The organism is Myxococcus xanthus, assembly GCF_006402735.1.
In the GTDB taxonomy this organism is placed as follows: domain Bacteria; phylum Myxococcota; class Myxococcia; order Myxococcales; family Myxococcaceae; genus Myxococcus; species Myxococcus xanthus_A.
In genome coordinates, this window is sequence record NZ_CP017174.1 from 6,614,242 (window position 1) to 6,844,927 (window position 230,686).

Annotated in this window: 193 protein-coding genes, 4 tRNA genes and 7 pseudogenes (2 of these 204 running past the window's edge); 106 read left to right on the plus strand and 98 right to left on the minus strand. The window is 68.1% G+C overall.

Annotated elements, in window-relative coordinates; genetic code table 11:
* Nucleotides 1–1,401, plus strand: partial view of a glutamine/gamma-aminobutyrate antiporter GadC gene (gene gadC / locus BHS09_RS26945; RefSeq protein WP_140794360.1) — the 3' portion only. Its footprint begins 213 nt before the window's first position; 1,401 of the gene's 1,614 nt are visible here — the last part of the coding sequence; the start codon falls outside the window, past its left edge; it ends in the stop codon at nt 1,399–1,401.
* Complete coding sequence (gene glsA, locus BHS09_RS26950) at nt 1,355–2,323, plus strand: glutaminase A (protein ID WP_140794361.1); 969 nt, start codon at nt 1,355–1,357, stop codon at nt 2,321–2,323. The genes gadC and glsA overlap by 47 nt, the downstream gene beginning before the upstream one ends.
* Nucleotides 2,324–2,343: 20 nt before the next feature.
* On the opposite strand, the gene BHS09_RS26955 is transcribed toward glsA, so the two are convergent.
* Nucleotides 2,344–2,526, minus strand: a complete 183-nt coding sequence (locus BHS09_RS26955; RefSeq protein WP_140794362.1) for a hypothetical protein — start codon at nt 2,524–2,526, stop codon at nt 2,344–2,346.
* A gap of 105 nt (nt 2,527–2,631) precedes the next feature.
* Here BHS09_RS26955 and BHS09_RS26960 point away from each other — a divergent pair, with 105 nt between their 5' ends.
* Nucleotides 2,632–3,354: a trimeric intracellular cation channel family protein gene (locus BHS09_RS26960; protein ID WP_140794363.1), complete on the plus strand. Its 723-nt coding sequence runs from the start codon at nt 2,632–2,634 to the stop codon at nt 3,352–3,354.
* Nucleotides 3,355–3,642: 288 nt separating this feature from the next.
* Here the strand turns inward: BHS09_RS26960 and BHS09_RS26965 are convergent, their stop codons facing one another.
* Nucleotides 3,643–4,962: a ferritin-like domain-containing protein gene (locus BHS09_RS26965; RefSeq protein ID WP_140794364.1), complete on the minus strand. Its 1,320-nt coding sequence runs from the start codon at nt 4,960–4,962 to the stop codon at nt 3,643–3,645.
* Between the two features lie 254 nt (nt 4,963–5,216).
* Here BHS09_RS26965 and BHS09_RS26970 point away from each other — a divergent pair, with 254 nt between their 5' ends.
* The gene (locus BHS09_RS26970; protein WP_201799737.1) at nt 5,217–5,396 is read left to right on the plus strand and encodes a S8/S53 family peptidase; all 180 of its coding nucleotides are present in this window, start codon (nt 5,217–5,219) and stop codon (nt 5,394–5,396) included.
* Nucleotides 5,397–5,490: 94 nt separating this feature from the next.
* On the plus strand, nt 5,491–6,099 hold the full coding sequence (locus BHS09_RS26975) for a DUF417 family protein (protein ID WP_140794365.1): 609 nt from the start codon (nt 5,491–5,493) through the stop codon (nt 6,097–6,099).
* Nucleotides 6,100–6,104: 5 nt separating this feature from the next.
* Here BHS09_RS26975 and BHS09_RS26980 read toward each other — a convergent pair whose 3' ends face one another.
* Both BHS09_RS26980 and BHS09_RS26985 read right to left on the minus strand, forming a co-directional pair.
* A complete protein-coding gene (locus BHS09_RS26980; RefSeq protein WP_237077457.1) occupies nt 6,105–6,635 on the minus strand; it encodes an RNA polymerase sigma factor in 531 nt (176 codons plus the stop codon).
* 595 nt (nt 6,636–7,230) lie between these two features.
* Nucleotides 7,231–7,611 carry a RidA family protein gene (locus BHS09_RS26985; protein WP_237077458.1) on the minus strand — a complete coding sequence of 127 codons (381 nt, stop codon included), beginning with the start codon at nt 7,609–7,611 and terminating at the stop codon, nt 7,231–7,233.
* Nucleotides 7,612–7,936: 325 nt separating this feature from the next.
* Between BHS09_RS26985 and BHS09_RS39565 the strand changes: the two genes are divergently transcribed.
* Nucleotides 7,937–8,641: a hypothetical protein gene (locus BHS09_RS39565; protein ID WP_237077459.1), complete on the plus strand. Its 705-nt coding sequence runs from the start codon at nt 7,937–7,939 to the stop codon at nt 8,639–8,641.
* A 263-nt stretch (nt 8,642–8,904) separates the two neighbouring features.
* Here the strand turns inward: BHS09_RS39565 and BHS09_RS39570 are convergent, their stop codons facing one another.
* On the minus strand, nt 8,905–9,321 hold the full coding sequence (locus BHS09_RS39570) for a hypothetical protein (protein WP_268737949.1): 417 nt from the start codon (nt 9,319–9,321) through the stop codon (nt 8,905–8,907).
* Between the two features lie 31 nt (nt 9,322–9,352).
* A complete protein-coding gene (locus BHS09_RS39575; RefSeq protein WP_237077460.1) occupies nt 9,353–9,988 on the minus strand; it encodes a myxococcus cysteine-rich repeat containing protein in 636 nt (211 codons plus the stop codon).
* 969 nt (nt 9,989–10,957) lie between these two features.
* Here BHS09_RS39575 and BHS09_RS27005 point away from each other — a divergent pair.
* The gene (locus BHS09_RS27005) at nt 10,958–11,953 is read left to right on the plus strand and encodes an MYXO-CTERM-anchored inactivated metalloprotease (RefSeq protein ID WP_140794368.1); all 996 of its coding nucleotides are present in this window, start codon (nt 10,958–10,960) and stop codon (nt 11,951–11,953) included.
* 607 nt (nt 11,954–12,560) lie between these two features.
* Nucleotides 12,561–13,046, plus strand: a complete 486-nt coding sequence (locus BHS09_RS27010; RefSeq protein WP_237079843.1) for a putative immunity protein — start codon at nt 12,561–12,563, stop codon at nt 13,044–13,046.
* A 204-nt stretch (nt 13,047–13,250) separates the two neighbouring features.
* On the opposite strand, the gene BHS09_RS38665 is transcribed toward BHS09_RS27010, so the two are convergent.
* Entirely contained in the window at nt 13,251–13,478 is a 228-nt protein-coding gene (locus BHS09_RS38665; protein ID WP_140856298.1) for a hypothetical protein, read from the minus strand.
* A gap of 234 nt (nt 13,479–13,712) precedes the next feature.
* Here BHS09_RS38665 and BHS09_RS27020 point away from each other — a divergent pair, with 234 nt between their 5' ends.
* The 3 genes from BHS09_RS27020 (at nt 13,713) to BHS09_RS27030 (ending at nt 15,569) form a co-directional block, all read left to right on the plus strand.
* Entirely contained in the window at nt 13,713–13,994 is a 282-nt protein-coding gene (locus BHS09_RS27020) for a DUF1684 domain-containing protein (protein ID WP_140794370.1), read from the plus strand.
* Nucleotides 13,995–14,064: 70 nt separating this feature from the next.
* The gene (locus BHS09_RS27025) at nt 14,065–14,805 is read left to right on the plus strand and encodes an alpha/beta hydrolase (protein WP_140794371.1); all 741 of its coding nucleotides are present in this window, start codon (nt 14,065–14,067) and stop codon (nt 14,803–14,805) included.
* Nucleotides 14,802–15,569 (plus strand): glutathione S-transferase N-terminal domain-containing protein, encoded by a 768-nt coding sequence (locus tag BHS09_RS27030; protein WP_140794372.1) that lies wholly within the window; start codon nt 14,802–14,804, stop codon nt 15,567–15,569. Before BHS09_RS27025 ends, BHS09_RS27030 begins: the two co-directional genes overlap by 4 nt.
* A gap of 17 nt (nt 15,570–15,586) precedes the next feature.
* On the opposite strand, the gene BHS09_RS27035 is transcribed toward BHS09_RS27030, so the two are convergent.
* Nucleotides 15,587–16,618, minus strand: coding sequence for a histone deacetylase family protein (locus BHS09_RS27035; protein WP_140794373.1), 1,032 nt, complete (start codon nt 16,616–16,618; stop codon nt 15,587–15,589).
* Between the two features lie 336 nt (nt 16,619–16,954).
* Here BHS09_RS27035 and BHS09_RS27040 point away from each other — a divergent pair, with 336 nt between their 5' ends.
* On the plus strand, nt 16,955–17,392 hold the full coding sequence (locus BHS09_RS27040) for a YciI family protein (protein ID WP_140794374.1): 438 nt from the start codon (nt 16,955–16,957) through the stop codon (nt 17,390–17,392).
* On the opposite strand, the gene BHS09_RS27045 is transcribed toward BHS09_RS27040, so the two are convergent.
* Nucleotides 17,323–18,255: a helix-turn-helix domain-containing protein gene (locus BHS09_RS27045; protein WP_140794375.1), complete on the minus strand. Its 933-nt coding sequence runs from the start codon at nt 18,253–18,255 to the stop codon at nt 17,323–17,325. The genes BHS09_RS27040 and BHS09_RS27045 overlap by 70 nt on opposite strands.
* Nucleotides 18,256–18,566: 311 nt before the next feature.
* On the opposite strand from BHS09_RS27045, the gene BHS09_RS27050 reads away from it, so the two are divergent.
* Entirely contained in the window at nt 18,567–20,201 is a 1,635-nt protein-coding gene (locus BHS09_RS27050; protein WP_140794376.1) for an acyl-CoA synthetase, read from the plus strand.
* A 29-nt stretch (nt 20,202–20,230) separates the two neighbouring features.
* A complete protein-coding gene (locus BHS09_RS27055) occupies nt 20,231–21,010 on the plus strand; it encodes an enoyl-CoA hydratase/isomerase family protein (RefSeq protein WP_140794377.1) in 780 nt (259 codons plus the stop codon).
* A gap of 166 nt (nt 21,011–21,176) precedes the next feature.
* Here BHS09_RS27055 and BHS09_RS27060 read toward each other — a convergent pair whose 3' ends face one another.
* A complete protein-coding gene (locus BHS09_RS27060) occupies nt 21,177–22,625 on the minus strand; it encodes a glycoside hydrolase family 43 protein (protein WP_140794378.1) in 1,449 nt (482 codons plus the stop codon).
* A 127-nt stretch (nt 22,626–22,752) separates the two neighbouring features.
* On the opposite strand from BHS09_RS27060, the gene BHS09_RS27065 reads away from it, so the two are divergent.
* Nucleotides 22,753–23,250, plus strand: coding sequence for a MarR family winged helix-turn-helix transcriptional regulator (locus BHS09_RS27065; RefSeq protein ID WP_140794379.1), 498 nt, complete (start codon nt 22,753–22,755; stop codon nt 23,248–23,250).
* A gap of 272 nt (nt 23,251–23,522) precedes the next feature.
* A complete protein-coding gene (locus tag BHS09_RS27070) occupies nt 23,523–26,234 on the plus strand; it encodes a DNA/RNA non-specific endonuclease (RefSeq protein ID WP_140799486.1) in 2,712 nt (903 codons plus the stop codon).
* Between the two features lie 69 nt (nt 26,235–26,303).
* Here the strand turns inward: BHS09_RS27070 and BHS09_RS27075 are convergent, their stop codons facing one another.
* The 4 genes and pseudogenes from BHS09_RS27075 to BHS09_RS40130 all read right to left on the minus strand — a co-directional run.
* On the minus strand, nt 26,304–26,543 hold the full coding sequence (locus tag BHS09_RS27075) for a hypothetical protein (protein WP_140799487.1): 240 nt from the start codon (nt 26,541–26,543) through the stop codon (nt 26,304–26,306).
* A 40-nt stretch (nt 26,544–26,583) separates the two neighbouring features.
* The gene (locus BHS09_RS27080; RefSeq protein WP_237077463.1) at nt 26,584–27,573 is read right to left on the minus strand and encodes a S8 family serine peptidase; all 990 of its coding nucleotides are present in this window, start codon (nt 27,571–27,573) and stop codon (nt 26,584–26,586) included.
* Nucleotides 27,574–28,470: 897 nt separating this feature from the next.
* Complete coding sequence (locus BHS09_RS39580; RefSeq protein ID WP_237077464.1) at nt 28,471–28,647, minus strand: DUF1428 family protein; 177 nt, start codon at nt 28,645–28,647, stop codon at nt 28,471–28,473.
* A 397-nt stretch (nt 28,648–29,044) separates the two neighbouring features.
* Nucleotides 29,045–29,359 (minus strand): annotated as a pseudogene (locus BHS09_RS40130) (helix-turn-helix domain-containing protein); the annotation flags it as partial.
* 155 nt (nt 29,360–29,514) lie between these two features.
* Here BHS09_RS40130 and BHS09_RS27100 point away from each other — a divergent pair.
* Nucleotides 29,515–30,759, plus strand: a complete 1,245-nt coding sequence (locus BHS09_RS27100) for an MFS transporter (protein ID WP_140794383.1) — start codon at nt 29,515–29,517, stop codon at nt 30,757–30,759.
* A 469-nt stretch (nt 30,760–31,228) separates the two neighbouring features.
* On the opposite strand, the gene BHS09_RS27105 is transcribed toward BHS09_RS27100, so the two are convergent.
* On the minus strand, nt 31,229–31,966 hold the full coding sequence (locus tag BHS09_RS27105) for a ferritin-like domain-containing protein (protein WP_201799738.1): 738 nt from the start codon (nt 31,964–31,966) through the stop codon (nt 31,229–31,231).
* 614 nt (nt 31,967–32,580) lie between these two features.
* Entirely contained in the window at nt 32,581–32,886 is a 306-nt protein-coding gene (locus BHS09_RS27110; protein ID WP_140799488.1) for a hypothetical protein, read from the minus strand.
* A gap of 396 nt (nt 32,887–33,282) precedes the next feature.
* Between BHS09_RS27110 and BHS09_RS27115 the strand changes: the two genes are divergently transcribed.
* The gene (locus tag BHS09_RS27115; protein WP_237079844.1) at nt 33,283–34,884 is read left to right on the plus strand and encodes a PKD domain-containing protein; all 1,602 of its coding nucleotides are present in this window, start codon (nt 33,283–33,285) and stop codon (nt 34,882–34,884) included.
* Between the two features lie 128 nt (nt 34,885–35,012).
* Here BHS09_RS27115 and BHS09_RS27120 read toward each other — a convergent pair whose 3' ends face one another.
* Nucleotides 35,013–35,981 (minus strand): hypothetical protein, encoded by a 969-nt coding sequence (locus BHS09_RS27120; protein ID WP_140799490.1) that lies wholly within the window; start codon nt 35,979–35,981, stop codon nt 35,013–35,015.
* A 298-nt stretch (nt 35,982–36,279) separates the two neighbouring features.
* On the opposite strand from BHS09_RS27120, the gene BHS09_RS27125 reads away from it, so the two are divergent.
* Nucleotides 36,280–36,987 carry a helix-turn-helix transcriptional regulator gene (locus BHS09_RS27125; protein ID WP_237079845.1) on the plus strand — a complete coding sequence of 236 codons (708 nt, stop codon included), beginning with the start codon at nt 36,280–36,282 and terminating at the stop codon, nt 36,985–36,987.
* A gap of 198 nt (nt 36,988–37,185) precedes the next feature.
* On the plus strand, nt 37,186–40,506 hold the full coding sequence (locus BHS09_RS27130) for a serine/threonine-protein kinase (protein ID WP_161605177.1): 3,321 nt from the start codon (nt 37,186–37,188) through the stop codon (nt 40,504–40,506).
* Here the strand turns inward: BHS09_RS27130 and BHS09_RS27135 are convergent.
* From BHS09_RS27135 to BHS09_RS27145, 3 genes are all read right to left on the minus strand, one after another.
* Nucleotides 40,500–40,928 (minus strand): hypothetical protein, encoded by a 429-nt coding sequence (locus BHS09_RS27135; protein WP_140799493.1) that lies wholly within the window; start codon nt 40,926–40,928, stop codon nt 40,500–40,502. The two genes, BHS09_RS27130 and BHS09_RS27135, sit on opposite strands and share 7 nt — an antisense overlap.
* Before the next feature lie 126 nt (nt 40,929–41,054).
* Nucleotides 41,055–42,656 (minus strand): sigma 54-interacting transcriptional regulator, encoded by a 1,602-nt coding sequence (locus BHS09_RS27140; protein ID WP_237079846.1) that lies wholly within the window; start codon nt 42,654–42,656, stop codon nt 41,055–41,057.
* Nucleotides 42,657–42,750: 94 nt separating this feature from the next.
* Complete coding sequence (locus tag BHS09_RS27145; RefSeq protein WP_261344751.1) at nt 42,751–43,986, minus strand: single stranded DNA-binding domain-containing protein; 1,236 nt, start codon at nt 43,984–43,986, stop codon at nt 42,751–42,753.
* Between the two features lie 131 nt (nt 43,987–44,117).
* Here BHS09_RS27145 and BHS09_RS27150 point away from each other — a divergent pair, with 131 nt between their 5' ends.
* Entirely contained in the window at nt 44,118–44,405 is a 288-nt protein-coding gene (locus BHS09_RS27150) for a hypothetical protein (RefSeq protein ID WP_140794389.1), read from the plus strand.
* 351 nt (nt 44,406–44,756) lie between these two features.
* Here BHS09_RS27150 and BHS09_RS38670 read toward each other — a convergent pair whose 3' ends face one another.
* The gene (locus BHS09_RS38670) at nt 44,757–44,897 is read right to left on the minus strand and encodes a hypothetical protein (protein WP_161605178.1); all 141 of its coding nucleotides are present in this window, start codon (nt 44,895–44,897) and stop codon (nt 44,757–44,759) included.
* A gap of 36 nt (nt 44,898–44,933) precedes the next feature.
* Between BHS09_RS38670 and BHS09_RS27155 the strand changes: the two genes are divergently transcribed.
* The 3 genes from BHS09_RS27155 to BHS09_RS27165 all read left to right on the plus strand — a co-directional run bounded on the left by BHS09_RS27155 (nt 44,934) and on the right by BHS09_RS27165 (nt 49,475).
* On the plus strand, nt 44,934–45,746 hold the full coding sequence (locus tag BHS09_RS27155) for a helix-turn-helix domain-containing protein (RefSeq protein ID WP_140799494.1): 813 nt from the start codon (nt 44,934–44,936) through the stop codon (nt 45,744–45,746).
* Between the two features lie 145 nt (nt 45,747–45,891).
* Nucleotides 45,892–47,697, plus strand: coding sequence for an ABC transporter ATP-binding protein (locus BHS09_RS27160; RefSeq protein ID WP_140799495.1), 1,806 nt, complete (start codon nt 45,892–45,894; stop codon nt 47,695–47,697).
* A complete protein-coding gene (locus tag BHS09_RS27165; RefSeq protein ID WP_140799496.1) occupies nt 47,697–49,475 on the plus strand; it encodes an ABC transporter ATP-binding protein in 1,779 nt (592 codons plus the stop codon). The genes BHS09_RS27160 and BHS09_RS27165 overlap by 1 nt, the downstream gene beginning before the upstream one ends.
* A gap of 98 nt (nt 49,476–49,573) precedes the next feature.
* Here the strand turns inward: BHS09_RS27165 and BHS09_RS27170 are convergent, their stop codons facing one another.
* Complete coding sequence (locus tag BHS09_RS27170; RefSeq protein ID WP_237079847.1) at nt 49,574–51,055, minus strand: DUF3943 domain-containing protein; 1,482 nt, start codon at nt 51,053–51,055, stop codon at nt 49,574–49,576.
* A gap of 635 nt (nt 51,056–51,690) precedes the next feature.
* Here BHS09_RS27170 and BHS09_RS39590 point away from each other — a divergent pair.
* Nucleotides 51,691–51,912, plus strand: a complete 222-nt coding sequence (locus BHS09_RS39590; RefSeq protein ID WP_237079848.1) for a hypothetical protein — start codon at nt 51,691–51,693, stop codon at nt 51,910–51,912.
* Nucleotides 51,913–52,167: 255 nt separating this feature from the next.
* Nucleotides 52,168–53,250: an MSCRAMM family adhesin SdrC gene (locus BHS09_RS27180; RefSeq protein WP_237079849.1), complete on the plus strand. Its 1,083-nt coding sequence runs from the start codon at nt 52,168–52,170 to the stop codon at nt 53,248–53,250.
* 702 nt (nt 53,251–53,952) lie between these two features.
* Here the strand turns inward: BHS09_RS27180 and BHS09_RS38675 are convergent.
* Nucleotides 53,953–54,201: a hypothetical protein gene (locus tag BHS09_RS38675; protein ID WP_140876643.1), complete on the minus strand. Its 249-nt coding sequence runs from the start codon at nt 54,199–54,201 to the stop codon at nt 53,953–53,955.
* On the opposite strand from BHS09_RS38675, the gene BHS09_RS39965 reads away from it, so the two are divergent.
* Nucleotides 54,200–54,328 (plus strand): hypothetical protein, encoded by a 129-nt coding sequence (locus BHS09_RS39965; RefSeq protein WP_257792120.1) that lies wholly within the window; start codon nt 54,200–54,202, stop codon nt 54,326–54,328. The two genes, BHS09_RS38675 and BHS09_RS39965, sit on opposite strands and share 2 nt — an antisense overlap.
* Before the next feature lie 518 nt (nt 54,329–54,846).
* Nucleotides 54,847–55,530 (plus strand): hypothetical protein, encoded by a 684-nt coding sequence (locus tag BHS09_RS27190; RefSeq protein WP_140799500.1) that lies wholly within the window; start codon nt 54,847–54,849, stop codon nt 55,528–55,530.
* 75 nt (nt 55,531–55,605) lie between these two features.
* Here BHS09_RS27190 and BHS09_RS27195 read toward each other — a convergent pair whose 3' ends face one another.
* The 5 genes from BHS09_RS27195 to BHS09_RS27215 form a co-directional block, all read right to left on the minus strand.
* Nucleotides 55,606–57,924: a hypothetical protein gene (locus tag BHS09_RS27195; protein ID WP_140799501.1), complete on the minus strand. Its 2,319-nt coding sequence runs from the start codon at nt 57,922–57,924 to the stop codon at nt 55,606–55,608.
* Nucleotides 57,925–58,046: 122 nt separating this feature from the next.
* Nucleotides 58,047–58,631: a DUF4304 domain-containing protein gene (locus tag BHS09_RS27200; protein ID WP_161604923.1), complete on the minus strand. Its 585-nt coding sequence runs from the start codon at nt 58,629–58,631 to the stop codon at nt 58,047–58,049.
* 158 nt (nt 58,632–58,789) lie between these two features.
* Entirely contained in the window at nt 58,790–59,944 is a 1,155-nt protein-coding gene (locus BHS09_RS27205; RefSeq protein WP_237077470.1) for a hypothetical protein, read from the minus strand.
* Between the two features lie 185 nt (nt 59,945–60,129).
* Nucleotides 60,130–60,450, minus strand: a complete 321-nt coding sequence (locus BHS09_RS27210; protein ID WP_140794400.1) for a hypothetical protein — start codon at nt 60,448–60,450, stop codon at nt 60,130–60,132.
* A 179-nt stretch (nt 60,451–60,629) separates the two neighbouring features.
* The gene (locus BHS09_RS27215; RefSeq protein ID WP_140799502.1) at nt 60,630–61,301 is read right to left on the minus strand and encodes a pentapeptide repeat-containing protein; all 672 of its coding nucleotides are present in this window, start codon (nt 61,299–61,301) and stop codon (nt 60,630–60,632) included.
* A gap of 1,020 nt (nt 61,302–62,321) precedes the next feature.
* Between BHS09_RS27215 and BHS09_RS27225 the strand changes: the two are divergent.
* Nucleotides 62,322–62,516: pseudogene (locus BHS09_RS27225) on the plus strand (tyrosine-type recombinase/integrase); the annotation flags it as partial.
* Nucleotides 62,517–62,579: 63 nt separating this feature from the next.
* Here the strand turns inward: BHS09_RS27225 and BHS09_RS27230 are convergent.
* From BHS09_RS27230 to BHS09_RS27240, 3 genes are all read right to left on the minus strand, one after another.
* Entirely contained in the window at nt 62,580–63,743 is a 1,164-nt protein-coding gene (locus BHS09_RS27230) for a hypothetical protein (RefSeq protein ID WP_140799503.1), read from the minus strand.
* A 234-nt stretch (nt 63,744–63,977) separates the two neighbouring features.
* Nucleotides 63,978–64,412: a peptidase associated/transthyretin-like domain-containing protein gene (locus tag BHS09_RS27235; RefSeq protein WP_237079850.1), complete on the minus strand. Its 435-nt coding sequence runs from the start codon at nt 64,410–64,412 to the stop codon at nt 63,978–63,980.
* Nucleotides 64,413–64,552: 140 nt separating this feature from the next.
* A complete protein-coding gene (locus BHS09_RS27240) occupies nt 64,553–65,458 on the minus strand; it encodes a WG repeat-containing protein (protein ID WP_140794403.1) in 906 nt (301 codons plus the stop codon).
* A gap of 127 nt (nt 65,459–65,585) precedes the next feature.
* Between BHS09_RS27240 and BHS09_RS27245 the strand changes: the two genes are divergently transcribed.
* Both BHS09_RS27245 and BHS09_RS27250 read left to right on the plus strand, forming a co-directional pair.
* The gene (locus BHS09_RS27245; protein ID WP_140799505.1) at nt 65,586–66,404 is read left to right on the plus strand and encodes a hypothetical protein; all 819 of its coding nucleotides are present in this window, start codon (nt 65,586–65,588) and stop codon (nt 66,402–66,404) included.
* 301 nt (nt 66,405–66,705) lie between these two features.
* Nucleotides 66,706–67,788 carry a hypothetical protein gene (locus BHS09_RS27250; RefSeq protein WP_140794405.1) on the plus strand — a complete coding sequence of 361 codons (1,083 nt, stop codon included), beginning with the start codon at nt 66,706–66,708 and terminating at the stop codon, nt 67,786–67,788.
* Nucleotides 67,789–67,847: 59 nt separating this feature from the next.
* Here BHS09_RS27250 and mtgA read toward each other — a convergent pair whose 3' ends face one another.
* A complete protein-coding gene (mtgA, locus tag BHS09_RS27255; protein WP_140794406.1) occupies nt 67,848–68,747 on the minus strand; it encodes a monofunctional biosynthetic peptidoglycan transglycosylase in 900 nt (299 codons plus the stop codon).
* Between the two features lie 94 nt (nt 68,748–68,841).
* On the opposite strand from mtgA, the gene BHS09_RS27260 reads away from it, so the two are divergent.
* Entirely contained in the window at nt 68,842–70,437 is a 1,596-nt protein-coding gene (locus BHS09_RS27260; protein ID WP_237079851.1) for a DUF4034 domain-containing protein, read from the plus strand.
* A 44-nt stretch (nt 70,438–70,481) separates the two neighbouring features.
* A complete protein-coding gene (locus BHS09_RS27265) occupies nt 70,482–70,901 on the plus strand; it encodes a hypothetical protein (protein ID WP_140799507.1) in 420 nt (139 codons plus the stop codon).
* Nucleotides 70,902–70,951: 50 nt separating this feature from the next.
* Here BHS09_RS27265 and BHS09_RS27270 read toward each other — a convergent pair whose 3' ends face one another.
* The 4 genes from BHS09_RS27270 to BHS09_RS27285 form a co-directional block, all read right to left on the minus strand.
* Nucleotides 70,952–72,640 (minus strand): LVIVD repeat-containing protein, encoded by a 1,689-nt coding sequence (locus BHS09_RS27270; protein ID WP_140799508.1) that lies wholly within the window; start codon nt 72,638–72,640, stop codon nt 70,952–70,954.
* A gap of 249 nt (nt 72,641–72,889) precedes the next feature.
* Nucleotides 72,890–73,639: a collagen-like protein gene (locus BHS09_RS40075; protein WP_237079852.1), complete on the minus strand. Its 750-nt coding sequence runs from the start codon at nt 73,637–73,639 to the stop codon at nt 72,890–72,892.
* 309 nt (nt 73,640–73,948) lie between these two features.
* A complete protein-coding gene (locus BHS09_RS27280; protein ID WP_237079853.1) occupies nt 73,949–75,019 on the minus strand; it encodes a hypothetical protein in 1,071 nt (356 codons plus the stop codon).
* Nucleotides 75,020–75,128: 109 nt separating this feature from the next.
* Entirely contained in the window at nt 75,129–76,199 is a 1,071-nt protein-coding gene (locus BHS09_RS27285) for a hypothetical protein (protein WP_237079854.1), read from the minus strand.
* A gap of 127 nt (nt 76,200–76,326) precedes the next feature.
* Here BHS09_RS27285 and BHS09_RS27290 point away from each other — a divergent pair, with 127 nt between their 5' ends.
* The 5 genes from BHS09_RS27290 to BHS09_RS27310 all read left to right on the plus strand — a co-directional run bounded on the left by BHS09_RS27290 (nt 76,327) and on the right by BHS09_RS27310 (nt 80,341).
* Nucleotides 76,327–78,468, plus strand: a complete 2,142-nt coding sequence (locus BHS09_RS27290) for a S9 family peptidase (RefSeq protein ID WP_140799511.1) — start codon at nt 76,327–76,329, stop codon at nt 78,466–78,468.
* A gap of 242 nt (nt 78,469–78,710) precedes the next feature.
* The gene (locus tag BHS09_RS27295) at nt 78,711–79,208 is read left to right on the plus strand and encodes a hypothetical protein (protein ID WP_228560528.1); all 498 of its coding nucleotides are present in this window, start codon (nt 78,711–78,713) and stop codon (nt 79,206–79,208) included.
* A gap of 24 nt (nt 79,209–79,232) precedes the next feature.
* Nucleotides 79,233–79,502, plus strand: coding sequence for a hypothetical protein (locus BHS09_RS39595; protein WP_237079855.1), 270 nt, complete (start codon nt 79,233–79,235; stop codon nt 79,500–79,502).
* 244 nt (nt 79,503–79,746) lie between these two features.
* The gene (locus BHS09_RS39600) at nt 79,747–79,890 is read left to right on the plus strand and encodes a hypothetical protein (RefSeq protein WP_237077478.1); all 144 of its coding nucleotides are present in this window, start codon (nt 79,747–79,749) and stop codon (nt 79,888–79,890) included.
* A gap of 232 nt (nt 79,891–80,122) precedes the next feature.
* Nucleotides 80,123–80,341 carry a hypothetical protein gene (locus tag BHS09_RS27310; protein WP_140794413.1) on the plus strand — a complete coding sequence of 73 codons (219 nt, stop codon included), beginning with the start codon at nt 80,123–80,125 and terminating at the stop codon, nt 80,339–80,341.
* A 188-nt stretch (nt 80,342–80,529) separates the two neighbouring features.
* Here the strand turns inward: BHS09_RS27310 and BHS09_RS27315 are convergent, their stop codons facing one another.
* Together BHS09_RS27315 and BHS09_RS27320 are read right to left on the minus strand one after the other, a co-directional pair.
* On the minus strand, nt 80,530–80,979 hold the full coding sequence (locus BHS09_RS27315; protein ID WP_237079856.1) for a hypothetical protein: 450 nt from the start codon (nt 80,977–80,979) through the stop codon (nt 80,530–80,532).
* Between the two features lie 339 nt (nt 80,980–81,318).
* Nucleotides 81,319–84,204 carry a YncE family protein gene (locus tag BHS09_RS27320; protein WP_140799514.1) on the minus strand — a complete coding sequence of 962 codons (2,886 nt, stop codon included), beginning with the start codon at nt 84,202–84,204 and terminating at the stop codon, nt 81,319–81,321.
* Nucleotides 84,205–84,508: 304 nt separating this feature from the next.
* Between BHS09_RS27320 and BHS09_RS27325 the strand changes: the two genes are divergently transcribed.
* The 3 genes from BHS09_RS27325 to BHS09_RS27335 all read left to right on the plus strand — a co-directional run bounded on the left by BHS09_RS27325 (nt 84,509) and on the right by BHS09_RS27335 (nt 88,199).
* The gene (locus BHS09_RS27325; RefSeq protein ID WP_237079858.1) at nt 84,509–87,211 is read left to right on the plus strand and encodes a winged helix-turn-helix domain-containing protein; all 2,703 of its coding nucleotides are present in this window, start codon (nt 84,509–84,511) and stop codon (nt 87,209–87,211) included.
* Nucleotides 87,212–87,373: 162 nt separating this feature from the next.
* Entirely contained in the window at nt 87,374–87,925 is a 552-nt protein-coding gene (locus BHS09_RS27330; RefSeq protein WP_140794417.1) for a GNAT family N-acetyltransferase, read from the plus strand.
* Nucleotides 87,926–87,944: 19 nt separating this feature from the next.
* Nucleotides 87,945–88,199 carry a YdeI/OmpD-associated family protein gene (locus tag BHS09_RS27335; protein ID WP_237079859.1) on the plus strand — a complete coding sequence of 85 codons (255 nt, stop codon included), beginning with the start codon at nt 87,945–87,947 and terminating at the stop codon, nt 88,197–88,199.
* Nucleotides 88,200–90,491: 2,292 nt separating this feature from the next.
* On the opposite strand, the gene BHS09_RS27350 is transcribed toward BHS09_RS27335, so the two are convergent.
* Nucleotides 90,492–90,866: a cupin domain-containing protein gene (locus tag BHS09_RS27350; protein ID WP_011555275.1), complete on the minus strand. Its 375-nt coding sequence runs from the start codon at nt 90,864–90,866 to the stop codon at nt 90,492–90,494.
* A 191-nt stretch (nt 90,867–91,057) separates the two neighbouring features.
* Entirely contained in the window at nt 91,058–91,258 is a 201-nt protein-coding gene (locus BHS09_RS27355; RefSeq protein ID WP_011555276.1) for a cold-shock protein, read from the minus strand.
* A gap of 349 nt (nt 91,259–91,607) precedes the next feature.
* Between BHS09_RS27355 and BHS09_RS27360 the strand changes: the two genes are divergently transcribed.
* From BHS09_RS27360 to BHS09_RS27375, 4 genes are read left to right on the plus strand one after another with little or no spacing between them, the layout of a single operon-like run.
* On the plus strand, nt 91,608–92,174 hold the full coding sequence (locus tag BHS09_RS27360; protein WP_140799518.1) for a periplasmic heavy metal sensor: 567 nt from the start codon (nt 91,608–91,610) through the stop codon (nt 92,172–92,174).
* A gap of 46 nt (nt 92,175–92,220) precedes the next feature.
* Entirely contained in the window at nt 92,221–92,442 is a 222-nt protein-coding gene (locus BHS09_RS27365) for a hypothetical protein (RefSeq protein ID WP_140799519.1), read from the plus strand.
* Nucleotides 92,443–92,457: 15 nt separating this feature from the next.
* Nucleotides 92,458–93,138 (plus strand): response regulator transcription factor, encoded by a 681-nt coding sequence (locus BHS09_RS27370; RefSeq protein ID WP_140799520.1) that lies wholly within the window; start codon nt 92,458–92,460, stop codon nt 93,136–93,138.
* Nucleotides 93,135–94,535, plus strand: a complete 1,401-nt coding sequence (locus BHS09_RS27375) for a HAMP domain-containing sensor histidine kinase (RefSeq protein ID WP_140799521.1) — start codon at nt 93,135–93,137, stop codon at nt 94,533–94,535. Before BHS09_RS27370 ends, BHS09_RS27375 begins: the two co-directional genes overlap by 4 nt.
* Before the next feature lie 8 nt (nt 94,536–94,543).
* On the opposite strand, the gene BHS09_RS27380 is transcribed toward BHS09_RS27375, so the two are convergent.
* The 5 genes from BHS09_RS27380 to BHS09_RS27400 form a co-directional block, all read right to left on the minus strand.
* Nucleotides 94,544–95,368, minus strand: a complete 825-nt coding sequence (locus BHS09_RS27380; protein WP_174260594.1) for a carboxypeptidase regulatory-like domain-containing protein — start codon at nt 95,366–95,368, stop codon at nt 94,544–94,546.
* 100 nt (nt 95,369–95,468) lie between these two features.
* The gene (locus BHS09_RS27385) at nt 95,469–96,326 is read right to left on the minus strand and encodes an ABC transporter permease (protein ID WP_140794426.1); all 858 of its coding nucleotides are present in this window, start codon (nt 96,324–96,326) and stop codon (nt 95,469–95,471) included.
* On the minus strand, nt 96,323–97,315 hold the full coding sequence (locus BHS09_RS27390) for an ABC transporter ATP-binding protein (RefSeq protein WP_140794427.1): 993 nt from the start codon (nt 97,313–97,315) through the stop codon (nt 96,323–96,325). Before BHS09_RS27390 ends, BHS09_RS27385 begins: the two co-directional genes overlap by 4 nt.
* 29 nt (nt 97,316–97,344) lie before the next feature.
* Entirely contained in the window at nt 97,345–98,229 is an 885-nt protein-coding gene (cyoE, locus tag BHS09_RS27395; RefSeq protein WP_140794428.1) for a heme o synthase, read from the minus strand.
* 316 nt (nt 98,230–98,545) lie between these two features.
* The gene (locus tag BHS09_RS27400; RefSeq protein WP_174258909.1) at nt 98,546–100,909 is read right to left on the minus strand and encodes a tetratricopeptide repeat protein; all 2,364 of its coding nucleotides are present in this window, start codon (nt 100,907–100,909) and stop codon (nt 98,546–98,548) included.
* Between the two features lie 193 nt (nt 100,910–101,102).
* Between BHS09_RS27400 and BHS09_RS27405 the strand changes: the two genes are divergently transcribed.
* From BHS09_RS27405 to BHS09_RS27420, 4 genes are all read left to right on the plus strand, one after another.
* A tRNA-Ala gene (locus BHS09_RS27405) sits at nt 101,103–101,178 on the plus strand.
* 106 nt (nt 101,179–101,284) lie between these two features.
* Nucleotides 101,285–101,911: a DUF2760 domain-containing protein gene (locus BHS09_RS27410; RefSeq protein ID WP_140799523.1), complete on the plus strand. Its 627-nt coding sequence runs from the start codon at nt 101,285–101,287 to the stop codon at nt 101,909–101,911.
* 61 nt (nt 101,912–101,972) lie between these two features.
* Nucleotides 101,973–103,835 (plus strand): Hsp70 family protein, encoded by a 1,863-nt coding sequence (locus BHS09_RS27415; protein ID WP_140794430.1) that lies wholly within the window; start codon nt 101,973–101,975, stop codon nt 103,833–103,835.
* Nucleotides 103,836–103,860: 25 nt separating this feature from the next.
* The gene (locus tag BHS09_RS27420; protein WP_140794431.1) at nt 103,861–106,638 is read left to right on the plus strand and encodes an Hsp70 family protein; all 2,778 of its coding nucleotides are present in this window, start codon (nt 103,861–103,863) and stop codon (nt 106,636–106,638) included.
* A gap of 74 nt (nt 106,639–106,712) precedes the next feature.
* On the opposite strand, the gene BHS09_RS27425 is transcribed toward BHS09_RS27420, so the two are convergent.
* The 3 genes from BHS09_RS27425 to BHS09_RS27435 all read right to left on the minus strand — a co-directional run bounded on the left by BHS09_RS27425 (nt 106,713) and on the right by BHS09_RS27435 (nt 110,413).
* Nucleotides 106,713–107,108, minus strand: coding sequence for a hypothetical protein (locus BHS09_RS27425; protein WP_140794432.1), 396 nt, complete (start codon nt 107,106–107,108; stop codon nt 106,713–106,715).
* 221 nt (nt 107,109–107,329) lie between these two features.
* The gene (locus tag BHS09_RS27430; RefSeq protein WP_140799524.1) at nt 107,330–109,117 is read right to left on the minus strand and encodes a bifunctional metallophosphatase/5'-nucleotidase; all 1,788 of its coding nucleotides are present in this window, start codon (nt 109,115–109,117) and stop codon (nt 107,330–107,332) included.
* Between the two features lie 45 nt (nt 109,118–109,162).
* On the minus strand, nt 109,163–110,413 hold the full coding sequence (locus BHS09_RS27435) for a myxosortase-dependent phytase-like phosphatase (protein WP_140799525.1): 1,251 nt from the start codon (nt 110,411–110,413) through the stop codon (nt 109,163–109,165).
* 142 nt (nt 110,414–110,555) lie between these two features.
* Here BHS09_RS27435 and gmd point away from each other — a divergent pair, with 142 nt between their 5' ends.
* Together gmd and BHS09_RS27445 are read left to right on the plus strand one after the other, a co-directional pair.
* Complete coding sequence (gmd, locus tag BHS09_RS27440; RefSeq protein ID WP_011555292.1) at nt 110,556–111,530, plus strand: GDP-mannose 4,6-dehydratase; 975 nt, start codon at nt 110,556–110,558, stop codon at nt 111,528–111,530.
* Nucleotides 111,531–112,457, plus strand: a complete 927-nt coding sequence (locus BHS09_RS27445) for a GDP-mannose 4,6-dehydratase (protein WP_140799526.1) — start codon at nt 111,531–111,533, stop codon at nt 112,455–112,457.
* Nucleotides 112,458–112,614: 157 nt separating this feature from the next.
* Here BHS09_RS27445 and BHS09_RS27450 read toward each other — a convergent pair whose 3' ends face one another.
* On the minus strand, nt 112,615–113,340 hold the full coding sequence (locus BHS09_RS27450) for a hypothetical protein (RefSeq protein ID WP_140799527.1): 726 nt from the start codon (nt 113,338–113,340) through the stop codon (nt 112,615–112,617).
* An 84-nt stretch (nt 113,341–113,424) separates the two neighbouring features.
* On the opposite strand from BHS09_RS27450, the gene BHS09_RS27455 reads away from it, so the two are divergent.
* On the plus strand, nt 113,425–113,946 hold the full coding sequence (locus BHS09_RS27455) for an NADAR family protein (RefSeq protein ID WP_140794437.1): 522 nt from the start codon (nt 113,425–113,427) through the stop codon (nt 113,944–113,946).
* Nucleotides 113,947–113,949: 3 nt separating this feature from the next.
* Here BHS09_RS27455 and BHS09_RS27460 read toward each other — a convergent pair whose 3' ends face one another.
* Both BHS09_RS27460 and BHS09_RS27465 read right to left on the minus strand, forming a co-directional pair.
* Nucleotides 113,950–114,504 carry a hypothetical protein gene (locus BHS09_RS27460; RefSeq protein ID WP_140794438.1) on the minus strand — a complete coding sequence of 185 codons (555 nt, stop codon included), beginning with the start codon at nt 114,502–114,504 and terminating at the stop codon, nt 113,950–113,952.
* 8 nt (nt 114,505–114,512) lie between these two features.
* A complete protein-coding gene (locus tag BHS09_RS27465) occupies nt 114,513–115,598 on the minus strand; it encodes a glycosyltransferase family 4 protein (RefSeq protein ID WP_140796618.1) in 1,086 nt (361 codons plus the stop codon).
* 47 nt (nt 115,599–115,645) lie between these two features.
* Here BHS09_RS27465 and BHS09_RS27470 point away from each other — a divergent pair, with 47 nt between their 5' ends.
* The 4 genes from BHS09_RS27470 (at nt 115,646) to BHS09_RS27485 (ending at nt 123,518) form a co-directional block, all read left to right on the plus strand.
* On the plus strand, nt 115,646–117,886 hold the full coding sequence (locus tag BHS09_RS27470; protein WP_140794439.1) for a glycosyltransferase family 4 protein: 2,241 nt from the start codon (nt 115,646–115,648) through the stop codon (nt 117,884–117,886).
* The gene (locus tag BHS09_RS27475; RefSeq protein WP_140794440.1) at nt 117,883–118,605 is read left to right on the plus strand and encodes a hypothetical protein; all 723 of its coding nucleotides are present in this window, start codon (nt 117,883–117,885) and stop codon (nt 118,603–118,605) included. The genes BHS09_RS27470 and BHS09_RS27475 overlap by 4 nt, the downstream gene beginning before the upstream one ends.
* Nucleotides 118,606–118,721: 116 nt before the next feature.
* Nucleotides 118,722–119,579 carry a dolichyl-phosphate beta-glucosyltransferase gene (locus tag BHS09_RS27480; RefSeq protein ID WP_237077482.1) on the plus strand — a complete coding sequence of 286 codons (858 nt, stop codon included), beginning with the start codon at nt 118,722–118,724 and terminating at the stop codon, nt 119,577–119,579.
* A 159-nt stretch (nt 119,580–119,738) separates the two neighbouring features.
* Nucleotides 119,739–123,518, plus strand: coding sequence for an FAD-dependent oxidoreductase (locus BHS09_RS27485; protein ID WP_140799528.1), 3,780 nt, complete (start codon nt 119,739–119,741; stop codon nt 123,516–123,518).
* Between the two features lie 22 nt (nt 123,519–123,540).
* On the opposite strand, the gene BHS09_RS27490 is transcribed toward BHS09_RS27485, so the two are convergent.
* Complete coding sequence (locus BHS09_RS27490; RefSeq protein WP_140799529.1) at nt 123,541–124,206, minus strand: hypothetical protein; 666 nt, start codon at nt 124,204–124,206, stop codon at nt 123,541–123,543.
* Nucleotides 124,207–124,398: 192 nt separating this feature from the next.
* Here BHS09_RS27490 and BHS09_RS27495 point away from each other — a divergent pair, with 192 nt between their 5' ends.
* Both BHS09_RS27495 and cyaY read left to right on the plus strand, forming a co-directional pair.
* Nucleotides 124,399–124,896, plus strand: a complete 498-nt coding sequence (locus BHS09_RS27495) for a SixA phosphatase family protein (protein ID WP_140794443.1) — start codon at nt 124,399–124,401, stop codon at nt 124,894–124,896.
* A 13-nt stretch (nt 124,897–124,909) separates the two neighbouring features.
* Entirely contained in the window at nt 124,910–125,242 is a 333-nt protein-coding gene (cyaY, locus tag BHS09_RS27500; protein ID WP_140794444.1) for an iron donor protein CyaY, read from the plus strand.
* Here cyaY and BHS09_RS27505 read toward each other — a convergent pair.
* From BHS09_RS27505 to secA, 6 genes are all read right to left on the minus strand, one after another.
* Nucleotides 125,230–126,909 carry a diguanylate cyclase gene (locus tag BHS09_RS27505; protein WP_140799530.1) on the minus strand — a complete coding sequence of 560 codons (1,680 nt, stop codon included), beginning with the start codon at nt 126,907–126,909 and terminating at the stop codon, nt 125,230–125,232. The genes cyaY and BHS09_RS27505 overlap by 13 nt on opposite strands.
* Nucleotides 126,909–127,466 carry a ribosome recycling factor gene (frr, locus tag BHS09_RS27510; protein ID WP_140794446.1) on the minus strand — a complete coding sequence of 186 codons (558 nt, stop codon included), beginning with the start codon at nt 127,464–127,466 and terminating at the stop codon, nt 126,909–126,911. Before frr ends, BHS09_RS27505 begins: the two co-directional genes overlap by 1 nt.
* Nucleotides 127,467–127,504: 38 nt before the next feature.
* A complete protein-coding gene (pyrH, locus tag BHS09_RS27515) occupies nt 127,505–128,257 on the minus strand; it encodes a UMP kinase (protein ID WP_140794447.1) in 753 nt (250 codons plus the stop codon).
* Nucleotides 128,258–128,473: 216 nt separating this feature from the next.
* A complete protein-coding gene (tsf, locus tag BHS09_RS27520; protein ID WP_140794448.1) occupies nt 128,474–129,127 on the minus strand; it encodes a translation elongation factor Ts in 654 nt (217 codons plus the stop codon).
* Between the two features lie 159 nt (nt 129,128–129,286).
* Complete coding sequence (rpsB, locus tag BHS09_RS27525) at nt 129,287–130,264, minus strand: 30S ribosomal protein S2 (RefSeq protein WP_140794449.1); 978 nt, start codon at nt 130,262–130,264, stop codon at nt 129,287–129,289.
* 380 nt (nt 130,265–130,644) lie between these two features.
* Nucleotides 130,645–133,467: a preprotein translocase subunit SecA gene (gene secA, locus BHS09_RS27530; RefSeq protein ID WP_140794450.1), complete on the minus strand. Its 2,823-nt coding sequence runs from the start codon at nt 133,465–133,467 to the stop codon at nt 130,645–130,647.
* A gap of 350 nt (nt 133,468–133,817) precedes the next feature.
* Between secA and BHS09_RS27535 the strand changes: the two genes are divergently transcribed.
* Entirely contained in the window at nt 133,818–134,840 is a 1,023-nt protein-coding gene (locus BHS09_RS27535) for a 23S rRNA (cytidine(2498)-2'-O)-methyltransferase RlmM (RefSeq protein ID WP_140799531.1), read from the plus strand.
* A 42-nt stretch (nt 134,841–134,882) separates the two neighbouring features.
* Nucleotides 134,883–135,587, plus strand: coding sequence for a nucleotidyl cyclase domain-containing protein (locus tag BHS09_RS27540; RefSeq protein ID WP_140794452.1), 705 nt, complete (start codon nt 134,883–134,885; stop codon nt 135,585–135,587).
* Between the two features lie 162 nt (nt 135,588–135,749).
* Here BHS09_RS27540 and BHS09_RS40090 read toward each other — a convergent pair whose 3' ends face one another.
* The 4 genes from BHS09_RS40090 to BHS09_RS27560 all read right to left on the minus strand — a co-directional run bounded on the left by BHS09_RS40090 (nt 135,750) and on the right by BHS09_RS27560 (nt 142,887).
* On the minus strand, nt 135,750–136,667 hold the full coding sequence (locus BHS09_RS40090) for a M23 family metallopeptidase (protein WP_140794453.1): 918 nt from the start codon (nt 136,665–136,667) through the stop codon (nt 135,750–135,752).
* A 219-nt stretch (nt 136,668–136,886) separates the two neighbouring features.
* Entirely contained in the window at nt 136,887–137,684 is a 798-nt protein-coding gene (locus BHS09_RS27550) for a Stp1/IreP family PP2C-type Ser/Thr phosphatase (protein ID WP_011555314.1), read from the minus strand.
* 60 nt (nt 137,685–137,744) lie between these two features.
* On the minus strand, nt 137,745–139,481 hold the full coding sequence (gene recN / locus BHS09_RS27555; RefSeq protein WP_140794454.1) for a DNA repair protein RecN: 1,737 nt from the start codon (nt 139,479–139,481) through the stop codon (nt 137,745–137,747).
* Nucleotides 139,482–139,626: 145 nt separating this feature from the next.
* Nucleotides 139,627–142,887, minus strand: a complete 3,261-nt coding sequence (locus BHS09_RS27560; RefSeq protein ID WP_418763967.1) for a DEAD/DEAH box helicase — start codon at nt 142,885–142,887, stop codon at nt 139,627–139,629.
* 392 nt (nt 142,888–143,279) lie between these two features.
* Between BHS09_RS27560 and BHS09_RS27565 the strand changes: the two genes are divergently transcribed.
* The 3 genes from BHS09_RS27565 to BHS09_RS27575 all read left to right on the plus strand — a co-directional run bounded on the left by BHS09_RS27565 (nt 143,280) and on the right by BHS09_RS27575 (nt 145,070).
* Nucleotides 143,280–143,834 carry an adenine phosphoribosyltransferase gene (locus BHS09_RS27565; protein WP_140799532.1) on the plus strand — a complete coding sequence of 185 codons (555 nt, stop codon included), beginning with the start codon at nt 143,280–143,282 and terminating at the stop codon, nt 143,832–143,834.
* 7 nt (nt 143,835–143,841) lie between these two features.
* Nucleotides 143,842–144,057: a hypothetical protein gene (locus BHS09_RS27570; protein ID WP_140799533.1), complete on the plus strand. Its 216-nt coding sequence runs from the start codon at nt 143,842–143,844 to the stop codon at nt 144,055–144,057.
* Nucleotides 144,058–144,239: 182 nt separating this feature from the next.
* A complete protein-coding gene (locus BHS09_RS27575; protein ID WP_140799534.1) occupies nt 144,240–145,070 on the plus strand; it encodes an alpha/beta fold hydrolase in 831 nt (276 codons plus the stop codon).
* Between the two features lie 13 nt (nt 145,071–145,083).
* On the opposite strand, the gene BHS09_RS27580 is transcribed toward BHS09_RS27575, so the two are convergent.
* Together BHS09_RS27580 and BHS09_RS27585 are read right to left on the minus strand one after the other, a co-directional pair.
* The gene (locus BHS09_RS27580; RefSeq protein ID WP_237079860.1) at nt 145,084–145,770 is read right to left on the minus strand and encodes a hypothetical protein; all 687 of its coding nucleotides are present in this window, start codon (nt 145,768–145,770) and stop codon (nt 145,084–145,086) included.
* A gap of 9 nt (nt 145,771–145,779) precedes the next feature.
* A complete protein-coding gene (locus BHS09_RS27585; protein ID WP_140799535.1) occupies nt 145,780–146,214 on the minus strand; it encodes a hypothetical protein in 435 nt (144 codons plus the stop codon).
* 126 nt (nt 146,215–146,340) lie between these two features.
* Between BHS09_RS27585 and BHS09_RS27590 the strand changes: the two genes are divergently transcribed.
* From BHS09_RS27590 to BHS09_RS27605, 4 genes are read left to right on the plus strand one after another with little or no spacing between them, the layout of a single operon-like run.
* On the plus strand, nt 146,341–146,949 hold the full coding sequence (locus BHS09_RS27590; RefSeq protein ID WP_140799536.1) for a TetR family transcriptional regulator: 609 nt from the start codon (nt 146,341–146,343) through the stop codon (nt 146,947–146,949).
* The gene (locus tag BHS09_RS27595) at nt 146,946–148,157 is read left to right on the plus strand and encodes an MFS transporter (RefSeq protein WP_140799537.1); all 1,212 of its coding nucleotides are present in this window, start codon (nt 146,946–146,948) and stop codon (nt 148,155–148,157) included. Before BHS09_RS27590 ends, BHS09_RS27595 begins: the two co-directional genes overlap by 4 nt.
* A complete protein-coding gene (gene coaD / locus BHS09_RS27600) occupies nt 148,157–148,654 on the plus strand; it encodes a pantetheine-phosphate adenylyltransferase (RefSeq protein WP_140794461.1) in 498 nt (165 codons plus the stop codon). The genes BHS09_RS27595 and coaD overlap by 1 nt, the downstream gene beginning before the upstream one ends.
* Nucleotides 148,651–149,397, plus strand: a complete 747-nt coding sequence (locus BHS09_RS27605) for an MBL fold metallo-hydrolase (protein WP_140794462.1) — start codon at nt 148,651–148,653, stop codon at nt 149,395–149,397. The genes coaD and BHS09_RS27605 overlap by 4 nt, the downstream gene beginning before the upstream one ends.
* 54 nt (nt 149,398–149,451) lie before the next feature.
* Here the strand turns inward: BHS09_RS27605 and BHS09_RS27610 are convergent, their stop codons facing one another.
* Nucleotides 149,452–151,362, minus strand: a complete 1,911-nt coding sequence (locus BHS09_RS27610) for an alpha-amylase family glycosyl hydrolase (RefSeq protein ID WP_140794463.1) — start codon at nt 151,360–151,362, stop codon at nt 149,452–149,454.
* A 246-nt stretch (nt 151,363–151,608) separates the two neighbouring features.
* On the opposite strand from BHS09_RS27610, the gene BHS09_RS27615 reads away from it, so the two are divergent.
* On the plus strand, nt 151,609–153,219 hold the full coding sequence (locus BHS09_RS27615; RefSeq protein ID WP_140799538.1) for a bifunctional metallophosphatase/5'-nucleotidase: 1,611 nt from the start codon (nt 151,609–151,611) through the stop codon (nt 153,217–153,219).
* 15 nt (nt 153,220–153,234) lie between these two features.
* On the opposite strand, the gene BHS09_RS27620 is transcribed toward BHS09_RS27615, so the two are convergent.
* From BHS09_RS27620 to BHS09_RS27640, 5 genes are all read right to left on the minus strand, one after another.
* A complete protein-coding gene (locus BHS09_RS27620) occupies nt 153,235–154,011 on the minus strand; it encodes a YdcF family protein (protein WP_140799539.1) in 777 nt (258 codons plus the stop codon).
* 15 nt (nt 154,012–154,026) lie between these two features.
* Nucleotides 154,027–154,872 (minus strand): NAD(+)/NADH kinase, encoded by an 846-nt coding sequence (locus BHS09_RS27625; protein ID WP_140794466.1) that lies wholly within the window; start codon nt 154,870–154,872, stop codon nt 154,027–154,029.
* Nucleotides 154,873–154,947: 75 nt separating this feature from the next.
* Nucleotides 154,948–156,405, minus strand: a complete 1,458-nt coding sequence (locus BHS09_RS27630) for a sigma-54-dependent transcriptional regulator (protein ID WP_140794467.1) — start codon at nt 156,403–156,405, stop codon at nt 154,948–154,950.
* Entirely contained in the window at nt 156,402–157,985 is a 1,584-nt protein-coding gene (locus BHS09_RS27635) for an ATP-binding protein (protein ID WP_140794468.1), read from the minus strand. The genes BHS09_RS27630 and BHS09_RS27635 overlap by 4 nt, the downstream gene beginning before the upstream one ends.
* Nucleotides 157,986–158,154: 169 nt before the next feature.
* Nucleotides 158,155–159,090, minus strand: a complete 936-nt coding sequence (locus BHS09_RS27640; protein WP_237079861.1) for a GGDEF domain-containing response regulator — start codon at nt 159,088–159,090, stop codon at nt 158,155–158,157.
* A 131-nt stretch (nt 159,091–159,221) separates the two neighbouring features.
* Between BHS09_RS27640 and BHS09_RS27645 the strand changes: the two genes are divergently transcribed.
* Nucleotides 159,222–160,013 (plus strand): glycosyltransferase family 2 protein, encoded by a 792-nt coding sequence (locus BHS09_RS27645; RefSeq protein ID WP_140794470.1) that lies wholly within the window; start codon nt 159,222–159,224, stop codon nt 160,011–160,013.
* 7 nt (nt 160,014–160,020) lie between these two features.
* Nucleotides 160,021–160,869: a ChbG/HpnK family deacetylase gene (locus BHS09_RS27650; RefSeq protein WP_140799541.1), complete on the plus strand. Its 849-nt coding sequence runs from the start codon at nt 160,021–160,023 to the stop codon at nt 160,867–160,869.
* Here BHS09_RS27650 and BHS09_RS27655 read toward each other — a convergent pair.
* The 8 genes from BHS09_RS27655 to BHS09_RS27690 form a co-directional block, all read right to left on the minus strand.
* Complete coding sequence (locus tag BHS09_RS27655; protein ID WP_140794472.1) at nt 160,842–161,510, minus strand: class I SAM-dependent methyltransferase; 669 nt, start codon at nt 161,508–161,510, stop codon at nt 160,842–160,844. The genes BHS09_RS27650 and BHS09_RS27655 overlap by 28 nt on opposite strands.
* A complete protein-coding gene (locus BHS09_RS27660) occupies nt 161,507–162,640 on the minus strand; it encodes a mannosyltransferase family protein (RefSeq protein ID WP_140794473.1) in 1,134 nt (377 codons plus the stop codon). The genes BHS09_RS27655 and BHS09_RS27660 overlap by 4 nt, the downstream gene beginning before the upstream one ends.
* Before the next feature lie 92 nt (nt 162,641–162,732).
* Nucleotides 162,733–164,973 (minus strand): fatty acid oxidation complex subunit alpha FadJ, encoded by a 2,241-nt coding sequence (gene fadJ, locus BHS09_RS27665; protein WP_140799542.1) that lies wholly within the window; start codon nt 164,971–164,973, stop codon nt 162,733–162,735.
* Nucleotides 164,973–166,274, minus strand: coding sequence for an acetyl-CoA C-acyltransferase FadI (gene fadI / locus BHS09_RS27670; RefSeq protein ID WP_140799543.1), 1,302 nt, complete (start codon nt 166,272–166,274; stop codon nt 164,973–164,975). The genes fadJ and fadI overlap by 1 nt, the downstream gene beginning before the upstream one ends.
* A gap of 136 nt (nt 166,275–166,410) precedes the next feature.
* On the minus strand, nt 166,411–167,457 hold the full coding sequence (gene hemE / locus BHS09_RS27675; protein ID WP_140794476.1) for a uroporphyrinogen decarboxylase: 1,047 nt from the start codon (nt 167,455–167,457) through the stop codon (nt 166,411–166,413).
* Nucleotides 167,458–167,511: 54 nt separating this feature from the next.
* Nucleotides 167,512–169,857: an alpha-amylase family glycosyl hydrolase gene (locus tag BHS09_RS27680; RefSeq protein ID WP_237079862.1), complete on the minus strand. Its 2,346-nt coding sequence runs from the start codon at nt 169,855–169,857 to the stop codon at nt 167,512–167,514.
* Nucleotides 169,858–169,871: 14 nt separating this feature from the next.
* Nucleotides 169,872–171,368, minus strand: coding sequence for a hypothetical protein (locus BHS09_RS27685; RefSeq protein ID WP_237077486.1), 1,497 nt, complete (start codon nt 171,366–171,368; stop codon nt 169,872–169,874).
* Nucleotides 171,369–171,405: 37 nt separating this feature from the next.
* The gene (locus tag BHS09_RS27690; protein WP_140799545.1) at nt 171,406–173,847 is read right to left on the minus strand and encodes a glycogen debranching protein; all 2,442 of its coding nucleotides are present in this window, start codon (nt 173,845–173,847) and stop codon (nt 171,406–171,408) included.
* A 239-nt stretch (nt 173,848–174,086) separates the two neighbouring features.
* Here BHS09_RS27690 and BHS09_RS27695 point away from each other — a divergent pair, with 239 nt between their 5' ends.
* The 7 genes from BHS09_RS27695 to BHS09_RS27725 all read left to right on the plus strand — a co-directional run bounded on the left by BHS09_RS27695 (nt 174,087) and on the right by BHS09_RS27725 (nt 182,012).
* Nucleotides 174,087–175,175: an ABC transporter ATP-binding protein gene (locus tag BHS09_RS27695; RefSeq protein WP_174260657.1), complete on the plus strand. Its 1,089-nt coding sequence runs from the start codon at nt 174,087–174,089 to the stop codon at nt 175,173–175,175.
* Complete coding sequence (locus BHS09_RS27700; protein ID WP_140799547.1) at nt 175,172–177,352, plus strand: extracellular solute-binding protein; 2,181 nt, start codon at nt 175,172–175,174, stop codon at nt 177,350–177,352. The genes BHS09_RS27695 and BHS09_RS27700 overlap by 4 nt, the downstream gene beginning before the upstream one ends.
* Nucleotides 177,349–178,197, plus strand: a complete 849-nt coding sequence (locus BHS09_RS27705) for a sugar ABC transporter permease (RefSeq protein WP_090490031.1) — start codon at nt 177,349–177,351, stop codon at nt 178,195–178,197. The genes BHS09_RS27700 and BHS09_RS27705 overlap by 4 nt, the downstream gene beginning before the upstream one ends.
* Nucleotides 178,198–178,202: 5 nt before the next feature.
* Nucleotides 178,203–181,535 carry an IPT/TIG domain-containing protein gene (locus tag BHS09_RS27710; RefSeq protein ID WP_237079863.1) on the plus strand — a complete coding sequence of 1,111 codons (3,333 nt, stop codon included), beginning with the start codon at nt 178,203–178,205 and terminating at the stop codon, nt 181,533–181,535.
* Nucleotides 181,536–181,681: 146 nt separating this feature from the next.
* Nucleotides 181,682–181,753 (plus strand) — tRNA-Val (locus BHS09_RS27715).
* Between the two features lie 15 nt (nt 181,754–181,768).
* Nucleotides 181,769–181,845 (plus strand) — tRNA-Asp (locus tag BHS09_RS27720).
* A gap of 90 nt (nt 181,846–181,935) precedes the next feature.
* A tRNA-Asp gene (locus BHS09_RS27725) sits at nt 181,936–182,012 on the plus strand.
* A 65-nt stretch (nt 182,013–182,077) separates the two neighbouring features.
* Here BHS09_RS27725 and BHS09_RS39605 read toward each other — a convergent pair.
* Nucleotides 182,078–182,395: pseudogene (locus BHS09_RS39605) on the minus strand (tyrosine-type recombinase/integrase); the annotation flags it as partial.
* 9 nt (nt 182,396–182,404) lie between these two features.
* On the opposite strand from BHS09_RS39605, the pseudogene BHS09_RS27735 reads away from it, so the two are divergent.
* Nucleotides 182,405–182,832 (plus strand): annotated as a pseudogene (locus BHS09_RS27735) (FAD-binding protein); the annotation flags it as partial.
* Nucleotides 182,833–182,856: 24 nt separating this feature from the next.
* A pseudogene (locus tag BHS09_RS40135) lies at nt 182,857–183,416 on the plus strand (SDR family NAD(P)-dependent oxidoreductase).
* Nucleotides 183,417–183,599: 183 nt separating this feature from the next.
* Here BHS09_RS40135 and BHS09_RS27745 read toward each other — a convergent pair.
* Nucleotides 183,600–184,640 (minus strand): MBL fold metallo-hydrolase, encoded by a 1,041-nt coding sequence (locus BHS09_RS27745; RefSeq protein ID WP_174258910.1) that lies wholly within the window; start codon nt 184,638–184,640, stop codon nt 183,600–183,602.
* An 897-nt stretch (nt 184,641–185,537) separates the two neighbouring features.
* On the opposite strand from BHS09_RS27745, the gene BHS09_RS27755 reads away from it, so the two are divergent.
* On the plus strand, nt 185,538–186,875 hold the full coding sequence (locus BHS09_RS27755; RefSeq protein ID WP_237079865.1) for a cytochrome B6: 1,338 nt from the start codon (nt 185,538–185,540) through the stop codon (nt 186,873–186,875).
* A 438-nt stretch (nt 186,876–187,313) separates the two neighbouring features.
* Here BHS09_RS27755 and BHS09_RS27765 read toward each other — a convergent pair whose 3' ends face one another.
* Nucleotides 187,314–188,282 carry a DUF6624 domain-containing protein gene (locus BHS09_RS27765; RefSeq protein WP_140799550.1) on the minus strand — a complete coding sequence of 323 codons (969 nt, stop codon included), beginning with the start codon at nt 188,280–188,282 and terminating at the stop codon, nt 187,314–187,316.
* 335 nt (nt 188,283–188,617) lie between these two features.
* On the opposite strand from BHS09_RS27765, the gene BHS09_RS27770 reads away from it, so the two are divergent.
* The 4 genes from BHS09_RS27770 to BHS09_RS27785 all read left to right on the plus strand — a co-directional run bounded on the left by BHS09_RS27770 (nt 188,618) and on the right by BHS09_RS27785 (nt 192,573).
* Nucleotides 188,618–189,862 carry a hypothetical protein gene (locus BHS09_RS27770; protein WP_140799551.1) on the plus strand — a complete coding sequence of 415 codons (1,245 nt, stop codon included), beginning with the start codon at nt 188,618–188,620 and terminating at the stop codon, nt 189,860–189,862.
* Between the two features lie 116 nt (nt 189,863–189,978).
* Nucleotides 189,979–190,395: a DUF1801 domain-containing protein gene (locus BHS09_RS27775; protein WP_174260658.1), complete on the plus strand. Its 417-nt coding sequence runs from the start codon at nt 189,979–189,981 to the stop codon at nt 190,393–190,395.
* Nucleotides 190,392–190,577 (plus strand): hypothetical protein, encoded by a 186-nt coding sequence (locus BHS09_RS27780; RefSeq protein WP_140799553.1) that lies wholly within the window; start codon nt 190,392–190,394, stop codon nt 190,575–190,577. The genes BHS09_RS27775 and BHS09_RS27780 overlap by 4 nt, the downstream gene beginning before the upstream one ends.
* 331 nt (nt 190,578–190,908) lie before the next feature.
* On the plus strand, nt 190,909–192,573 hold the full coding sequence (locus tag BHS09_RS27785) for a gluzincin family metallopeptidase (protein ID WP_140799554.1): 1,665 nt from the start codon (nt 190,909–190,911) through the stop codon (nt 192,571–192,573).
* On the opposite strand, the gene BHS09_RS39625 is transcribed toward BHS09_RS27785, so the two are convergent.
* On the minus strand, nt 192,570–192,731 hold the full coding sequence (locus BHS09_RS39625; RefSeq protein ID WP_237077493.1) for a hypothetical protein: 162 nt from the start codon (nt 192,729–192,731) through the stop codon (nt 192,570–192,572). The genes BHS09_RS27785 and BHS09_RS39625 overlap by 4 nt on opposite strands.
* Nucleotides 192,732–193,333: 602 nt before the next feature.
* Between BHS09_RS39625 and BHS09_RS27795 the strand changes: the two genes are divergently transcribed.
* From BHS09_RS27795 to BHS09_RS27810, 4 genes are all read left to right on the plus strand, one after another.
* Nucleotides 193,334–195,325 (plus strand): S8 family serine peptidase, encoded by a 1,992-nt coding sequence (locus tag BHS09_RS27795; protein WP_237079866.1) that lies wholly within the window; start codon nt 193,334–193,336, stop codon nt 195,323–195,325.
* A 476-nt stretch (nt 195,326–195,801) separates the two neighbouring features.
* Nucleotides 195,802–196,329 (plus strand): phosphoribosyltransferase, encoded by a 528-nt coding sequence (locus BHS09_RS27800; protein WP_237079867.1) that lies wholly within the window; start codon nt 195,802–195,804, stop codon nt 196,327–196,329.
* Between the two features lie 365 nt (nt 196,330–196,694).
* On the plus strand, nt 196,695–196,871 hold the full coding sequence (locus BHS09_RS27805) for an FmdB family zinc ribbon protein (protein ID WP_011555386.1): 177 nt from the start codon (nt 196,695–196,697) through the stop codon (nt 196,869–196,871).
* Nucleotides 196,872–196,923: 52 nt separating this feature from the next.
* Nucleotides 196,924–198,096, plus strand: coding sequence for a CapA family protein (locus BHS09_RS27810; protein WP_140799555.1), 1,173 nt, complete (start codon nt 196,924–196,926; stop codon nt 198,094–198,096).
* A gap of 26 nt (nt 198,097–198,122) precedes the next feature.
* On the opposite strand, the gene BHS09_RS40360 is transcribed toward BHS09_RS27810, so the two are convergent.
* The 5 genes from BHS09_RS40360 to BHS09_RS27835 form a co-directional block, all read right to left on the minus strand.
* Nucleotides 198,123–198,263, minus strand: a complete 141-nt coding sequence (locus BHS09_RS40360; RefSeq protein WP_140799556.1) for a CBS domain-containing protein — start codon at nt 198,261–198,263, stop codon at nt 198,123–198,125.
* A 13-nt stretch (nt 198,264–198,276) separates the two neighbouring features.
* Nucleotides 198,277–199,740, minus strand: coding sequence for an RtcB family protein (locus BHS09_RS27820; protein WP_140794492.1), 1,464 nt, complete (start codon nt 199,738–199,740; stop codon nt 198,277–198,279).
* A gap of 24 nt (nt 199,741–199,764) precedes the next feature.
* The gene (locus BHS09_RS27825) at nt 199,765–200,130 is read right to left on the minus strand and encodes an archease (RefSeq protein WP_140794493.1); all 366 of its coding nucleotides are present in this window, start codon (nt 200,128–200,130) and stop codon (nt 199,765–199,767) included.
* A gap of 10 nt (nt 200,131–200,140) precedes the next feature.
* Nucleotides 200,141–201,622: an MBL fold metallo-hydrolase gene (locus BHS09_RS27830; protein ID WP_237079868.1), complete on the minus strand. Its 1,482-nt coding sequence runs from the start codon at nt 201,620–201,622 to the stop codon at nt 200,141–200,143.
* Between the two features lie 479 nt (nt 201,623–202,101).
* Nucleotides 202,102–202,623 carry a beta/gamma crystallin-related protein gene (locus tag BHS09_RS27835; protein WP_140794495.1) on the minus strand — a complete coding sequence of 174 codons (522 nt, stop codon included), beginning with the start codon at nt 202,621–202,623 and terminating at the stop codon, nt 202,102–202,104.
* 169 nt (nt 202,624–202,792) lie between these two features.
* Here BHS09_RS27835 and tnpA point away from each other — a divergent pair.
* A pseudogene (gene tnpA / locus BHS09_RS40365) lies at nt 202,793–202,990 on the plus strand (IS66 family insertion sequence element accessory protein TnpA); the annotation flags it as partial.
* A 299-nt stretch (nt 202,991–203,289) separates the two neighbouring features.
* Here the strand turns inward: tnpA and BHS09_RS27845 are convergent.
* Together BHS09_RS27845 and BHS09_RS27860 are read right to left on the minus strand one after the other, a co-directional pair.
* Nucleotides 203,290–204,777 (minus strand): hypothetical protein, encoded by a 1,488-nt coding sequence (locus BHS09_RS27845; protein ID WP_237079869.1) that lies wholly within the window; start codon nt 204,775–204,777, stop codon nt 203,290–203,292.
* 940 nt (nt 204,778–205,717) lie between these two features.
* Complete coding sequence (locus BHS09_RS27860) at nt 205,718–206,974, minus strand: hypothetical protein (protein ID WP_140799559.1); 1,257 nt, start codon at nt 206,972–206,974, stop codon at nt 205,718–205,720.
* A gap of 472 nt (nt 206,975–207,446) precedes the next feature.
* On the opposite strand from BHS09_RS27860, the gene BHS09_RS27865 reads away from it, so the two are divergent.
* Both BHS09_RS27865 and BHS09_RS27870 read left to right on the plus strand, forming a co-directional pair.
* Nucleotides 207,447–208,742: a M57 family metalloprotease gene (locus tag BHS09_RS27865; protein ID WP_237077498.1), complete on the plus strand. Its 1,296-nt coding sequence runs from the start codon at nt 207,447–207,449 to the stop codon at nt 208,740–208,742.
* A gap of 1 nt (nt 208,743) precedes the next feature.
* On the plus strand, nt 208,744–209,151 hold the full coding sequence (locus tag BHS09_RS27870) for a serine aminopeptidase domain-containing protein (protein ID WP_161605180.1): 408 nt from the start codon (nt 208,744–208,746) through the stop codon (nt 209,149–209,151).
* Between the two features lie 60 nt (nt 209,152–209,211).
* Here BHS09_RS27870 and BHS09_RS27875 read toward each other — a convergent pair whose 3' ends face one another.
* Complete coding sequence (locus BHS09_RS27875) at nt 209,212–210,237, minus strand: serine protease (protein ID WP_140799561.1); 1,026 nt, start codon at nt 210,235–210,237, stop codon at nt 209,212–209,214.
* 401 nt (nt 210,238–210,638) lie between these two features.
* Here BHS09_RS27875 and BHS09_RS27880 point away from each other — a divergent pair, with 401 nt between their 5' ends.
* The 3 genes from BHS09_RS27880 to BHS09_RS27890 are packed head-to-tail and all read left to right on the plus strand — an operon-like array spanning nt 210,639 to nt 212,573.
* Nucleotides 210,639–211,202, plus strand: a complete 564-nt coding sequence (locus BHS09_RS27880; RefSeq protein ID WP_237079871.1) for a hypothetical protein — start codon at nt 210,639–210,641, stop codon at nt 211,200–211,202.
* On the plus strand, nt 211,192–211,755 hold the full coding sequence (locus BHS09_RS39630) for a hypothetical protein (protein ID WP_237079872.1): 564 nt from the start codon (nt 211,192–211,194) through the stop codon (nt 211,753–211,755). The genes BHS09_RS27880 and BHS09_RS39630 overlap by 11 nt, the downstream gene beginning before the upstream one ends.
* Nucleotides 211,752–212,573, plus strand: a complete 822-nt coding sequence (locus BHS09_RS27890; protein ID WP_237077502.1) for a phosphotransferase — start codon at nt 211,752–211,754, stop codon at nt 212,571–212,573. The genes BHS09_RS39630 and BHS09_RS27890 overlap by 4 nt, the downstream gene beginning before the upstream one ends.
* 135 nt (nt 212,574–212,708) lie before the next feature.
* Here the strand turns inward: BHS09_RS27890 and BHS09_RS27895 are convergent, their stop codons facing one another.
* Entirely contained in the window at nt 212,709–213,119 is a 411-nt protein-coding gene (locus tag BHS09_RS27895) for a hypothetical protein (RefSeq protein ID WP_237079873.1), read from the minus strand.
* On the opposite strand from BHS09_RS27895, the gene BHS09_RS39635 reads away from it, so the two are divergent.
* On the plus strand, nt 213,103–213,468 hold the full coding sequence (locus BHS09_RS39635; RefSeq protein WP_418764041.1) for a hypothetical protein: 366 nt from the start codon (nt 213,103–213,105) through the stop codon (nt 213,466–213,468). The genes BHS09_RS27895 and BHS09_RS39635 overlap by 17 nt on opposite strands.
* A 107-nt stretch (nt 213,469–213,575) precedes the next feature.
* Nucleotides 213,576–214,847: an acyltransferase family protein gene (locus BHS09_RS27905; RefSeq protein WP_237079875.1), complete on the plus strand. Its 1,272-nt coding sequence runs from the start codon at nt 213,576–213,578 to the stop codon at nt 214,845–214,847.
* A gap of 124 nt (nt 214,848–214,971) precedes the next feature.
* Here BHS09_RS27905 and BHS09_RS27910 read toward each other — a convergent pair whose 3' ends face one another.
* Together BHS09_RS27910 and BHS09_RS27915 are read right to left on the minus strand one after the other, a co-directional pair.
* Nucleotides 214,972–216,090 (minus strand): hypothetical protein, encoded by a 1,119-nt coding sequence (locus tag BHS09_RS27910; RefSeq protein ID WP_140799562.1) that lies wholly within the window; start codon nt 216,088–216,090, stop codon nt 214,972–214,974.
* Nucleotides 216,091–216,243: 153 nt separating this feature from the next.
* Nucleotides 216,244–217,068, minus strand: a complete 825-nt coding sequence (locus BHS09_RS27915; protein WP_140799563.1) for a HEAT repeat domain-containing protein — start codon at nt 217,066–217,068, stop codon at nt 216,244–216,246.
* Nucleotides 217,069–217,784: 716 nt separating this feature from the next.
* Between BHS09_RS27915 and BHS09_RS27920 the strand changes: the two genes are divergently transcribed.
* The 5 genes from BHS09_RS27920 (at nt 217,785) to BHS09_RS27955 (ending at nt 220,468) form a co-directional block, all read left to right on the plus strand.
* The gene (locus BHS09_RS27920) at nt 217,785–218,027 is read left to right on the plus strand and encodes a hypothetical protein (RefSeq protein WP_140794500.1); all 243 of its coding nucleotides are present in this window, start codon (nt 217,785–217,787) and stop codon (nt 218,025–218,027) included.
* A 186-nt stretch (nt 218,028–218,213) separates the two neighbouring features.
* Entirely contained in the window at nt 218,214–218,480 is a 267-nt protein-coding gene (locus tag BHS09_RS27925; RefSeq protein WP_140794501.1) for a hypothetical protein, read from the plus strand.
* 563 nt (nt 218,481–219,043) lie between these two features.
* Nucleotides 219,044–219,481, plus strand: a complete 438-nt coding sequence (locus tag BHS09_RS27945) for a lanthionine synthetase LanC family protein (protein ID WP_237079876.1) — start codon at nt 219,044–219,046, stop codon at nt 219,479–219,481.
* An 83-nt stretch (nt 219,482–219,564) separates the two neighbouring features.
* Entirely contained in the window at nt 219,565–219,825 is a 261-nt protein-coding gene (locus tag BHS09_RS27950; protein WP_174259345.1) for a mersacidin/lichenicidin family type 2 lantibiotic, read from the plus strand.
* Nucleotides 219,826–220,144: 319 nt separating this feature from the next.
* On the plus strand, nt 220,145–220,468 hold the full coding sequence (locus BHS09_RS27955; protein WP_140794503.1) for a hypothetical protein: 324 nt from the start codon (nt 220,145–220,147) through the stop codon (nt 220,466–220,468).
* Nucleotides 220,469–220,730: 262 nt separating this feature from the next.
* On the opposite strand, the gene BHS09_RS39975 is transcribed toward BHS09_RS27955, so the two are convergent.
* Nucleotides 220,731–220,865: a hypothetical protein gene (locus tag BHS09_RS39975; protein ID WP_255508193.1), complete on the minus strand. Its 135-nt coding sequence runs from the start codon at nt 220,863–220,865 to the stop codon at nt 220,731–220,733.
* Nucleotides 220,866–221,139: 274 nt separating this feature from the next.
* On the opposite strand from BHS09_RS39975, the gene BHS09_RS27960 reads away from it, so the two are divergent.
* Nucleotides 221,140–222,273, plus strand: coding sequence for an SDR family oxidoreductase (locus BHS09_RS27960; protein ID WP_140799567.1), 1,134 nt, complete (start codon nt 221,140–221,142; stop codon nt 222,271–222,273).
* A 700-nt stretch (nt 222,274–222,973) separates the two neighbouring features.
* Nucleotides 222,974–223,237: a hypothetical protein gene (locus BHS09_RS40140; RefSeq protein ID WP_140799568.1), complete on the plus strand. Its 264-nt coding sequence runs from the start codon at nt 222,974–222,976 to the stop codon at nt 223,235–223,237.
* Between the two features lie 480 nt (nt 223,238–223,717).
* Here BHS09_RS40140 and BHS09_RS39645 read toward each other — a convergent pair.
* Nucleotides 223,718–224,179, minus strand: a pseudogene (locus BHS09_RS39645) (transposase); the annotation flags it as partial.
* Nucleotides 224,180–224,214: 35 nt separating this feature from the next.
* On the opposite strand from BHS09_RS39645, the gene BHS09_RS27985 reads away from it, so the two are divergent.
* A complete protein-coding gene (locus BHS09_RS27985) occupies nt 224,215–224,535 on the plus strand; it encodes an RCC1 domain-containing protein (protein ID WP_237079877.1) in 321 nt (106 codons plus the stop codon).
* A gap of 110 nt (nt 224,536–224,645) precedes the next feature.
* Here BHS09_RS27985 and BHS09_RS27990 read toward each other — a convergent pair whose 3' ends face one another.
* The 3 genes from BHS09_RS27990 to BHS09_RS39055 all read right to left on the minus strand — a co-directional run bounded on the left by BHS09_RS27990 (nt 224,646) and on the right by BHS09_RS39055 (nt 227,692).
* Nucleotides 224,646–225,395, minus strand: a complete 750-nt coding sequence (locus BHS09_RS27990; protein WP_140794506.1) for a ferredoxin--NADP reductase — start codon at nt 225,393–225,395, stop codon at nt 224,646–224,648.
* 271 nt (nt 225,396–225,666) lie between these two features.
* Nucleotides 225,667–226,818, minus strand: a complete 1,152-nt coding sequence (locus tag BHS09_RS27995) for a hypothetical protein (protein ID WP_418764042.1) — start codon at nt 226,816–226,818, stop codon at nt 225,667–225,669.
* A gap of 58 nt (nt 226,819–226,876) precedes the next feature.
* Complete coding sequence (locus tag BHS09_RS39055) at nt 226,877–227,692, minus strand: hypothetical protein (RefSeq protein WP_201800541.1); 816 nt, start codon at nt 227,690–227,692, stop codon at nt 226,877–226,879.
* 433 nt (nt 227,693–228,125) lie between these two features.
* Here BHS09_RS39055 and BHS09_RS28005 point away from each other — a divergent pair, with 433 nt between their 5' ends.
* Entirely contained in the window at nt 228,126–229,700 is a 1,575-nt protein-coding gene (locus BHS09_RS28005) for an MXAN_5453 family MXYO-CTERM-anchored protein (protein ID WP_261344648.1), read from the plus strand.
* Between the two features lie 129 nt (nt 229,701–229,829).
* Nucleotides 229,830–230,686 carry the start of a myxosortase-dependent M36 family metallopeptidase gene (locus tag BHS09_RS28010; protein WP_140799572.1) on the plus strand. The gene runs 4,054 nt beyond the window's last position, so the window shows 857 of its 4,911 coding nt (coding positions 1–857); the start codon lies at nt 229,830–229,832; its stop codon lies beyond the right edge, outside the window.

Here is a 230,686-nt window from a genome sequence, read left to right on the forward strand (position 1 = left end):
GGCTGGCCCGAGAAGGGCGGTGTGTTTCGCTGGGTCGGCGAGGCCTTTGGTCCCCGCTGGGGCTTCCTCGCCATCTTCCTGGTCTGGATCGAGTCGACCATCTGGTTCCCGACGGTGCTCACCTTCGGCGCGGTGGCGCTGGCGTTCGTCGGCCCCAACCAGACGTGGGACAAGGCACTCTCCAGCAACAAGTTCTACACGATTCTCATCGTGCTGGGCCTGTACTGGGCGGCGACCTTCGTCTCGCTGCGCGGGCTCAAGACGTCCTCGAAGATATCCAAGTGGGCGGGCCTCATCGGCACCATCATCCCCGCCGCGCTGCTCATCGTGTTCGGCCTCACGTACCTGGCCTCGGGACGACCGATCCAGATTCAGCTCGGCTGGGACAAGGTGATTCCCGACTTCAGCCAGTTCGGAAACCTGGTGCTCGCCGCGTCCATCTTCCTGTTCTACGCGGGCATGGAGATGAACGCCATCCACGTCGTGGATGCCAAGAACCCCTCGCGCACCTATCCGCTCGCCATCCTCATCGCGTCGGTGACGACGGTGGTGATCTTCGTGCTCGGCACGCTGGCCATCAGCGTCATCATCCCCAAGACGCAGATCAACCTGACGCAGAGCCTGCTCGTTTCGTACCGCGACTTCTTCAATGCGTTTGGGATGGCCTGGTTGTCACCGGCGATAGCAGTGGCCCTCTTCTTGGGCGTGCTGGGCAGTGTCACTGTGTGGGTCTCCGGCCCCTCGGCGGCGCTGGGAGTCGTGGGCCGGGCGGGCTATCTGCCGCCGTTCCTCCAGCGACGGAACAGACACGGCGCGCCCAGCCACATCCTCATCGTGCAGGGGATGGTGGTCACCTTCCTGGCGTTGATGTTCGTCATCCTGCCGTCGGTGCAGGCCGCGTATCAAATCCTCAGCCAGCTCACGTCGACGCTCTACCTCCTCATGTACATGCTGATGTTCTCGGCCGCCATCTACCTGCGCTACAGCGAGCCGCACACGCAGCGCGCCTACCGGGTCCCAGGTGGAGAAGTGGGCATGTGGGTCATCGGCGGAGCGGGCCTCATCGGAGCGCTCGTCGCGTTCGTGCTCAGCTTCATCCCGCCGTCGCAAATCAAGGTCGGCAGCCCGATGACGTACGTGCTCATCCTCATCGCCGGCAACATCCTCTTCGTGGCCATCCCCCTCATCCTCTATGCGCGGCGCAAGGCCAGCTGGCGCACGGCGGCGGGAGCGCGCGACATGGCCCCCTTCAACTGGGAGAAGCCCGGCGCCTCGGGCCACCCCGGCGCGGCTCCGACGCAAGGCGACGAGGAGGCCTGGCCTCCCATGACTCCACACGACAGGAGGCAACCCGATGGGCGCACCGACGACACCCGCCACCATCCGCGCGGCGACCACTGAAGCGCATCAGCGATTCCTGGACCTGAAGGAAGGACAGAACGCCAGCTACATCCCGGTGCTCGCGCACGTCCAACCCGACCGCTTCGGGCTGGTCGTCATCACCGCGGACGGACAGGCGACGGAGGCCGGGGACACCCGCTCCGAGTTCGCCATCGAGTCCATCTCCAAGGTGTTCACCCTCGCGCGGGTGCTCGACGAGGTGGGCGCGGAAGTCCTCCGGCAGAAGGTAGGCGACAACCCCACCGGCGAGTCCTTCGCCTCCGTCCACGCGCTCGTGGTGCATGACGGCAAGCCGCTCAACCCCTTCGTCAACGCAGGGGCCATCGCCACCGTCAGCCTGATTCCCGCGGACTCGGCGGCGCGCCGCTGGGAGAAGATTCACGAGACCGTGTGTGCCTTCGCGGGCCGCAAGCTCGAGGTCATGGATGAGGTCTACCGCTCGGAGAGCGCGACCAATCAGCACAACCGCGCCCTCGCATGGCTGCTCGACAGCAGCCACACCCTCTACAGCGACCCCATGGAGGCGACGGACGTCTACACGCGCCAGTGCTCGGTCGGCTTGACGACCTATGACCTGGCGGTGATGGGGGCCACCCTCGCCGCGGGGGGCATCAACCCCCTCACCCGGCAACGCGCCGTCAAAGCGGAGCACGTGCCTCGGATTCTCGCCGAGATGACCATGAGTGGCCTCTACGACAACACGGGCACGTGGCAATACGAGGTCGGGTTGCCCGCCAAGAGCGGCGTGGGCGGCGGAATCCTCGCCGTCGTTCCGGGCAGGCTCGCCATCGCCGCGTTCAGCCCTCCACTGGACCGTTTCGGCAACAGCGTGAGGAGCCAGCGGGCCATCCGGCACCTCTCGGAGGTGCTCGACCTCAACCTCTTCGCGACCACCACCGGGTCCTCGCTACCGGCAAGGTGAAGCACGACGCGACGCGTCTTTCAGCGGGCCACGGGGACCTGGGCGATGAGGATGCGGTCCCTTCCGTCGTTGCGCACCGCGTCCCTGTGGGTCAGCGGCAGGCGGGCGTCCGTCTTCGGGTCCCACAGGCCCAGCCAAGGACGATGCCGTGCGTGGTGGAGACGGTTGCCTGTGTCCTCCTTCCCAGGCGAGGGGCCGTGCATCCCGCCACCCGGCGCGTCGTCCCGCGATTGCCCACGCGCGCGCGCGTCCCCAGCGTGCGGTGAAGGAGGCGTGGAGCGGATGCCGCCACACGCGCGCGCACGTCCATGGACATCGACCTGTCGGACCTGTCGAGACCGGAGGTCCAGGAGCATGTCCTCTCACTGGGGACCCTCGTCGTGGACCTGCTGGGCGTGTTCGCGGGTTCGGTGCTCGGCGCATTGCTGGCCGAGCGTCGGAAGCTGGACCTCATGGGCTTCCTGGTGCTCGGGCTGGTGTCCGGTATCGGCGGAGGCATCCTCCGGGACACGCTCCTCCAGGCGGGGCCGCCGCTGGTCCTGGTGCGGCCGTCCTATCTGGTGGCGGCGTTCGGCGGCGCCTTCACGGCGTTCATCTTCGAGCTGCGGCACGGGCCGACGGTGAAGCTGCTCATGTCACTGGACGCGCTGACGCTGGGTTCGTTCGCGGTGGCGGGGACGCAGCGGACACTGGAGGTGGGGCTGTCGCCCGGGACGGCCCTCCTCATGGGCATCATCACCTCCGTGGGCGGCGGGATGATTCGCGACGTGCTCATCCAGCGCACGCCCACCCTGATGCGACCGGAGCCCGGCTACTACGCGCTGGCGGCGCTCGCGGCGAGCGCGGTGTGCCTCGCGCTCTCCTTGTCGGGACACAAGCGCATCGCCTTGCTCGCCGGCATCGTCGTGGGGGCGCTCGTCCGCCTGTTCTCCGTGCGCCACGGCTGGCGGTTGCCCGTGAAGAAGGCGCGGCGGCCCCAACCTCCGATGAAGGGCGACGGCTTCGACGGGATGGAGGAGGAGCCGAGGTGATGCGCGAGCTCTCCGCCAGCGCAGTCCTCGTTGCGCGGGCCCGGCTCCTGCCATGGAGTCTCTTCGGCATCACCACACGCGGCGAGGCTACCCAGGCATACGAGCACCAACTCCCTTGCCATCCACATCCGTAGGGCCCCTCCCGTACAGCCGCCTCACACACCCGGTATCTGCCGCGAACCGCCGGGTCCACCCACTCTTGCCGAAACCGTGGATGGACCGGACGCGCGCTCGACTCAGTTCCCAGGCCCACGGAGGGCTCGCGCGCCGAGCATCCGCCGGGGACCCTCAATTCCAAAGTTCCCGCGAGAGCAGGTCCACCATCGCAACGGCGACCTCCGGTTCGGGCAGCCCCAGCGCCCGCAGGAGCGCCGCATCGGTCGGCGCGGAAACCTCGGCACGCAGCGCCTCCACCGCCCGCTGACGTGCCGCGCGCACCGCCTCTTGCTCGGCGGACGGCAGTCGCTCTACCGCCCAACGGTCGATGGCCCAGGACAGGTCCGCGTGCTGGGTCTCGTCCTCGGCGATACGGACCATCGCCTCGCGCACCTCGTCGTCCTCCGCGTGCAGGGCCTGATGGTGAGCCAGCAGCGCGCCGTACGTCTCGCGCACGCAGCCCTCCACCGCGTTGTCCAGCGCCACCTCGAGCAGCGGCCTGGGCGGGAGCGGCGCCACCACCGCGCGCTCAGGCGCCGCGCCATGACGACGCGCCAGTCGTCCACACACCTCCGTATGAGCCACCTCATCGAGTGCGCTGCGCAGCGCCGCCTGCTGAAGCTCGACCGCCGCGCCATGAAGTGCCAGTTCGTCCCGCAGCCTCAAGAAGGCCGTGATGGAGGCCTCCTCCAGGTGGGCGATGAGCGCGAAGTGCTGACCCAGCTCATCCGCGCATGCAACCGAGCCATCCGAGCGGAGGCCCGCGGGCCTGCGCCCCACGGTGCACCCCTTCGTGCCCCGCTCCAGGATGCGGGTCTGCTTCACCTGCACCTCGCCCGAGGGTGTCACATCCAGCAGATACTGCGTCAGGTTGGAGCCCTCTCCACACGCGAACCCCTTCGTGGCGACGACGCTGAAGGTCCCGTCCGCGTTGGCCTTCACCGCGCCTTTCTCCAACTCGGTGCAGTTCAGGTCGTAGCCCCCCGCGAAGACCTGGAGCAGCGCCTCCTGAGATGTGTCGATGTCGCCCAGGAAGGCCTGGAGCGCCTCTTGAGAGGTGTGTGCCTCCACCGCATCCCCTCGCGTCGTCACGAGGTAGTACGCGTAGCAGTCCGGCTCGCAGCGGGAGCGAAACCCCTCCTCGGAGGAGAGGGCCTCGAGGTCCGCGTTACACGCCACCGGCTGCGTGGCGGTCTCGCACGGCGTCCCCGAGGACACGAGGGTCTGCTGCCGGGGCGTGGTGTACAGGTCGGCGAGGAGCCTCATCTCGACGAAGTCCGTCTGTGTCGCGGGAGACAGCCCTCGGACCGACAGTCTTCCATCATCGCAGATGGGGGGTGAGTAGCCTTCCAGGGAAATACCCCCACTGCAACAACCGGTGAGCAGCAGAGGGGACGCCAGTGATGCACTCAGCGCTCGAGCGAAGAGCCGACGCAGTTGATCCGAGTTCAAGTAGCACTCCTCTCCAGAAACGACCTCGCCCTCGAAAGCAATGACGATGCCAGGAACGCTTCATTCGAGGAACTCGGGGTCACCGGCTGAAACATGTCGGTGTTTTCCGCGAGCGTACTCAGAAACCTGAGGCACTCGGTGTCCCGGATTGCGGAAGTCGCGCGGCAGCGGCGTCCAAGCGGGCTCAACATGACGCCGCCCTCGCGCTGGCATGGCGCATCCGCGGCAGGCGGCCCACCTCAGGCCCACAGGCCGTGACGCTGCACCCTGTCCGCATCCTGAACTGTGATGGCGAGGGCTCCCTGTCGAGCATCATCGCCGGCATCAACGGGGTCGCCGCCCATCACCGGTCCCCCGCTGTCGCCAACCTGTGCGCCGGGCTGGAGGTCTCGGAGGCCGTGGACCAGGCGGTCCGCAACGCATGCTCCGTGTAATGCCCGGGCGGGACGAAACCTGACTACTGCATAGCGCGAGCGTTCGAGTCCGAAACCGTGGGCTCGAGCGCATCCCACAACAGGAGATCCATCTTTGTCCCGTATCGAGTCGCTCCTCCGCCTCGCCGCCCGTGCCGACCGCATCGGAATGAACGTCCTTCGCGCCGGCCTGATCGTCGTCCTCGTCTGGATTGGCGCGCTCAAGGTAGCCGAATACGAAGCGGACGGCATCGTCCCCTTCGTGGCCAACAGCCCGGTCATGAGCTTCGTCTATACGTACGACGCCCCCGAATACCGGCAGCACATGAATGCCGAAGGCGCGCTCGTTCCCGCCAACCGCGCGTGGCACGAGGCGAACGGGACCTATGGGTTCTCCTACCTGCTCGGCGGCGTGATCGTGCTCTTCGGCCTGCTCATCGCCGCCCATTGGTGGCGCCCCGAGCTCGGCGCGATCGGCAGCGCCCTCGTGATCGGCATGTCGGTAGTGACGCTCTCTTTTCTCGTCACCACACCTGAGAGCTGGGTGCCGGCGCTCGGCGACGCCCACCACGGCTTTCCGTGGCTGAGCGGCCGCGGGCGGCTGGTGGTCAAGGATGCAATCATGATCGGCGCCGCCATCGTCACCATGGCCGATTCCGCGCGGGTCTGGCTGGCGCAGCGCAAGCCGCAGCCGGCCGAGCAGCTCCACCGCGCCGCCGCCTGAGCGCGCTACCCCTCCATGCACTCGCGGAGTTCACGCTTCGCGCGGTGCAGGAGCACGGCGACGTTGCCGGTTGTGGTGCCAAGGAGATTCGCCACGCGGACGCCCGGTTGATCCTCGAGCAGGCGCAGCGTCACCACCTGGCGCTGCACCGCGGCGAGCTTCTCCACGCATTGGAAGGCGAGCACATGCGCCTCGGCATGCTCGATGAGCGAATCGACGCTCTCCCGATCGTCGGCCAGGCTCTCGACCACTTCGCTGTCGCGGAGATGCGGCCGCGCGAGTTCGTGGCGCCGCCTCCTGTTCCGCGAGTGGTTGCGCACGAGGATCGCGAGGAGGTTGCGGCTGTCGTCCTCCTCGTACGCGAGCTTCCGCGCATGGGGCAGGCCGAGGAAGGTCGCGAAGGCGTCCTGGACGGCGTCGAGCGCGTCGTCGGCGAGCAGGCCCTCGTTTCGAGCCACCGCCGCGAGCGCGCCACGATGGTCGCGCACCAGGCTGGTGACCCAGGAAAAGAACCCCTTCTCGTCGTTGCGCTCCATCTCCAGCTCCTTCCAGCGGCAGAACCGGCGAGCAACCGTCGACCCCGCGCGAAGCTTCCTGCACGCCTTTCGTTGCGTCGAAAGGGCGCAACGTAGCCGATGCGCCGATGCGCATTCCACCCAACTTGCTGACGGCGATTGCTTCCGCGACTGCGCCGACAAGGCCGCGTGCAACCGCAACCGCTCCGAGGCGAACGTGGCCAATACTCGGCCAACGTGACCTTCGTCGAGAGCATGAGACGGAGAGGGAGTCTGTTGAGGGTGGCCGGCTGGAGCAGCAGGGACGAGGAGGGCCGAGCGCCAACTGGGCGGGGCGACCGCCCATCATCCGGGCGATGGAGCGCGCCCGCGCAGGGACTCGTGCTCGCCAAGGAGGCCCTTTCCATGATCGACTTGCCCAGGCCGGTCGTGGGTTCGAGCCGGGTCGCGCCTATTTCGAGGTGGCCGTGAGCACGGGAGAGGTGCCACCGGAACGGCCACCCCGGCCTCGATCCAGGGCAGGGGCCCCACACAACTGCGTGAGGCGCCCCATGAAACACGTCTGTCACGCGCGACGCAAAGCGCCGACCTCTCATTCCGACGTCGGCGCCGCGCTTCACCCTACCGCGATGGCTTCGATTTCGATCAGCAGCGCCGGGTCTGACAGCGACTTCACGATGAGCAGCGTGGTCGCAGGCGGCGGCGACGCGAGCGCACCTGCGCCGGCGGCCATGAAGCCCGGCAAATGCGCAGCGTCCGTCAGATAGATCGTAGACTTGACGATGTTTCGGTTGGTCATGCCGGCTTGCTGCAGCAGGGTGTTGAGGTTCGCGAGCGCTTGACGCGCTTGCGCCTCGACACCTTGAGGAACACTTCCGTCCGGAGCGACGCCGACCTGGCCTGAAATGTACAGCGTGCGCTTCGCGTCGGTGACCTCGATGGCCTGGCTATAGAATTGGGGTGCGGGTCTATCCGGCAGATTGATGGCCTTCATCATGTGGGCTCTCCCGATACGCGATGTGAACGTCTTTGGGACAAAGGAGCATGAGGTGTAGTCCCGCATGTGCTTCCAATCAATCGCGAGCTGCGAGCAGCGGACCTCCAAATTCTCTGGCGGCCCTCTATCGTCGACATACTCCGACCCGAGTTCCCGAACTCCACCTGAGCCCTCCCCTCCCTGAGTCGCCCTGCACACTCAACTGCTGGGTACGAACTGTCTCACCCAGGTTGGCACAGAGGGGCGTCGCGCCAAGCTGGTACGCGAGCCGCCGCACGCACACCGCGCTGGGAACCATCGCGCGTGTCCAGGCGTCCAGCGTTGCATGGTTCCCATTCTGCTGCTCCTCGCCCTTGCACCTGTCGACGCGGAGCGAGAGCCCCCACTTCCAGAGCGGCCCTATGCCGAGATGGTCTCCGAGTTGGAGACCCGACGACACGCCTTCGGCACGCGGTGGCACCAGCCCGGCGCCGGGCGCATGGCCTTGCGCGACGAGGCCCGCGCAACCGTGCTCGATGCCATCACCCGACAGCTGATGCCCGCCTGGTACGGCACGCCGTGGGAATTCTACGGCGACAGCCAGACACCGCGCACAGGAAGCATCGCTTGTGGCTACTTCGTCTCCACGGTGCTGCGGGACGCCGGCTTCCGCATCGAGCGCATGCGGATGGCCCAGCAGCCCGCCGAGTACATCGTGAAGACGCTGGCACCCCCGACGAAAACCTGGCGGTTTCGCGGCCGTCCCGTGTCCGGGGTCATCGACCGCGTAAGGCGCGCCGGCGCGGGGCTCTACGTCGTCGGGCTCGACTACCACGTCGGGTTCCTCTGGAATGACAGCGCGCGGGTGTGGATGTGTCACTCGTCCTATCTGGGCGAAGCCAATGTCGTCTGCGAGGACGCTCTCACCTCCCCCGCGATGGTGTCGCGCTACCACGTCGTCGGGAAGTTGCTCGAGGACGGGATGATGGACGCGTGGCTGGAGGAGCGAGTGCTCCCCGTCTTCATCCCGGGGAAGAAGCCGACCGACTGAGGTTCGGGGGGCAAGGCTTTGCCTCTCACGGAGGCGAACCCCCTTGCAGGCAACCTCGACGTCCACCCCACCCCACCGATGCCCACCCAGGACGAGGCAACGTCCAGCGCCCTCGCCCCGGCTCGGTGACAGGCACGAGAGGGGCACCGCACTCGTGACACCTGGCCCCCGAGGCCACGTCACGGAGCTGGCTCCATCACCGGGCTCCTCGCGACGACAGGCAGTGCCGCGAGGAACCAGGTCCTCTCAGCTCATGACGTCATCTACGGGCCACTGGGGTACGTGAACGACATGACGTACGACGGATGGTCCGGGGAGCAATCGGCCCCCGTGCCCGCGCTGAAGGCGAAGCGCCAGACGACCAGGTCTGGCTGGCCGATCCGTTTCACCGTGATGGTGTATGAGACGGGATCCTGCGGGGAGGGCGGCGGAAGGTAGGCCGCGGCCTTGAAGCAGACGTCGTACTGGCCCGCCGGCGGAGGCGCACCGGCGTACCAGATGACCCGCTCGGGCCCCCACCCGGATGACGCAATCCGGTCCAGCGCTCCGTAGTCCGTCTCAACGCCGGGCCCCCGGTTGCCACCGTGGATGAACTTCCCCGTGGGCGTCCGGACGACGAGGTCCCCATCGCCCGCGCGCGCCCACGACGTGGCGATCTGCAGCTTGATTTCATCCGCCACACAAGCACTCTCCGAGCAGGCCTGCCCCACGTCACAGACGTTGCCGCAGGCGCCACAGTTGGATGCATCCGACGACACATCCACGCACTGGGAGCCACACTGCACTGTGGGAGGCTGGCAGGCGCCGGCAACGCAGTCGTAGCCACCGGGCGTGTTCACGCACAGCCTCCACCTGGCAACTCACGCCGCAGCCATCCCCTGACACCAGATTGCCATCGTCACACTGTTCCTCGGCCTCCACCTGACCATTGCCACATAAGACACCGCCGCCAAAGCCCATGTCCTCCACGGCGTCCACGCTGTACAGCGCGGCCAGTCCCCCCCGCAGCCGCACGTACCGGTAGGGCGTCGCGCTGCTGAAGGGCACCAGCGCGGAGTGCGTACCGATGCCCAGGTCCAGGAGGGTCGCCTGCCCCGTGCTGATGAGACTCAGGTCCTCACGAAGGAAATCCACCTGGGCAATCACCGACAACGACAACCCCCGGTAATAGATGCGCAGAGGGCCCGTGCCCTCTTCTCCCGCGCCCATATCCAGCAGCAGCGAGCCTTCCAGGAGGCTCAGGAAGCTGGCGACATTCCCATCCGGCGCGCCCACCGCGTTGCCAGGGCTGATGACGGCGATGACACCGCGCTGGACGACCGCATCGGCGTACGGGTCAAGTGGCAACGCCCGCACCTTGTTTGAGGACGACTCAACTTCCGTCCAACCCTCCTCGGCCACGAGGGATTCCTCCTCCACTTGCGGCCCACACGCTCCCAAAACTCCAAACGCAAAGGCCACACACATCCATCGGCACATGGGGGCCACTCGACTGCCATTCATCGTCTTGCTCCATTTCACTTGGATATGGGGATGGCGGCGCGGCTTGAAGACAATCACCGCGAAGCGCCGCCAATTCCAGATTAGACACAAGGTTCCGGCTGGGCCGCAAACGCACGCGCGCCGATTTCGAAACACGCATGCCATTGGACAGCCGTCTCGCCAGACGACGCCGCGACGAACGCCATGAGACATCCTCCCTGGACACGAAGGCATGGACCATCGTGCCCAACCGAGGGGAGCCTCTCCATTCTCGGGAGAGAAGAAACCGAAATGTATTCCAATGCGTGGCCGACACGAGCGGCTTCGTCCGTCGAGCCGGTCCACGCATTCCTCGCGAACCTCCCACCGTCCTGCCGGTCTCCCTGTCGCTGCTCCGGCATGCGGCCCCGTGGGCACTGCTCCTCGCGAAGGAGGAGGGCTATCCGGCCGCTACCGCCCCCCTCCTCTCCGAGCGCTATGCTTTGAAGAGCGATGAAAAGCCCTTCGTGCGCGAGTTGCCCGGCGGCCCGGGCGGCGACACGCGCCCCCGCGTCGTCCAGCGGGCTCCCCCTCCCGCCGCGACAGCATCTCCACCACCCGCACCGCGACCTGCTGGTCCATGAGCGGACGCAGCCGGACTGGCAGGTCCTTCGCATCGAGCGTCACCAGGAGGAGGGAGACCGTCCGCATGGCGCAGGCGCGCGTGAGTGCGCGCCTTGGGTGCCTGGGACACTCGGCGTACCTGGAAGCCGCATTCGACATCAACCGGAACATCTGTTCGACCTGCGCCGGAACTCGCGGCGTGTCACCCGCACCGTCTATGTTTATCCGGACATGCCCCCTTCCAGAGTCTTTCTTCTCATTCCTCTCGTCATCCTCTTCGGTGTGCCCAGCGCGCAGGCACAGCCATACGAACGCACACGATACGGAGGGCTGGAGTTGTGCCGCGGTAACAGGACCGTGACCTATGCGATGACCACATCGGGTGGCCACCCGACCGCTGAAGAGAGGGCCGCGGTCACCGCCGCGTTCAACACCTGGAACCAGACCGTGGCCAGCTGCTCGGACCTGGTGTTCACGCCCGGCGAGGATGTGCCCCATCCCGCACCGCAACCTCTCGACGGGAAGATGCTGGTGACCTTCCGCCAGGTGAACTGCCCGGACATCGTCCCTGATGACGATGCCTGCTGGCAGAATGAATCCTGTGCCGACAAGTATGACTGTTGGCCCTTCGCGCCGGAGGATGTCGTCGATGAGACGAGCTATTTCCGGCTGTCCACCGGTGAGATTCTCGGCACCGCCATCAGCCTCAACAACAGCAATGGCATGCTCACCACGCTGGACGGTCCCCCCTGCGACGAGGGAGTCATCGAGCCCGGCTGCGTCATCGGAGACGTCCAGAGCCTGGTGACGCGCTCCATCGGCGAGGGGCTGGGGTTCACCCTGCTGACACGCACCGATTCCACGATGTCTCGCTTCCTGCCATGGGGCGATACGCAGAAGCGCATCATCGACCCTGGCACGCTCCAGGGCATCTGCGAGACCTACCCTCGCGGGCTGCCAACACCCGGGTGCATCATCTCAACGGATGGCGGCGTCCCGGATGGTGGTGACGGCGTCCCGGACGCTGGTGACGGCGTCCCGGATGGTGGTGACGGCGTCCCTGACGGCGATGGCGGCGCTCCGTCAAAGTCTGGCTGCACCACCACCTCCTCGGTGCCACTCCTCGGAGCGCTCATGCTCCTGCTGGGGGCTGGACGCACTCGCCAGCTCTCACGGGGCAGAACTCGCGGATGGCATGACCTGCCTCGAACACACATCCGCAGGTAACAAGAAAAACGAGGTGACCACTGGAACATCGGCTGGGGCCTGGCTCCGACTCAGCCGGAGGCCACCAACGTTTATCGCTGGCTGCTCTCGCACCGGCGAACCAGCACGTCGCCCACCACGCCCCGCACGCTCACGCCAAGGATGACCACCGTCACCAAGCGCTGGGAGGTCAGGCCGCACTGCGCTCCGCCTGGGTCGACTGCTCGAAACAGGCCCGCCGTCCCCTGCGCCAGATCGGCTCGTCGAATCGTAACACGTCCTCCTGTCCCCTGCGGCTGCGAGTGCGCAAGGGGTTAGGGGAGCTGATTTCAGACATCGACACGCCGGCGGGCTTGGGGCCCCTACCATACCTGACGCAGGCGAACACGTTCACCGCGAGTGTCCTGATTGAGCAGCCCGCCCAGTCCACTCATGGCCCCTCGCATTCCTCGGCTCCTGCCTCGCCGCGCCCTGCGGCGCCGTGCTCGCCTCCGGCGCTCCGGCCTGGGGGAGCACAGCGCGTCACGAGGTCCCCGTCGTGCCGCCCATCGCCGATCCCATCGCACGGCCGAGGAGGCTGGGCGAGAATCTGTCCATGCCGATCCTGCCGAAAGAGCGAGACCCCAGGTTGATCAAGATTCGTCGTGGCGGGAGCCTGACCGACGAGGACCACCACCTGCTCGCGGAGTGGGCCGCCCTCTGCGCGGACCACGTCCTGCCCTTCTTCGAGAGCACGTGCCCCGAGGACGCGCGCCCCCGTGACGCCATCGCCGTGGGACGGGCGTGGATCAGGGGCGAGGTGCGGATGCGTGACGCCCACCAAACCGCGTTCGTGGCCAACGCCGCGGCTCGTGGGTTGCCTGACCCAGCCAGGTTCGCTGCGCTCGCGGCAGGCCAGGCGGTGGCCGTCGCCCACGTCGCTGCGCACTACTTGGGCGCGGCGGCGTACGCCATCCGGGCCGCCGCCGCGGCGGCATCCGAGGGTGACGCGGAAGGGGCCCGGCTGCAGGAGCTCGGATGGCAGCGGAAACGAATCCCCGCTCCCCTCCGTGAGCTGGTCCTCGAAGACCAGCGGGCGCGGAACGACATCTGCTGGGGCGTCTTCACCGGGTGACGTTGGAGGACGAGGGGCCCGGCCCGGCGGCGGCACCCGCTTCGACGCGCGCCTCCGCCGACTGACGCCGCCGCGCGGCGCAAAGTATTGCATGCCTTCGTGCCCATGCCTGACGCAGGCGCGGGTGTCTGGGATTGAAATGGACCTGCCCCGCCCTGGACGTATGCCTTTCCTGGCATCCAGGTTCGCCCGCCCCGCCCCGCGCTAGGAAGGATTCGGATCGCTGCTCCCGGCGGGCCGGGCCGGGCGTCGCGACGCGCGCGCCTTGTCCAGCGCCCGTTTCGCCAGCATCAGGAGGCCGAGCCCCATGCCGGCCTGCACCAAGAGGGGGCCGCTGCCGCCGCCGAACACGAGCCGCTCAAGCACGCGCAGCACAGAGAGGGTTCCCAGCGCGCCGAGCAGAGTGACCAGCAGGTACCAGAAGATCGCCATTCTCCAACGATAGTGCGGCGAACGGAGGCAGCGCCAGAAGGAGTCCACGAGGAGCATAAGGAAGAGGGCCGCTGACGGGGCCTCCGAGCTGAGTGCCAGGCCCGTTGGCGATGGCTTGCGCCTCAAACACCACCCGTCCTGCAGTGGCCCTCGCGCCGGGGCCAGCCTTGCACTCGCAGTGGGCAGTCCCAAGCCCCCCTGGGGCAGCTTCCGCGGCGTGGGCGCCGAGGCACGGTGCAGCAGTTGCCCTCGCCGGGCGTGGCCGTCTTCCGCCTGGGCGGGCGCGAGCACCGACTCGCGGCGAGGCAGGAGGCGGGCACGGACGCGCTCTTCTTCCTATTCACCGACGAGACCAACCGCGACGAGACCTACGGCGCGGGGCGCGAGCTCGAAGCCGAGGCGCCCGTGGGGGACAAGGTGGTGCGGGACTTCAACCGGGCCGACAGCCCCACTTGTGCCATCTCCGCCTACAGTCTGTACTTGCTGCCACCGCGCCAGAACCGACTTCCCTTGTGAGTGCAGGCGGGCGAGAAATGCCCGCAAAGTCATTGAGCGCTGCGTCTCCCCTTCCGCTGTCGGAGGTCTGATGATGAAGCCCCTGTACCTCGCCGTGCTCCGGATGCTGCCTGCGCTCTGTCTCGCGTGTGCCCACCCGCCCCAGGCGCCCCGCGAGGCGCCGGCTGCCGCGCCCTCGCTCACCTACGAGACGTACACTGTCGGAGCAGGCGAGCCCGAGGCGATGCTCGTCGCGCTGCACTACTCCGGGTCCACGCCCGGGTTCTGGAGGCCGCTGCTCGAGGACTGGCACACCCCCACCCGCGTCGTGCTGCCACGCGGCCCGCACCCGCGCAGGGAGGGCTTCACCTGGTTCACCGCCGGCCACGAGCAGAAGGTGACCGCGGAGAAGACCGCCGACGTGGAGCAGATGGCCGCGCGGCTCGCAGAGCTCATCCGCGAGCTGCGCGCCACACACCCCCACATCCGCCGCGTCGCCGTGACGGGCTTCTCCTACGGCGGAGACCTCGCATGGGTGCTCGCGCTGCGCCACCCGGAGCAGGTGGATGTCGCGGTACCCATGGGCTCGCGCCTGCTCGGAGACCCCACGCCCGGTACACCGGCCGCGCGGCGCGTATGGGTGCTGCAGGGCGAAGTCGACCCCATCATCACTGCCCCTCAGACCGCGGCGCGCGTGGATGTCCTGAGGGCAGCCGGTGTCCCCATCGACGTGAAGGTCTACCCCGGCCTCGGCCACGACTTCTCACCGCAGCTCATCGAAGACTGGCGCACCTTCCTGCAGCAGCAGCTGCGCACGGAGGCGTCGCGATGACGTGGACCCTGATTGGCGAGGCCTTCTCTCCCTGGTCCGAGAAGGCCCGCTGGGCGCTGGACCACCACCGCCTCGCGTATGCGTACCGCGAGCACTACCCGCTCATCGGCGAGCTCTCGCTGCGGCTGCGGGCGCGGCGGCTGAAGGGCCGCGTGAGCACGCCCATGCTGCTCACCCCCGAGGGGCCGCTCATCGATTCCTTCCGCATCGCCCGCTACGCGGACGCGCACGGCAGCGCGCCCACGCTCTTTCCGGCCGAGCATGCCGAGGAGATCGCCGCCTGGAACGCCCGCAGCGAGGCCGCGCTCGGCGCGGCGCGGGTGCGCTACCTCGACCGGCTCGCGAACGACCGCGCCGCGAAGCTGGAGCAGCAGCCGCCCGCCTTCCCTGGTTTCGTGCGCCAGCTCTCGGTGCCCGCGGTGGACCTCGCCATGGCCTTCCTGCGCAGGAAGTACGGGATGCCGGACAGCACGGCGGCGGAGGCCACGCTGGTGCTCGAGTTGGAGGCGCTGCAGCGTGCGCTCGCGGGGGGCAAGCGCCACCTCGTCGCGGACCGCCTCACCTACGCGGACCTCGCGATGGCGGTGACGCTGCAGTTCGTGTCACCCGTGGACGGCGGGCACATCGCGCTAGGCCCCGCCACTCGCGCGGCGGGCGTCCACCCGCAGCTGTGCGCGCGATATCCGGACGTCGTCGCCTGGCGCGACGCGCTCTACGCGCGGCACCGGCGCAGCGAGCAGCCCGCCGAGCCCGTCCGGGCGTAGCGTGCCTGCGCCCACCTTCAGCGTCCGGCGTCGAAGCCCTCGAGCACACCGGCCACGTTGAGGCCGAGGTCCTCCACGGCGTAGCCGCCCTCCTGCACGAACACCGTGGGCAGTCGCAGCTGCGCGAGGCGCCGGCCCATGAGGGGGAAGTGCTCGCGCTCGAGCGCGAAGGCGCTGATGGGGTCTCCCACGTAGGTGTCCACGCCCAGCGACACCACCAGCGCATCCGGGCCGAAGCGGGCCACGGCGTCCAGCGCGGAGTCGAGCGCGGTGCTGTACTGCGCCCAGGTGGTGCCGCGCGGCAGCGGGAAGTTGCGGGTGAAGCCCTCGCCGGCGCCGGCCCCGCGCTCGTCGGCATAGCCGAGGAAGTAGGGGTACTCCGTCTCTGGCGTGCCGTGCAGTGAGACGAAGAGCACGTCGGCGCGCTCCCAGAAGATGTCCTGGGTGCCGTTGCCGTGGTGGTAGTCCACGTCCAGCACCGCCACGCGCGCGCAGCCGCGCTCGCGCAGGTGCTGCGCCGCCAGCGCCGCGTTGTTGAGGAAGCAGTAGCCGCCGTAGGTGGAGTGGCCCGCGTGGTGCCCCGGAGGTCGGCACAGCGCGTAGGCGCTGCGCGCACCCTCCGCCACCCAGGCCGCAGCCGTCAGCGCGCACTGCGCGGCGGCGAAGGCGGCGTCCCAGGTGCCCTGGACGATGGGCGTTCCGGCGTCGAAGGCGTAGTAGCCCATCTGTCCGTTGATGCCGGAGGGGAGGTGGTCGCGGCGCATGCCCCGCGCCGGAAAGCCGCTCGGCAGCATGAAGCCCTGCTTGCCGATGGCCCGCCACTGCGCGTGCGCGGTGCGCAGGAACTCCACGAAGCCGGCGTCGTGCACGCCCCGCAGCGACTCCAGTCCGAAGGCCCGTGGCTCGCTCACCTCCAGGCCGGCCTGCCTCACCGCTTGCAGGATGAAGTCCGCGCGCGCGGGCATCTCGAAGCAGGGCACCAGCTCACCGCGGTGCAGCTCCATGCCGCCGTCGTGGAGGGCGTGCTGCGGGGAATGAACGACTCGCATCGGGAGGGCTCCAGGTTGCACGTGCGCCGTGCCGGCACACGACGTTACAAGACCACCGTCACGATCGTGTGACGCGCTCATCCACCGTGGGTGTGGAAGCTGGCCCAGAAGAAGGCGACGACGTGTAGCAGCAGCGAGTTCCTGGGTTTCATTGGCCTGCACCGCCGCGCATGCCCAATCGCCTACTGCGTCGCGTACCTCGGCTGCGAGCGCGTGCAGTGCGGCGTCAACGAGGCCAACGCGCGCAACCGGCGCATGTTCGAGAAGCCGGAAAGTGGCGCCGCGTCAGCCGCTGCCTCTAGGGTTCCGCGCACCTGCTTCCCGAGGACCTCCGCCATGACGATCACGACCGCCCTGCTCCTGCTCACCCTCGGCGCCGCGCCGGCCCAGCCCGCCGCGAAGAAGTTCGAGTTCGACAAGCACTACCTCGTCCTACTCGAGCGCGTGCCTGGCGCCAAGAAGCTGCCGGAGGCCGCGCTGGCGCAGCTGCAGAAGGAGCACCTCGCGCACCTCACTCGCATGGGGGAGAGCGGCAAGATGGTGCTCGCGGGCCCCTTCGACGAGCAGGACGACGTGGGCATGCGCGGCGCGTGCATCTACCGCACCGCCACCAAGGCGGAGGCGAAGCAGCTCGCCGAGCAGGACCCGATGGTGAAGGCGGGCCGGCTGCAGGTGCGGGTCATGGCCTGGTACACGGAGAAGGGCTACCTGGCGTTCCCCCTGGCCCCGCCCGTCGAGTATGCCAAGGACGCGGCGAAGGACGCGGGCAAGTAGCCTCCAGGCAGGCGGGCCACCGCAGCCCCGCCGCTCCGAATGCTCGAGATCGACCCGTCGGTGGTGACAAGGAGCTCGCGGGCGCGCTCCAGGCGACGATCCCGCAGCCAAGCGTGGGGAGCGAGGCCGAAGGTCGCCCGGAAAGTGCGTGAGAAATGATGCTCGCCCAGGCGAACCAGCGCCGCGAGGTGCTCGACGCGCACCGGCTGGTCGAGCCGCGTCTCGACGTAGTCCAGCAGCGCCCGCCGCGCCTCGGGGCTGAAGGTGCGGTCGTGGCCGGTGCGCTCGACGTCGACGTAGTTGCGCAACAGGTGAAGCGCGATGCGCTCGCCGACCGCCCGGGCACCCCGCTGCGCCCCGAGCAGATCTGGCGTGGCGACCTCGCGGTGTAGATCGCACCCCAGCTGGACGAGCGACGGATTGGGCGCAGACGGGGTGGCCCGCGGGCGCAGACGCACCAGGCCCCCCATCGACTCACGGACCGCCTCGTCGAGGTAGCCGGGATGCACCGCGATGTTGAGCACCTCGACCGCCCCCGACCAGCTCCAGCGCAGCGAGATTGCCATCGGATTGACCAGCACGTCGCCGGGGCCGAGGTCCATCACCTCAACCGAGCCGTTCATGCTCCGGCGGATCGACGCGCGCCCGCCCAGGCAGAGGAGGACGTGGAAGGTGTCGAGGGTCACCCCGGTCAGCTGGTGGTGGGCGTCGAACCGAAAGCCGTGCACGCCGATCTGCTTCGCGGTCGCGGAGGTGCCCTCGAGCCACGCCGAGTAGTTGGCCGTGGTCCGCACCAGGTCGTCGAGGCGGGCCCTCGTGTGTGCTGCGGGGGCCATGACACCAAGGCTGGCGTCGAATCTCACCTCTGGAAACCGCAACCGTTCACCGGTTGGTGCCTGCTTGGAGGGACTGCCGGGCAGCGGACGATGGGTGGGACGGTGGCGGCTGTCGCGTGACCGCGGGGAGCGAAGTTGGAGGCACGCCTGAACGGTGACCAGGGACCTTCGCGCCGACGACGGCCGATCCGCACACACCTCCGCGAGCGCGTGGCGCTGCCGCGGCGCGTCGTCCGAATCGTTCCATCGGCACCTCCGAGGCATTCAAGACCACCTCAAGGTGCACCAGTACGGTGCTGAGTCGATTGGCAGCTGCCCCCGCTCCCCACCGCAAGCACATGGCATCCATCTACGACCTCGGCCTCGATAAGAACGACGCGAACTTCGTCCAGCTGACGCCGATGACGTTTCTGGCGCGCGCGGCAGCGGTGCACCCCGAGCGAGTCGCGATCGTTCACGGCGCGTTGCGGCAGACCTGGCGCGAGACGGACGCGCGCTGTCGGCGGCTGGCGAGCGCGCTGCAGAAGCGGGGCATCGGCCGGGGCGACACCGTGGCGGTGCTCATGCCCAACGTGCCGGCGCTCATCGAGGCGCACTTCGGGGTGCCGATGAGCGGCGCGGTGCTGAACGCCCTCAACACCCGGTTCGACGCCCAGAGCATTGCCTTCATGCTGGCGTACGGCGAGGCCAAGGCGCTGCTCGTCGACCGCGAGCTTGCCGCAGTGGCGAGCGCGGCCGTCGACCGCCTCGGACGCGACATCCTCGTCGTCGACGTCGACGCCCCCGAGCTCGACCTGCCGCCTGCGCCGGGGGTCGGATACGAGGCCTTGCTCGCCGAGGGCGATTCTTCGTTCGTCTATGCCGGCCCCGACGACGAGTGGGACGCCATCTGCCTCAACTACACCTCGGGCACGACCGGCGATCCGAAGGGCGTCGTCTACCACCACCGGGGCGCGTTCCTGAACGCCACCTCCAACATCCTCGAGTGGGACCTGCCCAAGCACCCGGTCTACTTGTGGACGCTGCCACTCTTCCACTGCAACGGGTGGTGCTTCGCGTGGACCATCGCCGCCCGCGCAGGGACGAACGTGTGTCTGCGCAAGGTCGATGCGACGACGTGTTTCGACCTCATCCGTGAGCACCGCGTCACCCACTACTGCGGCGCGCCCATTGTGCACTCCATGCTCATCGCCGCCGCCGCCGCCCACGGACAGGGCATCGCCCACCGGGTGTCGGCCATGGTCGCCGGCGCCGCGCCGCCGGCCGCGATGTTCGAGGCAATGGAGCACCTCGGCATCGACCTCACCCACGTCTACGGACTCACCGAGGTCTACGGTCCGGCAGCGGTCTGCGAGAAGCGCGAGAGCTGGAGCGCCCTGCCAATCTCCGAGCGGGCACACCTCAATGCCCGGCAGGGCGCGCGTTACCACCTCCAGGAGGCCATCACCGTGCTCGACCCAGCCACGATGCAGCCGGTGCCCGCTGACGGCGAGACCATGGGCGAGGTGATGTTCCGCGGAAACATCACCATGAAAGGCTACCTCAAGAACCCCACGGCCACCGGCGCGGCGTTCGCCGGCGGCTGGTTCCACACCGGCGACCTCGGCGTGCTGTCGCCGGATGGGTATGTGAAGCTCAAGGACCGGAGCAAGGACATCATCATCTCCGGCGGCGAGAACATCTCGAGCCTCGAGGTCGAGGACGTTCTCTACCGGCACCCCGCGGTCGTGGGAGCCGCGGTCGTCACGCAGCCCGACCCGAGGTGGGGCGAGACGCCGTGCGCGTTCATCGAGCTCCACCCCGGGGCCCAAGCCACCGCCGAGGACATCATCGCCTTCTGCAAGGAACGGCTCTCCGGCTTCAAGGTGCCGCGCGCGGTCGTCTTCGGCCCGCTGCCCCGGACCTCGACCGGGAAGATCCAGAAGTTCGAGCTGCGCGCCCGCGCCGGCTCGTCACGCGCCATCGACGGCTGAAGCCAGCACAACCCAAGGAGGAGCACCGCATGTCGGAATTTGGCCTTATCGAAATCACCGAGAAGGACGATGTCTTCACCATTGAGATCGGGGGCCTCAACGGAGAGACCCACGCCGGCCTCGCCCGCGTCTTCCGCCGGGCGCACGAGTCTGACGCCCGGGTCGTGGTCGTGACCGGCAAGAACAAGTCCTTCCTCGCGCCCGAGAAGTACGAGTTCGAGTGGGTGAAGAAGCTCGGCATCTACAATGACATGCTGAAAATCTTCAAGGAGGCCGAGGACATCATCCGCGACCAGATCAACTGCGAGAAGGTGACCATCGCCAAGGTGTACGCGCCGGGTGCGCACAGCATGGGCGCGTCCATCGCGCTGGCCTGTGACTTCGTCTACGCGAGCGAGGACTCCACCTTCAGCGACCCGCACCTCTCCGGCTTCGGCGTGCCTCCGGGCGACGGCGGCGCGCTGCTGTGGCCGACCCGGATTGGCCTGAGCCGGGCGCGCGAGTTCCTGATGACCGACCGTGCCTGTACGGCGAAGGAGGCCTACGAGATTGGCCTCATCAACAAGGTCGCCCCCGCGGACCAGCTCGACGCCGAGGTCGACGCGCTGATCAAGAAGCTCCTCTCGTACGATCCGCTCGGCCTGAAGATGACGAAGAAGTGGCTCAACCAGTACCTGCAGCAGAACATGAACATCGTGGGCATGGGCTCGCTCTTCGCCAAGGGCATGGTGCTCGCGAGCGGCAACTTCGCGCAGAAGACCGAGGCCTACGGCAAGCAGCTCGAGTCCGAGGGCAAGCGCAAGGGCTGAGCGCCCACTGTGCCTACCCCGACTTCGGTCGCTGCGTCATATGTGATTCAAGGCGAGTGAGCGAAGCGCGCACGAGGGCATCCAAACAGCCATCCCCCGCCGCCGCGTACCTCCGCGCCGTGGCACATGAGGCCGCGGCGCGGAGGCAGTCGTCACAGCGAAACCGCTACGGCATGGGCCGCGAGCCCGCGGACGGCGCGGACGGAACCGCGGGCCAGCCATTGGGCCACGTGATTGCATCCACGAGCATCACCCGCGCTGTGTGGGCGCTGTTCCACGCGTGGTAGACCATGTACATGTCTCCGTCCGGCCCGGTGACGACGGAGTTGTGTCCCGGCCCCGTCCAGCCGCCACCCGTCTTGAGAATCGGCGAGCCCAGCTTGGTGTACGGGCCCAGCGGACTCGTCGCCCGCGCGACGCCCACGGCGTAGGTGCTGTTGTAGTACGCATTGCCACTGTAGAAGAGGTAGTAGTAGCCGCCCCGAGCGACGACCCACGGCGCCTCGACGACGCCGCCCTCCCAGGAGAGGTTGTTGCGGATGAGCGTCTGGCGCGTGCCCACCAGCGACAGTCCATCCGCCGACAGCGCCTGCCCGTAGATGGGCGTCGGCTGCCCCACCGCGTTGCCGTCCGCCTTCCACACCAGGTATGGCGCCCCGGTGGTGCTCGTGAAGAAGGTGGCGTCAATCATCCCCATCGCCGTGTCATGCACGAGCGGCCGGCCAATGTCCGTGAAGGGCCCGAGCGCGCTCGCCGACGTCGCCGCGCCGATGGACAGCTTCCCGTTCGAGTGCCGCGCGGTGAAGTAAGCGATGTAGCGCGTCCCCAGCTTGTGGATTTCCGGCGCCCAGAAGTCTCCCGTTGCCCAAGTGGGCTTCGACGCCGACGGGAAGATGGAGCCCGCGCTCGTCCACGTCACCAGGTCCGTCGACGTGCGCAGGGCGAACGCATTCGCCGCGCCGCCGGACGTACACGCGGCGACGTACCGCGTCCCATCATGGATGACGCCCGGGTCCGCGCAGTCCACGGGGACCACCGGGTTCCGGTACAGCCCACCGCACCCCGTGTAGCGGAAGGACATGCCGCACGCGCCCGTGCCGTTGAAGTACGGCCTCCACCCGTTAGAGAGGGCAGCGTACGAGTTGCTGCCCTCGTTCGTGCAGGTCCGGTCCCAGAACACACGCCCGCTCACGTCGTCGTACTGCGCGGGGTGTCCCGACGGGTGCAGCCACGACGCGGCATAGGTGACGCGCGTCGAGCACGCGGCGGCCCCAGCACAGTCCGTGTCGAGCGCCATGACACACGCGTTGTTGCCGGTGAAGTACGGCCGCCAGCCGTTCGAGAGCACCGCATACGAGTTGCTGCCCTCGTTGATGCAGGTGCCATCCCACGTCACCAAATCACTCGCGATGTCGTACTGCGCGGCATGCCCCGAGGGGCGAATCCACCTCTCGCCGTAGGTGATGCGCGTGCTGCACGCGAGCGGTGCGCCGGCGGTGCCGACCGGAGCCTCCTCCGCGAGCGAGGTGTCGATGCGCTCGTCGCCACAACCGGATGCGAAGGCAGGGACGGCGCACACCACCGTGAGCGCCAGGATGCGAGGGAACTTCCTCATGGAACCACCTCCAGATGGAGGGGGCGAGCTAGCACGAAATTCAATAAATATCAGCTATTCGCGCTTTAGCGGCCAAGCCAATGGCCTCCAGCTGACGAAATACAACAGCACTTATACATCCGCTCGTATGGGCATCGGAACACCCACGCTTGGCCCCCTGCTGCGCAACCTCATCGAGCAGCTCGACGGCGCCGTCGAGCAGGCCTACCAGCGCTCGGGCGTGGACTGCCGCCCGCGCTACACGCCCATCGTCCGGACGATGATGGCGCAGGGCCCGGTCTCCATCCGCGCCATTGCTCAGCAGGCGGATGTCAGCCACTCCGCTGTCAGTCAGACGGTGTCGCAGATGGTCAACGCGGGACTGGTGGAGCTCCAGCCCGGCGCCGACGCTCGCGAGCGCATCGTCGCGCTGACGCCTCGAGCCCGGACCATGCTCCCCGCCCTGGAGCGCCAATGGGCGGCGACCAACGCGGCGGCGGACCAGCTCGACAAGGAGCTCTCCGCGCCGCTGTCCCGCATCCTCGTCGAGGCGCTGCAAGCGCTGGAGCGCGAGTCCTTCGACACGCGGCTGGAGAAGGCCTCCGCGAAGCTGAAGCCACCACGCAAGGTCAAGGCCCGCGAGTAGGCGCGGCACCTCGACGCCCATCCCCGCACAGGAGTTCGCGATGAAAGTCCGAAGCCTGACCGCCGCACTGCTGCTCACGCTGTCCAGCGGCCCCGCGCTCGCCCAGGCCGAGCCTCCGCGTGCGCCCCGCATGCCTCCACGTCGTGCTCCGCCCGTGTCCCCACGCGCGACTGGGCACGTGCACGGCCGCCCGCCGCTCCCCACACCGTCATGACGGCTCACGTTTCACCGAGGAGAACTCCCACGAACGTTCAGGAGGTCGAGAGGAAGTCATGGAAAGCAATGGATTGACGCCATTCACATTTCACCGGCATGACCGCCCCGAAGTGGCGGCGGAACTCCGGCCCATCAGAGGCCTGGCACCTTCTCCAACAAAAGAGGCGCCCACCCTGGCTTCGCTCGACGCAGAAACGGCGGCAAGGCGATATCTCGACAAGGCATTCGCCAGTCCGCAGCTCCCGACCTTCAATCCCATCGTGGTCCAGAGCCACACGAACGAATTCCGTACGCTCGGCGCCGAGGCGCTCCCTCTCACCGGGACGACCATGGTGAAGTTCCGCCAACTCTTCGGGAACATCCCCGTCTACGGCTCGCTGGTGACCATTGAATTAGACGAGAAGAACGAATTGCTCACCATCAACGCCTCTCGAGGAGAACCCTCTGGCCTGAATCCGGTGGCGAAGCAATCTCCAGCCCAAGCCCTGAAAGTCGTCGAAAGTGAGGCTGGATACACGGACGGCTCGCTCAAGGCCGTCCCGACCCTCCAATACTACTTCGACGCGAAGAACAATCAGTGGCATCTGGCCTACACAGTCGAAAATGTTCCGAGTCAGAAATCAAAGGACCCGCGCGCCCCTGCCCTCTTCGACTACGTGGTGGACGCGCATACGGGCGCGATGGTCGCCGTACTGCCGCGCACGCAGGGAATGGAGTTCACGGATCCCTACGAACCACGACGGCGCCCCTGGCCTGCCTCGTTCCGTGTCACGGATATCGGATGCTCGGAAGCAGCAGTGGATGAACTCGGAAAGGAGCGCGAGTTCCGGTGCAAGCTGGAACAGGACCGCATCGTGCTCGTGGACGAGGACTACAACATCCACACTCACGACGCGCGCTTCCGCGACATCCAACTCGACAGCAGGACATTCCCGGGCGACTACGTCACGCTGCCCCCCAGGCCCTGGTCCGCGGCAGGGATCAGCGCACATGCCAACGCCACCGAGGTCGCTCGTTTCCTGCGCGAGGTCCTCAAGCGCAACAGCCTCGACAATCAAGGAGGACGCATCACCTCCTCCATCAACTGCTGCTACAGGAGCGAGGGCAAGGGACAAGAATGGCGAAATGCCGCATGGATTCGTTCCCAGATGGCTTACGGCCAGCGCATGCAGGATGACAAACTCATTTCCTACGCCACCGCGCTCGACGTGGTCGCCCACGAAATCATCCACGGACTCACCGAGCACACCGCGCGCCTTTGGTACAAAGGGGAGAGCGGGGCACTCAACGAATCCTACTCGGACATTTTCGGCATCATCGTCTCGAACTTTCGCGAGCATGACGTCAGGAAGTGGGACTGGCAGATGGGTGAGGAACTGGAGGGAACGGGGCTCCCCATCAGAGATTTGAGTTCACCCAAGCGCTGCAAGCAGCCTGAACACATGGAACAGTACGAGGAGCGTTCATCCGACTTTGGCGGCGTACATTTCAACAGCGGCATCCACAATCGTGCGGCCTACCTCCTGCTGACGGCCGCCGATGCGTCGGGACGGCCGCTCCTGAAGCCGAAGGAGGTTGCCGCCCTTTTCTATATCACGCTCACCCAGCACCTCTCTCCAACCTCAAGATTCAGTGACAGCCGTCGCGGGATGGAAGTCGCGGCGCGCACGCTCTTCCGAAATGACCCGGCGCTCGAAGAGAAGCTGAAAGCCGTCGCGCGTGCCTTCGACACCGTAGGCATCCCATCCACTGAAATCCAGGGAACGATTGACGCAGCGGAGACGGAACGTGCCTCCCCCGCTCTCTCAACCGAGGCGCAGGAGATCACCATCGTCAGCGTCGCCCCCAAACTCCACATCCCCTACTCGGCGGACTTCTTGGGCGACGGATTCCAAGTCCCTCTGCCCAAGCTGACCGGGCGCACACTCGACGAGTCCTTCTCTCGCGGACAGGTGGTGGGCTACGTCCACTTCTCCCTGACCCTGCACGAACGTCGCCGCACAGCCCTCTACACGGCGTGTAACATCGACGCTGCGCACATGGTGCGGCTGGGACGACAGGGACTGCCGTGGATGCTGGACCCCCGAATCCCAGCCAAGGTGCAACTGGGACCCGCCTATTACGCAGGCAATGAGTGGGATCGGGGACACCTCGTCCGGCGGCAGGACCCCATCTGGGGCCCGGTTTCGGAAGCGCGCCGGGCCAATGAAGCCACCTTCTACTTCACCAATGCCGCTCCTCAACATGCCAATTTCAACCAGGATGAGTGGCTCGTTCTGGAGGATTGGGTTCTCGAGCGTGCGGCCGACTTCTCCTATCGGTTGTGCGTCTTCACGGGCCCCGTGCTGAGCGACGATGACCCGCCGCTGCGCGATGCGCAGATTCCAGCGGGATTCTGGAAGGTGGTGGTCCTCCGAGACGCCACCGCGGGAGGTGCAGACCTTTCCGTGGTCGCATTCTTCATGAAGCAGACTGAGATGCTGCATGACAAGCTCGGAAAGAAGCTTCTACAGCTCAAGCGCTACCAGGTAACGCTGCAGGCCATCGAAGCGTGGACGGGCCTGGACTTCGGTGCGCTGAAGGACGCTGACGAGTTGGCATGGGCGCCCGCCGCCCTGCGCGCCGCCGTGCCTGCCGAATCCTACCGGCGTCTCACCGGCCCGCAGGACCTCGTCTTCAGTGGCGACCGCCGACGCGCCGCGGGCCGGCGAATCCTCCCACTGAAGTTCACCGGCACACCCCAGGAAATGGATGGGTGGATGCACTGAATGCGGGTGGGCATTGAGCACAGGGGCGGCTTCGGTTCGGAAACCCGAAGCCGCCCCCGCGCCCCCCCGTCACTGGATGTCGGAGTCAGGCGGCTTGAGTTGAAACGTGCGTTGGGCCTCGACCGTCGCCCCCCTGACAGCGCTGAGAGATGGGAGCCGGTCGGGCTCCGTCGTCCCCAGCACCACGCCGGACTCCTCCAGCACCTGCTCGATCTCCAGGCCTGCTGCTTGAAGCCGCGCGATGACGTCCTCGAATCGGTCTGGAGGTGCTGCGTCTATCAAAACGGAGACGGGCGTTTTCCCTGGCATCGTCGTGCTCGTTCGAAGGAAGTGGCGAGAGAGCCCCGACTCAAGGGGCCTGGACGAGCCCCCGGCCGATGTCTCGAGCGGGAAGCGGGAGGCGCTGCACCGACTTGGCGATGGCGTTCCACAAAGCCATCCCCCTCAGGTTCGTCGCCTGGGCGAACAATGCGGCGATACCCGCGACATGTGGCGTGGCCATGCTCGTTCCCGACATCCGCTTGTAGTTGGGCGGCAGAGGATAAGACGAGAAGACGTCGACGCCGGGAGCGGCAAGGTTCACCTCGCCTCCGTTGGGATTCACCTCTCCGCACGAGAACCAGGCCACCAGGAGGTTCATGTCGACGGCGGCCACGGCCGCGATATGGGGGCAGTTCGCGGGATGCGCGACGGGCTTGATGTCACTGGGGCGCCGGCTCTCGTTGCCCGCCGCGGCGACAATCAATGTACCGCGCATCATCGCTCGCTGGGCCACCCGGTCATAAATCGTGCTGAAGGACTGTCCGGGCAACACCGGTGCGCCCAACGACATCGAGATGATGTCGGCGCCCTGCGTCACGGCCCAGTTGATACCAGCAAGGATTCCGCCGTCCGTGCCAGAGCCATCATCGCCCAGCACCTTCCCCACGAGGATGTCGGCCTCGCAAGCAATTCCGTAGCGCGGTCCCCGCGTGGTGGGCCGGAAGCCACAAGCAGTCCCGATACAATGCGTACCGTGGCCGTTCCCATCCGTCACGTCCTGGCCCGGGACGAAAGAAGCCGTGAGGAAGTTCCGGTTGGCGAAGTCCGGGTGGGGACCGAAGCCGGTATCCAGCACAGCCACCTTGATTCCCTTGCCCGTGAACTGCGAGGCAAGAACCCGCGTCGCATGAAGGCCCCAGGTGGCGTCGAGCTCGTCCACCGCCCGCAGAGCCGCCGGCGCGAACCGCTCTACAGCGACGCCGCCATCCGCCAACAATCGGTCCACGAGCTGAACGACGGAATCCCTGTAACCTCTCAGGTACGCTGCGGAGAACTCCTGGATGGGTGCCCTTTCCATGGGCGGCCCCATCCCAGGCGGTCCATCCAAGGAAAGGCGGTCCCCTGGAGGTGTCCACGTTGGCGGACTGAACGAGCCGGGCATTTCCAGCCCGACGTTCAACCTCCCGTTCCGCCCGGTGACGCCAGCGTCCCAGGGAAAGGCACGCACCACACGCTCCGGCTCGACGGCCAGCGCCGGCAACTCCCCTTTCTGTTCCGCAATACCAAGAGACCGGAGCTGATCGGGGTCCATTTCCACGACGGCAGCCCCGATGGCGGGGAAGACGATGCTCCCAGAGTCAAGCTCGAGCTGCTCCTCGGGACGACCTCCATTCAGGACCCTCGCCTTGACGCCCGCCACTTTGTCGAGCGAGCGCGCCGCCTGCTCGCCCGGGCCTTCAGGAAGAAGGACGATGTAGCGGCCCGTCGTCTCCGCGTCATCAGGGCTCGGCATCATTCCGCTTCCGTTCCCGTTCTTCTTTCCACCCATCGGCATGGTGACTCCCCCACCGTATGCACCGTCTTCGATGCGGCCGGCACGCCCGGCTCATCGGTGAGTACACCCAGTGCCGTGACGTCTGAATTCGATCCGCGAAGGCACGGCCACCAGTCGTGCGCTGATGAAACCTCTCAGCCCATGACCTTCGCGTAGCGGCCAGCAGCCCTGACCTTCGAGGCGGGGCTGCTGGCGCGCATCCCCGCAGCGCCGCCCTCCCCTCACAAACGATCCGCTCGACTACCTGCCGCTGACTTCGTCCAGCAGCGGCACGAAACCGCCGGAGGTCCGCTGACCCTCGTCATCGGGCACCTTGTCCGGGTGCATCCGCGGATCGGCCATGGCCTTCCCCCGCGTCGAGAGCCTCCTTCGACAGCATCTCAATCCAGGAGAAGACGATGACCTCTCCTGGCTGGGCATTCACCGCGCGCCGGAGAGGTCGGTGACCTTGCCCACCGAAACGTCGTCGCCCCAGTTCTCGACGAAGCGGGTCGCACCAAACTCCGTGTACAGCGGCGCGGCAGCAACAGCGGCCTGCCGGTAGGCGTCCTTGTTCGCCGCGGGCAGTGCGCACACGAATCCGCCGATGGAGTGCATGGCATCTCTCCCTCGGGGCATCCCCGGAGCATGAGACGGGTTTGCAGGCAGGTGTGGGTTGGCGTGCAGGGAGAAGACCTCCAGCAGGGCACACCGGGACTGCTCTCTGGGAGGGGGCCGAATGTCGACCTCCGTCCAGCGCAGCCGCTGCTGCGGCGAGAGGAGTCCCACGTCCTTCAGCAACACCCACCGGAAAGGACAGCGTCCACTGCTGGCAGGGCATGTGCGGCAGCACCCGCTCCACCAGTTGCACCGCCGTCACATGCGCACGTTTCGCATGACAGGAGGGCCCCCCTCGCCCCTTGCACAAGAAGGCGACGAGAACCGGACCCTCCGCCGGTACGCCCGCCCGCGCTCCTCCACCTGCCCCTCCCCAGCCACACCTCGCCTCCAGCGACGCGGCTGGGACCCGACTGGGCCGCCCGACGCACACCCGCTCCAATTCCCCACGTTCCAGGAGCGCGTAGAGGGTGGCCCGGCAGACGGCCAGTTCCTCCGCCACCTCGTGCACCGTGAGCGTCCGCGACACCACTGGCGCACCACGTCCAATCGAAGCCGTGGAAACGGTGCCAACCTGCAAGGCCCCTGCGCCCTGGGAACCCCAATCCTTTCCGAGGGTTGCGAGCCGCTGACAGGTGCTGCGAGCCCCTGCCAACCGGCCCCACACTGGCTCATGACCGCTCGGTCCCTGGTTCGCCCCAGGAGCGCCCACTTCCCACAATGCCTTGCAATGCCTCGGGAATCTTTCCGGGGGTGTCTACCCATTGAGCGGACTTCACTCCGCGTTGAAGCGAAGGCCACGACCGGCATAGGGCCGTCCAAACCTGTGCGGTTGTTGATACCCGGCCAGCGGTTACAGTGCGCGCCATGCAAGCCTCCTGGAAGCGCAACACGGCCCTCTTTCTGGGCAGCCAGGCCCTCTCACTGCTCGGCTCCTCCCTGGTGCAGTACGCGCTCCTGTGGCAGGTCACTTTGCAGACGCGCTCGAGCGTCATGATGACGCTCTACATCGTGGCCGGATTCCTGCCCACGTTCCTCCTCTCGCCTTTCGCGGGCGTCTGGGCGGACCGGTACGACCGCCGCAAGCTCATCGTCCTCGCCGATGCGATGATTGCGCTGGTGACCCTGGCGCTGGCCGTGGTGTTCACGTTGCGCGGCACGGAGCTGTGGCTCTTCTTCCTGGCCGCGGCGATCCGCTCCGTGGGTACGGCCGTTCAACAGCCGGCGGTGGGCGCGCTGCTGCCGCAGTTGGTGCCCGAGGACCAGCTGATGCGGGTCAACAGCATCCAGGGCACCCTCCACTCGGTCAACATGTTGGGGGCGCCCGCGCTCGCCGGCTTCCTCATGTCCGTGGCCCCCCTGCAGGTGCTCTTCTACATCGACGTGGTGACAGCGGCCCTGGCCATCACCTTGGTGACGCTCTTCGTTCGGGTAGAGCCGCGTCCCCGCGCGCCAGAGCAGGAGGGGGCCTCGCAGCTGACGGAGATCCGCGACGGCTTCCGCTACATCCGCGGCCACGCGCACCTGGTGCCGTTCTTCGGCTACCTGGGATTCATCATGGTCCTCATCACTCCGGCCGCATTCCTCACGCCGCTGCAGACGGCGCGAAGCTTCGGGGACGAGGTGTGGAGGCTGACCGCCATCGAAATGGTCTTCTCGGTGGGCATGATGATGGGGGGCGCAGCGCTCGCGGCGTGGGGCGGCTTCAGCAGCCGCATGCGGACGATGGTCGCATCCAACGTCATCATGGGCGCGTGCACCGTGGCCCTCGGCGTGGTGCCTCACTTCGGGGTGTACCTGGCGGCCATGGGGATCTTCGGCGTGGCGCTGCCGCTCTACAACACGCCCGCCACGGTAATGCTCCAGGAGCGCGTGGAGCCAACCTACCTGGGCCGCGTCTTCAGCGTGATGACCATGCTCTCCACCGCGCTGATGCCGATGTCCATGCTGCTCTTCGGGCCCCTGGCAGAAGTAGTCTCCATCGAGCGGCTCCTGCAGGTCACCGGCGTGCTGGTGATCCTCCTCGGACTGCTCACGCCGCTACACCGCCGGCTGATGTCCTTCGGCGAGCCCAAGTCTCCCCCAGTTGAGTCCCAGGAGCTGGCCAGCTGAGGGCGTGAGGGGCACCACATGGGGGCGGCCGCCGCACGGGCCTGCCCCGAAGAACTTCTGGATGCGACCTACGGGGAGCGTGAGCAGCGCATCAACCGCAAGCCACGGCCAGCCAAGGCAACCCGTGCGATGCGCCGCGGCCCGCGGGTATCCGACCTGTCGTGCGGAACCATGTTTCCGTCGAAGCACAGAGTCGTGATGCCCGCTCCTGGGAGTCAGACACTGTGCTCAAGCGATTCTGCCATGGGCTGTCAGACCAGCGCCGCCATCAGACCACCCCATCATCAGGCGCGGCCTCGGCGCTTTCTTTTCGTTCTCCTGGACCAGAAAGGACTTCCATCAAATGATGGCCAGTCCAATGGGTGACGTACCTGACCGATGGCCCATGCGGCGACTTCCGCTCCAGTCTCGCCGCTGACCACGGCGCCTTTCGCAGCCAGACGGTGCCAACTCCCACGCCGCACACCGGTCAGCAGCGCGGCGCGGCCTCCACGGGCACCGCGTCGCGCGAAGACGCAGCGGGCACCCCCTGGAAGTCACTGGGGCCGCTCCGCATCGAGAGGTTCGACGGCGCCAGCAGTGCCTCCGCCCGGGCGCGCGTCCGCGCGATGCACACCGCCATCAGTCGCCCCAGCTCCACCTGGGGCAGCACGCCGTTTCGCGCGAGGAAGTCCTCGTCGACCCCTGGGATACGAGGGAGCGCAGGCGTCTGCTGCGACTCCAGCGCCAAGAGGGCCTGGCGCAACGCGTCCTTCGCCCTCCGGCCGCCCCGCTGCAGGGCGAAAGCGATGACGTCCCAGGCCAGCTCCGCGTGCCGCCCCTCGTCCTCGGAGATGACCGACAGGGTCTCCCGCACGACAGGGTCTGAGGCCCGGCTCGCGCCTTCGCCCGCGACCAGGGAGGCCATCCCCTCGGCCAGACATCCATCCAGCAGCGAACCGCGCACCAGCCGGGCCCAGGTGTCTCCTGAATCCATCGGGGAAGGCGGCGTACTTCCCTGTCCAAGCTCCGGAATCGTTCCGGCCGTCCAGCCCACCCCCGAGTAGGCGCTGGCGAGCGCGAAGCACCGCCTGGCGTGACGAATCTCATCCAGCGCCGCCAGGTGACAGTCCTCCAGGAGCTCCGAGGGCGCCCCCAACGCGGAGAGCTTGAGCGACAACTTCGAGAAGGCGGGAACGGACGCGTGTTCCAGGCCCGCTGAGTACATCCATACCTCCCCGAGCACCGTTCGCTGCCAGGGTGTGAGTCCCGAAACATCCGGAACGGCGTCATCCGCCCAGCCCGCCCCCAGTGCCCGGCGAGCCACGCGCGTTCGACCACGCAGGCGAAGGACCCTCCCCTTCGTAAGGTTGGTGGTGCAGAGCAGGTGGACCAGAAAAACCAGGCCCCCCACCGGCACAGCGGAGACGAGTGCCATGACGCCCCCGAGGACCCTCAGGCCCCAGGGCTGGCGCTTCTGAAGCATGAGGATGAGTCCCCAGACGAAAGCCACCACGAACAGGAGGACAACGAGAATCACAGCCGCGGCATCCATGGCCAACCCTTTCGAGAGTCCGCGGCGACGCGCCCCCGGTCTCACGAGTGTCGTCGGCAATGCACCGAGAATGCCAGCGCCGTTGGCCCTTCCGAGAAGGCCCGGGCGTGCACGGGGTGGCGCGGTCGCAGCACACCTGTGCACGCCGCTACACGGTGGACAAGGGCCGGTCGGGCGCATGCGGGGAGGTCGCCGTCGACCATCCCTCGCATGAGCCCTCCTGCGGCGCGCTGGGGTGAGTCCCCACGAGTGACTGCTCGACTCACGTCCAACGCACACACACGCCATCACTCAACCGTCGGCGCACAGTTCTGAGCCTCGCCCAAACAAGGCTCGGCATACACCACATCGACATATTGGGTGCGCGTCCCGGTATGCGCCGCCAGACGGCGACACTCACAATAGGTTTCCCCAACCCATGTCGTGAAGGTCGCCTCGCTGCAGTAATTATACAGAGCGTTCTCCAGGCAGAGAAAATCAGTATCCACACCCTCGACCTGGGGTGCAGCTGACTTCGCTGCCTCAGAAACGCGCTCACCAGCCCCCAACAGCAGTCCCATCGACGTCAAGAGCACCGCGGACAGTCCAGCCATGACCCCACCCAAGAGAGTTGGATGGAACCGTACGCAGTTCAAGACCACACAGCAAAGCCAGCAAATCAAAACAAACACTACTCAACACTCACATCTTGAGCCACTCCCCCATCACGCCTTGCGATAGCGGCCGCCCCATTCGGAAGGACTGCGGCGGAATCAACCCGTCCACCCAAGGGGTTCACGCCCCATGCAGACACCCGCGCTTGAACGTTCTTGCCTGACTTGAATCAACCCAAAGATTGACACGCTGGAGTCGCCACTCGCAATGTCGGCCCGTCGCTGCCATTGGCGACCCGGAGAGCGCCTGGCAATGAACGAGCGCAATGGCTCACACACAGACGCGGATCGCCGGCCATCGCACCGTCCACGACGCACAATGCAAAGGAACGTTCCATGTCGAAATCGAATCAGTCCGCGCCACCCATTTCTCGCCGCAGCCTGTTGCCAACACTCGCCGCGCTCGCCCTGGCTGTCGCCGCGCCGGACGCCAGCGCGTACTCGGCGATCTACGGCGGCGGCCCGTTCTATTCCGGCGGGACCCCGGTGATGAACGACCTGCGCAGCTCGGGTTTCACCACGGTCATCCTGTGGAGCTTCCACATCGAGGAGAACGGTGACCTGATCTACAACGACATTCCGGTGGTCAAGAACGGCGCCTACATGGGCGACCCTGGCTGGCCGGCCCGGCTGGCCACGCTGAAGACCGCGCCGACCTCGGTCAATCGCATTGAAGTGTCGATCGGCGCCTGGGGTGTTCCGGACTTCGAACGCATGATTCGACTGGTCAACGGCACCGCGCCCGGCTGCGGAACCACCGTCGTCTGCGGAACCGGAAGCAACAGCATCCTGTACAGAAACTTCCAGGCGCTGAAGGCCGCCACCGGCGCCGACGCGGTGAACTTCGACGACGAAAGCGCCTACGACCTGGCCCCGACCACGACCTTCAGCCAGATGCTCATCGGGATGGGCTACAAGATTACCTTCGCGCCGTACACGCAGCAGACGTTCTGGCGGAACCTCAGGAACAACCTCGGCAGCGCCGTCGATAGAATCTACCTGCAGGTGTACGCCGGCGGCGCCGGCAACAACCCGGCGAGCTGGAACACCGCCATGGGCATGACTGTCGCACCGGGCTTGTGGTCCAGGCATGGCAGCGGCTGCGCGTCGGGCGACAGCCCGTCCACGGTGCAGACCCGGATGAGCAACTGGAAGTCCAGCGCCGGCATCAGCGGCGGCTTCATGTGGTTGTACGACGACATCCAGCAGTGCAGCGCGCAGGGGACGAGCGCGCAGTATGCGGCGGCCATCAACACCGCCGTCAGCGGCAACACCCCACCGGTGGCGAACTTCGGAGTCACCGTCAGCGGCCTCACCGCGACCTTCAGCGATACGTCCACCGACGCGGACGGAACCATCGCCTCGCGCAGCTGGAATTTCGGCGACGGCAGCACCTCCACCGCGACCAACCCCTCGCGCACCTATGCAAGCGCCGGCAACTACAACATCACCTTGACGGTCACCGACAACGGCGGCGCCAGCCATACGAAGTCCCAGGCGGTGTCCGTCGGTTCGAGCTACGCCAATCTGGCGTTGAACAGGCCCACCACCAGTTCGGCCCCCTGCAACAGCGCCGAATCGGCCGCCAAGGCGGTCAACGGCAGCGTCTCGGGCGGCACCACCGACAAGTTCTGCTCACTGACCTCGCCGGCGTGGATGCAGGTCGATCTCGGTACGGCGCAGACGGTCAGCAGCTTCACGATCCAACACGCGGGTGCGGGCGGTGAATCGACGGCTTGGAACAGCAGGGCGTTCACCATCCAGACGTCGAGCAACGGGTCCACTTGGAGTACGCCCGTCACGGTGAGCAACAACACTGGCAGCACTTCGACCCATGCAATCACGGCGACATCGGCGCGTTACATCCGGCTCAACGTGACGACGCCGGCTCAGAATAGCGACCCAGCGACGCGAATCTACGAGTTCGAAGTTCGCTGAACTGTCGGCAATGAAGCCGGCCCTCGGCACCACGAGGGTCGGCTTCGTGCCTGTGCCTACTCCAAGCAGGCATCGGCGAAGACGGAGCGAATCACACTGGGCATCGACGGGTCCGACCTGCGCGGACATCAGGGGCTGAACGTACACAAGCCGCCGCTGCAGTTCCACCTGAACGCATAAGTGAAGTGATATCCGTCGCCGACCGCGTCCGTGACGTCCCATCGATGATTGCGGATGTAGTAATCGGTGCTGCCGCAGGCAACGAGTGGAGGACACGTCCAGTAGGTGCCGCTGTATTGGTGGAACGAAAACCATTCTCCGGCGGCAACGTTCCAGGCAGCTTTCACAGAAGACTCGTACGACACCCAAAGCCCGACAGTCCCCCGATAGGGCGCGAGTTGGGTGAAGGACGTCTTGGCATTCGCGGCCGCCCAACCGTTACCCGTCACATTGGACCAGCAGTCGACGAAGTCCCCACCCTTGTAACAGACGCTGTCTCTCCAGAAGGGGCCGTCCGCGCTCGTCAGGGGTTGAGTCACGGACGAGAAGCCGTCTCTCCCCTGCTCCCCAAGGTCCGGTGCGAATCCCCCTGATGATTCCAGATTGGGAGCCGCTTCATCCCGCACGATGACATGGGCATCATCAGGGACAGCACGGCGCGATTCGGCGCTGACCAACGCCGTGGGCGGCGTGGCGCCTCGCGTCAACTGGCGATAGAGTTCGACGGCGGAGTGCCTGGCAACATCACCGTCACGTAAGACACGTCCATCCGCTACGGGGCCCCGCTCCACGACGAGGATGCCGCCGGGCTGCAAATCGTAGAATTCGATGAAGTGCTCCCGTGACACCTCGACACGAGCAAGCAGCTGATTGAGCTCATCGAGCTTCGGCCGCAGTCGCCGCGAGGCCTCCACCGCGGCCGCCGGATCGGACTCATAGAGTCGGTCGATGCGCTGGAACGACAGTCGCGCTGCACTCAGCGAGGACGGGCTGAGATCGATTGGCGCTTGGGTCTCTTCGAGTCCGTCACCGCACCCTGCTGACACCAGACTGGTCATCAGCAGAATCCCCAGCCGAAACGCGCACTTGCTCTTCATGATGTATCCTCCTTGGCTCCGGCTCCCAAACGATGCGCCGCCACCGTGCCTGTGAAATGCCGCGCAAATCCTGGCTTGAACATGGAGTACTTGGAATTCACTAAAATTAGGGAGATGCTCGGTCCTGCGCGAACCGGGAGATCCCATGAGCGGTGGCACCCTTCGAAGCCCGCAGGTTCATGCGCTCGTGCGGCTCATCAACGAGGCACATGAGTTGCCAGCGAGAGTGGCGACACGGTCCCGGCATCTCCTCGTCGGGCTGTGTCGCATTCTGGGCGCAGAGGCCGGAGCGTGCGTCTTGGAGCGCGACTTCAGACCGGGAGGACATGTCGGCTTCACGGAAATCGTCCTGGAAGGGTGGAGCGGGAGCGCGGTGTCCGCGCTCGAGGCGCTCCGGAGGATGGGAAGTGCCTGCAACCCCGCCATTCGCTCATTGATGGAGCGCGGCTCGGAGCCCGGCACCCTCGTCACCGCGATGCGCCGGGAACTGGTGGAGGACTGGAGTTGGTATGGCGCCCCCTATGTCGAGCATTATCTGCGCCCCACGGGGCTCGATGACTCTGTGTATTCAAGCCAGTGGTCCGGGCTCCCGGGGGTGGTGCGGGGTATCGGAATCTACCGTGAGCGGGGCGGCCGCCCCTTCGATGCCGCGGACCGAGAGCTGCTGCATCTGTTCCACGCCGAGTGCGGAGCCATGTTCGACCCGCCAGGGCCCTCGAAGGTAGAAACGCCGGCAGGCTGGCTGGCGCCTCGCGAACGTCAAACGTTGGAGTTGCTGCTTCAGGGACTCGGAGACAAGCAGATCGCGGCTCGGCTCGGCATCAGTCGCTTCACCGTGAATCAGTACACGAAAACCCTCTACCGCCGCTTCGGAGTCCAGTCGCGGGCGGCGCTCATCGCACAGGTGCTCGCACGCGATGAACCGGAGACCACGACTGCGCTCCCCTCACGGCAAGTCCCGCCAGATGGACAACCGAAGCTCGCACGCGCATCCGACGGTCAGTAGCCGTGTTGAGAGCGGCCGTCTTGAATGAACCAGGGCAGCAGGCCTCTCCACGGCGGCGGAGGCGCGCTCCGCGCAAGGACGGAGTGCTGTCACACGGTGACGCTGCGCACGTTCACCTGTTTGCTTCACCCGGAGCGAAGGCGGGTAGATATGGGCACAGGAGCGAGAGCCACCAGCGAAGCCGCGAGCACTGGAACCGTGGGCGCGTCCACCCTGGACGGGCCTCCCGCACCACGCCCCGCCGCCCAGGAGACGCCCGTCTTCCCCGTGCCCGGATGGGAGCGCTACCAGGGGATGCGTTTCCTCGGTCAGGGCGGCATGGGGCAGGTCTTCCTCGCGTATGACCCACGGCTGCGCCGCCATGCCGCGCTCAAGCTCGTCCGGGGCCAAGACTCCGGGCTCACCCGGCGCATCCTGTCCGAGGCCCGTGCCCAGGCCCGCGTCGAACATGAGCGCGTCTGCCAGGTGTACGAGGTGGGAGAGGTCCAGGGACACGCATTCATCGCCATGCAGTACGTGGACGGCCTGCCGCTGAATCAGCTCGCGGACACGCTCACCGTGGAGCAGGTGGCCCTGCTGCTGCGGGATGCCGCCGAGGGCGTCCACGCCGCGCATCGGGCCGGCCTCATCCACCGCGACCTCAAGCCCGGCAACATCCTCGTCGAGCGCACCGAGGACGGCCGCCTCAAGCCCTACGTCATGGACTTCGGGCTGGCGCGCGACTGGAAGGAGCAGGGCCTCACGGCCACCGGCGCGGTGCTCGGCACGCCGCACTACATGGCCCCGGAGCAGGCCCGCGGCGAGGTGTCCCGGCTGGACCGGCGCGCGGATGTCTACAGCCTGGGCGCCACGCTCTACACGGTGCTCACGGGGCAACCGCCCATTCCGGGCGACAACGGACTGGAGGTGCTCAGCAACATCGCCACCGTCGAGCCCCGCCCGCCGCGCGCGCTCAACCCTGCCCTGCCCGTGGACCTGGAGGCCATCGTCCTCAAGTGCCTGGAGAAGGACCGCGCCTCCCGCTACGACTCCGCGCGAGCCCTGGTCGAGGACCTGGACCGGTTCCTCGCGGGCGAATCCGTGCGCGCACGCCCCACCGGCCCGGGCTACCGGCTGCGCAAGACGCTGCGTAAGCACCGCATCGTGGTGGGCGTGGCCTCGGCGGCGCTGCTCACCGTGGCGCTCGCCGCCGTCCAGGTCGCCCTCACCCGCCAGGAGGCCCTCCAGCGCGAGCACCTCTCGCGCCGGTTCACCGAGCGCGTCGAGCGCATCGAGGCCCTGGCCCGCTACTCCGGGCTCTCGCAGCTCCACGACATCCGCGCCGACCGCGAGGCCCTCCGCGGCCACATGCGCGCGCTGGAGGCCGAGATTCACGAGGCCGGCGCGCTGGCCGTGGGTCCCGGCCACTACGCCCTGGGGCGCGGCGCGCTGGCGCTCGGCGACGTGGCCCAGGCCCGCGAGCACCTGGAGGCCGCCTGGAACCAGGGTGTCCGCGAGCCCCGCGTCGCCTGGGCCCTGGCCCTGGTGATGGGGCACCTGTACCAGGAACAGCTCCTGGAGGCGGAGCGCTTGCGCGTCCCGGAGCAACGCGAGTCGCGCAAGCAGGACATCCAGCGGCAATACCGCGCGCCCGCGCTGGAGTGGCTGCGCCAGAGTCACGGCGCCGACGTGCCCTCCCCCGAGTATGTCGCCGCGCTGCTGGCCTTCTACGAGGACCGGCTGGACGAGTCCCTCACCCAGCTCGACGCGATGAAGGACCGCCTCCCCTGGTTCCACGAGGCCCCGCTGCTCCGGGGCGACATCCTCCAGGCCCGCGCCACCCGGCGATGGAACCAGGGTGACCGGGAGGGCGCACTGGCCGACTTCGAGGCCGGCCGCCGCGCCTACGCCGCAGCCGCCGCCACCGGCGAGAGCGTGCCCGAGGTCCACCGCTCGCTGGCGAGGCTCGAGTACACCGCGATGGTGATGGAGCTCTACAGCCAGGGGGAAGTCCTCCCGCCCTTCACCCGCGGGCTGGAGGCTGTCTCCCGCGCGCTCCAGGCGGACCCGGACTTCGGGCTGGCGCGCGTCCTGGAGGCGCGCTTCCACAACCGGCTGGCGGAGTTCCGCATGAGCCGGGGCGGTGACGTGGAGGAGCCGCTCGACAAGGCCCTCACGGCCGCGCGCGCCGCGATGCAACAGGTGCCCGAGCCTCCCCGCGCGCGCATGGAGCAGGTCCAGAGTCTCTGGCGCCGCGCCCGCTCCCTCCAGGCCCGGAGCCTGGACCCCAGCACCCCACTCCGCCAGGCAGTGGAGTTGCTGGAGCGCATTCCCGAGAAGGACCGGGACTACGAGTTCCACGCCACCCGAGGCATCGTCTTCAAGATCCAGGCGGACTACGACGACGAGAAGGGCGAGGACTCGCGCGCCCACCGCGCGGAGGCCATCGCGTCCTATCGTGAGGCCATCCGGCTCGACGAGCGGATTCCCGACGCGTGGATCAACCTGGGCATCGCCTACCTCACGCGTGCCACGCTGCCGCGCGCCGAAGCGCCCCTGGCGGACCTGGAGCAGGCCCGCGCCGCGCTGGATACCTCGCGCAAGCTCAACCCGCGCAACTACGTGCCCTACTTCCTGGGCGGCACGCTGAACCTGCAGCTCGCCCAGCGGCGCCGGAATCAAGGAGGAGACGAAGGGCCGGACCTCGCCACCGCGCTGGAGTTCTTCGACGGCGGCCTGCGCATCAACGCCCGCATCGCCCAGTTCCACAACGGCCGCAGCGCGGTCCTCCTGGAGCAGGCGCGAGCGGCGTGGGACTCCGGCGGCGCGCCCCTGCCCCTCCTGGAGCAGGCCGTACGGGCCGCGCGTCAGGCCATCGAAGTAGCGCCCCAGCAGGGCTTCGGCCACCACAACGTCGGTGAGGCGCACGCCGAGCGCGCCACGTACCTCGCGCGCTCCGGCAAGGACCCACGCCCCGACCTCCAGGCGGCCGAGGCGGCCTACCAGCAGGCCAGCGCGCTGATTCCAGGCGGCGCGCACTACCCGGCCAGCCTGGCCCGTGTCCATGTCCGGAGAGCCGCCTATGCGCTGGAGAACGCGGGCGACCCACGCGCGAGCCTCGACAAGGCCGAAGCGGCCCTACGCCAGGCCTTCGAGCGCGGCCCCCGGGAGCCCCTGGCGTGGCTCGTCCAGGGCGAAGCGCGTGGGCTGCGGGCCCGCTGGCTCGCGCGCCAGCAGCGCGCCCGCGCCGAGGACTTCGGGGAGGCCGCACACTCCTTCGAGAAGGCGCTCGAATCGGAGCCCCAGCGCCTGGACTATCGCGTCGCCTTCGGCCACTTCTGCCGCGAATGGGCCGCGTGGCGGAGGTCGGCGGGACTGGAGCCCCGCCCCGCCCTGGAGCGGGGCCTCGCGCTGGCGGACGAGGCACTGGCCGCGCGCCCTCGTTGGGAGGACGCGCTGCGCCTGCGCGCCAGCCTGCGTGACGCGAGCGGGACGGCGAATGGGGCCGTCGAAACCTCGAGCGGCCCCTCAGCTCACTGACATGCCTTGCCGCCCGGGCCAGGGTCTGTTCCCACCTCCAGCGTCCCGGTCCGCGAGTCATCCGGCAGTTCGGGGCACCCATTTACGGCGGTCACGGTGTACCTGCCCACGACCAGGAGGGGCATATCCCCCTCCTTCTCGGGAAGCAGCGACATGGGAGGTTCCAGCTCGGGTCCATCCACCTTGATGACCACCTCCGTCTGGCAGGCATTGATGAACCGGACAGTGCCTCCCTTTGAAAGGCAGTGGTCCGGAGCGAAGTGGAGTCCGTTTGCATCGAATTGGACCTTCACTTCGCGATGAAAACACTTGCATGAATAGGACTCTGGCAGCGCCTCCTGCGCGGCCACGGAGGTGTCGCCGACCATGACCCCGACGAACGGAAGCCCGAGCATCAGGCCCGGCACCAGGACGTGCCTCATTCGACTGCGCACCATCTCTCTTGGATTCATCACAGGGCTCCCAGGTCGGACTCAGGCACGAATGCCGGATTTACCTGAAACTCAGCACCCCGCGCTGTCAACAGCATTCCAGCCCGAGGAGACTCCCTAGGCGAGCCCAAGCTCCTTCACGCGACGCCCCAACGCCCGCTTCGACACCTGGAGGCGCCGGGTCATCGCATCGAGGTCCCCCTCGCAGTCATGGAAGCAGCGAGCGATTTCCTCGGCACTCAACGCGCCAGCGGTTCGCAAGGTCGGGCTTTTCTCTATCAAGTCGTAGATGGAGGACCGGTGGATGCGGAGCTGGTCGGCCGCGGCCTGGAAGTCCCAATCCTTGTCGCGGAGGGCGGCCAGCAGCTCCTCCTCGGGAATCTCGGAAGGCTTGCGACGGGAAGCGGCCCGGGCATCCACGGGAGCCGAAGCGCTGGCGGGCCGTCCCGGAGGCGCCACCTTCGCCAGGGCCAGCTCCTGTTCGAGCTCTGCGTCGAGCCGCAGGCACGGCTGGCCACGGTTGCCGATAACAAGCTGCCGCACCACGTTGCGCAGCTCTCGGATGTTCCCTGGCCACGGGTGGCCCATCAGTCGCGCGGCCAGCGCCGGCGGAAGCCAGGGCTCCACGTGAGGCTCCGGGGGCTCCAAGCGCCACGCCTCCCCTAGCGCCTCCAATTCCGCGCGAGCGAAGTGGCGGAACAGCAACCCGATGTCCTCGCGCCGCTCCCGCAGCGGCGGCACGCGGATGGAGTAGCCCGCCAGCCGGTGCAGCAGCGGCGCCTTGAAGCGCCCCACCTGAATCTGTTCCTCCAAGTGCGCATCCGTCGCGGCGACCAGCCGCACGTCCACGGTGATGGGCGTGCGGTCGCCCACCGCGTAGAGCTGCCCCGTCTCCAGCACGCGAAGCAGCATCACCTGGACCTCGGGAGGCGCCTCGCCCATCTCATCCAGGAACAGCGTCCCCTCATGGGCGGCCTGGAAGAAGCCGGGCTGGTCTCTCACCGCGCCGGTGAAAGCCCCCTTGCGTGTGCCAAACAGCTCCGCGGCCGCCAGCTCGCGAGGGATGGCGCCCAGATTCACGCTGACGAAAGGCTTGTCCCTGCGCGTACCGTGCTGATGGATGGCCCGGGCAATCAGCTCCTTGCCAGAGCCCGTCTCGCCGCGAACGAGCACCGGCACGCCAAGGTCCGCCACCTGGGTGATGTGCTGGCGCACGCGCTGGAGCCCCATGCTGCTGCCCACCATGCCTAGCGCGTCCGCGTCCTCCCGCGCCGTGGGGTCCGTCAGGTGCAGCACCAGCAGCACGCGCCCGGCCAGTTCCAGCGGCACCCCCGCGGCCACCTCCGCCGCCGGCAACTCCCACGGCTCGCGCAGCACCTCGCCGCCAATGACCACGCGGCTTCCATCGCTCGGCTCCAGGCGGATGCCACCATCCGCGCCCGGAGCAAAGGTGAGCGGCTTGCGGCTCAGGTAGGGGTCGGCCAGGTGCAGGCCAAGCGCGCTCCCGGGCCGAATGAACTCCGGCTCGTTGCGGGACAGGCGCACCGGGCGGCCCGCCAGCAGCGCCTCCAGGAACAGCCGCTCACCGACACGGCGCATCTGCGGGTGAGAGACGACGGTCAGCGTGGGGACGAGCCGGGAGCCCTCCGTGGTGAGCGGGCGTCGGGAGGCATCGGCCGTGGAGTGGTCCCACGTCGGGGGACGGGGCTGGGAAGGCACGCTCCAAAGCAAAGCAGACTTCCGGCGACGCTTCCACGCGTCGACTGCCGGGCTCCACGCGTGGAACCCGCCCTCTGCGCCTGGAAGCCCATGACTACGGAGGAGGCAGCGGCTGCCAGTTCGGGTCGGGCCAGACGAAGGGGTTTCCACCTGATCCCGGGGCCGCGTTACCGAAGTAACGCTGGCAACCCGCGACGTTCTCCGAGCGCCCCAACAGCTCCCAGAAGCCAGGACAGACGTCCCGAGGAATTCGCGTGCGGCAGACCGCCATCGTCCGCTCACCCGCGTCAGGCGGCGCGTAATAGGCGCTCACGAAGTTCCAAGCGATGCGCTGGAGGGCCTGGACGGTCGCCGCGTTCGCGCCAGCAGGCCCCGTGGCGCCCTCGGGCGACTCCCGGAACACGGACGCATGGTGGACCGCGGCCATGTAGTACGCCCCCAGGCTCGTCAAGTGGACGTTGTCGCTGAAGAGCACGTTGAGCTTCTGCGACGTCGTACCGGTGATGCCCGGCACCTCGTTCGCGATGACGCGCTCCACCAGGTCGACCAGCGCCGCGCTCCCCGGGAGCGCCACCACGCGGTCCGCACGCCCATCCGACTGCAACGTGAGGTTGACCTTGGAGGACACACACTCCCAGGCAACCCGAGCGTTCTTCTCGTAGGCAATCCACCGGGCCGGGTTGGCTTTATCGATATCCAACCACGTGTGATAGAAATACGTCACGGCTTGCGGATTCCCGGCAATCAACCGGTCATGGAAGTGCCGCAAGTAACCGACGGTGTTCTCCCACTCGATGGTGCCCAGGAGGTCATGCCGCTCGGTGATGAGGAGGGTGTCGTATCGCTCCCCTGGGCCCAGCGTCTGGGGAGACAACAGCTCCTGGACCACGTTCATGTTGGAGCCCACGCGATTCTTGCCCTGGCGGTACCCTGCCCATCCGCCATTGCCCCAGGTCCGCACCCGGAGGGGTGAGCCAATCACGTTCTGCTGGTTCCAGTTGAAGTCCTTGCCCAGGCTCGTGGCGATGCCGTCGAAGTGGTCGGGCATGGGGTTGTCGAGCAGGCTGTGTCCGGAGAAGAAAACCCGGGCGCTCGTGACGGGGGGCACCGTGCCGGGCTCCCCCGCGTCCGAGCTGCCGGCATCCGGGACTCCCGCGTCCTCCGCCCCCGCATCTGGCTCCGTGTCGCCGCCGTCCGGGGACCGTACGCCCGAATCAGCGGTGCCAGGAAGCGCGTCGTCGGGAACGTCCTGACTGGACTGCCCAGCACACGCCAGCCCGAGGGAGACAACCAGAAGGGTGCATGGCTTCAGCCGGAATGCATACATCATTCAAGTCCTCATCGCTGAAACGACGGTTCCATCCCACCGCGCCACCCTACTGGAGCGGCCACCTGCGCTACTCCAGAATAGACTGGAAGCCACCGATTCAGTCATTCTGTCCCTTCTCCAAGGAGGCACAAATGAAGATGGGACGCATCGCAGTGGGCTTCGTGGTCGGTCTCGTGTCGATGGTGGGCTGTGGTGGCCAGACGCAGGACGCACCGGGCACGGACGTGGCAGCCGAAGGCCTCGATCAATCCTGTGTGTATGCTTATTTCGAGTGTGGCTATCGCGGCCACCAGTATCCCTACGCCTGGCCTGCGACCTGCGCCGTCGGAATCCATACGCACCAGCAGGCCTTCGCGGCCTGTCTCGCGGAATGCCCCTGGATGTGCGTCGACACGGGGGATACCGGCACGGAACCGTAGGCGGAAATCCCTGTCACGGAAATCCGCTACAGCAGAGAGCACGGTACAAATGAAGCACGGCGGGCACGCGGAATCGCCATGACCCCCTGTCCAGACATGAACGGCGCAGGCATGCCATGTCACTGGATTGACGGAAACGCAAACCAAAACACCGCCTGAAATCCAAGCCCCCCCCATAACGGAAGGGCATCCACTTCCTGGAGCGAATTCTGACAGCAATGGCGGCGCCAATTCAGGCGTGACCGGCATACCGGGAGGTTGCACATGGAGCATTGCTGGACTCCTACAACCCAAGCGACTCCAGCGTCGGTCACACCATCGACATGTGGGTGATTCGGACCACGACCCTGGCTACTTCGCCGTCTCCATGGGGACGAGCACGTACACGACGTGGCCCGGCGAGTCATCGACTTCGACCGCAGCACCCAGGCGGTCGTCGGTCCCTGACGAGCGCTGCCCGCACCGGGCGCGGCGGTGGGCCTTGAGAATCATGCGAACAACTCGCATGATTCGAGCACAGCACGCGCCATGATGCACACGCTCTATCGGCCCCACGCGCCTCTCGACAAGTTCGTGGACTTCTTCTGGGCGTCCGCCGGCTACGTCGCACAGGCGCCACGAGAACGTGTGCTACCGTCGGGCTCGCAGTCCCTTATCGTCCCTCTCGGCGCCATCCCACTGCGCGTCTACTCCAGCGACCAGACGGACGAGGCCGCTGAAATCCGGGGCGCGGTCGTGAGCGGCGCGCGAGGCAGCCCACTGACCATCGCGGCCGTGGCTGGCCCGACCGCCGGTATCCACTTCAAGCCCGGCGGCGCGCGCGTCTTCTTCGACGTGCCCTGCAACGAATTCGCGGAACAAGTCGTTTCGCTGGATGCGATATGGGGCGCGTCGGCGCACTCACTGCGCGAACGGCTGATGGAGACATCCTCGCCGCGCGAGCGCATGCGACTGCTGGAAGAACACCTCCTGCACCGACTGCGCCGGCCCGTCGAACCAGGGCCCGCGCTTCGTGCGGCGCTGGCCGCGTTCGAGGAACCCGACCTCACGTCGGTCGCTGAAGTCAATCGCCGCACGGGGCTCTCCCCCAAGCGCCTGTTGGCCCTGTTCCGCGAGGAAGTCGGCTTGAGTCCGAAGACGTACTGGCGCGTTCGACGGTTTCGAGCGGCGCTCCTCGACGTCGAACAGGGCGCCTTGCGTGGCGCCGCGTTGGCCGCCGAGCACGGCTACTTCGACCAGGCCCACTTCCTTCGCGAGTTCCGGTCGCTCGCCGGCGCAAGCCCCCGCGAGTACCTAGCAACGCGCGTCGAGGGCACCGACCACGTGGCGGTCTCCGGGTAAAAAGATCCAATCCACGGCGGCTGTCCCGGCGTTTCCTTGGCGTCATGGAACCGAGTGAACGCCTCCCACAGCGCGTGCCGGCAGGCCCGGCATGGACGGAACGGTCGCACCCCAGCCGCAGGGGCCCCCACAGAGGGAGGCGAGCATGAGCGCCGACTCCCCCACCACGCGGGCCGAGGAACGTCCTCTCAGGGGCCTTGGGGCGCTTCTCGGACCACAGGGGCCGCTCGTCGCCGGGGCCGCGCTCTCGTCGACGTTGGCGGCGGCCCTCGCATTGGTGCCGTTCTTCGTCGTCGCACGCATGGCGACCTCCATCTACGCGACCCCGCCGGACCTCGACGCGGTTCGCGCGCTCGCCCTCCTCGCCGCGGGTGCGCTCGCGTTGCGTTACATCCTCGTCGCCGCCGCGAACATGCTGGCGCACGTCGCCGCGTTCCGCATCCTCCATGACCTGCGCGTGCGGCTCGCGAAGAAGCTCGGCGCCGTTCCGCTTTCGTTCTTCAGCCATCGTGGCGCGGGAGAGCTGAAGAAGACGCTGATGGACGACGTGAACCAGATCGAGGCGTTCGTCGCCCATCACTTCCCGGATGCGGTCACCGCGCTCGCCGTCCCACTCGCGACAGCCGTCGCCCTCCTGTGGATTGACTGGCGCATGGCCCTCGCCAGCCTCGTGATGGCGCCGCTCGCCGTCGTGGCGATGGCGGTTGCCATGCGCGAGGTCGGCAAGGCCCATCAACAGTGGAACGAGCTCCAGAGCCGGATGAACCGCTCGCTGCTCGAATACCTGCGGGGTATCCACGTCATCAAGACCTTCGGCCTGTCCGCGCGGCGCTTCAGCGACCTCTCGCGCTCCATCGAGGAAGGGCTCTCGTGGATGGAGGGGTTCATGCGCACCAACGGCCGCGGCTACGGCGCGTTCGGCGCGCTCATCGGCTCGAGCCTCGTCGTCCTCGTCCCCATCGGCGGTTGGCTCTACACGCGCGGCACGCTTTCGCTCGAGTCGCTCGTGCTCTTCCTCGTCCTCGGGCCACAGCTCCTCATGTCGATGATGCGACTGATGTTCGCGTGGGGCAACGTTGACCGCATCCAGGCGGGCAACGCGCGCATCCAGGCCATCCTCGCGGCACCCGACCTCGAGACTCCCACGAGCGCCGCGCGGCCCACGCACGATGGCGTCGCGTTCCGCGGCGTCAGCTTCCGTTACGAGGACGGCGGTTCGGAGGTCCTCCGCGACGTCTCCTTCGAGGCGCCCGCGGGCAAGGTCACGGCACTGGTCGGACCTTCGGGCGCTGGCAAGACGACGCTCGTGAGGCTCGTGCCCCGGCTCTGGGAGGCGACGAACGGCGCGGTTGAACTCGGCGGCGTCGACGTGCGCGCGCTTCCGCTCGACCAACTGCTCTCCCACCTCTCGATGGTGTTCCAGGACGTCTTCCTCTTCCACGGCACTGTTCGCGAGAACCTGCGTCTCACTCGGCCTGATGCCACCGATGCGCAAGTCGATGCCGCATGTCGCGCCGCGCGTGCGTACGACTTCATCCAGGCGCTTCCCAGGAAGTACGACACGCTGCTCGGCGAGCGCGGTGCCCGCCTCTCCGGGGGTGAGAAGCAACGCCTGTCCATCGCGCGGGCGCTCCTCAAGGACGCCCCGGTGCTGCTGCTCGACGAGGCGACGGCTTTCGCCGACCCCGAGAATGAGGCGCGCATCCAAGAAGCGCTGTCCGAGCTGTGCGCGGGGCGGACGGTGCTCGTCGTCGCGCACCGGCTTTCGACCATCGCCACCGCGGACCACATCGTCGTCCTCGACGGCGGGCGCGTGAATGACCAGGGGACACACGACGAATTGCTCGCGCGCTGCGCCTTGTACCAGAAACTCTGGCGCAGTCACACCGAAGCGCTCGACTGGTCACTGGGCGAGCCGGGCACTCCTGACATTCAGACGGAGGTGGTGTGATGCTCAGGGAACTCTTCATGCTCGGCGAGCGGCTCGCGGGCCGAAAGGACGCACGTCTCCGGCGCGGCCTTCTCTTCGCCCTTGCCGAGGCACTCGCGGTCGCCGCGCCCTACGCACTGGTCCTCTTCTTCGTTCGCGAAGCGCTCGAGCACCGGCTATCGATGCACCTGACGTGGTGGCTCACCGGCGGCATCGCGCTCTCAGTGTTGCTGCGCCTGGCGTTCTCGATCGGAGCGATGTCCAACATCTTCGTCGCCGCGCATGCGCTCATGGGGCAAGCGCGCATCCGCACCGCCGACCACCTGCGACGCCTGCCCATGGGGTTCTTCACGCAGCGAAGGAGCGGTGAACTGGCAGGCGTGCTCACCACCGATGTCGCGCTTGTCGAAGACGTGTGGTCGCACACCATCGGCATCTTCACGGCGAGCTTCGCACTGCCGATGCTCGTTGGTCTCGGCCTCTGTTTCCTCGATTGGCGCCTGGGGCTCGTCATCCTCGCCGCCCTACCGGTGGCGCTCCTCGTGCTGGCCGCGACCACGCCCCTCTTCGTGCGTGAGTTCGAAGCCGTGCTCGAGACATCGGCGGATGTAAACGCCCGCGTCGTCGAATACGTGCAGGGCATCGCCGTGCTTCGGGCGTTCGGCCGGCACGGCGAGGTCTACCAGCGCTTCGTGAAGGCAATGGAGCGCCTGCGCGACGCCCTCATTCGCGCCGATGTCTTGCCCTCCCCGCTGCTCGCCGTGTTCGGCTTCGTCGTCGAGATGAGCTTCGTCGCGGTGGCGTATGCAGGAAGCACTCTGGCGTTGCGCGGCTCGATTCAGCCCGGGGTGCTGCTCGTCTTCCTCGTCGTGACGGTAGGGGTCGTGCGTCAGGTCGCGGATCTCGGAGTGGCACTGCTCATGCTTCGAGCGTCTCAGCGCGCGCTCGGTCGCGTTGATGGGCTGCTCGCGGAGAAGCCGCTCGCGGAACCGTCCGCGAGAGCGGCGTCGATCCAGAAGTTCGACGTGGAGGTCGACGCCGTGTCATTCGCGTACGAAGACGAGACCGTGCTCGACGGTGTCTCGGTGACGTTCCCCGAGCGCTCGCTGACCGCGCTCGTCGGTGCCTCGGGCTCAGGCAAGTCGACGCTGGTCCACCTCGTGGCGCGGCTGTGGGACATCCCGCGCCAGGGTGCCATCCGCATCGGGGGCGTCGACATCCGGGACATTCCGTTCGAGGAACTGCACCAGCACATCGCGATGGTGTTCCAGGACGTCGTCCTCTTCTCCGGCACCATCCTCGAAAACCTGCGCGTTGGACGGCCCGACGCCTCGCTCGAGGAAGTCCAGCGTGCAGCGCGGGCAGCGCGCGCCCACGACTTCATCACCGCCTTGCCGAACGGCTACGACACCCTGCTCGGGGAAGGAGGAGGAACCCTCTCGGGGGGTGAGCGCCAGCGCTTGTCCATCGCACGCGCCATCCTCAAGGACGCCCCCATCGTGCTTCTCGACGAGGCCACTGCCTCCGTCGACGCGTCGGCGGAGGCTGAAATCCAGCGCGCCATCGACGAACTGGTCAGGAAGAAGACCGTCGTCGTGATCGCACATCGGCTGCGCACCGTGCGGCGGGCGCACCGCATCATCGTGCTCGACAAGGGGCGCGTCGCGGAGTCAGGCACGCACGACGAATTGCTCGCGAAGCGCGACGTCTACGCTGCGCTCTGGCTGGAACAAGAGCGGGCCAAGGGCTGGCGGCTCGCGGCGAGCACGCCCTCCCGAGCCACCGCGGAGCAGACCTGACGTGAGCCTCACCTTCACGCCAGGTTCAGAGCCGTTCCGGGCGGACAGCGCGATACAGTGGGAGTCGCGCTCGGGCTGGAATTCGCTCCCGCGGGTCCTCAGCGCGTCCCGAAGCCCGAGCCCTTCGAGACCGTCCAAAGCAGTCGGATTTGCGTCGCACGTTGACGGATGGCGTCGGAAACGCTGCCGAACTCGCCCTCGCGATTGGCAACGAAGGCTTCGAGCGCCACGCCGTGTTGCCCGGCGAGCAGGAGCTCGGCACGCGCGGTGGCATAGGTGATGAGCTCCACGCCCTCTCCGAGGAAGGCGCCTGAGATGAGATAGTTGCGCACGGACACGCCGACGCGCCCGACACCCCGCCGCACCAGGCCCAGCTCGAAGGCCGACTGCGCCCCGGGCCCGAAGTGGTAGTCACGGGCGGACTCCGGCGAGGTGAGACCGCCGCCATGGCCAAACGGCACCCCGGCCATGTTCGCGGTGACGTCCAGGGTGAGCTGAGGCGTGAGCGGAACCTGCGCCACGCCGCCGATGCCGAGGCTGACCGTGGAAACGCGCAGCGTGTTCGGATTGGCGAAGTCGTAGCCCGCCATCAGGCCCCAGAGTCCCGAAATCGAGCGGAGCTTGAAGCGGTCGCCGTAGAGAAGCCCCCGGCTGAAGAAGCCCACCGTCAGCGTGTCGCGCGAGAAGCCCATGCGCGCGGTGAGGGTGAAATAGTCGAAGGGCTGGTCATAGTCGCCCGTGGTGAGCTGCGGGGGGCCGTAGACCATTTCGACGCCGAGGTGCCCCTCCAGCTTGTTGGGAACATCGAAGCGCGTTCCATCGATGTCGTTGTAGTTGTCGACGTTGCTCGTGAAGCCAGCCATCAACTGGAGGAAGTTCCCCTGCACCGGGAGGAAGTCGTTCTTGCGGCGGCCGAAGAGGTATCGGTTGATGCCGCCCACGGGTTCGACGAGCAGTGAGAGCACCGAGCGCGCCACCGTGGGTTCGCCTTCGTCGAGAATCGCGAGCGCGGTGCGATGCAGGACCTCGCCCAGCACGACGCCCCCGATGGACGTTGTAATGAGGTCGTTCGTGGATGGAGTCTCGGACTCCATGAACAGCTCCCACAACACGCTTGACGCGACCGTGAACGGGACCGAGCCCCAGAAACCGAAGCCGCTCGAGCGCGCCGCGGTGTAGGCCAGCGAGCCCTGGTAGGGGTGCCCGAGCGCATTGGTCGCGAACGCATCCTCGTCCCACACCCAGCCATCGGTGACGTTGCGACGCATGGTCTCCAACGAGATGTCCGCGTAGGGCTTGCCGAGGAGCTTCGCCGTCCCCCAGAAGATGGCGTGGAAGGCGCCCATCTCCACGATGGGCACGACGAAATTGCGCCCTCCTCCGTCCGGCGCGTTCCAGATGGCGCGGCGAGGCGGATGCACGAGCTCCGGCACGAGGAGCCGGGGCTCCGCGGGAACGGCCTCGACGCACTCCTCCGACGCCAGGGGGGCATCCGCGGGCGCCGCGCCTGCCTCGCCTCCTGAGACGAGCGCGAATACAAGGAGCAGACCTGAGACGCGATGCACGAGGAACTGGTTCATGGCGTGCATCGGGCTCTAATTGCTCCCGGGAGCGAGTGCACGCACCAACCGCTGCAGGTGCGAAGCGAGCCACGAATCCAGCGCAAGTGAAGAACTGTTTCCGATGGCACCGAACACTCGTGATGAACCGAAGTCGAGCCAGGCAGGCGGTGCCGGACTCGAGGGAAAGCAGGCGAGCAGGTTCGCCCGTCAGCGACCTTCCCTGGAGGCCGTGGTGCATCGCGCCGCCGCGTCAACGCTCCTGTGACATGCGGTGAACTCCAGCTGACGCGTGGCTCCATCAGGCCATGCGAGGAGGTTCCATGGAGCGTCGCTCCCTGGGACGGACGGCACCTGCAGGGGCTCCGCTCCGAGTTCGTCCTCTCCACCAAGTGCGGCTACGGCGTGCCAGGTATGGAGGACTGGATGCCCGAGTGCATCACCCGTGGCGTGGACCAGGCCCTCATGCGCTTACGCACCGACGTGCTCGACGTGGTGCATTTCCAAGGGAAAGGTCCGCGCGGCCGCCGACTCCGGTGACAACGCCGCCATGGAGTACGCGGTCGAGACCGGTGCCTTCTCCGTGGTTGGGGAGTGCGCCCTGGCGTTTCGCGGAGCGTCCCAGCGCGCATGACCTCGGCGAGTACAGGCACTGGATGCGGCCCCTGGCGCTCGACTCGCGGGGCCTGGACTGGAGCGATGTGGCCCTGCGCTTCGCCGCACCCGTCCCTGGCGTGTCCACCTGCATCGTGGGCACCCGGAGGCTGGAGCACCTGCGGCGAAACATCCGGACGCTGGAGAAGGACCTCTGCCCTCGGACTTCGTGGAGGCCATCCGCGACGCGTTCCGCCGGTGTGGTGCGGGTTGGGATGGGATGATTTGAGTCTGCACGTCAGTGGCGCTTCCGCTGAGGGACTGCTCGGTGCGGCCTTTCATGTGTTCCGGTGTGCTCGTCCGTTCAAACGCCTGGATGCCGCTGGGCATCCGGGCCAGTCCCGGAAACATCGTGAAAGCGCGGCTGAAGCGCTGGAGACGGCCTGCAACAGTGTTCGCGGCATATGGACACGTCCGCCTCGATGCAACGAAGCTGTGACGCAGAAGGCCGGGCCCCCTCGCATCTCCGCGAGGAACCCGTGAAAATCAACGAAATGAACCTGCGACTCTCGATACGCTCCCTGTTGATACTTTCCCTCGCGGTCGCTCCCGCACTTTCTGGCTGTGGTTCCGATGACGTCGCTCCGACGCCGGACGCGGGTGTTCAGCCCGACGCGGGCATTGAGCCGGACGCGGGTACCGAGCCCGAGCCGGATGCAGGCACGGAGCCGGACGCGGGTACCGAGCCGGACGCGGGCACGGAGCCCGACGCGGGTACCGAGCCGGACGCAGGCACGGAGCCGGACGCGGGCACTGAGCCGGACGCGGGCACCGAGCCCGACGCAGGCACGGAGCCGGACGCAGGCACGGAGCCGGACGCGGGCACGGAGCCGGACGCGGGCACCGAGCCCGACGCAGGCACCGACCCAGACGCAGGCACCGACCCAGACGCAGGCACCGACCCCGACGCGGGCACCGACCCAGACGCAGGCACCGACCCCGACGCGGGCACCGACCCCGACGCAGGCACCGACCCCGACGCGGGCACCGACCCCGACGCGGGCACCGACCCCGACGCAGGCACCGACCCCGACGGAGGCACCGAGCCGGATCCGTTCACCGTCTGCGAGGGCGAGTGCAAGGAGACCGCAATCACGATTCAGCTGGGTGGGAACCAGCGCCTCTTGACGAGCGCCTACTTCGGCTACGAAGAGCCGGAGAACCCGGAGGATCCGTGGGAGCTGTGGATCGAACTCAACAACGGCGCGCCGGGTGAGTGCCCCACCGCGGAATCGGAGCTCCCACCGCAGCTTGTCAATGTCCACGCGGTGAGGGTGCCGGTGGACGCGACGCCGCAGGTAGGCTCCGCGCCAGGCGAGCCGACAGCGACTCTCGTCGACTTTGAGGGAGTGCTCACGACGGCGTTCTTCCTGCACAGCACGAGCCTCACCTTCACGCCCGTGGCGGCCTCGCTCTGCCCCACCTGCGTCCTGGGCGGCACCCCTCCCGAGTCGCACTTCGTGGCCTTCGACGTGAACGGCCTCTACGGGAATGGCGCCCTCACCGGTCACGGATACGCCACCTACTGCCCCACGCTCGACTCCTTCAAGGGCAAGAAGTAACCGCGGTCCGGCTCGCCTGACGGTGAGTCGGAGCTGCCCAGGCCCCTGACACAGGGGCCTGGGCCCACCGAAGCGTTGCGCTGCCAGACGACGGCGAGAGCACCGGCCCCCCCCACGCATGGAGGGAAGCCGGCACGTCGGCATTGCGCCGCATCAGGCCGAGTTGGAGCCTGCCCTTCGCGCAAGGCTCGCTGGCCAACCGCCATTTCCGCACGGCACACGAACCCGCGCCGGTATTCTCCCGTCTATTTATTCAATACACGGGCAGATATCAGATTTGGCGATATTCACAGGGAAGCGCTACTCAGCGGCATGCTCAAAGCGCGTCACGGAGTCCCTCTCCCAATGAGTCTGAGGAAGGTACGCCGGGTGTCATTGACCGCGGTCTTCCCGTAGCGCGCCATCTGATTCTGCTCGGAGGTCCTTTCACCCTTGAGCTGGAGGCTCCTTCCGAGCTGCCCATCGAGCCACTGTACTTCGTCCTGCACATGGCCTCGGTGCTGGGGCTCTTTTGGGGCACGGTCTGCCTGACCCGAGCCCTCTACCCGGGGTGGCTGGGACGGTGGGCGGCAGTGCCGCTCCGGCGGTCATGGTGGTGCCGAAGCTGACGCTCACGTGGATTCCCACCTTCGACAACCACCTGCTCAACCGAACCCTCGCGCTCGACCCGGAACTTCTGGCCCAGAACTCACGCTGCTGTATTCAGCCCCAGCGGTCTTGCTGGAGCTCCTGAAGGCGCGACTTGATCTTCGCCTCCCGTTGACCATCCGTCCTCGCCATGGACAGATGACGCATCGTGACCTGCTTCGCCGCCTTGACGAGCTCGTCCGCCGACAGCTTCGGGTTGTCGCGAACGAACGCCTCCATCTCGCTCATGATCTTCTTTTCGAGATTCGCGATGCCGGGTTTTGTGACTCCAATCACGTATCCGGACTGGATGAAGGACTCCATGAGGTTCGCCGACGTCGCCCTCCAATCCGGGGCCACGGCAGACGCCTTCGTCGCCGTCGTCGAGTTCGGCGCGGCACTCTTCGCAGTGGAGGATGAGCCCATGCCCAGCAGACTTCGCATTGCATGAAAGACAGGCTGTCGGGTCGTGATTGCCACGGCACACCCCCAATGCATACGAGTTGGTAGCATTCTAGGGCAGACATTCGGTGGGTGGACTCGTGGGAACCCCCTACACCGCCTGACATTGTGGAATCCCAAACGATGTCAGGCCCAGCCTGCTGGGGCCGCCATCTGCAAGAACTCGGTGGTGACGCGCTTCGTGCGGGGTAACTCGGACCACGCCAGCGCGCCGGAGGGCCGACGCGGGCGGGCTTTCCAGCGACGCCTCGTCCCTGAGCGACGTCAAATCTACTTCGAGCGAGGCCGGAACCGCGTCGCTCGGCAGCGCTTCCCACGTCACACGGGAGAAGCGTTGACAGGCGCATGCGGAAGCAGGGGCAACGAAACAGCTTAACACCCTGTCGAAAGTGCTGGGCTCCTGTCTGTGGACGCCTCGTAAAACGATGGAACTCCCGGTGCGGGGTGGAACGTCCAAGTGGCTCACGAATTTCCCGTGAGCCACATCCACCTGCTCGAGGAGTTTCCATGACCGCTCGCCGTGCATCCTTCTTCCACATCTCATTGAGCGCCGCTGTCGCGATGGCATTGCTGTCTGGCTGCGGTGGCCTCGCGACGTCCAACCCGCGCTACTTCACCGGCGGGAAATGGAACCAGTTGGACAGCCCCTACGCGCTCACCCCCATGCTCGCCTGCGCCTATCCGGCGGAGGGCAACGACAAGGTGTACCGCAACATCGAGGACTACCTCGCGCCGGCGCTCTGGAGCGCGTATGGCAAGGACGTCTCCGAGGTGAAGGTGAAGAAGTTGAAGGGGGACAGCGAGTGGTGCGACGCGTTCCCGAACATCGCCACCGACCAGTTCATCGTCCCTCCGCGAATGAAGAAGGAGCTGGCCGAGTACGTGAAACAGTCCGGCGCCAAGGGCGTCATCATCCCGGTCGCGCACATGTACCGCTCCCCCATCATGCAGGAGGTCCTGGCCCCCGATGGGACACAGGTCGGGAGCGTGGAGACCGAGCGCTTCGGCGCTGACGGCACGGCCGGCCTCTACGTCCACTACATCAACGAGAGCGGAGAACTCATCTACACCGGGCGTTCGCGGACCAATGGCCTGGGCGTGCTCCCGGATCCAATTGGGTACATGCGCGACCACGCGTCGGACTACGCACAGCAGATGACGCAGAAGGCGCCTCCGGTCGACCTCCAGTAGTACCCGACGGGGTGCGCACGCGCGCAGTCGCGCGGGTGCGTGCCCCCTCCATCCCAGGCACCGCGGCGCCGCGGCCTATACCGAGCCGCGCTCAGGTCGTGGGGCTCCCAGGAGCCAGTGTGAGCCAACGGCCCAGCCAAGGAACACCCTGCCAGGCAGGGGCCAAGCTTGCTCCTCGATCACCGCGAGAAGCCGCGTGAGCGCGGGTGCGAACGGTTCCGCGATTCGGCGCGGTTGCGCGGCCAGGCGCTGCTGAGCCCAACGCCCGAAGTCCTCCTGCTCCGATTGGGAGAGGAGCGAAAGGAAGAACACCATCTGCCGCCATGCGTAGGCGGCGTTCTTCACGTTGCGGAGCCGATGCTGGTAGTGCGGTGCCTTGCGCAGGAGCAACTGGCACACGCTTTCGAAGCACCGGCGGGCCAGTTCGGGCAACCGCGGGCGCAGCGTTCGCGTGAGGCCCAGCGCGTCGAACAGGACGGCGAGGTTGTGCGTGGTCAGGACTTGCGCCTGCTCGATAACCATCCCGTTGCCACTGACCCCGCGGGGCTGATGCCCCTCGGCCTGGGCACGGGCCAGGCAGCGTTGAGCGAAATCCGAGACGCGCTGTCGGCGGGACGACTCCTGATGCGCGGCGTCGGGCCGGAGCGATGGCTCCATGGGGATGTCGTAATAACGCGCGTAGAGGCTGCCTTGAACGAAGGCCGCGGCCCGTCGTGCCGCCTCGTCGAACTTCGGCGAGAACGCGTTCATGAAGATGTCCGCCGCCAGTTCCTCCACCAGTGGGATACTCAGTCCCGCCGCTTGCGCCAGCGCTCGCAACTCTTGCAGCAGCTTGTTGGGAATGAGCACGGCGGGGAACGCCGAGATGGCCAGCGAGGAGATGCGCTCGAGCGTCTGGGCCGCCACCTCCTGCTGGCCCAGGTCCGGCGTGCGGTGGGCGTCGATGGCGCGGACCCAGGGCAGCTCCTGGAGCTTCACTTGCGATTGAAGGTCGAGCAGCAGCAGGGACCGCCGCCGGCGGAATGCCGCGTAGATGTGCCCGTACAGCCGCCGGAGCTCGGGGTCATTCACCCCCTGTGCCGCTACGTGCGCGGAGACCTGGGGGAGCACCCTGGCAAGCACCTCACTGGAGGTAACGACCTTTCGTGCGATCAGGTCCTCGATCGAGGCGTTCGCGCAGCGCACCAGTTTTCGTATCAGGGATGGAGGGAACTCCGCGCCCGCGGCCACACCCTGTCGAGCTCCCTCCACCGCGGTGACCGGGGCCGTCACCTGCTCCAGTGCGTCGAGTCCCTCGCCGCTGGAGTAAGCGCCAAGTCGCGCCACGAGGACCCTCGCGAGGTCCGGGTGTGTCGGCCGCGCCGCGGCGCGTTGCTGCTCCGTGCGAAGTGCCTGCAACCGGTCGCTGCCGGGCAGCCCGCGCGCTCGGGCGATGTCGTCGAGGACATGCTGAACGCGTCGCTGTTGCCCCGGTGTCAACGCGGCCGGCTCCGTCACCGACTGGGCGAGCACGTCGCACAGCTTCGAGAAGTGGCTCTTCGAGTGGTGGGGCCACTTGCAAAGAAGGTGTTTTGTCCGGGCCCGCGCCACCGTGTCGAGCAGCTTCGAGCCGCGTTCACTCCACGTGGCAGGAAAGTGCCGGCAGACCCCTTCGGAGGTTCGCGTTTCGAGGAACAACTGGACGAGCTCGTCGTACAGCGGGGTCCAGACCTCGGCGGACTCGCGTTCCCGCTCGATGTCCAGGGGCAGGCGGACTCGCTGGAGTTGCTTCGTGGTTTCCGCCACGGACTGGAGATGGACGTGGAGCCCGTCCTCGGTGGAGGGCGTGTGGGGGACCGGGTAGAACCGCAGCCGGGAGAAGAAGGGCGCCAGCTCCTCGATCATCGTGCGTGCCTGCTCGGCGGCGCCGTGGCGCAGCAGCCATGCGGCGACCAGGAGGGCACCTTCCTCGGGGACGTCGACGCGGTAGGCCCCGGTGGCCAGCAACTCCCCGAGTAACGTCAGCCCCTCGTCACTGAGGAAGTACGCGTTGAGTGCCGCTCGCGGGCTGTGGCTGGCGCTGGGCCCAAGCTCCTTCAACCACGCCTGCTCATGCGGTGAGAGGGGGCCCTCAGCGAGGAGTTCTCCGGTGGCAAAGCCCCCCGTCACCACCTTCAGGGTGGCCCACGCGGGCGCGTCCGCGACGGGCGTGCGAGAGCCGACGTCGAGCGCGCCAGTCAAGATGCCCTCGAGCACCTTCCGCCAATGCGCCACCTTCGCGGTGCTGCGTGCGCGGATTTCGAGGTCGGGACTCTCCGCGGACAATGTCAGCGCGCGAGCGAGTTGGCCGAGCACGAAGCCCGGGTTGATACGGAGGGCAGGCGTGGGATTGGAGGCGTCCGAAGAATGGCTCAATGGGAAGTCTCACGACAGCGAGGCGCGCTTGACAGCGCTACTGGCGACCTGGCGCGCCATGACGGCTGCCCGGCCATGCCCTGACATCGTAACCACTCCTGCTCCTCCTCCATGGATTCACTTTAGAAGTCAACGGACGAGAGCGACGACAGATGGAGCATGCGTAGCTGCCGCTCCAGCGTCAGTCCTCGGTCGGAGAAGTACGCCACGCCCTGGCGAACATCGGCGAGCGCCCCACTGGCGTCATCCATGACGTAGCGCAACTGCGCACGAAGGAAGAGCTCCGCTCCCTCATCCAGCCGCTGTTGCTGCAAGAGCTTCGCGGGCCCATCCACCGTGTCGAGGAACGCGACAGCGCGTGCGAGATGCTCCGAGAGCCGTACCTTGAGCACCTCGTCATCAGTGCTCGTGGCCACCACCCACACCGAAGGTGCCTCTGGGGCGAGGTGCTCCAGGCGCTCGCGAAAGTGGCACTCGTGCTCGCGGGGCGCATCTGGGATGGCCTCCTGCTCCAAATGAAAGAGAGCGTCAAAGGCGATGCCCACGTTCACGTAGAAACGCGCCTCGCGCGCGGTGTTGCCGTGCGAGCGCTGAACATTGAGGACCTGGATTGTCTCGCCGTGGCGGCGACGCCAGGTCAGCTCCTTCTTCTTGAAGCCACCCGCCTTGGCGAGCAGCTTCATCGCGTCGGATGCGAGAGTGGTCATCCGCTGGATGGCGTTCATCCCGCGAGGTTAATGCCTGCTCTGGGCGAAGTCTGCCCGGCAGGAGCGTGCTCACGCCGCGAGCGTGAACCTCGTGTTCCGTTCGGGCGGGTGAGCAAACCGCGTCCTCCGAGCCGAGGGGCGCGTGGCAGCCCGCCCCTTCACGCCGTGCTCACGAGCCTCTCGCACGCGTCGCGCGCATAGGGGAGCCCCGCCTTCCGGAAGTGCCCCCCTGCGTTGCCGAAGCGCGGGTCCCAGAGGTGCGCGGTGTCCACAAGCGCGGCGAGGAAGCGCCGCTGTGCTTCTGTCCTCACCACCCCATCTCCACTCGGAAAGGCGTGGACGAGGAGGGGGCCCCACTCGAAATCCACCCAGGACTTCTTGGTGGTCCGCGCGACCGCTACGGCCGCGTCCACCACGAGGTCGAAGTCAGGGACGCGCTCCAGGAGCCGCAGGACGACCGTGAAGCGCGGCTGCATCGGAAGCTGCGGCGGCTTCACCGGGAACCAGTCGTTGATGTGCGCGGCATGCTGCTCCAGCGCGGTGCGCAGCTCCCGTGTCGCGACCTCGCTCCGTGCCAGGGACGGAGCCATCGCCGCGCAGAGGCGCACCGAGGGTTCCGCATCCGACAGAAAGTCATCAACGGACACGTTGAGCTCTCCCAGCGCCAGGAGCAAGGAGCATCGCTCCGCCACATCCACCGTCCGCTTCGCCATCTCCATCAACCGCTCCACCAGTTCGTCCCGCCGCACGTCCGACGCCGGCGACGCGGCGAGCGCGGTGGCGGCCAGCGCCGCGTGCATGCGCACCCGGGCATCCGCATGGTCCAGGTTGGCCAGCAGCGAGCGGGTCAGGAACGGCGCCACCCGGGCACACGCCAGCACGGACTGCGCATGGAGCGCGTTCGCGGCGTCGTCGTCCTCGTAGATGGCATCATCGTCGTCCGCGGCTAGTAGCGGCCCCAGGTCGAACCGGGCCATCGACTCCAGGTCCTCCATCGTCGCGCCGCTCCGCTCGAAGGCGTCCACCACACGCGTCAGGAACGAGAGCAACTCCGCGCGAACGGGCGCCTCGCCCGCATCCAGCCTCGCGTCGTCGAGCAACCCGAGAATCACGAGTGCCACAGGAGCCGTCGCGGGGAAGACGGTGCCCTGATGGATGATGGCCGACCACAGGTGCTGCATGGCCGAGCTGCGGGCCCGCGCGTCCTCGGTGAGCAGGGCACGAAGGTGTTCAGGCGTGTCAGTGGCGCAGCCATAGGCGTGTACCAGCCGTGACCAGTCCGTCGCGTCGAGTGCAGGAATCCCGATGAGCATCGGCGCGACTATCCCCCACGAATGACATCGCCTCAATGCATGCGCCCAGCGACTTCGCGCGCCACGCCGGGTCCGCGAACTGTGCGGCCAGCCCAACCGGCGCCTGAACTCCAGGCCGAACCGGCCAGAGACGCCGCAGGGGCACATGAGCGGTGAGCGTCAAGGTTGTTGTCGCGTGAGAGGGTTCAGCCGATGCGCTTCATCGCCTGCACTGCCGGGGTGAGGTTCGGAGAGTGGCCGAGACAAACCGGCCCCATCGGTGTCCAGTTGCGCGTGTTGCGGCTCCAGCGCTCGGGATGGCGCGTACGTGCGCATTGGTACACCTCTCGGCGTCGGACAAGCAGTGCGTGCTCGCGCTCGAAGCGCCTGTCCTCGGGCGTGACGAAGCGGATAGCGAAGTGGCGATGCTCGCGCAGGAAGACAAAGAGCCTCCTGCTCTTCCCCGCGAGCTTCAGCAGGCGCTGCTCCCGTGCGCTCTGCTCCACAGCCGGCTCCCAGCGTTCCACGAGCCACCTCCGCGAGGGGGTGACCTATGCGCGCAGCGCCAGCCCGCGTCGATCCTCTGCCGCTTGCCTGCTCCCTCGACGTAACCTGATCGGCGCTCTAGCGAACGCCAGACTTGATAGCCGAGCGACGGTGGGCGCCAATAACTGCCAAATGCTGCCCCACTGTATTTCCAAGGCAACTATTGGCGTGCACCGCGGTCCTTCCGCCCCACTCGCTTTTTTACGTCGTCGTGATAGCCGACTACAAGCATACCAAGCGTCCGTGCAAGGTCGATAGCCGACTCCAGGGGAACACGTGTGTCCTTCAGCGTGTTTCGCGCGGGATCGAGAAACACCCCACTTGCCCCTGAGAAATCCGCCCGGTTGAGATTGCAGCCGTGGAAGTTGCTACCACCGAAATCCGACCCGTCGAACTCCGAATCCGTCAGGTCCGAATCAAAGAAGTTCGCTTCCCGGACGACGCAGCGCAGGAATTTCAACTTCCTCAGATTGAGCCCGACGAAGGAACAATAAGACAAGCCACAATCCTCGAAGTGAAGATCGGGATTCGAAGAAACGTCGCTCCAGTCAATCCCCATCAGCTTTGAATTCTCGAAGCGAACATCCCGAAACTTCGCGTTAGCAACCTGCGCGCGCGTCACGTTACATCCACGAAAAGCGCACGCCTCCATTGCCACCCCCTTCCAGAGACTCTCGTGAAACTGACAGTTCTCAAAGACGCAACGATAGAACTCCTTATCGCCTAGATTCGCCCCTTGAAGGTCTTCGCCCGAGAAGGTCTCACTCTCAAAGTACTCTTCGCGAGAGAGGCGCTCTGCCAAACGGATATCTTCTTTGGCTTTATCGGCCATCGACTGGCTTTCTCCCTGAGAAATGAGGCATGCCGGACGCACGCGACAATCGCGAACGCGATCGACACAAGCCCATGCTGCCGAATCAGAGTACAGACACATCAAGGGAGAAGCAATGGCGTTTCCGCCGCTTCAAACAACAATCGTACGGCGAGCCTTAAGCATGCCGCGCAATGCCTCGCTTTAATCCATCAGGGGTGACTACCTACCTAAAAACAGGCTCAATAACCGCCCTGGAGGGCACTGTAGGGCGCGTTACGCCCCTCTAACGTCCGGGCCATGCGGTACGACAAGGAGAGTCGCACTATTCGCCGCTGGAGGCTCTTAAAGGGGCTGAATTCCTAGCCACCTACAGTGAACAATTCGCCTCCCACAGTGAACCTCGGCAACCTACACCAGGGCTGTTCGTCGTGACTCCCTACACAGTCCGAGATAGCCGACTTCTCTTTGAACGGTAATTAACTAGATGAATTAGGGGGCCTGTATCCCCGAACCTTGCCGGAGGTCAGGCCAGAAGCGGCCTGCCAAGCCCAAAGCCAAAGCGTGCATAGGCTGCGCTCACGAGCGGAGCTATTGAGTTCCCGATGGTCGCGAGGGCCTTGTGCAGGACGGCCAATCTCTCTGGCTTTCCCAGTCAGCACGACAGTCCTCGCACTTCCCGTTCCAGGCGATGCCATCCGACGGCACTCGACGTGGTGTGGGGCCTAGCCCAAACGTTGAACCACTCCCGGAAGTCGCACGCACTTACGTGGGGTCGGTGCACTTCGCCGCTGACGTAACCCAAGTCGAAGGACCCACGTAACGTGAACAACGTACTGACGAAGATTGCCACCGCGAAGGCTGCGGCGGGCGCTATCCGCGCTTCAGTCGCAACCTGCTCGAAGTCGAAGTCATCCGCACGAAGGAGGGCTTCAAGGGCGACTCTGCCATCGCCGAGCTGACGGTTCGCGAGTCCGAGCCCTCGCGGGTGGCGAGACTCCGAGCCGACCGGGCGAGACGTTCGACTACATCGAGAACCTGAGCAGCCACCTCGCCATGAGAGGTGTCCCGCTGAAGGTGATTCAGGAGCTGATGGGGCACGCGACCATCGAGATGACGAATCGCTACGCCCACCTGAGCCCCGACACGCGGAGAGAGGCGGTCGGTGTTCTCGACCGGCCCTCTGCTCCGACGTGCGACATACGTGCAACACAGGTGGCCGACACCACTAACCACATGCAACTACTAAGCAAAAAAGTGAAGGCGGCGGAAATCGAAGCCGCCGCTCGGCGGGGAATGTCAGACCCTGTGGAAGGCCTTGGCGAAGAAGTTCTCGATGCGGGACTTCTCCGGCTCGATGGTGCTCGCGGGCGAGGCCACGCTCGTGGCGCCAGCGAGCGCGGGGCGCAGGCCCGCCGCGATGCCCGGCTCCAGGTGGTGACGCAAGTCGACCGCCACGTCGGCCTTCACGTGGGTGCCCACGCCCGCGGCGGCGTTGACGTCCGCGGAGTGCTTGAGGAAGCCATTCTCCAGGCCGAGCTTGCCGCCCGCCTGGGCCGCCGCGCCCGCCACCACCCCCCCGGTGACCGAGCCGTGCAGCCGGCCCACGTGGCCACCCGCCGTGGCATACGCGCCCGCCGTGGCGGCCGCGCCCACCTGCCCCGAGAGCATCGCCGTGGCCGTCTTCGGGTCCAGGCTCGCCACGCCCTCGGCGTAGGCAGAGGCGGAGGCCTTGGCCTCACCCTTGACGTACCCGCCGACGTGCCGGTTGAAGTCGTGGCCCGCGCTCGCCGTGACGCCCACGCCCGTCTCCGCCTTGGCCGTCAACGCGGCCGTGTAGGCGTGCTCGTTCCTGTCGAGCGACACACCGGCCTGGGCCTGCGCCTTGAACGTGTTGGCCTCGGCGGTGACCTGGCCACTGGTCACACCCAGCCGGCCCGCGTGCGTCTTCTGCAACTCGTAGCCGACGTGAGGCCCACGTAGCTCGGCCTGGGCCGAGTAGTGGTGCACGCCACTGCCGCTGTAGCTGGAGGTGGAGGCCTGCATCGAACCCACGTTGCCGCTCACCGTTCCGCCGAAGGTGTCCTTCTGGAAGGGGCTGCCCGGCTTGTCGACGAACAGCTTCTGCTTCGCGGCCAGAGGCGCCGTGAGCTTGTTGTCACCACCGCTCACCATCACGTCCGACGCCTGGCCCGTGCTCAGCTCCCAGGGGCTGTAGGAGGGCGCCCCCTCGGGCATGCCCGGGTGCTTCAGGGGCTTGGAGTCCGTGGCCGCCGGCGCAGTCGCGCCAGGAGGGGTCGCCGTGGGCTTGGTGGCCGTCACCGCGGGCGCGGTCGCCACAGGCTTCGTGGGCGTCGAGGCGGGGAGCGTGGACGCGCGCGCCGGAAGCTTGGACTGAGCCAGCTTGGAGGAAGGGAGCGTCGCGGAGCGGGGCGGGGTCGAACCGATGCGGCGGGGGGACATGGGAGGCTCCTCGGAAGGTCGGTGGAAGGCTCGGTACAGCGATGGCCTGTCCCACTGCAGCCGACATGCCATGCTTATGTCGAACGGTGTGGCCACTGCACTCCTGTGGTTTCAAGGAGTTGGAGGGAGGCACCTCGCGAGCGATACGCGGGCCCTGGTGACGGCAGACACCGGGGCCCGGACAGCTGTCATCAGTACCTCGAGGACGACGCGCATGCGCCCACCATGTCCCCTTCAGCGGCGGGGAGTGGGCGACTTCTCGCTGCTCGCGCGGCGCGCCCGGACAGGCGGCGCGGGCGCTTCTGGCTCGCTGTCGGGCAGCGCGGTGAGCTCTACGTGGTACGACTCCCGGTAGTCCGCCGCCCAGAACAGGGTGGCGAAGACGGGGAAGACGAACAGTCCTCCGACGATGCCGCCCGCGGTGCGCGCCCCGCTCCACTGATCGCGCCGAATGGTGACGTACTCGGGAGCGTGGCCATCCAACTCCAAGGTGAAGCTCTCCGTGTTGTTGACGGTGGCCGAGTCGCTGTACTCGTACGGCGTCCGGCCGAGCACTTCGCCCGAGCGCGAACGGACCTTGGCGCCGCTGGGACTGGAGCGAATCACCGTCGAGCTGGCGCAGCCGGTGGACAGGAGGACGACAAGAGCGGAGGAGACAAAGCGCTGCATGGGATGGACCTTCAGGTGAAAGGGGTCCCGCTCCCGGTGCAGCCGTTGGACCAGCCCTTCCCGCCCGTGTTCTGGCCTACTTGCGCGGGTCGGGGCGTCCACGGGCGGAGCGCCAGTCCCGGCGCCTGGATACCGCGCCGTCAGCCGCTGAGCACCACGGCCAGCCCGTGGGAGAAGGGCTGAGCGGAGACGAAGCGAGGAGGAATCGCCCAGCTTCCGTCCGGGCGCACGTAGCCGAACAAGCCATCCTGCTTCACGACCGCCAGCCCTTCCGAAAACGTACCGTGGACCGCTTGGAAGCGGGGCTCGATGACCAGGGCCCCCGTCCGGTCGATGAAGGCATAGCGGCCCTCCACCTTCACGGGAGCCAATCCCCCGCGAAACGCGCACTCCGACAGGTACGTGTCGCCCCAAGGCGAAAACGTGGGCTCCAGCACCCATGCGCCGGACTCGTCCACGAAGCCGAACTTCCCACGCTCCACGACCAGCGCCAGCCCATCCGAAAACCGGCCCATCGTCATGAAGCCGAAGCTGGCGAGGCACTCCCCCTTGGGGTCGATGAGCCGGCTTTGCTCCGTCTTGGGACGCGCCTTCAAGACAACGTGCGCCTTGCCCTCGAAAAAGGGCCTGGCCAGCCCGCCGGCGAATCCATCCAGCACCACCTCGCCCTTCCGGTTGATGTACGCATCGGAGGACTTCGCCCCCGCGCGCATCACCGGCGCGAGCCCCGAGCCGAAGCGCCCCACATTCTCATACGTCGCCCCGGCCACGACGTACTTCGTGAAGTTCGCCTTGAAGGCCACGGGCAACACGAGCTCGCCCTTTTCGTCGATGAAGCCCTCGTCCGTCAGGGCCAGACCATCACTGAAGCCAGTGAAGGCACGCTTCACCTGGAGCTTGGGCTGCCCCTTCGCGTTGATGAAGACCCAGCCCTTCTCGGCGGGCATCCGGGCCCAGCCCTCGTTGAAGCTGAAGGGCGTGCCATGGGGGCTGGGGATGACCAACTCCCCCTTCGTATCGATGAAGCCGTAGCGCGTGGCGGGCATGGCGCGGACCCTAACGACGGCGTCCGCGACCGTCCACCCACATGGCCGCATGCACGAGTGGCGGCAGCGAGTGAGGCCGGACACTCCCGTTTGTCTGTACACCGCTGGCTCGGCGAGGATGCGCGGCATGGATGACTTCTACGCGGACGTCCTCGACCACGTCGGACGCCCACCCCGAGAGTTCGGCTCCGTCCACCTGCACGTGGAGCCCGTGATTCGACATCCACTCGGGCAGGCCACCGCCGTCGTGTGGCTCCAGGCCGCCTTCGAGCCCCTCGCCGCGACCCCGTCGTCCGTGCTGGTGATGGGCAGACAGAAGCAGGGCTCCGCGCACCGGATGCTGGGCCAGTTCCCGCTGCCACCTCTTGAGGGAGGCCGCGTCGTGCGGTGGCGGCTTCCGCTCGAGCTGCCCCCGGAGTTCGATGAAGTCCACTTCCAGGTGGAGTCGAGTCTTCACCCCAACGCCGGGCGCGTGCGGCCCGCGTGGAAGCTCTTCGACACCCTGGAGATTCCCAAGGAGAGTGACATGAAGGCGGTGTCGAGCGAGGTCTCCATGGGAATCGACCTCGGTGAATCGCTGCTCAACACCGTGCTGTCTGGGGGCCTGAGTGTCACCGCTTACATGAAGATTGGACCCCAGGTTTCACCGGGCAACCTGGCCGTGAAGCGCCACGCGGCGGCCACGCTTCCGACAGCCTTCATCGCAGCCGTGGTCGACGGTCCCTTGGAGCCACTGTCCGACCTGCAATGCGAGCTCGTCTGGGAGCCGGGGATGGCCCTCCCCGCCGCCAGCGCCGCGCCCAGTTGGAGCACGGAGGCCACACCTCCCATGGCAGCTCATGTCTTGAAGACACTGCGGACATGCTACGCCTGCGGCTTCGAGGGACCACGAGCGGAGTATGAGCGCGCCACGATGTGTCCCCGGTGTGACGCGACGTGGATGTAGGCACGCCAGGAGAAGCCGCTGGCTCTTGGATGTTGATTTATATATCAAAACTGTAAATCAGAAAGTTCGCCAAGAGCCGCATCTATCTGACGGGGCTCTCGGCGGGGGCCATTGTCACCTGAACGTACGCGGTGAACCATCCGCACAAGCTCGCGGCCATTGTTCCCGTCACGGGGAATGGCAACGGGCTTCCCATCTGCAACATGTGGAACGTCCCGGTGTGGGCGTTCCATGGCACGGCACGTGGGGCCCATTTCCCATCCCGGTTATCGGGCCTCCCCTGTTGAGATAGAACGGGGGCATGCTCCACTCGCGTCGTTTCGTCCTGGCCCTCTCGTCCGTTGTCGCGGTCGCCACCGCCTGCAGTTCGCCGGATCCAGTCCCGGACCGTCCCAACATCCTGCGCTTCGAAGCAGCCCCCGCGACCATCGCTCCGGGCGTGTCCGCCGAGCTGTCCTGGGAAGTCACCGGCGCGCAGGATCTCTCCATCGATTACGGCGTGGGTGCGGTGAGCGGAAGCTCGGTGCAGGTCCGCCCGACAGCGACGACGACGTACACACTCACGGCGACGAACGAGAGCGGCAGCACCACCGCGAGCACCACGGTCGCGGTGAGCACGTCCGATGGGACGAATCTCTCCGGAAGCCTCACGACGCGCACACTGACGCGCGCGGGCTCGCCGTATCAGGTGACCGGCGACTTGACGGTGCCCGCGGGGAGCCGGCTCACCATCGAGCCCGGCGTCCACCTCGTTTTCATGGGACACCACAAGCTCGCCGTGTATGGGCGAATCACCGCGCAGGGCACCGCGGCCAGCCCCATTGTCTTCACCGCCAACAATCCCACCCGAGGCTGGGCTGGACTGCGCCTGGCGGCGACGTCGGACGCCGGGTCGGACTTCCTGGAACACTGCATCTTGGAGTACGGCAACAAGATCGACGGCGAGAACGGCGCGGGCGCGGAGGGCTCCTATTCCGAGAACGCCGGTGGCGCGCTTTGGATTGGCTCACGCGCGAACGTGAACCTGAATCACAACGAGTTCCGCTTCAACAAGGCGCCCGCGTTCGGCGGCGCGCTGATGCTGATTGCGCCGACCAGCTCGGGTGTCGCCACCGGAAACATCTTCCACGGAAACGAATGCACCGGTCCGCGAACCCAGTTCGGAGGCGTGGGCGGAGCGGTCAACACCGCGCACCTCCCGGCCAGCAACCAATGGACGTTTCGCGGCGGCGAGTTCCGTAACAACAGGGCACCGGAGGGCGGGGCACTCTACTTCTTCGACAGCAACGTGATCCTCGACGGGATTTCGCTGTCTGGAAACAGCCCCCAGAACTGGGCGACGCCGGAGCCACACCGGCTGACGCTCATCAACACGCCGAGGTAGCGAGAGGCCCCCGCAGCACGGTCCCCATCGTTCGACACAAACCTGGCCGGGCCCGCGGCTCAGCTCTCCGAGGACAGTCGGGAGATGGCCTCCACCACGGAGCCGGGCACGGAGGTTTCGCCGAAGAAGCGCGAGAGTTCTGCCTGGGCCTCGCGGGCTTGCGTCGCGGTGATGCGGCCCTCGCGCTCCAGCCGCCCGATGATGGCGCCAGCCCGGATACGCAGCGTCTCGGGCTTCTGGGCGGGCAGCCAGCGGCGTGGGGCGGGAAGCATGCCCGCGAGCATCGCCCCCTGTGCCACGGAGAGCGCCCGCGCCGAGGTACCGAAGTGCTCACGCGCCGCGGCCTCGATGCCATACACGCCCTCTCCCCACTCCACCACATTCACATACAACGTGAGGATGTGCTGCTTGGACAGATGGGTCTCCAGCTGGCGGGCGAGCAGCAACTCCTTGCCCTTGCGCAGGAGGCTGCGGTCCGTGGAGAGGTAGAGGTTCTTGGCCAGCTGCTGGGTGAGCGTGGACGCGCCGCGGCCCAGGCGCGCCTTCCGCACGGACTGCTCGAGGGCGTTCTCCACCTCGATCCAATCCACGCCCTCGTGCTTGTAGAAGCGCGCATCCTCGGAGCTCAGCACGGCGTCCACCGCGTGCGGCGCCACCGCCTCCAGAGACACCCAGGCCTGGCGCACTCGGGGCTTCTTCCCCTCCGCCAGCGCCTCCTCGGCCCGCTGCGTGATGAGCGCGGTGGTGCGAGGGTTCTGCGTCTGAAGCGCGCGGACGTCGGGCAGCCGCACGTACTCCACGCTGAGCCAGACGACGAACAGCAGCCACCCGCCAAACATCCAGCGGCCCCAGCCCGGACTGGAATCCTTCCCCACGGCGCGCCGGGCGCCGGAAGGGAGCTGCTTCGTCTTCTGCGTCCGGGGGGAGGAGGCACGGACGGAGGGCGGACGGGAGGCCATCGGTATGCACACATCTGCCCCGGTCCACGGTCCCTGTCCAGAAGACGGCCGGGAAGGCACGCAGCGGCCTGTCTTGAGTAGGATGCCAGGCGCAATGCCATCTCTTCGTACCGCGCTCGGCGCGGGAGTCCTCGTAATGGGCCTGGGCGCCGGGCTTGCCGTGACCGCTTCACGGGCAAAGCGGAGCGCCGACGTCGAAGCGCGCATCGCGGCGCGCCAGGAGCCCGTCCTGACACCTGCCCCCGGCCCCGCGCCGCGAGGGCTTCCCATCGTGACGCCTGCCGGGCGCGAGGAGGGCAAAGTCCCCCAAGGGCATGTGGACGGGGTGGCACTGCGCTCGCTCCTGCTCCGACGCCAGTTCGAGGAGCTGACGCTGGCGGTCGAGCAGCTCCAGTGGGGCATGGAGTCGAACCCCCAGGACGAGCACTGGATGACGGACGGCATCCTGGCGCTCGGCAACGGCTCCTCCGAGTCGACGGAACTCCTCGACGCCTGGGTGGAAGCGTCGCCGCGCTCCTTCGCGCCCTACCTCGCGAGGGGGACCCACTGGGTGTCGGTGGGATACCTGCGCCGCGGGGGGAAGACCGTGGCGGCGACGGCGAAGGAGGAATTCGCCGGGATGCATGGGGCCTTTGAACGCGCGGTGCCCGACCTCGTCCGAGCGTGGTCGCTCCAGCCGAAGGCGGTCGCGGCGGCGCGGCCGCTCATCTATGTGGCGAACGCGCTGGGCGACGACGAGGCTCGCGAGCGCGCCTTCACCCGCGCCATGGAGCAGTGCCCCACGTGTACGGACGTCCGGGCCGTCTATCTCCACGGACTCGCCCCCCGCTGGGGCGGCACCTACGAGAAGATGGACGCCTTCGCCGAGGCGCAGAGCCTCGCTCACCCCAAGGTGGGCTTCCTGCGCGGCTTTGCCGATTTTGACCGCGCACACGACCTGGCGCTCCAGGGCAAGAACGACCAGGGACTGGTCCGGCTCGCCCAGGCGCTGTCAGCCGGCGACTACTGGGAGTTCAGGCTGGCTCGGGCGAAGCAACTGCGCCGCACCAAGGCCCTGGACGCCGCGATGGAGGAGGCGAACCGGGCCGTGGCCCTTCGGCCCGCTCGTGCGTCCGTCTATTTCGAACGTGCTCGGATTTTCTCCAACAGCCGGAAGTGGGAACCTGCGGGCAAGGACCTCCTGCACGCCTTGCGGTTGGACGCGACGGACTCGGACGGACGGGCCCTGCGGGACCACGTGGTGAAGGGCGTCATCTACGACGCCTGGGAGGCGCACAAGGCCGGACGCCGCGAGGAAGCGTTGGGCCTGCTGGAACTGGCTGGGGAGCTCGCTCCGGGCAACCCCGAGGTCGCGCGGCGGCGCGCCTGGGTCGTCAAATCTCCACAGCAGGCAGAGGCACGGGCCGAGGAGACGCAAGGCGAGGGGGCGGAGGACTTCCGCACCGTGCAGCAACGGGACTACGCCCTGGCGCGCGAGCGGCGCTTCAAGGAAATCCTCCCGCTCTGGGATGCCTTCATCGAACGCAATCCCGACCACGGGCTGGCCTACATGGAGCGCAGCGGGACGCACTACCACCTGCGGGACCTCAAGTCCGCGCTGTCAGACCTGAAGAAGGCGTGTGACCTGGGCGTCAACGAAGGCTGTGCCCGGGCGCGCCAGGTCGAGCGCGCCAAGCCCGCGGCCCGCTGAGGCGCGACCGCACAGACCCGCTGCTCCAGCGACAGGGAAACAGCATGAGACGCCTCGCCCTCCCCCTCCTGCTGTTCACCACCCTCCCTGCCTGCGGCACCGTCGCTCGCGAACGACCTGCACAGGAGCCTCCCGCCCTGGCTCCGGCATGCCCGGCCCACAAGTTCGCCTTCACCCAGGAAACAGGATGCCGGAACGATGGCTCGGTGGAGTTCTGCCTCCCCACCGGGGATGACGCGTTGCTCGCCCGCGTGCGGGAGCTTGCGCCGACGCTCCAGGTAGGAGGCACCTCGCGAGGCCGCGCCGGCTGCGACGTCCCCCACGAGACGCTCTACCTCTTCCCCACCGGCGATACGGAATGTGACTCGCGCCACGGCGCCATCACTCCCAGCACGTGGGGCACACTCTGCCGCGTCGCTGAGATTCCGGAGGTACGCAAAATCGTTCCCACGTGGTTCGAATAACCCGTCGTGCCGCGGGGTGCCCACCGCCACTAGCGATTGCCGTTGGACGCTCAGAGTTCGTTGAGGATGAGCAGGCCGCGCACGGAGTCGGCGGCGTATACGTACCCGTCGCCGGGCACTCGGATGCCGAAGGTGCCCTCGAAAAGGTGGTCCGTGCGGCCGGGGTCGCTCTCACGGAAGGTGCTGTAGTGCGCCACCTGGCGCGGCTTCGTGGGGTTGGACACATCCAGCACGCGCACGCCCTCGTGGTACCAGGCGATGTAGAGCAGGTGGCCCTTCAGAATCAGGTTGTGGATGGACGTGACGGGGCTGAGGCGGAACTCGCCAATCTTGACGATGTTCGCCGGGTCGGTGACGTCCAACACGCGCAGATGGGCGCCATTGAATTCAGTGCCCTCGAAGGCGATGGTGCGCCCGGCGAAGGTGCCCACGGCGCTGTGGTGCGCGTAGGCGTCGAAGCCGTGCACGTACTGGCCCAGGTGCCGCACGTTGTCGAGGTCGGTGACGTCCACGATGGAGTAACCACCGAAGCCATTGCTGATGTAGAGCCGGCCCTCGTACGCGAAGGCGTCGTGCACGCCCCCCGCGGAGAACTCGGACGGCACGGTGATGAGCTGGAGCAGCACGGGCTCCAGCGGCGAGGTGACGTCGTGCACGAAGGTCACCTCGCCGGGCGACATGGCATAGAGCCGGTTTCCATCCACCAGCACAGTGTGCGCCCCGTACGACCCCGCGGGCAGGTGGCGCACGTACTCCGGCTGCGCGGGGTTGGAGATGTCATAGACGACGACGCCCGCGCGGTTGCCGGCGATGTAGAGGGCATCCCCCTTGGCCCACACGCCATTCCAGCTCGAGTCCCCTGGCAGACTGATGGAGGCCTTGAAGATGGGGTGCGCCCTGTCACTCACATCGAAGACAGTGAGCCCGCCGATATTGGTGCCAACGAGGTCGTCGATGGAGACGACGTAGGCGTGGTTCTTCGTGACGTAGACGTCCACGGCATCCCCCAGTGCGACGGGGGACTCGGAGATGAGGCGCAGCCCGCCCGAGGACTCGCCCTCCCCTCGCTGTGAGGGCATGCGATGCGCTTCGAAGGTGCCGGCCCGGCTGAACCTTCCGTTGGTGCAACGGGCATAGCAGCCCGTGATGATACCGGGTGAGGGCACCTGACAGCCGGCGAGCGCGGTGACAGTGACGGCCCCGTTGAAGGGATTGGCGCGGCTGCCAACGACGAAGAAGCTCCCGCCGTCCGTGTTCCGCGTCAGCAGCGGCTGGCCGTTGAGCGTGTCCGTCCCTCCGTCGGAGAAGAGCTGGTAGCTGGCGAAGTCGGGGGCAATCTGGGTCCCTCCGTCAGACAGCAGGCGCTCACCTCGCATGTCGACCTGGTAGATGCCGTGCTGCACCACCTGGGAGAGCGCCTCCGGTGAACACTGCGAAACGTCGTAGCGCGACAGGTCATCACACCGGATGGTGGTGGGGTCTCCCTGCTGATTGAAGTCGCATGGCGCGAAACGGCCCCGGTCAATCCAGTCACCGCGCTCCTCCAGCACGGTGTAACCGCCATCCCACGGCGCCTCCGTGCCCGCATCGGGAGTGCCGGAGTCCAGCGTCCCCGAGTCCTCCGGAAGCCAGGTGCCTGCATCACGAGTGGGGGCGGATTCGTCGCAGGCGGAGAGCGTGGACAGCAACAGGACGCAGGAGGAAAGCAGCACCAGAGACGGACTCAACACGGACGGCATCGTGGACCTCGCGAGCAAAGGCTTCCCACAAGCGTGGGGCCATGACTCAAGCAGCCTGACGCCCTGATTCCCTCATTGAGGCGAGAGATGGTTGCGGGGTGGAGGCAAGGTCCGCCCGCGAGCTCGGAATCCCGGGGAAAGCGCCCCGTGCGGTCCTGGCCTTGCATGACGTCCGGACCGGCGCGGCTCCAGCGTCCAGCAGCCACGCCCAGTCGGGTGAGGACAGGGCGTGGGCGGGCCGTGGGAGGCTCAGGTGTCGCCGCTGTAGGAGCCCACAAGCTGGATGTGGCTCTTGCCTGTCTCCGAGCAGGTCGCGTTGACGCTGACGCTCCAGGCCGGAACCTCGGAATGCCAGGTAACGGTGCCCGTCCAGTTCGAGCATGCCCGGCCGTTTTCATCCGCGTACAGGGAGAGCGACACCCTTGAATTCGGCAGGGTGAAGACCTGCCCCGGCGTCGTCATGGGCCGGGTCACGCGGATGACCAGCATCGAGAAGACCGCGCCACAGGTGATGCTCTCATTGCCCGTGATTCCCATCTGCACGGTGAAGGTATCCGTCGCGAGGCAGCTCGAAGGCGCGTAGCAGTAGTAGCTCTCAGGCGTGACGACGCCGCCATAGGCGTTCTCGTAGCCCGCGCCCGTGCTGGTGATGGGGCGGCTCATGGTCCACTGACAGGTGGGCTTCTCGGTGCGGCAGCACGCCGCGTCGCCGGGAGCGCAGGCGGTCGTGAAGCACCCCGTGGGATTCGTCGTCGTGCCACCCGCACACTTCGTGTTCAGCACGGCGTCGGTGCCCGAGCGCGTGCAGGCCCACAGCCTCGTTCCCTCGCAGAAGAACTCTCCCGGCGTGCAGATCTCCGGCGACTCCCCCACAGGGCCCATGGGGCCCGCCGGCCCGGTGTCGCCCCGGGGCCCCTGGGGGCCCTGCGCGCCCGTCGCGCCAGGCGGGCCCTGCTCGCCCGTGTCGCCCTTGGGCCCCTGCGAACCCTGGGGGCCCATGACGCCGCGCGGGCCTTCCACGCCCATCGGGCCTTGTGGGCCCGTCAGGCCCTGCTCTCCGCGCGGCCCCACGGCCCCCCGCGGCCCCGGAGGTCCGCCTTCGGGGCCCTGGGGCCCCTGCGGTCCCGCCGGCCCCTGGGGGCCCACGGGCCCCTCAGAGGAACAAGCGGTGGTGAACAAACAGCACAGCAACAGCGGGAGGAGTGCTCGCCCGAAGGAGGTCTTGATCATTGACGGGCGCGTGCCCTAGCAGCTTGCCAGCGCGCGGAGCAAGGCCGTCCGGAAGCGGGGGGCGCAGCAGCCCTCCCTTTACCAAGTGTAATAGCAGGCGTTGCTGCAGTTCGTGCCGTTGCAGAGCGCGAGGTCAGCGTAGTTGTGGCAGGCGGGGACGGTCAGGTCCGACATGGTGTAGCGGGTGATGATGTCTCCGCAGGCAATCACGTCGTCCGTCGTGCCCGAATTGTCGGCCACCGACATGGCGTTGGAGACGTACGAGTCGCCGCTCGCGGGCAGGCCCTCGGTCCACCGGCCCATGGTGACGCGCTTTGCGGCGAGGGCCGGAGCGACCGTCGCTCCGAGCTTGACGTTCCACATCTGTCCAGGCGTGAGCTGCACGCTGTCGGCTCCTGCGCCTCGGCTGAAGTTGAAGGTCACCGGCCCATTGCCCGCGCAGTTCAGCACGGCGAAGTGCATGGAGTGCCCTGAATGACTGAACGACAGGGGGCCGTTCCAGTTGGTGGCGCGCAGACGGACTCGCGTCGCGGTGCCCCGAACCTTGTCGCATGCGAACAACTGAGGGGAGCAGTCGCCGCCGTCCTCACTTCCGAGTGGGAAGTCACAGTCCGGGGAATTGCAGTAGTAGTCGCTCGTGAAGGCCGTGTGGATGACCTCCTGGCTGGGGTCCCCGCAGGTGGGGTCTCCATAGACGGAGGCAGCCCAGGCGCGGTTCGAGGCCGAGCAGCCCCCGGCAAGCGAGCGGGGCTCATCGGGGAAGGTGGTCGGCAAGGCGGAGAGCTCTGCCTCATTCTGCCGCCGGAGCTGCGCTCTTTCGCCCTCATCCATCGCGACGAGCGCGTGGCCCGCCAGGGCCGAGGGCACCGCGTGCCCCTCGGGTGCCACGGCCAGGAACACCTCCGCCGCCGAGTGTGTCTGGAAGAAACGAGGGGCCACGAGTGGACGCTGCGGATACTGGGCGACGACGGCCACGTTGACCGCGCCCCCGTCTCCCTCGAGCCAGAGCACATGGCTGTCAGACGTCCCGATACGGGCAATCTCGCGCGGTCCGGACGACTCGGTGGGCGCCGCCCATACGGGGAATGCCCCCAGGAGGCTGAGGGCACCAGTGCAGGCCAGCGCTCGGAATGAACGGGGCGACGTCATAGCGGGAACTCCGTGAGGAAGGACGGCGCTCATTCGCCGTCACTCCCCTGAACGGAGCCGAGCCCCGATTTCCCTCACCGAGAAACGAAAAACCCTGACCGCGGTCCTGTCACTCCTCGAAGAGTGAGAGCTGCCCCAGCGAGCGCAACGCTCCCACCGCCTCTTGCGGAGTTGCCCGAACACGGACCTGCGACACCGGTGTCGTGCCCGTGAGGTCCACTTCCATGAAGGACTGCACACCGGCGCCATCGAGCAAGTTGGCCAGAGGCATCCACTGGGCGCCGTCGGCGCTTCCCTCCAGCACCAGCTCGCTCATGGTGCCCGACACCCCGAAGTTGCGCAGCACGGCCTTGCGAGGCACCACGGACCGCGAGAGCTGCACGGCGACTTCACGGACTCCCTCTTGGAAGAGCACAATCCCTCCGAGGTCGCCGTTGGTGACGCGGCAGGGCGTCTCGGCGTTCAGGTAGGTGCACGCCGCACCACGGCTTGCCGGGACGAGGGCACGGCGAGGCAGGACAACGTCATCACTGGAATAGGTGAGGCCGACCGTCACGCCTCCCGCCTTCGCCTCGCGCGCGGTCGTGACGGAGGCCTTGAGCCCCTCCGCGTCCTCGAGGACGTAGTCGCTCAGGAGGACCGGCGAGGTGGCCTTGAGCACCTGCCAGGCCTCCCTGCCGCTCGACGGGTGGAGGTACAGCACGTGCTCATCGTTCCCGGCACCGTGGGTGGCGGACAGCGGCCGGAAGCCCACGCTCACTCCCTGCGCCTCCGCGGTGGCCGTCAGCGTGCCGGTCCACTCCTGGAAGACGGGCAGCGCCACCTCCGACTGCTGGATGAGGAAGAAGGCCGAAACGCTCCTGCCCTGGGACTGCTCGGGCGAGCGGGCCACGAAGCAACGCGCGATGCTCCCGTTGCGGGTGTCCGCCCCCAGCAGGTCGACCTCGAAGGTGCCATCGGCGCGGGTCTTCACCGACCTCCAGCTCGCCGAGAAGGCAGCGAACGCGCACGAGGAGTTCTCACTGCGGTAGAGCTTCAGCAGCGTGTCCGAGAGCGGAGCGCCCGCCTCGTCAATGAGTCGTCCACTCAGGACGATGTCCTGGTCCTCCGCCACCTTGCTCTCGGTACAGCCGCCCGACATCGCCAGCACACCCAACGTCAACGTGCGCATCCATCGCATGGGAACCTCCTCCACCGGTGAGCCTGGATGTCAGTGCAAGACCGGTGCAGAGGCCCGCTTCCTCTGAGGACGAGAGCCCGGGCCGGTCCGTTCCTGACAGCGGCGTCCTGGCGCGGCCCCTACGCGGGTGCCACCGCCGCTTCGCAGCGCCTTCCAGCACCGGAGCAGTGGGGACTGGCGGCTGTGCGCCGGAGCCAACCTCGCACCCGACGCAGGCAATGGCCAGGGGTGTGCCCTGAGCCCTCCTCCTGGCGCGGTGCAACGCCTTCCATCTGGAAACTCGTCTCCCACCCCCAATCACGCCACAGTCTCTTGCACTCCCCTGCTCCACCACCCGACTTGTGGAACCCCCATGACCTCCTGGTCCACCCTCACGCGAGCCCTTGTCGCCATCGTGGTCCTTCCCTCACTGGCACTATCCGCTCCCCGCGCCGGGACGACCAGGCCCACAGGCCCGGCAAAGCGTTACACCGTCGAGCAGTTCATGGAGACGACCTCCGTGCTCGGTGCGTCCTTCTCCTCGGATGAGCAGCGGGTGCTGTACTCGTCGAACGAGACCGGCGTCTTCAATGTCTTCTCCGTCCCGGTGACAGGCGGAAAGCCCACGCAGTTGACCCGCTCCACCCAGGACGCCTCCATCGCCGTCGCCTACTTCCCCACCGATGACCGCGTCCTCTTCACGCGAGACTCGGGAGGCAACGAACTCGCCCACCTCTACGTGCGCACGCTGGACGGCCAGGAGAAGGACCTCACTCCGGGCGACGAGCACCGCGCATCCTTCTTCGGCTGGAGCCAGGATGGCGCCGCCTTCTACGTCCTCACCAACGAGCGCGACGCACGCTTCCAGGACCTCTACCGCTACGACGCCAAGACGTATGCCCGCACCCTGCTCTACGCGGGCGATGGCGAGCATGTGCCCGGCGCCCTCTCCCCGGACGAGAAGTGGCTGGCGCTGGAGAAGTCACGGACGCTGTCCGACAGCGACGTCTACCTCTACGAGTTCGCCACCCAGCAGCGCCGGCACGTCACCGCGCACGAGGGCTCGGCCAGTTGGAAGGCGGCGACCTTCGACCCGGCGTCCTCCGCGCTGTACCTGCTCACCAACGAGGGCTCCGAGTTCATTCGCGTGGAGCGCCACGTGCTCGCCACCGGGAAGCGCGAGTTGGTGGAGCAGCTGAATTGGGACGTGCTCTCCACGGTGTTCTCGCGACGTGGCACGTGGCGCATCACACGCGTCAACGAGGACGGCCGCACCACGCTTCGGGTCCACGACGTGAAGGCCGGCAGGCGCGTGCCCCTGCCAGGGATTCCAGAGGGGGCGCTCTCCGGTGTGAGCCTGTCCCGCGGTGAGAAGCGAATGGCCTTCCACGTCGACGGAGACCGCTCGCCCGGCAACCTGTACGTCTACGACTTCGAGACGAAGAAGCTCACCCGGCTGACGGACACGCTGGGCCGGACTCTGGACACCCAGCACCTGGTGGAGTCGGAGCGGGTGCGCTTCAAGTCCTTCGACGGGCTGGAGATTCCGGCGCTGCTCTACAAGCCCCATCAGGCCACCGCGAAGCGGCGCGCCCCCGCCATCGTCTTCGTCCATGGGGGACCGGGAGGACAGTCTTCCAAGGGCTACAGCAGCTTCTTCCAGTTCCTCGTCCACCACGGCTACGTGGTGCTCGCCGTCAACAACCGGGGCAGCGAGGGCTACGGCAAGTCGTTCTTCGCGGCGGATGACCAGCAGCACGGCAAGGCACCGCTCCAGGACTGCGTCGAAGCGAAGAAGTACCTGTCCGCCCTCCCCTACGTGGATGGCGCGCGCGTGGGCATCATGGGCCCCAGCTACGGCGGATACATGGTGCTCGCGGCGCTGGCGTTCCATCCCGACGTCTTCGCCGTGGGCGTGGATGCGTTCGGCATCTCAGACTGGTTGAGCGCGCTGAGAGAGCTGCCGCCCCACAAGGAGGCCCTGCGCGAGGCGCTCTACCAGGAACTGGGCAACCCCCAGACGCAGGAGGCGATGCTTCGAGAAATCTCCCCGCTGTTCCACGCGGAGAAGATTCGCAGGCCCCTGCTCGTCATCCAGGGCGCCAACGACCCGCGCGTGCCCAAGGCCAAGACGGACGCACTCGTCGAGGCCGTCCGGAAGAACGGCGTGCCCGTCGACTACTTCGTCCTCCCCAACGATGGCCATGGCTTCAGCAGCACGAAGAGCGAAGCGGAGACCTCCGTGAGAATCCTCTCCTTCCTGGACCAGTACCTCCGACGGAGCCCCTGAAACCGTGAGCACGGCTTCGCACTTGTGCAACTGCATGCACAGTGGCTGACGCGGCCTTCAGTTATTTCGTGCGGTTTCGCGTTGGCATGCCCCTTGATGGGTATGGGCACATGAATCTCAACTCCCTTCGCGTCCGTGCTCTTGCTGGCCTCGTGTCCGCGCCGATGCTCGCGCACGCCCAGGAAGAACCGCCTGTCGCACCCCATTCCGCGCCTTCCGCTGTCCATGGGGGAACCCAGAGGTTGAGCAGCGCGGCGGCCCTGGGCGTGCACTCGCTCTCGGTGGACTCCGTCTCCCCTGCGTCGATGGCCTTCATCGTGGACATCGAGCAGCCCCTGTCACCGTTCATCTCGGTGTTCGCAGGCGGGCACGTGGGCGTGAACCTGAAGGCGACGGGCCTCCAGGCTGGCGGCCGCGTCTATCTGACCGGGAGGCCCTTCCAGGGCCCCTTCCTGTCCGTCCAGGGCGATGGCACCTTCTTCGACGCGGATGAGGATGTATCGAAGCTCCGCGCCTCCGTCAGCGGACTGGTCGGGTATTCGCAGCAGCTGGGCAACCAGTGGCATATCGCCCTGGCGGGCGGCGCTGGGTTCAGCCACCTCCGGCAGGAGACCGAGCTGCCGCGCTCCGCGACCTGCACGCTGTTCTCCTGGTGTCTGCTTTCGAAGCCCGAGCGCACCGTCGAGACAACGCAGACGCTGCATCCCGTCGTGAGGCTCACGGCGGTACACCGGTTCTAGGGCAGGACATGCGATGATGGCCCGATGAAATCGGCATTCAAGGGTGAGCACGCGAAGGCCGTGCTCTCCCGGTGGCACGACCATTTCCGCGGCCGCCTGCGGGTGCCCACGGAGAGCCGGACGGTGCAGACCCGTGTCGGTGACACACATGTGCTGGTAGGCGGTCCAGAAGCCGCGCCCAACGTGGTCGTCCTCCACGGGGCGCTCGCGAGCTCCGCGCATGTGCTCCACGAGCTGGCCCCCTGCTGGAGCAGTTCCGTCTTCACGCGGTGGACGTCGTCGGCCAGTCGGTGAAGAGCGCGGATGTGCGGCCTTCGGTGGCGAACAACGCGTATGGCGAGTGGCTCCGAGACGTCCTGGATGGGCTGGCGCTCCAGCGCCCCCATGTGGTGCCGGCTCGCCGCTCGCAACTCCATCGCCATCTCCTGGCGTAAGAACAAGTTCGAGAAAACGGGTGACGGGTCCCGGCTCACGCACGGAGGCACGGCAGGCGAGACGCCGTCACGCTTCGTGAACTGGGTCGTCCTACATCCCCGGGATGAATCACCTGCGCACGGCGGGCGTCGCAGCCGTGCCCATTGACCAGCGCTACGTCAGCCAGGGCATTGGTACCGGCCCCGCCGAGCGACTGGAGAAGTACGGCTCCGACCACTTCGCCTACACCGCGACGGTCCGGTACTGAGCCTCGTTCACCGCCGCATCGTATTTGGCTCCGTCCTCTGCTCGGACAACAGGGGACGCACCACACCATGTCACAGCACGCTATCGAGGACCCCGTCGAGGACAGTGTCCAAGAGGTGCTGCGCTTGGCCTGGGATGACCAGGCCAAGCGGCAGCGCTTCGGCGCGCTGTACGCGTGACAGGGGCAGCACGACTGCCTGCCCGATGCTTCGATTCCGAGGTAGGCTGACACCATGGTGCCTCTGACCGACCGGGCTGCGCTGCCTCAGGAAGCGCGCTCCGCCCTGGAAAAGGAGCTGGCATCCCTCACGCTGCTCCAGGACGTCGTGCGCTGGGGCTTCGCGAGCTCGCCGCCGCGCGATGTCACGGAGGTCATCGTCCAGGACGAGTTCACCCACGACGTGGTGATGCCGTGGATGGAAGGCAGCTACCTCGTCTTTGACACGACCTGACTGGGCGGAGTCACTGCGGTCTCCGTGTGGGACCACCGACCCAGCGCAGATGAACTCCTCGATGCCCGGCTTGCATCCGGATGGACGCCGACGCCCACGAGCACCGTCGACGGCGACATCATCATGGGACATGCCGCGTGCAGAGTGCCGCCTCAACGGCCCTGACAGCCGGCCGCCTCGGCTGCTCGCTAGTCATGGAGCCCTGTGCCCCCCAGCACGGGGGAAGGCGCGCTCACGGCGGGCGGCGACGTGGCCGGCAAGGCTCCCGCGGTGGCACTGCCGAACATGCGCCGGATGTGGTCGCCGTAGAGGGTGATCGTCAGCAAGCCAATCAAGACGAGGAATGAAAGCGCGGCCACCACGGTCGCCGCCGTGCCCAAGAGTGTGACCGCCTCCTCTCGCTGCTGGCTCCAGATGCGACGGCAATCCCCCGTGACGACGGTCCCATCCGGTCGGCGGTAGAGCCGGACACAGACACTTCCACCGGGCTGGAGCAGCGCCTCCACCTCGAGCGTGGTCATCTCGCTCAGGTTGTGGACGGAGAGCCTGCAGGCACCACAGTGCCGGACACGTGCATCCCCTTTCATGTCCTCCCAGCGCATCTCGCAGGGCGTCGCGATGGTGAGGCGTTCCGTCATGGCGCGTGTGTCCATGACGGAGGACATTATGGGACACGCCCTTCTACAGACATCGGCCTTCCGTCCGTAGGATGAATGACCGATGCCTGGGGCGACACGGAACCGGGGACGGCGGGTGCCCCCCAGGCGCGGAGCGTCCCCTCCAGCGGCCCGCCAGAAGGACCCAGCACGCCGTCTCGCCCGTACGCGCCACAAGACTCACATTCCTCCGAGCCTCGGGCCCGGTGCTGGCTCAGTGCAAAGGGAGGCAACAGCTGGCAAGCCCACCGGCGTATTGAGACACCGGTGGGTTGCGACTGCACCCATCTCAGCTCCCGCCAAGGTCAACACGTTCGCCGGCTACTGGCCGTCGAGCCTGCCGTCCAGGTTCCGGTCGAGCGCGATGCGCCTGCCGGAGCCCGGAGGAACCGCGGTGAAGGTCACCTCCTGCCCCGCGGTGTTCGCCAGCGCCCGGAGCGCCGCGGTGGAGATGTTCGCGCCGCCGTCATCGGGCTTCCAGGTCCCGGGACCCCGTTCGTACAGGAAACCCTTCACCCGGCTGCCGACGGCTACCTTCGCCACCACGTCAGCCTCGTAGGTCGCGCCACCGAGAACCTTGGACGCGAACTGCGCTCGGGACCGCGCAATCAGCAGGTCGATGCGCGCCCCCACGTTGGCGGCATTCGATGCCGTGAGCGTCACTTGCTGGCCGACAATCGGCGCCAGGTCGGTGTCCGCCGCCAGCATGAAGTCCTCCATCTGGCGACGCTCGGTGTCGTTCCGGAAGCCCACGAGGGGCCCACCAATGCTGGTGTTGGAGAACACGATGGCGCTGAAGAAGCGGAACAGGGTGTCCACCGCGCCGTCATGCGTGAAGCCGAAGCCGCGAACCTGGTCACCCACCTGCCCCGTCTCCGGATGCAGGAAGAAGCTGCTGTCCGGGAAGCCGAACATGCCAACCTTCGTGTACATGGTCCGCACGTGGGGAATCTTCATGATCTGGCTGATGCCCTCGAAGCTGGAACGGGTATCCGTGCCGAAGAAGCCCTGCGCACCGTCAATCGTGTGGCAGCCATTGCAGTTGAACCCGTTGTCATCGCCAATCGCGATGCCGTCCACCCGGCGGCTGCCGAAGTAGAAGTCGCTCGCCGCCTTCTGCGAAGCCGTGAGCGCGTTGTCCAGCCTGCGAATGGGGTTGGGCGGCAGCTGCACCTGGAGTTGGAAGGCCGTGAACTTGTCCATCTCCGCCTCGGTGGGCATGGACGCGCGGCCCAGCAGCTCCGGGAAGGCGACGATGAAGTTCTTGAAGGACATCTCCTCCCCGCCGGCATCGACACCGAAGAAGCCATTTGAACGGTCACCCCGCCAGTGCATGGCGCCCTGATTCGTCATGCCGCGCAGGGTCTGCGTCGTCATGGGCCCCTTCATCGGGTGGAACTCGTTCTGCTTCCCCGTTCCGTTGAGGGGCGAGCTCGGGTGGCCGGTGAAAGCACGGAAGATGCCAATCTCCAGGTCGCTCGCGAGGCGCATGTTGATGGGATTGGCCGTCACCGTCGCATCCGGGTTGCCCAGGTCCCAGGCGAGTTCGTCCTTGTCACCGAAGATGTGGCAACTGGCGCACGACGACTCACCGTTGGCCGATGAGAAGTTGGCGTCATAGAGGAACGGGCGGCCCTGGACGACGGAGGCGGGCTCCGGATTGTAGAGCGACACCGAGGACAGCTGCGCCTTGGTGGCCAGGTCGATGACCTTCACCGCGTTGTCGAAGCGGGTCATCACGTAGAGGCGATTGCGAGCCTCGTCCAGGACCAGACCGCTGGGCCCGCCGCCACTCACCGGGATGTGGTTGGCGCTCGCGGTGCGAGGGTCGAACGCATTGCTCTCCAGCGACGCCGTGTCGTAGACGCCAATCTTGCTGGAGCTGAACGCGGCCACGTACAGCTTCGTGCCATCCCGGGAGACGACCATCTCCGTCGGCGTGGAGAGGCTGTGGTTCTTCACCGAGGGGTCGAAGCCGGGCTTCCCCGCCAGCTTCGAGTAGTCGATGTGCTTGTTGAGATGCCGAGGGTAGGCCGTGCCCCCGGAGATGACGGTGATGCGCATCTGCGCGAGGTTGCCCTGCACCGTGCTGCCGCCGTATTCACCGGCGCCCTCGAAGCGGGTCAGGTTGTTGGCCTCGCTGTTGGACGCATACACCACGCCCGACTTCGGATTGGTGGCCAGGTTGAAGAGGGTGGTGCCCACACCCGAGAAGGAAGCCGTCTCCTGAAGGGTGTCCGCGTCGATGGCGAAGACGTCCTTGTCCGGCAGACGCAGGCGCACGCCGTTGTTGAAGTTGCGGCCCAGCGTGTCCTGCCACTGCCCGGCGGCGCTGTTCCACTTCACGATGAGGGCGGTCTCCGGCGCCTTCGCGCCCTCGAAGTTCGTCGCGGGCCCAGGCAATCCGCCCGGCATCAGGTTGTTGCCGAATGGCGGGGTGTCGGGGAAGACGAGGCACATGTCCCGTTCCTTGAACCCGTCGCAGACGCTCCCCAGGCTGACGGACGTCGTCTGATTGCCGGACTGGGCAATGGCCGCATAGACAGTCTTCTTGTCCGGGCTGGTGGCGAGCCCGCGCGGCGTGTCGCCGAAGAGCGTCACGATGCGCAGGGGCGTACCGCCCAGCGTCGCCCCGAGCGAAGCCGGGTTGAAGACCCAGACGTCCGCGCGCCCCACGCCAGGCGTGGTCAGCTTCGGGTCTCCCGACCCGGGAACCGCGGCGATGGACGGGTCGGTGCGGTGCTGCCCCCGGTGCGCGGTGGTGATGAAGGCATGACCGTTGGTGCCGGCGAAGACGATGTCGCGCGGCTCATCGCCCACGAGCAGCGTGCGCACTACCCGCGGCGTGCCCACCAGGCTCACCACGCTGATGCTGTCCGACAGGTGGTTGACCACCCAGACTTCCGTGTCGCTGCGCGCGGCGACAGCGACGGGCTCCAGGCCCACCGGCACCGCCGCGATGAGCGAGAGCCCCGCGCTGCTGATGGAAAAGACCTCCAAGCGGTTGTCCGGCGTGTTGACGGCGAACAACCGCGTCCCGTCCGGGGAGAGCGCCAGGGGACGCACGTGCGCGCTGTCGAACGTGATGAACGAGGGCACCTGGGCCGTGGCGGTGAATGCAGCCAACAAAGACACCACGGCGCACAACGAGACGGCGCGAGCGCGCCAACAACTCCTGCGCACGCCCACTTGCTGAGTACCCACCATAGGGACCTCCTCACGAGACGGGGAAACGTTGCTGTCCATGGATTAGCAGTGGACTTCGCGACAACGCCCCCACCGAAGGGAGGGGGAACGGCCCCTCCCCACGCCCAAAGGCAGTCACCGGCACGGCGCGTCAGGCCTTGCTCGCGAGCGCCCGGCGCCGCAAAGCCGCGAAACCGCGTGTGTAACGCATTGCGGTGTCCATTTCGTGACACTCATTGCGGGGTTGCCTTCGCGTACCTCAACCCGGTTCACCCGTTTTCCGTGGTCTAGTGACTGACGCACCCGGCCAAAGAGGGACGTGCTCATGCCGAGCCTTCGAAACGCTCCGGATCTGCTCCCCACGAAGCTCTCCCCTCCCCGGGCGGCATCCGTGCTGGTGCCGTGTGGCGCCGCCCTGCGGAGGATCGACCATGGGGTGAGCGGGAAGCTGGTGCTGGTGACGGCCCCGCTCGGCTCCGGCAAGACGACGCTGCTGACGCAGTGGTACCGCGAAGCACGCGTGCCGCACCTGCTTGCCTGGCTGTCGCTGGACGAGCAGGACAACGCCCCCGAGCGGTTCTTCGCATACCTGGTCGGGGCGATTCGCCGGGCCACTCCAGACTTCGACGCGTACAGCACGAGCCAGCCCGAGCACGCGACGGCCGTCATCCTGCAAAGCCTGTGGAGCCTGGGCCGCGAGCTCGTCGTGGTGCTGGACGACTTCCATGTCCTGCGCGAGCGCCCACTGGTGCGGGCCTTCTCGTACCTGATGGACCACTCACCGCCGCACGTGCACTGGGTCGTCTCGTCGCGCAACATCCCCGAGCTGGACCTGGCCAAGCTGAAGCTCACCGAGCAACTGGTGACGCTCGACGGCCGGGACTTGAACCTGGATGGCGAGGCCATCCGCGAGCTGGGCCTGCGCCTGTGCGGCGCGGTGCTCACACCGGAGGACATCGACTCCCTCCGCACGCGGACGGAAGGCTGGGTCGCTGGCGTCAAGCTGGCGCTGCTGTCCGCGGGTGAGCACGCGAGCGTGAGCGATGCGCTGAAGAAGGCCATTGGCTCCAATCACGACGTTGCCCGCTATCTGGCGGACGCGGTGCTGCGCGAGCAGTCCGAGGAGGTGCGCGAGTTCCTGGTGCTGAGCTCCGTGGTGGAGCAACTCCATGGCGCGCTGTGCAACGCGCTGCTTGGCATCACCCGAGGACACGCACTGCTGGGGCAGCTCGAGCGCTCACAGTTGTTCATCCAGGCGCTCGACGCCGAGCGGCAGTGGTACCGGTACCATCCACTGTTCCTCGAGGTGCTGCGCGCCCAGCTCGCCTGTGACTACGCCGACCGCGTCCCTCGGCTGCACCGTGCGGCGAGCGCTTGGTTCGCGGAGAACCAGATGCCGGACGAGGCGCTGACGCACGCCTTCGCCTCGGGAGACAGGGGCTGGTGTCTCGCGCTCACCGCACGCTGCATGGAGGCGTGGATGCGCGAGGGCGAGCTTGCCTCCGTCCTCCACTGGACCGCGAAGCTGACGGCTCAGGAGGTCATCCGGTCGCCAGCCATCTGCGTGGGCCACATCGCCTGCCTCATCCTGTCCCGCCGCTTCGCGCATGCGACCGCGGCGCTGCGGGATGCCCAGCACCACCTCGACACAGTCTATGAGGTGGCTGCCCCCGAACGCGAGCGGCTGACGAAGCGGCTCGCACACCTCACGCTGCTTCATGCCGTGCTGTCCGACTCGGCTCCGGACTCTGGCATGGACCTGGACGCGTCACCGGGCTCCGAAGAGTCGGACGTCTTCATGGCGGGCGCCGTGCTGGCGGCGAAGGCCTACCAGGCGCTCCGGATGAACCGCTTCGATGCGATGCGCCGGCTCGCACTGAGCGCTCGGGAGACGTTGCAGGGGCACAACAATCCGTTCCTGGTCGGGTACACGGATGTCCTTGTCGCACTGGCGGACCGGGCGCAGGGGAACATGAAGGACGCTGCGGCGCGGTGCGAGGATGCCTTCGAGCGTGCGAGTCGTGGACGGCGCAATCCCGTCTGGGTGAATGCGGCCACGGCGCTGGCCAACGCTCGCTACGAGCAGAACCGGCTCGACGAAGCCGAGGCGCTCTGTGTCGAGGTGCTGCCTCTGCTCCCGCAGGCCTCCGTGTTCGAGACGTTCGCGCTCGCCTACCTCATGCTGGCCCGCATCAAGACGGTTCGCGGGAAGTACGCAGAGGCGTACCGGCTCCTGGACTACCTCCACGGCGTGCTCGAGTGCGGTCACCAGACGCGATTCCTGGCCCACGTATGCGGGGAGAAGATTCGCCTCTACCTGGTGGAGCAGGCGCCCGCGCGAATGCGGGTGGTGGCCCAGGAGTTCGGCCTGGGCGAGCGCATGCGCCGGGGCGAGTGGAGCGAGAAGCGCTTCTACGACGAGACGTGGGAGCGGCTCGGGCTCGCGCAGGCGTGGGTGATGATGGTGCGCGGCCGCCACGACAAGGCGCACGCGATTCTGGAGGTGCTGCGAGCCAGCGTGCACGAGGTGGGCTACGTGTCACGCGAGACGGCGCTGCTGGCCACCATCGCGGTGTGCCACTGGCGCGCGGGTGACGCGATGGCCGCATTCGCCGCGTTGAACCGGGGCTTCGCGCTGGCGCAGCGCTTCGGCTTCGGGCGCAGCGTGTTCGACGAGACGCCCGGCCTGCAGGAGGTCGTCATCGCGGCCGCCCGGCAGCGGAAGCTGAGCTACGCGTTTCCGGACCGGTACACCACGCGGTACCAGGACCTGCTGTCCGCGGGAGCCCGCGTGCCTCGCGAGTTCGCGGCTCCACCTTCCGCGCCCCTGGAGCCACTCACCGAGCGCGAGCTCCAGATGCTCAAGCTGCTCGCACAGGGGCTGAGCAATCAGGAAATCAGCGAGCGTTCCAACGTCGCGCTCTCCACGACCAAGTGGCACCTGCGGAACGTGTTCGCCAAGCTGGACGTCACCACGCGCACCGCCGCCATCGTCAAGGCCCAGGAGCGGTTGCAGCGGAACCTGTGAAGGCCCGGCCCGTCCGTGGAATGAACGTTCCTTCCACGCCGCGCCCGGACATGGACAGTTGTCCTCTGGCATGAGAGGCCTGGGGGCGGTTGAATGGGAGCATCCGCGCCACCGCATCGTGTGGCAGGCGCGGCGGGGCCCCAGGCCCCAGGAGGAGCGTCCGTGCCCGCAGCGACCATCCCCACCGTCGAGACCGAGCGCCTCGTCATGAAGGGTCACAGCCTCGAGGACTACGAGGAGTGCCTCGCGCTGTGGAGTGACCCCACGGTGGTCCGCTACATCAGCGGCAAGCCGTCCACACGCGAAGAGATGTGGTCCCGGCTCCTGCGTTACGTGGGCCATTGGGACCTGCTGGGCTACGGCTTCTGGGTGGTGCGTGAAAAGGCGACGGGCCGCCTCGTGGGCGAGGTGGGACTGGGCGACTTCCACCGCGACATGCAGCCGTCCCAGGGCGCCGGGCCCGAGGCAGGCTGGGTGCTCGCCCCCGGGTTCCACGGCAAGGGGTACGCCACCGAGGCGGTACGCGCGGCCCTCACCTGGGCGGATGCCCAGCTCAGCCCTGAGCGCGTGGTGTGCATCATCGCGCCCGAGAATGCGGCGTCCATCCGCGTCGCCGACAAGTGCGGCTTCCGGCAGACGGGACAGGGAAGCTACAAGGGAGAGCCCTCGCTCATGTTCGAGCGCCTGGCACCGGTGAAGATGGGCGCTCGGTGATTCACGGGGAGGCATGACCATGGCCACCGCGAAGCACCCGACGCTCAAGCGCGACATTCAGCCGATGCCCGCGAATGTCCGGGCAGCGCTGGTCAAGCGCGGGCTCATGGAGGCATACAAAGCGCGGCCTCCGTACCAGCAGAACGACTATCTCGGCTGGATTGCCCGGGCCAAGCTCGAGGCGACGCAGCAGAAGCGGCTCGACCAGATGCTGGACGAACTGGCTGGCGGAACGAAGTACATGAACATGGCGTGGTCTGGCGGGCGGAAGTAGCGCTGGGGCTCGCCGCCAGCGAGCCCCTATGTGTCTGAATGGGTCTCATGACACTGGAGCGTGCGGATGTTCCCATCGCCTGCCCCAAGTTCCCCAGAAGACCCGATGAATACGATACGTTAGACTACATGGAATGATGACGCGGCTCGCGCTTCTCCTAACAGTGGCCTCGGTTTGGATGTCGCCCACCGAAGCACACGCCTGCAGTTGCTCACAAGGTTCCGGCGATATCGCTCGCGACCTGAGAGAAGCCCAGCAATATTCAAATGCGATCTACCGCGCTCGCATCCTCTCCGTGACGCCCGTTCATTTCGGAGGAACCGCCGTCATTGAGGTCTTGGAAGTCTTCAAGGGCAAAGTCATCGTGGGTGAGCAGTTCGAGCTCCCATCGGGCGGCGGTGGCGATTGCACCATTGGATTCCGGGCCGAATCAGAATACCTCATGTACGCGGGCTCCGATGGTCCCAGGTCAGTGAGGCACTGCTCTCGCACACGGCGAATTACATCCAAAGAGGACTCTGAGCTGCGATGGCTCAGCACGGGAAAGCTCCCACCCATTCCCGTTGCGATGCAACGCGAATCCGTTTCGTGCGAGCCTTGCGACACCCACAAAATAGGTGGCCGGTTGAGCTCACCGCCCGGTGCACCCCTTGTCTGTTCCGTGTGGGGAGATGAAGCGGACGCCGCAATGAAGACTGGACGGCCTTTCTTCACATTCTCGACACAGCCATCAGACTTGTCTCGGAACATGGCGGTGGGCAGGTCATGGGATGGAAGATTCTTCGAACTGGTTCAAACGCCGTACTTCACCACCGATGAGCATTGCGTACAGAAGGTCTACCTTCGCTGGTGCTCGCGCCTGAATGTCTGGGCCTCGGGGCCGGGCGCACACCCTATTTTTCGATGCGTCGAGCCCGGTATCTCCACCCTGGAGTGCAACGAATCGCTGAGCCGCACCGCCGCGTGGGAGCCTGTGGAGGCACTTCCTCCCGCCGAGAACTGCGACTGGTACGCGCCCGACAGCCCCCAGTGCCGCTTGGAAGGAACGGGAACACGACTTCCGCAAGAAGCACCGACGTCGCCATTACTGGTATGCAGCCCCAGCGCAAGCCTTGGCGCCAAACGCCACTCGTGTCGAGTTGAAACGGCGCACCCCCCGCATCCGGTTTCCATTGTCCCTTGAAGACTGCACAACGTGCCTTCTGGCAACGGAAGACACCAGTAGACTGACGGTCATGAGAGCCCTTTCCACGATACTCATCGCGGCAATCGCGGTCTGCCTGTGGCCGACACCGGCGCAGGCGTGTGTTTGCATCGCGGGCGGGGGTAACCTTCACAACGACCTCAAGGTGGCGCGTGAGCGTGCGAGCGCCATCTACCGAGCTCGCGTCATCCCGGTCCCCAGCGGTCCCTACTTAGGAACCGTGGACGTCGAAGTCCTTGAGGTCATCAAGGGCCCTGTCGTCACGGGCGAGAAGTTCAATCTTCCCCAGGGTGGTGGAGGCGACTGCCGAATCCGGTTCCGGGACGAAGCGGTGTATCTCATCTACGCCGAGCCAGAGTATCCCAGGTTGATCTGGCACTGCTCCCGCAGCCGGCCCATGGCCTCTCTGGATGATGCGGAGTGGGTCTGGCTCACAACGGGGAAACTCCCTTCCATTCCGGCCGTGGTCCAGCGCGAATCCGTGTCCTGCGACCCCTGCGACGTGGAACGCATTGGAAGCAGCTTGATTTCCCCTCCTGGGAAGGCCCCCATCATTCCCCATGAAGCGCGCAAGGCGCTCGCCTTGATGAAAGCCCGTCGGCCGTTTCTCACCCACTCCAACGCTGCCTCGAATGGGCAACGACTGGTCATGGTGGGAAGGTCATGGGCAGGCAAGCCGTTCGAGCTGATTCAGACGCCCGCCTATTCGGTCGACGCGCGTTGCAAACAGCAAGTCCAACTCCACTGGTGCAAGCGTCTCGAGGTATCGAGGCCATACCCCGACGACGGCCCGCGATTCCGATGCGTCGAGCCAGAGCGCGCTGAAGTGGCGTGCGACGAAAACAAGAGCCGCACGTCAAAGTGGGAGCCTCCGGAAGCACTCTCCGCAGACCAGTGCCACTGGCGGACCCACAGCAGTGCCAGTTGCACATTCAGCAGCCCCCCTGCTCCGCTCGACGAGGGAGCCCCTACGTCTCCGCTGCTGGTCTGCCAACCCAAAGCAGGGCTCCAGCCCAGGTATTCGTGCAGCGTCCAGGCCGCTCCGGCCCCGTTTCAACCCAAGTAGGCAGCGCGGACCCTCTCGGGTCTCACGCCTTCGCGGGCGGTTTCGTCCCCGCGTCCTTGCCCTCATCCCGGCCGTGCACGGCCGCGGGCGGACTGGTGGCTTCCACGGCTGAGAAGGTCTCCAGCACCTTGTACGTGTGACTGGAGCCACGAGGCACCAGCCAGGAGTCACCAGGGTTGAGCAGGATGACCTGTCCTTCGAGGTGCAGCTCCGCGCGGCCTTTGAGGACGAAGCCCACCGTTTCGTAGTCCCTCGCGGTAGCGGGCGCCGGCTCTCCGGGCGGTTCGTCCTCCCACAGCCGCATCGACAGGCGGACGCCAGACGCCAGATACTTCTGCCCCATCTCGCCCTTGGGAGAGTGCCGACTCTCCACCTTCTTCACGCTGGTGTCGCCCATGCCTTCGTCTCCGTTGGATGGCGGCGGATGTGCCGCGCGTCTGCCGAAAAAGGTAAGGAAGGCATCCAGGAGCCGACGGGCACCCAGCACGGGCCGCCAGCACGGCGCGTCAGGGGCCAGACATGCGAAGGCCCCGCCTCCCTGCTGGGAGACCGGGCCTCGGGCACACTCAAGGGTGGCCTGCGGGTGCTTCAGACGGCGCGGACGTTCTGCGCCTGCAGCCCCTTGGGGCCACGCGTGACCTCGAACTCCACCTGCTGCCCCTCCTGGAGGGTGCGGAAGCCATCCATGTTGATGGCAGTGTGGTGGCAGAACACGTCCTCACCGTTGTCCTGCGCGATGAAGCCGAACCCCTTGGCGTCGTTGAACCACTTCACGGTACCGATTGCCATGTGACCTTCTTCCTTCTGCTTTGAGGCCGCCGCCAAGGGCTGCCCGATCGACGTGTGCGGAGCGGACACCGCCCCGGCCCCCCAACGACAAACTTCCTGGCGCCTCCTGTCCACCGGGCAACCGCCTTCCGGGCAAGCAGCCGTCCGCCACCGGACACTCCATTTCCCCCGTCCCTCCCACCAGGGCCGCAAGGCGTCTTCTTCCCCTCACTCCCCCCACCCCTCCCCCGGGGCCGTCTTCACACTTCTTCACCGCGCGCGGGCGTAGCCTTCATACCCGCCCTCTACCTTCCCGCTCGTCACCACCAGCGCCGCCCCCAGGGGACGGCCTCATTGGGAGCGTGGAGCCATGTTCGGGTTTCTCTTCGGAACCGCCTGCCTCGCCGGCCTCATCTACACGGTCCGTGGCGGGCGCCACGGGTATCACCGCAGGGGCCGCTGGAGTTCGCGTGGACGCCTGCGCTGGCTCTTCGAGCGGCTGGATACATCGCCTGGCCAGGAGAAGGTCCTCCTCAAGGCCGCCGACGATGTCATGGAGGCCTTCGCCAAGGCCCGTGACGAGACAGGCCCCAGCCGCACCGCCCTGGGCACCGCGCTGCGCGGTGAGCACTTCGACGGCGCCGCGCTGCGCGAGCTCTTCACTCGCCACGATGTCGCCATCGACAACGTGCGCCGCACGGTGCAGGGCTCGCTCGCCCAGGTCCATGAGGCGCTGGACCCACGGCAGCGCCGTGAGCTCGCGGACCTCCTCGAGCACGGCTTCGGCTCCGCCTACGGCTGGCGCGGAGGCCATGGCGGCTGGCACCACCGCTGTGGCGGCCCCGGCGGCTGGCGAGGCGGAGCATTCGGCCGCGGCGGCCATCGCCACGGGGACGGCCACGGCCCTTGGGGACGCGATGACGCGCGTGGGGTGTGAGCCCCGAACCAACGCCCCCTTTCGTCGTCCTTGAAGGAGAGATTCCATGCGCCGCCGTCTGCTCATCGTCCTGCTCGCCCTGGGCACCGTTGGAGGCTATGCCTCCGGTTTCGCCAGCGTGGCCCGTCACCGCCATCACCTCCGCCACTGTCACCACGTCGCCTGGGAGCACGGATGGAGCCCCCACGGCAGGTGGGAGCCCTCCGGCCAGCGAGGGGTGACTCCCCCGCCGGCAACCCGCGTGTCCATCCACACGGCCTCCCCCTGAAGTAGAAGGCGGTTCATGTCCACGCGCGTCCTGCTCATCGACGACGACACCCGGATGTACGAGCTGCTCGAGCAGTACCTCGGGCAGAACGGCCTCAGCGTCACTCACGCGGCGGATGGCGGACGGGGGCTGGCGGCGCTGGAGGCCAGTGCCTTCGACGCGGTGCTGCTCGACGTGATGATGCCCGGCATGGACGGCCTGGAGGTCTGCAAGCGCATCCGCGCCAAGAGCCTCATCCCCGTCATCATGCTCACCGCGAAGGGCGACGAGACGGACCGCGTGGTGGGCCTGGAGCTGGGCGCGGACGACTACCTCCCCAAGCCCTTCAGTCCCCGCGAGCTGCTGGCGCGGCTGCGGGCCGTGCTGCGTCGCTCGCAGCCCTCGGCGGTGGCGGACCGGTTGGAGTCGGGCGGCGTGTCCATCGACGTGGCCGGGCGCGAGGTGCGCGTGGAGGAGCGCGCCGTGGAGTTGACGGGCCTGGAGTTCGATTTGCTCGTCGCGCTGGTGCGCAGGGCCGGACGCGTCATTCCGCGCGACGCCCTGCTGGGCGAAGCGGGTCGCAGCGACACGGTGGTGGGCGAGCGCACCGTGGACGTGCACATCTCCCACCTACGACAGAAGCTCGGTGACGTGGGCACCCGCCTCATCAAGACGGTGCGCGGCGTGGGCTACGTATTCGCCAAGGAGGGCCCGTGAAACGCGGCAGGCCCCGGGCGCACAAGCGCGGCTGGGGCGCGTGGGGCGACCCGCATGATTGCGGTCCCTGGGGACACCGGCATCCGCCGCACGGCTACTGGCACATGGGCCGCCTGGGGGGCTTCGTGCGCGCCCGGCTGCACCGGCGCCTGTTCATGTGGTTCGGCCTGTCCATCCTCGCCACCGGCGCCGTGGTGGCCACGGTGATGAGCCTGGTGGGTGGAGGCACCTGGAAACAGGAAGGCGACCGCGTGCGCACCTTCGTGGGCCACCGCTTCGAGGAGGTCTGGGACGAACCCGCCCGGCGGGACGCGCTGGTGGCGTCCATCGAGAAGGACTTGCAGGTGGGCGTGGAGCTGCGGGACGCGTCCGGCGCGATGCTGGCGCAGACCGAGAAGCCGTGCCGGCGGCCCGAGTTCAACCTGCCCGTGATTCGCGATGGCATCACCCTGGGCTCGGTGCGCGCCTGCTACGCCAGCTTCCGTCCGAAGAGCCCACTGCGGATGGTGCTGCCGCTGGCGCTGTCGTGCATGGTGCTGTGGCTGGCCGCGGGCAAGCTCGCGCGGCGGCTCGCACGTCCCATGGATGAGCTGGTGCGGGCCACGCGAGAGCTGGGTTCGGGCCGACTGGACTCACGCGCGGACGTCGCGCCGCATGTCACGGGGGAGTTCGCCGTGCTGGCGGATGCCTTCAACGACATGGCGGGGCGCATCGAGAAGCAGGTGGCGGACCAGCGCGAGCTGCTCGCCGCCGTGTCCCACGAGCTGCGCACCCCGCTGGCCCGGCTGCGCGTGCTGACGGAGCTGCTCCGCGACGGTAGCGGCAATCCGAAGACACTGGACCAGGTGGACCGCGAGGTGGTGGAGCTGGATGCCCTGGTGGGTGAGCTGCTGGCCAGCTCCCGGCTGGACTTTGGCCAGCTCACCCCGCGTGTCCTCGATGGCCAGACGCTGGCCACGCAGGCCCTGGAGCGCGCGGGGCTGGCGAGCTCCCTGCTGGCCGTGGAGGTGGAGCACGCGGGGCTCGTGGGAGACGCGACGCTAATGGGCCGCGCCCTGGCCAACCTCCTGGAGAACGCGCGCAAGCACGGCACCGGCGCCGAGGCACTGCGCATCCAGGAGCGAGGCGAACACCTGGCCTTCTGCGTGGAAGACCGGGGCCCAGGGCTGCAGCCCGGCGAGGACGAGCGCATCTTCCGGCCCTTCTACCGGAAGGACCACGGCACCGAGGCGCGCGAGGCGGGCTCCCTGGGCCTGGGCCTGGCGCTGGTCCAGCGCATCGCGCACGCCCACGGCGGAGAAGTCTTCGCGGAGAACCGCCCCGGCGGCGGCGCACGGGTGGGCTTCACCGTGCGGAAGAACGGCCCTCCGGATTCAGAGAGCCGCCCCGCCGCGTAGCGCGTTCATCACTTCTGCGCGGACGCGTCCTCCGCGGAGAAGGAGAACGCGGCCTCGGCCGGCGCGTCGTCCTTCACCGTGACTTCGGCCGTCTTCGTGCCGAGCGTCTCGTGCCAGGCCTCCACCGTGTACGTGCCCGCGGGCAGGCCTTCGAGTGCGAATGCACCGTCCGCGCCCGTCGTCGCGAAGTACGGGTTCTCGTTGCTGACGACGAAGGCGGACATCCACGGGTGCACGTCACACTTGAGCTTCAGCACGTCCGCGTCCGCGGGCAGCGGCCGCTCCACCGGGGCGCCGGACGGCGGCTGCGCGACGTTGAACGCGGGCTTGGTGCCCACGATGCCGCGCACGTTGTGCAGCGTGCCGTCGCTGTTCTTGAACGCCACCTGCTGCCCCGCCATCGCGCCCTGCACGCGCGGGACGTAGGTGCACTTCGTCTGGTCCAGCACCACCGGAGTGGCAGGCGCGGGAGGCGCACCGGGCACCTTACCCTTCACGCGCACCAGCACGTTCTGGAGGTTGCCGTCATTCACCAGGACCGACGCATCCTTCGTCGCCATGCCTTCGCACGCCGGGTCATTGCTCGCGGGGATGTCCGCGGCCTCGGGCGGCGTGCCGGTGAACTTCACCGTGCCCTTCACCACGCCCTTGCCCGCTGGAGCCACGGGCGCGGCGGCACCTTCCGGCGCCTGGATGGGCGAGGCCGCGTGGGGCTCCTTCTTCGCGGCGGGCGCGGCGGGCGGCGCGGAGGCCGGCTCCTCCTTCTTGCAGGCAGAAAGGGTCAGCAGCCCCGCGGTCCCCAGCAGCGTCAGGCCGAGCGTGCGCAGCGTCATCGTGCAATCTCCTCGGGAAGTCAGGTGATGCGTCTGCCCACCTCGTAGCGAAAGGGGCAGCGCATGTCCAACCCACCGGGACGCCGCGAACGGCCGCTGTCTACTCCCGGCGGCTGACGCTGAAGGCCGCCAGCCCGACGAACACCGCGGCGAACGCCACCAGCACCGGCACTTCCAACCCCGCCGAGGACGACGACGCGCCCAGCGACACGGAGGCCTCCGCGCCGTACAGCGCCCGCCGCACGCCCTCCACGGAGTAGCGCATCGGGTTGAGCCGCATCACCCAGGCCAGCCAGGTGTCCGCGCCCTTGAGCGGAAACACGGCGCCAGACAGCACCCACATGGGCAGCAGGACGATGCTCATCACCGCGTGGTAGCCCGCACTGGAGCGCACCCACCACGCCAGCGACATGCCCATGCCCGTCAGCGCCAGCGCCGACAGCACCATGACGGACAGCAGCAACGGCACGTTCAGCGTGGCCGCGCTCACACCCGCCAGCGGCGCCAGCAGCAGGAACAGCGACGCCTGCAGCAGCGCGATGGCGGACGAGCCCAGCGCCTTGCCCAGCACCACCGCCAGCCGCGAGCCCGGACCGGCGAGCACCGCCTGGAGGAAGCCCTCCTTGCGGTCCTCGATGACGGTAATCGTCGCGAAGATGGCGCTGAACAGCAGCACCATGGTGACGACGCCCGGGAAGAAGAACTGCTGGTAGCCCAGACCCTGCGCGCCCTCCACTCGGAAGGAGCCCGCGAAGCCGGAGCCGATGACGAACCAGAAGAGGACGGGCTGCGCGAGCGCCCCCACCACCCGGGAGGGCTGGCGGAAGAAGCGGACGATGTCCCGCATCATCAGGACCCGCACCGTCGCCCACTGAAGCGCGAGCGTTCCAGGCGGAGACGACACGGCCGGAGCCCCGGCGTTCATCGGTTCGGGGGCGGCGGACAGCTCGGCGCTCATCGACGTCTCCTCGGCGCGGGGTCTGCGGTGGGCACGTCCGCGCCCAGCGCGCGCCCCGTCAATTGGAGGAACACGTCCGCCAGCGTGGGCCGGCGCAGCGCCACGGAGGTCAACCGCCCGGCGGGGAAGGCCTCCACCAACCGGGGCACCAGCGCGTGGCCCTGCGGGGCCTCCACCTGCACCCGCCCCTCCACCACCTTCGCGTCCAGCTTCAGCCGCTCGCGCAGCTCGGCCGCCAGCGCCTCCGGCTCGGGCGCCTCCACGGAGAGGATGTCCCCGCCCATGCGCGAGGCCAGCGCCTGCGGCGTGTCACACGCCACCAGCTTGCCCGCGTCCAACACCGCCAGCCGGTCGCACACGTCGGCCTCGTCCGCGCGGTGCGTGGTGAGCAGCACCGTAAGGCCCTCGCTGTCGCGCAGGCGCTTCAGGTGCGCCCAGAAGGTACGGAAGGCCGCCTCGTCCAGGCCCTGTGTGGGCTCGTCCATGAGCAGGACGCGCGGCTGGTGCACCAGGGCCCGCGCCAGTTCCAGGCGCCGGCGCATGCCACCGGACCACGTGGACACCCGTTCGGCGCCACGGTCGGCCAGGCCGATGAGCGACAGCATCGCCTCCACCCGCTCGCGGGCCCGCTCTCCGCCCAGGCCATACAGCCGGGCGCCGAGCATCAGGTTCTCCCGCGCGGTCAGCAGGTCATCCAGGCTGCTGCGCTGGAAGATGATGCCCATCTGCCGGCGCAGCGACGGGTCGCTCAGCGACAGCTCCCGGCCCTCGAAGCGAACGAGGCCCGCGTCGGGGGACAGCAGCCCGGCCAGCACCTGGAACGTGGTGGACTTGCCCGCGCCGTTGGGGCCCAGCAGGCCCAAAATCTCCCCCGGCCGCACCGACAGGGACAGGCCGTCCACGGCCGTGCGCCCCTTGAAGCGACGCGTGAGCCCCTCCAACTGGAGCAGCGGTTGAGAGGTGGCAGTGGAAAGCAGGACTTCGGGCATGAGCGGGCGTCCCCCGTTCGCCCCGGACGCTATTCGCGAGGAACTCGGTCCAGCGCCAGCGCGGCGAACAGGCCGGTGAGGTAGATGAGTGAGAAGAAGAACGTCTGGCGGGCCCAGGTGTTTCCCAGCCGCCGGAAGAAGCCCCACGCCCCCAGCCCGAGGAAGCTCAGGCCCAGGAGCACCGCCGCGGCCAGGTACCACGCGCCGGCGATGTGGAGCTGGAAGGGCAGGAGCGTCATCGGAATCAGCGCCACCAGGTAGAGCACCACCTGCGCGCGGCTGGACTCGTCACCCCGCTCCAGCGGCACCGACTTGAGGCCCGCCGCCCGGTACTCCTCCTTGCGGAAGAGCGCGATGGCGATGAAGTGCGGCATCTGCCAGAGGAACATGATGGCGAAGAGCGAGAAGCCCCCCGCGTCCATCTGGTTGGTCACCGCCGTCCAGCCCATGAGTGGAGGCAGCGCGCCGGGCACCGCGCCCACCAGCATGGCCGCGGACGTGCGCGCCTTCAGCGGCGTGTAGGCCAGCACGTAGCTCAGCAGCGCCACCAGACCCAGCGCGGCGGTGAGCACGTTGGCGCCCAGGGCCAGCGCCGGAATCGACACGGCCGCCAGGGAGATGCCGAACCACAGCGCCACCGCCGGCTCCATGCGCCCGGAGGGCAGCGGCCGGTTGCGGGTGCGGTCCATGAACTGGTCGCTGTGCCGCTCCCAGTAGCAGTTGAGGGCATTGGCCGCGCCCACGGTTCCCGCCGTGGCCAGCAGCGTCACCAGCGCGTTGACGGCGCCCAGGTGGCCGGGCGCCAGCCACATGCCACCCGCCGCGGTGACGAGCACCAGGGTGGAGAGGCGCGGCTTGGTGAGGGAGATCAGGTCGGACGCGACTGTCGGCAAGGACTCGGCACGCGCGTTCACACAGACTCCAGAGGTAGGCACGACAGACACGCTGCCGGCGCGGTAACGGCCTTCCCCATACAGGCACCACCCGGGGGTGGGCAAGGACACGGCGCCCCTGGGAGACTCCGGCGGACGGACGCCCGGCTGGCCCCCGTGAGTCACCAGGGCGACACCGGACTCCCGTCCCACCCAGGTGCGTCGGGGGAGACAAACGCCTCGGGCATAGCGTCAGGGTGGTGGGGGCGGCAACCACGACAACGGGGCTGACCGCGCGTTCAACTGCCCGCGCGCATCAGCCCCGCTTGTCCGGCGCCTGGAAGGCAACCGTGGTGTTTCAGCCGCCCGCCAGCGAACGGGCCGCGGACGCGTGCTCGCCGCTCGGCTCGCGCTTCAGGTACTCCTGGGCCAGCATCTTCGCCTTGGCGCCCTGCTTCGAGTCCTTCGCCAGCAGCGTGGCGTAGAAGTAGTAGGCCGGCGAGTACGCCTCGTCCGCGTTGAGGGCGCGCTGGTACGTCTCATCCGCCTTCGCCGCGTCGCCCTTGCCCTGGAACACGCGCCCCAGCTCGGTGAGCGCCATGGCCGCGCGGTCCGACTGCCCCAGGAACTCCTGGCTCGCCTTCTCCAGCTGCTCCTGCGCCAGGTCCCACTTGGACCGCTCGCGGTAGATGGCGCCCATGGCCAGCCGGGCCTCAGGGTTCTTGGCCTTCGGGTCCTTCACCGCGCGCTGGTACTGGGCCAGGGCCTCATCCAGCTTGCCCTGACGGCGGTACGCGTTGCCCAGCATCACCACCAGCTTTGGACTGTCGCCCATCGTCTTCAGGGCCGTCTGGAGCGCCTCGGCGGCTTCCTTCTCGCCGCCCTGCTTGCCCATGAGCGACTTGGCCAGCTCGACGTAGAACTGGGCGCGCGAGGCGTCCATGCGGATGGCCTTGCGAATCTCCTCGGCCGCCGCGTCGTAGTTGCCCTCCGCCAGCAGGCGGCGGCCCTTGATGAGGTGCAGCTCCGGGTTCTGCTTGTCGAGCGAGAAGCCGGTCTCCTCGCTCTTGAGCATCTCCGAGCGGGCCTTGTCCTTGTCCTGCGGCACCGCGGTGGCCTCGACCAGCTTCTGCTGCATGTCCGGCTTCAGGTCCACCATGGCCGCCGACACGCGGCTGACGAGCAGCGAGCGCGCCAGGTGCGCCGCGGCCAGCTGCCGCGGAGACGGCGGCGGGTCGGACTCCAGCAGCTTCTTGAGCATGGTGTGGGCCAGCCCGAAGTTGGGCGAGTCCTGCTCCAGCATCAGCAGGGAGCGGCCCAGCAGCGACTCCGGGTGGTCCTTCTCATACCGGAGGGCGGAGTCGTAGTTCCGCCAGGCGGCGGCGTCCTGTCCCAGGCGGCGGTACACCGCGCCCAGGCTCGCGTAGGTGCGCGGGTCATCCGGAGACAGCCCCTGCGCGCGGTCCAGGCTGTCGCGGCCGCGATCCAGGTCGCCCGCGTTCATCTGGATGAGGCCCAGCGTGAGGTACAGCAGCGAGCTGGAGCGGCCCTGCGCGTCCAGGCCCTTCACCTTCTCCTCCAGTTGCCCCAGCGCGTCCTTGCCCTTGCCGCTGTAGGTCTGGATGAGCGCCTCGGACGCGATGAGGTGCGAGCTGAGCTCGCCGCTCTTCTTGCCCGCGGCCAGGTGCTCCTCGGCCTGGCGGCGCGCATCGTCACCACCGCCGTGCTCACCCCAGCGAATGGCCCAGGCGTAGGCGAGGTAGCCGTGCGCCACGGCGGAATCGGAGTCCACCTCCAGCGCCTGGTCCGCCGCCTCAACGGCCTTCTTGTAGCTGTCGAAGGAGTCGTGCTTGAGCAGCTCGCTGGCCGCATCCAGGCTCTTCTTCAGCTCGCGCGACTTCGTGCGGGCGTTGGCCGAGTACCAGCCATAGCCGATGGCGAACAGCGGGATGGCCACCAGCAGGCCCAGCGTCACCATCTTGCTGCCCTTGCCGCCCGAGGAGCCGCCGCGGCGGGGCACTGGCTCGTGGTCCTCGTCCTCATCCACCTCTTCCACGACGACCTGGGGCCGGCGCGGCTGAGGAGCGGGACGCGGCGCGGGAGCCTCCGCGCGCGCGGTGGACGCGGGCTTCGCGGCCTGGGTGGCGGCGGGCTTCCCCGCGGGCGATTCCGTCCCCGCCGTGGCCGCGACGCTGGAGAGCGCGGCGGCGGACTGCTGGGTGGCGGACGGGCCCGGCGTCGCGGGCGCAGCAGGAGCAGCTGGCGCGGAGACCGGAGCCGGCGCGGCGGGCCGCGGCGGCTCAATCTTGTGCTGCTGGAGCAGCGTGACGGTGTCCGGGTCGCCCGGGTCCGCGGTGTAGGCCTTGAGAAGGTTCGCCTTGCCGGGCTCCGCTTCGCCGGTCTTCAGCTGAAGCGCGCCGGCCATGCGCAGCGCGACCTTGTCGTCGGGCTGCACCTGAAGGGCGCCGAGCGCCTCTTCCAGCGCCTTCTTGTCCTTGCCCTGCTCCGCATAGACGCGGGCGAGCAGGAGGCGGGGGTCCGCAGCATTCGGGTGGGCCTTCACCCCTTTCTTGCAGACGACCATCGCCTCCATGAAGCGGCCCATGCTCAGGTACGCTTCAGCGAGAGGCTTGTAGGCCGCCGACGAAGGGTCGGAGGCAAAGGCATGTTCAAGCTTCGCGAGCTCGGCCGGGCTCAACGTCTTCGAAGGGGAGATAGACATTAACGGGGGGCAGCTAAACGGGCGGGAAGGATACGCCTGACAAGAAGGGTTTTTATGGCACCCGGTACGCAGCACGTCAATCGCCGGAATCCATGTTGGCAGCTTGCGCTTGACACGGTGAAAGGCCTCCGGTACTAGCCCATCCCACTTCGGCGGCCCCAAACCGCGAAGGCGCAGCAAGCAGTCCAGTTGTGGGGGTGTAGCTCAGTTGGGAGAGCGTCGCGTTCGCAATGCGAAGGTCGTCGGTTCGATCCCGTCCACCTCCACCATGCAACAAACGAAGGGCCTCACGGGAAACCGTGAGGCCCTTTGCATTTGGGGCATCCCGGCGAACTGCCGAATTGCAAAGCATCCGGGCTTTGTTATCCGGTGCCGATGACCGACCAGCCCGCCTCTCTGTCGTTCTTCGCCCGCTTCTGGCTCGCCTGGCTGTGCTTCTGGCGCTGCCTCGTGTCCCGCGAGTTCGCGCAGGCCGTGCTGCCCACGAGCAAGGCCTATGACGCTGGCCAGCTCGCCCAGCTCCCTTCGGGCGGCCCCGCCCCCACCCCGCTTCCCAAGCCGGAAGAGGTCCGGCCCACGCCCCGAGCGCCCGAGCCGCCCCCTGCCCTGCCCCCCGAGCGCGAGCACGCCAGCGCCCTGTCCCTGCTGGGCATGCTCCAGCGAGAGGGCCGCTTCGTGGACTTCCTCCAAGAGAACGTCTCCGCCTTCTCCGACGCGGAAGTGGGCGCGGCGGCGCGCATCGTCCATGAGGGCTGCCGCAAGGTGGCCCAGACGTACCTGACGCTGGAGCGGGTGCTGCCCCAGTCGGAAGGGGACTCGGTGGCGGTGCCCGTCGGGTTCGACGCCCAGCGCATCCGCCTCACCGGCAACGTGGCGGGCCAGCCGCCCTACAACGGAATCCTGCGTCACCACGGCTGGATGACGACGGCGGTGAAGCTGCCCACCGTCAGCCCGGCCATCGACCCGCGCGTGCTTGCTCCCGCGGAGGTCGAGCTTTCCTGAGCCGGCCACCACGGCCTCACAGCGCGAACAAACCCGCGTCTTCCAGGAGTTCTCGTCCGATATGGCCCGCTATTCCATTGGCATCGACCTGGGTACCACGCACTCCGCGGTGTCCTACTTCAATCTGGAGGAGGGCAAGGCTCGCGGCGGCGCGCAGTCCATGCTGCCCGTCCCCCAGTTGACCGCGCCCGGCACCATCGAGGCCCGCCCGCTGCTCCCCTCCTTCCTCTATCTGCCCTCCGCGCAGGAGTTCCCCGCCGGTAGCCTGGCGCTGCCGTGGAAGCCGGAGGCCAGCACCCTGCTGGGTGAGTTCGCCCGCACGCACGGCGCCAAGGTACCCACCCGGCTGGTGTCCTCCGCCAAGAGCTGGCTGTCCAACCCCGGCGTGGACCGGCGCGCGGCGCTGCTGCCGTGGCAGGCCCCCGAGGAGGTGCAGCGGGTGTCACCGCTGGACGCCTCCGCGCGCTACCTCCGCCACCTCAAGGAGGCGTGGGACAATACCTTCGCCCGCGAGCGCGAGGAGTCCGGCAACGTCCTGTCCGAGCAGGACGTCATCGTCACCGTCCCCGCCTCCTTCGATGCGGCGGCGCGCGACTTGACGCTGGAGGCCGCCAAGGCCGCGGGCATCCCCAACATCACCCTCCTGGAGGAGCCCCAGGCCGCGCTCTACGCGTGGCTGGAGGCCATGGGGGAGAACTTCCGCAGGCAGGTGCAGCCCGGCGAGGTCATCCTCGTGGTGGACGTGGGCGGCGGCACCTCCGACTTCTCCGTCATCACCGTGCGCGACAACGCGGGTGATTTGGAGCTGCTGCGCGTGGCCGTGGGCGACCACATCCTGCTGGGCGGCGACAACATGGACCTGGCGCTGGCGCACACGCTGAACCAGCGAATGACGGCCGAGGGAAAGAAGCTGGACGCCTGGCAGTTCAACGCCCTCACCCATGGCTGCCGCCAGGCGAAGGAGGCGCTCTACGCCGACCCGTCCATGGAGCGCGCGCCCATCTCCATCCCCGGCCGGGGCTCGTCGCTCATCGGCGGCACGCTGCGCACGGAGCTGACGCGCGAGGAGTTGGACCGCGTCCTCACCAACGGCTTCTTCCCCGTGACGCCCGTCACCGAGCTGCCGCGCACCGCGCGCCGCACCGGCCTGGCGCAGATGGCGCTGCCCTACGCCCAGGACGCCGGGGTGTCCCGGCACCTGGCCGCCTTCCTCACCCGGCAGGCGCAGGCGCTCGCGGCCAGCCCGGACGCGCCGGTGGACGTCAGCGGCAAGGCCTTCCTCCACCCCACGGCAGTGCTCTTCAACGGCGGCGTCTTCAAGGCGGGCCCGCTGAAGGCGCGCGTCATGGAGGTGCTCAACGGCTGGCTCACGGCGGATGGCGGCGAGCCCGCCAAGGAGCTGGAGGGCGCGGACCTGGACCTCGCGGTGGCGCGAGGCGCCGCCTATTACGGTTGGGTGCGCCAGGGCCACGGCCTGCGCATCCGCGGCGGCACGGCCCGCGCCTACTACGTGGGCGTGGAGACGGCGATGCCCGCGGTGCCCGGCATGGAGCCGCCCGTGAAGGCGCTCTGCGTGGCCCCCTTCGGCATGGAGGAAGGCACGCAGGCGGACGTTCCGCCCCTGGAGTTCGGGCTCGTCACCGGTGAGCCCACCAGCTTCCGCTTCTTCTCCTCGTCCCTGCGGCGCGACGACAAGGTGGGCGTCATGCTGGAGGACGTCGACACCGAGCTGGCCAGCGGCGGGCTGGAGGAGCTGGCCCCCATCGAGACGACCATGCCCGGTCAGCCCTCCGTCTTCAGCGACCTGACGCCCGTCAACCTCCAGGCGGCGGTGACGGAGGTGGGGACGCTGGAGCTCCGGTGCCTGGAGAAGGATGGCCCCGGGCGCTGGAAGCTGGAGCTCAACGTCCGCATGAAGGAGTAGAAAGCCATCCGTCAATCGGAGGCGTATGCGAATCGTTGGCATCGACCTGGGCACCACCCATTGCGCCGTGGCATCCGTGGACCCCTCGCGGGGCGCGGGTGCCCCCGTGGAGGACTTCGCCCTTCCGCAGCTCGTCCGCCAGGGCGAGGTGGCCCCGCGGGCCCTGTTGCCCTCCACCGTGTACGTGCCCGCCGGCCACGAGCTGGCGGAGGGTTCGCTCACGCTGCCCTGGGGGGATGATGGCGGTCCGTGGGTGGTGGGGGAGCTGGCGCGCTGGCAGGGCGCGCGCGTGCCGGGGCGGCTGGTGGCCAGCGCCAAGAGCTGGTTGTGCCACCCGGGCGTGGACCGCTCCGCGCCCATCCTCCCCTGGGGCGCGCCCGCGGACGTCCAGAAGCTGTCCCCGGTGGACGCCAGCGCCCTGCTGCTGACGCACATGGCCCGCGCGTGGGATTACGCGCACCCGGACGCGCCCCTGTCGAAGCAGGAGGTGGTGATTACCGTCCCCGCCTCCTTCGACGAAGCGGCCCGCGCCCTCACGGTGAGCGCGGCGCGCAAGGCGGGGCTGGAGAAGTTCACCCTGCTGGAGGAGCCGCAGGCGGCCTTCTACGACTACACCGCGCGCCACCGGGCGGACCTGGAGCAGACGCTCTCCAACGTCCGGCTGGTGCTGGTGGTGGACGTAGGCGGAGGCACCACGGACTTCACGCTGGTGCACGCGGGCGTGTCGCCCGAAGGCCCCATGCTGCGGCGACTGGCCGTGGGCGACCACCTGATGCTGGGCGGCGACAACATGGACGCCGCGCTGGCGCGCCGGATGGAGGAGAAGCTCTTCACGGACGGCCGCCGCCTGTCCGCCACGCAGTGGACGCAGGCCATCCAGGCCGCGCGCACCGCGAAGGAGGCGCTGCTCGGCCTCGCTCCGCCGGAGAAGCACGGCGTGTCGCTGGTGAGTGGCGGCAGCAAGCTGCTGGGCGGCACGTTGTCCACGGAGCTGACGCGCGACGAGGCGCAGGCGCTGGTGCTGGACGGCTTCTTCCCACTCACCACACCCGCTGACAGGCCACGCCGCGCCGCGCGCATGGCGCTCCAGGAGCTGGGCCTGCCCTACGTGCAGGACGCGGCGGTGACGCGGCACCTGGCGGCCTTCCTCGCGCAGCACGCGGCGGCGGGCTTCGCTGCGCTGGGCGAAACGGCGCCGGCGGAGGGCGCCCTGCCCCGGCCGGACGCCATCCTGCTCAACGGCGGCGTGTTCAACTCACCCCAGATTTCCGAGCGGCTGGTGGAGGCCCTCTCCGCGTGGTGGCCGAACGCGCCGCGCATTCCCCTGCTTCGGCACGAGTCCCTGGAGCTCGCGGTGGCCCGGGGCGCCGCGTATTACGGCCTGGTGCGGCGCGGCCACGGCCTGCGCATTGGCGGCGGCGCGGCGCGTGCCTACTACGTGGGCCTGCAGCGCGCGGCGGACAGCGCAGAGCAGCCCGCGCTGTGCCTCATCCCCCGCGGCTTCGAGGAAGGCCAGAAGGTGGACCTGGGCGAGCGCCCCTTCTCGCTCACCCTGGGCCGGCCGGTGCAGTTCCAGCTCTACTCCACCACCAGCGACCGCATCGACAAGCCCGGCGATTTGGTGCCGCTGGTGGAGGACCTCAAGCCGCTGCCGCCCATCCACACGCTGCTCAAGGGCGCCTCCAACAAGGTGGCCGAAGTGCCCGTGCACCTCCAGGCGGCGCTGACGGAGATTGGCACGCTGGAGCTGTACTGCGTGTCCAACGTCGCGGATGAGCGGTGGCGCCTGGAGTTCGAGCTGCGGGGCACTGGCGGCTCGCACGAGCTGACCGTCACCGAGTCGATGCCCGCGCGCTTCGTCGAAGCAAAGGACAACATCGAGCGCGTCTACGGCAACAAGCCGCTGCCCATCGGCCCCAAGGACGTGAAGCAGCTCGGGCGCACGCTGGAGAAGGCCCTGGGCTCGCGTGAGACGTGGCGCGTGCCGGTGCTGCGGGAGATGTGGAGCACCCTCTTCGCGGGCGCGAGCAAGCGCCGGCGCTCGGAGGACCACGAGCGCGTCTTCTACAGCCTCACCGGCTTCAGCCTGAGGCCGGGCTTCGGGTACCCGCTGGACGGCTGGCGCGCGGAGCAGACCTTCGGCCTGTTCGACGCGATGGTGCAGCATCACACGGACAAGGCGGTGTGGACGGAGTTCTGGGTGATGTGGCGCCGCATCGCGGGAGGACTGGACGAAGCGCGGCAGCAGAAGCTGTACGCGTACCTCCAGCCCCATCTGGCGCGGAAGGTGCCACCGGATGCGCCGCCGCCGGGGAAGCTCAAGGGCATCCAGCCCGAGGGCCTGGAGGAGATGGTCCGCACCGCGGCCTCGCTGGAGCACCTGCAACCGGGTGACAAGGCGGAGCTGGGCCGGTGGATTGCCGCGCGGCTGAGGGCCGAGGCGAAGTCCGGCGGTCCGTGGGCCTGGTCCCTGGGACGGCTGGGCGCGCGCGTGCCCCTGTACGGGAGCAGCCACAAGGTGGTGGACGTGGACACGGCCGAGGCCTGGCTCACGCTGCTGCTGGAGTTGGACCTGCGGAAGATTGACGGCGCGTCCTTCGCGGCGGCGCAGCTCGCGCGGCTCACGGGTGATCGCACGCGCGATCTGGACCCGGACCTGCGCGAGCGCACGGCCCAGGCCCTGCTGGCGGCGAAGGCCTCCGAGACGTGGGTGCGAATGGTGCGCGAAGTCGTGGCGCTGGAAGCCGCGGACGAGGCTCGCGCGCTCGGGGATACGCTCCCCGCCGGTCTGCGGCTGTCGTAGGACTGGAAGGAATGCTCCCGCGGGAGTTGGACCTGGAAGGTCCAGCCCCCGGGAGCTGGGACAGCGACGGTGGATCAGCCCTGCGCGGCGGTGACAGGCACGGCGGGGGCTTCACCCGCTTCGGGGCTCGCGGCGGCCGGCACGACCTGGAGCACCGGGGCCGCCTCTTCCACCGGCGCGGCGGCGGCGTCCTTGCCCGCCTTGGGCTTCTTGCTGCCCGCGCCCGAGCGGCACGTGCGGCACCAAGGCTGATTCCGGATGGCGCCATCCGCCATCTTCCGCAGGCCGAACTGCGCCAGCGGCTTCAGCGTCTTGCACTTGATGCACATCAGCGAGATGAGCACCTCTTGACCATCCGCGTCGTAGACGGCGGACTTGCGACGCTTGCGCGGCTGGCCCTGCCCCGGTTCACGCTGCTTCGCCTTCTCAGGCGCAGGCGGCGCCATCATCGGGGTCACTTTGTAGAGCATGTCGGTTCCTCCAGCTCACGGGAGTCCACCCACGCAGGCCCAGGGCCACCTCGGAGTGGACACTCGCAGGGACTAGAGTAGGACCTCCGCTTCCCGTTGGAAACTGATCCCAGGCCGAAAAATCGGCCCCCGGCGCGATTTCAGTGTCCTTCCGCTGGGTTGAGTCCTTACGTTCACCCCCAGCGGATCAGCCGTCGTCCGAATTTTCAGCCGGGACGCGCTCAGCGCGCCTCTTGCTGACACTCTGCTACACCCGTGTAGCGGACACGTCCCAAGTCGGGGGCCTCCAGCGTGCCGCCCCGGGCATTCCCGTAGGCGACGAGCGCTTCCCGCAAATCGAGCCCGTCGACGGGGGTCATCTCGATGCGCTCCGGTGGCACGGTGCTCAAGAGGGGCTCCAGCCCGTCACCGCCTCGCGCCAGAAAGTCCGGGAGGGCCACCCGATACATCTTGCGGGGGTCGACCACGAGCGGCTGACCGCCGGAGAGGGCCACTCCCGAGAACCGCCCAGGCCCCGGACAGCGCTCCAGCGTCACCTCGAGGCCGGAGACGGCGAAGACGGAGCCCATGTCGTTGCCATAGGCCAGGTGCAGCAACCGCGACAGCTCGGGGCCCGTCAAGGTGACGACGGCCACCGTGTTGTCGAAGGGCAGCACTTCGAACACCTGACCGAAAGTGAGCGGCCCCGCGGGCAGGTCCGCGCGGACGCCGCCCGGGTTCATCAGCCCCACGTCCGCGTTGGCCGACGCACGCAGCACGTCCGCCACCAGATTGCCCAGCGCGCCCTCCTCCGTGTAGCCGCGGGCCAGGGGCGTAGCCGCCACGAGCCCCAACTGGCGATTCTGCGCCTCCCGTGCCAGCTCCAGCGCAGGCGCCAGCAGCGGCGCCACCTGCGCGTCGGGCACCACCGGCTCCGCCATGAACGACGCAGGCTCCAGGCGAACCTGGGACTCGTTCCTCAGGCGGCGGCCGTCACACGTTCCCTGGGTGGCGTCCACCTTCGCACAGAGGGGAATGGCGGCCTGGATGCGGGTGCGCTCGGGCAGGATGCGGCGACTGTCCGGGTCCACGAACAGCTCCACCACGCCCAGGGAACGCGCCAGCCCCGTCGTCTCGATGATGGGCACCTGGGCGAAGAAGTGGCCCATCGTCTGGTGGGTGTGTCCCGCCACGATGGCGTCGACCGTGCCTGGCGGCAGGCGCTTCAGCATCGACAGAATCTCCGCGTCGCCCTCGTCGCAGCTCGACGTGTCGCGGGGGTTGCTCAAGTCCGCACACTTGCCTCCCGCATGCGCCACCACCACCACCACCTCCGCGCCGCGCGCGCGCAGGGAACGGGACGCTTCCAGCGCGGCGGGCGCCAGGGGCAGGAAGCGCAGGGACGACACGTTGGCGGGATTGGTGACCTTGGGGGTGGCCTCGGTGGAGAGCCCGATGATGCCCACCTTCACGCCCTTGACCTTCATCAGGTACGTGCCGTCATTGCCCGTCCAGGCGGGGCGCGCGCCAGTGGAGGCGTCGCGAAGGTTCGCCGACAACATGGGGAATCGCGCCTGGCCGATGCGCGCCTTGAGCGCACCCAGCGCATCATCCCCGGGCCGCTGGGCCATGGAACCCGGCCCCACGGGGCCATAGTCGAACTCGTGGTTGCCAATGGCGGCCGCGTCCACTCCTAGGTGGTTGTACACGTCGACGACGACGGCCCCTTCCGTGAGGTTGGAAGGCAACGTGCCCTGGAACATGTCGCCCGCGTCCAGCAGCACCACGCCGCCAGGGTTGGCCGCGCGCAGCCGCGCCACGTAGGCCGCGAGCGTGGCGGCGCCGCCCTCCTCCACCACCTGGCCGTCCTTCAGTGGCGTGCGATGGGGCTCCACCTGTCCGTGGAAGTCGTTGATGCCCACCAGGGTGATGCGGATGGGCTCCGGCGGAGCGCCGCGGATCCAGAAGCCGGAGCACGCGGTGGTGGCCCCGCACGCCAACGCGAGGGCGATGAGTCGGAAGAAACGCATGAGGGCGCGCACTTCAGCGCGGCGCGCGCCCGCTGGCAACGCGCTTCAGTCGCGACGCCGGCGCCCCACCCGCACCAGGGCGAGCAACGCGAACGCAGCGGTGGCCGGCACGGAGGCCGAAGCACACGAGCAGCCCGACTCCTCGGGACGATTGCCCGGGCCTGGCCTCGGCCCCGGACCACCGGAGCCACCTCCGTCCCCCGGGCCACCGTCCGTGCCCCCGTCCGTCCCCCCGTCCGAATCGAACCGCGTGTCGATTCGCAGCGCGGGGTCGAAGGCCTCGGCGACCGCCGGCCAGCGTGCGTACAGGAAGCGCTGCGGGTTGGAGAACGCATCACTGCCCACGAAGAGCCCGTCGGGATAGGTCGTGCCCAGCGACGACGCGGAGACGGCGAGGGCCACTGGGTCATTCGCCCGGATGACGCCCCCATCCTCGTCAGCCAGCCGGAACGAGCCCACGAAGGTCCTCGCGCGCCGCTCGTAGATGGCGAACGCATCCGCGCCCGTGTCCGCGACCAGGATGTACCCTTCGCCATTGCGCGCGCGGTACAGCGCGACCCGGCCCACATTGGCGGAGAGCCCACCCGAGCCCTGGATGGAGAGCTGCTGTCCGGTGACGTCCGCGTCCGCGGCCGCCGCATAGCGCCACAAGCCCTGCCCCTGCTGGGTGACGAACAGGGAGTCCGACGCCTCGTCCACGGCCAGACCCGCGATGGGCCCCGTCGTGGTGAGCGTGCGGACCAGGGTGGCCGTCACGTTCCCCGTGTCCCCGGCCAGTTCGTACTGCTGGAGCACGCCCCTGGACGTGCCCGCGAACACATAGAACCGGCCCGAATCCTGGTTTTGATAGAGCGCCACGGCGGAGAACTGCGTCCCCGTCAGGAAGCCCGTGGCGCCGATCCGCACCACCCGGTCCGCGCGGTCAGGGTCCACCGTGTAGGCCGCCAGCCCGTTGAAGTTGATGCTGGCCGCCACCGCCAGGGTCTGCTGCACCCCGGATAGCGGGAAGCCGTCCCGCACGGCCACGGCCGACATCGGCCCATCCGTGAGCTCCGCATCCAGCTGCTCGCCCCCCACGCCGAAGGTGACGAGGCCCGAGTTGGGGCTGTTGTAGGCGGTGAGGAACAGGCTGCTGCCGGGGGCGCCGGGACTCACCCAGAGGGCCACGTCCTGGAGCACCCCGCCGGTGATGGACGGGTCGGGCTCGGACTGCGACGTCGGCGACACGGCGACCTGCGCGGACACCGGAGTGCCCAGGAGCAGCGCCGCCAGGGCCAGGGGGGTTGGGTTGCGCATGACCGCCTCCAGGTAGAGCGATTGGAGCTCCCTAACTTGGCACGAGGCGTCGGGCTTTCAAGTAGGAAGCGGCCGGGAACGGTTGGCGATGGGTGACAGCGTCGGCTAGAAAGTGCGTCTTCCAGCCAACACAGAAAAGACCATGGCGACCAAGCGCGCACTCATCACGGGCATCACGGGGCAGGACGGCAGCTATCTCGCGGAGCTGCTCCTTTCGAAGGGCTACGAGGTGCACGGCATGGTGCGCCGCTCGTCGGAGGAGAAGTTCGAGCGCATCCAGCACCTGCACGGGAAGATTCAGCTCCACCAGGGCGACTTGCTGGACCAGTTCTCGCTTGCGGCGCTGCTCAACCTGACGAAGCCCGACGAGGTCTACAACCTGGCGGCGCAGTCCTTCGTCCCCACCAGTTGGAACCAGCCGGTGCTCACGGGTGAGTTCACCGCGCTGGGCGTGACGAAGATGCTGGAGGCCATCCGCCACACCCGCCCGGAGGCGCGCTTCTACCAGGCGTCGTCCAGCGAGATGTTCGGCAAGGTGCTGGAGGTTCCGCAGACGGAGGACACTCCCTTCTATCCGCGCAGCCCGTACGGTGTGGCCAAGGCCTACGGCCACCACATCACGGTGAACTACCGCGAGTCCTTCAACCTGTTCGCGGTGAGCGGCATCCTCTTCAACCACGAGTCGCCGCGCCGGGGCCTGGAGTTCGTCACGCGCAAGGTCACCTACAACGTGGCGCGCATCAAGCTGGGCCTCCAGGAGAAGCTGCCCATGGGCAACCTGGACGCCAAGCGCGACTGGGGCTTCGCGGGCGACTACGTGGACGCCATGTGGCGGATGCTCCAGCAGCCGCAGGCCGAGGACTATGTGGTGGCCACCAACGAGACGCACACCGTGCGCGAGCTGGTGGAGATTGCCTTCGCGCGCGTGGGCCTGGACTGGGAGAAGCACGTCTTCATCGACCCGGCCTTCGTGCGCCCCGCCGAGGTGGACCTGCTCATCGGCGACCCGGCCAAGGCGAAGACGAAGCTGGGCTGGGAGCCCAAGGTCCGCTTCAAGGAACTGGTGGAGATGATGGTGGACGCGGACCTGGAGCGCGTGAAGGCGGGGCAGCGGTAGATGCGGATTCTGGTAACAGGCGCGGATGGCTTTGTCGGTCGGCACTTGTGCGCCCTGCTGCGCGCCGCTGGCGACGAGGTCGTGGAGGCCCACGGGCCGCGCGGTGAGGGCATCAACAGCAACGCCCTGCACTTCGACGTGGCCAACGAAGCCTCGGTGAAGGCGGCGGTGGCCGAGGCGAAACCCGAGGGCGTCATCCACCTGGCGGGCTTCAGCTCGGTCGCGAAGAGCCACCACAACCCGTCCCGGGTGTTCGCGGTGAACACCATGGGCGTGGTGCACCTGCTCACCGCGGTGCGCGAGAGCGTCCCGAAGGCGCGCGTGGTGCTGGTGGGCTCCGGCGAGGTGTACGGCCCGGTGCCCGAAGGCACGCGCGCCACCGAGGACACTCCGGCGGTGCCGCTGAGCCCCTACGCGGCCTCCAAGTCCGCAGCTGAGCTGGCCGCGGTGCAATTCCACCGCAGCTACGGGCTGGAGGTCGTCATGGCGCGGCCCTTCAACCACCTGGGCGCGGGGCAGGACCCCACCTTCGTGGTGCCCTCGTTCGCGGCGCAGATTCGCGCCATCGGACTGGGCACGGTGGACCCGGTGCTGCGCACGGGCAACCTGGATGCGGTGCGCGACTTCTCTCACGTGCGCGACGTGGTGGAGGCCTACCGGCTGCTGCTCGACAAGGGCGAGGCGGGGCAGGCGTACAACATCGGCAGCGGTGAGGGCCGCACCATCCGCAGCCTGCTGGAGGAGATGTTGTCGCTCGCGGGCGTCAACGCGCGCATCGAGCTGGACCCCGCGCGCCTGCGGCCCTCCGACATCCCCAGCCTCGTCGGCGCTCCCGACAAGCTGAAGGCGCTGGGCTGGGCCCCGAAGCTGACCGTGACGGACGCGCTGCGCGACGTGCTCGGCCCCCGCGTGCCCGGCGCCGCGTGAGCAAGCGAAGGCGCGCGCGTATCCCCTGGGTGCGCGCGCGTCGGCGGCTCGGCTGGGGCGACCGGATGCCGCGCCAGCGTCGATGGGACTGGCGTCGCGGGCCCGCGATTCCGAAGTGGACGGCCCCATGACGAGGTGACACGTCAGGGGACCCTGTTCACTGAAGCGCCGCCCAGGCCTGAAGCCGCCGCTCCAACGCCGTGAGGGTCCACAGGTCCGCCGGATTGTCTGGCCGCACCTGGACCAGGTCCCGCTGAAGCGCCTCGCGCGCCTCCACGACGCCCCACTCCGACAACACCCGCAGCGCCATCAGCGAGGGCATGCGCGTCACCAGCGTGAGCAGCACCGCCACGACGCGAGGGCTTCGCTCGTCAGCCAGCCGCTGCACCGCCTCGTGACGCGCCTCAGGCGTGGAGTCCGGCGCCTCCAGCACCTCAGCCAGCGAGGTGAAGCGCGCATCGTCCAGCAACGGGCGCGGGCCGGGCTGCGGCTCCCAGTGCTCCACGGTGACGTTCGTCCGGCCCATGGAGACGCACTCCCGGCGCACGCCGTCATCGCCGAAGAGGTCCATGATGCGATCCCTCGACGGCGTGCCGCCCACGAGCAGTTGCCCCGCACGCTGGGAAAGCGTGGGTGACACGCCGAGCAGATGGACGCGCAGCACCGTGGCCTCGGCCGCGGCGCCCTGCTCGGTGGAAGCACGGGGCCACTTGAGGAAGACCTCCGCCATCCCCCGTTCATGGACGTACCAGCGGTACTCCAGCCACACGGCGCTGGGGCGGAGGGCAAAGCGGGCGTCTTCCTGCTCGCGGAGCCGGGGGGCACCTTCCGCAAGCCCGGTGAAGCAGCGTTCCAGCAGGGCCAGGGCGTCGGAGAGCGTCATGAAGGTGGGGCAGTGTAGCGACGTTTGTCAGGTCGCCGGGCCACCATCGTTAGTGTACAATCAACACCACTTCCGAGGTCGCCCATGAGCGAAGCAGGACAGCAGCGGTTCACCTTCTTCTGGCAGGCGCACTCCCCCTTCTCCCAGTGGCACCGTTCCGACTTCGTCGTGGACGGCGTGCACTACGTGTGCGCGGAGCAGTACATGATGGCAGGCAAGGCGCGGCTCTTCGGCGACACCGAAGCGCTGGCGAGCATCCTGTCATCGAAGTCGCCCAAGACGCACAAGGCCCTGGGCCGCAAGGTCCGCGATTTCGACAACGCGCGCTGGGAGAAGGCGCGTGAGCGCATCGTCTACGAGGGCAACCGCGCGAAGTTCACCCAGAGCGAGGAGCTGCTGAATGCACTCCTGGCCACCGCGGGCACGGAGCTGGTGGAAGCCAGTCCCGTGGATCGCATCTGGGGTGTGGGGTTGGATGAGGAGGACCCGCGCATCCAACACCCCGCGAAGTGGCGCGGACTGAACCTGCTGGGCAAGGTCCTCACGAAGCTGCGCGAGGACCTGATGGCGGAGGGCGTCACCAAGGCGTCCCCCGCCAAACCGTAGGGCTCAGAAGTCGTAGCGCACTTGAGCCTGGTCCGACAGGACCAGGTTCACCGTGCCCGAGGTCTTCCCGAACTGCGCCCCGAAGCGCTGCGAAACCGAGGACACGTCGAAGCGAGGACTGGCCCGCAGGAGCGCCTTGCACCGGTCGTTGTTCCCATCGTGCACCAGCACCAGGTTCGCCACGGGCGTGCCATCCACGCCCTGCTGGAGGTTCCCATCCCAGGCCAGCGAGTACGTGTGCTCGGCGCAACCTCCGCCATGCATCACGGCCACCGTCAGGATGCCACCGTCCACCTTGGCGCTTCGGATGTTGATGGGGTCCTTCGGCTCGGGATTGGGCGTCACAACCAGGGGCTGGACGGCCGCCTTCGCCTCACCTTCCTCGGCGGGCGGAATCTCGGTGGCCTGCGTGTCTTCAGGGGCCGGCGCCGACACTTCCGCGCTGGCTTCGGCCTCGGCGGGTGGCGGTTCCACCGGAGCAGTGCCTGTATCCTGCCGGCCCGCACAGCCCGCGAGCAGTCCACACAGCATCACCCCACTCCAGACGAGCTTTCGCATACGTCTCCTTATCGCCGCAGCGCGGCCTCGTACGCCGCCAAGGTACCCTCGGCGGTCCGCTTCCAGGTGAACTTCGCGGCCTGCGCCTTTCCACGCTCCGCGAGCGCCCGTCGTTCCTCCGGCGAGTGGAGAAGCCGGTCCAACGCCCTCGCGAGCCCGTTCGCATCGTCGGGCCCCACACTCAGCGCGGCGTCGCCACAGACCTCCGGCAGCGAGCCCGCGGTGGACACGATGGTGGGCGTCCCCAGCCGCATCGCCTCCAGCGGTGGCAGCCCGAACCCCTCATAGCGAGAGGGGAACACGAACACGGCCGCGCGGCGCATCAGCTCGTAGAACACGGCGTCGGACTGATAGCCGAGCGAGCGCACCTCGAACCCCTCCGAGCGCAGCCGGGAGATGCGCGCCTCCACGCGACCCGCGCCGAACCAGCTCTGCCCCGCAAGCACCAGCGAGACGGGCCGCCCCCGCAGCCGCAGCCGCTCCAGGGCGTCCAGCACCAGGTCCACGTTCTTCCGCACGTCGAGCGAGCCCGCGTAGAGCACGTATTCCTTCGGCAGCGAGAGCGCGCGCAGGAAGTCCTTGCTGGTGTCATCCAGGGCTGGCGCATGGACGTGGTCCACGCCATTGGGCACCACCACCGTGCGCGACTCCGCTTCCGGGTAGCGGGCCAGCAGGTCCTGCCGCGTGCGCTCGCTCACGCACACCACCTGGTCCGCCACCATCAGGCTGCGCGACAGCCACAGACGGAACTGCCAGCGGAACGCGGACGACACCGTCTCCGGCATCAGCAGTGGAATCAAATCGTGCACCGTCAGCACGTACTTCATGCCGGGCACGCGGATGAGGGGCAGGTTGAAGTTGCCGTGTGCGTGGTACAGCGGCGCGTCCGAGCCCTGGAGCACGCGCGGCAAGCCTCTCAGCGTCCAGGCAGTGCGCCCGGCTTTCGCTCGAGGAGCCTCGCCAGATGACCGAGCCCCTACGCGGGTGAGCTGGACGCCGAGCGCCTCCAGAGCGGAGGCCAGGCAACGGGTGTACAGGCCGATGCCGGTGGTCGGCTCGTCCCAGAGTGTCGCGTCGAAGGCGATAGGTCCCATGGACACGGTGCGCCTCATACCACGAGCGTGTGATAGGCAGGGTCCGCATGGCGATCCACCAGTTGATACCGAGCTTTGTCCCCGGCGACGCCACCGGGCAGGCCGCGTTGCACCTGCAGCTCCTGCTGCGCCGCATGGGGCACGCGGGCGCGCTGTACGCGGACGAGGTGGGCCCGGGGCTCGAAGGGCTGGCCAGCCCCGCGTCCGCGCTGCGTCCCGCGCCCGGTGACCTGGTCCTCTACCACCATGGCATCGCCTCCCCGCTCAGCAGCCGGCTGATGCACCTGCCCTGCCGTCGCGGCATCGTCTTCCACAACATCAGCCCCACACGTTTCTACGAGGGGCTGCCGCTGGCGGACGCGCTGGTGGCGGGACGGGCCCAGCTCGCCGCGATGGCCCCCTTCGCGGATGTGGCCATCGGCGTGTCGGACTTCAACGCCGCCGAGCTGCGCGTCGCGGGTTACCGCAACGTCCACACGGTGCCCCTCTTCATTGAACCGGAGCGATTCTCCCGCGCCAGCGCGGACGCGAAGATGCTCCAGCGGCTCGAAGGTCCAGGCCCCGTGCTGCTCGGCGTGAGCCGGGTGATGCCGCACAAGCGCTTCGAGGACCTGCTCGCGCTCCATCGCGAAGTCCTGCGGCTGCGCCCCCAGGCCCGCCTGTTGATGGTGGGCGGCTACGAGCCCGGCAGCCGGTACTTCCGCATGCTCCAGCGCGAGGCGCGCGGCCTGCGCGGCGTGAGCTTCCTGGGACGCCTGAACCACGCGCAGCTCGTGGCCGCGTACAGGTCCGCCTCCGTCTTCGTCTCCATGAGCGAGCATGAGGGCTTCGGCGTCCCTCTCATCGAGGCCATGGCCGCCGAGGTGCCCGTGCTGGCCTACGCGGCCGCGGCGGTGCCGGAGACGTTGGGCGGCGCGGGCGTGGCCTTCGACCAGAAGCGCTTCGCCTTCCTCGCGGAGCTGGCGGTGGACCTGAGCGAGGACGTGTCCCTGCGCAAGCCCGTCATCGCAGGTCAGACGCGGCGGCTGGAGCACTTCTCCGCGCATTCCGTGCAGACCGGCTTCACGAAGGCACTGGAGACGGTGCTCCCCCGCCCCGCGCCCACGAAGCCCCGGAAGCCTCCCGAGCGTCCCCGGGTGGCGTTGGTGGTGCAGCGCTACGGCGAGGTGACGGGCGGCGCGGAGAAGCTCGCCGCGCAGATGGCCGAGCACCTGGCTCCACACTGGGACCTCACCGTGCTGACGACCTGCGCGAAGAACCACCTCGTGTGGGACAACGCGTTTCCGCCCGGCCCCGACGTCGTGGACGGCATCAAGGTGTTGCGCTTCCCGTCCACGCGGGTGCGCAACATCCGGGGCTTCAACGGCCTGTCGCGGCAGGTGTTCGACAAGAGCAACGAGCGGCTGCGCGAAGAGCAGTGGGTGGCCGAGCAGGGCCCCATGTGCCCCGGCCTGCTGCACCACCTGGCCACCGAGCGCGACGCCTACGACGGCTATCTCTTCTTCACCTACCTCTACGCGCCCACGGTGTGGGGACTGCCGCTGGTGGCGGACCGGGCCCTGCTGGTGCCCACCACACATGATGAGGCCCCAGTCCGCTTCGGTGTGTATCGGGACGTCTTCGAACGCCCGCGCGCCCTGCTCTGCCTCACGCCGGAGGAGCACACGCTCATCGAGAAGTACTTCCCGAATCACGCACCCACGCGGGTGGTGGGCGTGGGCGTGGACCGGCCTCGGGCGGATGGCGCGCGCTTCAAGGAGAAGCACGGCATCCACCGGCACTACCTGCTCTACATCGGGCGTCAGGAGCCAGGCAAAGGCGTGCCCGAGCTGCTCCAGCACCACCAGGCCTTGAAGGAGCGGTTCGAGGACGCGCCGGACCTGGTGCTCGCGGGCGACACCAACATGGAACTGTCCGGCGAGGGCGTGCGCTATCTGGGCCGCATCGACGAGCAGGACAAATACGACGCGCTGGCGGGGGCATTGGCGGTGGTGGTGCCGTCCCGCTACGAGAGCCTGTCGCTGCTGACGCTGGAGTCCTTCGCCCAGGGCACGCCCGTGCTCGTGAACGGGCGCTCGGACGTGCTGGTCGGACAGGTGGAGCGCAGCGGCGCGGGCCGCGCGTACACGGACCTGGAGTCGTTCATCCAGGGCCTGCGCGAGGTGGGCGCGGAGCGTGGGCCCATGGGCAAGCGGGGCCTGGCGTACGTGAAGAAGCAGGGCTGGCCGCAGGTGGTGGCGGCCTACCGGGAAGAAATGCAACGCATCCTCGAGGAGAAGCGCCAATGAAGTTACTGGGACGGGACATCCCCGCGCGGGAGCTGATTGCCCGCATCGAGGAGCGCCTGCGCACGCGCGGCCTCCCCACCTCCGAGGAAGTGGAGCTGCCGCCCGAAGGCGTGGAGCCCCGGGTGGAGCCGCTGACCTTCAACCTGCATGCGCTGGAGGAGTACGCGGACGCCACGCGCGCCCTCCCCCTGCACACCCACCGGGGTGGCGTGGGACAAGTCGTCCTGCTGGCCAAGTGGGCCTTCCGCAAGTCGTGCCAGGTGTTCATCAACGAGGCGCTCGGCAGGCAGCGCGTGTTCAACGGACACGTGCGTGACTCCTACGCGCAGCTGTCCGCCGAAGTGCTCCGTCTGCGTCGCGAGGTGGAGGCACTCCGGGCGAGGCCAGTCCCCGCGGTTGCCGATGCAGCGGTGCCGCAGCCGTCCACCGCGTCGACCACCACGACGGCACCGGCGATTGACGCCGTGCTGCCCAAGCCGCGTGACACCAAGGCCCAGTCACGGCAGCCGGTGAGCGCGGCTTCTACGGGCACGTCGGCCGTCCCGCCACCTGCCGCACGCGCGCAGGCACCGGTGCCCGCCGCGGGCGAGCCGGTCACGAGCAAGACCGCCCGTGCGAAGAAGGCCGCGCCTTCTGCGCCTGCACAGTCCTCAGCGGAGGCTTCGCCGCGCCGGAACGCCTCCGGACAGAAGAAGCGCCGCAACAAGAAGTCCCGTTGAAGACCACCCGACACGAAGCGCGGCGCCTGCCCCGGACCTCCTGAACAGGCCGCGCTCCTGGACTTCGAGCCGTGCGACCTGGTGAGTGCGAGGCGGGAACTAGCCGACACCTTGCATTGACGACCCATCAGCACCTGTGCTCAATCGACCACGTGCATGCGCCCTTCGTCAGCGTCGTCATCCCCGCCTACAACGAGGGCCAGCGGCTGCCTCGCTTCGTCGCGGAGCTCACGCGCGTGTTCCTCGAGCGGAGCGCCCCACCGGTGGAGTTCGTCGTCGTCGACGATGGCAGCGCGCCCGAGCAGGCCGAACTCCAGCGCGCGAGCGTAGAGGCGGCCCAGGCTCGCCTCGCCACCGCGGGGGCGCGGCACCAGTTCACCTACGTAGCGGCGCCTCGCAACCAGGGAAAGGGCTTGGCCATCCGGCTCGGCTGGCGTCACGCGTCAGCGGGCGTCACGTGGCTGGCCTTCCTGGACGCGGATGGCGCCATCAACGCCGAGGAGTTCCACCGGCTGGTGGCGATGAGCGCATCAGAGATGGCGCAGAACGTGGACGTCCTGGCCGGCTCGCGCATCCTCATGGCCGGACGCCGCGTCGTGCGCAGCCTCCACCGCCACCTGCAGGGCCGCATCTTCGCCACGCTCACGGATGCGAACTTCAAACTCCACTTCTACGACACGCAGTGCGGGGTGAAGTTCGTCCGCGCGGACATCCTGCGGCCGCTCCTGGACGTGCTCCAGGAGCAGCGCTGGCTGCTGGACGTGGAGTTGCTGGTGCTGCTGAAGCGCCAGGGCGCGCGCTTCCTGGAGGTCCCCATCGACTGGGAGGACTTCGGAGGTTCCAAGGTCATCCCGGGGCTCGACGCGGCGCGCATGTTCTGGGGACTGCTGCAGCTGCGTCGGCGGCTGGAGCATGTGTCCCTGCCTACCCACCGTGACGCGTTGCCCGAAGGCGAGCCACACGCCCAGCGGTAGGCAGGAGCGTCACTGTGTAGGCGTGCAGCCCCTTCATGCCTGCACGCGATACAGACCCTCACCTCCAGTGACAAGCCCGCTTGATTTCCGGACGGCACACCGCGAAATAGGTGCCGCTTGGAAGCCGTTTCTCCAGGTTCCTCCCACACTGTTCGTGACATGCGCGCCTTGACTGACCTGCCCTCCGACCCCACCCCTCCTCTGACCCTGGGCCTGCCGGGCTTTGTCTTCGAGGACCTGTATCGTCCCGCCGGTCTGCGCCGGCTGGCGGAGCGCTTCGACGCACAGCTCGCCGAGGATGAGCCCGAGCTCTTCCACGCCTTCGACGCGTACCGTAAGTCTGGCGGCAAGAGCGTCAGCGGCGCCGCAGAGTCGGACCTGCTCATCCGCGTGTCGCGCCACGTGTCGCGCTTCGTCACGCGCCTCTTCAGCGTGGAGCAGGAGCTGGAGCGCATGGCCGGCCGCCTCAAGGGCGAGCTGCCGCTCTTCGACTTCAAGCGCGAGTTCATCACCCGCCGCGTTTTCAAGAAGGGCGCCGCGGACCGCCCGGCGCTGGCGGAGTTCCCCTCGCTGGACGCGCGCATGCGGCTGATGCTCCAGCTGGGCTTCCCGGAGGCACTGGCCACCGGGGACCTGGAGCGGGGTCTGGCGGAGTCGGTCCTCGCTCTGATGGACCTGGAGCGCCTGTTCTCCAACGCGCTGCCCGCCGAGCGTCAAGGTGAGGCGGAGGCCCTGCGCGCCCGCTGGTCCGCGCTGCGCGAGGTGCTGCTGTCCACGCCCGAGGGCAAGGACGCCTTCGGCTCCAGCCTCGTCACGCAGGGCGATGACGCCGCGGAGCTCCAGTCCGTGCGCGCGCTGCTGTCGCTGGCGGACCGCTGGACGTACGCGCGGGCGCTGCATCCGGAGACGAAGGACATCTTCCACGCCTGGCCCACCCACCGGATTCCCAAGCCGCTGGTGTTCGACCAGCTCGTCCACCTCCAGCGTCCGGACAACGAGCTGCCCGAGGCCACCGAGGGCCTGGAGCACCACCTCCGCCACCGCGACGGTTTCAAGCTCACAGACCGCCGGGGCACCTCGCGCGACGTGATGAACGAGGTGGACTACTGCGTGCTCTGCCACGAGCGGCAGAAGGACTCATGCACCAAGGGCTTCCCCGCCAAGGACCCGGTGGCCGAGGGGCACCACTACAAGAAGAACCCACTGGGCATCCCCCTCAACGGGTGCCCGCTCGACGAGCGCATCTCCGAGGCACACCTGCTCAAGCGCGAGGGCAACTCCGTGGCCGCGCTGGCCATGGTGACGCTCGACAATCCGATGTGCCCCGGCACCGGTCACCGCATCTGCAATGACTGCATGAAGGCCTGCATCTTCCAGAAGCAGGAGCCGGTGAACATCCCGCTGGCGGAGACGGCCACGCTCACGGACGTGCTGAACCTGCCGTGGGGCTTCGAAATCTACGGCCTGCTCACGCGGTGGAACCCGCTCAACGTCCGCCGCCCGTACGCGCTGCCCTACGTGGGCCGCAACGTGCTGGTGGTGGGCCTGGGCCCCGCCGGCTACACGCTGTCGCACTACCTGCTCAACGAGGGCTTCGGCGTCACGGGGATAGACGGCCTCAAGATTGAGCCCTTCCCCGACGCGCTCGTGGGCCGCAACGGCCACGCGCTCCAGCCCATCCGCGACTGGTCCGCGCTTACCAGCGAGCTGGACGAGCGCATCCTGGAAGGCTTCGGCGGCGTGTCCGAGTACGGAATCACCGTGCGCTGGGACAAGAACTTCCTCACGCTCATCCACCTCACGCTGGCGCGGCGGGAGAGCTTCCGCATCCACGGCGGCGTGCGCTTCGGTGGCACCCTCACGGTGGAGGACGCGTGGGCGCTGGGCTTCGACCACATCGCCATCGCCGCTGGCGCGGGCCGCCCGACCATCATCGGGATGAAGAACAACCTCATCCGGGGCATCCGCAAGGCCAGTGACTTCCTGATGTCGCTCCAGCTCACCGGCGCGTTCAAGAAGGACTCGCTGGCGAACCTCCAGGTGCAGCTGCCCGCCATCGTCATCGGCGGTGGCCTCACCGGCATCGACACCGCCACGGAGCTGATGGCGTACTACCCGGTGCAGGTGGAGAAGGCGCTCGCCCGCCACGAGAAGCTGGTGTCCCAGGTGGGCGAGGAGGCCGTGCTGGCCCGCCTCGACGCGGAGGAGCGCGCCACCTACCAGACGTTCCTGGAGCACGGCCGCGCCGTGCGCGAGGAGCGCCAGAAGGCGAAGGCCCTGGGCAGAGACCCGGACTTCATCAAGCTGGTGCGCGCGTGGGGCGGCGTCAGCCTCGTCTACCGCCGCAGCCTCACCGAGTCCCCCGCCTACCGCCTCAACCACGAGGAAGTGACGAAGGCGCTGGAGGAAGGCATCCGCTTCATCGAGCGCATGAGCCCGGTGGAGGCCCTGCCGGACGCCTCCGGCGCGGTGCGCGCGCTGCGCTTCGAGCGCATGGTGACGGTGGACGGCAAGCTCAAGGGCAGCGGCCAGGTCTTCGAGCTGCCCGCGCGCACGGTGTGCGTCGCCGCAGGCACGTCCCCCAACGTCACGTACGAGAAGGAATACCCGGGCACCTTCCAGCTCGACGCGCGCGGCGAGTACTTCCAGAGCCACGAACTGGTGGATGCGGAAGACGGCTTCTCGCTGGTGCCCGTGAAGGCGAAGGAGGACCCGGCGGCGAAGACGGGCTTCTTCACGTCGTACCAGCAGGACGGCCGCTTCATCTCCTTCTACGGCGACAACCACCCGACCTACGCGGGCAACGTGGTGAAGGCCATGTCCAGCGCGAAGGACGGTCACCCGCAGGTGGCGCGGCTGTACGCGAAGGAAGTGGCCGCGCTCGACTTCACCGACGAGGTGGCCCAGGCCGCGCGTGACGCGCGGCGCGCCGCGCACTTCGCCAAGCTGGACGAGGCGTTCACCGCCACCGTGGTGGCCGTCAACCGGCTGACGCCGACCATCGTCGAGGTGGTGGTGCGCGCGCCCTTCGCGGCCAGCCACTTCTCTCCCGGCCAGTTCTACCGGCTGCAGAACTTCGAGCGGAACGCGCCCGTGGTGGACGGCGTGCGCCTCACCATGGAGGGCCTGGCCCTCACCGGTGCCTGGGTGGACAAGGAGAAGGGGCTGATGGGCACCATCGTGCTGGAGATGGGCTCGTCCTCGCGCCTGTGCGCCGCGCTCAAGCCCGGTGAGCCCGTGGTGCTCATGGGCCCCACCGGCGCGCCCACGGAGATTGGCCACAACGAGACGGTGGTGCTCGTGGGCGGAGGTCTGGGCAACGCGGTGCTGTTCTCCATCGCCCGCTCGCTCAAGGCGGCCGGCTGCCGCGTCGTGTACTTCGCCGGCTACCGGCAGAAGTCGGACTCCTTCAAGCACGACGAAATCGAGGCCGGCACGGACCAGATTGTGTGGTCCGTGGACACCGGAGACACGATTGAGCCGCGCCGGCCGCAGGACTCGGCGTTCCGGGGCAACGTGGTGCAGGCGATGGTGGCCTACGCGGAAGGCAAGCTGGGCCCCGCGCCCGTCGTCGCCCTGGCGGACGTGGACCGCATCATCGCCATCGGCTCGGATGGAATGATGCGCGCGGTGGCCGAAGCGCGGCACGGCGTCCTCCAGCCGCACCTCAAGCCGGGACACGAGGCCATCGGCTCCATCAACTCGCCGATGCAGTGCATGATGAAGGAAATCTGCGCCCAGTGCCTCCAGCGGCACGTGGACCCGGTGACGGGCAAGGAGACGTGGGTGTTCTCCTGCTACAACCAGGACCAGCGGCTGGACCAGGTGGACTTCGTCAACCTCCGGCAGCGCCTGCGCGGCAACACCGTCATGGAGAAGGTCGCCGACGTCTACCTGGCGCAGCTCTTCAAGCAGGCCCCGCACCTCAAGCGCGTCTGAGGCGAGGGGGCAGTGCCCGTCTTCACCGGCGCGTGCCGGTGAAGACGCGAATCATCTCCTGGTAGTTCTGGATGAGGTCTTCCTCGCGCGTCAGGACGACGTCGACGTTCGCATCGCCGTAGTCGCGGCGGGCGTCAGCCAGCGTCTGGAAGGCCTCCACCTGGGCGCGCATCGACGCCACCTGGGGCGCCATGCCCTGTTGCTGCTCGGGCGGCAGCTTCGCCTGGAGCGACTCCAGCTTCTTCAGCTCCTCATCGTACTGGAGCGTGCGCCCCAGCTGCCGCTGGCTGATGACGGCGGTGACGACCTCGGCGATGCCGTTGACGTCCGCCTCGGAGAGCTGTGCCTCGCGGCGCGCCTCGGCCTCCGCCTTGGCCTTGGCTTCCACCACCTTCAAGCCCTCGCGCGCGGCGGCCATGGCCTCCGGGGTGCCGGCGTCCACCAGCGCCCCCAGGTTCTGCAGGCCCTTCATGAGCGAGCCGTACACATCCAGCATCCGCCGCTGGTAGCCCACGTACGCGTCCAGCTTCTCCTTCGTCACCGTGTAGGGGCCAGCCTCCACCACACCGGCGGGAGCGCCGGGGGCCTGCTCACCCACCGCCCCGGCGGGCGGCGCGGAAGCGTCCTCGGGTTTCTTGCAGGCCGAGAAGGCCACGAGCACCCACAGTCCCCACAGCACCTTGCGCACGCGCTTTCCTCCAGACGGGACATGTCAGCCCCTCATGTATGCTGCTCCGGCAACCTGGGCGGTGAGAGGCGTCCCGCCTCTGTCTGTCATGGTGGGGTTGTTCCGGCCACTGAACAATCGCCGCATTACCTTTGACCAACCCTGCCGCGCTCGTGTACGAACCGCGGTTCTGTCGAAAGCGGTGGAGGGAATTTGAGGCTTTTCCTGGTTAGGCACGCGGATGCGGACGCGGAGATCCCCGAGGGTCTCGGTGACGAGGCACGCGCCCTCACCGCGAAGTCCCGCACCAGCACCGCCCACCACTTCGCTTCGCTGACCGAGCGCATTGGTCCCGTGGGGCGCATCCTGACCAGCCCGCTGGTTCGCACGGTGCAGACGGCGCAGATCCTCTCCATCTCCGCCAAGTTCGAGGGCCCGCTGAAGGTGCATCGCTGCTTGCTGCCCGACATGCCCGTGGGCGCGGTGGAGCCGGTGCTCAACGAATACGCGGACGAGAACCTCGTCCTCGTGGGTCACCAGCCGTCCATGGGCGCCCTGGCGGCCCATCTGCTCGGCATGCAGTCCTTCCCCAAGCCCGTCAACCCGGGCACCGTCATCGGCCTGGAGCGCGCGGAGGGGGAGTCTTCACCGCCGTTCAAGTTCCTGTTCTACGCCGCCCCTGGTCAGCAGGTGCTCGACATCATCCAGTGAGGCCATTGCGGCCATGATGGACGAAGCTCGCTACAACCAGCTGGTCTCCGCCGCGTTCAAGCGCATCCTCGCCGCGGCGGATGCCATCGACCCCGACATCCTGGAAGCCGACAGCACCGGCGACATGGTGACGCTCACCGCGGCCTCGCGGGAGAAGTGCATCGTCAACACCCAGCGCGCCGTGCGGCAGATCTGGGTGGCGGGCCGGGGTCAGGGCATCCACTTCGACTACGACGCGGCCACCGGCACCTGGAAGGACGACAAGGGCCGGGGCCTGGAGTTGATGTCCTTCGTCGCGGACGTCGTCCGCGGCATCACCGGGGCGGACTTCGCCTATCCCGGCTGAGTCCTGCCGCTCGCGGCCTCCACCCAGTCACCACCCGCGGCCTGAGCGCGGCGCAGGGCCTCTCCGGCCTCTTTGAGGAGGCCGCCGAAGCTGACCTGGGCCAGGGCGCCCGCCACGGGTCCACGGCCCGGCGGGGGCTCGGAGACGGCGACGCCCACGGAGGCGCTGGCGCCCTCGAAGGCCGTCAGGGACTTGATGAGCTCGCGCAGGCGCTGCCCCACCACCAGCGCGCCGGAGCGCGGCGTGTGCGGGAGGAAGACGACGAAGCGGCTGTCCGCGAAGGGCACGGCGACGTCGATGTCGCGCACGCCGGACACGAGCAGTCCCAGGGCCTCGGCGAGCGCGAGCTTCCGCGCGGCGGGGGCCAGGGGCGCGGCTTTCTCCGCGAACTTGTCGATGTCCACCAGCAGCACGGCGATGGGGTAGCGGTAGCGCCGGCTGCGCTTCACTTCCATCAACATCAGCCGCTTGAGGAACTCGAAGTCCGGAGAGGAGCCGACCGCCGCCAGGTCAGACCGGCTGACGCGGCTGCCGCCCGGAACAGGCGTGGGGGCGAGCGCGGGGAAGGAGCCGGAGTGCCGGGCACCCACCGAGGAAGGCGGAGCGCTGGCGGCTGGTGTCGCGGTGGAGGCGTCAGGCACGCTCGTGGATACAGCGCCCGAGTCCGAAGGTTTCGCCGCCGAGGTAGCCGTGGCCTCGGGCGGAGACCTCTGCGCGTCCGCGGGCTGCGTCGCTGCCTCGGGCCGGGTCGTCGGCTCGGACGACGCCTCGAGACCGGCTCCTGACGCAGCGACAGCCTCCGTGGCCTCGGGTCCGTCCTCGGACGCTTGCCCGGCGGCATCCGACTCGTCGGCCTCTGGCTCCGCGTGGAGCAGTGGAAGGTCGTCTTCCTCGGAAGCCTGCGTCTCCGCTGTGGCCGAAGCAGGCGCCGCGCCCACATCCGGGGCCGTGCTGCCCGCTTCGGAGGACGGCGACGTGATGGGCTCTTCGTCCAGCTCAGGTGGCAATGACGCGGACTCCGCGCCGCGGCCCTCGGACAACGGCGCATCCGCTTCGCGCGACGGTGGCACCACCAGCGCCTGTGCGGTCTCCGCTTCCGGTGCCTCTTCGTCGAGCGGCGGCGGAGGGGGCATGCCCCGCGCATCCGCGCTCTCGACAGGTGCATCCACGTCGTCGAGCGGCGGCGGAGGCGGAACCATCCGCCCGCCCAGCGCGCCCGGCAGCGGCGGCGGCCCGCCCGAGTGAGACGCTCCATCAAACGAGGGGAATGGCGGCCGCGCGCCCACGGAACCCACCCGCCGCAGCGCCTCCTCGCGCTGGACGAGCAGGGACACGCACGTCAGCACCGTGGGGCGCTTCAGCGGCCCCACCAGGCACCCGTCCGCGCCCGCCTGGGCGGCCCGCGTGTCCGCCTGCTCCTCGTCCGGCGAGTACAACAGCAACACCGGCACGGCGAGGCCCTCGGCCCGCACACTCCGGCACAACGCCTCACCGTCCAGGGCGCCCGTTCCGGACGCCAGCAGGACGGTGGGCGTGCGTTCCCGCACCGTGCGCAGCGCCTCGTCGACGCTGCTCACCCAGGACACTTCGTGACCGGCGGACTCGAGATAGCGGCGCAGAACGCCCGCCACCGGTGCGGAGGGCTCGGCGAGGACAATGGAGGGCATCAAACCTCCATGACCTCCTTCTCCTTCTTCTTCACGATTTCATCCACCTGCGTGATGCCCGCGTCGGTCTGCTTCTGCACGACCTCGGTGATGCGCTTGTGGTCGTCCTCGGTGATCTTCTTGTCCTTCAGCTGCGTCTTCAGCGCCTCGTTCGCGTCGCGGCGGAGGTTGCGGATGGTGACCTTGAACTCCTCGCCCTTGTTCTTCACCTGCTTGGCGATGTCCTTGCGGCGCTCCTCGGTGAGCGGCGGGAAGGGCAGGCGAATCATCTCGCCGTCGTTCATCGGGTTGATGCCCAGGTTCGCCTCGCGCAGCGCCTTCTCGATGTCCTTGAGGACGCTCTTCTCCCACGGCTTGATGGTGATGAGCCGGGGCTCGGGCGCGTTGACGCTGGCCACGCCCGACAGCGGCGTCGGCGTGCCGTAGTAGTCCACCCGGACGCCATCCAGGATGGCGATGCTGGCGCGGCCCGTGCGGACCTTCGTCAGGTCCGTGCGCAGGCCCTCGATCGACTTGTCGATACGGCCCTTCAGTTCGGCGACGACGTCTCCACTCATTGCGTTCTCTCCTTGAGTGCTTGCCAGTGGGTCGGGGCTCAGGCCCAGACTGTCTCGCTGCCACCCACCAACGTACCAATGTCCCCATCACCCAGCACCGCGCGGCGGATGTTGCCCCGCTGCGTCAGGTCGAACACGATGATGGGCAGCTTGTTGTCCATGCACAGCGAGATGGCCGTGGAGTCCATGACGTTGAGATTCTGCTTCAACACGTCCATGTAAGTCAGCGACCGATAGCGCCGTGCCGTGGGGTCCTTCTTCGGGTCCGCGCTGTACACCCCGTCCACCTTGGTCGCCTTCAGGATGACCTGCGCGTTGATTTCCATGGCGCGCAGAGAGGCGGCGGTGTCGGTGGTGAAGTACGGGTTGCCGGTGCCCGCCGCGAAAATCACCACGCGGCCCTTCTCCAGGTGGCGCACGGCGCGCCGGCGGATGTACGGCTCGGCAATCTGCTCCATCTTGATGGCGGACAGCACGCGCGTGTGCAGACCCTTCTTCTCCAGCGCGTCCTGCATGGCCATGGAGTTGATGCAGGTGGCCAGCATGCCCATGTAGTCGGCGCTGGCGCGGTCCATGCCCTCCGTGGCGCCAGCGACGCCCCGGAAGATGTTGCCGCCACCAATCACCAGGGCGACCTCCACGCCAGCCTGCGCCACCTCGATGACTTCCTCGGCGATGCCCATCAGCGTGGGCGGATGGATTCCGTACTTCCCCTCCCCCATCAGGGCCTCGCCCGAGAGCTTGAGGAGAATGCGCTTATACGGGAGCGGCTTCTTCGTGTCGGAGGACATGCGCCACCGCTTCTATCCCCCGCTCAGCGAGGGATCAACGCTGGAGTCGGTGGGCCGGCCCCACATCGTCCGCTGGCGGTCGCACGGGGAGGGGCCAAACAGACCCGCAAAAGCGAGGGCCGCGTCGCCCGGACGCCCCGTGTGGGGCATTTCCGGTGCGCGCGGCCCTTGTCAGCCCTGCGTCCAGGCTCGCGGCCCGTGAGGACCGCGGAGGCCTTACGCCTGGCCTAGCGTCTTGGCGACTTCGGCGGCGAGGTCGTCCTTCTTCTTCTCGATGCCCTCACCCACCTCGTAGCGGACGAAGCGGCGCACGGAGACCTTCTCGCCAATCTTCGCGGCGCGCTCGGAGATCATCTCGCCGACCTTCTTCTTGTCGTCCTTCACCCAGAGCTGGTCCACGAGGCACACGCCCTCGTAGTACTTCTCCATCTTCCCGACGAGGATCTTCTCCAGCATCGCCTCAGGCTTGCCCTGCTGCTTGAGGAGCTCGCGCTGGATGTCCTTCTCCTTGTCCAGGTTGTCCGTGGGGACCTCCTCACGACGGACGAACTTGGGGCCGGCCGCGGCAATCTGCATGGCCACGTCCTTCACCAGCTCCTGGAAGTCGGGGTTGCGGGCGACGAAGTCCGTCTCGCAGTTCACCTCGACGATGACGCCGATGCGGCCACTGTGAACGTAGGTGCCAATGACACCTTCGGAGGCAACGCGGCCTTCCTTGCCAGCGGCCTTGGCGATGCCCTTCTTGCGCAGCCACTCCTCGGCCTTGGCGAAGTCGCCACCCGACTCGGAGAGCGCCTTCTTGCAATCCATCATTCCCGCGTTGGTCCGCTCGCGGAGCTCCTTCACCATCTGGGCGCTAACTTCGGCCATCGTCGTCTCCTGCCTCCGCCACTCCAGGGCGCACTGCGCCGGGCGGAGCATTGCAAGTTCAAGGGGGATACTGCGGCACCAGGGAAACAGAGGCGGCCGGGGAGCTGGCCCGAACAGGCGCCACCCGGCCGCTTCGGCACTGACGTGAGGAAGGGACGGCTACTCGGCCGCCGCCTCACCCTCGGGAGCAGCGGCCTCGGCGGCCGGCTCGGTGGACGCGACAGGGGCCGCGGCCTTCATCTCAACGAGGGGGCCACGGCGGTCGCCGCCACGGTCACCACCCCGGTCGCGACGGTCGTCGCGGCGGTCACCGCGGCGCGGGCCACGGCGGTCATCGCGGCGGTCGCCACGGTCGTCACGGCCCTCACGCTCCTCCTGCTCGTCGCGCTCGGCGGCGCCCGAGGCGCGGTAACGCGCGGCGCCCTCGAGGCAGGACTCGGCAATCTTGGAGGTGAACAGCTTGATGGAGCGGATGGCGTCGTCGTTGCCGGGGATGACGAAGTCGATGCCGTCCGGATCGCAGTTGGTGTCCACCAGGCCGATGACCGGGATGCCCAGGCGGCCCGCCTCGTGGATGGCGATGTGCTCCTTCTTCGGGTCGATGACGAAGACGCAGCGGGGCAGCTTCGACATCTCCTTCACGCCGCCCAGGTTCTTCTCCAGCTTCTCGCGCTCACGCTCGAGCTGGGCGACTTCCTTCTTGGGCAGGCGCTCGAAGGTGCCGTCCTCGGCCATCTTCTCCAGCGTCTTCAGGCGGTCGATGCCCTGCTTGATGGTCTTGAAGTTGGTCAGCGTGCCACCCAGCCAGCGGCTGGTGACGAAGAACTGACCGGCGCGCGCGGCCTCCTCGCGGACCACGTCCTGCGCTTGCTTCTTGGTGCCGACGAAGAGCACCGAGCCACCGCGCGCGGTGATGTCCGCCACGAAGCGGAACGCCGAACGGGCCATCACGACCGTCTTCTGCAGGTCGATGATGTAGATGCCGTTGCGGGCGCCGAAGATGAACGGCTTCATCTTCGGGTTCCAGCGCTTCGTCTGGTGGCCGAAGTGAACACCGGCCTCCAGGAGCTGCCTCATCGTGATGCCACCGGCGGCGGCCATCGCCTGCTGCTGCGTCTGCGTGTCCTGCGTTTCCATGTCGTCTCTCCGGTTGTTCCGCCACGTTCGAGAAACCTTCCGGCCGAAACGACCACGGGGGAGTCCCTCTCCGAGGAGAGGCCCTCACCCACGGAAGCACCGGCGACCGGCACGAACGTGTGAGTAGTGGGTACTGCCTGGGGTGGACTTCCCCCCGACCCCATACCTTGGGGCGGGGGGTCCTTAACAGAACCCCTCCGGGCCGCGCAAGCTTCACCGCACCGCCCGTCCGGGCAGGGACGGCACATGCCGCTCCCCCGCCCTCCAGCCGTCCCAGCGGGCGCTTTCCGCCCGGCTGAAATGGCACCGGCGCGGTGCCTCCCCAAGGGGTGGCGCCGCGCCGGCGTCCTACACGGTGAGCCTGTCAGACAACCCGCGTCCTAGACGCTGGCCTCCGAGGCGCCGTGGCACTTCTTGTACTTCCGGCCGCTGCCGCAGGGGCAGGGGTCGTTGCGGCCCACCGCCGGCTTGCTGGCTGCCGCCGGACGCGCCGCCGCGGCCACCGAGCCCTCATCCAGCTTGCCGTCCGCCGTGGCGCGTCCCTCCACCGCCTTCTTCTGCTGCTGGGCGAGCTGGCGCTGGATGCGGGCGGCCTCTTCCGCCGCGCTGGAGGCGGAGCGGGGCTGCACGTGCATGAGCTGGGTGACGAACTGCGCCTTGATGGCGGAGAGCATCTGGATGAAGCCCTGGTAGCCCTCCTTCTTGTACTCCTGCTTCGGGTCCTTCTGGCCGTAGCCGCGCAGGCCGATGCCCTGGCGCAGGTGGTCCATGGCCAGCAGGTGGTCCTTCCAGAGCCGGTCGATGGTGGCCAGGTAGTTGTACTGGAGGAAGCGCATGAAGTTCTCGCCGAACTCCTCCTCGCGCGCCTGGAAGACCTTCTCCGCCGCCTTGTAGATGTGCTCCTGGAGCTCCTCGCGGTTGCCCACGCCCTCGAAGTTCATCTCGAGGTTGAAGGTCTCCTTCACGCCCTGCTGGAGCGCGGCGATGTCCCAACCCTCCACGCCGCGGGTGGGCGCGTAGGTGTCGGTGAGGGACACGATGACGTCCTCCATCGAGTCCAGAATCAGCTCGCGGAAGTCCGCCCAGCTGACGGTCCGCTCGGAGCGCGTCTTGATGCGCGTCTTCGGATCCTCGTCGTACTCGACCAGCGGCACGCCCGCGCCCGCGGCCAGCACCTGGCGCCGCAGCTTGTAGATGGTGCGGCGCTGCTGGTTCATCACGTCGTCGTACTCGAGGAGGTTCTTGCGGATGTCGAAGTTGTGGCCTTCGACCCGCTTCTGGGCGCCCTCGATGGCACGTGACAGCCACACGTGCTCGATGACCTCGCCCTCCTCCATGCCCAGCCGCTCCATCAGGCCCTGGATGCGCTCGGACCCGAAGATGCGCATCAGGTCGTCCTCGAGCGACAGGAAGAAGCGGCTGCCACCCGGGTCACCCTGGCGGCCGGCGCGGCCACGCAGCTGGTTGTCCACGCGGCGCGACTCGTGGCGCTCGGTGCCGATGATGAAGAGGCCGCCGGCGTTGTGGACCTCCTCGCGCTCCTTCTTCGTCTGCTCCTCGAGCTTCGTCTTGGTGTCGGCGAGCTTCTGCTCCCACGCCGCGAGCTCCGCCTCGTAGGCCGTCAGGTCCAGCGGCTGCCCTTCCGGGGCCGACGTGGGCGGCTCGGGCGGCGGGCCCATGGACGCCTTGGCCAGGACCTCCGCGTTACCGCCCAGGAGGATGTCCGTTCCGCGGCCGGCCATGTTGGTGGAGATGGTGACGGCGCCCTTGCGGCCGGCCTGCGCGACGATGTCCGCCTCGCGCTGGTGCTGCTTGGCGTTGAGGACGTTGTGCGGGATGCCGCGCTTCTTGAGGAAGCTGGCCACCACCTCGCTCTTGGCGATGGACACCGTGCCCACGAGCACCGGCTGCCCCGCCTTGTGCAGCTCCTCGATTTCCGCCGCCACCGCCTCGAACTTCTCGCGCTCCGTCTTGTACACCACGTCCTGCAGGTCCTTGCGGATGGGCGGACGGTTGGTGGGGATGACGCGCACGTCGAGGTTGTAGATTTTCGCGAACTCCTCCGCCTCCGTGTCCGCCGTGCCCGTCATGCCGGCCAGCTTGGAGTACATGCGGAAGTAGTTCTGGAACGAGACGGTCGCGAGCGTCTGGTTCTCGTTCTCGATCTTCACGCCTTCCTTGGCCTCGATGGCCTGGTGAAGGCCGTCCGACCAGCGGCGTCCCGGCATCTGGCGGCCGGTGAACTCGTCGACGATGACGACCTCGCCGTCCTTCACCACGTAGTCCTTGTCGCGCTTGTAGAGCGTGTGCGCGCGCAGGGCCTGGTCCACGTGGTGCAGCATCTCGATTTCGCCCGGGTCGTACAGGTTGCCCACGCCCAGCCGCTTCTGGAGCTTCTCGATGCCGTCATCCGTGAGCGACACGGAGCGGTGCTTCTCGTCCAGGGTGTAGTCCTGGTCCGGCACCAGCCCGGGGATGACCTGGTCCACCCGGTAGTACTTGTCGGTGCTGTCCTCGGTGGGGCCGGAGATGATGAGCGGCGTGCGGGCCTCGTCGATGAGGATGGAGTCCACCTCGTCGACGATGGCGAAGTTCAGCTCGCGCTGGACGTAGTCCTGCAGGCGGAACTTCATGTTGTCGCGCAGGTAGTCGAAGCCGAACTCGTTGTTCTGCCCGTAGGTGATGTCCGAGCGGTACGCCTCCTGCCGCTGCTTGTCGTTCAACTCGTGCAGCACGCAGCCCGTCGTCATGCCCAGGAAGCGGTAGACGCGCCCCATCCACTCCGCGTCGCGGCGGGCCAGGTAGTCGTTCACCGTGACGACGTGTACGCCCCGGCCGGACAGAGCGTTGAGGTAGGTGGGCAGCGTCGCCGTCAGCGTCTTGCCTTCACCGGTGCGCATCTCCGCGATGCAACCCTCGTGGAGGAACATGCCGCCAATGAGCTGCACGTCGTAGTGACGCTGGCCGATGACGCGGCGCGCCGCCTCGCGGGTGATGGCAAAGGCCTCGAAGAGCAGGTCGTCCAGCGAACGGCCGTTCTGGATCTCCTGCCGCATGCGGTTCGTCTCGGAGACGAAGTCCTCGTCCTTGAGGGCCCGCATACGGGTTTCCAGCTCATTGACCCGGGCGACCTTCGCGTGGGCCTTCTTGAGCTCACGCTCGTTCTTGGTCCCAATCAGTTTCTTCAGCGTCCATTCGATCATTCGGTCGGCTCTCTCGCCGGAGAATCCTCGAAGGACGGCGGCGAGTGAAGGGAAATCCCTGGAGGTGTAAGGGAGAAACGTATGGAAACCACGTGCGTCCGCCGAAACTTCCACTCGGCAGGCCGCCCACCACGCAGCGGCTCAGAGTAAAGCGGAACCCGGCCCACGCAATGTCCCCCACACGAAATCAACGCCGAGGCCCCTCCAGGCCTTCACAACGACCTCCCTCCCGCCATCCGGGCCGCCCCGGAGCGCCGCCTAACCGCCAGGGCCCTGCCCCCGGGGGCAGGCCCCCTGCACACACCGCGCCGCCCGCCCCCAAAGTCCCTCCCCGGGCAAAGGTCCCCGCCATGCCCGCCCGGACGCTGGCAGCCCGGCCCGGGCGCTGGCTGTGGACCTGTCGCGCGGGTTTCGAGGCCCACCTCTTCGAGGAGCTGGAGTGGGCCGGCGCCGAGCCCCGCCTGCTGGGCGAAGCCCTGGTGGAGAGTGACGCCATCTCCGGCCCTCCGCCCGCCTTCGCTCGCGCGGGCTATCAGGTGGCCGCCACCCTGACGGCCACCAGCCCCGAAGCCATCGCTGAAGCCGCGACTCGGACCGTGCTGGCGCTTCCCGGGCGGGCGCCCTGGGCGGTGCAGGCCTTCACGCCCGACACTCCGCGTGGCAATGCCCTGGCACCCGTGGCGGAAGCGCTGGAATCCGCCGTGTCCGCCAGGCTGCCGCCGGGGCGGCGCGTCGAGGACGCCCAACGGGCGCGCGAGGCGGGGGCGCTGCTGGTGTCCCTGTGCGTGGCGCCGGACGACGTGACGGTGGTGGGCGCCGTGCACGCGCGCGAGGCAGTGTCCCTGGCGGCGGGCGGACGCAGGCGCATGCGGCGGGCTGGAGATGCGCCGTCACGCGCGGCCATGAAGCTGGAGGAGGCCCTGGACGGACTGGCCTTCGAGCCTGGGCGCGGCGACGTGTGCGTGGACCTGGGCGCGGCGCCGGGCGGCTGGACGCAGCGACTGGTGAGCCGTGGCGCGAAGGTGGTGGCGGTGGACCCCGCCCGGCTGATGCCGGAGCTGACGGGGAACCCGCGCGTGAAGCACGTCCAGGAGAGCGCCTTCGCCTATGCGCCCGACGAGCCGGCGGACTGGCTCTTCTGCGACATGGCGTGGCGGCCCCTGGAAGTGGCGCAGCTGCTGGCCAAGTGGGGCCGCCGCGGCTGGGCGCAGCACCTGGTGGCCAACATCAAGCTGCCCATGAAGGACAAGAACCCCATCCTGCTGCGGGTGCGCCACACGCTCGTCCAGGAGGGCGGCTGGGAGGGGCTCACCGTCCGCCAGCTGTACCATGACCGGGATGAGGTCACTGTCACCGCGCACAAGATGAAGTGAGGCCCTGCGCCCCGGCGGTGGACGCGCTACACAAGGAGCGCAATGCCCTACCCGCTCGACGACGCCACGGCCACCGCCCTCATCGCCCTCCATCCCTGGGTGCTCACCCGCAGCCCCCAGGCCCCGGTGCAGGCCGCCGTGGAGGTGCTCGTCCAGGCGGAGCAGGCCCGGCGCGGCCAGCCGGACGCGAAGACGGGCGCGCTCCAGGTGCCAGCGCTCACCCAGGGCAACCTCCTCAAGGAGGAGTACGACTTGTCCACCCACGGCCATCATGATGGGTGGCGCGTGGGCGCCGTCATCGCGGACGTGCAGGGGATGATCAACGTCAACGCCCGCTTCGGCTTTCCCACCGGGGACGCGGTGCTGCGCGCAACCGTGGAGTCCCTCTCCGCGCAGTACCCCGGCGCGAAGGTGGTGCGCATCCACGCGGACGCCTTCGCCGCCCTGCTCGTGCCGACGTCGCAGCTCACGGTGGAGGAGCACCTCGCCGTCCCCACGCGTGAACGGCTGGCGCAGGACGTGCGCCGCGTGCTGCCCCAGGGAACGCCCGACGCGGACGTGCCCTCATGGACGGTGAGCCTGCTGGAGCTGACAGTGGACGCACCTTCGCACTGGCAGGTGCTGGGACCGCTGCTGTGGGCGGAGCTGGAGCGAACCCACGTCATGGAGCGTACCGGCCGCGCGCAGGGACTTCAGCGCAGGCGCATCCGGCTGGATGGCTCCATCCCAGGCCCCGCGACGCTCTGAATCTGCGCGGGAGCGCCTGAGCGCCGGGCCCTTCTGGCCGTCCCCGCTGGGGCGGCAAATGCGCGCGCTCCCGGAGCCCTTCGGGCTTCCACGGGAGAGCGTCTCTTCCGTCCGGAGCGAGGCGCCTCGATGAACCACCGAGGCGTCATCCACCCGCGCCGACTACTCCTCTAGGATGAACTTGCGCGGGTTCTGCCCGATGCCGTTGACGCGGACCTCGTAGTGGAGGTGCGGGCCCGTGGAGCGGCCGGTGTTGCCGACGGCGGCGATGTGCATGCCGCGCTTCACCCTGTCGCCGGCCTTCACCAGCATCTTCGACAGGTGGCCGTAGCGCGTCTTGATGCCGTAGCCATGGTCGATGACGAGCACGTTGCCGTAGCCGCCCTCCAGGCCCGCGAACACCACCGTGCCGTCCGACGGCGCGAAGACTTCCTTGCCGTGCGGCGCCGCGATGTCCATGCCGCCGTGCATGACGCGGTCCGCGGTGTACGGGTCCAGGCGCGAGCCGAAATCGCTCGTCACCCAGCCGCGCGCGGGCCAGATGGACGGCGTGGAGGCCAGCAGCGACTTCTGGTCCTGGAAGTAGGCCTGCAACTCCTGGAGGCTCTGCTCCTGGCGGGTGGCCTCCGCGCTCAGCCGGTCCAACCGGCCCATCAGCGCCTTGGGCGTCTCCGTGGACGTCAGCTGCGTGAATTGCGTGTCGGTGGCCGGCGCGGACGTGCCCGCCTCGGGCTCCGTCGGGCCCATGGCCAGGTTGCGCTGAGGATCGGACAGCAGCGTCACCGCGCGCAGCTTCTGGTCGAAGCGCTCCACCCGGTCCAACGTGGAACCAATGTGCTCGATGCGCTCACGCACCGACTTGAGCTGCGAGCGCAGCGTCAGGTTCTCTTCGCGAAGGATGCGGTTCTCGGAGGCGTCCGCGGCCACCTGGAAGTAGTGCACGCTCGCACCCACGCCCAGTCCCACCACGAGCATCAGTCCCATCCCCACCTGGGTGAGAAAGGACCGCTGGATGGTGTACCGCTTGACCGGAGCGTCATGGTCCGGAATCACCATCAGTGTGAAGGACTTTTTCGCCACGGGACAGCTCCCCTGCTTGCGTGGGACTACTGGCGAAGCAAGCTAAGTCGCTTGCTCTCGCGCAACACCTCCCCCCGCCGCCTACCCCTCCCGCTTCGTCGCCCACCGGCATTTCGACTCGGCTGGAAACGTTGGGGCAGCTACCACTCACATTCCAAGAGTGTCAAGGTCAACAGACCCGCAGGGAGGTCTGCCGGCCACGTCCAGACTCTGGGTGTGTCAGGCCTCCACTCGCACGACGATGACGGTGATGTTGTCGTCGCCGCCACGCTCGTTGGCGAAGTCGATGAGACGCTTGGGGACCTCTTCGAAGGTCCGCGCCTTCACCACGGTTTCGTGGATCTCCCGGTCCTCCATCATGTTCGCGAGGCCGTCCGAACAGAGGAGGAAGACGTCGCCGGGCTCTGACACCAGCCCCATGACGTCCACCTGCACCTCCTCCTCGAAGCCGACGGAGCGGGTGATGATGTTCTTGTAGCGGGAGTGCTTCGCCTCTTCCGGGGTAATCATCCCCGCCTTGATCTGCTCGTTGACCAGCGAGTGGTCCTCGGAGATCTGCTGGATGAGGTCGCCGCGGATGAGGTACGCGCGGCTGTCACCCACGTGGGCGAAGAAGGCGTGCTCGTCGCGCACCACCAGGGAGATGACGGTGGTGCCCATGCCGGACAGCCGCGCATCTTCCTGCGCGGCCGTGAAGATGGCCAGGCAGGCCCGCTCCACGGCGGTGCGCAGCGCCTCCGGAATCGGAGAGTCCTGGAGGTTCGGGACGGAAAGGAAGGGGTTGTCCTTGCCTTCCCGCGCCCGGCGCATCTCTTTGTCGATGGTCTCCACCGCGATGCGGGACGCAGTGCCGCCGCCCGCATGGCCGCCCATTCCGTCGGCCACGACGTAGAGCTGGAGCTCATCATCAATGAGGAAGCTGTCCTCGTTGTGATTACGTTTGCGCCCGACATCCGTCAGGCCGGCGGAAATTATCTTCAAGCGGGAGGCCGCGGTCTGCCCTGCGGTGCTGGACACACCCGGGATGCTATGTGAGGCCCAAGGATGGGGCAAGGACACGGATGCACCTAGCGTACTTCACGCGGTGCGTCGGAGCCGCCCCCGGGGGCTCCCCTCCGGTCCAGACTCCCTGCGGGCCCGGGTCCCCAGCGCCCTGTTGGCAGAACGCACCAGGGCCTCCGCCGCTCCCAGGGCCTCACGCGTCACCTCGACACCCGACATCATCCGTGCCAGCTCCCGGGTCCGTTCCGCCCCTGCCTCCAGCACCACCACCTCCGAGACAGTGCGCTCGCCCTTGAGGCCCTTGCGGATGAGCAGGTGTGCATCCGCATAGGCGGCCACCTGCGGCAGGTGGGTGATGCAGAGCACCTGACGGTGACTGCTCACGTCCTTGATCATCCGCCCCACCACGTCCGCGATGGCGCCGCTGACGCCCGCGTCCGCTTCGTCCAGGATGTAGCACCCACCCCCGTCGCTGTCGGCCAGGGCCTTCTTGAGCGCCAGCAGCAGCCGGCTCGCCTCACCGCCAGAGGCCACCTTCGCCAGCGCTCGCGGCGGCTCGCCGGGGTTCGCGCTGAAGAAGAACTCCACGTCGTCCGCGCCGTCCGGGCGCAGCGACTCCGATGGCGTCACCCGCACCTCGAAGGCCGCCTTGCCCATGGCCAGCTGCCCCAGGCCCTCGCGCACCTGCGCGGCGAACGTCACCGCACTGGCCGTACGCGCCCGCGTCAGCGCCGTGGCGGCCTTCCGGGCCCGCTCCTCCACCTTGCGGCGGTCGGCGGCCAGCTCTTCCAGGATTTCCTTCCGGTTCTCCAGCGTGCCCAGCTCCACCTCGATTTCGCCCTGCTTCTTCAGCAGGCCATCCAGGTGCGTGCCGTGCTTGCGGCACAGACGCTTGAGCGCGTCCAGCCGCTCCTCCACGTCTGCCAGCCGTGAAGGGTCCGACTCCAGCCCCTCCACATACCGGTTGAGCCGCCGCTGCGCCTCCTCCAGCTCCGACAGCGCGGTGCTCAGCGCCTGCGCCACCGGCGCCAGCGTGGCGTCACACTTCACCGATTCGTGCACCAGCCCCAGCGCGCGGCCCACCGTCTCCACGGCGGACTGCTCCTCGCCGGACACCAGCAGCTCCGCTTCCGAGGCGTGGCGCTTGAGCTTCTCCGCGCCGCCCAGCCGCTTGCGCTCCGCGTCCAGCCGCGCGTCCTCGCCGGCCTCCGGGTCCAGGCGCGTGATTTCATCGAGTTGGAAGCGCAGGAACTCGGCGCGCTCGCGCACCTTCGCCTCGTCTCCGCCCAGCGCCTCCATGCGCGCGTCCACCTCGCGCAGGCCGGTGTACTCCCGGAAGAAGGCCGCCAACACCTCCTCCAGGTTGCCGTACCGGTCGAGCAGCACCCGGTGCAGGCCCGAATCAAAGAGGCTGACGTGCTCGTGCTGACCGGCGATGTCCACCGCCCCGCGCGTGAGCCTGCCCAGCACGCCCACTGTCACCAGTGAGCCGTTGACGTAGGCCTTACCGCGCCCGGTGCGTCCCAGCACCCGGCGCACCAGCACCTCTTCCCCCAGGTCCGGCAAGCCCAGCTCCTCCAGCCGGCTCTCCAACGCGGGAGTCCGCGCGAAGACGCCCTCCACGGACGCCTCTTCACAACCGGCGCGAATGACATCCGCGTCGGCGCGCCCCCCGAGCAAAAGGCCCAGTGCATCCACGAGGATGGACTTGCCCGCACCTGTCTCACCCGTGAGGACGGTGAGGCCGGCTCCGAACGCCACCTCCACCTCCTCGATCACCGCCACGTTCGAAATCCGCAGACCCAGCAGCACGCGCGCCCTCCAATGTCCGTACGACGGCCCTGGTACCTGAACACCCTAGCAGGTCCGACTGACACTGCACAGGCGTTCGGGTTGAGCGCACGGATGGCGGGCGGGAGGGGAAGGGGCCTCGTTGGGGCCCCAACCTCGCAAGTCCTCAGATTTCCGTGAAGAGCTCCTGGATGTCCTGCTCCGTGAGGGTGCGGCCCAGCTCGTCACCTTCCCCGCCGAGCACGCCAGCGGCCAGCTCCCGCTTGCGGCGCTGGAGGGCGAGGATCTTCTCCTCCACGGTGCCGCGGGTGATCAGCTTGTAGCTGATGACGGCGCGCGTCTGCCCGATGCGGTGCGTACGGTCCGTGGCCTGGTCCTCCACGGCGGGGTTCCACCACGGGTCGAAGTGGATGACGTAGTCGGCCGCGGTGAGGTTCAAGCCGGTGCCGCCCGCCTTGAGGGAGATGAAGAAGAGCGGCGGACCGTCCGGGTTGTTGTACTCGTCCACCTTGCCCATGCGGTCCTTGGTGCGACCGTCCAGGTAGAGGTAGCGCAGGCCCTTCTTGTCCGCCTCCTGCTTCAGCAGCTCCAGCATCTCCGTGAACTGGCTGAAGACGAGCGCGCGGTGGCCTTCCGCCACCAGGTCTTCCACCAGTTGGAGGAAGCGCTCCACCTTCGCGCTGGGCGGCATCAGGGTGCCGGGCGGCATCTTGAGCAGGCGCGGATCGCAGCACACCTGACGCAGGCGCATCAGCGCGGCCAGAATCGACACGCGGCTGCGCTTGAAGCCCACCTTCTCGATGCTCTCGTGCACCTTGCGGCGGCTCTCATCCAGCACCTCGCGATAGAGCGCGGCCTGACCGGGCTCCATCTCGCACCAGGCGACGCTCTCCGTCTTCGGCGGCAGGTCCTTGGCCACCTCCGTCTTCAGGCGACGCAGGATGAAGGGCTGGATGCGGCGGCGCAGCCGGTCCTTCGCGGTGCTGTCGTTGGCCACCTGGATGGGCTGCTCGTAGCGGTCCCCGAAGCCATCCGAGCTGCCGAGGAAGCCCGGCATCAGGAAGTCGAAGATGCTCCAGAGCTCCGACAGGCGGTTCTCCAGCGGCGTACCGGTGAGCGCCAGACGCGTCTCGCTGGGGAGCGCCTTGCACGCCTGCGCGGTGGCGCTGCCCGCGTTCTTGATGTTCTGCGCCTCGTCCAAAATGATGTAGCGGAAGCCCACCTGGGACAGCTGGTCCAAATCACGGCGGACCAGCGCGTAGGACGTGAGGACCAGGTCCATGCCCTTCAGGTCCTCTGCCCGCTCCTTGCGGTCCTGACCGTGCCACACCATCGTCTTGAGGCCCGGCGTGAAGCGCTCGGCCTCGCGCTCCCAGTTGGCCAGCACGCTGGTGGGCGCCACCACGAGCGACGGCTTGCGCCCCTCGTCGTTGGCCACCTTCTGCATCAGGCTGAGCGACTGGATGGTCTTCCCCAGACCCATGTCGTCCGCGAGGATGCCGGACAGGCCGTGGCGGCGCAGGAACCAGAGCCAGGACAGGCCCGCCTCCTGGTAGTGGCGCAGCGTGGCTTGGAGCCCATCGGGCACGCCCACCTTCGGCACGCCCGCCGTCTCGCGCAGCTCCAGCATCGCCTGGCGCGCCTTGGCCTCCACCTCGGTGAACTCCCCCAGGTCCGCCAGCAGGTCCAACGCGACGGCCTGGTGCAGCGGCAGCCGCGTGCGCGAGCGGCCCGGCAGCGCGCCGGCTTCCTCGAGCAGGTCCGCCACGCGCTTGATTTCGACGGGGTCCGCCTCCGCGAAGGTACCGTCCTTCAGGGGGACGAAGCGGCGGCCGGAGTCCAGCCACATGCGCACCGCGCCCAGGTCCACGGCCTGGTCGTCGGTGACGAACTCCGCATCCAGGTCGAACCACTGCACGCCGCTCATGCCCACGCGGATGCGCGGCTTGAGCTTGGGACGCAGGCGCACCTTGGGGGCCTGCACGCCAAAGCGCTCCCAGTCCTCGGGGAGCGAGGCCAGGCCCCGGGCCCAGAACTCCAGCGCGGTGTCAGCCGTGGCGTCGAAGACCTGCGCCTGCGGCTCGAAGCGCAGGCCCAGGTCCAGCAGCAGCTTCCCTGCGCCGCGCTCCAGCTCCTCGCGACGCCGGTACAGCTTGCGGCTGTCCCCGCCCACGCCGCTGGCATAGCCCAGGTGCGTGGCGGTGGGGGACACCGGCACCGTCGTCTGGCCGTACTTGGCGGCCAGCTGAACCTTCACGCGCTCGGGGTTGCCTTCCAGCATGAGCATGAAGCGAGGCTCCACGGCCTCGTCCACGTCGATGTCGTCCGCCTTCAGCGCCATGCGGAAGCGCGGCAGGTGCGCGGCGAAGAAGGTCAGCACCCGGTCCAGTTGCCCCGTGGGGAAGGACATGCTGGGCTCGAGCAGCCACTTGCGCAGCAGCCGCGGCGGGAAGTCCGGCTCCACCGGGTGCAGGTTCTGGCCCTGGATGACCCAGGTGCGCCGGCCCGACAGGAGGATGACGTCCTTGAGCGCGTAGCTCGCGTTGTCCGGGAAGAGCAGCTCGATGCGCGCGGTGGCGCCGTCCGGGCGGGACTCCAGATGAATCTGGGGCCGCACCGGCACCTCGGTGTCGATGAGCGCCGTGCCACGGTAGATGACGCGGCGGTGGCGCAAGAGCTCCAGCGCCTCGCTCAGCTCCTCGTCGGACAGGACCAGGCGCGAGTCATAGCGGTGCTCGTGGCGCGACAGCAGCATGAAGACGCGCTCGTCCGCGGGGGAGATGCGGCCCCCCGTCTGCAGCAACCGCTTGACGTGGATGGGCCCCTTCGTCTGCGCGTCCTGCCGGCGAACGTCGATGATCCACTGCCGGATGCTGCCGTTCCCCGTGCTGGCGGCCGTGAGGCGGTAGAAGAATTCGTAGTCGGGCTGAGAAGACAGACCGAGCCAGCTCTCCACCTTGGCCAGGGCCGGGAGGCTGACCGGGTCGCCGCTCGACGGCACCGGCTCCACATGAGGCTCGTCATCGACGACGACGTCCTTCGGCTCGGGAGCGGCGGCGACGGGCTCGGCCGGGCGAGGCGCGGGCGGACCGGGCGGACGGAAGCGCGCGGCGTAGATGAGCGCCGCGGCCACCACGTGTTTGCAGTGGGGGCCTTCGACATTCCACGACGGGCAGGTACAGGTCGACGTGGCTCGGCCGTTTCCCAGATGCAGGGCCGTCTGATACCGCTCGCCGGACGAACCGGCGACCTGGGCGCTGATGCGGTCCCCTTCACGATTGAGGCCGAAAACGCGGCGCGACTCCGCCACCTCTCGCCCCTGCTTGAAGGTCGTGGGTTGAACTTCGGCCTTCAGGGCACGGAGCCACTGGGTGTCCTGAGGCGGGAGGATCTCTCGGATATCGGCGGTGGATTGCACGGCTGGCACAGGCCCCAGGCTCCAAATCGCCAGGGAACCCGTTGAACTACCACAGCAACGAGGCTCCCGGTCGCGGGAAAAATCAATGCGTCCGCCAGCAGAATCCGCCGCTGGCATCAAGCTGTGAGAGCATCAACCCCCGCCATGGCCCGGACCGTCCGCTTTCGCGCCTCCGATACCCGCCTGCTCTTCTGGAAGGCGTCCGGCGCGCCGAGCCGACGCGCCGCCCCTCCCCCCAGAGGCGGGACGCTCCCCGTGAGGCCATTCCGCTGGGCGAATGCCCCCTGCGGACAGGGGTCCGTCGCCATGGCGACAGGGCAGGCTGCCGTCCAAGCCCCCCGTCCACCGGTCCTCCCCTTCCCCGCCCCACCGTTTCTCATCCCCCCGCTGGAGCGCACGCCATGACCCCGCCCGTCCCGAGCCTGACCGACACCACCCTCGTCGCCGACCTGAACGCCCGGCTCCGGGACGTGCCGGACTTCCCCAAGCCCGGCATCGTCTTCAAGGACATCACCCCCGTGCTGGCGGACCCGCGCCTGTTCGGCCGCGTCGTCAACGCCATGTCGGCGCCCTTCCGGGGACAGCACGTCACGAAGGTGGTGGGCGTGGAGGCCCGAGGCTTCCTGCTGGGCGCGCCCATCGCGCTCGCCCTCAACGCGGGCTTCGTACCCGCGCGCAAGCCAGGGAAGCTGCCGCACCGCTCGGTGGTGGAGCGCTATTCCCTGGAGTACGGCTCCGACGGCGTGGAGATGCACGAGGACGCCATCCTCCAGGGGGAGCGGGTGCTCGTCGTGGATGACGTGCTGGCCACGGGAGGCACGGCGGAGGCCACCGCGAAGCTGGTGTCCCGGCTCGGCGGCGAGCTGGTGGGCTTCAGCTTCCTCCTCAGCCTGGACTTCCTCGAAGGCCCCAACCGCCTCGGGCGCGAGCGCGTGACGACGCTGCTGTCTTTCTGATTGGCGCGTGACGACCGCGAAGCGCTCCGGCATCTCCCACCGGAGCGCGACGCCGCGCGCGGACTACGGCACGCCCACGGGGATGAGCGGCGAGCAACCGAGGTGCGCCGGCATGCAGTCCGAGCGGCTCGGGCCCGGGCAGCACACCTGCGAGCCCGCACATGTCAGGCTCGCCGAGCACTTCGGACGGCAGGGAGGCACGTACGACTTCAGTTGCATGTGAACGTCTCCTGCCGGGGTCATCCCGGGAAAGCAGGAACAGGATACTGCGCGAAACATGAATTGATTGAGCCAGCGGCCCTCCGTCCGGCCGGAACGGCCCCTGCCGTGTTGCCTGCTGACATGCGGGCCGGGCCTGCGCACCCTCCGACGAGAACCAACCAATGCTTCCACGGAGGGGACGACATGCCGGAAGTACACACCCGCGGCGGCGCCCGCATCCGCTACGACGACGTGGGCCAGGGCGAGCCCGCGCTTCTCTTCATCCCAGGGTGGTGCACCACCCGAGCGAGCTTCCAGAAGCTGCTTCCCCGCTGCTCCGCCTTCCGCCGTGTCCTGTCCGTGGACATCCGGGGGCACGGCGAGTCCGAAGGTGGCGGCACCGACTTCGACAGCACCACGGTGCTGGAGGACCTGCTCGCGGTCGTGGAGACCAGCGGCGCGCGGCACATCGTCCCCGTGGCAATGTCCCACGCGGGCTGGTGGGGGCTCGACCTGCGACGGGCGTTGGGCCCCGCGCGTGTGCCGCGGATGGTGCTGCTGGACTGGATTGCCACCGAGCCCACCCCGGCCTTCCTCCGCGCCGTGCGCGGGCTCCAGACGGAGCGCTGGAGCGAGGTGCGAGACGGCTTGCTCCAGGGCTGGCTGGAGGGGCTCGACGACGACGCCATCCGCCGCTTCGTGCGCGACGACATGGGCGCGTTCGACGAAGCCATGTGGGCCCGGGCCGGGCGGGAGATTGAAGCGGCCTACGCCCGCGAGGGCTCTCCGCTGCGAGCGCTCGCGGCGCTGGAGCCGATGCCGCTCACGATGCACCTGTACGCGCGGCCAGAGTCACACGACTACCTGGCGGCGCAGGTGGACTTCGGCGCGGAGCATCCGGGCTTTCACGTGCTGAAGCTCCCCGCCACCAGCCACTTCCCGGTGCTGGAGGTGCCAGCGATGGTGGCCGCGGGCATCGAGGCGCTCGTCTCCGCGCGAGAGGTCCCCATCCACGCCAGCGCCGTTCCAGCCTGAGGCGGCGCGGGGACTACCGCAGCCCCAGGGCCTCCTTCATGCCATCGGTGCGCTCCCGGGCGCGCCGCATGGCGATGCGGTTGAGCTCGGGGTCCACGGGCAACGGCATCCACGCCAGGTACCGGGCACCGGAGCCGCCTTCTTCGGACTGCGCGCTCGCGACGACCATCGTCCGGTGCTGGAAGGCCTCTTCCCAGGGACCGCACCCCGACATGGAGAACTTCTTCACGGTGTCGTCCTTCGCCTGCGTCCAAGCAATGCAGGGGAATTCGGAGCAGTCCACCGCCACCACGTCGAGCCCCATGCCGCACTCGTTGGCGGCACGGAAGGCCACACGCTCGAAGCCCTTCGGCGTGAAGGGCTCCGGCAACTCGGGCGCGAAGGCGAGGGGCCGGTCTTCGGGCGCCGTGTCCTGCGCGGGCGCAGCCGGGACAGCCGCAGCGGGTTCCGGGAGCCTGCGAAGCACGGTGGCTTCACGTGCCGCCGAGGGCGTTGTCACGGCAGCCTCCCGCCTCGGAGCCTCCGACGACCGCGGTGCGGCGCGCGCATCGGACGGAGTGGGTGCGACGACGGTGGGCGCCTGGACGGCGGCATCCCTTGCCGGCACCTGCGAAGTGACGGAGTCCCTGCTGAACCAGACCCCGGCGGAGAATGCCAGGGCCACGACGAGCCCCCACAGCGCGAAGCGAAGCAGTTTCATGGCCACACCTCATTCATCGAGGATGAACTTCACGGGGTGCCCCGCCGCGCCGAAATAGCCCGCGGGCACGTCCTTGCCGGGGACGAGCGTGAGCGCCGCTCCCTTCTTCTTGAGGACCCCTCGCTTCAGGGGCTTGCTCTTTCCCGGCAGCCCCACGGAGACCTCATAGGTTCCGGAGTCACTGCGAGTCGCCTGCAGGCGCAATGCGCCCTTCCAGTCGGGCCAGCGCACCTGGACCTCGCTTCCGGACTCGACGCGGAGGGCGTTTGTCCCCCGGCCATCTTGCACCTGCAGGGCGACCATCTTCGCGTCGCAGAAAGCGGGCGGGTCATTGGGGCCGCACGGCGGCGGCAGGGCCCAGGTGACTCCCGGCACGCCCAGGCAGAGTCCCACCAGGAATCCAGACAGCACCACGGCGCGACAGCGACGGGCGGTTCGTGTCATGCGCTCCACGCTAGCAGCGCCTTGGGGCCCTTCCACATTCGGGCCCTCGCCCCCAGGGGCAGGTGGGATTGACGCCCTTGCCCGCCCTGTTTATAAGTTGGTCAAACAACTAATAAACATCCCACCATGCCCCGTCCATCCAACACCGAGGAGCGCCGTCAGCAGATTGTCGCGGGCCTGCTGAAGGTCATGTCGGAGCGCGGTTACGAGCGCGCCTCCGTGGGCGAAATCGCGAAGGCGGCGGGGTTGAGCCCGGGGCTGGTGCACTACCACTTCAGCGGCAAGCAGGAGATTCTCCTCTCGCTGGTGGAGCAGTTGGCGGCGCAGGCGCGGCAGCGGGTGGCGACGCGGCTGGAACGGGTGAAGGGCCCGGACGCCCGAGCCCGCGTCGATGCCTTCGTTGAGGCCTTCCTCGCCACGGGCGACGACGCGGCCCCGGCGGCCGTCGCGAGCTGGGTCACCATCAGCGCGGAGGCCATCCGGCAGCCCGAGGTTCGGGCCATCTACGAGCAGGTGGTGCGCGCCGACCTGGAGCACCTGACGTCACTCGTCGCCGCCGTGGTGGGACGGCGCAAGGCGCCCGCGCTGGCAGCCGGGCTGTTCGCCGCCGTGCAGGGCTACTTCGTGCTCGCCGCCAGCGTCCCGGGCCTGGTCCCCGCGGGCTCCGCCGCCAGCACGGTGAAGCGCATGGCCGCGGGGCTGATGGACTCGGCCGGCGCGAAGGAGGACGCATGAAGACGGCCACGAAGCTGGGGCTGCTCTCCAGCCTCTACCTGTCGCAGGGGCTGCCCTTCGGTTTCTTCACCCAGGCCCTGCCCGTGCTGCTGCGCCACCAGGGCCTGTCGTTGCCCTCCATCGGCCTGGCGCACCTGCTGGCGCTGCCCTGGGCGCTCAAGTTCCTCTGGGCCCCGACCATGGACCGGCACGGTTCGGCGAGGTGGGGCCGGCGGCGTGGCTACATCCTGCCGCTGCAGTTCCTGTCGTCGGGGATCCTGCTCGCGCTCGCGCTCCCCGAGGGAGGCCTGGACATGCGGCTGCTGATGGCCGCGGTGCTGGGCATCAACCTCCTGGCAGCCACGCAGGACGTGGCCACCGACGGGTTGGCGGTGGAGCTGCTCGCGCCAGCCGAGCGCGGCTGGGGCAACGGCGTCCAGGTGGCGGCCTACCGCGTCGGGATGATTCTGGGCGGCGGCGTGATGCTCGCCGTCTTCGACGCGGTGGGCTGGCGCCCCACGTTCCTCGCGCTGGGCGCACTGCTGCTCCTGGCCACCGTGCCCATTGCCCTCTTCCGCGAGCCCCCCACCGAGCCGCCGCCCGCGCAGAGCCTGGGCCTGCGGTGGTGGCTGAAGCGGCCGGGGGCCGGCGCGTGGCTCACGCTGCTCGTCGTCTACAAGGCGGGTGAAGCCCTGGCCACCGGGATGCTGCGCACCTTCCTGGTCGACGCAGGCCTGTCGCTGACAGCCATCGGCTGGATGTTGGGCGGCGTGGGCTTCACCGCGGGACTCGTGGGCGCGCTGCTGGGCGGCGGCCTGGTGGTGCGGCTCGGACGACGACGTGCGCTGCTCGTCTTTGGAGGCATCCAGGCCGGAGCGGTGCTGCTCTACGCCCTGGCGGCCCAAGGCCCTACGTCCCTGCCCCTGCTCACCCTCGTCTGCGGCGTCGAGCACGTCGCCAGCGGCATGGCCACCGCGGCCGTCTTCACCGCGATGATGGACGCATGCCGGCCGGACCACGCCGCCACGGACTACACCGTGCAGGCATCCTTGGTGGTGCTGGCCACGGGCGCCGCCGCCGCGCTGAGTGGCTTCAGCGCCCAGGCCCTTGGCTACGCCGGCCACTTCATACTGGCCGCGTTCCTGTGCGCGGCGGGCACGCTGTACGCCGCCCTCACCTTCCACCCGCCCCGGAGCCTGGCCTCCGCGGCCGCTCCCGAGGTGTCGTAATGACCATCGCCGTCTACGCCGGCAGCTTCGACCCCGTTACCGCCGGCCACATGTCCGTCGTCCGGCAGGCGGCGCGCCTCTTCGGCCACGTCGTCGTGGTGGTGGCCGTCAACCCGGACAAGGAGAGCCTGCTGTCCGCCGATGAACGCGTGGCCCTCCTCCGTGAAGCCGTGGCGCACCACCCCAACGTCACCGTGGCCCGCACGCAGGGGCTCATCGTCGACTTCGCGCGGGACATTGGCGCCAGCGTCCTGCTGCGCGGCGTGCGTGGTGCCACGGATGCCCAGTTCGAGACGACGCTGGCGCAGAACAACCGCGCGCTGGCGCCCGAGCTGTCCACCCTCTTCCTTCCAGCCGAAGCCCACCTGGCCGAGGTGAGCAGCAGCGGACTCAAGGCGCGCGTGGCGCGCGGAGAGGACGTTTCCGCCTTCTGTCCACCGGCCGTCGCGGCGAAGCTTCGGGAGCGACTCGACCCTTCCCTCCGGAGCCTGCCTTGAGCCTGTCCTTCATCACCCTTGGCATCGGCGACGCCTTCTCCGCCCTGCGCTATTCGTCCTGCTTCGCCGTGGAGGCGGAGGACCAGGTCCTGCTGGTGGACTGCCCGCACCCCATCCGGAAGATGATGCGCGAGGCGTCCGAGTCCTCCGGCGTGCCCCTGGACGCGGACCGCGTCAGCGCCGTGGCCCTCACCCACCTGCACGCGGACCACGCGTCGGGCCTGGAGAGCCTGGGCTACTTCTCCTTCTTCGTGCTGCAGCGGAAGCTGGAGGTGCTGGCCCACCCCGCTGTCGCGGACCGGCTGTGGGAAGGCAACCTGGCCGCGGGCATGGAGTGCCTCATCGAGCGGCGCGGGGAGCCCCCCAACGACAAGCACTTCGAGGACTACTTCGACCACACGCCGCTCTCCACGGAGACCGCCGTGCGGCATGGGCCCTTCCTCATCGAGAGCCGGATGACGTACCACCACGTGCCCACCACCGCGCTGCGCATCCACGCGGGGGGCCGCTGCCTGGGGTACAGCGCGGACACCGCCTTCGACGAGGGCCTCATCGACTGGCTCTCCACGGCGGACCTCATCATCCACGAGACGAACTACGGCGTGCACACGCCCTACGAGAAGCTGGCGGCGCTGCCCGCCGAGCTGCGCGCCCGGATGCGGCTCATCCACTACCCGGATGACTTCGACACCAGCGCGAGCGTCATTGAGCCGCTCGCGCAGGGCCGGCGCTACAACGTCTGAGGCGCGAGCGAGCGCCCGGGAGATTCCACCCCGGGCGCCCGGTGCCGTCAGGCGCTACTGCGAGAAGATGACCAGCGAGTAGGGACCGATGGCGAACGACGCGTTGTGCGACAGGCCGTCCTTCGCGCCACTGTAGGCCACGGTGTCAATCGACGCCGTGTTGCCGAAGTCGCCCGAGTACCCGTTCCAGTCGCTGTTGAAGCGCGAGTACCACATGCCCCCGCGCGGGAAGCCGATGTTGTAGCTGGGGAAGTACGTGCCGCTGAAGTTGGCGACGATGACGACGTCATCCCCGGGCCCGCCGCTCTCCCAGCGGTGGTACGCAATCACCTTGCCGCTGTTGTTGACGTGGTGGACGTTGACGTTGCCGCCGCGCAGGCCGCGCGTGTTGTTGAACCAGTTTCGGCGCAGGCGGATGAGGTCGCGGTACAGCGTCCGGATGCCGCCGTAGGTGCTGTTCTTGCCCCAGTCCACCGGGTCCGTGTCCTGGAAGTAGCCGTCCTCGAGGAACTCCTGGCCCTGGAAGATCATCGGGATGCCGGGCGAGGTGAAGACGACGCCCGCCGCCAGCGTGGAGCGCTTCTTGGCGGCCCAGCTGCCCGCGTTGCCCGGCCAGATCTCCTCCGGGACGCGCGCCTTGCCGTTGGCCACTTCATCGTGGCTCTCCGAGTAGATGACGCGCGCGGTGTGCCGCCCGCTGTAGCGCTGGGTGATGGCGTTCTTCACCGAGTTCATGTCACGGCCGCTGTCGTTCGACGCGATGACCGCCGCGCGGATGGCGTGCACGAAGTCGCCGCCCCACTGCGAGTCGAAGTCCGCGCCGCCCGCGGTGTCGGACGAGGAGGCGTTGGTGATGGAGTCACCGCCGCCGAAGTCCTCGGCGATGCTGATCTTCCAGGGCTGCGTGGAGTTGATTTCCCGGTTGATGGAGCGGAACACGCGCCACGCGTCGGGGATGGCGGTGGCGTCGCTGCCATTCTGCGTGCGCATGTACTTGGTGGCGTCCCAGCGCAGGCCGTCGCCACGGAAGTTGTGAAGCAGGTTCATCATCGAGTCGCGGATGTACGCGCGAACCTCGGGGCGGCCGTAGTCCGGACGCGTGTCACCCCACGGCGTGCTCTTGCGCGAGTCGTTGTAGAAGTACTCGCCGCCCGAGCCCAGGCAGTCGCCGCTGTAGCACCACATGGGCAGGTCGCTGGGGCCGTAGTGGTTGTGCACCACGTCGAAGATGACGCCGATGCCGCGCATGTGCGCCTCATCCACGAAGCGCTTCATGTCGTTGGGGTGGCCGTAGGCGCTCTCGGGCGCGAACGGGAAGGCCGCGTTGTAGCCCCAGGAGAAGTCACCGGCGAACTCGTACGCGGGCATGACCTTGACCATGTTCGCGCCCAGGTCGCGGACGTGGTCGAGCCTGGCGATCGCGCTGTTCCAATTGCCGGGGCCCCAGCCGGGCGAGTCATTGAACGTGCCGACGTGCAGCTCGTAGATGATCATCTCATTGAAGGCCGGCGTGCTGAACTGCTGCGCGTTCCACCAGTACTCGCCGTGGTCGTAGATGATGCTGGAGCCAGTGGAGTTCTCCTGCCACGCCGAACGGGGGTCCGCCCGCCACGCGTCGCTGCCCCACTGGTTGCGGGTGATGAACTTGTACTTCTGGCCCTTCACGGCGCCGGCCACGTCGCCGGAGAAGTTGCCGTTGAACTCGTTGCCCAGCTCAATCCAGGTGCCCCAGCCGTTGAAATCGCCGGAGACGAACACCCGGCTCGCCAGCGGCGCCCAGGTACGGAACGTGGTGCCACCCGCATAGACGGTGGCGCCCATGCCAGGCCGCGTGGACGAACTGAGCTGCTGGCTGATGACCGCCGTCTCTTCCGTGGAACCTTGCTGCTCTTCGAGCGCGGACTCCCCACAGCCGGCAATCACACCGGCCAGCAGGAGCGCACTCCACCTGTTGCTGTGCCTCATGGATGACAACCTCCCTTGGTCTGGGAGCGTCCTAGCAACCGGCGTAAATCCCGCGCAAACGGCTCTGCACGGAATCTGTAATTTTCCACCATGACGGGCTGCATCAAATGTTTCAGCCAGCACACCTGCTCCTCCCCTGTGCGACACGGCGTGTGATGTCCCCGGCGCTCGCCATCGACGCCTGAGTGCGATACGCCCCACACGTTGCGCCCCACCCAGGGAGCGCGCTGGGGAGAGCGACGCACGATGACGAAGAAGACAGCGCTGGCCCGACGTGAGGCCCTGCTCGCGTTGGCCGCGGTCCTTGCCAGCGGATGTGCCACGAGCGCCCCCTCCCCCACGCCAGCACCGCCTTCCGGCACGGTGCGCCTGACGCTCCTTCACCTGGCGGACGTCTACCAGGTCCAGGCCGTCGAGGAAGGAAGGGGGGGCATGGCCCGCGCCGCCACGCTGCGCAAGCAGGTGCTTCGCGAGAGCCCCCACGTCCTGACGCTGATGGGGGGCGACACGCTGTCTCCGTCCGTGGAGTCGTTGGTGGAGGTGGACGGCGAGGCGCTCAAGGGCCGGCACATGGTGGCCGCGTGGAATGCGTTCGGCCTGGACTACGCGGTGCTGGGCAACCACGAGTTCGACTTCGGCGACGACGTGCTGCGTGAGCGCATCCGCGAGTCCCGCTTCACGTGGCTCGGGGCCAACGTGCAGGACGCGAAGTCCGGGGGCCTCTTCGCGGGGGTCCAGGCCTCCGCGGTGCGGGAGTTGGGCGGCATCAAGCTGGGCCTCTTCGGCGTGGTGCTCCAGGAGACGAAGGGCACCACGAAGGCCGGCAAGGACACGCGCTTCGGGGACGTCTGCGAGGCGGCCCGGGGCGAGGTGGCGAAGCTGCGCGAGGCCGGCGCCCAGGTGGTGGTGGCCCTCACCCACCTGACGGCGGACCAGGACCGGGCGCTCACCCGCTGCGTCAAGGTGGACGCGGTGCTCGGGGGGCATGACCACGAGGCGCTGGAGGACCGCAGCACGGGCACGCCCATCTTCAAGGTGGCGGCGGACGCGGTGGACCTGGGCCGGCTCACGCTGGACGTGGACGCGGCGACGGCCACGGTGCGCCAGGTGACGTGGCAGACGCTGCCGGTGACGCGGCAGGTGCCGGAGGACGCGGCCTTCAACGCGGCCATGCAGCCCTATGCCGCGCTGTTCAACCGGCTGTCCGAGCACGTGGGCCGCACCCCGGTGGCCCTGGAAGCGCGGGCCGCGCTGGTGCGCACCCAGGAGACGAACCTGGGCTCGTTCGTCGCGGATGCGTTCCGCGCGGCGGCCAGGGCGGACGTGGCGCTGGTCAACGCCGGGGCGCTGCGCGCGGACGCGGTGCTGCCCGCGGGTGGTGTCACCCGGCGGGATTTGCACGCCATCCTGCCGTACGCGGATGAGCTGGTGGTGCTGGAGGTGAAGGGGGACACGCTGCGCGCGGCGCTGGAGAACGGCGTCAGCCTCAGCCGCGAGGACTCACGGCCGGGCCGCTTTCCGCAGGTGTCCGGGATGGAGTTCACCTTCGATTCGGACCGGCCCGCCGGACAGCGGGTGCTGGGCGTGAAGGTGGGCGGCAGGCCGCTGGACAAGGCAGCCACGTACCGGCTGGCGACGCTGAGCTTCCTCGCCAGCGGCAAGGACGGCTACGACATGCTGCGGAACCAGCCGTCCACGCCGGCCAGGGTGACGGGTAACTCGCCCCTGGACGTGCTGGCGGAGGCGTTCCGCACCGGCACGCCGTTGCCGCATGCCCAGGCGGATGGCCGTATCTCCCGGCTCGGCACGGGCGCCCTGGCTCCCGACGCGCGTCAGCCGCCCGCGCCGCTGAAGTAGGACGGAGCGCGGCGCTCAAGGCGCCGTCCAGCCTCGCACGCGATACACCGCACGCCCCGCCAGCTCGCGCAGGGCGTCGGTGCTCAGGTTGAGGGCCCCAGACCTCGGCAGCCAGCTCATGCGCCGCAGCGGCGTGTTCGACGCCCGCGAATCCACCGGCAACAGGTCCGGACGCAGCCCCACCGCCGCGAAGCAACCCGCGGCGCGCGGCATGTGCGCGGCGCTCGTCACCAGCAGCAGGGACTTCCACCCTCGCTCCTGGATGATGCGCGCGGACTCCACCGCGTTCTCCCGTGTATTGCGGCTGCGCCCCTCCGTGACGATGCGCTCCTCCGGAATCCCCCACTGCTGGAGCTGCCGGAGCAGCACGTCCGCCTCCACCACCGCCTCGGGCCTCGGGTCCAGCGAACCGCCGGAGAGGAGCACCTGCCGAGCCCGGCCTTCGCGCAGCAGCTCGAAGCCCCGCAGCACCCGCTCCGCCGCCGCGTTGTACTCCGGCACGCCGGTGCGCTCCGTGGCGGCCGGATCCAACCCGCCCCCCAGGACGATGACGGCGTCATACGTGGCCCCCGGCTGGAAGGACCGCACCGCCCCCGCCTCCGTCGCCCGCATCAGCCCCATGGCCACCGGCTCGATGGAGAAGGCGTACAGCACCACTCCGCCCAGCACACTCAGCACCCGCGACAGCCGCTCACGTCGCCGCCGCAGCCCCCAGGCCACCAGCCACAGCAGCAGCGCCCAGGAGAGCGGCGCCAGCAGCAGGTCCAGCACCTTCGACAGGAACAGGAACACGGCGCACGGCGCCCTTCAGCGCTCGCCCCAGTGGAGCTTCTGCCGGAGGATGGAGAAGTAGGCCACCTTCGGGTTGCGCACCAGGTTCACCCGGTTGGGCGAGCGCACCACCTCGATGCAGTCCCCACCCTGGAGCCCGTGGCCCGTCTGCCCGTCGATGGTCAGGTACGTGTCCGCCGTCTCACTGCGCAGCGTCACCCGGATGGTCCGGTCCGCCGGCACGACGATGGAGCGCTGGGTCAGCGCATGGGAACAGATGGGCGACAGCACCGTGCAGTCCACCGACGGGTGGACGATGGGCCCCCCCGCCGACAGCGAGTACGCCGTGGAGCCGGTGGGCGTGGCCAGGATGACGCCGTCCGACTTGTAGGTGGTGATGGACACCCCGTCGATGGACGTCTCGTGGTCGGCGATGCGCGCCAGCGCGCCCTTGTTGATGACCACGTCGTTGAGGACCTCGTCCTCGATGAGCACCTTGCCCCCGCGCAGCAGGCGGCAGGTGAGCTTCATCCGGGAGTCCACCTGGAAGCGCCCCGCGAGCACCTGCTCCAGCATGGGGTACAGCTCTTCCACCGGGACTTCCGTCATGAAGCCCAGGCTGCCCAGGTTGACGCCCAGAATCGGAACCCCGCGGCCGCCGAGCAGGCGCGCCGCGTAGATGAGCGTGCCGTCACCGCCCAGCACCACCATCAGGTCCGCCCGGGTCACCAGCTCCCGGTCATCCACCCGCGGCCAGCCCAGCTCATGGGCCAGCGTGCGGTCCGCCAGCACCGACAGGTGGGGGTACCGCTCACGGATTTGAGCCGCGAGCGCTACCGCCTCGGGCTTGTCCCTCTTCGCGACGATTGCAAGGGTCTGCACGCAACCCCATCTTCTAGTCCAGGAGGGCCCCGGGCGCGCATGGGAAATGCCCGGGTGCCCGCCGGCTGACACACGTCAGGACGCCGCTTCCAGCGCCTCGCCGTCGTCCTGGGAGGCCACGCGGGGCTTCATGGACCGGCCAGCCACCTCGTACTGCTTGAGCAGACGGCGGAAGTTGGAGCGGTCCACGCCCGCCGCGCGCGCGGCGCTGGAGACGTTCTGGTTGTTCTTCTCCAGCAGGGCGGACAGGTAGCGGCGCTCGAAGGCACGCATCGCCAGGCGCTTGGCCTGGGCGTACGGCAGGTGTGCCAGGCTGAACACCTCCACCGTGGAGTCCGGCTGCGGCGCGGACTGGAAGCCCGGCGGCAGGTCCTCCACGTCGATGACCTCGTTGCCCGTCAGCACCACCGCGCGCTCGATGACGTTCTCCAGCTCACGCACGTTGCCCGTCCACCGGTTGCAGGTGAGGGCTTCCATGGCGCGCGGGGAGATGCCCGTCACCTTCTTGTCCGCCTTGGAGGCGTAGAGCTTGAGGAAGTGGTGCGCCAGCAGCGGCACGTCCTCCGGCCGGTCGCGCAGCGGCGGCAGGTCAATGGTGATGACGTTGAGGCGGTAGAAGAGGTCCTCGCGGAACTTGCCCTGCTCCTTGGCGCGGGACAGGTCCACGTGGGTGGCGGCGATGACGCGCACGTCCACCTTCACCGGCTCGTTGGCGCCCACGCGCTTGACCTCGCCCTCCTGGAGCACGCGCAGCAGGCGGACCTGGGTGGCCGGGGGCACGTCGCCAATTTCGTCCAGGAAGATGGTGCCGCCGTCGGCCGCCTCGAAGAGGCCCTTCTTGTTGCCGGTGGCGCCGGTGAAGCTGCCCTTCACGTGACCGAAGAGCTCGCTCTCCAGCAGCGTCTCCGTCAGCGCCGAACAGTTGACCGCCACGAAGGGCTTGTCCTTGCGCGCGCTGCGGTAGTGGATGGCGCGGGCCACCAGCTCCTTGCCGGTGCCGCTCTCCCCCTGGATGAGCACCGTGGCGGTGGAGTGGCTCACCGTCTCCACCAGCTTGAAAACGGAGCGCATCTGCGTGGACTGGCCGATGAGGTCCTCGAACTGGCTGCGGACCGTGAGGGCCTCCTCCAGCGCGCGGGTGCGGTCCTTGAGCGCCTTGCGCTCGGCCGCCTTGGCCACCGTGAGGCTGACCTCGTCGATGTTCTCGAAGGGCTTGGTGAGGTAGTCGTACGCGCCCGCCTTCACCGCCTCTACCGCCGTCTCCACGGTGGCGAAGGCCGTCATCATGATGACCTCCACGTCCGGGCGGTCGGCCTTGATGCCGCGCAGCAGGTCCATGCCGGACAGGTTGGGCATCTTGATGTCGAGGACGACCACGTCGATGGTCGGATCCTTCGCGGCCGCCAGGCCCTCCACCGCGTCGTCAATGGCCACCACCGGGTGGCCCTCGCGCTGGAGAATCTGCGTCACGGCCTTGAGGACGACGGAGTCGTCATCCACGACGAGGACTTTGGCGCGCTTGACTTGGTTCACGGCAACCTCTCGAGCTGCAGGGGGATGGGCAGAAAAACGGTGAAGCAGGAGCCTTCGCCGACCTGGGTGTCCACGTGGAAGCTGCCCCCGTGGTCCTGGACGATGCGGTAGGCAATGGAGAGCCCCAGGCCGGTGCCTTCACCCGGGGCCTTGGTGGTGAACGACGGCTCGAAGATGCGAGGCAGGTGCTTCTCCTCGATACCCGTGCCGGTGTCCGTCACCGCGAAGAAGCAGCGGTCGCCTTCGCGACCCGTCACCAGCTTCAGCTTGCCCTCACGCGTGGGCAGCGACTGGAGACCGTTCTGCAGCAGGTTGAGCACCACCTGCGCGAGCTGGCCGGGGTCGCCGTACACCTTGGGCAGGCCGTCCGCGAGCCCCAGCGACAGCTCCACCGTGGGCATGGACTTGAGCTGCGCGCGGAACAGCACCGCCGCGTCCTCCACGCACTTGGACAAGTCGAAGGGCCGCCGGTCCTCCACGCGGCTGTGGCGGCTGAACTTGAGCAGGCTCTCCACGATGCGCTTGCAGCGCAGCGCGCTCTCCTCGATGAGGCCCAGCGACTCCAAATCCGCGTCGCTGCGGCCCGCGTCGCGCGACATCAACTGCGCGAAGGCGAGGATGCCGCCCAGCGGGTTGTTGATTTCGTGCGCCACCCCGCCGGCGAGCTGCCCCACCGCGGCCATCTTCTCTGTCTCGATGAGCCGCCGCGTCATCGACTGCTCCTCGGTGACGTCCCGGTAGGTGCAGACGACGCGCTCGTCCCCCGCCATGGGGTAGGCGGCCACCACGAAGGTGCGCCCGCCCTGGCGGACCTCACCCCGCGCGCCCTTGCCGCTCTCCACCGCCGCCGGCAGCGGACAGCCCGTGCACGGCTCGTTGCGGCCGAAGAGGTAGCGGTAGCACGTGGTGTCGGAGGGAATCTCCTCGATGGAGCGCCCCGCCACGTCCGCGTACGCGAGGTTCGCCCGCCGCACCGCGAAGTCCCGCGCGCGCACCACGCACAGCGGCGTCTCCATGCAGTCGAAGGACAGCTCCCACTCGCGCTTGGCCTGGCTCAGCATGCGCGTGCGCTGGGCAACGCGCTCCTCCAGGTCCGCGTTGAGCAGCTTCAGCTCCGCGTTCTGCGCCTGCGTCACCGTGTAGAGCCGCTCGTTCTCCGCCTGGAGCGCGTACTGCTCGAAGGCGCTCTTCACCGTCAGCACCAGGTGACTGTCGTTCCAGGGCTTGGAGATGAAGCGGAAGATTTCCGACCGGTTGATGGCCTCTTCGATGGCCTGCTGGTCCGCCTGCCCCGTCAGCATGATGCGCTGGGCCCGCGGCTCCTGCTGCTTCACCCGGGTAAGGAAATCGACGCCATTCATCCCCGGCATGCGGAAATCGGAGATGACCACCTCGGGGTGGAATGCCTCCACCGCCCGCAGGCCCTGCTCGGCGTCCGTCGCCGTCTCGATGTCCCAATCGCCGCGGCGCAGCACCCGGCGGATGGACTTGAGGATGTTCTCCTCGTCATCCACCAGGAGCAGCCGCCCGCGTGGCGATTCGGCCTGCTGACCGTGGACATATGCGGCTTGAGAACCCATGAATTGTTTCCGCCCCTAGACAAGTGCAATGGCCCTGCCAGCAGAAACTCCCTGCCCAACAGTCTGGAATCACGGGCCTTGACATTTCCGTGGCGTGAAAAAACGCCGGGTCTAATTAGACCCATCCCCACCAAATGGGTCAATACAGACCCCGGGTCTTTGACCCGGGCTAGGTTCCGAGCGGACCGACCGGGAGCTGGGGATGTAGGCAGATGCGATCCCTGCCGTCCCGTTTGGCCTGGTAGAGGGCCTCGTCGGCCGTCAGGAGCAGCTGCTCCGGGGTGAGGACGGTGCGGTGGGGGAAGCTGGAAACCCCCAATGAGGCGGTGACTTGCAGGCTGTCCTCCACCTCCAGCCGCAGGGCGCGCAGCTCGCGGCGGACGCGCTCGGCGACGGTGAGCGCCCCGGTGAGGTGGGTGCGGGGCAGCAGCACCGCGAACTCCTCCCCGCCGTAGCGGGCCACCAGGTCCGTCTCGCGCACGCCCCGGGTGAGCGCGGCGGCCACCTCGCGCAGCACGCCGTCGCCCGCGGAGTGGCCGTACTTGTCGTTGATTTCCTTGAAGTAATCCAAGTCCAGCAGGATGAGCGACAGGGCGTCGTCGTAACGCTGGGCGCGGCGGAACTCCTCCCTCAGCCGCTCCTGGAAATGCCGGTGGTTGTGGACGCCCGTGAGGCCGTCCGTCGACGACAGCCGCTGAAGCTCGCTCACCTGGGTGGCGAGCGCCTCCATCCGAGCCTTCGCGGCCAGGGCGCGATGCACCCGGGCTACCAGTTCATCCGGCGCCCATGGGTCCAAGATGACCTCAGCGCCGCGGCGCAAGGCCTCCAGCCAGAGGGCCCTGGGTTCGAGTGGGGCCAGGAGCACCACGGGGGGACCCACCGGGCCTTCCGCGGGTATCAGGCGCTCGAGCAACCCCACGCTGGCCTGGGCGTCCTCGCCCGGACAGAGCACCACCAGCGATACCTCCCGCGCCAACCTCGGCACCTCCGGGCCGTGGGCGGTGATTCGGAGGGCGAAATCCTCCGGGCCCAGCGCACGGGCCAACCGAGGCAACGTCGACTGCGAGTCGTCCACTACCAGCAGGGTGAAGGGCCTGGAGTTCACAGTGTCCCCGCAAAATGGTGATTTCACGGTAGCATAGGCGTGCGACGGCGTGCGACCCCTACCATTGGATAAAAACCGGATTCTCTGCTAGCGAGCCGCCAACTTCGCAGGTCCGCCCGCCGAGGTCGCTCGTGGCCCAATACCCAAGCATCAGCCTGTTCTTCCCCGCATGGAACGAAGAGGACTACGTCGAGCGTGCCGTCAGTCGGGCGCTGGAGGTCCTCCCGGCACTGACGGACGACTTCGAAATCATCGTCGTCAACGACGCGTCCACGGACCGCACCCGTGAGGTCTGTGAGGCGCTGGCCCTGAAGGTTCCCCAGCTGCGGGTCATCCATCACCCCGTGAATCTGAAGCTGGGTGGCGCCATGCGCACCGGGCTGGCGGCCTCGACGAAGGACATCGTCGTGTACTCCGATGTGGACCTGCCCTGGGACATGCGCGAGCTGGAGCGGGCGCTGCACCTGATGTCGTACCTGGAGGCGGACATGATTTGCGCCTTCCGGTTCGACCGCACGAGCGAGGGCCCCAAGCGCATCGTCTACTCGTTCGTCTACAACATGCTCATCCGGTCGCTGTTCGACATCCAGATAAAGGACGTCAACTTCAGCTTCAAGGTGATGCACCGCCGCGTGCTGGAGGCCATGGAGCTGCACAGCCAGGGCTCGTTCATCGACGCGGAGCTCGTGGTGAAGGCCATCCGCCAGGGCTTCCGTGTGTTCCAGATGGGCGTGGACTACTTCCCGCGGACACGCGGCGTGTCCACGCTGGCCTCGCCCTCCGTCATCACGAAGATGGTGCGGGAGCTGGTGAAGCTCTATCCCAAGATGCGCGCGCCGCAGCCTCCGGTGCACCCGGTGCGCCTGCCGCCTTCCGTGCAGCAGCTCCACGCCGTGCCGCCGGGCCGCACGGCGCGAGGCTGAGCCCCGCATGACGCGCCCCCTCACGCGCCTGGTGGTGAACGCGGACGACCTGGGGCTCCATGCCTCGCTGGACGCGGGCATCCTCCGCGCGCACCGCGATGGCATCGTCACCAGCGCCACGCTGCTGGCCACGGGCCCCACCGCGCCCGAGGCCGCCGCCCGCGCGAAGGAGGCACGGCTCGCGGTGGGCCTCCACCTGGCGCTCTCCACGCGGCTGCCTCCCGCGGCGCCCGCGCACGAGGTGCCCACGGTGGCACCGGAGGGCCGGCTGCGAGGCAGCTGGGCCGACTTCGCCCGCGCCTGGCTCACCGGACAGGTGCGCCGGGACGAGCTGGCGCGCGAGCTCTCCGCGCAGCTTCAGCGAGCCCGCGCCCTGGGCGTGACGGTGGACCACCTGGACGGGCACCAGCACCTGCACCTGCTGCCCGGTGTACGTCCCCTGGTGGAGTCCCTGGCCGCGCGCGAAGGGCTGCCCCTGCGCTGGCCGGACACCCTCCCCCGCCCTCGCTGGCTGAAGGCGCCGGGCCCCGCGCTGAAGGCCACGGTGCTGGCCGTGCTCGCGCGCGCCGCGCCTGCGGCCCCCAAGGGCGTGCGCCGGGTGAGCGCGGGCGGCGTCTTCGAAGCGGGGATGCTGGACGAGACCGCCCTGCTCGCGGTGGTGGACGCGCTGCCCACGGGCGACTTCGAGCTGGGCTGTCACCCGGGTGAAGGCACGCCGCACGTCCCCGAGGACCCGGCGTGGCGCTACGGCTGGCAGGCGGAGCTGGCCGCCCTCACCAGCCCGCGCGTGAAGGCGCGGCTGCACGAGCGCGGCATCGAGCTTCACAGCTACGGAACGCTGTTCTCCGCCACGTAGAGGACGTGCGGCGTGGTGTAGCCCTGGCCCAGGTCCACCACCTCCTGCACCGCGAAACCCGCGTCCTTCAGGTAGCGCGTCATCTCGGCTCGCGGCTTCAGCGCCATGCCGCCGCTGGCCTTCGTGCGGCCCAGCAGCGACACCATCACCCATTCCTGCGCCAGCGCCTTGCGGTGCTTCCAGGAGCCGTCTCCTTCCACCTCCTTGAGCAGCAGCCGCCCGCCGGGCTGAAGCAGGCCACGCACCGTGGAGAGGAAGCCGGGCCACTTCGCCTCCGGCAGCAGGTACAGCACGTCGCACACCACCGCCGCGTCGAAGCGCCCGGAAGCGCCTCGGGCCAGTGTCTCCTCAACGGTGCCTTCCTCGATGCGCACGTTGGGCTGGCCCGCGAGCGCCCGCCGTGCCCAGGCCACCTTTCGCGAGTCCGGGTCCACGCCGTGCACGGCGCGGCTCGGGTCCGCCAGGGCCAGCAGCGCGGACAGCAGCCCATGCCCGCAGCCGATGTCCGCCACGGCGCCCGCGGGCGTGCGCGCGGCCATGGCCAGCAGCGGCGCGGAGAAGGCCCGCGCGTGGACGTGGAAGCGCTCGGCGACGGGCAGCCCGTCGTAGCGAAGGAGGGCCTGTTCGAGGAGGTCGCTCATGAGACGTAGTAGTCCGCGCCAAAGGCCCACGAGAGGACGAGCAGCGACGCGGCGCCCACCGCCAGCGCCCCGCGCAGCAGCAAGGGCCGCTCGCGCAGCAACATCGCCGCGGTGAGGAAGACGGGGAAGGCGGACAGCAGGTAGCGCCCCATGCCCATGAAGTCCTTGGTGGACCACGCGGGCAACCCGACGATGGCCAGCACGTAGACGGCGTAGCCCCACCCCAGCAGCTTGCGCGTGGGCCACACCAGCGCCAGCGCCAGCAGCGTGAAGAAGGCGTGCGCGGCCAGCCGGAAGGCCTCGCGCTTGTCCTGCGGCGCCAGCACGACGCGCTCGAACCAGCTCACCTTCAGCCACGTGTGCCAGCCCGGAATCTGCTCCCAGCCGGGCGAGCCCTGCACCTTCACGAAGGCCACCGGGTCACCGAACTGGTGCCACAGGAAGAGCATGTATGCGCCGAAGCCCAGGCCCGACAGCACCGGCAGGAAGTCCACCGCGCTCCACTTCTCGCCTCGGGCGTGCTTCCACTCCAGGCGGCGCACCAGCAGGCCCAGCACCACCGCGGGCGCCACCGGCCGGGCCGCGGTGGCCACCGCCGCCACGAGGACGGCGGGCCCCAGGTGCCCGCGCTCCAGCAGCAGGAAGGCCGCCACCACCAGGAGGACGAACAGCGCGTCCGAATACATGGCGCCGTAGAAGTAGAGCGTGAAGGGGTAGCAGGCCATCAGCAGCCCGGCCTTCAGCGCCGTGTCCTCGTCCGTCAGCTTGCGCGCCCAGACGGTGAAGAGCATCAACGCCAGCGGGCCGCACAGCAGCGTGATGAGCACGCCGGACTGGTACACATTGGGGCCCAGCGACTCCACCGCGCGGATGAGCAGCGGGTACACCGGGAAGAACGCCACCGAGCTCTGCTGGCCCGGGACGAACTGGTAGCCCTCCTGGGCAATCCGCATGTACCAGCTGGAATCCCAGGCCACCCAGCCCATGGTGAAGTACTCGTCGAGCCGGACGACGGGGTTGTTGGGGTCCTTGTGGAAGAAGCGCCAGGCCCCGGCGGTGGCGGCGGCGCCACAGGCCACGACGGCCGACAGGACGACGAGGACGAAGGTGCGGGACGCGGAGCGTGCCATGTGGCCCGGGAGGCTCGGGCCAGAGACGGCCTCCGGTCAAGCCCGGGAGTCCCTGATACGCGAGTCTCCCGGGAGGCCACCACCGGAACGGCTCAGCGCGGGTAGAACGTCTTGCCCGCCTTCACCATCTCCACCAGGTGCGGCGCGGGGGCGAAACGCTCCCCGAGCTTGTCGTGGTAGTGCTCCAGCTTGCGCAGCACCTCGGCGGGGCCGCGGCTGTCCACGTAGTGAAAGGGGCCACCGAGGAAGGGCGGGAAGCCCAGGCCGAAGATGGCGCCCACGTCGCCGTCACGCGCGCTGCGGAGGATGCCCTCGCCCAGGCAGCGGATGGCCTCGTTGACCATCTGCAGCACCACGCGCTCCGCCATCTCCGCGCGGTCGAAGGAGCGGCGCTCCGTGCCGTGCGGCAGCAGGGCGTAGATGGAGCTGTCCACCTCCGTCTTCTTCCCGTCCTCGTACAGGTAGAAGCCCTTCTGCGTCTTGCGGCCCAGGCGGCCGTCGGCCACCACCTTCTCCAGGGCCTTGGGCGCCGCCATGCGCTTGCCGAAGGCGGCCTCCATGAGGGGGCCCACCTTCTGCGCCACGTCGATGCCCACCTCGTCCAGGAGGGTAATCGGGCCCACGGGGAAGCCGAACTCGACCAGCGCCCTGTCCAGCTCCGCGATGTCCGCGCCTTCCGCCAGCAGGTACGCCGCCTCGTTCATGTACGGGGCGAGGATGCGCGAGGTGTAGAAGCCCGGCCCGTCGTTGACGACAATGACCGTCTTGCCCTGCTTGCGCCCCACCTCCACGCAGGTGGCCGTCACCCAGTCCGCGGTGCCCGCGTGGGTGATGACCTCCAGCAGCGGCATCTTGTGGACCGGGCTGAAGTAATGCATGCCAATGACTTGCGCCGGCCGGCGGCTGCCCTTGGCCAGCTCCGTAATCGGGATGCTGGAGGTGTTGGACGCGAAGATGGTCTGGTCGCCGGTGACGGCCTCCACCTCCGCGATGATGCGGTGCTTGAGCTTGAGGTCCTCGAACACCGCCTCGATGACCAGGTCCGCGGACTTGAAGCCGCTGTAGTCCGTGCCCGCCGTCACCAGGGCCGACTTCGCCGTGGCCTCGCGGCGCGTGAGCGAGCGCCGCTTCACGCGCTCGTCCAGGATGGACTGCACCTGCTTCATGGCCCGGCCCACGCCCGCGTCGTCCTTGTCCTTCACGCGCACGGGCACGCCCTGGAGCACGCTGGTGACATAGGCGATGCCGCCGCCCATCAGCCCGCCGCCCAGCACCGCCACCTTCTTCACCTCGCGCGGCTTCGCGTCGGGGTTGGAGGTGCCGTTCTCCTTCTTCAGCGCCGTGGTGGCGAAGAAGATTTCCACCAGCCGCTTGGAGACGTCCGACACCACCAGCTCGCCAAAGGCCTTCGCTTCCGCTTCCTGGCCCGCCTTGTGCCCGGACTCCAGGCCCACGCGCACGACCTGGAGCGCCTTCTCTGGCGCGGGGAACTTGCCGCGCGTCTTCTTCAGGAGCTGCTTGCGCGCCTGGTCGAAGAGGACCTTGCGGCCCAGCGGGTTGTCCTCCAGCGCCACCTCCGCCCACAGCTCCTTGTTGGCCAGGCCCTGGATGAAGCCCGCCAGCCCCTTCGCCTTGCCGTTCGCGGCCACGCCCTTGAAGCCCTGGCCGTGACGGCGGTCCACCTTCAGCGTGCCCGCGGCCAGCTCCTTCGCGCGCCGCACGGCGATGGCGCGGAGGATGGGCGCCGGCACCACTTCATCCACTACGCCCAGCTTCTTCGCCTTCGCGGGCTTGAGGCTCTTGCCGGTGAGGATGAGGTCCAGCGCCGCCTGCACGCCAATGAGCGCCGGCAGCCGCTGGGTGCCGCCCGCGCCCGGAATCAGGCCCAGCTGCACCTCCGGCAGCCCCAGCGACGTCTTCGGGCTGTCGGTGGCGATGCGGTAGTCACACGCCAACGCCCACTCCAGGCCGCCGCCCAGACATGCGCCGTGGATGGCCGCGACGACGGGCTTGGGGAAGGCGGCCAGCTTGTCGAAGCCCTCCTGCCCGTTGCGGCTGATGGCGGTGGCCTCCTCCGCCGTCTTGATGGTCTGCAGGAAGTCGATTTTCGCCCCGGCGACGAACGAGTCCCTCTTGCCGGACGTGAAGACGACGGCCTTCACCTCGGGCTCGCGCTCCGCGCGCATCATGACGCGCAGGAAGGCCTCGCCCGTCTCCGGCGACAGCGTGTTCACCGGCGAGTCCGGCAGGTCGAAGGTGATGACGGCGACGCCGTCCTCCACCTGGTACGAGAAGCCCTGCTTCACCTCGAGCTCTTCCGCCTTGGTGGCCATCACGCACGCTCCAGGATGACGACTGCGCCCAGGCCGCCCGCCGCGCAGACGGTGCACATCGCCGTGTTCTTGTTCCGACGCTTCAGCTCATTGAGGGCCTGGGTGACGATGCGCGCCCCCGTGGCCCCGAAGGGATGACCAATGGCGATGGAGCCACCCGTCACGTTCAGCCGCTCCCGGTCGATTTCGCCCACCGGCGCGCTCCAGCCCGCCTTCTTCGCGAAGGCCTGGGACGCCAGCGCCTGGATGTTGCTGGCCACCTGCGCGGCGAAGGCCTCGTGCATCTCCACCAGGTCGATGTCCGCCAGCGTCATGCCCGCACGCTTGAGCGCCGTGGGCACCGCGTAGGCCGGGCCCTGGAGCAACTGGTCGCCCGGGTCCGTGGCCGCGTAGGCATGGCTGCGCAGGAAGCCCAGCGGCTCGTAGCCCAGCGCGCGCGCCTTCTCCTCGCTCATCAGCAGCAGCGCCGCGGCGCCGTCCGTCAGCGGCGACGCGTTGCCCGCCGTAATCGTGCCGTACTTGCGGTCGAACGCCGGCTTGAGCTGCCCCAGCGCCTCCATGCTGGAGTCCTCACGGACGATGTTGTCGCGCTCCGCCGTCTTGTCGAACTTCGGCGGCACGACGACGTGCATGACCTCGTTGTCGAACAGGCCGTCCTTCCACGCCTTGGCCGCGTTGCGGTGCGAGTTGAAGGCGATGCGGTCCTGCTCCTCGCGGGAGATGCCGTTCTCCTTGGCCATCTTCTCCGCGCTCTCCCCCATCGTCATGCCGGTGGAGTACTCGGCGATGGCCGGGGGCACCGGCAGCAAATCCTTGGCCTTGAGGCGCTGGAAGGGCTTGAGCTTGTCCGGCAGCGAGCGCCCCTTGGACGCCGCCACCAGCGCGTGGGCCAGCGGCCGGCTGGTGAAGATGGGAGCGTCCGACATGGATTCGGTGCCACCGGCGATGATGACGTCCGCCTCCCCCGTGGCAATCGCGTTGGCCGCCGTCGTCATCGCCTGGATGGACGTGGCGCACGCGCGCGACACCGTGAAGGCATCAACCCTCTTCGGCAGCCCCGCCGCGATGACGACCTCGCGGGCAATGGACGGGGCCGTCAACGTGGGGACGACCTGGCCGAACACCACCTGGTCGATGACGTTCGGGTCCAGGTCCGTCTTCTGAACCAGTTCCTGGACCACCAGGCGGCCCAAATCCAGCGCCGTCAGCCCCGAGAAGACGGAGCCCGCCTTGACGAACGGGGTCCGCAGGCCGCGGACGATGGCCACCCTTCGGGGGCCGTTGCGCTTCTCGCTTGCCATGTGTGCCTCACCTCCAGTGAAGTCGGGAGGTGGGCATCTAACGAGCGGCGATGCGCCGCGTCAATCGTCCGTTGATTCAAAAATCAATCGGTGGACACTCCCCCGGGGCGGCTGGCCGTCCCGGGGGAAGACGACCCTAGGCGCCCAGCGTGCCCTGGCGCAGGGCCACGCCGTGGCGGTGGACGGCCTCCACCAGGAACTTCGCGGCGTCGGGGTCCGTGGGCGGGAGGATGCCGTGGCCCAGGTTGAAGATGTGCCCTTCGGGGCCCGCGCGGCGGAGGATGTCCTTCACGCGGCCGTCCAGCTCCTCGCGGGGGAGGAACAGGTGCAGCGGGTCCAGGTTGCCCTGCACCGCCACGTCCGGCCCCAGCACCTTCCGGCCCTCGTCCATGGGCAACGTCCAGTCCAGGCCCACCACGTCCGCGCCCGTGCTCTTGAGCAGCGGCAGGTGGTTGGACATGCCCACGCCGAACACGATGACGGGCACGCCGGTGGCCTTCAGCTCGGACACCATGCGCTTGAGGTAGGGAATGCAGAAGCGCTCGTAGTCCCATGGCGACAGCGCGCCGCCCCACGAGTCGAAAATCTGGACGATGCTCGCGCCCGCCTCCACCTGCATCTTCAGGTAGGGGATGAGCGTGTCGGTGAGCTTGCCGAAGAGGCGGTGCGCCAACTCGGGCTGCTCGAACATCAGCCGCTTGATGAGGATGTAGCTCTTGGAGCCGCCACCCTCCACCATGTACGCGGCCAGGGTGAAGGGCGCGCCCGCGAAGCCGATGACGGGCACGGAGTCATTGAGTGCCTTGCGCGTGCGGCGGATGGCCTCGGCCACGAAGCCGGTGCCCTCCACCGGGTCGGGCACGCCCAGCTTGTCGATGTCCGCCGCGGAGCGCACGGGGTTGGGGAAGTGCGGCCCCTTGTCCCCCAGCTCCAGGGTGATGCCCATGGCCTCCACGGGGATGAGGATGTCCGAGAAGATGATGGCCGCGTCCACACCCAGCCGCGTCACCGGCTGGACGGTGACTTCCGCCGCCAGGTCCGGGTGCTTGCACAGGTCCAGGAAGGCGATGTTGCCGCGAATGGCCCGGTACTCGGGCAGGTAGCGGCCCGCCTGGCGCATCAGCCATACCGGCGTCGTGTCAGTGGGCTGGCGGCGCGCCGCGCGGAGGAGTCGGTCGTTCACTTCGAACCTCGGAGTGGGCCCCGCGCCAGGCGGGGCGAAAGGAAACAGATGCGGTCAGCGCTGGCTCCAAGCCAGCGTCTGGCGCAGCGGCCCGGTGCCCTCGTCCACGAACAGCAGACGGTTGGCGCCGTCCTCCCAGTCAAACGTGCCCTGGGAGCGGTCGCGCAGGAGCTTGTACTCGAAGACGGCGCCCACGGGCAGCGACAGCGCGAAGCCGTCGGGCCCTGGACGAAGCGAGCGCTCGGGTTTCCACCCGCCCAGCTCCGGCCCGCTGCCCACCAACCGCACCGACGGGTCATCCACGGCCAGCTCCACCTTGCGCCGCGCGCCCATCCCCCGCCACCGCAGACCCGCGAGCCTCGCCGCCGTGGCGAAACCGCCCGCCGCCAGGGGCTTCAGCCGCGCCAGGGCCACCTCGCCGGCGGGCACGCGCATGAAGCCCGCGCCCCCGGCGGCCAACGGCGGCGCCAGGGCCAGCGGCTCCAGCTTCGCGCCGGCCAGCCCGTCGGGCAGCGGCACGTCCACGGCGCTGTCACGGGTATTCACGGCGATGACGACGGCCTCGTCGGCGGTGACGCGGGCGTAGGCGAAGAGGTCCTCCCGGGCGGCGAGCATCAACGTCTCGCCACGCTGGAGGGCCTCACTGCCTCGACGCAACGTCAGCAACCCGCCAATCCACGACCGAAGCGAGTGGTTCGTGAAGCGCATGTCGCCCCGGTTCTCCGGCTCCTTCGCGCCCTTCAGGCCCTCCTCGGTGCCGTAGGTGAGCGCCGGCACGCCGCGCGCGGTGAGCTGCACCGCCAGCGCCCGCTTCACCCGCTCCACGTCACCACCGCACTCGCTCATCACCCGGGGCAGGTCGTGGTTGTCCACCATCGTCACGAGCGAGCCCGGCGCCGGGTACAGCCGGTCGTTGAAGAGGATGGCGCCCAGGTGCGACGGGGAGCGGTCCCTGCAGAAGACGTCCACCAGCGCGAAGGCCAGCGGGAAGTCGAACATCGTCCCGAAGCGACCTTCCTTCATCGTGTTCGACAGCAGCACCGGGTCGCCGTCCAGCATCTCCCCCAACAGCAGGAAGTCCGGCCCCGCGTGCTGGCGCAAGTCGTCGTTGTAGCGAGCCCAGAAGGAGGTGGGCATGTGCTTCACCGCGTCCAGCCGGAAGCCCGCGGGCTGGAGCACGTCCACCCACCGGCGCGAATGCGCCAGCAGGTGCGCGTACACGTCTTCCCTCTCCACGGCGAGGTCCGGCAGGCCGTGCACGTCTCCCATCACCAGCTCGCGTGAATCGTTCCAGTCCTTGATGGGCCCCTGGCCGTGGAACCAGTCGGGCCGCTCACGCGACAGGCGCGTCTCCGGCCCCACGTGGTTGAGCACCACGTCCAGCACCAGCCGCATGTCCCGGCGGCGCAACTCCGCCGCCAGCGTCTTCAGCAGGGCCTCGTCTCCGAAGCGCGGTTCCACCTGACCGAAGTCCTCCACCCAGTAACCGTGGAAGGCGCCGTACCCATGGAACTTGTCGGTGCGCATCTGGAAGACGGGTGAAAGCCACACCGTGCGGACACCGAGCTGCCGCAGCCCGTCCAGTCGGTCAATGACTCCTCGCAGGTCTCCGCCGTGAAAGGCCTGCGCGTCCTCCAGGTCCACTGCACCGTCGTTCTTCGGGTCTCCATTGGAGAAGCGGTCCACCATCACGAAGTAGACCGCGTCTCCCGCCGGCGGCTCCCACAAACCCCGGTAGGGCTGGGGCACATCCGGCGTGCCCGTGCCCGGCTCGATGCCCGGTCCGGCCGGCGCGTCGAGGCCCGGCACCGTACCCGGCCCCCCGTCCGTGTCCGGCACCAGGAAGGGTGAGGCCAGGAAGGAGTCGAACAGCGCGCCCGCCTGTCCGGCAATCTGCGTGGCCACCTCCAACTGCGCATCGTCCTCGCGCTGCTGGTCGAACTGAAGCGCCGCGCCGTAGTCCTGGGTGACGACGGTGGGCGCCATGGCGGAGTCCGCGCGCGCGCCCGTGGTCCGCACCGAGATGTCCCACGAGAAGCGGCCCCCCACCTGGCTGAAGAACGACACCCGCGTCTCCACCAGCAGGTGCAGCGGCGCCTCCGGCGTCAGCGCCTTCAGCATCTCGAAGCGGCGCTGCGAGTCGCGCACCTTCGCGAAGTAGGCGGCGTAGTCCGCGTAGGGCACCACCTCCACGCGCAGGTTGCGCCTGGCCAGGGTCTCCGCGATGCGCTGCTTCAGTCCTTCCGGGACGTCCGCCACCACGCCGGCCCGCCTCGCGTCATCCCGCACGTAGGCCACGGCGACCACCGTGCCGCTGGGAGCCAGGGGCGGAGGCGCCGCGCGGGGAAGACACGCCGCGAGCGTCACCGCGGCCAGCGCCGCGGTGAGGGAGACCACCACGCTCCATCGCCTTGTCAGAACCATCCTTCGGCCTCAATCGCGACCACCGAGTGCCAGTGACGCTCGGGGCCGACGTAAACGTTGTACTGGTCCAGGCTGTCCACGAAGGAGTTGCCGAACGCCGCATGTTGGGTGGAGCGCTGGAGCCCGTACAGCAGCCGCAAGCTGGGGCGCGCGTAGATGCCGCGGCCCGTGGGGTTGAGCACCACACCGGCCTTGAACTGCCAGGTGTCGCGCGTATCGCTGTCACCGAACTCCAGGCCGCGCGCGTCCGCCATGCCGTCGGTGCTGGTGAACACCGAGTCCACATGGTTGCGGTAGAGATTGCCGTTCAGGCTCTTCTCGCGCGCGATGCTGCTCTCCGCCAGGAGGTGAACCCTGTCGGTGAGGAAGTACTGAAGGCGAAGCACCGTGGAGGCGATGACGCGGTTGTCCTCACCCGCGGCGATCTTGTTGTCCTTGTTGAACGAGTAGCCGGCCCACACGCCCCAGAGCGCCTCCAGCTTGTCGGGGATGATGCGCAGGTAGGCCTCGTTGCCGAGGTTGGCGTCGTAGCGCTCGTCGGTCTGGTCCGTGACGTACACGGTCCAGTCCCGGCCCCGGAAGTTCTCCGTGTAGAAGGGCTGCGGGTGGCGCTTCTCGAACGTCAGGTACAGGTTGCTCCACACCAGCGGCCCCACTCCGCCGAAGCCCACGTAGCCCATGGCCCGGTACGACAGCGCGCTGCGCGCCTTGAGGTCCGGTACCAGGTCCTCCGCGCCCGGGTTGGCCTCGAAGTAGCGCCGCACCACCTCGCGCCGCGCGAAGCTCTCGTAGCTGGTCCCAGGCGACGCGTAGAGCGCGTTCCGGTTGCCGCGCACCGCGGGCTCGTAGCCCACCTGGCCGCGGATACCCACCTCCAGGTGCCCGGGGATCAGCCGGTAGCGGAACGACGCGGCGCCCGTCAGCACCGTATTGTAGTTGTTCGGGCGCAGTGTGTAGCCGCTGTCCCCCACCGCCAGCAGGACGTCGTAGCGGTCGCCCTGGTACGTGCCGGACAGGCCCACCGTGTCCCAGAGCAGCGTGCCGGGACGCTGGTCGTAGATGTGCAGGTCGTTCCAGCGGTCCTCGAGCGTGCCGAGCTGCCACGTCACCCGGTCCAGCAGGATGTTGCCGGCGCGGACGAAGAGGTAGTCGGCGCTGAAGTTCACCAGCGAGCCATTACCGGGGTCCGCCGAACGAAACGACCTGCCGGAGATACGGGAGTGAACCTCTGCCCACACCTCGTCGGACCCCGGCGTGGCCTGCAGCGCATCCAGCCGGAGGTTGAGCTCTCCGTAAGGGCTTTCGTTGAGGAGCCGTCCGTAGAGCCAGTAATAGCCCAGCTGGCCAGAGCCGCCCGAAAAGTCCGGACGGGTCATGATGCGGAAGTAACCCGCTGCCCCGAAGCGATCGCGAGGCGCATCGGCCAGGGCAACGAGCGGCAGGAACGTCAACAGGATGGCGCCGAGGCGCGCAGGCAGGACTCGCATGGGCGGGCCCTGCTTATAGCGCAACCTGCTTGCCTGCCTACTCCGCACGCAGGACGACGATGGTTCTTTCCGGCATCCCGTACGTCGGACCGTTCACTGGTGACGGCATATCAAGCCACGAGTTACCCGTGGACCGGCTGTCCAGGCCCGCCGTCGTGAGATAGGCGGGGCTGTCGAAGTACGCCTGCGTGTCGATGAGCCGCGTCCACTTGCGGCCTTCGGGCAGCGTGAACTCCACCGCGCGGGGCTCCATGTTGATGAGCACCAGCAGCTCCGGCCCGTAGGACGCGTCGTGGTAGTGAATCATCAACTGCTTGCTGTCCCACGCCGCCTCGGTGTTCTGCGCGCTCTTCCAGGCCAGCGGCGCGCCCTTGCCATAGTCCTTCGGCGCGAAGGCGTAGGCGTGCTCCTTGCGCAGGCGGATGGCGGCCTTCACGAACTCGAACATGCGGTGACGTTCGTCGCGCGCCAGGTACGCGCCCCACTGGTACCAGTTGAAGGGATTGTCAGACAGCGTGGAGTAGGCGTTGTTGTTGCCCAGCTGCGTGCGCATCCACTCGTCGCCGCCCAGGATCATCGGCGTGCCGTGGCTGATCATCATCGACATGAAGGCATTGCGAATCATCTGCCGCCGCATGCTCTCCGCGCGCTCGTCGCCAATCGGCCCCCAGCTGCGGGAACGGTTGTGCTCCTCACCGCTGACCTTGTCGCAGAAGGGGCTGTTCGGTGTGTCACAGCACACCGGGTTCAGCGGACCGCAGCGGTTCTGCTTCTCGTCGTACGCGAACAGGTCGTACATCGTGAAGCCGTCGTGCACGGTGATGAAGTTCATGGAGTGATACGGGCGGCGGCCATTGCGCTCGAACCACTCCTGGCTGCCATGCATCAGGAAGCCGCCGTCCACCGTGCCGGGCCGGCCGCACAGCGACCCCTCGTTGGAGTTGAGCTTCCAACCGTCCTGGTTCATGAACGCGCGCCACCAGTCGCGGAAGCGGCCGTTCCACTCGTACCAGCCATTGCCCGGCTGCGTCTTGGCGTTGGGGAACTCGCCCAGCGGCATGCAGTACCAGCCGCCCGCGCTCCACGGCTCGGCCATGATGCGGGTGTTGTACTTCTGGAGCACCGGGTCGTCGATGACGTCCTGGAGCACGGTATTGCGCGGGTCGTCCCAGCGGTTGTAGTCGCCGTCGCGCTCGCCCAGGATAGGCGCCAGGTCGAAGCGGAAGCCGTCCACGTGAAGCTCTTCCACGTAGAAGCGCAGGCTGTCGATGATGAGCTTGCGCGTGGGCCGGTGGTTGGGGCGCGTCTGGTTACCGACGCCGGTGTTGTTCCAATACGTGCGGCGGTCCGGGTTGAGCGCGTAGTACGCCTGGTTGTCGATGCCGCGGAACGAATAGAGGCCAGCCGTCTCCGCGGGGTCCAGGGACTCCAGCGGCTCGCCGGGCATGACGTCATCCGTCTCCAGCTTCTCGCGCCAGAGGCCCCCCTCGCCGGTGTGGTTGTAGACGACGTCGATAATCACCTCGATGCCGTGCTTGTGGAGTTGCTCCACCATCCACTTGAACTCGTTGATGACCTGGTGCGGCTCCTTGAAGGCCGCGTAGGACAGCTCGGGCGCGAAGAAGTTGATGGTCTGGTAGCCCCAGTAGCCACCGTCCAGCGGCTTCTCGTGGATGGGCAGCAGCTCCACCGCGGTGATGCCCAGCTCAGCCAGGTAGGCCGCCTTCTCACCGAAGCCGCGGTAGGTGCCCGGGAAGCGCACGCCGCTGGCGGGGTCCGCCGTGAAGCCCTTGGCGTGGACCTCGTAGACGATGAGGTCCTGCCAGCCGTGGCCCTGCCAGTTCTCGTCCTGGCGGTTGGCGCGCCACTGCTGCTCCACCTCACCCCACTGGTAGTCGCCGCTCTTGACGAGGACGCTCTTGGCGGAGGCCGCGTAAGTCACCTCCGTGCGGGCCGGACCGCTGGCCGTGCTGCCCTTGCTCCAGTCGTGATCGCGGTGCAGGGCCTTGGAGTACGGGTCCGTGAGCAGCTTGTTTGGATTGAAGCGGTTGCCGTAGACGTCCGCGTCCGCCTTGAAGCCATGGATGGACCCGGGGAACCACCGCGGGTCGAACTCCCAGTTGGGTCCCCATGCGCGGAAGCCGTAGTGCTGTCCCACGCCCACGCCTTCCACGTAGACGCTCCACACGTCGCCGTAGCGTGTCATCTCATAGGCGCGCGCCGGGCGGTTGCTCTCCGGGTCTTCGAAGAGCAGCAGCTCCAGCCGGGTGGCGTTCTCCGAGTACAGGGCGAAGTTCACGCCCTTGTCCACGTAGGTGGGGCCAATCTGGCGAAGGGACTCGATGTCGTCCACCGAGTAGCTCGGGGCCCGAGCATCACTGTGGTACAGCCGGACGTAGTCGCTCTCGCTACAGCCAGTGATGAACAGGGCGGTGGACAGCGCCGCGCCCACGAGGCGGGACATTCTGGGAGTGCGCATCAGGTAGGCTGACCTCGAGGTCCGGACATGACTCGGCCCGGCAACAAAACTCCGTTTCCATAACAAGCGCCTTCCGTGCCTGACAAGGCAGGGCCCCGGTTTCGACTCGGGAACAGACCTTCGTTCACTGATGCACGCCTGGGAATGATGTAGCGCGTGCAACCAAGGAGGTTTGAGGAAACAAGGAGCGTCCGGGTAAGGTGTGCGACCGTCTCCCCATTCATTTCTCCGAGCACGACTTGTCCGAAGTCACCCTGAGCGGGATCAAGAAGTCGTTTGGCCAAAACCTCATCGTGAAGGGCGTGGACCTTCAGGTGGGTGAAGGTGAATTCCTGGTGATGGTCGGCCCGTCCGGGTGCGGGAAGACGACCTTGCTGCGGCTCATCGCGGGCCTGGAGCAGGTGGACGCGGGCGAGGTGCGCATTGGCGGCGCCCGGGTGAATGACGTTCCGCCGCGTGATCGCGACGTGGCGATGGTGTTCCAGTCCTATGCGCTCTACCCGCACATGACGGTGCGGGAGAATCTGGCCTTCGGCCTGACGCTCCGGAAGTTCCCCGCCACGGAGATTGAGTCGCGCGTGCGGGAGGTGGCCGGAATGTTGGAGCTGAGCCACCTCTTGGAGCGCAAGCCCAAGGCCCTGTCCGGCGGCCAACGCCAGCGCGTGGCCATGGGGCGAGCCATCGTCCGCCGCCCGAAGGTCTTCCTCTTCGACGAGCCCCTCTCCAACCTGGACACCGCGCTCCGGGTCCAGATGCGCGGCGAGCTGGCCCGGCTGCACCGCCGGCTGGGCGCGACGATGATCTACGTCACCCACGACCAGGTGGAGGCCATGACGCTGGCCACCCGCGTGGCCGTCTTCAATGGCGGGCTCCTCCAGCAGGTGGGCCCGCCGCTGGAGCTTTACAACCGCCCCGCCAACCCATTCGTCGCGGGGTTCCTCGGCTCCCCCTCCATGAACTTCCTGGAGGCGCGGCGCGAGGGGGCTCAGTTTACCGGCAAGGGCTTCACCCTGCCCTGTCCAGCGGACGTGGCCACTGAGGAAGCCACGGTGCTGCTGGGTCTGCGTCCCCAGGATTTGCGCGTGATGTCCCAGGGGCCCCTCACCGGCACCGTGGACGCGGTGGAGCGACTGGGCTTTGACGGGTACGCCTTCGTCAACACGGAGGCCGGTCCGGTGGCGGCGCGCTTCGACAAGGGTGTGAATGTCGTGGTGGGTGACAAGGTGCACCTGGTCCCCGTGGCGGACGCGCTGCACGTCTTCTCCAAGGACGGCGCGAAGGCGCTGCGCCATCCGGAGCAGCCCGCCTCGCTGGAGGTCGCGTCGTGAGCCAGTGGCTCGGCCTGGCGCTGCTCGCCACGGCGCTGAGCGCGCACGCGGCGCCTGAGACGGAGAAGCCGCTGAAGCTGTGGCACGCGTACCGCGGCGGCGAGGAGACGGCGCTCGTCCAGGCCACGGAGCTCTTCACCGCGAAGACGGGCGTCCAGGTGGAGCTGCTCGCCCTGCCCTACGACGCCTACGCGGCCAAGCTGACCAACGCCATTCCCCATGGCGTGGGCCCGGACCTCTTCATCTTCAACCACGAGCGGCTGCGCAACTTCCACGCGCTGCACCTGATGGCCCCCGCCAGTGGCCTGGCGCGCGAGGACTACTTCCCCAACGCCGTGGAGGCGCTGGAGGTGGATGGCCAGGTGTACGGCTACCCCATGTCGCTCAAGTCGCTGGCGCTCTACGTCAACACGAAGCTCGTGACCCAGCCGCCGGAGACGACGGACGCGCTGCTGGCGATGCTGCCCGCGCTGTCGGACGCGGACGCGGGCCGCTTCGGGCTGGCCTATGAGAGCGGCGACTTCTACTTCCACGCGGGGTTCCTCTTCGGCTTCGGCGGCGAGCTGTTCGATGCAAACGGCCGCGCGAGCTTCGACACACAGGGGATGGCCCGCTCCCTGGCCTTTGTGAAGGACCTGCAGGACCGGCGCTTCATCCCCCAGGAGGCCTCGGGCGCGCTGGTGAAGAGCCTCTTCAACGACGGCCGTGCCGCCATGATCATCAGCGGGCCGTGGTTCGCCGGGGAGATTGCCCCCAACGTGGACTACCGCGTGGTGGGGCTGCCGGTGGTGAGCACCACGAACATCCCCATCCGCCCCTTCCTGGGCGTGGAGACGGCCTACGTATCCGCGCGCTCCAAACGAGCGGAGCAGGCCCAGGCGCTGGCGCGCTTCATCTCCTTGGGCGAGGCCTCGCGCGTGCGGGCCATGGTGGGCCGGCAGATTCCGGCGGACGTGGCCGCGTACACGCTGAAGGAGGTGCGGGAGGACACGCTCATCTCCTCCTTCCGCGAGGCGGCCCGCCACGCGACGCCCATGCCCAACACGCTGGAGATGGCGCGCGTCTGGGAGCCCATGAAGCTGGCGCTGCGCGCGGTGCTCCAGGGCGGCACCGAGCCCCAGGACGCGGGCGCGCTGGCGGACCGGCGCTACCGCGCGCTGCACCGCGAGCGCCCGCCCGACGCCAGCCCCCTGCCCTGGCTGGGCCTGGTGGGCGCCATGGCGCTGGGCGGCTCCGTCTATGTGCTGCGGCGCCCGGCGGCGACGCTGCCCTTCAAGCGCCGTTACCCGGATGTGGCGCAGGCGGTGGCGTACATCACCCCCGCGGCGGCCGGCGTGGCGGTGCTGGTGTTCGTCCCCTTCGCGGTGGGCCTCAGCCTGTCGCTGTTCCACCACGAGGCAGGGGAATACTCCTTCGTGGGCCTGGCCAACTTCGTGGATATCCTGGCCAGCCGCGGCTACAGCATCACCGAGCCCCTGTCCTTCTATTTCACGCTGGCCGTGACGCTGCTGTGGGCGGTGGTCAACGTGGTGCTCCACGTCAGCATCGGCCTGTTCCTGGCGCTGCTGTTGAAGGATCCACTGCTGAAGCTGCGGGGTGTCTACCGGGTGCTGCTCATCATCCCCTGGGCCGTGCCCAACTACATCACCGCGCTCATGTGGAAGGGCATGTTCCACCGGCAGTTCGGCGCCATCAACGGCCTGCTGGTCGCCCTGGACCTGGAGCCGGTGAGCTGGTTCACCCGCTTCTCCACGGCCTTCGCGGCCAACGTGGCCACCAACACCTGGCTGGGCTTTCCCTTCATGATGGTGGTGGCGCTGGGCGCGCTCCAGTCCATCCCCCAGGAGCTCTACGAGGCCGCGGAGGTGGACGGCGCGAGCAAATGGACGCAGTTCCGCCGCATCACCCTGCCGCTGCTGAGGCCCGCCATGCTGCCGGCCGTCATCCTGGGCAGCGTGTGGACCTTCAACATGTTCAACATCATCTACCTGGTGTCCGGCGGTGAGCCGGGCGGCGGCACCGACATCCTGGTGTCCGAGGCCTACCGTTGGGCCTTCCAGCGCAACGAGCAGTACGGCTTCGCGGCGGCGTACTCGGTCCTCATCTTCGTGGTGCTGCTGGTCTGGTCCGCCTTCACCAAGCGCCTGATGCGGTCGTCCTCGGAGGTGATGGGATGAACCGCCCCTCGCGCTTGAAGATGGCCGCCATCCACGCCGGGCTGACGCTGCTGTGCATGGCCACGCTCTACCCGGTGCTCTGGGTGGTGAAGATGGCGCTGTCGCCCACGGACGGGCTGGCGCTCACCGCCAACCCCTTCCCCGAAACCGTCACGCTGGAGCACTTCCGGCAGGTGCTCTCCGGCACGGACGCGGCGGGGCGGTGGGTGTTCGGCCGGCAGCTCCTGGCGAGCATCGTCGTGGCGGGCGCCACCACGCTGGTGGGCCTGACGCTGGCGGTGTCCGCGGCCTACGCGCTGTCGCGCTTCCGCTTCCCCGGCAAGGAAGGCGGGATGCAGGCGCTACTGGTGACGCAGATGTTCCCGGCGACGCTGATGATGGTGCCCATCTACAGCATCCTCCAGAAGCTGCACCTGCTGGACAGCCTCACGGGGCTCGTCCTCGTCTACGCCACCACCGCCCTGCCCTTCTGCATCTGGAACCTCAAGGGCTACTTCGACACGCTGCCACGCGAGTTGGAAGAAGCGGCGGTGATGGACGGCGCCTCCACCTTCCAGGTGTTCGTGCGCGTGGTGCTCCCGCTGGCCCGGCCCGCGTTGGCCGTGACGGCGCTCTTCTCCTTCATGACGGCGTGGAACGAGTTCATCCTCGCCGCCACGCTGCTCAATGACCCGTCCCGCTTCACCCTGCCCGTCGCGCTCCAGCGGTTCGTGGGCGAGCACAAGGTGGAGTGGGGCAAGTTCGCCGCGGGCGCGCTCATCGTCTCCGCGCCGGTCATGGCTTTGTTCTTCGCTCTCCAGAAACACCTCGTCGGCGGGCTGACCGCTGGCGGCGTCAAGGGGTGATGTCGATGTCGTCTCGCTGTCTCCGTGCCCTCTTCCTCGTCCTGCCTCTGCTGGTCGTCGCCTGTGACGGTGACTCAGACGGAGGTCCTTCTCCCAGCGACAACGCGCCCATCGTGCGGGAGGTCCAGCCTTCGGGCGGCCCCGTCGCGGGCAACACGCTCATCAACGTCTACGGCTCCGGCTTCAAGGAAGGCGCGAAGCTCTACTTCGGCCAGCAGGAGGCCCTGCGGGTGGTGGTGGTCAACACCTACCGCATCTACGGCTACACCCCCACCGCCACCTCCGGCGTGGTGGACGTGCGCGTGGTGAACCCCGACAGCGCCCACGGCACCCTGGTGGGCGGCTTCACCTTCGAAGGCGCGCCGTCGGCGAACATCGACCAGGCCGAGGTGCTCAACGGCAACGTGGACGCGGTCAGCAACGGTCAGCCGGTGGGTACCACCGTGCGCGGCGCCGTCACCGTGGCCGGCATCACCCGTGGCACGGGCCAGGGCGGCGGCACCCGCGCGCAGGTGGGCTTCGCCCCGGCGAACGCGGAGTTGCTCAACCCGGAGAGCTACACCTGGGAAGAGGCCACCTACGAGGGTGACTCGGGCAACCGCGAGGCGGACATCTACCAGGGCACCGTGCTGCTCCAGCCGGCCATTGGTGGTGCGCGCAACGAGTGGGTCGTCACCATGCGCTTCTCCATCGACAACGGCGCCACGTGGGTGATGGCGGACGGCGATGGCAGCGCCAACGGCGTGTCGGAGGACATGCTGCGCCGGGTGTTCATCTCCCGTCCGCGCGTGGACTATTGCAAGCTGGGCCCGGACAACAACCGCGGGCCGCTCAACGTCTTCTACCGGCCGGGCGACACCGCGCTCATCAAGGTGGCCGGCCAGGTGTACGCGGCGGGCGTCACCCAGGGCGGTGGCGCGGGCTCGGGCCTGGTGGCGCAGCTCGGCTACGGCCCGGCGGATTCGGACCCGAGCAGCGACAGCGGCTGGACGTGGATCAACGCCAAGTACAAGACGGACCACGGAAACAACGACGAGTGGGAAGCCGACCTGCCCAACCCGGGCACCGTGGGAACCTGGCGCATCGCCTACCGCTTCAGCATCAGTGAGAACGCGTGGCGCTTCTGCGACGTGGACGGCGTCAACGACAGCAACGAGGGCGAGCTGACCTTCAGCCTGACCAAGCTGGGCACGCTCACCGTGGGTGATGAGGCGCCGAAGCCGCAGGTGACGTGGTGCAAGATTGGCCTCGACCAGACGGCGCCGGAGCCCATCAACTACACGACCACGCAGACGTCGGGCCTGAAGACGGTGTACGCCCAAGTCAACCTGCCGGGCGTGACGGACCGCGAAGGCGCAGGGCCGAACCTGGCGGGCCAGCTCGGCTGGGGTCCCGTGGGTGAGGACCCGCGCACCTCGCCGCTGTGGAACTGGTCAGCCCAGCTGACTTTCGACAAGGACAACTTCGAGGTGAATGACCAGTGGAAGGGCACGCTGCCCAACCCGGCCATCAACGGCGAGTACCGCTACGCGGTGCGCTTCAACCACGACGGCGGCCCCATCCGCGTGTGCGACGGCAACGGCGTGGACGATGGCGGTCAGAACTTCGAGATGGACCAGCTCGGCACGCTCAACGTGACGGGCCAGCCCGTCATCCCGCGCGTCATCGGGTACTGCAAGCTGGGGCCGGATGGGAACAACACGCCGGAGACGGTGACGTATACGACGACCACCACGCCCAGCCGCCGGGTGGAGGCGCAGGTGTACGTGCAGGGCGTGACGAACGCGGTCGGCCAGGGCGCGGGCATTGTGGGTCAGCTGGGCTGGGGGCCCGCCGGTGAGGACCCGGCCACGTCCTCGCAGTGGAACTGGACCACGAGCGGCACCTACGTGTCGGACCTCGGCAGCGCCAATGATGTGTACGAGGCCACGCTGCCCAACCCGGGCGCGGTGGGCAGCTACCGGTTCGCCTACCGCTTCCAGGTGAACGACGGCGAATTCCTCTACTGCGACGCGGACGGTAACAGCGGCGGGGCCTCCGGCTTCGACGCCGCGCTGATTGGCACGCTCACGGTGACGGAGGCCCAGGCCATCAACGTGGTCAACTACTGCAAGCTGGGACCGGATGGGAACAACACGCCACAGTCGCTGGCGTACACCACAGGCGAGGCGGCCAGCCACGTCATCATCGCGTACGTCAACGTGGCGGGCATCACCGACACCACCACGGGCGAAGTCGCGGACATCGTGGGCCAGCTCGGCTGGGGTCCCGTGGGTGAGGACCCGGCCACATCCGACGAGTGGGCTTGGAGCACGACGGCCCAGTTCAAGGACGACTTCTGGGACAACGACGAGTACGAGGCCACGCTGCCCAACCCGGGCACGGTGGGCAGCTACCGGTTCGCCTACCGCTTCCAGGTGAACGGCGGCGCGTTCATGTACTGCGACGCGGACGGCAACAGCACCAACCCGGAGCACGGCTTCGACGTGGCGCTGACGGGCAGCCTGGCGGTGAGCGCGCAGAACCCGGAGCCCGAGCCGACGGACAGCTACTGCCGCCTGCTGAACGTGAGCGGCACGACGGTGGGCAGCGGCGACATCGTCACCGTGGTGGGCCGGGTGCACATCCCGGGCGTCACCGCGGGCGAGGGTCCGGGCGCCAACGTCCAGGTGCAGGTGGGCGTGGGCGCCGCGGACGCCAACGCGTCCACCCAGGCGGTCGCGTTCACCTGGAAGGCCGCGGAGTACACCGGCGAGGCGAATGGCGAGGCGGACACGGATGAGTTCTCCACCACCGTGACGCCTGCCTACACCGGCGACCGCGCCGTCAGCCTGCGCTACTCCACGGACGGCACGACGTGGACGTACTGCGACAAGGACGGCAGCAACGTGGGTGGGTACACGCTGGGCCAGCAACACGCCCTCACGGTGGGCAAGCACACGGGGATTGGCTACTGCAACCTCCAGTGGCCCTTCGAGATTGCCGTGGGCGCCGAGGGTGACCCGCGAATCGTCTACGGCCAGCTACACGTGGACGGTGTCACGCCCGGCAGCGGCCAGGGTGCTGGCGTCGTCGCTGAGCTTGGCTACGGCCCCGCGAGCAGCGACCCGGGCATCTCGGGTTGGACGTGGGTGGCAGCCACGTACCTCAGTGACGAGGGCAACAACGATCAGTACTCCGTAAGCCTGCCGGAGGGAGTGTCGGCCGGGACGTCCTACGCGTACCGCTACTCGCTCAATGGCGGGCCGTTCTGCTACGGCGACCGGAACGACCGGGGCGGCAGCGGTAACACCGGTAACGGCTTCCAGGGTGGGGACCTCGGCACGGTCATCCCGTAGCCACATAGCCAGTCCACTGGCCGCCCGGATGCCCACCAAGGCCCGGGCGGCCTTGCGGAATGATCGGACCTGCTGAAGCGTATGCTTGACAGTGTCGGATGAGGCCGATAAAAGCCGGCCTCACCGAAGCGCGGCGGACGCCTGACGGGCGGATAGCTCAGCGGTAGAGCGGCGCCCTTACAAGGCGATGGTCACAGGTTCAATCCCTGTTCCGCCCACTGTTGTACCGATGTGGGGAGTTAGTTCAGTTGGTTAGAACGCCGGCCTGTCACGCCGGAGGCCACGGGTTCAAGTCCCGTACTCCTCGCCAATAAGAAGGGCCCGGAATCGCAAGGTTCCGGGCCCTTCGCCTTTTAGTGAGAGGCTCGGGTTTTGGCCCTGCCGCTCGCAGCCCCCATCTGGGGAGTTAGTTCAGTTGGTTAGAACGCCGGCCTGTCACGCCGGAGGCCACGGGTTCAAGTCCCGTACTCCTCGCCATTGAGAGCCCAGCAATCCTCAGGGGTTGCTGGGCTTTTCTTTTTCCTCCGTCTCCCTATGTGCCCTCAGTGTGCCCCTCCGGCGTCGTTGGCCGGAGCGGCGTGGAACTGGAGGGGTACCGGCCGGTCGAGTTGCTGCACCGCGCTCTCACGCGGCCTCCGGCGCGAGGTGAGCGTACCGCATCGTCATTTCGATGGTGGCGTGGCCCATCAGCTCCTGGATGACCTTGAGTGGGACACCTCGCATGGTGAGGTGGCTGCTTAGGTGTGGCGCAGGTCGTGCCAGGTGATGCGCCCCTGCTCGCGGCTGATGCCCGCCCGGCCCACCGCCCGCGATAGCCGGTGCTCCGTCATGCTCGCGGTGAGCGACTGGCCGTCCGGCTGCGGGCGATTACCGCGCGCGACGCGCTGAAGGAAATCCTGGAGCGCAGCTCGCGCGGCGGACCGCCCAGCTTCCTCTCGGTGCTGAAGACGTTCGGTGGCACTCCCTCACCGGGGTGGCTGTCCTTCCCACGCGAGGCGTGACGCTGGCCATGGACTTCGCCAACCGCGGCGAGAAGACATGGAAGTTGGTGGAGGACCTGGACCGGCTGACGCGGCAGGCGGGCGGCGCGGTGTACCCGGCGAAGGACTCGCGGATGAGCCCGGAGAACTTCGCGGCGTACTTCCCGCAGCGCGACCGCTTCAAGCAGTACGTGGACCCGTCGTTCTCCTCGTCGTTCTGGCGGCGGGTGAACCCGGTGTCCCTGCCCTTCTCCCTGGCCGAGGAGCGGTGTGCGTCGGCGGCGCCCCCGCCACAGTCCCTGCTTGCCCTCCGCTGACCTTCCTTCCGAGATTCGCTCCCCATGAAGAAAGTGCTCGTCCTCGGCTCCACCAGCGCCATTGCCCAGGCGACGGTGCGGCTCCTGGCCGCGCGCGGAGCCTCGCTGTACCTCACCGGCCGCAACGCGGCGAACCTCGACGCGGTGACGATGGACGCCGCCACGCGCGGCGCGGCGAAGGTGGCGTCGCAGGTGGTGGACCTGAACGACTTCGACACCCACGAGGCGCAGAAGGCCGGTACGCTGGTGGTGATTTCGTCGGTGGCGGGCGACCGCGGCCGGCAGAGCAACTACGTGTACGGCGCGTCGAAGGGCGCGCTCAACGTCTTCCTCCAGGCCTGCGCAACCGGATGGCGAAGTCCAACGTGGCGGTGGTGACGGTGAAGCCGGGCTTCGTCGACACGCCGATGACGGCGCACCTGCCGAAGAACAAGCTCTTCGCCTCGCCGGAGAAGGTGGCGCGCGGACTGCTGAGCGCCGCGGACGCGAGGAAGAACGAAGTCTACGTCCCCGGCATCTGGGCGCTCATCATGCTCATCATCCGGACCATTCCGGAGACCCTGTTCAAGCGCATGAAGCTCTGAGCGCGCAGGGACTCCGGCGCGACTTGTCAGCGCGCTCTGCCATCCCCACACGGCGGGCTGGACCGAGTGGGGCACCTACGGGGAAGAGGACACCCTCGGCCGCGTGGAGCCTCGCGCGGCGGTTGGGCTTTCGCTTCGCCTTCGCCTGCCTGGTCCTCGACTCCGCCCCCTTCAATCGCTGACTCAGTCCAGCGGGGGCACGTCCCGGCCCTCGCCGAAGCCCAGGGCCCAGAAGCGTGGCCGGATGGGCTCGCGCGCCAGCAGCCACAGCAGGTGGTACTTCGCCTCGTCCTGGCCATCCGTCGCGAGCGCGAAGGTGCCGTAGTGCATGGCCACCGACGTGGACGAGCGCAGCACCTTGTGCGCCTGGAGGGCTTCCACCGGCCCCATGTGGATCGGACGGAAGGAGGTGGGCCGGTAGGCACCAATGGGCAGCACCGACAGCCGCATGGGCCCGAAGCGCTCGGCCATCATCGCGAAGTGGGGACCGAAGCCCGTGTCTCCAGCGAAGAAGACGGGCCCGCCGGACGTCGAGAGGACGTAGCCCGCCCAGAGCGTCGCCGCGATGTCGGTGAGCCCGCGGTTGGAGCTGTGCCGCGCCGGCACCGCCGTCACCGTGCGGCCCGGAGCCACCTCCGTGGACTGCCACCAGTCCAACTCCACCACCTGGCGGAAGCCCTCGTCGTCCAGCAGCGCCTTGTTGCCCAGGCCCACGATGAAGCGCGGATGGTGCGCCTCCTCCAGGCGCCGCAGCGTCGGCAGGTCCATGTGGTCATAGTGGTTGTGGCTCACCACGACCACGTCGATGGGTGGCAGGTCCTCGAAGCGGATGCCCGGAGGCCGCACGCGCCTGGGGCCGATGAAGGACACCGGGCTCGGACGGTCCGAATAGATGGGGTCCGTCAGCATGTTGAGCCCATCCGCCTGGACCAACACGGTGGCGTGGTTGATGAACGTCACCCGGAGCTGTCCCGGCCCCACGCGCTCCGGAGGCGGCTTTCCTGGAGGAGACTCCTCGTAGTCCCGCCAGGAACCCCGAGGAGGCCCATTTCGCAGCGCCTCCATGATCTCCTCCGGACTCAGGGGCTTGACGGGCTCCAGGTTCTGGAAGTGCCTACCGTCGAAGTGCTCCGTCACCGGTCCCTGGTGACGCGGGCCGGCGAAGAGACAGCCTCCGAGCCACGGAACCCCCAACAGCAACAACACCGATGCGAGCCTCGACATGCGTGTGGCGCTCCATGCAAGACACCTCGGAAACCAACCCGCGCGGCCCGGGCCCGCGTCCGTGTGCCAGTCCAACAGTGGACTGGGTTCAGGCCCGGCCGGCAACCTGGAATGCGCACACCAGAAGCGGTGCACCGCCGGTGTCACGCGACGGTGACGGTGCGCGAACTCCCAGGCGGCCACCGCCCCCCGTGCTCACGTCACGATGCCGTGCAGGATACGCTCGAACAGCCAGGGCGTCTTCCCCAGCAGCCGCACCACGGGGCGGCGAAGCCAGGGCCGTCGCGCCAGCATGAGCAGCGCGCCCGTCGACCGGGCGTACTTGCCGAAGACACGCTGGAAGCACCGGCTTGAGGGCGCGTGGGCACGCAGGGCGGAGGGCCCCTGACGCTCACATGTCAGGAGGGCCTGCTGTGGCTCACCTGCGAAGGGGACGTGAAGGACCTACGTGCTGCGACAGGGCGACACCCTGCACCTGACGCGCGCCGGACACGTGGTGGTCCAGGCACTGAGCGCCTCTCGCTTCTGCCTGGCACGACGTGCCTCCGTGCGCGCGCCGTGCACACCGCCGACCCAGGGACACGAGGCCCCTGTCCGGTAGGGAGGACGAGGACACACCCCCGAACGCCCCCGATGCCGTGAGCGGAGACGGAGACCGCCGCCGCTTCGCGCGCGTGCGGCCCCCGGCTGCGCAGGCGTGGACCAGCGCCAACGTATGAACTGGCCAACGGTTCGCCCCCGGTTCGGACAAACACCCGCCGCAATTGAATACCTTGCCTGAACAGCAGGGCACCATTCCGGGCGAAGTCAGACCCAAGGAGGAATTGCATGAAGCCGCAGGGGGGAATCCCATACATCGCTGTCGCAGTCATGGGCCTTTTCATGATGGACACAGGCATGTCCCACGCCCAGGAAGTGCAGCTGCGGGGCAGCACCAGCTACATGCCCGTGGCCCAGACGGAGCCCTTCGCTGACGTCATGGTGCGGATGAAGGCGGAGAAGCCCAAAATCACCGCGCGCCACCAACAGCTCCTCGAACACCGCTATGACCTGGGAAACCGTCCGGCCCGGGGCGTCACCATGTCCCGGGGGAAAGCCGTCCAGGAAGGCGTGCGGGTGAAGCTCCCGCAGGGCGTGACCTGGGAGTCCCTCGCCGCCATGAGCCCGGAGGCGATTCGAGACAGGGGGCTCTTCCCCGCGGGCTTCATGCCATTGCCCCACCCGAATCATCCGGAAGGCGGCATGGTCTTCCCCAAGTTCCACATCGATGAAATCAAGCGGCAGGAAGGGAGGGACCTCACACGGTTCGACCTCGACTTCGACCTGCCGGACCACCTGCTGCCGGAGTTCCCGCCGCCCATCTTCCTCACCACGCGCCCGGACCTGGGGGATGTCTCGCAGGGGAAGCTGGTGACCATCATGAACGTCCAGGAGCTGTTCAACGGCCTCCTGAATCCGAAGCAACTGGAAGGCCTCCGGCTGCTCGTCACGCCCTTTCCCCAGCAGCAGTTCAATCAGACCGCCGACCGCCGCTCCGAGCTGCCCGGCCGGGGCGTGAGCTGCTTCGACTGTCACGTCAACGGCCACTCCAATGGCGCCACGCACCTGGTGGGCGACATCCGGCCCCAGGAGTTCCGCCACCGCATCGATACGCCGACGCTCCGCGGGGTGAACATCCAGCGCCTGTTCGGCTCACAGCGGGCCCTGAAGACCGTGGAGGACTTCACCGAGTTCGAGCAGCGCGCGGCGTACTTCGATGGCGACCCGGTCATCGCGACAAAGAAAGGGGTCAACATCCTCGAGCGGGGCAGCCAGGTACACTTCATGGCGGAGGTCCAGGCTCTCCTCGACTTCCCGCCGGCCCCCAAGCTCCGCTTCGACGGGAAGCTGGACCCGAAGAAGGCCACCCAGCAGGAGCTGCGCGGACAGACGCTCTTCTTCGGCAAGGCGCAGTGCTCCGTGTGCCACCTCCCGCCGTATTACACAGACAACCTGATGCACAACCTGCAGGCGGAGCGCTTCTACAAGCCCCGGCTGGTGAACGGCGCGGTGATGGGCTCCGATGGCCCCATCAAGACATTCCCCCTGCGAGGCATCAAGGACTCTCCGCCCTATCTCCATGATGGGCGGCTCATGACGCTGGAGGACACGGTGGAGTTCTTCAACCTCGTGCTGGAGACCCGGCTCAACGCGCAGGAGAAGAAGGACCTGGTCGCGTTCATGCGCACGCTCTGACGCGCGCGCGGCAAGCCTGCCTCGGGCGCATGAGCGGCACCCTCCCGCCGAGCCACACGTGGCTGGGCGGGAGGGCGCCGCGAGACTCCGCCGATCCAGCATGAATCCCCGCTCTCCCATCCGTCAGGGGCGCGGCACATCCTTGCGCCCCGTAGCGGCATCGCCGTTCCAGTCCCTGCCTGTCGTTGACATGCAGGTGCGTGTTGGCGTGCAGGGAAAATCCCTCCAGCACGGAGCACCGCCACTGCTTGTTGGGAGGGGGCCGGACGTCCACCTCCGTCCAGCGGAGCCGTTGCTGGCGCGCAAGCGTCTCGTGCCCGCGAAGCATTGCAGGGCAGCAGATGCAAGCATTTGCCGGAGGGGCCCTTCAATGTTCGTGAATGACGCAGCGCCTGGCGGCCGCACCACTCGGCGCGGCCGCCATCAGCCCCCCGCGGCTCAGGGCTTCTGCTGGGTGGCGGCGGCCTTCATCCGCTCGAAGGCCGCGATGTATTCCTCCAGCGTATCGAGCCCCACGGCGGCGCGCCGCTCGTTCACCTTCTCGGGGTCCTCCAGCGCCTTGGGCACCGTCTTTCCATCCACCTCCTCCAACTGGGTGGCGTAGCGCTGCGGCTTGCCGGTATTCACCAGCACCCGGTCCGTGAGGTACGCGAGGTCCTTCGCGGAGCCCTCCCCTCGCGCCACGGACTTCTCCAGCATCGGAAGGACCTCGCTCTGAAAGGCCACATCCTGGTCCGCGTGCTGCACCAGCAACCACGCGGCAAAGGTACCGCGCCGGCCCACCAGGGCGCTTCCCGGCCAGCCCTGCTTCGCGATGACGCCCTTGAGCCAGGTGGTGTTGCGCGCATCGACGTCCATCATCTTCGCCTTGGCGGCCTCATCCTGGAAGTTCGAGGCGACGAGGGCACTGCGCGCCGCCTGGTCCTCGTCCATGCGCTTGAGCAACTCGTCCCGCAGCACAGGGTCCGCGGCCTCGTACTGCTTCGCCTCGGCGGCGATGACTCGCTGCTCCAGCGCCGCGTAGCCGGGCAGGCTCCGAACGTTGCTCAGGTCAGGGTCCTTATGGAGGTGCTTCGCGTCATCGAAGCCTTCCTCCACGGCGCGCTCCAGCCAGACCAGCGCCTCCTCGCGCTCCGCCAGCAAGGACGCCGCGCAGGCCGCGTTGTAGGCCAGGTTCCTGCTGCGCACCCCGCCTTCCCAAGCGCTTCGGAACAGGGGAAGGGCGCGCGCGTTGTCGCCCTTCATGGCCAGTCCGGATGCCTCGGAGGCAGCCGCTTTCGCCTCAGGCGTGGCGACGGGCTTTGGCGCCGCGGGCTTCGTGGCCGAGGCGGCTTCCGGCGCGGCGCCACCACCGTGGGCACATGCAACCAGGTTCAGCGCGGCAAGCAGGGCGATGATGCGACGCATGACACTCCAGGGGTATGGGGATGGACACTGGCGCTCCAAGCACGTCCTCGGAGCGCCAGCGGGCTGGCAGTGTAGGCAATCTCTTCAAGACTCCAAACGCCCAGGCGTACCGTTCAATCCGGTCTGAAACCGTCTTCCCGCGCGAGCAGGTTGCGATTGCCTCGCGTCGATTCGTCTCCATACCTCTCTACACGCGGTTCTTCTCCCTGGCTGTCACCCCACGCACTCCGAGCGACGCGGGAGCGGCACGGGCTTCGCCGTGCCGGCCGTCCGGCTCGCTCCGTGCTATAGGCCGCACCGCTCGGCGGCACGCACCCGAGGGGGAAAAACAGAGGATGTCTGAGCGGCACATTGAGATGTTCTGGCGTTGTTCGAGCTGCAACCACCGCAACCTCGGCCGCTACATGGTGTGCCAGGGCTGCAAGAACGCCAAGGACGGCAGCGAGCAGTATGAGATGCCGGAGGACACCGCGCCCGCCGTCACGGTGACCGACGAGGCCCTGCTGAGGATGGCCACCGCCGGTCCCAACTGGCGATGCGCCTATTGCGAGAGCGACCAGCGGGCCCTCGACGGCGGCTGCAAGCACTGCGGCGCGTCCGCCGTCGAAGGCTCGATTCCCGCCGAGCCCACGCGCCCCACGCCAGACGAGAAGAAGGGGGCGAAGAGCAACAGGCGCCTGGGCTGCTACATCCTCTTCATCATCGCGTTCTTCGGCTGCTGCTGTCCCATGTGGATGTCCTCCGGCAAGAAGGGGACCGCCTCCGCGACGGCGGCCACGACAGCGCCCAAGACGGAGCCGGAGAAGACGCGGACGCTCCAGGTCAAGGAGGTCTCCTGGGAGCACACGGTGAGCGTGGAGCGCTACCGCCTGGTGGATGACGAGGGCTTCGAGGAGGACCGGCCAGAAGGCGCCCTCCTGGTGAAGGCACAGGGCAAGCGCCACCACCATGACGACCAGGTGCTCGCCGGCTACACAACCGTTCACTACACGGAGCGCGTCCAGCGGGGCTTCACCACGGAGACCTACCGCGCCAAGGAGGCTTGCGGTGAGGACTGCACCACGACGCCCAAGAAGTGCAGCGAGCAGTGCACCAGCAACAGGAACGGCTTCGCGACCTGCAAGACGACCTGCACCGGAGGAGGTCGGAGCTGCACCACCCGGTACTGCTCCGTGACGAAGAAGCGCAAGGAGCCGCGCTACGTGGACGAGCAGCGCTCACGCCAGGAGCCGCGCTACCGGAGCGTGCCGCGCCAGGCGACCTGGTACACCTGGAAGGAGTGGCGCTGGATGCACGACCGGGACGTGAAGGCGAACGGCACCACGCGCGAGGCGCGCTGGCCCACCGACGCCGAGCTGCGGCCCGCCAAGGCCTTGCGCAAGGGCGAGAAGGAACGAAACGCGCGCGACGCGCGGTACAGCGTGGTCTTCCACGGCGACGACCAGCCCGCCATCACCTACCCCCCCGAAACACTCGAGGAGTTCCAGCGCTTCGCGCCCGGCAGCACGCACACCCTTCAGCAGGAGCAGGGCAAGGTCTCCGTCGTGACCCAGACGCCCCCGGCGCAGGCCACCCCGTGACCTGCGTGCCGCTCTCAAACGCGAAGTGAAATCGCGGGCCACTCCATGCCGGAACGGCTCGAAGGCGCTCCGGTTGACCGTGCGTGCTCCTGATTCCTACGTCCCATCGGAGTGCTATCGGGACGAGTCAACCCAAGACAGATGGCGAGTCGGCCTCGACGCGCATCAGCGACAGGATCGCCGAGCTGGGTGACTGGCGAGGCGAGGCGCTCGCCAGGGAGCGTGCCCTCATCAAGGAGGCCGTCCCGGATGTCGTGGAGGAATGGAAGTGGCGGGGCACCCCGGTCTGGTCCCACGGAGGAGTCCTCTGCACGGGTGAGGCATACAAGTCGGCCGTGAAGCTGACCTTCTTCAAGGGCGCTTCCCTGGAAGATCCTTCAAAGCTCTTCAACTCGAGCCTTGAAGGCAATGTCAGGCGCGCCAACGACATTCACGAGGGTGAGGAGTTTGACGCGAAGGCGTTCAAGGCCCTCATCCGCGCCGCCGCCGCGCTCAATACCGCTGGCGGAAAGAAGCCCAGGAAGCCGGCGTGAGCCTTCCGGGGGCGGCCCTCTCACGGCACCTTGCGTCCAGGCTCTACTCGGTGAAGGTGCCTCCCGAGTCGCACTTCGTGGCCTTCGACGTGAATGGCGCCTACGAGAATGGCGCTCTCACCGGGCACGGGTACGCCACCTACTGCCCCTCGCTCGACTCGTTCAAGAGCAAGCGCAAGTGACCGCGGTCCGACTCGCCTGACGGTGAGTCGGGTCTGCCCGGGCCCTCAGCAAGAGGGCCTGGGCCCGCCCTTCGGTGGGAGCGTCCCGCTGGTCGATGCTCTCATCGCATGGTCGCGCCACGCCCCCCCCTGTGGATGACGCTCCAGAAGAGCGCCCTGGCGGCCAACCGGGCCCACTCAGAGGATGCGCTGCTGCCGCTCCACAGGCCGGTACTCGCGGACTGACGACGACCCACCTGGTGCCTCAGCAATCCAGTGCGATACACCCCGCGAGGTCCGTGTCGCGAGTTCCCGCGCCTGAACCGTCCAAACCGAGGGGAGCCAATCCAACATGGCCTTCACGACCGCTCCTCTCCGTGCGCTCGGCATCGTTCTGGTGACGACGCGCGCGCTGGCGGCCACGCCCCCGGCTGCGCCCACACCTCGTGCGCTCGTGTTTGCCCAGAATCCCGTCCGGACCCCTGTTCCCAGCGAGCAGGAGCTCCCGCTTCCTCCCTCGGGGAGACGACTGGCGCATCCATGGATCGAGGCACTGTCCTGTGTCGTCCCCGAAGCCCATCCGCTTCCACCGGAGGACTCGCGCTTTCCTCCTGAGCGCGTCTGCTCTCTCCAGTCCACCGCCCGGCCTGATGCGCGCGGCCTCTTCGCCACACCGCCCCGCCAGGACGTGGAGGGGTCCTCTCCGGATGCCTTCGCGGAGGCCTCGCTCTTCTTCCACGCGGCAGCGACCTTGAACTACTTCCGTTCCCTCGGGTGGGAGCGCCCCTGGCCTGACGAGAAGCCGCCGCTCCGGCTCGTGGCGGACGTGCGGATGCCCTCACGGGACGGCAAGGTCCTCCTCCCGTGGGGCGATGCGCTCTTCGTGCCCGCCGCCGAGGGGGATGCGCGCGCGCACGACACCATCTGGTTCGGACGGGGCCCCGGGGTGAACCTCGCCTATGACGGCGACACCATCGCGCATGAGGTGACCCATGCGCTCCTGGAGCCCTTCCTGCCACGGAGCGCCTGGCGGCTCGACACATTCGGCGCCGACGGCTCGCCTGGCGCCATCGATGAGGGGCTCGCGGACTACTTCGCCGCCGCCATCTCGGGAGACCCCTTCCTCGGAGAATACGCCGTGCGGGCTGCCGAACCCTGGCGCTCGCGCAACATCCACACGCTGGCCCGCTGCCCCGAGGCACTCGTGGGACAGCGCCACACCGACGCCCTGCTCCTGTCCTCCGCGCTCTGGGCCCTCCGCGAGCCCGCGAGCCCGTCCCAGCGTGGGGCCCTGGACCGCGCCGTGCTCACCACGCTCCAGACCTTCCAGCCCGCCTCCGAGCTGTCCCTGGAGCGCTTCCTGGAAGCACTTGTCACCAGGCTCACCCGGGAGGCCCCCGAGCTCGCCCGCTCCGCCCAGGAGACGTTCTCCCGCCGGGGCCTCCTTCCCGCCTGCCCGCGCGTGCTCGAGTTGGAGCCGGGGCAAAGCCTTGGAGGGAGCGCTGGAGCCTTCGTGGCTCCTGGCGGGCGCTCCCTGCGGATGAAGGGACTGGCGCCCGGCCTCCTCCAGTTCCATGCCCGTGTCCCGCCGGGGACCACGGCCGTGTCCCTGCGTTTCAGGAGCGGCGCCCCTCGGCCCCCACCGGGGCAGGAGCTGACGCCATTCCACCCCGTGGTCCTCGCCAGGCGCCACCGCCCTCTTCAGTGGCGCCATGACGGCCCCCAAAGCCACTCCGACGCGGACATCACGACGGTCCCACTGCCCGGGGTGTCGAGAAGCGCACGCATCGAAACAGAGGGAGCCTCCGACGTCTTCCTCCAACTCGCCAACGCGGGGGAGCTGGATGGCTGGTACGACCACCTCTCCCTCGAATTCGAGAGTGGCCCTCCCGCGCCAGCCGCCCCGCCAGAGCCAGCGCCCCGCCTCCCATCTTCCTTCTGGGGATGGATGGGAGGCGCGGGCGCTGGCCTGGGAGCCTGGCTCTGGCGGAGGCGACGAAGGTCACCGAGCGCCTAGCGGCAACTCCTGTCGAGCACGTAGCCGACGTACATGGAGGTGTTCGCGCTATCCACCACGAGCCCGCGGAGATAGCCGTTTGCGCCACAGCCGAAGGAGTACTCGGGCAGGTTGCCCACCGTGCAGCCAGCGTTCTTTCCGCCCACCCTGGGCATCACGGTGAGCTTCCCCGTCTGGAGATTCCGGCACGACAGCACAATCGTCGACAGGTTTTGCGCACTGCACCAGGTCTGATTGGGCGCTCCACTGGCCCAACCGTTGATTCCGGTGACCTTCTGGACGACTTCACCGGCTGCGCAGTCCTGGGTGAAGGAGTCACCATTCGTGCCCCCAATCGCGGGGGCAGATCAGTCATCGCCTCTGATTGAAGCGCAACCGCCGGCGTAAACCACAGGCAGCCTCGCCCATTCATGAGTTCGGTCACCGCACGCGACACGGCCCGAACTTCGTGTTCTCGATGTGCCCTCATCATAACGTGGGCCCTGCAGCCGGGGGCCCCGACCTGGGCCTGCAGCCCCGTCCAGTGCATCAACCGCACAGACAGAGTGATGACCGCGCGCCTCGCTCACTCTCGAGAAGACACGTCGAACGACGGGGGAACGGCGGTGTTTCTCACGGGAATGCTCAGAGACCTGAGGAAAGTGGCCCTCCGGATTGATCAATCCCGCCCCCCGTGGCGTCCAAGCGGGCGCACCATGACGCCGCCCTCGCACAGGCATGACGCCTCCGCGAGAGGCGTCCCACCTCAGGCCCACGCCCCATGTGGAAACTCCATCTCGTCCCGCTTCTGTGTCTGCTCACCATCACTACCAGTTGCACCGAGCCGCCCGCTCCCCTCGCCCATGCGGCCCCGCGCCAGCGCCCCATTCCGAACCGATACATCGTCGTGCTCCGCCCGGAGGCCCGCTCCCCATCCCAGGGGCCCCAGAAGACGCGGGAGCACGTGTCGAACCTCGCCAAGACGCATGGCGCGAAGGTGCTCCACACCTATGAGCATGCGCTCCAGGGCTTCTCGGCGGAGCTGGACGACGCGCGCTTGGAGGCGCTGCGCGCCGACGAGCGCGTAGCCTTCATCGAGCAGGATGCATGGGTGCGCCCGCTCGCCACGGCGGAGACGGTGGCGTGGGGCCTGGACCGCGTGGACCAGGAGGACCTGCCCCTGGATGGTCTCTATCGCCCGGCGCTGAGCGGCGCGGGTGTCCACGCGTACGTGCTCGACACGGGCATCCGCTCCACGCATGCCGAGTTCCAGGGACGCCTGGGCGAGGGCTTCGACGCGGTGGACCCCGACGGTGGCGCGGAGGACTGCGACGGGCACGGCACCCACGTCGCGGGCATCCTCGGTGGCACTACCTGGGGCGTGGCCCGGGCCGTGACGCTGCATCCCGTGCGCATCCTGAACTGTGACGGAGAAGGCCCCCTGTCGGGCATCATCGCCGGCATCGACTGGGTCGCCGCCCATCACCAGTCCCCCGCGGTCGCCAACCTGAGCATCGGGCTGGAGGTCTCGGAGGCGCTGGACCAGGCGGTCCGCAACGTCGTGGCCGCCGGCGTCACCGCCGTGGTGGCCGCGGGCAACTTCGGCGTCAGCGCGTGCGACGAGTCTCCTGCTCGCGCGGCGGAAGCCCTCACCGTGGGCGCCACCAACGTGGAGGACTCCCGCGCGTCATTCTCGAATCACGGCCCCTGCGTCGACCTGTACGCGCCGGGCGAGGACATTCGCTCCGCCGGCATCGCCAACGACACGGCAAGCGAGGTCTTCTCCGGTACCTCCATGGCCACCCCTCACGTCGCCGGCGCCGCCGCGCTCTACTTGGAGCTCCACCCCACCGCCACCCCGGCCCAGGTGATGGACGCGCTCGCGGGCGCCGCCATCTCGGGCCGCGTGAAGAACGCCGGGCCGGGCTCCCCCGACCTGCTGCTCCAGGCGGGCTTCCGCCGCTCGACGGGGGACGTCCACCGCCCCTGGGCACACGCCGTAACGCCCTTCCCCTGGAGCACCGTGCGCGCCACCTCACGTGTGCGGGTGCTCGCCTGGGACGATGCGGCGGTCCGGCGCGTGGACCTCTGGGTCAACGGCCTCCTGCGCGCCAGTGACGACACCCACCCCTTCGAGCTCGACTGGGACACCCGGGAAGAGCTCAACGGCCCGGCCACCCTGGAGGTCCGCGCCTACGACACCGCGCTCAAGGCATGGCGCGCCGCGCCCATGACGGTGACGGTGCGCAACCCCGACATCGCCGACTTCGATTCGACGCTCCAGGCGCCCCGCTGCGCCACCCTCGCGTTCGCGTGCGACACCGGCGTGCTCGTGCGCGGCATGGGAACCGTGGGGCCAGAGCGCCATGCGCCCAACACGCTCGGTGCGAGCTGTGCGGATGGCATCGATGGCACCTACCTCATCACCGCGACGCTGGAGGGGCTGCGCGTCTCCAGCCAGGACGGCGGCCCTCTCACCGCCGGCAAGCCGGTGAAACTCACCGCGACCACCTTCGGCTTCGTGCCCTTCCTGGAAGCGGTGGACCTCTTCCACGCGCCCGACGCGCGCAGCCCCCAATGGACGCATGTCGCCCGGCTCCCGCTCGAAGTGACAGGGGCGCAGGAGCTATCCACCACCTTCACGCTGCCAGAGGGAGGGCTCCAGGCGATTCGCGGCATCCTCGGCACCCATCCCACCCAGGTCAGCTGCGCCCCGGGAGCCTGGACAGACCACGACGACCTCGTCTTCCCCGTGGCCCCCTCGAGTCGCTGAAGGCCCACGGCAGCGCGCCGTTGTCCCCAGTGGGAGCGCGTCGTGTCCCCGCGTCGTGGGAAGAGTGAATTTCGTGGGTCTCCGGCGCTGGCTGAACGGTCCCCTGTTCCACGATCGACCTCCCCCGCTGGGTGGGCGGGTCCTTCAACGTGGCGGCACACCGCCGACGGCGCAACGCGCACAGGGTGACCAGACGCCCCTGCTCGCGGCCGCCTCCAGCCCGGGGATCGGGTGACTGCCTCGCTCGGGCGTCCCCACCTTGAACTGACATCACGTGCAGAGCCCGACGCTGGGATTCGGTCCACCAGGAGCGCCTGTCGCTCCGCGCGCCCAGGACGCAATGCAGCGTGCGCCCTCCCACGAGGTCCAGAGCTTCAAGCCCCTCACCGGACCAACCGGCCCCCAGGGCCTCGGACATCGACAGGCATCGGTGGACAGGTGCCCCGGCCATGCTTCTCTTGATCGCAGGGGGTGCCATGTCCTTCGAGGATCGTGTCGATGCGGGCCGGCGGCTCGCCCAGTTGCTGCGCGAGCGTGGCTACACGGGTGAAGGCACGCTCGTCCTGGCGTTGCCCCGCGGGGGTGTACCTGTGGCCTTTGAGGTGGCAACAGCACTGGGCGCACCGCTGGACGTCTGGGTGGTCCGCAAGGTCGGTGTGCCGGGCTACGAGGAACTGGGCCTCGGCGCGGTCGCGGAAGGCGGTGTCGCGTTCGTCAACCGGAGGCTGATGGCCGAGGTGGGCGTCACCGAGGCGGACCTGCAAGGCCTCGTCCGTCAGAAGAAGGATGAAGTGAAGGTCCGGGTGGCGCGCTTCCGCCAGGGCATCGGGGCGCCTCGAATCGAAGGCCAGCGCATCATCCTGGTGGACGACGGCATCGCGACGGGAGGTACCGTCCGAGCGGCCATCCAGGCGCTCCGCATGCACCGGCCCGGCAGCATCATCCTCGCGGTCCCCGTCGCGGCATCCCAGACGCTCGCAGAGCTCGCCCCCCCTGGCGGATGACGTGGTGTGCGTGCTTTCAACGCCGTCGCTGTATGCCATTGGCCAGTGGTACGCCGACTTCCAGCAGGTTCCAGATGAAGCGGTCGCGACGCTACTGACACAGGCCCGGCTCACCCTCGGTCACGACCGTCACGCGCCGCCCGGCGACACGGCCCACTCCTGACCGGGCGCCCCGAAGCATCAGCGAGCAACCACCACCCGGGCCGCGATATCCCTGTCTCACAGGAGCCCACCGGGCGCAGTTCATCCCGGCCCTCCGAAAGAGCCGCCGTTCCGGCGCAGGGATGGCAGCTTGAGCCCTGCCGTGCATCACGCTCCATCCCCACCCTTCACAGGAGGCCACCAGGCCCGAGCAGGAGCGAGTGATGCCCGTCTACGAGTTCTACTGCCGCAAGTGTAAGGAGCCCTTCACCGAAATCATGAGCGTCAAGGAGCACGATGAGCGAACGCCCAAGTGCCCACGCTGCCAGGAGACGAAGGAGGTGGAGAAGCGCATCTCCACCGTTCATACCGTGACCACCAAGAAGTGGCTGACGCTCTGACGCTCTCCCGGGCTTGCTCCGCGCCGCACCTGTGGCGGAGGTCCGACTCACGATGATTCCGGATACGCCGGACAGGGAGCGGAGCGCCAATGGCTCGACGCCTTCGGCCTCGGGGAAGGTGCTCACCCTCCTGCTATGCGGAGATGTGATGACGGGCCGGGGCATCGACCAGGTCCTGCCCCACCCTGCTCCGCCGGGCCTCCACGAGGACTACCTGAAGGATGCGCGGGACTACGTCCGGCTGGCAGAGGAACGCAATGGCCCCATCCGGACGCCCGTCGGCTTCGGTGAGCTCTGGGGTGACGCGCTCGACGAGATGGAGCGAGCCGCTCCGGATGTTCGAATCATCAACCTGGAGACGAGCGTCACCACAAGCGAGGCGTGGTGGCCAGACAAGGGCATCCATTATCGCATGCACCCGGAGAACGCGGCTTGCCTTACAGCAGCCCGGATCGATTGCTGCGCGCTGGCGAACAACCACGTGCTGGACTGGGGCTATCCGGGGCTCCTCGAAACGCTGGCTACCCTCCGGCGCCTGGGCATCGCCACCGCGGGGCTCGGGGAGGACCAGGAGCGAGCACGGCGGCCGGCCATCCTGGATGTGACCGGGGGCCGGGTCGCCGTGTTTTCGTTCGGTGATAGCAGCAGCGGAATCCCACCCGTCTGGGCCGCGACGGAAGACCGGCCCGGCGTGGATCTGCTGCCAGCGCTGTCACCCACCGCAGTGCGGCAACTGGGCGAGCGCGTCGCGGCCGTCAAACGCCCGGGCGACATCGTCGTTGCCTCCATTCACTGGGGCGGCAACTGGGGCTATGCAGTGCCGGACGCGCAGCGGGCCTTCGCGCGAGCGCTCATCGATGAGGCCGGCGTCGACATCATCCATGGCCACTCGTCGCACCACCCCCGCGGCATCGAGGTCCACCGGGGCCACCTCATCCTCTACGGCTGCGGAGACTTCCTGAACGACTATGAGGGAATCTCTGGCCACACGGCCTTCCGTCCAGACCTGACGCTGCTGTACCTGGCGTCCATCGCCCCGGCCACCGGTCAGCTGACGGGCCTCCGCATGCTCCCGATGCAGCTGCGCCAACTCCGTCCCCATCATGCCTCACGACAGGACGCTGAGTGGCTGGGCGGCGTCCTGGACCGGCAGGGGCGGGACCTTGGGACCCGCACGCGGCTGGCATCAGACGGCAACGGTGCGCTCGTCCTTCAGTGGACGTGAGCCTCCCAGACAAGCGACGAGCGGCCTCAGGGCCCCTGGTTCCCCCACAGGTCGTCCAAGGAGACGAGCCCTACCCTTCGCCCCCGTTCATCCACGATGGGCAGCCGGCGCACGCCATGCTGCCGGATGGTGAACTTGGACGCGGTGAGCGCACGCCTCCGGTCCAATGCAACCCGGCGCTCAGCCTTTCAACACCGCGAGCGGTACCAGCCGCGCCACCTTCCGCGCGATGCCAGCCGCCTCGACCACGTCCACCACCCGATCCACGTCCTTGTAGGCCAGGGGCGCTTCCTCCGCGAGCTCCGCATTGGAGGGACACTCCACTGCGATGCCCTGACGATTCAGCGCCGCGCGCAGCTCACTTCCCACCACCTGGCGTTTGGAAGCGGCCCGGCTCAGCCGCCGTCCCGCCCCATGGCAGGCGCTGCTGAGTGAGATGGCCTCGGCAGCCTCCTTCCCCACCAGCACGAACGACGCCGTGCCCATGCTTCCGGGGATGAACACGGGCTGGCCGACCTGATGGTAGGCTGCGGGCAGCTCGGGGTGCCCTGGACCGAAGGCCCGCGTCGCGCCCTTGCGGTGTACACAGAGGCGCTGGCCTCCATGCGGCTCCAACTTCGCGATGTTGTGGGCAACGTCATAGACGATGCGAGGCCACGCAGCGGAACGGTCTCCGAACCACCGGCGGAACACCTCGCGCACCCGGTGGGTGAGCACCTGCCGGTTGGCCCAGGCGAAGTTGGCCGCGGCGCACATGGCCGCGAAGTAGTCCTGCCCCTCCGCCGACGACAGCGGCGCATAGGCGAGTTGACGGTCCACGAGCCGGATGCCCTCGCGGACCAGGGCGCGGTCCATGGTGCGCACCGCATCCGTGCAGACCTGGTGCCCCAGTCCGCGCGAGCCCGTATGGATGAGCACGGTGAGCTGGCCCTCGAACAGCCCGAGCGCCGAGGCCGCCTCCGAGTCGAGGACGCGCTCCACCCGCTGCACTTCCAGGAAGTGGTTGCCGCCACCGAGCGTGCCAAGCTGGTCATGCCCCCGCTCCTGGGCCCGGACAGAGACCTTGGCTGTGTCGGCGCCATCGAGGCAGCCTCTGGCCTCCAGGTAGTCGACGTCCTCCGGTGTTCCCAGTCCTAGCACGTCCACCAGATAGGGGACGCCCTCCGTGAGGACTCGGTCCATCTGCTCGGGAGCCAACGACAGGCGGCCATGCCGGCCGAAGCCTGTGGGAATGCTCCGAGCGAGGTCGTGAGCCACCTCCGGCAGGACCTCCTTCACGTCCTCGTGCCGAAGCCCGGTCGCCAGCAATCTCACGCCGCAGTTGATATCGAACCCGATGCCGCCCGGCGAGATGACGCCATCCGGCAACGCTGTACCCGCTACGCCGCCCACGGGGAAGCCATAGCCCTCGTGCATGTCCGGCATTCCGATGGCGAAGCCCTGGATGCCCGGCAGTGTGGTGACATTGACGAGCTGAGGCACGCTCCGGTCCTGGACCATCTGATGGAGCAACTCCGAGTCCGCGACGATGCGGGCCGGTACCCGCATGTCCTCTCGGAAGCCCTGGCCCAGTTCATACAGGGCGGGCCCTATCTGCCGGATGAGCGGCTCGAGCTGCTGCGGGACCTCGGGAAGTGTCTCCATGCTTGCCTCATGACAGGGGGGGTCTCAGACATCGAGGACGACCGTGGCCGTGAAGCCGTCGTCGTGCTCGTGCAACTCCAGGCCATGGAATGTGGCGGCCTTCACAGCGGTCTTGAGCACGGGAGGCGAGACGCCGCGAATATGGGCGCGCAGCGACCGCTCTTGGAGCGCGTCCACCACGAGGTCCGTGTAGACGCGCTTCGTCAGGTCCGAGCGGGCGATGAGCTCATTGAGCCAGTCGACAAGCAGGGCCTCGGTGTCCGCCGCCGCGAGCGCATACCCGGCCTCCTCGAAGAGTTCCGGGAGTCCCGTGCCTGAGATGCGGAGTTGACTCCATGACCGCCTCCTTCCCGCGCCCGAAGTGGAGATGCCCCCATCCGACGACAACATCGTTGACAGCTCACGAAGGCGACGGTGGAGAAGCGTCCTGCTCCTCTGTCCCCATGGAGCGCGTTGCTTGTTCGAACTCGACCTCCGACGGCGGGCCTGTCCGCACCGGAAGCTCCAGCCGCCGCCATGCCGACATGCCGCCCAGCACGTTCGAGACCTGCTGGAAGCCGTTGCGGAGCAGGATGCTCGTGGCAAGTCCGGAGCGGTGGCCCGTGCTGCACACCACCGCGACCGGATGGTCCTCGCGCAGTCCCAGCTCGGAGAGGCACTCCTCCAGCTCTGTCACATACGCATGTCGTGCGCTCAGGATGTGGCCACGCTCGAACTCCGAGCGCTCGCGCACGTCGAGCACCTGGAAGCCCTCCCACTGGGAAAAGAGCGCCTCGGGCGTCAGCGTGCCGCTGCTCTCGATAGGCAGCCCCGCGTTGCGCCATGCCCCGAATCCCCCCGTGAGGATACCCTCCACCTGGTCGAGGCCGATGCGGGCCAGGGCCAGCACGGCCTCCTTCGAGTCCGCGTGCGCAGGCAGGACGAGGAACAGCGGCGTGCCCGGCTGTACCATCTGTCCACTGAACACGGACAACCCCTGCATCCAGACATTCAGCGAGCCCGGGATGTGCCCCCCAGCGAAGGACTCGGGCTCACGCACGTCCAGGACAAGGCCACTGTGACTTGCCCACTGAAAGCGTTTCGGCTCCAGGAAGGGGATGGCGGATGAACCCGCGGAGAGTGGCACGCCACCGCGTATGTTCACCTCCTCCATGCGCGAGAAATACGAAGGCCGGTGAAGCCGCTCCTGCACCTTGCGCTGGATGAAGTCGCTCCGGCTGGAGGTGAACACGGGGTTGTGCAGGCGCTCGAAGCCCAGTGTCGTCAACTCCCTGTCCGCGATGCCGCTGCCACACACCGAGCCTGCTCCGTGGGCCGGGAAGACCAGTGTCTGGTCGCCCAGGGGTAGGACCTTCTGATGGAGCGAATCAAAGAGGAGCGCGGCATTCTCGTAGACCCGCTCTGGCGCAGCCAGGTCCGTGCGCCCTGTCTCTCCAGCAAAGAGTGCGTCGCCCGTGAAGACGCCCCAAGCCTGGGCATGGTGGGGATCCAGGTAGACGGCCCAGCTCATGCTCTCTGGAGTGTGGCCCGGCGTATGAAGCGCCACCAGCGTCAAGGCCCCCAGGTGTAGCCGCTCTCGCTCGCCCATCCGCACGTCGGCATGGCCGGTGATGGGGTGCCGGCCAGCCACCACCTGCGCGCCTGCAAGGCGGGCAAGCGCGGAAGTGCCCTCAACGAAGTCTTCCTGGCGGTGCGTCTGGAGCACGTAGCGCAGCCGCAGCTCCTGCCGCCGCAACACGTCCAGGTAGACGTCGACATCACGCCGGGGGTCGACGACGAGCGCCTCGCCGTCACTGCCCAGGATGTAGGTGATTTGGGCAAGGCCCTCGGTCTTGATGGCCTGGAAGTACATGGCTCCTCCTCCGCTGAAGGTGGTCGCCATGACTGGAAAGAGCATCACGGGCACGATGCGTTGCCGCCTGCACGGCCCGCCGGGAGTCCGGCCAGGAGCGGAGCATCCTTCCCCTCTTCTGAGTTGCTACCGCACGCCTGCCTGAGTGAATGGCGTCCGTGGAATTTCCATCTCGCCTTCGCAACGCCGCGTGGAGGGCACCGCTGCTTTTCCTGGCAGGTCTCTCTCCATTCTCAGTGCTCGATCATCGGCGCGCTGGTGCCCGAGGACATACCAGGGCTGCCCTGGTACGCGGACGTGGCGCGTGCGCTCGCCGTCTTCGACTGGAGGGGCGAGCGCGTTCAGACGATCAGGGCACCAGCTCGGCCGTGAGCGTGAGTGGAGTCACCGAGTGGGGGTGGGGCCGCACCCTGCCATCGTGGATGCAAGTGATTCGAGAGTCTCTGGGGCTCGAAAGGGGGGCGGCCCCCGCGGCAGGGACCGTCACCTGGAATGCCGGCGTGCCAGCGTCAGGAGATTCTGATGCTGGAGGTGTTGTTGTTCATCGCGCCCAGGGTCGGGGCGTCGGAATTCACGGGCAGCGTGTCGCCGGAGAAGTTGTCGTTCTTGAATAGGACGACCGCCAGGCCCTGCGGCTTCACCGAGCTGATGGTGTTGTTGTCGATGCCGTACCGCTCCAGCTCGGCCTGGGTGTACTGGCCAGGAGGCAGGTCCACCTCCTTGCCATCGAACTGCTCTTTGTAGAAGAACCTGGCCCTGGGCTGCACGGGCACGGATATGACCCTGATGCTGGAGACGTTGTTGTTCAGCGGGCCCAGCTCCTCGGCATTGGCCACCACTTCGATCTGGTCGCCGGTGAAACCATCGTTCTTGAAGAGGACAGCCTTCACGCCAGGCGGCACCTTCACCGAGCTGATGGTGTTGTTCTCGATGCCCAGCGCCTCCAGCTGGGCCCGGGTGTAGTTGCCAGGCGGCAGATCGACCTGTGCACCACCGAAGTCTTCGTTGGTAAAAACGGTAATGTTTGCCATTGCAGTTCTCCTCCTTTGAGCGGTCCCGGCCCATTCGTTGCCAGAAGCCGCCGGAAGCATTGGGCACCGCGCTCCGGAAAAGCAATCCGTCCACAGTACCGTATCCGTCCGGCCAAGAACGTGCTGAGAGGCATTGAGTGAGGAGTCGGCGCCGAGGACCCTGGCGGGAATGTCAAAGCCGGTGGAGAAGCAGGAGTGGTTCCGGGTCGCTGAAGCCTTCGAGGCGAGCGGACTGACGCAGAAGGAGTTTTCCCAGCATCGAGGCGTGCGGTTGAGCACGTTGCAGTCGTGGGTGTACCGGCGCCGACGACAGCAAGGCGAGAATGGCAAAGCGGTTCGCCTGCTGCCGGTGGAGGTGGCGACGACACCAGCGGCGGCAGAAGCACCGGGAGAGAGCCTCCCGGAAGGCGGAGGAGGCACCCGCACGGGAGATTCGTCGCCGACGTCCTGCTGCGCGTGCAGACACATCCCAACTCACGCATCGGCGAGCTGCTGCCCCACGAGTGGAAACGGCGAAGCGTCGCCGACCCGCCCGACTCACCCCTCCAGCCCAGCCTCTGAATCCTCGCGGCGTGCGTCGACCACGGTCCTCGTCCGTCGGCAACCGCTCACGTCACGTCATTGCCCGGACGGTTACACAGTACCGCGCGGGCGGGCCTGGGAGCGTCAGTTCGCGCCCAGGCTCCAGCGCTGCACCAGCTCCGTCCTGCGGGACGGGTCCTTCAGCAGCTGGTTGGCCCAGTGCAGGGGGCCGGCCCGCCGCACCATCTCGAACTCGGCCGCGAGCAGGGGGATGACCCAAAGCAGGTTCACGGGCGAGCCTGGAGGCAAGGGCACGGCGGGCCCCTGTGCGATGACGAAGTGGCGCAGCCCCAGGAGCGGGTCGGAGACGACGGCGATGTCGCCCGGCGCCCAGGCCGGCTGGCTGCCCTCGTTCGATTGCTTCAGCGTCCCCAGCGCCGACAGGGCCAGGGCGCGCTCCGGGCTGTGCGAGTCCATCCACGCCGCCAGTTCCTCATGGGTGGCACTTGAATCCCGCTTTCCGCTCGCCTGCGGCACCCGGCCGAAGCCATTGGTGACGACCGTGAAGCCGCTCTGGCCCAGGCGCGTGCGCACGAGTACCTCATGCGGGGGGAGCGCCTGCGAGGCCGGAGGTGCAATCTGGGCGATGGTGTCGCCCGGCAAGGCGCCTTCCAGGGCATGGCGGAAGAGGGCCTGGTACGTATTGACGCCCACGCTCGAGGAGAACGGCTTGCCCGGTGCCGACGCCCGCGCCCAGCGGGTGAAGGGCTCCGCGGCATCCGAGAGGCGCTCGAGCATCAGGCTGGAAGGCTCGCCGGCGCGAACCCGGTAGCTCATGGTGTCTCCGCCGAATGGCTCGGGCCAGGAGCCGGGCTGCACGCCCAGCGGCACCTCCAGGACCTCATCCGCGGAGAGCGGGCGGTTCTCACGAACCATGCGATAGGCGGCGAAGTACAGGGCCTCCCGGCCACGCGACGTCTCCCACGTGTCCCACTCCTCCGGTGCGAGCTGGAGATCCGGCAGCCCGAAGCTCTCCAGGCCGCGCAGCTGAAGGTAGCGGCTGCCCTGGCGGCGGGAGAGATCGACCCAGGCGCGGAACGGACGGTAGTCGGGGTGGGCCAGCTCCCGGAGCAGCCGAGCGAAGATCCTGGCGTCCTTCACGAGCGAGCCTGCCTGGTGCAAAACCACCGCCGTGCCGTTGAGGGCTAGGCGTGAGACCAACAGCGAGAAGACGCGCATCACACCGTCCTCTGCCCACGGGTCCGGCCTGGCGCCGCCTCGCATCGACTGCTCCTCGCCCTGACGCGGGGAGATGCCGGAAGCGAGCGTCAGGTAGCAGCCCTCCCGTGGAAGGTTCGGAAACTGCCGCAGGTCCAGGCCCTCACGGGGCAGGGGGCCGTTTCCCCTGAAGACACGCACGGTGTGCCGGCCGTTCGTGAGCCGGACTTCCTGGCCGACCTCCACGGTGAAGCCCAGCTCTGCCAGGCCCAGTCTCGAGAGCCACGCGCCTGGAGCCTCCGCGAGGCCGGGCAGGGGCTCCGCGAAGAGGACCGAGGCATGAGCCAGCGGGCGGGGAGGCGAGAGTCCCGCCGGGCCCTCGGCAATGGGGATGGCGTCTGGAGAGGAGTTCACGAGAGCGGATCGGGGATCGTGCATGAGAATGGGGACACAGGGCGCCTGGCCGGGCGACGGCAGCGCCTTCGCGCGGGGGCTCATCTCTCAACGCGCCAGAGCCCTCCGTCACTCCTGACCTCCTGAGCCGGAGTTGGGCCCCTCCGTGTGCCTGTCCCTGTCCGAGTGCGCCTGAGTCCGCTGTGCTTCGTCTATCCGCGGCCCGTGGCGACGCCGCGGGTTTCTTCCATCAGTCGGAGCAGGGTCGCCTCATCCAGGGAGTCCTTTCCCAGCCCCTTGCAGCAAGGTCTGACCCAGTCGGCGCTCTTCTGACGCATAAGAGGGATGGGGGCCTGTTGAGGGGGAGGGAGGGTGCAGAGGGGCCGAGGAGGGCCGCTGACGGGGCCGCCCGAGTGATTCTCCCGTCCGGTGGACAGGCCGCTTGAGCCCCCTTGGGGTACACGCCTGCCCAGACCGCGCTCCCTTCAGGTGCGTCGCAGGGGCCTGGAGCTCTTGGCGCCTCTTGAGCCTCAACACCACGCGGCCTGGGGTGACCCTCGTGCCTAGGCCAACCTCGCACTTGCCGTGGGCAAGCCCAGGTGCTTCTGAATTGCCCGCACCCCGGGCGCCCCCTTCACGTACGCCAAGACCCTTGAACCTGCCTCCACACCTCACGCAGGCGTACACGTCGAAGTCGAACGTCCTCCTGAGCAACTCTGCGAATGTCCACTCGCGGTGTCCTCTCCTTCATCCGCTCCTTCCTGGCCCCTGCCTCAAGCCCCGCGCTCACCTCCTGCACACCTGCTTGAGGGAGCGCATCTCCACCACCAGCGACGCCGCCATGTCGCTGAAGATGCGCTCCGAGCGCGTGGCCGAGGTGGTGCGATCCTACCGCGTCTGAGCCACACGCCGGTCCGGACCAGCGAGAAGCCCGCTGGCGATTCGCGTCGCGGAGGCTCCGTCAAGGCGCGAGCTGCTCGACGGAGGGCGCGTGCGAGATGCGGATGGCGGGGTTGTCCACGACATCGTCGTTCTTCACGCGGGTGCCCACCATGACCTGATACGGCGGTTCGTCCATGACGGGAGCGCGGCCGTAGACGATGAAGTAGCGTCCGCTCGCATACGTGACGTTCCCGAAGAGGAGTTGCCGGATCGCAGGGCCCTTGGAGATGGCGAAGCCGTTGCGGTCACGGACGTCCCCATTACGTTTCACCCGTGCAGCGCGAACACGGGCGGTGTCCGCCGTCAGGGCGCTCCAGGAGACGAGCACCTCGTCACCCTCGGAGGCAACCCTGGGCGAGAACTCCGTCGTGCTCGCGGTGGAGATGCGGATGCCCAAGGGGTCCAGGACGTTCGCAGACCCGCGCTTCAAGCGGGTGCCGTAGATGTCTGCCGAGCCTGAGCGTGAGTCGCTCCACGCAACGAAGAAGCCATACTTCGTCGCTGTCACGGACTGGTAGTTCTGGTTGCCCGGCGCGGCGGAGATGATGAAGCCACTTGGGTCGAGCACCGAACCGTTGGCGCGGACCCTGGCGGCGAAAATGTCATGGCTGCCGTATCGCGTATCCGTCCATGCGACCATGTACCGATCTTCTGACCATGCCACGGAGATGCCAAAGGAGAACTCAGTGCTCTGGGAGCGGGAGATGACCACTTCCTGGACATCCAGGCCCGGTTTGCCCATGTCGAGGGTGACTCCGCGAACCTCACGGGACACCGTGAGTCCAGAAGCAATCCAAGCCACCAGGCACTTGCGTTTGTGGCAGGCAATGCCGGGGGAGCCCACGGCATTGTGGTCGGTGGGTGTGAAGAGGGTGATAGGATCTCCGTCGAGCGTGCCATCCCGGTTGACGCGGGCAAGGAAGACTGATCTCTCCCCGGTCCAGATGACCAGGAACTGCCGTCCATCGAATGCGGTGGCGTGATAGTAGGCGTCCGGGCGGAGGTTGGGGTTGAGGTCGATGGCGTCGGGATCCAGCAGCCGGCCGTTCACCGACACGCGCGCGGCAACGAGCTTGCCTGCACGACGCCAGTCCGACCAGGCGACGAAAAACTGATTCCCGTCCTCGGCCACCTGGGCGTTGTTCGCGAAGGTGGGTGTCGACCAGTTCGGGAGAGGCCCTTGCCCCCCATTGCCGTGAAGCCCGAGCTCGAGGTCCCCCTGCGAGCTCGGGTCTTCAAAGGCGGCTTCCGGTTCACCGCCACACGAGACGGCCAAGAACGCTCCGAGCAGCGCTCCTCGCCAAGTCCGTAGGCTCATTGTCTGTCCTTGCATGCTTCGCTCCCTTCAATCGCAATACGGCGACAGGTCCCATGGTTCGGGATTGACGGGCAACACCATGTGGACCATGACGAACGCGAGTGGACATCTGCGATAGACGTCAACGCTCTTGCGTTGCACCTTGAACGAATGAGAGGGACTCACGCCGCATGGCCAGCCGCGGTCCATGGCTCGCCCATGTCGCTATGAATCATCCGATACAGCTTTCACATCAAAGGACAGCGGCGATGGAATGATGACTCTGGGAGTAATTGCATCTACGTAGGAACCGCCATTGACGAACAGCGTGTCCCTGATGCGACGCTCATCCCCCGTCTTCATGACAGAACTGTCAAACAAGGAGAAGGAAATGAAGCGAAGCAGAGGCGTTTCCCTGCCACGCATGGGATGGGTTGTCTTGGCTGCTCCGATGATGTGGGCATGCGGGCCCGAGGCACAGGCACCCGCGGCGCAGGAGGTGTCGCAACAGGATGTGCCGCGGGACGTGGTGAGCTGGGAGGAGTATCAACGGAACGCGGCGCGTGTGGTGGATGGAAAGGAGCTGTACATCGTCGAGTGGGACCTGGCGCTGACGCGCGACGAACTCCGTGACAGGTACGACCGATATGTGGCCGCCGCGTCCACCGGGCAGGACGGCTCGGAGTCGCCTGGCCGCACGGAGTCTCCCCTTCGCGTCAACCGCGTCGGGAGCTCGGACGACATCTGGACTTGGGCGAACCGGTACAACCTGCGCTACTGCGTCAGTAATGCCTTCGGTACGAACAAGACGCGAATCGTGAATGAGATGGCGAACGCGGCGGCGAGCTGGGAGTACGTCGCGGACGTCGACTTCATCTATGACAGCACCCAGGACGCGAGCTGCACCAATGCGAACCCCGCGGTGACGTTCGCGGTGCAGCCGTGGACGGCCGGTGGTGCGTGTGCCTTCTTTCCGTCGGGAGGTGGCTGTATCCCGCGCACGGTGGTCATCGACATTCCCAGCCTGGACCCGGCGCCCCCCACCTCGCCGAATGTCACGACGGGAACCGTGCTCATCCACGAACTGGGGCACGTGCTGGGCTTCCGCCACGAGCACTCGGCTTCGTCGCTGAACCCCTGTTATGAAGACTCGAACTGGAGGGAGCTCACCACCTACGACGTCGCTTCGACGATGCACTATCCCTGGTGCAACGGCGTTTCGACGGCCACGCTCAACCTCACGTACATGGATGCCGCGGGGGCCGCCGCCCTTTATGGCTGGCATACCAATGCAAACAATGGGGACCGCCGCTACCCGGCGGCGCACACCAATGACTATACTGCGGCGCTTCAGATGGGACAGTCGTTCCTCATTCCCTTCGCGGTGACCACGAACTTCGCGGAGGGGTGCTTCCTGGTGGGCAACGGCCCGACCGCCGCTCACATCCGCTACGGTGATGGCATGGCAGGCGCTGTGCTCGCGTCCGCGACGAGCGTCGTCAACACGGGGGTCCAGTGTGGCGTCAACTCCTCGTACACCTGGCACCGCGCCAACTTCCCGGGCGTAGCGATGTTCGCGAACAGCGTGTTCACGGTGGTCTTCGGCAATGGCACGCAGACGCTCCGCATGGCCATCAACATTGGAAATCCATACACCAGTGGAAACATGTGGGACTCATTTGGCGGCGGGCGCAGCCTGTCTCCTTGGGATGGGCGGGTCCGGATGGGGCGCCTGGGCCCTCCGTGAGTTGAGTGAACGGTGGGGCCGAGGTCCATGGCCCCCCGGTGGAGCGGGGAGGGCGCTCCGGCCTTCCTCGCGCCTCAGGTGTGGCACGCGACTGGCGAAGATCGTCGGCACGATTCTCCCCGGGCTGCCCGCGCGCTCCGCCAAGGCGCTCATCGCCGCCATCGAAGTGCTCGAGGGGAGGCTCCAGGACCTGAGACTCCCCCTGCTGGTGGTGCACGGGGGCGAGGACGTCATCACCTCCATCGAAGGCAGCCGCGCCCTGGTGGCGCAGGCCACGATCGCCGACAAGCGCCTCATCATCTACGAGGGCCAGCGCCACGACCTCGCGCACGAACCCGACGCGGAGAAGGTCATTGGAGACATCGTGGCCTGGGTGGAGGCCCACGTCCCGCCGAGCGCCGCCCCCTGACAATGGGAGCGGTCGCGGGACACAAGTCTCCCCCTGAAACCGCCCAACCACAGCGCATCATCAGTACCGCGAGCGGCTGTAGTCTCTGACCTGCGCTTCGATCCAGGGACGGAACGCAGAGACCCGGGTATAGACACCAGGCAAGCCCGGCCTCGCGCAGCCCACGCCGAAGCTCGTGATTCCGTAGAGCACGTATCGGCCACCGACCTGAGCGACCAACGGCCCTCCGCTGTCCCCCTGGCAGCTATCCTTCCCCCCTGACATGTACCCAGCCCCGAGCATCACATCGGGATCGATGATGATGCCTGCTTTCTTGTACGCAGTCTTCAGGGTCTCAGAGTTCACGGTGGGAACCCACACCTGCATCAAGATGGAGGATGTATCGTATCCCCCCTCCCTGGTAAGACCCCATCCTGCGGTCACCATCATCGTGCCATCCGGGACATCCGCACCCACCGACGAGAGCCCCACAGGGTTGAGCGACGTTTCAGCCAACGGGGACTGCGCGACCAGGTTGGGACGCATGCCAACACTGCTCGTGCCGCACGCAGCACCGCTCACCGAGAACGAATCCTCCGAGAGACACACAGGCTGTACCGCGGAGGTGAACTTGATGGGCTTGTCGAGCACGACAACCGCGACATCGTTCGCCGTCGTATCCGGGTCGTACTCTGGATGGTAGACAGTCTTTCTCGCGGCGACAACCTGCTGCGAGGGCGACGGGCGATTGAAATTATGAGCCCCAGCGACGACAGTCAATCCGGATGTTCCGTCGTAGACGCAATGGGCAGCCGTGACCACGATATCGCTCTCATCCTTGTTGCCAACCCTGATGAGAGAACCACCGCAGAAATGATCGTTGTATTGCTGCAGGCTGACAATCCACGGATGACTCCCAGGACGTGCCTCGACCCCTCCCACAATCGCCTGGTCCATGCGGCCCGTCGCTTCGACGTCCTGCCTCTCCAGCTCCGGACCACCACATCCCATCAGGCTGACCGCGACAATCACTCCACTCACGAAGCGCAATGCGCCCTCCTTGATCATGCGACACATGCCAACAGCAAGCCACATGCCATGCCTCAACTAGAGGAATCCCGAGCGCATTCGACTCACGGCGCGCCGTTGACACGTCAGCGAGCTCTCGCAGAGACGGGATGACGCGTCAGCCGTCCATTCGTCGTGCCGCGCGGGCCGAAGAGCCAGCCTGGGTCACTCCTGAGTCATCTCCTGCGTCTGCTCGGACACACGTACGATGGAAGCTCTCCACTTGGGGGGCCTCCTGAGCAGCTCTGCGAAAGTCCACTCGCGGTGTCCTCTCCTTCATCCGCTCCTTCCTGGCCGCTGCCTCAAGCCCCGCGCTCGCCTCCTGCGCACCTGCTTGAGGGAGCGGAGTTCGGACGGGTCATCGGGCTGCGCGCACATCTCCGGGTGAGGGAGGTGTCTATTCATGGCAAGCTCCTCCGCGAGTCCTCCGAGAGCCCACCATGGCAAACGCATCCTCTCGCCCTTCCCCGCTGCTGAATCGCCCATCCCTGAAGCGCGTCCGCGATGCCGCCAACTTGCTGGCCTCGCTCGCACCGGGCGTGCTGTTCGTAATGGCGCTGCTGGTGGTGTCTCAGCAGACGCGATTCTCCTGGCTCGCCGAGCCCCGCCACTACCCCTGGGAGTTCTGGGTGGTGGGGCTGGCCGGAACGACGGCGACAGCGGCCGGCGTGGCGGACTGGCGCTACCACCGCGTGGCCCGGCTCCGAGTCGGGCCACGGGAGCACCTGGCGGAGTTCCTGGCGCTGGCTGGCGGAGGACTCCCCCTGTTCCTCTTGATGTGCGCCGCGTCGGTGGCGCACAGGCCCCTGATGTATCTGCTCCCCGTGCTCGTCGTCCTCATCGGGACGGTGGCCCTCATCTGCTACGACGAGTTCGTCTTTCACCGTCGGCGGTGCGACCGGTGGGAGGCCCTGCTGCACCGGACGCTGCTCGCCGGCCATGCGGCGGCCTTCCTCGCGTGGGCGCATTTCTGCTTCGTCCGTGAGAATCTTCATGGCGGATAGCCCATCCTCGCCATGGCAGCGAGGCATCGAGTTGCTGAAGCGCGCGGCCTGCCTCTACGACGCCCCCGGCTCGGTGCTCGCCGACGAGGCACGAGGCGCATGGCGAACGGGCTTCACTGGCGGCGCGGCGTGGATGGCGAACGGTCTGGCCCTGGTACGAGGTCAGCCCGCGGCCACCGTGCCGTCCAACGTGGGTCGATGGGGCGCCCTCAAGTACGGTGGCGCACTGCTCTCCGCAGGAGTCGCCGGAGGGTTCGCATCCGGACTCGGGGCGCCTCTCGCGGTGGCGCTCGTAGTGGCGGGGCTCGCGTTCTATGCCGCTGAGGCCCAGGGGCTCTTCCTGTTCCCACTGCTGTTGGATGGCACGGAGCATCCTTGGCAGAGCGGACGCGTCCTGCTCCGCCGGGCAGGCGGCACGCCGAGCGCCATGGGAACGGTGCTCATGCTGGCCGGGGTGATGCTGCTCGGAGGGGTGGTGGGACGCGGATGGGTCCGCTGTTGGTGTCTGGGCTGTCTCGCGGTCGTGCTCTGGTACGAGGAGCTACGAACGTGAGCCGCGCGCGGTCCCTCCCGGAGTGCTGGAACCACGGACTCGCCCTCGCGATGGACGCGGTGCGCGTCAACACGGTGTCCCTGGAAGTCCGGCGAGGCGTCTCCCTCTGGCACAAGCAGCGACGCCTCGGCATGGGTGCGGTCATCCTCGTAGGCAATGTCTTCCTGCACCTATCGCGCAGCCGCATCCGGATGCATCCTTCAATCTCACGCTGGCGAGCTGGCGAGTTGGCCTCCTTCGCGCTCCTGCACCCGGGCCGCCTTGCCGAGCCTTGTGGCGGGCGCGCGGTTGCCCTGGAGGCCCTTCCAGGAGAGCGCCTCGACCGGCTGCTCCAGCAAGGTAGACTCACGCCGAACATCATGGAGGCCGCCGCGAGGGAATTGCACCGGGCCCACCGCCTGACGCTACCCGGCGCCTCCCGGGCATGGTCCCATGGGGACGCCCACCTGAAGAACCTCCTCTATGACGAGGCCGAGCAGCGCGCTTGGCTCATCGACTTCGAGACGGCACACGACACGAGCCTCGACGCCAGCGAGCGGCATGCGGACGACCTCCTCGTCCTCCTGCTGGACCTGAGAGGACGCGCGCCGCTGGAGCCAGCTCGCGCCCTGGCGGAGGCATTCCTCCGCGCGTACCCGGAGCAGACAGTCCGACGGGAACTGATGTCTCGCCTTTGTCCGCCCCGAGGACTGGAGCGGGCACTCTGGAAGAGCCGCTCCCATCACCTCCCCGACGAGGCCCTCATCGACTGGCTGGAGTACCTGCGAGCAGTTGTCGCTGAAGCGGATGCCAGGGCGGCCGCACCGAGCGCCCCCTGACAGGAATGTTGCCGCCCCGATGCCCCCCCTCTCCTTCCTCCGTCGGCGTCTCCCGTCGATTCTCCGTCTCCGTTCGGCCCTGGCGGCTCCATGCGATTCGTGCCCAGACCACTCGTATCGTCTGAGCCGTTCCGCTCAGTGCTGACGCTCAGGTGAAACCAAGCCCACGCCGACCTTGACGGGGGTAGCGCGTTCGGGGTCGATGACAATGGGATTTTCGATGAGTTCCGGGGCGGTGGCCCGGGTGTCCGCGGGGTCCGGCACCCACACGGGGCCTTTCGCATATGTCCCGCGCATCCACGCGCGAGGTACGCGGCGGATACCCACCGGGTAGAGCGTCAATCCGGAGGCGTTGATACGCAATCGCAGGAAGCACTTCCAGTCCTGAATGGACAGTGATGCGAACGCATCGTTGGCGTGGCAGCCAAACACGTTGAGGGAGCCGAGCAGGTGATGCTCAGTTCGGATTACCGGGCGAAAGAAGGAACTGCTCAAGACGAGCGGTGGAAAATACGTCGCGCCGCTGAAAATCGAGGCACAGCTCAAGCGACACCCGCTCATCCAGGAGGCGGTCCTGATTGGCGATGGACGGAATTACTGCACGGCCTTGTTTGCGCTCGACGCTGAGATACTCGCCGAGATGGCTCGCCGCGAGGGGCTCCCGGCGGACCCGACCCACCCGCGAATCAACGACGTCCTGCAGACACTGGTCGCGGAAACGAACGTGGGTCTGGCGTCCTTCGAGTGCATCAAGACGTTTCGAGTGTCGCCCGATCCGTTCACGGTGGATGGAGGCGAACTCACGGCCTCGCTGAAGGTCAAGCGCCACGCGGTCGTTCGGAAGCACGCGGCGTTGATTGAGTCGATGTACGGAGCCCCGGAGTCGCAGCCGTAAGCGACTGTTCGTTGAGCCACCGTGCGAATGGTGCTTCGTGAGGCCCAGGGGCATCCCCCCGCTCAGCCGCAACGGTCTCCGCCCAAAGCACGACGTCCCGGCATCCCATGCATTCTTCCAACCGAGGCCCGGCGATAAACAGCGGGGCCCGAAATCAGGTGACGCTCCACTGGCGATGTCCCCTACCATCCAGCGAGTCCCCACCGCTGAGGCCGACTCCGCTGAACGCCACCGAACCCCGTCACCTCGCCGGCCTGGACCTGCTCCGGTGCCTGGCCATCCTCATCGTCCTCCTCTTCCACTACCCGCGCCCCGAAGGCCACGAGACCTACCGGATGCTCGCCAACTTCGGCTGGACGGGCGTGGAGTTGTTCTTCGTGCTGAGCGGCTTCCTCATCGGCTCTCAGCTCCTGGAGCCGGTGTCCCGAGGGGAGACGCCATCCCTGAAGCGCTTCTACCTGCGGCGCTCCCTTCGCATCCTTCCGCCCTATCTCATCGTGGTGGCCCTGTATCTCTTCATTCCCGCGTGGAGTGAACGCCCCGTGGAGACGCCCGCGTGGCGCTTCCTCACCTTCACGCAGAACTTCGGGCTGCGCCTGAACGGCTTCTCCCACGCGTGGTCGTTGTGCGTGGAGGAACACTTCTACCTGGTGCTGCCCCTCGCCGTCCTCGCGCTGCGCGGACGCGTTCGGGCTGCGCACCTGCTCGCGGGCGCGGTGGGATTGATGGTGGCCGGCATGCTTCTGCGAGGCGGCCTGTGGCAGCGCTACTTCTCGATGCTCGGACCGAGTGATGCCGGATGGCGAGGCTACGACACGCTCCTCTACTACCCCACGTACGCGCGGCTCGACGGGCTGACATGCGGCGCGTTGCTCGCGACGCTGCGCGTCTTCCGGCCCGCGGCATGGGAACGATGGACGCAAGGGTCCCACGCCGGAGTCCTTGCACTGGTGGGACTCGGGTGCCTGGGAGGCGTGCTCTGGCTGAACGAGCAACACTTCCGATACCTGGCCCACACGATGCTCGCGTTCCCCCTGACGTCACTGGGCTACGCGGCGCTGCTCGTAGCCCTGGCGGGCCCGGCCGCCTCGCGTGTGTGCGCCCGCATCCCCGGCGCGAGGACCTTCGCAGTGTTGAGCTTTACCGTCTACCTCACCCACAAGGCCGTGCAGCACGGAGTCCGAGTGGCGCTGGAGCCCCATGGCATGGACGCATTCCACCCCGTCACGCTGCTGGGAGGCGCCGTGACGGTGCTGCTCGCGTCGCTCGCGCTGCACCACGGTGTGGAGCGGCCCGCGCTGAAGTGGCGCTCGCGGCTGGAGACGTGGCTCGTCCGCGAGCCGCTTCCCCAGCCCGCCGCCAGCGTTCCGCGGCCCTGAGTCCACCTGCGCGGCAACGACAATCCTGCGCTGGACCACGGGGTCACCGGATGGACTCCCGACGGCCCAGGATGTGACGCGTAATCCGCTGCCCCTGCCCATCTTCGCAGCGGTTGCTGCGCCTTCAGAAATACTCGGGATGCTTAGCGGCCAGCATCTCCTCCAACGCGCTCACATCCTTCAGCAAGTGGTGGCCCGGCGCGATGTTCCTCGCAGCATCCCAACACAGCCAGGCCGCGCCCATGTCCCAGTCCGCGACGCAGATGTCTCCCAGCTCCGTGTAGGCCCAAGTGAAGAATGGATTGGCCTCAATGACCTCAAGCAGCAACGCGTGCGCCTCTTGGGGCTCATTGAGTGTACGGCGGGCCCCTGATTCGAAGCTCTTGAGAACATGCGCGTGGGGCCCCGCCGCCGCACGAAGCTCAACGAGTGTCGCGGCCATGGTGCTGGCTGCTGCGTTGTCGGAGGACCTCAACATGACCTCCCAGAAACGGCGCATGTCGGCGTCCGGAGTGCTTTGAATCGCCTCTCCCAACCCCGGTACCGCCTCACCGGTTTGCAACGTCAGCTCGAAAAACGCGAGCACGCTGTCGAGCATGCGGCCGGCGTCCACGGACTCCTTCGCTTCCATTTGCCGCCGCTCCCGCACCTGGGCGCTGTCCGGAGCGGCGCCGAGCGTCACGCGCTCCAGCGTGGCGTCGTCCGGAAGCCCGGGTCTTCCCTGCACCACGCGGCGGTAGCCCTCGAGCGGTATCCCACTGTCGGGCACGACGTTGGCGGATTGGACCCGCAACGTGATGGTGCTCCCGGGGAAGCCTCGCATGTCTTTTGCGCTGTATTGAATTTCGCGCGGCACGCGGCCCTCCGAGGCGAGCCGTTCGAGGATGAGAGGATGGCCGTGGTAGCGCTCACGGAGAAACTGGACGAAACGCCTGCCCAGGTCGGGCTCAATGCGGGTGCCTTCATCCGAGTACGAGAACAGCCGGCGTCCCTCCGCGGCGGCATACACCGTGTGCCCCGCTTCGGACTCCACGGAAATGTCTCCTTGCGGCTTTGGGCCGGAAAGGGCGGACCGCAGCAGTCCGCCGAGCCCGGTGCGCTTCGGCGGCGCCGCATCCGCGAGCGTTCGTCCCCGCGCCTTGTCGAGCACGGAGAGCTGATGCTCCATGATGACGGGCTCGAAGTCGGAGGTGTCACCCTGACCGGCCTCGATGACTTCGCGGACATGCTCGCGGTTGGACAACTCAAGGTGCCGAAAGCAGACGTTCGCGTACTACCGCACCCGTCGAGGTCGCGCCACCGACGCGGTCTACCTCAACGCGGAGGAGGAACATGTCCATGCCATGGTCGCTGGGCCCTGCTTACCGTCGTTGTCACTTGCGTCTATCCATCGGCTTCAGGCCAGCACTCTCTGCTCGAACTGGGAGATGACGTCATCCAGGACGCTCAGAAAGTAGCTATCCGCAGGAGCCTGTGAAGCACGGATGGCGAGGAGCAATGGATAGAAGCTCGGGTCGCCCGAAGACGCAGCGGCCTCAAGCGCGTACACCATCACTTGAGAGCCAGAAAGCGCCGCACGCACGGGCTCGACTGCGCGAGGGTCCTTGCGGGCCGCCAAGCCCACCAGTGCCTCCCCGAAAATCTCCGCGTCCTCTTCGCCGAGACGCGCTGCAAGTGCATCACGCAACTGCGGTGTGTCGACATCCTCCCGAAGGGAGGCCAGACCAAAGGTCGCCCAGTCCCGAACGTCGCGGTCCTCATCGGCCGAAAGCCGAATGAGTGCATCAACAGCTTCCGGCGCCTCCAAGACAGCCAGTCCGTGCACCGCGCCATAGCGCGCCTCGGCAATTGGATGACTCGCCAGATGGATGAGTTCAGAAAGGGCACGAGGCTCCCTCAGATGCCCCAGCGCAACACCGACAGCGAGGAGGACAGCGGGCTCCCTCTCCCGCCGGAGCTGGTCCAGCAGCGCCTCGCCGCACTCCGCCGGAAAGGCGGGGGTTCCACCTCCAAGCTGACCCAAGATGGCTGCGCCGCGCTCCCGTGCCTTCGCAGAGCGAGCACCGAGAAGTTGGATGGCAGCATCCAGCACGTCGCGCGTCCCCCGTCGGTGCAGCGCCCTGATAGCGGCCCAGGCGCGCTCATCGTCCTCGTCACCCTCAAGTGAAGCTTGGATGAGCGCTTCGGTGCTTCTCTCTTCGCCATCGTCGAGATGACTCATGGTGCCCCCCTGTGTACTCCGCGAGTACCGGCCGCCAGAGTGCGGCCCAACGTACACCGCTCCTGCCCTCCCCCCGAAGCGGCCACACAGGGGTACGCATAAGAGGGATGGGGGCCCTGTTGAGGGGGAGGGAGGGTGCAGAGGGGCCGAGGAGGGCCGCTGACGGGGCCGCCCGAGTGATGCTCCCGTCCGGTGGACAGGCCGCTTGAGCCCCCTTGGGGTACACGCCTGCCCAGACCGCGCTCCCTTCAACCCATGCATTGAATCTGGATTCTCGGGTGGCTTCTGCACCAGCAGCAAGTCTTGCTACTGCTACTGAACCGCCTCGCCTGAGCTGAATGCCCCGCGGCTGAGCGCTGCCCGCGCTCACCGCGCGGGCCGTTTCCAGGGCAACGCGCTGACCTCTGGAGCCACGCGTGACGAACCCCATCGAATGCCACGTCTCGCGGGCAATGACCATCCGCTGCATCTCGCTGGTACCCTGCCACGAGGAATGACCACGTTCTTTGGCCACTGGAGCGGCGCCCTCCACTACCGCGAGCGCTTCTTCATCATCGACTCTTTCAGGGGCTCAGGGCTGTTCCAGCCCGAGCCGCATGGACTGCGTCCCCAGGTTGTCTCCATCCCCGATGTCGGACGCTACCAATGCACCTACGGCGTCTCGGATGGAGCCCTGTACCTCGAACAATTCCGATCTTCCCGAGCCCATGCGGGAGGTGAGAAGGCGCACCGCCCACACCGCCATCTGCTGGCACGAGGTCCACGAGCTGCGCTTCCAGGAAGGTGGCCTGACGGAAGCACGGGATGTGTCCGAGGCCGCCGCCCGCTTGCGCGAGGAACTGACCGTGGAGACGAACGAGCCCGGAACCCCGGCCTGGAGCGAAGACCTCCAGCGCCGGCTCGGGTGTCTCTTCCACCTGGACTACGGTGGGCTGATGCAGCCTCGTGTCCTCCGGTGAGCAAGGCCCCCGTCACGGACGCTCTGCTCACCGCGCGGGCCTGGCCCCGGGCAATGCGCCTACCTTCGAAGTGGATGATGTGTCGGCGGAGGCTCCTCTGCGATGGGTCATTCTGACTTCAAGGAGGGTTGAGCTCACCCCACACGGTCAGGTAGACGACAGATCCCCCTTTGATTCGGAGGAACCTTGTTCAAGTCGATGATCCTGGCGGTTGCGGTGTTGGGACTGACGGCATGTGGCAGCGATGACTCGGAGCAGAGCGCCGAGTGCAAGAAGTACCTGGCCTGCATCAAGGCCACGACCCCCGAGATTCAGGCCACCGCCGAAGTGACCTACGGCGCCGACGGTTCCTGCTGGAAGACCGACGAGACGGCCAGGGTCTGCACTGCCGCGTGCACCGACGGCCTGACGCAGCTCCGGGGCCACCACCCCGACGCGTCCGCCTGCAAGTAGGACGGAGCCCTGTAAGGGCACCCTGGCCGCGCACACGTTGCGCGGCCAGGTGCAGGACTTCAGCCCAGCAGCTTGAACGTCTCGCGGGCAAGGGTGCAGAGGGGCCGAGGAGGGCCGCTGACGGGGCCGCCCGAGTGATTCTCCCGTCCGGTGGACAGGCCGCTTGAGCCCCCTTGGGGCACACGCCTGCCCAGACCGCGCTCCCCTCAGGTGCGTAGCAGGGGCATGGACCTCTTGGCGCCTCTTGAGCCTCAACACCCCGCGGCCTGGGGTCGCCCTCATGCCGGGGCCAACCTCGCACATCCCGTGGGCAAGCCCAGGTGCTCCTGAATTGCCCGCCCCCCGGGCGCCCCCTTCACGTACGCCAAGGCCCTTAAGCCTGCCTCCACACCTCACGCAGGCGTACACCTCTAAGTCGAACGTCCTCCTGAGCAACTCTGCGAAAGTCCACTCGCGGTGTCCTCTCCTTCATCCGCTCCTTCCTGGCCCCTGCCTCAAGCCCCGCGCTCGCCTCCTGCGCACCGGCTTGAGGGAACTGGCCTGACCTGCGCGCCGACACGGGCGTGCGCGGCGGTGACGGGCCGGCCTTCATGTGTGGCTGGTGCAATGGCGCACCCGGTATCGGACTGGCACGGCTCGGCACCCTGCCGCTCCTCGATGACGCCCGTGTCCGCGAGGAGATTCAGGCCGCGGTGAACGTCACGCGCACCACTGGCTTTGGCTACAAGCACGGCCTGTGTCACGGCGACCTGGGCAACGTCCTCTTCCTGTTGGAAGCGGCGCGCGTCCTGCGCGACGACGCACTCCTGCGGCACACATACCGGCTTGCGGGCGGCATCCTCCAGGACATCAACGAGCACGGCGATCGGCACGGGCTGCCCGAAAGCATTGAGACACCGGGCCTGATGGTCGGGCTCGCGGGCATTGCCTATGGCCTGGCCCGCCTCGCGGCACCGGAGCGGGTGCCAGACATTCTCGCGGTGGCGCCCCCCATGGGGTGATGCGGCCCGGACCTCGACGAGTTCCGGCACCGCGAGGGTTGGCGGCCCGGTGGCTGTCCCACACAACCCATGAGGACGACCCCATGAGCGACAACAACAAGAGCCACATCCTCCGCGCCTGGCGTGACCCGGACCACTACGACAGCCTCTCCGACGCGGAGCGTGCCGCGCTGCCCGACAGCCCCGCCTCCGTCCTGGAACTGGACGACGCGACCCTGGCCTTCATCACGGGCGGGGACGGCGCGTCCACCTGCCCCAACACGCCCCCCCGTCAACACCAAGACTTGTCTCGGGACGGTCTGCGGGAGAATCGCCTGCTGCATCTGAGCGGCGACCCGCGATGACGTGAATCTGGAGCGACTCACAGCCCTCCAGAACGCGAACGAGCAAGCGCCGGGGGAGCGGCGGGGCGCGGCCGCTCTACCCGCACAGCTCTGGGTGTCCTCAAATCCTCTCTGGAACCTCATTGGTGACACAACGCGCAAGACACACCACCTACCTCCAAAAAGCAGACTCCCACAGCGCCTCTGTCCCACACACCCTGAGCCCTGAAACCATCCACATATAAAATCTGGATTTTCTTGATTTTGCGGTATTTGCAGAATATCACCAGCCATTAATGGGGCATCCCATCCGAGGCTCCATTGCGAAAGGATCCACCACATGAAGAAGCTGTCTTTGATCGCGATGCTAGGACTCTCAACCGCGCTGTTCCTGGGCTGCGGGGGCGCTCTCGAGGACCCCAACCAGGAGGACGTATCAGCCACTCCGCAGCAAGAGGCGTCTGAAACCAACACCAGCATTGAGGGTGACTCGCGCACCGTGACGGCTTCTGCCTATGGCTGCTGCGCGTGGTGCTGGAATCGCGAACGGTACCATCTGGTCGAAGGTGTCGTCTCCAATTGTACGGATCGTGCTCGGGACTACTGCGCTGTTGCAGGTCGTGGCGGTCTCTTTGATGCCGCATGGGATTACTGCAGCCCGTAGCGTCCCTGGCGATACGACATCGGTAACTTGACGGGTTGGAGCCTGGGTGGTGCAGCCCAGGCTCCTCTCCCAGTCAGTGCCCACCTCTGACTCGACTTTCGCCATTTTGAGGGCGAAGGAGCCAGCAGTGCGAGGTCCCAGGCGAGCGCGAATGCCTCAAGAGCGCGGCGAGGCACGGTGACGTCGGGTGGCCACGTCAGAACGAAACGGAAATGGATGCGATTTCGCGCCTCGCGCGGCGGCGACGCTCCCCTCCCCTGCCCTACTCCTTCGCGAACACCGCCACCTGGCGCTCGGCGCCGGAGAACGGCAACCGGTACGCCCGCGAGGACACGACGCGCAGTTGCCGCTCCGCTGCGCGCGCCGCCGCCTTGATGAACGCGACCTTCTTCCCCACCGTGTCCACCAACGTGACGCCCAGCGACAGACACCCCAGTCACCCGTGAAGGCGCGCGCGAGTGCCGTGCCTACTCGTAGCGCGGGTCGTCGGACACGCTGCGCGTGGACTGCCGCACGACAATGCAGCCGGCGGCGCCGCAGCCCTGATGCCGGTTGCCGCCCCCGGGGGCGGCCGTTCGGGTTCCCGGCCGCTCCGGGGCCCATGTCGCATCGCACATGCATCCCGTTTTGGATGTGCTAAGAACTCAGGCCGACTCGCCAGGAATCATTGGATGACCACCACCCGTCGTGACCTGCTCAAGTTCGGTTCGCTCGCCGCTGCCTCCGCAGCCCTGCCGGGTTGGGCAAAGCCGTCCAAGGCCATCAAACGCGCGGCGAAACCGCTGAACATCCTGATCCTCGGCGGCACCGGTTTCACCGGACCGTTCCAGGTCAACTACGCACTGGCGCGCGGGCACAAGGTGACGCTGTTCAACCGCGGCAAGCGCCCGTCACCGGAATGGCCGAGCGCGGTCGAGCAGCTGTTCGGAGACCGCAATACCGGCGACCTCAAGTCGCTGCAAGGTCGCAAGTGGGATGTGTGCATCGACAACCCCACCAGCCTGCCGTTCTGGGTGCGCGATGCCGGCAAGGTGCTCAAGGGCAACGTCGGGCATTACCTCTTCATCTCGACGATTTCCGTCTATGCCGACGGCAGTAAGCAGGGCATCACCGAGGACGCGCCGCTGGCGGTGTATGCGGGCAAGGACGCGATGGCCGAAACGCAGGACTCACTGAAAGCGGACATCGAGCACCTGTACGGTCCGCTCAAGGCGTTGAGCGAGGCCGAAGCGCGCAAGCAGTTCGGCAAGCGCGTCACCATCGTCCGGCCTGGCTACATCGTCGGCCCGCGCGACGAAACCGATCGCTTCACTTACTGGCCGCACCGCGTGGCGCAGGGCGGCGAGATGCTCGTGCCCGGCGATGGCTCCGACCCGGTGCAGATCATCGACGGCCGCGACCTGGGCGAGTGGATGATCCGCCTTGCGGAAGCGGGCACGCTTGGCACGTTCAATGCTGTTGGCCCGGCGAAACCGCTGAGCACCACGGCCATGCTGAAAGGCTGCGAGCGGGTCACCGGCAAGAAGCCGACGTACACGCATGTGTCGCCGGAATTCCTTGAGGAGAAGAAGGTCGAGCTGCCGATCTGGGTGCCGTCAAAGAGCGGGCCCTATGCGGGCTACGGGGCGGTCAGCAATGCCCGGGCGATGGCGGCCGGGCTCACTTACCGCCCCTTCGACACCACGGTGACCGATCTGCTTGCGTGGTTCCGCAGCCAGCCGGCCGAGCGCCAGGCGACGCTGCGTGCCGGCATCACGCGGGAGCAGGAAGCGGCGCTGCTGAAGGAGTGGCACGCCAAGCTCTGAAGCACGGGGTGGTTGGCGCATTGCGCCCTCGACGGTGCGGGGCAACTTCAGCGGGTGTTGACCGGTCAGCGCGCGCCTGGCCGCCGCTCACGGGCCTGTCCCGACCGCTGAGCCTCGGCATCGTCCCGAGGGCTAGAGCCCTTGCGATACTCCGTTGGGTTCGCGCTGCTCGAATAGCGTGCTCCCAAAGGGTGGTCCGAAGATGGTTGACGTATCCGAAGTCGCAGGTCCCTCAGGTCAGGCGTCGGTCGCGAGTGACGACCCGAGGAGCGAAGCGCGTGAGTCCTCGACGGGCGTCCAGTCGCTTCCCTGGGACAGGCGTGCGGAGCTGGGCCTGGGGAAGGCTTTCCGCCTGACGTGCAAGGAAGTGATGCTGCGCCCCGCCACCACGTTCGGAAGGATGGAGCCGGAGGGGAGCGTGGGCAGTTCCCTGCTCTTCGCGCTGCTTTGCTTCTGTGTGCTCTATCTTCCCTCGGGCGGGCTCTACACTCTCCTCGGCCTCTTGAACGTCCTCGGCTCCCCGTATGGGAGCTTCGACTCCTTCTCTTTCCGTCTGCTCGTTGCCCTGCCTCTCATCATCCTGGGGGTGGCGGCTGTGCTATCGCCGGTCGCGACACTCGTGGTGTCAGGGGTCGAGCACCTGTTGTTGAGGATGGCCGGAGTCCCTGGTTCGTTCCGCATGACACTGCGCAGGCATGTCATGTCCCAAGGGGTCTCCCTGGTGGGCCTGTTGCCTTTCTTCGCGCTGCCAGTGTCGCTGGTCTGGGCCACCGGGGTGCGTGTCATGGCGTACCGGAGCCTGCCCCGCTCGGGCTGGGTCAGGGCCTCGGTCGCCGTGTTGCTGCCAGCGCTCGTCATGGGCGGCCTGGGCCTGTGGGGCTATCGCGTCGTGACGGAGCCGTGGGTCGTGCAGCAGGAGTCCGCCTACGAGGGCGACGGAGCCCTCTGGGGGGAGGGCCACTGATGGCTGCCGAGAGCGGGGCGCGCATTCCCTGTCCCAGGCGGGCTCGCTGGTGGGGCCGTTGCCTTTCTTGTCGCTGCTGGCGGTGCCTCTCTGGTGCAGTTGAGGGGGAGGGAGGGTGCAGAGGGGCCGAGGAGGGCCGCTGACGGGGCCAACCTCGCACATCCCGTCGGCAAGCCCAGGTGCTCCAGAATTGCCCGCACCCCGGGCGCCCCCTTCACGTACGCCAAGCCCCTTAAGCCTGCCTCCACACCTCACGCAGGCGTACACATCGAAGTCGAACGTCCTTCTGAGCAACTCGGCCCAGTCTACTCGCGGTGTCCTCTCCTTCATCCGCTCCTTCCTGGCCCCTGCCTCAAGCCCCGCGCTCGCCTCCTGCGCACCGGCTTGAGGGACCAGAAATGGCCGCAGTCTGGCGCCTGGAGCGAAGACGCCGTGGAACCTCGTGAGGTTTGCCCGAGGCGGAGGTACCAGGGACGCTACACGCCGTAACAGTTCCAGCCCGGTGAAGAGCAGGTGCGTGGTGCCGTCCGGCAGCGGGCGCTTCATCCGATAGGCGATGCGGCCGTCCTCCGCTCGTGACAGCCGCTCCAGCGCCAGCGCACCGCGCGCCCCGTAGCGGCATCGCCGTTCCAGTCCCTGCCTGTCTTTGGCATGCAGGGAGAAACCCTCCAGCAAGGCGCACCCCGGCTGCTTGTTGGGCGGGGGCCGGACGTCCACCTCCGTCCAGCGCAGCCGTTGCTGCAGGGAGTGCGCCTGGTACGCCTGCAGCGCGTCCTCAGGCCCTTGCGCGGGCAGGGCCCCTCTTTTCTCCAGCAGGCGCAGCACCCGGTGACGCACCACCCTCAGCAGCCGCTCCACCTCAACTTGCGTGGGCGGCGGCAACGCCTCGAAACGCACGCCGCCCTCCCCCCGGCACGAAGACGCCTTCCGGCACCAGCGCATGGTAGTGAGGGACGACCACCCAGCGAGAGAGCCCCGTGCAGGTGCCCGGGGTCACGGGTGCCATCGCCGTGGCCGCGGGTGGCTACCATTCGCTGGCCCTGCTGAGCGACAACACCCTCCGGGCCTGGGGTAAGAACGAAGATCGCCAGCTCGGCGATGGGACGAATACCGACCGCCATACCGCCGTGCAGGTCTCCGGGCTGACCGGGGTCACGTCCGTCTTCGCGAGCGGTGGCCATTCACTCGTCCTGCGTAACGACCAGGCGGTGTGGGTCTTTGGCTCCGATATGTTCGGCCAGCTCAGAGATGGGAACACGCCGTCCGGCCACGGTCCCGTCCAGGTCTCCCTGCCGTGACACCGTGAGGGAAGCCGGTGCCCGGCGGTGGAACCGCGAGTCCGCCGCCGGTGCCCCTCCGGCGCGAGGTGGCGCACCGCATCGTCATTCGATGAGGCGTGGCGGATTGCTCAACGACTGACGAAGGCCTTCTCGATGAGGAAGTCGCCGCGCTCGTGTGAGTCGCCTTCCTGAAAGCCGAAGTCTTCGAGAATGGTCGCCGTCTCCTTGATCATCTCGTGGCTGCCGCAGATGACGACGCGATCGTACTCGGGTGAGAGCGGCTTCGCCCGAAGCAGGTCGGTGATACGGCCCTGATTACGGAACGGCTCGCGCGTGACCGTCGGAAAGTACGTCAGCTTCTCGCGCACGAGTTCACCCAGGTACGGGTCGTTCGGCAGCAGCTCTTCGAAGAACTTCGAGTACGAGAGGTCGCTCACGTGGCGACAGCCGTGCACCACCGTGACGCGCTCGAAGCGCTCCCAGGTCTCGGGGTCTTTCACCATGCTCAGGAACGGCGCGAGGCCGGTGCCGGTGGCGAGCATCCACAGGTGACGGCCCGGCCTGAGGTTCGCGACGGTGAGCGTGCCCACCGCCTTCGTGCCCACGAGCACTTGATCGCCCGGAGCGACCTTTTGCAGTCGCGAGGTGAGCGGGCCGTCTTGGAGCTTGATGGAGTAGAACTCGAGCGTGTCGTCGTAGTTCGCGCTCGCCATCGAGTACGCGCGCATGAGCGGGCGACCTTCGACCTCGAGACCCATCATCACGAACTGACCGTTCTGGAATCGGAAGCCGCTGTCGCGCGTGCAGACGATGGAGAAGAGACGGTCAGACCAGTGTTGCACCGAGAGTACACGCTCGGTCGTGAAACCAGTGGCCATGGTTCAGCCTAGCTCCTTGTGAGTGGTGCCCCCATTGCCACGTGCCCGCGAGGCTGTCGTCCTTTTGCCAATGAATTGGCACGAGGCCATCGAGTTGGCACGCGGGTCATTCGCGGCGCCCGAGGCCTTCCGAGCCACGTTGGTGCAGAGCCGCGAAGTCACCTGGCGAAGGGGTCCCGACCTCTTGGGGCATCCAGGTTCCCCTCATGGCGCCGCCCTGGAAGACACCACCGCCCGGCCCACATGAGGGACCGGGCAGTGGCGGGGAGGGCTAGAGGCCGTCGTGGTAGCAGAAGCCGTGGCCCCGGTCGAAGCCGCCACCGGAGAGCGCGTAGTTCATGTAACCCAGCTCATCGCCCGGGCCACACTCGGAGCGGGCGCGGTGGTAGGGGTAGCACTCGCCCTTGCCGTCGCGGTTCAGGTCGGCACACACACCACGCGCGCCCTCGGTGCCACAGTAATGCGCGAAGCCCAGGCTGCAGATCTCACCCGTCAGCGCGGGGTCGAACACGAAGCCACTCTGCTCGAGGACGGACTGCTCGGTGCACAGGCCGTACACGCCGCACATGGTGCCGGAGGGGCAGCCGGGGTTGGGCGCCATGAAGTCACACGTCTTGAGGCACTGGGCGTTCTCCGACAGCAGGTCGGTGCAGGCGAAGCCCTGCTCGCAATCCGTCGAGGCCAGTTCGGAGTCGCTCGCCGCCGCGGTCTTCGTGCAGGCCTCTCCCTGGACCTTGGTCCCCAGCGCGCGCTCCAGCGTGCCGTCGGAGGCGACGTAGTCATCCGGGACGCAGGTGGTGTCCGGCAGGTTCGCCGTCAACGAGCCCTGGCGAGGGTCGCACCCGTCCTGGCGCACCGTGTTCCACGTCGCGAAGCGAATCCACCGGCACTCGCCTCCCGGAACCACCGCGCTGCCCCAGTACGGCGCGTTGAGGGGCGGGGCATCCACCGACTCACGCAGCGTCACGTTCGTCAGCGCGCCAATGGTCTGCTGTGGCGACACCTTCACCGCGAGCAGGAGCGTGCCCGCGTCGGCGACGAAGAACTTCTCAGCGGGCGAGCCCTCATCCTGATATCCGAAGACGCAGCGATCACAGGTGAAGGTGTTGCCTCCGCCCACGGACAGGTCATACAGGCCGGGCGCCGTGTTCACGTCCAGGCGGATGCGCGCCGGGTCCGGGAACGCCGGGTCGCCAAAGCTGTTGAAGTTGCCGCGGTACGTCGGCTGCGGTGAGTACATCGTCGGCGTCAGCCCGATGCCGTTGGCCAGCTCCCCCATCGTGATTTCGGTGCAGCCCGCGGGAGGTTGGAGCTGCTGCGCCTGCGCCTTCACGGCCTCGATGGCTTCCTGTTCGGGCGCCGGCTTCTGCGCCTCCTGTCCACAGCCAACCAGACCGGCCAGCAGCACCGCGCACCACCCCATTCCCTTCACGTTCGCTGCCTTAGCAACAGGGAACGACATATCGTGTCTCCGATTCCTCTCAGACGATGTCTGAGTTTCTCTGCCCGGACGCTCCGGGACCTGGTGAACGCCATTTCACGTGATGCAGGTGAAGCAGCGCTTTGGCCGTCAACGGGCGAGATGGACGTTCGAAAAGCAGGGATGCCGGCCTGGACAATAGATTAGCGAAATCCCATCGCAAGTCGAAAGCCATACCAAGCCAAGGAGGCGGACTGTTGCAACGGGGTTGAAAAAGGCCGCTGACCGCGGGATTCAGGTGGGAGAGCGGGCCCACCAACGAATCCGGCCCGCGCACGTTCACCACCAGGACGAGTGGCCGCGTCTCCACTTCCACCGCCTCCGCCGCCTTGGACGCGGCGGTGGGGGCGGTGCCGAGCTCGCGTACGTCAGACGCCAGCAACTCCCGTACGCCCGTGCGCAGAATGTTGCGCCCGCGCTTGAGCAGCGAGGCGTCCTTCACCAGCAGCTCCTTCAGCCTGAGCGCCAGGAGGACGTCTCGGAGCAACGCGAAGTGCTGTTGCTGCTTGGCACTCGGGGCCTGACACCGCTGCGGCCCCAAGAGGGCGGTGTACTCCTGGGGGGTGCGTGCGCCCGCCGTGCCCAGGAGCCGACCACGCAGGAGAACGGCCACGTTCTCGTCCTCCAAATGCCACTTCAAGGCATGGCGGACATTTAGAGCTAGCCGCCCATATCCATGCTTCCACGATTCAATCAAAAACCACGCCTGAACCATGAATACACGACGCAGCGCGCCACCCCTGATGCGGCGGAGGCGGGACACGTCGCGCAGGCGCCAGACACCTCGAAACAGCCAAATGTGCAACTGGCGATACATTTGCAACGCGCATTCACCACACAAACAGTGCGGGCCATCCGTCGAAGCAGCAGTTCCGGCCTCGCACCGCTCCGTGGCGTGTATCGGCCCGGATTCCCGTTGAAATGCCCCGTTTCAGCACGAGTCAGACACCTCTGGCCCGCTGCCGCGTCGCACGCTGTGAGTGAATCAATTTGTAATCAACGACGCTCCTGCTAATCGTGCGTAGCAACTTTGCGAACAGGCCGTGACGAATGCGGTCCTCGTGACGGGCGCGGCGCGCCCGGAGCGACGGTCCCATGGGGGGACGGGGTCCTGCGCGGGAAACCGGCAGTACAGCCCTCCATGGTGGTGGGCTACCTGCCTTGGAAGGGTGGCACGCATGACTCGTGGTGCATCGCTGAAGAGCAGTCGTCGGACCGTCGCTCCCACTCACGACCGGAAGCGTGGCGTGATGCTGGGTGCGTTCCTGCTGGCGGGAGCAGCCTCGGCCGAGCTACCGGACTACACGTTCCAGTTGCAAGCGCGCACCAACCTGGCCGTCAACATCGAGGAGGGCTCCTACAACGTCGAATTGGGCAGCCTCGTCCCCGGCAGCTTCCACATGCCCATCACCGCGGACCGGCAGGTGGGCTTCCAGCTCTCCATCACGCGGGAGGGACGTCCGGGCATCTGGTACGGCCAGAACGGCGAGGGCGGCCGCATCTACCTGCTCCCTGAGGGCCTGGGGCCGGATGCACGCATCAGCGAGGTCAGCCTCAACTCGCACCGGCAGATGGTCTTCTCCGTCACCGGAACGAATGACGCGTCGAAGAACGGCATCTACGTGCTGAACGCGGCCACACCAGACGAGCCGGTGCAGATCGTCCGCTCGCCGCTGGGTAGCTCCAATTGGTCCAGCCTGGTCATCAACGAGGCGGGTCAGATGGCCGCCCGCGTCACGCTGAGCACGGGCTACGCCTACGCGCTGTACACGCCCAATGCGACGGGTGGCTTCGACTCGAAGATTCTCGCGGCGGAGAAGTACGTCGACCCGGGCTACCCCTACACGTTCCTCTACTCCCCCGGCGCGAACGACCTGGGGCAGATCGCCGCGGCGGTGGACCTGCAAGCGCCCGGCTCCGCCTGGTACCAGGAGCTGCGCATCTTCAACCCGGATGGGACGTCGCAGGTCATCGCGGACACGCGCGGGCACAACCCGGCCTCCAACATCTTCCGCTTCGCCTCCGTGCAGCCCGCCATCAACAACCTGGGCCAGGTGGCCATCCAAGCCACGCTGCTGGATGGGCCTGGGCGGCAGACCATCTCCATCCTCCTGTGGGATGGCAACGAGCTGAAGGTGGTCGCGCAGAACGGAATGGACGTGCCGGGCGAGCCCGGCGAAGCCATCGGGTCGGTGGAGGCATTCCCTCCCGACATCAACGACCGCGGACACGTGGTCTTCCGGGCCACGCGCAAGTCGGACGGGTTCCGCGCGGTGTGGGTGGGTGACGGCGTGAACTTGAAGCGCGTGGTCACCGAGCACGACATCCTCCCCTCGGACAAGGGTGACGCCCGGGTGGACCAGGAGACCGCCTCCAACCCGGTGTTCGCCGGCATGCCGAGCATCAACCGCCACAGCGACATCAGCTTCGGCGTGGGCCTGGCCCCGCCGGAGACGGACCAGGTGGAATGGGGCACCGCCCTCTACATCGCCCAGTCCTCGCTCTGGACGCCGGACGCCCCGGACGCGGGCACCGACCCCGAGCCCGACGCGGGCACCGAGCCCGACGCGGGCACCGAGCCCGACGCGGGTACCGAGCCCGACGCGGGCACCGAGCCGGACGCGGGCACCGAGCCCGATGCGGGCACCACCCCGCCGGACGCGGGCTCGGGCACCCCCGACCCGCAGCCCAACCCGGAGTCGGACAGCGGCTGCGGCTGCCAGTCCACCTCGGCCGCCGGCCTCTGGCCCTTCGCGCTCGCGGGCCTCGCGGGCCTGACGCGCCGCCGCTCGCTGAAGCGCCGCGAGCAGGCCTCGCGCGACTGACGCCCTCTCCCTCGCTTTCGCGGGGGCGCGCCCGAAGGCGGCGCGGCCCCGCAACCGCTTCGCAACATCGGGGGCGCGGCCCGTCTGGGTCGCGCCCCCGTTGTCTCTCCCCTCCTCTCCGGAAGAACGATGCATCTCAGGAAGCAGTGGCTCACCCATGTCCTGCTGGCGTCATGTCTTGGCACCAGCGCCTCGGCCGCTCCACGGTCGAACTTCGACGCATTCCTCGCGCGGCCCGGCAGCACGCCGCTCGCAGTGGCCGATGAGCAGGCCCATGCCCGCGGCCTGCGCGTCGAGCACAAGGAGGCACGGCTCGGCGTCCCCTCCGTCCTCTGGTCCATGCAGTCCGGCCCGGGCTTGCAGACCGCGGCCCGCGCTGGCACCCGTCCCGAGGACGCGGCGCGCGCCTACCTGGGCCAGGTCGCGGACCTCTACCGGCTGAAGCGAGAAGACGTCTCCGCCGCGCCGTTGCAGTCCGTACACCAGACGGGCAAGGGCGCCGTCATCGTGACCTTCCGCCAGGCGGTGGAAGGCGTGGAGGTGTTCCGCAGCGAGGTGAAGGTGGTGATGACGCAGGCGCTCGCGCCCGTGGCCGTCACGGGCTACCTGGCGCCGAGCGAGCTCACCCTCGCGGCCCGGCAGCGCACCGGCGCGAACGCCTTTCAGCGCTCCGCGGCGGACGCCGTGGCGGCGGCGTACTCGGACCAGAGCGGCACTTCGCTGGGGGCGCACGCATTCGTCGCCGTGGACTCCCGCGGCGGCTACACGCTGTTCGACTTCGAGCCCGGCGTGCGCACCGTGATGCCCGGCCAGCTCGTCGTTCCCGCGCGCGCGAAGAAGGTCTTCTTCACCCTGCCCGACGGCCTGCGGCCCGCCTGGTACGTGGAGGTCAACGCGGGCCCCAAGAGCAGCAAGGACTCGGACTACACCTCCTACGTCATCTCGGCCGTGGACGGCGCGGTGCTCTTCCGCAATGACCTGCGTGC

Bases quoted from the DNA above. Each gene is read 5' to 3' on its own strand.
- BHS09_RS27420 (WP_140794431.1), top strand. From the start codon at position 103,861: ATGCGAATCGTTGGCATCGACCTGGGCACCACCCATTGCGCCGTGGCA.
- BHS09_RS27060 (WP_140794378.1), bottom strand. From the start codon at position 22,625: ATGAGGAAGTTCCCTCGCATCCTGGCGCTCACGGTGGTGTGCGCCGTC.
- BHS09_RS27370 (WP_140799520.1), top strand. From the start codon at position 92,458: ATGTCCACGCGCGTCCTGCTCATCGACGACGACACCCGGATGTACGAG.
- BHS09_RS27590 (WP_140799536.1), top strand. From the start codon at position 146,341: ATGCCCCGTCCATCCAACACCGAGGAGCGCCGTCAGCAGATTGTCGCG.
- BHS09_RS27280 (WP_237079853.1), bottom strand. From the start codon at position 75,019: ATGACGTCGCCCCGTTCATTCCGAGCGCTGGCCTGCACTGGTGCCCTC.
- pyrH (WP_140794447.1), bottom strand. From the start codon at position 128,257: ATGTCCTCCGACACGAAGAAGCCGCTCCCGTATAAGCGCATTCTCCTC.
- BHS09_RS27655 (WP_140794472.1), bottom strand. From the start codon at position 161,510: ATGAGCGACCTCCTCGAACAGGCCCTCCTTCGCTACGACGGGCTGCCC.
- secA (WP_140794450.1), bottom strand. From the start codon at position 133,467: ATGATCGAATGGACGCTGAAGAAACTGATTGGGACCAAGAACGAGCGT.
- BHS09_RS27580 (WP_237079860.1), bottom strand. From the start codon at position 145,770: ATGAAACTGCTTCGCTTCGCGCTGTGGGGGCTCGTCGTGGCCCTGGCA.
- BHS09_RS38670 (WP_161605178.1), bottom strand. From the start codon at position 44,897: ATGATTCTCAAGGCCCACCGCCGCGCCCGGTGCGGGCAGCGCTCGTCA.
- BHS09_RS27215 (WP_140799502.1), bottom strand. From the start codon at position 61,301: ATGGCCGATAAAGCCAAAGAAGATATCCGTTTGGCAGAGCGCCTCTCT.
- BHS09_RS27505 (WP_140799530.1), bottom strand. From the start codon at position 126,909: ATGCCCTCCATTGTCCTCGCCGAGCCCTCCGCACCGGTGGCGGGCGTT.
- BHS09_RS27310 (WP_140794413.1), top strand. From the start codon at position 80,123: ATGGTGCCTCTGACCGACCGGGCTGCGCTGCCTCAGGAAGCGCGCTCC.
- gmd (WP_011555292.1), top strand. From the start codon at position 110,556: ATGGCGACCAAGCGCGCACTCATCACGGGCATCACGGGGCAGGACGGC.
- BHS09_RS27565 (WP_140799532.1), top strand. From the start codon at position 143,280: ATGACCCCGCCCGTCCCGAGCCTGACCGACACCACCCTCGTCGCCGAC.
- BHS09_RS27820 (WP_140794492.1), bottom strand. From the start codon at position 199,740: ATGGAGACACTTCCCGAGGTCCCGCAGCAGCTCGAGCCGCTCATCCGG.
- BHS09_RS27260 (WP_237079851.1), top strand. From the start codon at position 68,842: ATGCCATCTCTTCGTACCGCGCTCGGCGCGGGAGTCCTCGTAATGGGC.
- BHS09_RS40140 (WP_140799568.1), top strand. From the start codon at position 222,974: ATGTCCCAAGGGGTCTCCCTGGTGGGCCTGTTGCCTTTCTTCGCGCTG.
- BHS09_RS27200 (WP_161604923.1), bottom strand. From the start codon at position 58,631: ATGACCACTCTCGCATCCGACGCGATGAAGCTGCTCGCCAAGGCGGGT.
- BHS09_RS27170 (WP_237079847.1), bottom strand. From the start codon at position 51,055: ATGAACCAGTTCCTCGTGCATCGCGTCTCAGGTCTGCTCCTTGTATTC.
- BHS09_RS27250 (WP_140794405.1), top strand. From the start codon at position 66,706: ATGCTCCACTCGCGTCGTTTCGTCCTGGCCCTCTCGTCCGTTGTCGCG.
- BHS09_RS39055 (WP_201800541.1), bottom strand. From the start codon at position 227,692: ATGTATCGCCAGTTGCACATTTGGCTGTTTCGAGGTGTCTGGCGCCTG.
- BHS09_RS39965 (WP_257792120.1), top strand. From the start codon at position 54,200: ATGAGGTTCGCCGACGTCGCCCTCCAATCCGGGGCCACGGCAGACGCC.
- BHS09_RS27120 (WP_140799490.1), bottom strand. From the start codon at position 35,981: ATGAAGAGCAAGTGCGCGTTTCGGCTGGGGATTCTGCTGATGACCAGT.
- BHS09_RS39565 (WP_237077459.1), top strand. From the start codon at position 7,937: ATGGTTCCCATTCTGCTGCTCCTCGCCCTTGCACCTGTCGACGCGGAG.
- BHS09_RS27470 (WP_140794439.1), top strand. From the start codon at position 115,646: ATGGCGATCCACCAGTTGATACCGAGCTTTGTCCCCGGCGACGCCACC.
- BHS09_RS27050 (WP_140794376.1), top strand. From the start codon at position 18,567: ATGGCATCCATCTACGACCTCGGCCTCGATAAGAACGACGCGAACTTC.
- BHS09_RS27155 (WP_140799494.1), top strand. From the start codon at position 44,934: ATGATGCACACGCTCTATCGGCCCCACGCGCCTCTCGACAAGTTCGTG.
- BHS09_RS27765 (WP_140799550.1), bottom strand. From the start codon at position 188,282: ATGCGTCGCATCATCGCCCTGCTTGCCGCGCTGAACCTGGTTGCATGT.
- BHS09_RS27360 (WP_140799518.1), top strand. From the start codon at position 91,608: ATGTTCGGGTTTCTCTTCGGAACCGCCTGCCTCGCCGGCCTCATCTAC.
- BHS09_RS27415 (WP_140794430.1), top strand. From the start codon at position 101,973: ATGGCCCGCTATTCCATTGGCATCGACCTGGGTACCACGCACTCCGCG.
- frr (WP_140794446.1), bottom strand. From the start codon at position 127,466: ATGAGTGGAGACGTCGTCGCCGAACTGAAGGGCCGTATCGACAAGTCG.
- BHS09_RS27065 (WP_140794379.1), top strand. From the start codon at position 22,753: ATGGGCATCGGAACACCCACGCTTGGCCCCCTGCTGCGCAACCTCATC.
- BHS09_RS27390 (WP_140794427.1), bottom strand. From the start codon at position 97,315: ATGCCCGAAGTCCTGCTTTCCACTGCCACCTCTCAACCGCTGCTCCAG.
- BHS09_RS27575 (WP_140799534.1), top strand. From the start codon at position 144,240: ATGCCGGAAGTACACACCCGCGGCGGCGCCCGCATCCGCTACGACGAC.
- BHS09_RS27030 (WP_140794372.1), top strand. From the start codon at position 14,802: ATGACGTGGACCCTGATTGGCGAGGCCTTCTCTCCCTGGTCCGAGAAG.
- BHS09_RS27040 (WP_140794374.1), top strand. From the start codon at position 16,955: ATGACGATCACGACCGCCCTGCTCCTGCTCACCCTCGGCGCCGCGCCG.
- tsf (WP_140794448.1), bottom strand. From the start codon at position 129,127: ATGGCCGAAGTTAGCGCCCAGATGGTGAAGGAGCTCCGCGAGCGGACC.
- BHS09_RS27770 (WP_140799551.1), top strand. From the start codon at position 188,618: ATGTCTGAGCGGCACATTGAGATGTTCTGGCGTTGTTCGAGCTGCAAC.
- BHS09_RS40075 (WP_237079852.1), bottom strand. From the start codon at position 73,639: ATGGGCCCCCAGGGTTCGCAGGGGCCCAAGGGCGACACGGGCGAGCAG.
- BHS09_RS27135 (WP_140799493.1), bottom strand. From the start codon at position 40,928: ATGAGGCACGTCCTGGTGCCGGGCCTGATGCTCGGGCTTCCGTTCGTC.
- BHS09_RS39580 (WP_237077464.1), bottom strand. From the start codon at position 28,647: ATGCACTCCATCGGCGGATTCGTGTGCGCACTGCCCGCGGCGAACAAG.
- BHS09_RS27990 (WP_140794506.1), bottom strand. From the start codon at position 225,395: ATGGCCACTGGTTTCACGACCGAGCGTGTACTCTCGGTGCAACACTGG.
- BHS09_RS27460 (WP_140794438.1), bottom strand. From the start codon at position 114,504: ATGCGAAAGCTCGTCTGGAGTGGGGTGATGCTGTGTGGACTGCTCGCG.
- BHS09_RS27110 (WP_140799488.1), bottom strand. From the start codon at position 32,886: ATGGCTGGACTGTCCGCGGTGCTCTTGACGTCGATGGGACTGCTGTTG.
- BHS09_RS39590 (WP_237079848.1), top strand. From the start codon at position 51,691: ATGCGGCCCCTGGCGCTCGACTCGCGGGGCCTGGACTGGAGCGATGTG.
- BHS09_RS27795 (WP_237079866.1), top strand. From the start codon at position 193,334: ATGTGGAAACTCCATCTCGTCCCGCTTCTGTGTCTGCTCACCATCACT.
- BHS09_RS27315 (WP_237079856.1), bottom strand. From the start codon at position 80,979: ATGACGGAACGCCTCACCATCGCGACGCCCTGCGAGATGCGCTGGGAG.
- BHS09_RS27685 (WP_237077486.1), bottom strand. From the start codon at position 171,368: ATGCGAGTCCTGCCTGCGCGCCTCGGCGCCATCCTGTTGACGTTCCTG.
- BHS09_RS27230 (WP_140799503.1), bottom strand. From the start codon at position 63,743: ATGTCCCCCCGCCGCATCGGTTCGACCCCGCCCCGCTCCGCGACGCTC.
- BHS09_RS27070 (WP_140799486.1), top strand. From the start codon at position 23,523: ATGGAAAGCAATGGATTGACGCCATTCACATTTCACCGGCATGACCGC.
- BHS09_RS27950 (WP_174259345.1), top strand. From the start codon at position 219,565: ATGAGCGACAACAACAAGAGCCACATCCTCCGCGCCTGGCGTGACCCG.
- BHS09_RS27830 (WP_237079868.1), bottom strand. From the start codon at position 201,622: ATGGCGACCACCTTCAGCGGAGGAGGAGCCATGTACTTCCAGGCCATC.
- BHS09_RS27540 (WP_140794452.1), top strand. From the start codon at position 134,883: ATGCCCTACCCGCTCGACGACGCCACGGCCACCGCCCTCATCGCCCTC.
- BHS09_RS27075 (WP_140799487.1), bottom strand. From the start codon at position 26,543: ATGCCAGGGAAAACGCCCGTCTCCGTTTTGATAGACGCAGCACCTCCA.
- BHS09_RS27365 (WP_140799519.1), top strand. From the start codon at position 92,221: ATGCGCCGCCGTCTGCTCATCGTCCTGCTCGCCCTGGGCACCGTTGGA.
- BHS09_RS27350 (WP_011555275.1), bottom strand. From the start codon at position 90,866: ATGGGCGACACCAGCGTGAAGAAGGTGGAGAGTCGGCACTCTCCCAAG.
- fadI (WP_140799543.1), bottom strand. From the start codon at position 166,274: ATGGCAAGCGAGAAGCGCAACGGCCCCCGAAGGGTGGCCATCGTCCGC.
- BHS09_RS27285 (WP_237079854.1), bottom strand. From the start codon at position 76,199: ATGCGATGGATGCGCACGTTGACGTTGGGTGTGCTGGCGATGTCGGGC.
- BHS09_RS27380 (WP_174260594.1), bottom strand. From the start codon at position 95,368: ATGACGCTGCGCACGCTCGGCCTGACGCTGCTGGGGACCGCGGGGCTG.
- BHS09_RS38665 (WP_140856298.1), bottom strand. From the start codon at position 13,478: ATGGCGATCTTCTGGTACCTGCTGGTCACTCTGCTCGGCGCGCTGGGA.
- BHS09_RS27165 (WP_140799496.1), top strand. From the start codon at position 47,697: ATGCTCAGGGAACTCTTCATGCTCGGCGAGCGGCTCGCGGGCCGAAAG.
- BHS09_RS27355 (WP_011555276.1), bottom strand. From the start codon at position 91,258: ATGGCAATCGGTACCGTGAAGTGGTTCAACGACGCCAAGGGGTTCGGC.
- BHS09_RS27445 (WP_140799526.1), top strand. From the start codon at position 111,531: ATGCGGATTCTGGTAACAGGCGCGGATGGCTTTGTCGGTCGGCACTTG.
- BHS09_RS27105 (WP_201799738.1), bottom strand. From the start codon at position 31,966: ATGTACTCAGCGGGCCTGGAACACGCGTCCGTTCCCGCCTTCTCGAAG.
- rpsB (WP_140794449.1), bottom strand. From the start codon at position 130,264: ATGGAAACGCAGGACACGCAGACGCAGCAGCAGGCGATGGCCGCCGCC.
- BHS09_RS27595 (WP_140799537.1), top strand. From the start codon at position 146,946: ATGAAGACGGCCACGAAGCTGGGGCTGCTCTCCAGCCTCTACCTGTCG.
- BHS09_RS26985 (WP_237077458.1), bottom strand. From the start codon at position 7,611: ATGATGAAGGCCATCAATCTGCCGGATAGACCCGCACCCCAATTCTAT.
- BHS09_RS27245 (WP_140799505.1), top strand. From the start codon at position 65,586: ATGGATGACTTCTACGCGGACGTCCTCGACCACGTCGGACGCCCACCC.
- BHS09_RS27615 (WP_140799538.1), top strand. From the start codon at position 151,609: ATGACGAAGAAGACAGCGCTGGCCCGACGTGAGGCCCTGCTCGCGTTG.
- BHS09_RS38675 (WP_140876643.1), bottom strand. From the start codon at position 54,201: ATGGAGTCCTTCATCCAGTCCGGATACGTGATTGGAGTCACAAAACCC.
- BHS09_RS27865 (WP_237077498.1), top strand. From the start codon at position 207,447: ATGATGTGGGCATGCGGGCCCGAGGCACAGGCACCCGCGGCGCAGGAG.
- BHS09_RS27265 (WP_140799507.1), top strand. From the start codon at position 70,482: ATGAGACGCCTCGCCCTCCCCCTCCTGCTGTTCACCACCCTCCCTGCC.
- BHS09_RS27320 (WP_140799514.1), bottom strand. From the start codon at position 84,204: ATGGTGGGTACTCAGCAAGTGGGCGTGCGCAGGAGTTGTTGGCGCGCT.
- BHS09_RS27800 (WP_237079867.1), top strand. From the start codon at position 195,802: ATGTCCTTCGAGGATCGTGTCGATGCGGGCCGGCGGCTCGCCCAGTTG.
- fadJ (WP_140799542.1), bottom strand. From the start codon at position 164,973: ATGGCCACCAAGGCGGAAGAGCTCGAGGTGAAGCAGGGCTTCTCGTAC.
- BHS09_RS27955 (WP_140794503.1), top strand. From the start codon at position 220,145: ATGAAGAAGCTGTCTTTGATCGCGATGCTAGGACTCTCAACCGCGCTG.
- BHS09_RS27660 (WP_140794473.1), bottom strand. From the start codon at position 162,640: ATGGCACGCTCCGCGTCCCGCACCTTCGTCCTCGTCGTCCTGTCGGCC.
- BHS09_RS27995 (WP_418764042.1), bottom strand. From the start codon at position 226,818: ATGGGGTGGTGCGCGGTGCTGCTGGCCGGTCTGGTTGGCTGTGGACAG.
- BHS09_RS27240 (WP_140794403.1), bottom strand. From the start codon at position 65,458: ATGCCCGCCACGCGCTACGGCTTCATCGATACGAAGGGGGAGTTGGTC.
- BHS09_RS27100 (WP_140794383.1), top strand. From the start codon at position 29,515: ATGCAAGCCTCCTGGAAGCGCAACACGGCCCTCTTTCTGGGCAGCCAG.
- BHS09_RS27755 (WP_237079865.1), top strand. From the start codon at position 185,538: ATGTCCCACGCCCAGGAAGTGCAGCTGCGGGGCAGCACCAGCTACATG.
- BHS09_RS39595 (WP_237079855.1), top strand. From the start codon at position 79,233: ATGAAATCGGCATTCAAGGGTGAGCACGCGAAGGCCGTGCTCTCCCGG.
- BHS09_RS27805 (WP_011555386.1), top strand. From the start codon at position 196,695: ATGCCCGTCTACGAGTTCTACTGCCGCAAGTGTAAGGAGCCCTTCACC.
- BHS09_RS27485 (WP_140799528.1), top strand. From the start codon at position 119,739: ATGCGCGCCTTGACTGACCTGCCCTCCGACCCCACCCCTCCTCTGACC.
- BHS09_RS27475 (WP_140794440.1), top strand. From the start codon at position 117,883: ATGAAGTTACTGGGACGGGACATCCCCGCGCGGGAGCTGATTGCCCGC.
- BHS09_RS27835 (WP_140794495.1), bottom strand. From the start codon at position 202,623: ATGGCAAACATTACCGTTTTTACCAACGAAGACTTCGGTGGTGCACAG.
- BHS09_RS27785 (WP_140799554.1), top strand. From the start codon at position 190,909: ATGGCCTTCACGACCGCTCCTCTCCGTGCGCTCGGCATCGTTCTGGTG.
- BHS09_RS27150 (WP_140794389.1), top strand. From the start codon at position 44,118: ATGAAGATGGGACGCATCGCAGTGGGCTTCGTGGTCGGTCTCGTGTCG.
- BHS09_RS27710 (WP_237079863.1), top strand. From the start codon at position 178,203: ATGTCGTCTCGCTGTCTCCGTGCCCTCTTCCTCGTCCTGCCTCTGCTG.
- BHS09_RS27400 (WP_174258909.1), bottom strand. From the start codon at position 100,909: ATGTCTATCTCCCCTTCGAAGACGTTGAGCCCGGCCGAGCTCGCGAAG.
- glsA (WP_140794361.1), top strand. From the start codon at position 1,355: ATGGGCGCACCGACGACACCCGCCACCATCCGCGCGGCGACCACTGAA.
- BHS09_RS27270 (WP_140799508.1), bottom strand. From the start codon at position 72,640: ATGCCGTCCGTGTTGAGTCCGTCTCTGGTGCTGCTTTCCTCCTGCGTC.
- BHS09_RS27635 (WP_140794468.1), bottom strand. From the start codon at position 157,985: ATGGGTTCTCAAGCCGCATATGTCCACGGTCAGCAGGCCGAATCGCCA.
- BHS09_RS27145 (WP_261344751.1), bottom strand. From the start codon at position 43,986: ATGATGTATGCATTCCGGCTGAAGCCATGCACCCTTCTGGTTGTCTCC.
- BHS09_RS27080 (WP_237077463.1), bottom strand. From the start codon at position 27,573: ATGGAAAGGGCACCCATCCAGGAGTTCTCCGCAGCGTACCTGAGAGGT.
- BHS09_RS27385 (WP_140794426.1), bottom strand. From the start codon at position 96,326: ATGAGCGCCGAGCTGTCCGCCGCCCCCGAACCGATGAACGCCGGGGCT.
- BHS09_RS27960 (WP_140799567.1), top strand. From the start codon at position 221,140: ATGACCACCACCCGTCGTGACCTGCTCAAGTTCGGTTCGCTCGCCGCT.
- BHS09_RS27430 (WP_140799524.1), bottom strand. From the start codon at position 109,117: ATGCGTTTCTTCCGACTCATCGCCCTCGCGTTGGCGTGCGGGGCCACC.
- BHS09_RS27650 (WP_140799541.1), top strand. From the start codon at position 160,021: ATGACGCGCCCCCTCACGCGCCTGGTGGTGAACGCGGACGACCTGGGG.
- BHS09_RS39630 (WP_237079872.1), top strand. From the start codon at position 211,192: ATGGCGGATAGCCCATCCTCGCCATGGCAGCGAGGCATCGAGTTGCTG.
- BHS09_RS27455 (WP_140794437.1), top strand. From the start codon at position 113,425: ATGAGCGAAGCAGGACAGCAGCGGTTCACCTTCTTCTGGCAGGCGCAC.
- BHS09_RS27450 (WP_140799527.1), bottom strand. From the start codon at position 113,340: ATGACGCTCTCCGACGCCCTGGCCCTGCTGGAACGCTGCTTCACCGGG.
- BHS09_RS27705 (WP_090490031.1), top strand. From the start codon at position 177,349: ATGAACCGCCCCTCGCGCTTGAAGATGGCCGCCATCCACGCCGGGCTG.
- BHS09_RS39600 (WP_237077478.1), top strand. From the start codon at position 79,747: ATGAATCACCTGCGCACGGCGGGCGTCGCAGCCGTGCCCATTGACCAG.
- BHS09_RS27465 (WP_140796618.1), bottom strand. From the start codon at position 115,598: ATGGGACCTATCGCCTTCGACGCGACACTCTGGGACGAGCCGACCACC.
- BHS09_RS27880 (WP_237079871.1), top strand. From the start codon at position 210,639: ATGGCAAACGCATCCTCTCGCCCTTCCCCGCTGCTGAATCGCCCATCC.
- BHS09_RS27325 (WP_237079858.1), top strand. From the start codon at position 84,509: ATGCCGAGCCTTCGAAACGCTCCGGATCTGCTCCCCACGAAGCTCTCC.
- BHS09_RS26955 (WP_140794362.1), bottom strand. From the start codon at position 2,526: ATGCACGGCCCCTCGCCTGGGAAGGAGGACACAGGCAACCGTCTCCAC.
- BHS09_RS27585 (WP_140799535.1), bottom strand. From the start codon at position 146,214: ATGACACGAACCGCCCGTCGCTGTCGCGCCGTGGTGCTGTCTGGATTC.
- BHS09_RS27160 (WP_140799495.1), top strand. From the start codon at position 45,892: ATGAGCGCCGACTCCCCCACCACGCGGGCCGAGGAACGTCCTCTCAGG.
- BHS09_RS28005 (WP_261344648.1), top strand. From the start codon at position 228,126: ATGCTGGGTGCGTTCCTGCTGGCGGGAGCAGCCTCGGCCGAGCTACCG.
- BHS09_RS27115 (WP_237079844.1), top strand. From the start codon at position 33,283: ATGTCGAAATCGAATCAGTCCGCGCCACCCATTTCTCGCCGCAGCCTG.
- BHS09_RS27410 (WP_140799523.1), top strand. From the start codon at position 101,285: ATGACCGACCAGCCCGCCTCTCTGTCGTTCTTCGCCCGCTTCTGGCTC.
- BHS09_RS27915 (WP_140799563.1), bottom strand. From the start codon at position 217,068: ATGAGTCATCTCGACGATGGCGAAGAGAGAAGCACCGAAGCGCTCATC.
- BHS09_RS27235 (WP_237079850.1), bottom strand. From the start codon at position 64,412: ATGCAGCGCTTTGTCTCCTCCGCTCTTGTCGTCCTCCTGTCCACCGGC.
- BHS09_RS27825 (WP_140794493.1), bottom strand. From the start codon at position 200,130: ATGTTGTCGTCGGATGGGGGCATCTCCACTTCGGGCGCGGGAAGGAGG.
- BHS09_RS27435 (WP_140799525.1), bottom strand. From the start codon at position 110,413: ATGCGCAACCCAACCCCCCTGGCCCTGGCGGCGCTGCTCCTGGGCACT.
- BHS09_RS27035 (WP_140794373.1), bottom strand. From the start codon at position 16,618: ATGCGAGTCGTTCATTCCCCGCAGCACGCCCTCCACGACGGCGGCATG.
- BHS09_RS27905 (WP_237079875.1), top strand. From the start codon at position 213,576: ATGCATTCTTCCAACCGAGGCCCGGCGATAAACAGCGGGGCCCGAAAT.
- BHS09_RS27810 (WP_140799555.1), top strand. From the start codon at position 196,924: ATGATTCCGGATACGCCGGACAGGGAGCGGAGCGCCAATGGCTCGACG.
- BHS09_RS26960 (WP_140794363.1), top strand. From the start codon at position 2,632: ATGGACATCGACCTGTCGGACCTGTCGAGACCGGAGGTCCAGGAGCAT.
- BHS09_RS27335 (WP_237079859.1), top strand. From the start codon at position 87,945: ATGGCCACCGCGAAGCACCCGACGCTCAAGCGCGACATTCAGCCGATG.
- BHS09_RS27690 (WP_140799545.1), bottom strand. From the start codon at position 173,847: ATGCGCACTCCCAGAATGTCCCGCCTCGTGGGCGCGGCGCTGTCCACC.
- BHS09_RS27190 (WP_140799500.1), top strand. From the start codon at position 54,847: ATGACCGCTCGCCGTGCATCCTTCTTCCACATCTCATTGAGCGCCGCT.
- BHS09_RS27425 (WP_140794432.1), bottom strand. From the start codon at position 107,108: ATGCTCTACAAAGTGACCCCGATGATGGCGCCGCCTGCGCCTGAGAAG.
- BHS09_RS27025 (WP_140794371.1), top strand. From the start codon at position 14,065: ATGATGAAGCCCCTGTACCTCGCCGTGCTCCGGATGCTGCCTGCGCTC.
- BHS09_RS27055 (WP_140794377.1), top strand. From the start codon at position 20,231: ATGTCGGAATTTGGCCTTATCGAAATCACCGAGAAGGACGATGTCTTC.
- cyaY (WP_140794444.1), top strand. From the start codon at position 124,910: ATGATGGACGAAGCTCGCTACAACCAGCTGGTCTCCGCCGCGTTCAAG.
- BHS09_RS27005 (WP_140794368.1), top strand. From the start codon at position 10,958: ATGCCCCCTTCCAGAGTCTTTCTTCTCATTCCTCTCGTCATCCTCTTC.
- coaD (WP_140794461.1), top strand. From the start codon at position 148,157: ATGACCATCGCCGTCTACGCCGGCAGCTTCGACCCCGTTACCGCCGGC.
- BHS09_RS27535 (WP_140799531.1), top strand. From the start codon at position 133,818: ATGCCCGCCCGGACGCTGGCAGCCCGGCCCGGGCGCTGGCTGTGGACC.
- BHS09_RS27205 (WP_237077470.1), bottom strand. From the start codon at position 59,944: ATGCTCATCGGGATTCCTGCACTCGACGCGACGGACTGGTCACGGCTG.
- BHS09_RS27745 (WP_174258910.1), bottom strand. From the start codon at position 184,640: ATGTCGAGGCTCGCATCGGTGTTGTTGCTGTTGGGGGTTCCGTGGCTC.
- mtgA (WP_140794406.1), bottom strand. From the start codon at position 68,747: ATGGCCTCCCGTCCGCCCTCCGTCCGTGCCTCCTCCCCCCGGACGCAG.
- BHS09_RS26980 (WP_237077457.1), bottom strand. From the start codon at position 6,635: ATGGAGCGCAACGACGAGAAGGGGTTCTTTTCCTGGGTCACCAGCCTG.
- BHS09_RS27610 (WP_140794463.1), bottom strand. From the start codon at position 151,362: ATGAGGCACAGCAACAGGTGGAGTGCGCTCCTGCTGGCCGGTGTGATT.